At 67.9% G+C, this 225,843-nt stretch carries 216 protein-coding genes, 2 tRNA genes and 1 pseudogene (2 of these 219 cut by a window edge); 105 read left to right on the top strand and 114 right to left on the bottom strand.

What is annotated here, in order from left to right; genetic code table 11:
• Positions 1–5: the beginning of a non-homologous end-joining DNA ligase gene (gene ligD / locus ACQPYM_RS32360; RefSeq protein WP_433008080.1), read on the bottom strand. The gene continues 922 nt to the left of window position 1, outside the view; 5 of the gene's 927 nt are visible here — the first part of the coding sequence; its start codon is at positions 3–5; its stop codon lies off the left edge, out of view.
• Positions 6–221: 216 nt separating this feature from the next.
• Between ligD (ACQPYM_RS32360) and ACQPYM_RS32355 the strand changes: the two genes are divergently transcribed.
• From ACQPYM_RS32355 to moeZ, 3 genes are all read left to right on the top strand, one after another.
• The gene (locus tag ACQPYM_RS32355; protein WP_433008079.1) at positions 222–1,106 is read left to right on the top strand and encodes an alpha/beta fold hydrolase; all 885 of its coding nucleotides are present in this window, start codon (positions 222–224) and stop codon (positions 1,104–1,106) included.
• A gap of 311 nt (positions 1,107–1,417) precedes the next feature.
• Positions 1,418–4,156 (top strand): Calx-beta domain-containing protein, encoded by a 2,739-nt coding sequence (locus ACQPYM_RS32350; protein ID WP_433008077.1) that lies wholly within the window; start codon positions 1,418–1,420, stop codon positions 4,154–4,156.
• Positions 4,157–4,458: 302 nt separating this feature from the next.
• The gene (gene moeZ, locus ACQPYM_RS32345) at positions 4,459–5,652 is read left to right on the top strand and encodes an adenylyltransferase/sulfurtransferase MoeZ (RefSeq protein ID WP_433008075.1); all 1,194 of its coding nucleotides are present in this window, start codon (positions 4,459–4,461) and stop codon (positions 5,650–5,652) included.
• A gap of 92 nt (positions 5,653–5,744) precedes the next feature.
• Here moeZ and ACQPYM_RS32340 read toward each other — a convergent pair whose 3' ends face one another.
• From ACQPYM_RS32340 to ACQPYM_RS32330, 3 genes are read right to left on the bottom strand one after another with little or no spacing between them, the layout of a single operon-like run.
• Positions 5,745–6,245 carry a GNAT family N-acetyltransferase gene (locus ACQPYM_RS32340; protein WP_433008074.1) on the bottom strand — a complete coding sequence of 167 codons (501 nt, stop codon included), beginning with the start codon at positions 6,243–6,245 and terminating at the stop codon, positions 5,745–5,747.
• A gap of 51 nt (positions 6,246–6,296) precedes the next feature.
• The gene (locus ACQPYM_RS32335) at positions 6,297–7,100 is read right to left on the bottom strand and encodes a maleylpyruvate isomerase family mycothiol-dependent enzyme (protein WP_433008072.1); all 804 of its coding nucleotides are present in this window, start codon (positions 7,098–7,100) and stop codon (positions 6,297–6,299) included.
• Positions 7,097–7,732, bottom strand: a complete 636-nt coding sequence (locus tag ACQPYM_RS32330) for a TetR/AcrR family transcriptional regulator (protein WP_433008070.1) — start codon at positions 7,730–7,732, stop codon at positions 7,097–7,099. The genes ACQPYM_RS32335 and ACQPYM_RS32330 overlap by 4 nt, the downstream gene beginning before the upstream one ends.
• An 88-nt stretch (positions 7,733–7,820) precedes the next feature.
• Between ACQPYM_RS32330 and ACQPYM_RS32325 the strand changes: the two genes are divergently transcribed.
• From ACQPYM_RS32325 to ACQPYM_RS32315, 3 genes are all read left to right on the top strand, one after another.
• On the top strand, positions 7,821–8,087 hold the full coding sequence (locus tag ACQPYM_RS32325; protein WP_020385754.1) for a DUF2277 domain-containing protein: 267 nt from the start codon (positions 7,821–7,823) through the stop codon (positions 8,085–8,087).
• A 113-nt stretch (positions 8,088–8,200) separates the two neighbouring features.
• Positions 8,201–9,043, top strand: a complete 843-nt coding sequence (locus ACQPYM_RS32320; protein WP_433008068.1) for an LLM class F420-dependent oxidoreductase — start codon at positions 8,201–8,203, stop codon at positions 9,041–9,043.
• A 41-nt stretch (positions 9,044–9,084) separates the two neighbouring features.
• The gene (locus tag ACQPYM_RS32315; protein WP_433008066.1) at positions 9,085–9,381 is read left to right on the top strand and encodes an MGMT family protein; all 297 of its coding nucleotides are present in this window, start codon (positions 9,085–9,087) and stop codon (positions 9,379–9,381) included.
• Positions 9,382–9,600: 219 nt separating this feature from the next.
• Here the strand turns inward: ACQPYM_RS32315 and ACQPYM_RS32310 are convergent, their stop codons facing one another.
• Together ACQPYM_RS32310 and ACQPYM_RS32305 are read right to left on the bottom strand one after the other, a co-directional pair.
• The gene (locus ACQPYM_RS32310) at positions 9,601–10,050 is read right to left on the bottom strand and encodes a PIN domain-containing protein (RefSeq protein ID WP_433008064.1); all 450 of its coding nucleotides are present in this window, start codon (positions 10,048–10,050) and stop codon (positions 9,601–9,603) included.
• Positions 10,051–10,053: 3 nt separating this feature from the next.
• Entirely contained in the window at positions 10,054–10,620 is a 567-nt protein-coding gene (locus ACQPYM_RS32305) for a helix-turn-helix domain-containing protein (protein ID WP_433008062.1), read from the bottom strand.
• Between the two features lie 104 nt (positions 10,621–10,724).
• On the opposite strand from ACQPYM_RS32305, the gene ACQPYM_RS32300 reads away from it, so the two are divergent.
• From ACQPYM_RS32300 to ACQPYM_RS32290, 3 genes are read left to right on the top strand one after another with little or no spacing between them, the layout of a single operon-like run.
• Positions 10,725–11,219 (top strand): GNAT family N-acetyltransferase, encoded by a 495-nt coding sequence (locus ACQPYM_RS32300; protein WP_433008060.1) that lies wholly within the window; start codon positions 10,725–10,727, stop codon positions 11,217–11,219.
• 48 nt (positions 11,220–11,267) lie between these two features.
• Positions 11,268–14,492 carry an ATP-dependent helicase gene (locus ACQPYM_RS32295; protein ID WP_433008058.1) on the top strand — a complete coding sequence of 1,075 codons (3,225 nt, stop codon included), beginning with the start codon at positions 11,268–11,270 and terminating at the stop codon, positions 14,490–14,492.
• A complete protein-coding gene (locus ACQPYM_RS32290; protein ID WP_433008056.1) occupies positions 14,492–17,713 on the top strand; it encodes a UvrD-helicase domain-containing protein in 3,222 nt (1,073 codons plus the stop codon). The genes ACQPYM_RS32295 and ACQPYM_RS32290 overlap by 1 nt, the downstream gene beginning before the upstream one ends.
• On the opposite strand, the gene ACQPYM_RS32285 is transcribed toward ACQPYM_RS32290, so the two are convergent.
• The 3 genes from ACQPYM_RS32285 to ACQPYM_RS32275 form a co-directional block, all read right to left on the bottom strand.
• Positions 17,635–18,192, bottom strand: a complete 558-nt coding sequence (locus ACQPYM_RS32285) for a Uma2 family endonuclease (RefSeq protein WP_433023434.1) — start codon at positions 18,190–18,192, stop codon at positions 17,635–17,637. The genes ACQPYM_RS32290 and ACQPYM_RS32285 overlap by 79 nt on opposite strands.
• Before the next feature lie 103 nt (positions 18,193–18,295).
• Positions 18,296–18,829 carry a Uma2 family endonuclease gene (locus ACQPYM_RS32280; protein WP_433008054.1) on the bottom strand — a complete coding sequence of 178 codons (534 nt, stop codon included), beginning with the start codon at positions 18,827–18,829 and terminating at the stop codon, positions 18,296–18,298.
• A 90-nt stretch (positions 18,830–18,919) separates the two neighbouring features.
• Positions 18,920–19,468 carry a Uma2 family endonuclease gene (locus tag ACQPYM_RS32275; RefSeq protein ID WP_433008052.1) on the bottom strand — a complete coding sequence of 183 codons (549 nt, stop codon included), beginning with the start codon at positions 19,466–19,468 and terminating at the stop codon, positions 18,920–18,922.
• Positions 19,469–20,027: 559 nt separating this feature from the next.
• On the opposite strand from ACQPYM_RS32275, the gene ACQPYM_RS32270 reads away from it, so the two are divergent.
• From ACQPYM_RS32270 to ACQPYM_RS32255, 4 genes are all read left to right on the top strand, one after another.
• Positions 20,028–20,168, top strand: coding sequence for a hypothetical protein (locus tag ACQPYM_RS32270; protein ID WP_433008050.1), 141 nt, complete (start codon positions 20,028–20,030; stop codon positions 20,166–20,168).
• A 66-nt stretch (positions 20,169–20,234) separates the two neighbouring features.
• On the top strand, positions 20,235–20,753 hold the full coding sequence (locus ACQPYM_RS32265; protein ID WP_433008048.1) for a GNAT family N-acetyltransferase: 519 nt from the start codon (positions 20,235–20,237) through the stop codon (positions 20,751–20,753).
• A gap of 74 nt (positions 20,754–20,827) precedes the next feature.
• Positions 20,828–21,505 carry a GOLPH3/VPS74 family protein gene (locus tag ACQPYM_RS32260; RefSeq protein ID WP_433008046.1) on the top strand — a complete coding sequence of 226 codons (678 nt, stop codon included), beginning with the start codon at positions 20,828–20,830 and terminating at the stop codon, positions 21,503–21,505.
• A gap of 178 nt (positions 21,506–21,683) precedes the next feature.
• Complete coding sequence (locus ACQPYM_RS32255; protein ID WP_433008044.1) at positions 21,684–22,217, top strand: hypothetical protein; 534 nt, start codon at positions 21,684–21,686, stop codon at positions 22,215–22,217.
• Here the strand turns inward: ACQPYM_RS32255 and ACQPYM_RS32250 are convergent.
• Together ACQPYM_RS32250 and deoD are read right to left on the bottom strand one after the other, a co-directional pair.
• Entirely contained in the window at positions 22,205–22,615 is a 411-nt protein-coding gene (locus ACQPYM_RS32250; RefSeq protein WP_433008043.1) for a hypothetical protein, read from the bottom strand. The genes ACQPYM_RS32255 and ACQPYM_RS32250 overlap by 13 nt on opposite strands.
• 122 nt (positions 22,616–22,737) lie before the next feature.
• The gene (gene deoD / locus ACQPYM_RS32245; RefSeq protein ID WP_433008041.1) at positions 22,738–23,451 is read right to left on the bottom strand and encodes a purine-nucleoside phosphorylase; all 714 of its coding nucleotides are present in this window, start codon (positions 23,449–23,451) and stop codon (positions 22,738–22,740) included.
• Between the two features lie 43 nt (positions 23,452–23,494).
• On the opposite strand from deoD, the gene nudC reads away from it, so the two are divergent.
• A complete protein-coding gene (gene nudC / locus ACQPYM_RS32240; protein WP_433008039.1) occupies positions 23,495–24,418 on the top strand; it encodes an NAD(+) diphosphatase in 924 nt (307 codons plus the stop codon).
• A gap of 211 nt (positions 24,419–24,629) precedes the next feature.
• Here the strand turns inward: nudC and ACQPYM_RS32235 are convergent, their stop codons facing one another.
• A complete protein-coding gene (locus ACQPYM_RS32235) occupies positions 24,630–24,869 on the bottom strand; it encodes a mycoredoxin (RefSeq protein ID WP_020391228.1) in 240 nt (79 codons plus the stop codon).
• Positions 24,870–24,981: 112 nt separating this feature from the next.
• Between ACQPYM_RS32235 and ACQPYM_RS32230 the strand changes: the two genes are divergently transcribed.
• From ACQPYM_RS32230 to ACQPYM_RS32215, 4 genes are all read left to right on the top strand, one after another.
• Complete coding sequence (locus ACQPYM_RS32230; RefSeq protein WP_433008036.1) at positions 24,982–27,102, top strand: ATP-dependent DNA helicase UvrD2; 2,121 nt, start codon at positions 24,982–24,984, stop codon at positions 27,100–27,102.
• A gap of 475 nt (positions 27,103–27,577) precedes the next feature.
• Complete coding sequence (locus tag ACQPYM_RS32225; protein ID WP_433023432.1) at positions 27,578–27,772, top strand: hypothetical protein; 195 nt, start codon at positions 27,578–27,580, stop codon at positions 27,770–27,772.
• A gap of 151 nt (positions 27,773–27,923) precedes the next feature.
• Positions 27,924–28,211, top strand: coding sequence for a WhiB family transcriptional regulator (locus ACQPYM_RS32220; RefSeq protein WP_360284867.1), 288 nt, complete (start codon positions 27,924–27,926; stop codon positions 28,209–28,211).
• A 30-nt stretch (positions 28,212–28,241) separates the two neighbouring features.
• Positions 28,242–28,460, top strand: coding sequence for a hypothetical protein (locus tag ACQPYM_RS32215; RefSeq protein ID WP_433008034.1), 219 nt, complete (start codon positions 28,242–28,244; stop codon positions 28,458–28,460).
• Positions 28,461–28,766: 306 nt separating this feature from the next.
• On the opposite strand, the gene ACQPYM_RS32210 is transcribed toward ACQPYM_RS32215, so the two are convergent.
• On the bottom strand, positions 28,767–29,318 hold the full coding sequence (locus ACQPYM_RS32210; RefSeq protein ID WP_433008032.1) for an NUDIX hydrolase: 552 nt from the start codon (positions 29,316–29,318) through the stop codon (positions 28,767–28,769).
• A gap of 50 nt (positions 29,319–29,368) precedes the next feature.
• Between ACQPYM_RS32210 and ACQPYM_RS32205 the strand changes: the two genes are divergently transcribed.
• The gene (locus tag ACQPYM_RS32205; protein WP_433008030.1) at positions 29,369–29,536 is read left to right on the top strand and encodes a hypothetical protein; all 168 of its coding nucleotides are present in this window, start codon (positions 29,369–29,371) and stop codon (positions 29,534–29,536) included.
• 7 nt (positions 29,537–29,543) lie between these two features.
• Here the strand turns inward: ACQPYM_RS32205 and ACQPYM_RS32200 are convergent, their stop codons facing one another.
• Positions 29,544–30,863 carry an ABC1 kinase family protein gene (locus ACQPYM_RS32200; RefSeq protein ID WP_433008028.1) on the bottom strand — a complete coding sequence of 440 codons (1,320 nt, stop codon included), beginning with the start codon at positions 30,861–30,863 and terminating at the stop codon, positions 29,544–29,546.
• Between the two features lie 262 nt (positions 30,864–31,125).
• Entirely contained in the window at positions 31,126–31,284 is a 159-nt protein-coding gene (locus tag ACQPYM_RS32195; RefSeq protein WP_012922897.1) for a DUF5679 domain-containing protein, read from the bottom strand.
• A 510-nt stretch (positions 31,285–31,794) separates the two neighbouring features.
• On the opposite strand from ACQPYM_RS32195, the gene ACQPYM_RS32190 reads away from it, so the two are divergent.
• A complete protein-coding gene (locus ACQPYM_RS32190) occupies positions 31,795–32,331 on the top strand; it encodes a YgjP-like metallopeptidase domain-containing protein (protein ID WP_433008026.1) in 537 nt (178 codons plus the stop codon).
• 364 nt (positions 32,332–32,695) lie between these two features.
• A complete protein-coding gene (locus ACQPYM_RS32185; RefSeq protein WP_433008024.1) occupies positions 32,696–34,897 on the top strand; it encodes an MMPL family transporter in 2,202 nt (733 codons plus the stop codon).
• 576 nt (positions 34,898–35,473) lie between these two features.
• Here the strand turns inward: ACQPYM_RS32185 and ACQPYM_RS32180 are convergent.
• Complete coding sequence (locus ACQPYM_RS32180; protein WP_433008022.1) at positions 35,474–37,729, bottom strand: FdhF/YdeP family oxidoreductase; 2,256 nt, start codon at positions 37,727–37,729, stop codon at positions 35,474–35,476.
• A gap of 212 nt (positions 37,730–37,941) precedes the next feature.
• On the opposite strand from ACQPYM_RS32180, the gene ACQPYM_RS32175 reads away from it, so the two are divergent.
• The 4 genes from ACQPYM_RS32175 (at position 37,942) to ACQPYM_RS32160 (ending at position 44,257) form a co-directional block, all read left to right on the top strand.
• Entirely contained in the window at positions 37,942–40,239 is a 2,298-nt protein-coding gene (locus tag ACQPYM_RS32175) for a rhamnogalacturonan lyase (RefSeq protein ID WP_433008020.1), read from the top strand.
• Between the two features lie 75 nt (positions 40,240–40,314).
• Positions 40,315–41,043: an SDR family NAD(P)-dependent oxidoreductase gene (locus ACQPYM_RS32170; RefSeq protein WP_433008018.1), complete on the top strand. Its 729-nt coding sequence runs from the start codon at positions 40,315–40,317 to the stop codon at positions 41,041–41,043.
• A gap of 63 nt (positions 41,044–41,106) precedes the next feature.
• Positions 41,107–42,417, top strand: coding sequence for an MFS transporter (locus tag ACQPYM_RS32165; protein ID WP_433008016.1), 1,311 nt, complete (start codon positions 41,107–41,109; stop codon positions 42,415–42,417).
• Between the two features lie 25 nt (positions 42,418–42,442).
• Complete coding sequence (locus ACQPYM_RS32160) at positions 42,443–44,257, top strand: helix-turn-helix domain-containing protein (RefSeq protein WP_433008014.1); 1,815 nt, start codon at positions 42,443–42,445, stop codon at positions 44,255–44,257.
• Between the two features lie 13 nt (positions 44,258–44,270).
• On the opposite strand, the gene ACQPYM_RS32155 is transcribed toward ACQPYM_RS32160, so the two are convergent.
• From ACQPYM_RS32155 to ACQPYM_RS32145, 3 genes are all read right to left on the bottom strand, one after another.
• The gene (locus tag ACQPYM_RS32155) at positions 44,271–44,669 is read right to left on the bottom strand and encodes an SgcJ/EcaC family oxidoreductase (protein ID WP_433008012.1); all 399 of its coding nucleotides are present in this window, start codon (positions 44,667–44,669) and stop codon (positions 44,271–44,273) included.
• Positions 44,670–44,772: 103 nt separating this feature from the next.
• The gene (locus tag ACQPYM_RS32150; protein WP_433008010.1) at positions 44,773–45,432 is read right to left on the bottom strand and encodes a sigma factor-like helix-turn-helix DNA-binding protein; all 660 of its coding nucleotides are present in this window, start codon (positions 45,430–45,432) and stop codon (positions 44,773–44,775) included.
• Positions 45,433–45,435: 3 nt separating this feature from the next.
• On the bottom strand, positions 45,436–45,735 hold the full coding sequence (locus ACQPYM_RS32145) for a sigma-70 family RNA polymerase sigma factor (RefSeq protein WP_433008008.1): 300 nt from the start codon (positions 45,733–45,735) through the stop codon (positions 45,436–45,438).
• Between the two features lie 407 nt (positions 45,736–46,142).
• Between ACQPYM_RS32145 and ACQPYM_RS32140 the strand changes: the two genes are divergently transcribed.
• Together ACQPYM_RS32140 and ACQPYM_RS32135 are read left to right on the top strand one after the other, a co-directional pair.
• Positions 46,143–46,778 (top strand): response regulator transcription factor, encoded by a 636-nt coding sequence (locus ACQPYM_RS32140; protein ID WP_433008006.1) that lies wholly within the window; start codon positions 46,143–46,145, stop codon positions 46,776–46,778.
• A 161-nt stretch (positions 46,779–46,939) separates the two neighbouring features.
• A complete protein-coding gene (locus tag ACQPYM_RS32135) occupies positions 46,940–47,551 on the top strand; it encodes a DUF2064 domain-containing protein (protein ID WP_433008003.1) in 612 nt (203 codons plus the stop codon).
• Between the two features lie 835 nt (positions 47,552–48,386).
• Here ACQPYM_RS32135 and ACQPYM_RS32130 read toward each other — a convergent pair.
• Together ACQPYM_RS32130 and ACQPYM_RS32125 are read right to left on the bottom strand one after the other, a co-directional pair.
• Complete coding sequence (locus ACQPYM_RS32130; RefSeq protein WP_433008001.1) at positions 48,387–48,983, bottom strand: NUDIX hydrolase; 597 nt, start codon at positions 48,981–48,983, stop codon at positions 48,387–48,389.
• On the bottom strand, positions 48,980–50,266 hold the full coding sequence (locus ACQPYM_RS32125; protein WP_433007999.1) for a zinc-dependent metalloprotease: 1,287 nt from the start codon (positions 50,264–50,266) through the stop codon (positions 48,980–48,982). The genes ACQPYM_RS32130 and ACQPYM_RS32125 overlap by 4 nt, the downstream gene beginning before the upstream one ends.
• 149 nt (positions 50,267–50,415) lie before the next feature.
• On the opposite strand from ACQPYM_RS32125, the gene ACQPYM_RS32120 reads away from it, so the two are divergent.
• From ACQPYM_RS32120 to ACQPYM_RS32095, 6 genes are all read left to right on the top strand, one after another.
• Positions 50,416–50,841: a molybdenum cofactor biosynthesis protein MoaE gene (locus ACQPYM_RS32120; RefSeq protein ID WP_433007997.1), complete on the top strand. Its 426-nt coding sequence runs from the start codon at positions 50,416–50,418 to the stop codon at positions 50,839–50,841.
• 30 nt (positions 50,842–50,871) lie between these two features.
• Complete coding sequence (locus tag ACQPYM_RS32115) at positions 50,872–51,111, top strand: hypothetical protein (protein ID WP_360284808.1); 240 nt, start codon at positions 50,872–50,874, stop codon at positions 51,109–51,111.
• Positions 51,108–52,145, top strand: a complete 1,038-nt coding sequence (locus ACQPYM_RS32110; protein ID WP_433007995.1) for a YlbL family protein — start codon at positions 51,108–51,110, stop codon at positions 52,143–52,145. The genes ACQPYM_RS32115 and ACQPYM_RS32110 overlap by 4 nt, the downstream gene beginning before the upstream one ends.
• The gene (locus ACQPYM_RS32105) at positions 52,133–52,753 is read left to right on the top strand and encodes a PPA1309 family protein (RefSeq protein WP_433007993.1); all 621 of its coding nucleotides are present in this window, start codon (positions 52,133–52,135) and stop codon (positions 52,751–52,753) included. The genes ACQPYM_RS32110 and ACQPYM_RS32105 overlap by 13 nt, the downstream gene beginning before the upstream one ends.
• Positions 52,750–55,713, top strand: a complete 2,964-nt coding sequence (locus ACQPYM_RS32100; RefSeq protein WP_433007991.1) for a UPF0182 family membrane protein — start codon at positions 52,750–52,752, stop codon at positions 55,711–55,713. The genes ACQPYM_RS32105 and ACQPYM_RS32100 overlap by 4 nt, the downstream gene beginning before the upstream one ends.
• Positions 55,714–56,157: 444 nt before the next feature.
• Positions 56,158–56,562, top strand: coding sequence for a hypothetical protein (locus ACQPYM_RS32095; RefSeq protein ID WP_360284801.1), 405 nt, complete (start codon positions 56,158–56,160; stop codon positions 56,560–56,562).
• Between the two features lie 168 nt (positions 56,563–56,730).
• On the opposite strand, the gene ACQPYM_RS32090 is transcribed toward ACQPYM_RS32095, so the two are convergent.
• Positions 56,731–57,795: a hypothetical protein gene (locus ACQPYM_RS32090; RefSeq protein WP_433007989.1), complete on the bottom strand. Its 1,065-nt coding sequence runs from the start codon at positions 57,793–57,795 to the stop codon at positions 56,731–56,733.
• 102 nt (positions 57,796–57,897) lie between these two features.
• On the bottom strand, positions 57,898–58,863 hold the full coding sequence (locus tag ACQPYM_RS32085; protein ID WP_433007987.1) for an N-acetyltransferase family protein: 966 nt from the start codon (positions 58,861–58,863) through the stop codon (positions 57,898–57,900).
• 109 nt (positions 58,864–58,972) lie between these two features.
• Here ACQPYM_RS32085 and ACQPYM_RS32080 point away from each other — a divergent pair.
• Positions 58,973–59,049, top strand: a tRNA-Met gene (locus ACQPYM_RS32080).
• Positions 59,050–59,192: 143 nt separating this feature from the next.
• Here ACQPYM_RS32080 and ACQPYM_RS32075 read toward each other — a convergent pair.
• Positions 59,193–59,333, bottom strand: a complete 141-nt coding sequence (locus ACQPYM_RS32075) for a hypothetical protein (protein WP_433007985.1) — start codon at positions 59,331–59,333, stop codon at positions 59,193–59,195.
• A gap of 157 nt (positions 59,334–59,490) precedes the next feature.
• On the opposite strand from ACQPYM_RS32075, the gene ACQPYM_RS32070 reads away from it, so the two are divergent.
• The 7 genes from ACQPYM_RS32070 (at position 59,491) to ACQPYM_RS32040 (ending at position 64,051) form a co-directional block, all read left to right on the top strand.
• Complete coding sequence (locus ACQPYM_RS32070) at positions 59,491–60,645, top strand: alkaline phosphatase PhoX (protein WP_433007983.1); 1,155 nt, start codon at positions 59,491–59,493, stop codon at positions 60,643–60,645.
• A gap of 171 nt (positions 60,646–60,816) precedes the next feature.
• Positions 60,817–60,890, top strand: a tRNA-Met gene (locus ACQPYM_RS32065).
• A 355-nt stretch (positions 60,891–61,245) separates the two neighbouring features.
• Entirely contained in the window at positions 61,246–61,710 is a 465-nt protein-coding gene (locus tag ACQPYM_RS32060; protein ID WP_433007981.1) for an alkylmercury lyase family protein, read from the top strand.
• A gap of 327 nt (positions 61,711–62,037) precedes the next feature.
• Positions 62,038–62,292 carry an ArsR/SmtB family transcription factor gene (locus tag ACQPYM_RS32055; RefSeq protein ID WP_433007979.1) on the top strand — a complete coding sequence of 85 codons (255 nt, stop codon included), beginning with the start codon at positions 62,038–62,040 and terminating at the stop codon, positions 62,290–62,292.
• Positions 62,293–62,349: 57 nt separating this feature from the next.
• The gene (locus ACQPYM_RS32050) at positions 62,350–62,706 is read left to right on the top strand and encodes a rhodanese-like domain-containing protein (RefSeq protein WP_433007977.1); all 357 of its coding nucleotides are present in this window, start codon (positions 62,350–62,352) and stop codon (positions 62,704–62,706) included.
• Positions 62,697–63,023, top strand: coding sequence for an ArsR/SmtB family transcription factor (locus ACQPYM_RS32045; protein ID WP_433007975.1), 327 nt, complete (start codon positions 62,697–62,699; stop codon positions 63,021–63,023). The genes ACQPYM_RS32050 and ACQPYM_RS32045 overlap by 10 nt, the downstream gene beginning before the upstream one ends.
• 14 nt (positions 63,024–63,037) lie before the next feature.
• Positions 63,038–64,051 (top strand): permease, encoded by a 1,014-nt coding sequence (locus ACQPYM_RS32040; protein WP_433007972.1) that lies wholly within the window; start codon positions 63,038–63,040, stop codon positions 64,049–64,051.
• A gap of 10 nt (positions 64,052–64,061) precedes the next feature.
• Here ACQPYM_RS32040 and ACQPYM_RS32035 read toward each other — a convergent pair whose 3' ends face one another.
• Positions 64,062–64,859, bottom strand: coding sequence for an ABC transporter permease (locus tag ACQPYM_RS32035; protein WP_433007970.1), 798 nt, complete (start codon positions 64,857–64,859; stop codon positions 64,062–64,064).
• Complete coding sequence (locus ACQPYM_RS32030; protein ID WP_433007968.1) at positions 64,859–65,842, bottom strand: ATP-binding cassette domain-containing protein; 984 nt, start codon at positions 65,840–65,842, stop codon at positions 64,859–64,861. Before ACQPYM_RS32030 ends, ACQPYM_RS32035 begins: the two co-directional genes overlap by 1 nt.
• Before the next feature lie 58 nt (positions 65,843–65,900).
• On the opposite strand from ACQPYM_RS32030, the gene ACQPYM_RS32025 reads away from it, so the two are divergent.
• Complete coding sequence (locus ACQPYM_RS32025) at positions 65,901–66,245, top strand: PadR family transcriptional regulator (protein ID WP_433007966.1); 345 nt, start codon at positions 65,901–65,903, stop codon at positions 66,243–66,245.
• Positions 66,227–66,799 carry a hypothetical protein gene (locus ACQPYM_RS32020; RefSeq protein ID WP_433007964.1) on the top strand — a complete coding sequence of 191 codons (573 nt, stop codon included), beginning with the start codon at positions 66,227–66,229 and terminating at the stop codon, positions 66,797–66,799. Before ACQPYM_RS32025 ends, ACQPYM_RS32020 begins: the two co-directional genes overlap by 19 nt.
• 6 nt (positions 66,800–66,805) lie before the next feature.
• Here the strand turns inward: ACQPYM_RS32020 and ACQPYM_RS32015 are convergent, their stop codons facing one another.
• Positions 66,806–67,864 carry a flavin-containing monooxygenase gene (locus tag ACQPYM_RS32015; RefSeq protein WP_433007962.1) on the bottom strand — a complete coding sequence of 353 codons (1,059 nt, stop codon included), beginning with the start codon at positions 67,862–67,864 and terminating at the stop codon, positions 66,806–66,808.
• A gap of 82 nt (positions 67,865–67,946) precedes the next feature.
• On the opposite strand from ACQPYM_RS32015, the gene ACQPYM_RS32010 reads away from it, so the two are divergent.
• A complete protein-coding gene (locus tag ACQPYM_RS32010) occupies positions 67,947–68,288 on the top strand; it encodes an ArsR/SmtB family transcription factor (protein ID WP_433007960.1) in 342 nt (113 codons plus the stop codon).
• 40 nt (positions 68,289–68,328) lie between these two features.
• A complete protein-coding gene (locus ACQPYM_RS32005) occupies positions 68,329–69,321 on the top strand; it encodes a three-helix bundle dimerization domain-containing protein (protein ID WP_433007958.1) in 993 nt (330 codons plus the stop codon).
• Here the strand turns inward: ACQPYM_RS32005 and ACQPYM_RS32000 are convergent.
• The 5 genes from ACQPYM_RS32000 to ACQPYM_RS31980 form a co-directional block, all read right to left on the bottom strand.
• Positions 69,305–70,348, bottom strand: coding sequence for an ArsO family NAD(P)H-dependent flavin-containing monooxygenase (locus ACQPYM_RS32000; RefSeq protein ID WP_433007956.1), 1,044 nt, complete (start codon positions 70,346–70,348; stop codon positions 69,305–69,307). The two genes, ACQPYM_RS32005 and ACQPYM_RS32000, sit on opposite strands and share 17 nt — an antisense overlap.
• Positions 70,349–70,383: 35 nt before the next feature.
• Positions 70,384–70,806: an arsenate reductase ArsC gene (locus tag ACQPYM_RS31995; protein WP_433007954.1), complete on the bottom strand. Its 423-nt coding sequence runs from the start codon at positions 70,804–70,806 to the stop codon at positions 70,384–70,386.
• 23 nt (positions 70,807–70,829) lie between these two features.
• Positions 70,830–71,918, bottom strand: a complete 1,089-nt coding sequence (gene arsB / locus ACQPYM_RS31990) for an ACR3 family arsenite efflux transporter (protein ID WP_433007952.1) — start codon at positions 71,916–71,918, stop codon at positions 70,830–70,832.
• A gap of 28 nt (positions 71,919–71,946) precedes the next feature.
• Entirely contained in the window at positions 71,947–72,594 is a 648-nt protein-coding gene (locus tag ACQPYM_RS31985) for an arsenate reductase ArsC (protein WP_433007950.1), read from the bottom strand.
• Positions 72,595–72,672: 78 nt separating this feature from the next.
• Positions 72,673–73,029, bottom strand: a complete 357-nt coding sequence (locus ACQPYM_RS31980) for an ArsR/SmtB family transcription factor (RefSeq protein WP_433007948.1) — start codon at positions 73,027–73,029, stop codon at positions 72,673–72,675.
• A gap of 329 nt (positions 73,030–73,358) precedes the next feature.
• Between ACQPYM_RS31980 and ACQPYM_RS31975 the strand changes: the two genes are divergently transcribed.
• The 3 genes from ACQPYM_RS31975 to ACQPYM_RS31965 all read left to right on the top strand — a co-directional run bounded on the left by ACQPYM_RS31975 (position 73,359) and on the right by ACQPYM_RS31965 (position 77,175).
• Positions 73,359–74,549 carry a M28 family metallopeptidase gene (locus ACQPYM_RS31975; protein WP_433007946.1) on the top strand — a complete coding sequence of 397 codons (1,191 nt, stop codon included), beginning with the start codon at positions 73,359–73,361 and terminating at the stop codon, positions 74,547–74,549.
• Positions 74,546–75,943, top strand: a complete 1,398-nt coding sequence (locus tag ACQPYM_RS31970; protein ID WP_433007944.1) for an NAD(P)-binding domain-containing protein — start codon at positions 74,546–74,548, stop codon at positions 75,941–75,943. Before ACQPYM_RS31975 ends, ACQPYM_RS31970 begins: the two co-directional genes overlap by 4 nt.
• Before the next feature lie 71 nt (positions 75,944–76,014).
• On the top strand, positions 76,015–77,175 hold the full coding sequence (locus tag ACQPYM_RS31965; protein WP_433007942.1) for an MFS transporter: 1,161 nt from the start codon (positions 76,015–76,017) through the stop codon (positions 77,173–77,175).
• On the opposite strand, the gene phoU is transcribed toward ACQPYM_RS31965, so the two are convergent.
• The 7 genes from phoU to ACQPYM_RS31930 all read right to left on the bottom strand — a co-directional run bounded on the left by phoU (position 77,158) and on the right by ACQPYM_RS31930 (position 83,941).
• Positions 77,158–77,808: a phosphate signaling complex protein PhoU gene (gene phoU / locus ACQPYM_RS31960; RefSeq protein ID WP_433007940.1), complete on the bottom strand. Its 651-nt coding sequence runs from the start codon at positions 77,806–77,808 to the stop codon at positions 77,158–77,160. The genes ACQPYM_RS31965 and phoU overlap by 18 nt on opposite strands.
• A 27-nt stretch (positions 77,809–77,835) precedes the next feature.
• The gene (locus ACQPYM_RS31955; protein WP_433007938.1) at positions 77,836–79,191 is read right to left on the bottom strand and encodes an FAD-dependent oxidoreductase; all 1,356 of its coding nucleotides are present in this window, start codon (positions 79,189–79,191) and stop codon (positions 77,836–77,838) included.
• 91 nt (positions 79,192–79,282) lie between these two features.
• A complete protein-coding gene (locus tag ACQPYM_RS31950; RefSeq protein ID WP_433007936.1) occupies positions 79,283–80,128 on the bottom strand; it encodes a response regulator transcription factor in 846 nt (281 codons plus the stop codon).
• 3 nt (positions 80,129–80,131) lie between these two features.
• Positions 80,132–81,028, bottom strand: coding sequence for a phosphate ABC transporter ATP-binding protein PstB (pstB, locus tag ACQPYM_RS31945; RefSeq protein WP_433007934.1), 897 nt, complete (start codon positions 81,026–81,028; stop codon positions 80,132–80,134).
• A 26-nt stretch (positions 81,029–81,054) separates the two neighbouring features.
• On the bottom strand, positions 81,055–81,966 hold the full coding sequence (pstA, locus tag ACQPYM_RS31940) for a phosphate ABC transporter permease PstA (protein ID WP_433007932.1): 912 nt from the start codon (positions 81,964–81,966) through the stop codon (positions 81,055–81,057).
• Entirely contained in the window at positions 81,966–82,829 is an 864-nt protein-coding gene (gene pstC, locus ACQPYM_RS31935; RefSeq protein WP_433007931.1) for a phosphate ABC transporter permease subunit PstC, read from the bottom strand. Before pstC ends, pstA begins: the two co-directional genes overlap by 1 nt.
• 131 nt (positions 82,830–82,960) lie before the next feature.
• Positions 82,961–83,941, bottom strand: a complete 981-nt coding sequence (locus ACQPYM_RS31930; RefSeq protein ID WP_433007929.1) for a PstS family phosphate ABC transporter substrate-binding protein — start codon at positions 83,939–83,941, stop codon at positions 82,961–82,963.
• 314 nt (positions 83,942–84,255) lie between these two features.
• Here ACQPYM_RS31930 and ACQPYM_RS31925 point away from each other — a divergent pair, with 314 nt between their 5' ends.
• Together ACQPYM_RS31925 and ACQPYM_RS31920 are read left to right on the top strand one after the other, a co-directional pair.
• Entirely contained in the window at positions 84,256–86,370 is a 2,115-nt protein-coding gene (locus ACQPYM_RS31925) for a PhoX family protein (RefSeq protein WP_433007927.1), read from the top strand.
• A 141-nt stretch (positions 86,371–86,511) separates the two neighbouring features.
• A complete protein-coding gene (locus ACQPYM_RS31920) occupies positions 86,512–86,892 on the top strand; it encodes an ArsR/SmtB family transcription factor (protein ID WP_433007925.1) in 381 nt (126 codons plus the stop codon).
• A 279-nt stretch (positions 86,893–87,171) separates the two neighbouring features.
• Here the strand turns inward: ACQPYM_RS31920 and ACQPYM_RS31915 are convergent, their stop codons facing one another.
• The 6 genes from ACQPYM_RS31915 to ACQPYM_RS31890 all read right to left on the bottom strand — a co-directional run bounded on the left by ACQPYM_RS31915 (position 87,172) and on the right by ACQPYM_RS31890 (position 96,906).
• A complete protein-coding gene (locus tag ACQPYM_RS31915) occupies positions 87,172–88,305 on the bottom strand; it encodes a TIGR02679 domain-containing protein (protein ID WP_433007923.1) in 1,134 nt (377 codons plus the stop codon).
• Positions 88,302–92,555 (bottom strand): TIGR02680 family protein, encoded by a 4,254-nt coding sequence (locus ACQPYM_RS31910; RefSeq protein ID WP_433007921.1) that lies wholly within the window; start codon positions 92,553–92,555, stop codon positions 88,302–88,304. Before ACQPYM_RS31910 ends, ACQPYM_RS31915 begins: the two co-directional genes overlap by 4 nt.
• Positions 92,552–93,697: a DUF2398 family protein gene (locus ACQPYM_RS31905; protein WP_433007919.1), complete on the bottom strand. Its 1,146-nt coding sequence runs from the start codon at positions 93,695–93,697 to the stop codon at positions 92,552–92,554. Before ACQPYM_RS31905 ends, ACQPYM_RS31910 begins: the two co-directional genes overlap by 4 nt.
• A complete protein-coding gene (locus ACQPYM_RS31900) occupies positions 93,694–95,262 on the bottom strand; it encodes a DUF2397 domain-containing protein (RefSeq protein ID WP_433007917.1) in 1,569 nt (522 codons plus the stop codon). The genes ACQPYM_RS31905 and ACQPYM_RS31900 overlap by 4 nt, the downstream gene beginning before the upstream one ends.
• Positions 95,263–95,620: 358 nt before the next feature.
• A complete protein-coding gene (locus tag ACQPYM_RS31895) occupies positions 95,621–96,520 on the bottom strand; it encodes a nucleotidyl transferase AbiEii/AbiGii toxin family protein (protein ID WP_433007915.1) in 900 nt (299 codons plus the stop codon).
• Positions 96,520–96,906, bottom strand: a complete 387-nt coding sequence (locus ACQPYM_RS31890) for a type IV toxin-antitoxin system AbiEi family antitoxin domain-containing protein (protein WP_433007913.1) — start codon at positions 96,904–96,906, stop codon at positions 96,520–96,522. Before ACQPYM_RS31890 ends, ACQPYM_RS31895 begins: the two co-directional genes overlap by 1 nt.
• Before the next feature lie 1,083 nt (positions 96,907–97,989).
• Between ACQPYM_RS31890 and ACQPYM_RS31885 the strand changes: the two genes are divergently transcribed.
• The gene (locus ACQPYM_RS31885) at positions 97,990–98,268 is read left to right on the top strand and encodes a YggT family protein (RefSeq protein ID WP_433007911.1); all 279 of its coding nucleotides are present in this window, start codon (positions 97,990–97,992) and stop codon (positions 98,266–98,268) included.
• A 13-nt stretch (positions 98,269–98,281) separates the two neighbouring features.
• Here ACQPYM_RS31885 and ACQPYM_RS31880 read toward each other — a convergent pair whose 3' ends face one another.
• The gene (locus ACQPYM_RS31880) at positions 98,282–99,256 is read right to left on the bottom strand and encodes a helix-turn-helix transcriptional regulator (RefSeq protein ID WP_433007909.1); all 975 of its coding nucleotides are present in this window, start codon (positions 99,254–99,256) and stop codon (positions 98,282–98,284) included.
• Between the two features lie 51 nt (positions 99,257–99,307).
• Between ACQPYM_RS31880 and ACQPYM_RS31875 the strand changes: the two genes are divergently transcribed.
• The 6 genes from ACQPYM_RS31875 to ACQPYM_RS31850 all read left to right on the top strand — a co-directional run bounded on the left by ACQPYM_RS31875 (position 99,308) and on the right by ACQPYM_RS31850 (position 103,109).
• On the top strand, positions 99,308–100,447 hold the full coding sequence (locus ACQPYM_RS31875; protein ID WP_433007907.1) for an epoxide hydrolase family protein: 1,140 nt from the start codon (positions 99,308–99,310) through the stop codon (positions 100,445–100,447).
• A gap of 152 nt (positions 100,448–100,599) precedes the next feature.
• Positions 100,600–100,770: a hypothetical protein gene (locus tag ACQPYM_RS31870; RefSeq protein WP_433007905.1), complete on the top strand. Its 171-nt coding sequence runs from the start codon at positions 100,600–100,602 to the stop codon at positions 100,768–100,770.
• A gap of 104 nt (positions 100,771–100,874) precedes the next feature.
• A complete protein-coding gene (locus ACQPYM_RS31865) occupies positions 100,875–101,726 on the top strand; it encodes an NAD(P)-dependent oxidoreductase (protein WP_433007903.1) in 852 nt (283 codons plus the stop codon).
• Positions 101,727–101,777: 51 nt separating this feature from the next.
• Entirely contained in the window at positions 101,778–102,101 is a 324-nt protein-coding gene (locus ACQPYM_RS31860) for a hypothetical protein (RefSeq protein WP_433007902.1), read from the top strand.
• A 115-nt stretch (positions 102,102–102,216) separates the two neighbouring features.
• Positions 102,217–102,624 carry an NUDIX hydrolase gene (locus tag ACQPYM_RS31855; protein WP_433007900.1) on the top strand — a complete coding sequence of 136 codons (408 nt, stop codon included), beginning with the start codon at positions 102,217–102,219 and terminating at the stop codon, positions 102,622–102,624.
• 56 nt (positions 102,625–102,680) lie between these two features.
• Positions 102,681–103,109 carry an SgcJ/EcaC family oxidoreductase gene (locus ACQPYM_RS31850; RefSeq protein WP_433007898.1) on the top strand — a complete coding sequence of 143 codons (429 nt, stop codon included), beginning with the start codon at positions 102,681–102,683 and terminating at the stop codon, positions 103,107–103,109.
• A gap of 66 nt (positions 103,110–103,175) precedes the next feature.
• On the opposite strand, the gene ACQPYM_RS31845 is transcribed toward ACQPYM_RS31850, so the two are convergent.
• The 5 genes from ACQPYM_RS31845 to ACQPYM_RS31825 all read right to left on the bottom strand — a co-directional run bounded on the left by ACQPYM_RS31845 (position 103,176) and on the right by ACQPYM_RS31825 (position 106,973).
• A complete protein-coding gene (locus ACQPYM_RS31845) occupies positions 103,176–103,502 on the bottom strand; it encodes a putative quinol monooxygenase (RefSeq protein WP_433007896.1) in 327 nt (108 codons plus the stop codon).
• 75 nt (positions 103,503–103,577) lie between these two features.
• Entirely contained in the window at positions 103,578–104,573 is a 996-nt protein-coding gene (locus ACQPYM_RS31840) for a proline racemase family protein (protein WP_433007894.1), read from the bottom strand.
• A 72-nt stretch (positions 104,574–104,645) separates the two neighbouring features.
• Positions 104,646–104,843 (bottom strand): hypothetical protein, encoded by a 198-nt coding sequence (locus ACQPYM_RS31835; protein WP_433007892.1) that lies wholly within the window; start codon positions 104,841–104,843, stop codon positions 104,646–104,648.
• A gap of 378 nt (positions 104,844–105,221) precedes the next feature.
• Positions 105,222–106,016 carry an ABC transporter permease gene (locus ACQPYM_RS31830; RefSeq protein WP_433007890.1) on the bottom strand — a complete coding sequence of 265 codons (795 nt, stop codon included), beginning with the start codon at positions 106,014–106,016 and terminating at the stop codon, positions 105,222–105,224.
• 9 nt (positions 106,017–106,025) lie between these two features.
• Positions 106,026–106,973, bottom strand: coding sequence for an ATP-binding cassette domain-containing protein (locus ACQPYM_RS31825; RefSeq protein ID WP_433007888.1), 948 nt, complete (start codon positions 106,971–106,973; stop codon positions 106,026–106,028).
• An 81-nt stretch (positions 106,974–107,054) separates the two neighbouring features.
• Between ACQPYM_RS31825 and ACQPYM_RS31820 the strand changes: the two genes are divergently transcribed.
• Positions 107,055–107,810: a TetR/AcrR family transcriptional regulator gene (locus ACQPYM_RS31820; protein WP_433007886.1), complete on the top strand. Its 756-nt coding sequence runs from the start codon at positions 107,055–107,057 to the stop codon at positions 107,808–107,810.
• 56 nt (positions 107,811–107,866) lie between these two features.
• Here the strand turns inward: ACQPYM_RS31820 and ACQPYM_RS31815 are convergent, their stop codons facing one another.
• From ACQPYM_RS31815 to ACQPYM_RS31775, 9 genes are all read right to left on the bottom strand, one after another.
• Positions 107,867–108,496 (bottom strand): nucleoside/nucleotide kinase family protein, encoded by a 630-nt coding sequence (locus ACQPYM_RS31815; protein ID WP_433007884.1) that lies wholly within the window; start codon positions 108,494–108,496, stop codon positions 107,867–107,869.
• Positions 108,487–109,197: an urease accessory protein UreD gene (locus ACQPYM_RS31810; protein WP_433007882.1), complete on the bottom strand. Its 711-nt coding sequence runs from the start codon at positions 109,195–109,197 to the stop codon at positions 108,487–108,489. Before ACQPYM_RS31810 ends, ACQPYM_RS31815 begins: the two co-directional genes overlap by 10 nt.
• Positions 109,181–109,900 carry an urease accessory protein UreG gene (gene ureG / locus ACQPYM_RS31805; protein ID WP_433007880.1) on the bottom strand — a complete coding sequence of 240 codons (720 nt, stop codon included), beginning with the start codon at positions 109,898–109,900 and terminating at the stop codon, positions 109,181–109,183. The genes ACQPYM_RS31810 and ureG overlap by 17 nt, the downstream gene beginning before the upstream one ends.
• Positions 109,893–110,567, bottom strand: a complete 675-nt coding sequence (locus ACQPYM_RS31800) for an urease accessory protein UreF (RefSeq protein WP_433007878.1) — start codon at positions 110,565–110,567, stop codon at positions 109,893–109,895. The genes ureG and ACQPYM_RS31800 overlap by 8 nt, the downstream gene beginning before the upstream one ends.
• Positions 110,567–112,270 (bottom strand): urease subunit alpha, encoded by a 1,704-nt coding sequence (locus ACQPYM_RS31795; RefSeq protein WP_433007876.1) that lies wholly within the window; start codon positions 112,268–112,270, stop codon positions 110,567–110,569. The genes ACQPYM_RS31800 and ACQPYM_RS31795 overlap by 1 nt, the downstream gene beginning before the upstream one ends.
• The gene (gene ureB, locus ACQPYM_RS31790) at positions 112,263–112,574 is read right to left on the bottom strand and encodes an urease subunit beta (RefSeq protein ID WP_433007874.1); all 312 of its coding nucleotides are present in this window, start codon (positions 112,572–112,574) and stop codon (positions 112,263–112,265) included. Before ureB ends, ACQPYM_RS31795 begins: the two co-directional genes overlap by 8 nt.
• Before the next feature lie 119 nt (positions 112,575–112,693).
• A complete protein-coding gene (locus tag ACQPYM_RS31785) occupies positions 112,694–112,945 on the bottom strand; it encodes an urease subunit gamma (RefSeq protein ID WP_433023430.1) in 252 nt (83 codons plus the stop codon).
• A gap of 47 nt (positions 112,946–112,992) precedes the next feature.
• Positions 112,993–114,645 (bottom strand): purine-cytosine permease family protein, encoded by a 1,653-nt coding sequence (locus ACQPYM_RS31780; RefSeq protein WP_433007872.1) that lies wholly within the window; start codon positions 114,643–114,645, stop codon positions 112,993–112,995.
• A gap of 221 nt (positions 114,646–114,866) precedes the next feature.
• The gene (locus ACQPYM_RS31775; protein ID WP_433007870.1) at positions 114,867–115,277 is read right to left on the bottom strand and encodes a MarR family winged helix-turn-helix transcriptional regulator; all 411 of its coding nucleotides are present in this window, start codon (positions 115,275–115,277) and stop codon (positions 114,867–114,869) included.
• Positions 115,278–115,362: 85 nt separating this feature from the next.
• Here ACQPYM_RS31775 and ACQPYM_RS31770 point away from each other — a divergent pair, with 85 nt between their 5' ends.
• Complete coding sequence (locus ACQPYM_RS31770) at positions 115,363–116,442, top strand: substrate-binding domain-containing protein (protein ID WP_433007868.1); 1,080 nt, start codon at positions 115,363–115,365, stop codon at positions 116,440–116,442.
• Between the two features lie 41 nt (positions 116,443–116,483).
• Complete coding sequence (locus ACQPYM_RS31765) at positions 116,484–116,858, top strand: hypothetical protein (RefSeq protein WP_433007866.1); 375 nt, start codon at positions 116,484–116,486, stop codon at positions 116,856–116,858.
• A gap of 36 nt (positions 116,859–116,894) precedes the next feature.
• Here ACQPYM_RS31765 and ACQPYM_RS31760 read toward each other — a convergent pair whose 3' ends face one another.
• Genes ACQPYM_RS31760 through ACQPYM_RS31745 form a run of 4 tightly spaced genes read right to left on the bottom strand, consistent with a single transcriptional unit; the run spans position 116,895 to position 118,925 of the window.
• Positions 116,895–117,134: a hypothetical protein gene (locus ACQPYM_RS31760; RefSeq protein ID WP_433007864.1), complete on the bottom strand. Its 240-nt coding sequence runs from the start codon at positions 117,132–117,134 to the stop codon at positions 116,895–116,897.
• Positions 117,131–117,646, bottom strand: coding sequence for a hypothetical protein (locus ACQPYM_RS31755; protein WP_433007863.1), 516 nt, complete (start codon positions 117,644–117,646; stop codon positions 117,131–117,133). The genes ACQPYM_RS31760 and ACQPYM_RS31755 overlap by 4 nt, the downstream gene beginning before the upstream one ends.
• Positions 117,647–117,697: 51 nt before the next feature.
• Complete coding sequence (locus tag ACQPYM_RS31750) at positions 117,698–118,273, bottom strand: hypothetical protein (RefSeq protein WP_433007861.1); 576 nt, start codon at positions 118,271–118,273, stop codon at positions 117,698–117,700.
• Positions 118,274–118,316: 43 nt separating this feature from the next.
• Positions 118,317–118,925: a dihydrofolate reductase family protein gene (locus ACQPYM_RS31745; protein WP_433007859.1), complete on the bottom strand. Its 609-nt coding sequence runs from the start codon at positions 118,923–118,925 to the stop codon at positions 118,317–118,319.
• Between the two features lie 110 nt (positions 118,926–119,035).
• On the opposite strand from ACQPYM_RS31745, the gene ACQPYM_RS31740 reads away from it, so the two are divergent.
• Both ACQPYM_RS31740 and ACQPYM_RS31735 read left to right on the top strand, forming a co-directional pair.
• Positions 119,036–119,911 (top strand): LysR family transcriptional regulator, encoded by an 876-nt coding sequence (locus ACQPYM_RS31740; protein WP_433007857.1) that lies wholly within the window; start codon positions 119,036–119,038, stop codon positions 119,909–119,911.
• On the top strand, positions 119,908–120,519 hold the full coding sequence (locus tag ACQPYM_RS31735; protein ID WP_433007855.1) for a hypothetical protein: 612 nt from the start codon (positions 119,908–119,910) through the stop codon (positions 120,517–120,519). Before ACQPYM_RS31740 ends, ACQPYM_RS31735 begins: the two co-directional genes overlap by 4 nt.
• Here ACQPYM_RS31735 and ligD (ACQPYM_RS31730) read toward each other — a convergent pair whose 3' ends face one another.
• From ligD (ACQPYM_RS31730) to ACQPYM_RS31720, 3 genes are all read right to left on the bottom strand, one after another.
• Positions 120,520–121,500, bottom strand: coding sequence for a non-homologous end-joining DNA ligase (ligD, locus tag ACQPYM_RS31730; protein WP_433007853.1), 981 nt, complete (start codon positions 121,498–121,500; stop codon positions 120,520–120,522). It lies immediately after the preceding gene.
• A gap of 81 nt (positions 121,501–121,581) precedes the next feature.
• Positions 121,582–122,727, bottom strand: coding sequence for a branched-chain amino acid aminotransferase (locus ACQPYM_RS31725; RefSeq protein ID WP_433007851.1), 1,146 nt, complete (start codon positions 122,725–122,727; stop codon positions 121,582–121,584).
• A gap of 1 nt (position 122,728) precedes the next feature.
• Complete coding sequence (locus ACQPYM_RS31720; RefSeq protein ID WP_433007849.1) at positions 122,729–124,039, bottom strand: helix-turn-helix domain-containing protein; 1,311 nt, start codon at positions 124,037–124,039, stop codon at positions 122,729–122,731.
• 284 nt (positions 124,040–124,323) lie between these two features.
• Here ACQPYM_RS31720 and ACQPYM_RS31715 point away from each other — a divergent pair, with 284 nt between their 5' ends.
• Positions 124,324–124,695 (top strand): hypothetical protein, encoded by a 372-nt coding sequence (locus tag ACQPYM_RS31715; protein WP_433007847.1) that lies wholly within the window; start codon positions 124,324–124,326, stop codon positions 124,693–124,695.
• Positions 124,696–124,773: 78 nt separating this feature from the next.
• Positions 124,774–125,568, top strand: a complete 795-nt coding sequence (locus ACQPYM_RS31710) for a LuxR C-terminal-related transcriptional regulator (protein WP_433007845.1) — start codon at positions 124,774–124,776, stop codon at positions 125,566–125,568.
• Positions 125,569–125,610: 42 nt separating this feature from the next.
• Here ACQPYM_RS31710 and ACQPYM_RS31705 read toward each other — a convergent pair whose 3' ends face one another.
• Complete coding sequence (locus ACQPYM_RS31705) at positions 125,611–128,415, bottom strand: S8 family serine peptidase (protein WP_433007843.1); 2,805 nt, start codon at positions 128,413–128,415, stop codon at positions 125,611–125,613.
• Between the two features lie 308 nt (positions 128,416–128,723).
• Here ACQPYM_RS31705 and ACQPYM_RS31700 point away from each other — a divergent pair, with 308 nt between their 5' ends.
• The 3 genes from ACQPYM_RS31700 (at position 128,724) to ACQPYM_RS31690 (ending at position 133,697) form a co-directional block, all read left to right on the top strand.
• The gene (locus ACQPYM_RS31700; RefSeq protein ID WP_433007841.1) at positions 128,724–130,502 is read left to right on the top strand and encodes a chitinase; all 1,779 of its coding nucleotides are present in this window, start codon (positions 128,724–128,726) and stop codon (positions 130,500–130,502) included.
• Positions 130,503–130,569: 67 nt separating this feature from the next.
• Positions 130,570–132,231 (top strand): FAD-dependent oxidoreductase, encoded by a 1,662-nt coding sequence (locus tag ACQPYM_RS31695; RefSeq protein WP_433007839.1) that lies wholly within the window; start codon positions 130,570–130,572, stop codon positions 132,229–132,231.
• Entirely contained in the window at positions 132,231–133,697 is a 1,467-nt protein-coding gene (locus tag ACQPYM_RS31690) for an ATP-binding protein (protein ID WP_433007837.1), read from the top strand. Before ACQPYM_RS31695 ends, ACQPYM_RS31690 begins: the two co-directional genes overlap by 1 nt.
• A 47-nt stretch (positions 133,698–133,744) precedes the next feature.
• Here ACQPYM_RS31690 and ACQPYM_RS31685 read toward each other — a convergent pair whose 3' ends face one another.
• The 4 genes from ACQPYM_RS31685 to ACQPYM_RS31670 all read right to left on the bottom strand — a co-directional run bounded on the left by ACQPYM_RS31685 (position 133,745) and on the right by ACQPYM_RS31670 (position 136,303).
• The gene (locus ACQPYM_RS31685) at positions 133,745–134,164 is read right to left on the bottom strand and encodes a VOC family protein (RefSeq protein WP_433007835.1); all 420 of its coding nucleotides are present in this window, start codon (positions 134,162–134,164) and stop codon (positions 133,745–133,747) included.
• A 28-nt stretch (positions 134,165–134,192) separates the two neighbouring features.
• Complete coding sequence (locus tag ACQPYM_RS31680; RefSeq protein WP_433007833.1) at positions 134,193–134,612, bottom strand: RidA family protein; 420 nt, start codon at positions 134,610–134,612, stop codon at positions 134,193–134,195.
• A gap of 14 nt (positions 134,613–134,626) precedes the next feature.
• Positions 134,627–135,559, bottom strand: coding sequence for a sugar kinase (locus tag ACQPYM_RS31675; RefSeq protein WP_433007831.1), 933 nt, complete (start codon positions 135,557–135,559; stop codon positions 134,627–134,629).
• Between the two features lie 111 nt (positions 135,560–135,670).
• Positions 135,671–136,303, bottom strand: a complete 633-nt coding sequence (locus ACQPYM_RS31670; RefSeq protein WP_433007829.1) for a bifunctional 4-hydroxy-2-oxoglutarate aldolase/2-dehydro-3-deoxy-phosphogluconate aldolase — start codon at positions 136,301–136,303, stop codon at positions 135,671–135,673.
• Between the two features lie 153 nt (positions 136,304–136,456).
• Between ACQPYM_RS31670 and ACQPYM_RS31665 the strand changes: the two genes are divergently transcribed.
• Positions 136,457–138,262, top strand: a complete 1,806-nt coding sequence (locus ACQPYM_RS31665) for an exo-alpha-sialidase (RefSeq protein ID WP_433007827.1) — start codon at positions 136,457–136,459, stop codon at positions 138,260–138,262.
• An 8-nt stretch (positions 138,263–138,270) separates the two neighbouring features.
• Here ACQPYM_RS31665 and ACQPYM_RS31660 read toward each other — a convergent pair whose 3' ends face one another.
• From ACQPYM_RS31660 to ACQPYM_RS31645, 4 genes are read right to left on the bottom strand one after another with little or no spacing between them, the layout of a single operon-like run.
• Complete coding sequence (locus ACQPYM_RS31660; RefSeq protein ID WP_433007825.1) at positions 138,271–139,095, bottom strand: hypothetical protein; 825 nt, start codon at positions 139,093–139,095, stop codon at positions 138,271–138,273.
• Positions 139,089–140,234 (bottom strand): galactonate dehydratase, encoded by a 1,146-nt coding sequence (dgoD, locus tag ACQPYM_RS31655; protein ID WP_433007823.1) that lies wholly within the window; start codon positions 140,232–140,234, stop codon positions 139,089–139,091. The genes ACQPYM_RS31660 and dgoD overlap by 7 nt, the downstream gene beginning before the upstream one ends.
• Positions 140,231–140,938: a FadR/GntR family transcriptional regulator gene (locus ACQPYM_RS31650; protein ID WP_433007821.1), complete on the bottom strand. Its 708-nt coding sequence runs from the start codon at positions 140,936–140,938 to the stop codon at positions 140,231–140,233. The genes dgoD and ACQPYM_RS31650 overlap by 4 nt, the downstream gene beginning before the upstream one ends.
• Positions 140,935–141,657, bottom strand: a complete 723-nt coding sequence (locus ACQPYM_RS31645) for an SDR family NAD(P)-dependent oxidoreductase (RefSeq protein WP_433007819.1) — start codon at positions 141,655–141,657, stop codon at positions 140,935–140,937. Before ACQPYM_RS31645 ends, ACQPYM_RS31650 begins: the two co-directional genes overlap by 4 nt.
• Positions 141,658–141,854: 197 nt before the next feature.
• Between ACQPYM_RS31645 and ACQPYM_RS31640 the strand changes: the two genes are divergently transcribed.
• Together ACQPYM_RS31640 and ACQPYM_RS31635 are read left to right on the top strand one after the other, a co-directional pair.
• Positions 141,855–143,654, top strand: a complete 1,800-nt coding sequence (locus ACQPYM_RS31640) for a bifunctional metallophosphatase/5'-nucleotidase (protein ID WP_433007817.1) — start codon at positions 141,855–141,857, stop codon at positions 143,652–143,654.
• Between the two features lie 279 nt (positions 143,655–143,933).
• A complete protein-coding gene (locus ACQPYM_RS31635) occupies positions 143,934–145,178 on the top strand; it encodes an alpha/beta fold hydrolase (RefSeq protein ID WP_433007815.1) in 1,245 nt (414 codons plus the stop codon).
• Here ACQPYM_RS31635 and ACQPYM_RS31630 read toward each other — a convergent pair.
• Positions 145,156–148,071, bottom strand: a complete 2,916-nt coding sequence (locus ACQPYM_RS31630; RefSeq protein WP_433007813.1) for an ATP-binding protein — start codon at positions 148,069–148,071, stop codon at positions 145,156–145,158. The two genes, ACQPYM_RS31635 and ACQPYM_RS31630, sit on opposite strands and share 23 nt — an antisense overlap.
• 111 nt (positions 148,072–148,182) lie before the next feature.
• Here ACQPYM_RS31630 and ACQPYM_RS31625 point away from each other — a divergent pair, with 111 nt between their 5' ends.
• Entirely contained in the window at positions 148,183–148,602 is a 420-nt protein-coding gene (locus ACQPYM_RS31625) for a DoxX family protein (protein ID WP_433007811.1), read from the top strand.
• 1 nt (position 148,603) lies between these two features.
• Positions 148,604–149,929: an FAD-binding oxidoreductase gene (locus ACQPYM_RS31620; protein ID WP_433007809.1), complete on the top strand. Its 1,326-nt coding sequence runs from the start codon at positions 148,604–148,606 to the stop codon at positions 149,927–149,929.
• Between the two features lie 137 nt (positions 149,930–150,066).
• Here ACQPYM_RS31620 and ACQPYM_RS31615 read toward each other — a convergent pair whose 3' ends face one another.
• The 8 genes from ACQPYM_RS31615 to ACQPYM_RS31580 form a co-directional block, all read right to left on the bottom strand.
• Entirely contained in the window at positions 150,067–150,609 is a 543-nt protein-coding gene (locus ACQPYM_RS31615; protein ID WP_433023428.1) for a DUF3626 domain-containing protein, read from the bottom strand.
• Positions 150,610–150,732: 123 nt separating this feature from the next.
• Positions 150,733–152,175 (bottom strand): GH1 family beta-glucosidase, encoded by a 1,443-nt coding sequence (locus tag ACQPYM_RS31610; RefSeq protein WP_433007807.1) that lies wholly within the window; start codon positions 152,173–152,175, stop codon positions 150,733–150,735.
• A gap of 70 nt (positions 152,176–152,245) precedes the next feature.
• Positions 152,246–153,250: an ABC transporter ATP-binding protein gene (locus tag ACQPYM_RS31605; protein ID WP_433007805.1), complete on the bottom strand. Its 1,005-nt coding sequence runs from the start codon at positions 153,248–153,250 to the stop codon at positions 152,246–152,248.
• A complete protein-coding gene (locus ACQPYM_RS31600; RefSeq protein WP_433007803.1) occupies positions 153,247–154,293 on the bottom strand; it encodes an ABC transporter permease in 1,047 nt (348 codons plus the stop codon). Before ACQPYM_RS31600 ends, ACQPYM_RS31605 begins: the two co-directional genes overlap by 4 nt.
• 3 nt (positions 154,294–154,296) lie before the next feature.
• Entirely contained in the window at positions 154,297–155,277 is a 981-nt protein-coding gene (locus tag ACQPYM_RS31595; protein WP_433007801.1) for an ABC transporter permease, read from the bottom strand.
• Positions 155,274–156,341, bottom strand: a complete 1,068-nt coding sequence (locus ACQPYM_RS31590) for an ABC transporter ATP-binding protein (protein ID WP_433007799.1) — start codon at positions 156,339–156,341, stop codon at positions 155,274–155,276. The genes ACQPYM_RS31595 and ACQPYM_RS31590 overlap by 4 nt, the downstream gene beginning before the upstream one ends.
• A gap of 78 nt (positions 156,342–156,419) precedes the next feature.
• Entirely contained in the window at positions 156,420–158,099 is a 1,680-nt protein-coding gene (locus tag ACQPYM_RS31585; protein ID WP_433007797.1) for an ABC transporter substrate-binding protein, read from the bottom strand.
• A 200-nt stretch (positions 158,100–158,299) separates the two neighbouring features.
• Entirely contained in the window at positions 158,300–159,334 is a 1,035-nt protein-coding gene (locus tag ACQPYM_RS31580; RefSeq protein ID WP_433007795.1) for a LacI family DNA-binding transcriptional regulator, read from the bottom strand.
• A 331-nt stretch (positions 159,335–159,665) separates the two neighbouring features.
• Between ACQPYM_RS31580 and ACQPYM_RS31575 the strand changes: the two genes are divergently transcribed.
• Entirely contained in the window at positions 159,666–160,847 is a 1,182-nt protein-coding gene (locus ACQPYM_RS31575) for an ROK family protein (protein ID WP_433007793.1), read from the top strand.
• A 111-nt stretch (positions 160,848–160,958) separates the two neighbouring features.
• On the top strand, positions 160,959–162,308 hold the full coding sequence (locus tag ACQPYM_RS31570; RefSeq protein WP_433007791.1) for a GH1 family beta-glucosidase: 1,350 nt from the start codon (positions 160,959–160,961) through the stop codon (positions 162,306–162,308).
• 81 nt (positions 162,309–162,389) lie between these two features.
• On the opposite strand, the gene ACQPYM_RS31565 is transcribed toward ACQPYM_RS31570, so the two are convergent.
• Positions 162,390–163,658, bottom strand: coding sequence for a ricin-type beta-trefoil lectin domain protein (locus tag ACQPYM_RS31565; RefSeq protein WP_433007789.1), 1,269 nt, complete (start codon positions 163,656–163,658; stop codon positions 162,390–162,392).
• Positions 163,659–163,893: 235 nt separating this feature from the next.
• Between ACQPYM_RS31565 and ACQPYM_RS31560 the strand changes: the two genes are divergently transcribed.
• The 3 genes from ACQPYM_RS31560 to ACQPYM_RS31550 all read left to right on the top strand — a co-directional run bounded on the left by ACQPYM_RS31560 (position 163,894) and on the right by ACQPYM_RS31550 (position 167,105).
• On the top strand, positions 163,894–165,765 hold the full coding sequence (locus ACQPYM_RS31560; RefSeq protein ID WP_433007787.1) for a ricin-type beta-trefoil lectin domain protein: 1,872 nt from the start codon (positions 163,894–163,896) through the stop codon (positions 165,763–165,765).
• Positions 165,766–165,927: 162 nt separating this feature from the next.
• Positions 165,928–166,749: a MerR family transcriptional regulator gene (locus ACQPYM_RS31555; RefSeq protein ID WP_433007785.1), complete on the top strand. Its 822-nt coding sequence runs from the start codon at positions 165,928–165,930 to the stop codon at positions 166,747–166,749.
• 5 nt (positions 166,750–166,754) lie between these two features.
• On the top strand, positions 166,755–167,105 hold the full coding sequence (locus ACQPYM_RS31550; RefSeq protein ID WP_433007783.1) for a VOC family protein: 351 nt from the start codon (positions 166,755–166,757) through the stop codon (positions 167,103–167,105).
• 9 nt (positions 167,106–167,114) lie between these two features.
• On the opposite strand, the gene ACQPYM_RS31545 is transcribed toward ACQPYM_RS31550, so the two are convergent.
• Entirely contained in the window at positions 167,115–167,885 is a 771-nt protein-coding gene (locus tag ACQPYM_RS31545) for an AlkZ-related protein (protein WP_433007781.1), read from the bottom strand.
• Positions 167,886–168,026: 141 nt separating this feature from the next.
• Between ACQPYM_RS31545 and ACQPYM_RS31540 the strand changes: the two genes are divergently transcribed.
• The 6 genes from ACQPYM_RS31540 to ACQPYM_RS31515 all read left to right on the top strand — a co-directional run bounded on the left by ACQPYM_RS31540 (position 168,027) and on the right by ACQPYM_RS31515 (position 174,419).
• The gene (locus ACQPYM_RS31540) at positions 168,027–168,647 is read left to right on the top strand and encodes a putative quinol monooxygenase (RefSeq protein ID WP_433007779.1); all 621 of its coding nucleotides are present in this window, start codon (positions 168,027–168,029) and stop codon (positions 168,645–168,647) included.
• 242 nt (positions 168,648–168,889) lie between these two features.
• The gene (locus ACQPYM_RS31535; RefSeq protein WP_433007777.1) at positions 168,890–170,188 is read left to right on the top strand and encodes an ABC transporter substrate-binding protein; all 1,299 of its coding nucleotides are present in this window, start codon (positions 168,890–168,892) and stop codon (positions 170,186–170,188) included.
• Positions 170,185–171,138, top strand: coding sequence for a carbohydrate ABC transporter permease (locus ACQPYM_RS31530; RefSeq protein WP_433007775.1), 954 nt, complete (start codon positions 170,185–170,187; stop codon positions 171,136–171,138). Before ACQPYM_RS31535 ends, ACQPYM_RS31530 begins: the two co-directional genes overlap by 4 nt.
• A complete protein-coding gene (locus ACQPYM_RS31525) occupies positions 171,135–171,986 on the top strand; it encodes a carbohydrate ABC transporter permease (RefSeq protein ID WP_433007773.1) in 852 nt (283 codons plus the stop codon). The genes ACQPYM_RS31530 and ACQPYM_RS31525 overlap by 4 nt, the downstream gene beginning before the upstream one ends.
• On the top strand, positions 171,983–173,413 hold the full coding sequence (locus ACQPYM_RS31520; RefSeq protein WP_433007771.1) for a GH1 family beta-glucosidase: 1,431 nt from the start codon (positions 171,983–171,985) through the stop codon (positions 173,411–173,413). The genes ACQPYM_RS31525 and ACQPYM_RS31520 overlap by 4 nt, the downstream gene beginning before the upstream one ends.
• A 4-nt stretch (positions 173,414–173,417) precedes the next feature.
• Positions 173,418–174,419: a LacI family DNA-binding transcriptional regulator gene (locus ACQPYM_RS31515; RefSeq protein WP_433007769.1), complete on the top strand. Its 1,002-nt coding sequence runs from the start codon at positions 173,418–173,420 to the stop codon at positions 174,417–174,419.
• 62 nt (positions 174,420–174,481) lie between these two features.
• On the opposite strand, the gene ACQPYM_RS31510 is transcribed toward ACQPYM_RS31515, so the two are convergent.
• From ACQPYM_RS31510 to ACQPYM_RS31495, 4 genes are all read right to left on the bottom strand, one after another.
• Positions 174,482–174,790, bottom strand: a complete 309-nt coding sequence (locus ACQPYM_RS31510) for an ArsR/SmtB family transcription factor (protein WP_433007767.1) — start codon at positions 174,788–174,790, stop codon at positions 174,482–174,484.
• Between the two features lie 54 nt (positions 174,791–174,844).
• A complete protein-coding gene (locus ACQPYM_RS31505) occupies positions 174,845–175,108 on the bottom strand; it encodes a hypothetical protein (RefSeq protein ID WP_433007765.1) in 264 nt (87 codons plus the stop codon).
• Positions 175,109–175,210: 102 nt separating this feature from the next.
• Positions 175,211–175,888 carry a LuxR C-terminal-related transcriptional regulator gene (locus ACQPYM_RS31500; protein WP_433007763.1) on the bottom strand — a complete coding sequence of 226 codons (678 nt, stop codon included), beginning with the start codon at positions 175,886–175,888 and terminating at the stop codon, positions 175,211–175,213.
• Complete coding sequence (locus ACQPYM_RS31495; protein ID WP_433007761.1) at positions 175,879–177,048, bottom strand: sensor histidine kinase; 1,170 nt, start codon at positions 177,046–177,048, stop codon at positions 175,879–175,881. Before ACQPYM_RS31495 ends, ACQPYM_RS31500 begins: the two co-directional genes overlap by 10 nt.
• 132 nt (positions 177,049–177,180) lie before the next feature.
• On the opposite strand from ACQPYM_RS31495, the gene ACQPYM_RS31490 reads away from it, so the two are divergent.
• The 3 genes and pseudogenes from ACQPYM_RS31490 to ACQPYM_RS31480 all read left to right on the top strand — a co-directional run bounded on the left by ACQPYM_RS31490 (position 177,181) and on the right by ACQPYM_RS31480 (position 178,455).
• Positions 177,181–177,861, top strand: coding sequence for a DedA family protein (locus ACQPYM_RS31490; protein ID WP_433007759.1), 681 nt, complete (start codon positions 177,181–177,183; stop codon positions 177,859–177,861).
• Positions 177,862–177,920: 59 nt separating this feature from the next.
• Positions 177,921–178,178, top strand: a pseudogene (locus ACQPYM_RS31485) (NADPH-dependent FMN reductase); the annotation flags it as partial.
• Between the two features lie 67 nt (positions 178,179–178,245).
• Positions 178,246–178,455 (top strand): NAD(P)H-dependent oxidoreductase, encoded by a 210-nt coding sequence (locus ACQPYM_RS31480; protein ID WP_433007757.1) that lies wholly within the window; start codon positions 178,246–178,248, stop codon positions 178,453–178,455.
• Positions 178,456–178,484: 29 nt separating this feature from the next.
• Here ACQPYM_RS31480 and ACQPYM_RS31475 read toward each other — a convergent pair whose 3' ends face one another.
• From ACQPYM_RS31475 to ACQPYM_RS31455, 5 genes are all read right to left on the bottom strand, one after another.
• On the bottom strand, positions 178,485–180,989 hold the full coding sequence (locus tag ACQPYM_RS31475) for an ABC transporter permease (RefSeq protein WP_433007755.1): 2,505 nt from the start codon (positions 180,987–180,989) through the stop codon (positions 178,485–178,487).
• Positions 180,986–181,810 carry an ABC transporter ATP-binding protein gene (locus tag ACQPYM_RS31470; RefSeq protein WP_433007753.1) on the bottom strand — a complete coding sequence of 275 codons (825 nt, stop codon included), beginning with the start codon at positions 181,808–181,810 and terminating at the stop codon, positions 180,986–180,988. Before ACQPYM_RS31470 ends, ACQPYM_RS31475 begins: the two co-directional genes overlap by 4 nt.
• A 115-nt stretch (positions 181,811–181,925) precedes the next feature.
• On the bottom strand, positions 181,926–182,822 hold the full coding sequence (locus tag ACQPYM_RS31465; protein ID WP_433007751.1) for a phosphotransferase family protein: 897 nt from the start codon (positions 182,820–182,822) through the stop codon (positions 181,926–181,928).
• Positions 182,819–183,796: a Gfo/Idh/MocA family protein gene (locus ACQPYM_RS31460; protein ID WP_433007749.1), complete on the bottom strand. Its 978-nt coding sequence runs from the start codon at positions 183,794–183,796 to the stop codon at positions 182,819–182,821. Before ACQPYM_RS31460 ends, ACQPYM_RS31465 begins: the two co-directional genes overlap by 4 nt.
• 121 nt (positions 183,797–183,917) lie before the next feature.
• Entirely contained in the window at positions 183,918–184,532 is a 615-nt protein-coding gene (locus ACQPYM_RS31455; protein ID WP_433007747.1) for a TetR/AcrR family transcriptional regulator, read from the bottom strand.
• A 109-nt stretch (positions 184,533–184,641) separates the two neighbouring features.
• Between ACQPYM_RS31455 and ACQPYM_RS31450 the strand changes: the two genes are divergently transcribed.
• The 4 genes from ACQPYM_RS31450 (at position 184,642) to ACQPYM_RS31435 (ending at position 189,017) form a co-directional block, all read left to right on the top strand.
• The gene (locus tag ACQPYM_RS31450; RefSeq protein WP_433007745.1) at positions 184,642–185,658 is read left to right on the top strand and encodes a hypothetical protein; all 1,017 of its coding nucleotides are present in this window, start codon (positions 184,642–184,644) and stop codon (positions 185,656–185,658) included.
• Between the two features lie 180 nt (positions 185,659–185,838).
• The gene (locus ACQPYM_RS31445) at positions 185,839–187,236 is read left to right on the top strand and encodes an extracellular solute-binding protein (RefSeq protein WP_433007743.1); all 1,398 of its coding nucleotides are present in this window, start codon (positions 185,839–185,841) and stop codon (positions 187,234–187,236) included.
• Between the two features lie 21 nt (positions 187,237–187,257).
• Positions 187,258–188,193, top strand: a complete 936-nt coding sequence (locus ACQPYM_RS31440; RefSeq protein ID WP_433007741.1) for a carbohydrate ABC transporter permease — start codon at positions 187,258–187,260, stop codon at positions 188,191–188,193.
• Complete coding sequence (locus tag ACQPYM_RS31435) at positions 188,190–189,017, top strand: carbohydrate ABC transporter permease (protein ID WP_433007739.1); 828 nt, start codon at positions 188,190–188,192, stop codon at positions 189,015–189,017. Before ACQPYM_RS31440 ends, ACQPYM_RS31435 begins: the two co-directional genes overlap by 4 nt.
• A gap of 122 nt (positions 189,018–189,139) precedes the next feature.
• Here ACQPYM_RS31435 and ACQPYM_RS31430 read toward each other — a convergent pair whose 3' ends face one another.
• Positions 189,140–189,766 (bottom strand): SGNH/GDSL hydrolase family protein, encoded by a 627-nt coding sequence (locus tag ACQPYM_RS31430; protein ID WP_433007737.1) that lies wholly within the window; start codon positions 189,764–189,766, stop codon positions 189,140–189,142.
• A gap of 30 nt (positions 189,767–189,796) precedes the next feature.
• On the opposite strand from ACQPYM_RS31430, the gene ACQPYM_RS31425 reads away from it, so the two are divergent.
• The 5 genes from ACQPYM_RS31425 to ACQPYM_RS31405 all read left to right on the top strand — a co-directional run bounded on the left by ACQPYM_RS31425 (position 189,797) and on the right by ACQPYM_RS31405 (position 195,337).
• Positions 189,797–191,116, top strand: coding sequence for a M16 family metallopeptidase (locus ACQPYM_RS31425; RefSeq protein ID WP_433007735.1), 1,320 nt, complete (start codon positions 189,797–189,799; stop codon positions 191,114–191,116).
• Positions 191,113–192,465 carry a M16 family metallopeptidase gene (locus tag ACQPYM_RS31420; RefSeq protein ID WP_433007733.1) on the top strand — a complete coding sequence of 451 codons (1,353 nt, stop codon included), beginning with the start codon at positions 191,113–191,115 and terminating at the stop codon, positions 192,463–192,465. Before ACQPYM_RS31425 ends, ACQPYM_RS31420 begins: the two co-directional genes overlap by 4 nt.
• Positions 192,466–192,529: 64 nt before the next feature.
• Positions 192,530–192,943, top strand: coding sequence for a DUF4190 domain-containing protein (locus ACQPYM_RS31415; RefSeq protein WP_433007732.1), 414 nt, complete (start codon positions 192,530–192,532; stop codon positions 192,941–192,943).
• Between the two features lie 159 nt (positions 192,944–193,102).
• Positions 193,103–194,815 (top strand): S8 family serine peptidase, encoded by a 1,713-nt coding sequence (locus ACQPYM_RS31410; protein ID WP_433007731.1) that lies wholly within the window; start codon positions 193,103–193,105, stop codon positions 194,813–194,815.
• Between the two features lie 93 nt (positions 194,816–194,908).
• Entirely contained in the window at positions 194,909–195,337 is a 429-nt protein-coding gene (locus ACQPYM_RS31405) for an SRPBCC family protein (RefSeq protein WP_433007730.1), read from the top strand.
• Between the two features lie 10 nt (positions 195,338–195,347).
• Here the strand turns inward: ACQPYM_RS31405 and ACQPYM_RS31400 are convergent, their stop codons facing one another.
• On the bottom strand, positions 195,348–196,178 hold the full coding sequence (locus tag ACQPYM_RS31400) for a hypothetical protein (protein WP_433007728.1): 831 nt from the start codon (positions 196,176–196,178) through the stop codon (positions 195,348–195,350).
• 39 nt (positions 196,179–196,217) lie between these two features.
• Positions 196,218–196,643 (bottom strand): CBS domain-containing protein, encoded by a 426-nt coding sequence (locus tag ACQPYM_RS31395; protein WP_433007726.1) that lies wholly within the window; start codon positions 196,641–196,643, stop codon positions 196,218–196,220.
• A 147-nt stretch (positions 196,644–196,790) separates the two neighbouring features.
• Here ACQPYM_RS31395 and ACQPYM_RS31390 point away from each other — a divergent pair, with 147 nt between their 5' ends.
• Positions 196,791–198,020, top strand: coding sequence for an MFS transporter (locus ACQPYM_RS31390; protein ID WP_433007724.1), 1,230 nt, complete (start codon positions 196,791–196,793; stop codon positions 198,018–198,020).
• Positions 198,021–198,035: 15 nt separating this feature from the next.
• Here ACQPYM_RS31390 and hisN read toward each other — a convergent pair whose 3' ends face one another.
• Complete coding sequence (hisN, locus tag ACQPYM_RS31385) at positions 198,036–198,818, bottom strand: histidinol-phosphatase (RefSeq protein WP_433007722.1); 783 nt, start codon at positions 198,816–198,818, stop codon at positions 198,036–198,038.
• Between the two features lie 117 nt (positions 198,819–198,935).
• Between hisN and ACQPYM_RS31380 the strand changes: the two genes are divergently transcribed.
• Entirely contained in the window at positions 198,936–199,430 is a 495-nt protein-coding gene (locus tag ACQPYM_RS31380; RefSeq protein WP_433007720.1) for a DUF2231 domain-containing protein, read from the top strand.
• On the opposite strand, the gene rsgA is transcribed toward ACQPYM_RS31380, so the two are convergent.
• The 10 genes from rsgA to ACQPYM_RS31330 all read right to left on the bottom strand — a co-directional run bounded on the left by rsgA (position 199,431) and on the right by ACQPYM_RS31330 (position 212,981).
• A complete protein-coding gene (rsgA, locus tag ACQPYM_RS31375) occupies positions 199,431–200,423 on the bottom strand; it encodes a ribosome small subunit-dependent GTPase A (protein WP_433007718.1) in 993 nt (330 codons plus the stop codon).
• Positions 200,423–201,709, bottom strand: coding sequence for a 3-phosphoshikimate 1-carboxyvinyltransferase (aroA, locus tag ACQPYM_RS31370; RefSeq protein ID WP_433007716.1), 1,287 nt, complete (start codon positions 201,707–201,709; stop codon positions 200,423–200,425). The genes rsgA and aroA overlap by 1 nt, the downstream gene beginning before the upstream one ends.
• A 272-nt stretch (positions 201,710–201,981) precedes the next feature.
• Positions 201,982–202,572, bottom strand: coding sequence for a DoxX family protein (locus ACQPYM_RS31365; protein ID WP_433007714.1), 591 nt, complete (start codon positions 202,570–202,572; stop codon positions 201,982–201,984).
• A 68-nt stretch (positions 202,573–202,640) separates the two neighbouring features.
• Positions 202,641–203,366, bottom strand: a complete 726-nt coding sequence (locus tag ACQPYM_RS31360; RefSeq protein ID WP_433007712.1) for a DsbA family oxidoreductase — start codon at positions 203,364–203,366, stop codon at positions 202,641–202,643.
• Between the two features lie 113 nt (positions 203,367–203,479).
• Complete coding sequence (locus ACQPYM_RS31355) at positions 203,480–204,283, bottom strand: alpha/beta fold hydrolase (protein ID WP_433007711.1); 804 nt, start codon at positions 204,281–204,283, stop codon at positions 203,480–203,482.
• A 33-nt stretch (positions 204,284–204,316) separates the two neighbouring features.
• Entirely contained in the window at positions 204,317–205,021 is a 705-nt protein-coding gene (locus ACQPYM_RS31350; RefSeq protein WP_433007710.1) for an alpha/beta fold hydrolase, read from the bottom strand.
• 137 nt (positions 205,022–205,158) lie between these two features.
• Positions 205,159–207,810 (bottom strand): ATP-binding protein, encoded by a 2,652-nt coding sequence (locus ACQPYM_RS31345; protein ID WP_433007709.1) that lies wholly within the window; start codon positions 207,808–207,810, stop codon positions 205,159–205,161.
• Between the two features lie 22 nt (positions 207,811–207,832).
• On the bottom strand, positions 207,833–209,095 hold the full coding sequence (locus ACQPYM_RS31340) for an ArgE/DapE family deacylase (protein ID WP_433007708.1): 1,263 nt from the start codon (positions 209,093–209,095) through the stop codon (positions 207,833–207,835).
• Between the two features lie 26 nt (positions 209,096–209,121).
• The gene (gene aspS / locus ACQPYM_RS31335) at positions 209,122–210,411 is read right to left on the bottom strand and encodes an aspartate--tRNA(Asn) ligase (protein ID WP_433007707.1); all 1,290 of its coding nucleotides are present in this window, start codon (positions 210,409–210,411) and stop codon (positions 209,122–209,124) included.
• Positions 210,412–210,683: 272 nt separating this feature from the next.
• The gene (locus tag ACQPYM_RS31330; RefSeq protein ID WP_433007706.1) at positions 210,684–212,981 is read right to left on the bottom strand and encodes a sigma-70 family RNA polymerase sigma factor; all 2,298 of its coding nucleotides are present in this window, start codon (positions 212,979–212,981) and stop codon (positions 210,684–210,686) included.
• Between the two features lie 237 nt (positions 212,982–213,218).
• On the opposite strand from ACQPYM_RS31330, the gene ACQPYM_RS31325 reads away from it, so the two are divergent.
• The 6 genes from ACQPYM_RS31325 to ACQPYM_RS31300 all read left to right on the top strand — a co-directional run bounded on the left by ACQPYM_RS31325 (position 213,219) and on the right by ACQPYM_RS31300 (position 217,238).
• Positions 213,219–214,034 (top strand): hypothetical protein, encoded by an 816-nt coding sequence (locus tag ACQPYM_RS31325; RefSeq protein ID WP_433007705.1) that lies wholly within the window; start codon positions 213,219–213,221, stop codon positions 214,032–214,034.
• A 167-nt stretch (positions 214,035–214,201) separates the two neighbouring features.
• Positions 214,202–215,002, top strand: coding sequence for an SOS response-associated peptidase (locus tag ACQPYM_RS31320; RefSeq protein ID WP_433007704.1), 801 nt, complete (start codon positions 214,202–214,204; stop codon positions 215,000–215,002).
• A 52-nt stretch (positions 215,003–215,054) separates the two neighbouring features.
• Complete coding sequence (locus tag ACQPYM_RS31315; protein ID WP_433007703.1) at positions 215,055–215,687, top strand: alpha/beta hydrolase family protein; 633 nt, start codon at positions 215,055–215,057, stop codon at positions 215,685–215,687.
• A 139-nt stretch (positions 215,688–215,826) separates the two neighbouring features.
• Positions 215,827–216,465 carry a sigma-70 family RNA polymerase sigma factor gene (locus ACQPYM_RS31310; protein WP_433007702.1) on the top strand — a complete coding sequence of 213 codons (639 nt, stop codon included), beginning with the start codon at positions 215,827–215,829 and terminating at the stop codon, positions 216,463–216,465.
• Positions 216,462–216,740 (top strand): mycothiol system anti-sigma-R factor, encoded by a 279-nt coding sequence (gene rsrA, locus ACQPYM_RS31305; RefSeq protein WP_433007701.1) that lies wholly within the window; start codon positions 216,462–216,464, stop codon positions 216,738–216,740. The genes ACQPYM_RS31310 and rsrA overlap by 4 nt, the downstream gene beginning before the upstream one ends.
• Before the next feature lie 126 nt (positions 216,741–216,866).
• Positions 216,867–217,238, top strand: a complete 372-nt coding sequence (locus tag ACQPYM_RS31300; RefSeq protein ID WP_433007700.1) for a YciI family protein — start codon at positions 216,867–216,869, stop codon at positions 217,236–217,238.
• A 7-nt stretch (positions 217,239–217,245) separates the two neighbouring features.
• On the opposite strand, the gene ACQPYM_RS31295 is transcribed toward ACQPYM_RS31300, so the two are convergent.
• The 3 genes from ACQPYM_RS31295 to ACQPYM_RS31285 all read right to left on the bottom strand — a co-directional run bounded on the left by ACQPYM_RS31295 (position 217,246) and on the right by ACQPYM_RS31285 (position 222,462).
• Entirely contained in the window at positions 217,246–219,672 is a 2,427-nt protein-coding gene (locus ACQPYM_RS31295) for an ATP-binding protein (RefSeq protein WP_433007699.1), read from the bottom strand.
• Position 219,673: 1 nt separating this feature from the next.
• On the bottom strand, positions 219,674–222,061 hold the full coding sequence (locus tag ACQPYM_RS31290; RefSeq protein WP_433007697.1) for an NB-ARC domain-containing protein: 2,388 nt from the start codon (positions 222,059–222,061) through the stop codon (positions 219,674–219,676).
• A 326-nt stretch (positions 222,062–222,387) separates the two neighbouring features.
• The gene (locus ACQPYM_RS31285; protein WP_369759046.1) at positions 222,388–222,462 is read right to left on the bottom strand and encodes a 50S ribosomal protein bL37; all 75 of its coding nucleotides are present in this window, start codon (positions 222,460–222,462) and stop codon (positions 222,388–222,390) included.
• 279 nt (positions 222,463–222,741) lie between these two features.
• Between ACQPYM_RS31285 and ACQPYM_RS31280 the strand changes: the two genes are divergently transcribed.
• Both ACQPYM_RS31280 and ACQPYM_RS31275 read left to right on the top strand, forming a co-directional pair.
• Positions 222,742–224,091: an HD-GYP domain-containing protein gene (locus tag ACQPYM_RS31280; protein ID WP_433007696.1), complete on the top strand. Its 1,350-nt coding sequence runs from the start codon at positions 222,742–222,744 to the stop codon at positions 224,089–224,091.
• The gene (locus ACQPYM_RS31275) at positions 224,091–225,371 is read left to right on the top strand and encodes an HD-GYP domain-containing protein (RefSeq protein WP_433007695.1); all 1,281 of its coding nucleotides are present in this window, start codon (positions 224,091–224,093) and stop codon (positions 225,369–225,371) included. The genes ACQPYM_RS31280 and ACQPYM_RS31275 overlap by 1 nt, the downstream gene beginning before the upstream one ends.
• Here the strand turns inward: ACQPYM_RS31275 and ACQPYM_RS31270 are convergent.
• A protein-coding gene (locus tag ACQPYM_RS31270) for a DUF5317 domain-containing protein (RefSeq protein WP_433007693.1) crosses the window boundary here: on the bottom strand, positions 225,333–225,843 show its 3' portion. Its footprint extends 71 nt past the window's final position; only the last 511 of its 582 coding nucleotides appear in the window; its start codon lies beyond the right edge, outside the window; it ends in the stop codon at positions 225,333–225,335. The two genes, ACQPYM_RS31275 and ACQPYM_RS31270, sit on opposite strands and share 39 nt — an antisense overlap.

Below are 225,843 nucleotides of genomic sequence, written 5' to 3'. Positions count from 1 at the left end.
GCCATGCGTCCTACCATGCATCATGTGCCTCGCTTCGGTGGTTCTTCGGTGCCTCCGGCGCCCAGGCACGCGCCTCCCGGCACTAGCCGAGTGCCCACGATGCTGCGCATCGAGGGCACTCGTCCAGCACCGGGATCCACGCACCTGACCACCGGAGTCACTCGAACAACCACCGAAGCGAGGCACATGTGGACAGTTACGGGGCAGTAACCGGTGCATCTGTGCCGTTGGGCGCGCAGGAATGGCCGGCACGCACCGTGCCGGTCGCCGGAGTCGACCTGTTGGTCCGGGAAACGCCAGGAGCGGCGAAGGACCTTCCGCCGGCGCTGTTCGTGCACGGTCTTGGCGGCTCGTCGATGAACTGGACCGCCCTCGGCCTGCTCCTCAACGACACGGTCCGCGGCATCGCCCCCGACCTACCCGGCTTCGGCCGTACGCCGGCTGTGCCGGGTCTCGGCGGCATCCGGCAGCAGGCCGAGTTGCTCGACCACCTGATCGACTCGGAGCTCGACCAGCCCGTCCACTTGTTCGGCAACTCGATGGGAGGGGCTGCCGCGGTGGCGCTGGCGGCTCGGAGTCCGGAGAAGGTCGCCTCCCTCACGCTGATTTCGCCGGCGTTGCCGCATCCGCGGGCTTCGGCGTCGGCGGTCTGGTTCACCGCGGTGTCGACGCCGCGACTGGGGAAGGCGGTGCTGGAGCGGACCGCCCGGTTGCCGTTCGAGCGGCGGCTCAAGGCCTCGCTCGCGATCATCTTCGGTGATGCGAAGTCGCTGCCGCCCGAAGTACTGGAGGCGTACGAGCAGGAGTTGCGCCGCCGGGACGCGCAGCCGTGGGGATACCAGGCGACGCTCGAGGGAGCGCGCAGCGTGTTGCTGTCCACGTTGGCGCCGCCGCGCCGGTCGCTGTGGGCGGACGCGGCCAAGGTGCGCTGTCCCGTGCTGCTGGTCTACGGCGGCAAGGATCGACTCGTCGATGCGAAAATCCGCACGAAGGCGCAACGCAGCTTCGCCGACGCCCGGCTGCTCTACCTGCCGAAGTCCGGCCACGTCGCCCAGATGGAACACCCGCAAGAAGTCGAGCGAGCCTTCCGGCAGTTGATCCGCTGAGACCCCGGACCGCCCCCACTCACAAACTCACCTGTGCCGGCCATCGCCGGTCCTGGTCAGGCGTGAGTGGGTGGGCGTCGGGCTGCGTGGAGGAGGTTAGTGAGTGGGGGCGGTTCGGGCCTCCGCAGTAGCAGTACCCATGGGCCGTGCGGTACCGACCTGGGGAGGGGATCGGCGCGGCGGGGTCATACCCGGGGATGATCCTGCGAGCATTTCGTGGCCCTCGACAACTATTGCTTCGGCTGCGGCGTCAGCAGGGTGATCTGTCTGCTGACGAGAGGACCGCTGTGCGGGTATTCGGAAGAGCGGGGTTGCTGGGGGCTGCACTGCTCGGGGTGATGGCACTGCTCGCCCCGGCCGGCCAGGCGCAGGCCGCGCCGCCGGACCAACCGGTTGCCAAAGGCAAGAATTGGGAGATCCACCCGGAAGCCGGTGGGTACCGGATCACGCTGCACCTCGACGCGCCGGCGCCGATGCGCGCCGCGCTGCCGCTGATCGCGGTGAACGGCGTACCGGTCGGGGTGGCGCAACAGTCGCCGGACCGGCGTACCGTCTCGGTCGTCACGCCGAACCCGTCGGTCCCGGCGGCGAAGGACGTCCAGCTGGTCTGGTCGGGGGATCTCGGCCGGACCAAGGGCAAGCAGGGTAAGAACCTTGTCGGTGGAGTCACCACCGACAAGGAGTGGCTGAAGGCGCCGCTGGGCCCGCCGCTGGCGGTTGATCCCGGTGCCACCGGGAAATACGCGGTCGACACGGCCGAGTACAACCTCGGAGACCAGGCGGTCTTCCTGCCCGGCCTCGGTCAGAAGGCCGAGCTCCTCGGCAAGGTCTACTCGCCGCGCGGCGCGCGCGGCCCGCGACCGCTGGTCGTCTTCCTGCACGGCCGCCACTCGGTTTGTTACGGCGATCCGACCGAGGAGCCGACCGTTCCGTGGCCGTGCGCCAAGGGGGAGAAGCCGATCCCGAGCTACCGCGGCTACGACGGCCCGGCGAAGGCCCTGGCCAGCAACGGCTACCAGGTCGTCTCGATCAGCGCGAACGCTGTCAATGCATTCGACGGCGGCGTCTACGACCAGGGCGCGCAGGCGCGGGCCGAGCTGATCCTCGACCACCTGGCGCTGTGGAAGAAGTGGTCGACGGTCGGCGGCGGCCCGTTCGGCAGCAGGTTCGTCGGCAAGGTGGACCTGCAGAACGTCGGCCTGATGGGTCACTCGCGTGGTGGCGAGGGCGTCGCCCGGGCCGCGGTGGTGAACGCCGATCGCGGCGGCCAGTACGGCATCCGTGCGGTCCTCCCGCTGGCACCCACCGACTTCGCGCGGGCCACCGTGCCCGGTGTCGCGATGAGCGTGATCCTGCCGTACTGCGACGGCGACGTGTCCGATCTGCAGGGGCAGAAGTTCTACGACGACACCCGGTACGCCGTCACCCGCGACGCCGCGGCCCGCTCGACCGTGACGATCCTCGGCGCGAACCACAACTTCTTCAACACCGAGTGGACTCCGGGCCAGTCGGTCGCGCCGTCCAACGACGACTGGTGGAGCGACGACACCAAGGCTGCACCGTGTGGAGCGAAGTACGCGGGCCGGTTGACGGCCAAGGAGCAGCAGGCGGTCGGTACGGCGTACGTGGCCGGCTTCTTCCGGTTGCAGCTCGGCCAGGAGACCAAGCTGCTCCCGCTGCTCGACGGGTCCAACGCGCATCCGGCTTCGGCCGGGCGGGCCGTAGTACGGGTCGTGTCGCAGGCGCCGGAAGCGTCGCGGCGGGATGTGAACCGCCTGGACAAGGCACTGCCGACCGGAGCGGTCACGGGCAGCGTCAAGGCGACAGAGTGCGCCGGGACCGACGAGGCCTCTCGCGCCCAGGCGGCGACGTGTGTGAAGACGAGCGACAGCTGGGATTCGCCGCACTGGGTGGAGGCTTGGTTCGCCCCGCACACGCCGACCACGGCGGTCACCAAGCTGACGTGGACCGGCAAGGGCGTCGTACGGATCAACCTCGGGGTCGCTCAGCGGGACGTCCGCCGGTACTCCGTACTGACGTTCCGGGCGACTCCTGACCCGTCCGGTGCACCGAAGACGGACCTGACCGTGCGGGTGGTGGACGGCAAGGGTCGTGCCGCCGCAGTACCGGTGTCGGCTGTCAGTGATGCGCTGCTGCGGATGCCGGGGGCGCCCGGGTCGGGGCTGCCGAAGAATCTGCTGCGCACTGTGCGAATCCCGGTGAGCTCGTTGAAGGGGATCAACCTGCGGGACGTCCGCGCGGTCGAGCTGGTGACCGACAAGGTCGCTGCCGGGTCGGTGTTCGTGAGCGACCTCGCCTTCTCGACTCCGGGACTGGGCAAGTCGGCGCCGTCGAGGTTGGTGCGCGTGTCGGCGTCGAACGTCGGCAAGGTGCCGGAGGGCGACAAGGGCACCAAGAACCTCGACTTCTGGGTGACGCTGTCGCGGCCGAGCCCGCGGCCGGTGACGGTGTACGCCGAAGCGGCGGGTGACCTCGGCGCGACGGTCGGTCAGGTGGCGAAGCAGCTGGTCTTCAGGCCGGGCCAGGTCAGGCAGAAGGTGACTGTTCCGGTCAGTTCCAACACCCGGGACAGCTACGACCTCGCCTTCAGCCTGGTGCTGTCGGTGCCGCACGAGGCGTTGCTGGGGCAGTCGTTCGGCAACGCCGAGGTGATCGACGACGACCCGGAACCGACTCTGACGATCGGCTCGCCGAAGGCGGCGGAGAACGCGGGAACGCTGAAGTTCCCGCTGAAACTGTCGGCACCGAGCGACAAGTACGTCGGGCTGCTCGGGGAGTTGAAGGACGGCACCGCCGTGGTGCGCAAGGACTTCACCTCGATGGAGGACGACGGCAGCCAGAACCCGCCCGACCGCATGGTCTACGGCCAGCTCCAAAGCGGCCGGACCACCGGACAGATCGAGGTCGAACTGATCGACGACAAGGTCAAGGAACCCACCGAAACCTTCACCGTCACCGTGATCGACGTCGACGGCCTCGACCACCCCCACCCACCCCCGACCACCGCCACCATCACCGACAACGACTGACCCCCACAAAGCCGCCGGCACCCCTCCCCGGGTGCCGGCGCAGCGCTCCGCCCGCTCCGCTCCGCCCGCTCCGCTCCGCCCGCTCCGCTCCGCCCGCTCCGCTCACCCGCTCCGCGGAGTCGACCCCGGTCGTCCGCTCTGCTCACCCCCTCCGCGCGGAGCGCGTTGGCAGATGGTTTTGAGACGTGGGGTCCGGGATGCGGACTTGGCGGGGCGAGGCTGGGGTGGTGCGGGAACATGGGGGAGGGACGGCTGGTTGAACCCGGAGTCCCGCGAAGTTTCCCGCTGACGAGGAGTGTCACGTGCCACAGCTGCCACCGCTGGTCGAACCGGCCGACGAGCTGACCATCGACGAGGTCCGCCGCTATTCCCGGCACCTGATCATTCCCGAGGTCGGGATGGCCGGTCAGAAGCGGCTGAAGAACGCCAAGGTGCTGGTGATCGGCGCCGGCGGTCTCGGCAGCCCGGCGCTGCTCTACCTGGCCGCGGCCGGGGTCGGCACGCTCGGCATCGTCGAGTTCGACACCGTCGACGAGTCGAACCTGCAGCGCCAGATCATCCACGGCCAGTCCGACGTCGGCAAGTCCAAGGCGCAGTCGGCCAAGGAGTCGATCCTCGAGACCAACCCGAACACGAACGTCGTACTGCACGAGGTCCGCCTCGACAACGACAACGTGTTCGAGATCTTCGAGCAGTACGACCTGATCGTCGACGGCACCGACAACTTCGCCACCCGGTACCTGGTGAACGACGCGGCGGTGCTGCTCGGCAAGCCGTACGTCTGGGGCTCGATCTTCCGTTTCGACGGCCAGATCAGCGTCTTCTGGGCCGAGCACGGGCCGTGCTACCGCTGCCTGTACCCCGAGCCGCCGCCGCCCGGCATGGTCCCGTCCTGCGCCGAAGGTGGCGTGCTGGGTGTGCTGTGCGCGTCCGTCGGTGCCGCCCAGGTGACCGAGGCGATCAAGCTGCTCACCGGTATCGGCGACCCGTCGCTGGGCCGGCTGAACATCTACGAGGCGCTCGACCTGAACTGGCGTTCGCTGAAGGTCCGCAAGGACCCGAACTGCGCGATCTGCGGCGAGAACCCGACCGTCACCGAGCTGGTCGACTACGACGCGTTCTGCGGCGCGATCACCGAGGAGGCCGCCGACGCGGCCGTCGGTTCGACCATCTCGGTGAAGACGCTGAACGACTGGATCAAGCTGAAGGACAACGGCGAGAAGGACTTCCTGCTGATCGACGTCCGGGAGCCCAACGAGTACGAGATCAACCGGATCCCCGGCTCGGTGCTGATCCCGAAGGCCGACTTCCAGACCGGAGTGGCGCTGGAGAAACTGCCGCAGGACAAGCAGCTGGTCTTCCACTGCAAGTCCGGTGTCCGCTCGGCCGAGGTGCTGGCCATCGCCAAGGGCGCGGGCTTCTCCGACGCCGTCCACGTCGGCGGCGGCGTGGTCGCCTGGGTCGACCAGATCGACCCGTCGCAACCCGCCTACTGAGCCTGCCTAGTTGAGCCTGCCTCCTGAGCTCCTGAGCTCCTGAGCTCTGCAGCCTATGAGCCGGTCCCGCCGTAGTGCGGGGCCGGCTTTGCTCAGAGGTGCTTCTCCCACAGGTCGCCGGTCTGGACCGGGCGCATGCCGACCGACTCGTACAGCGCGAGCGCCGACGTCGGGTTGTTCGTGTCGACGTGCAGCAGCGTGCCGTCGAAGCCCGCCGCGGCATCGACCGCAAACGCCTGCTGCAGCAAGTACTTCGCCAACCCACGCCCGCGCGCCTCGGGGATGACGCCGAGCCTTCCGACGTACCCCCAGTTCTCCAGCTCGACGAATGCGTGGCTGCAGTCGCTTGCCGCCACCGGCCGGCAGTCCAGCTCCACCAGGCTCACCTGCGACCAGTCTGTGGTCGCACGCCTCTCGTGCACGTCCACCCAGTCGTCGTACGGCCGGACAGCCTCGCTCTCCCGACCGGCGAACGCCTCTGTCATCACGGCATGGATCGCCTGCCCCGTCTCCTCGCCATCGGCGCCGGTGCGCAGCGCAGTACCGGCTGGAGGCTCCGGTACTGCGACCGGGCCGGTGTGGTCGATCCGCATCCGGTAGTAGGTCGTACTGAGCGTGCCCCGTCATAGTGTCCCACAGCTGGTTCAGAACGGCATCCGGCAGTTGGCGACAGCTTCAGCGCCGGCCGGGTCTCCCTCGACCAGTACTACGGTCGGCTGGTCGTCGCGGCCGGACAGGGTGCGCATGTAGCCCACTGCATCGGTGCTGACGGTGGCGATCGGTTCGCCTCGCCCGAGACGGTAGGTGCCGCCGCCCTGACCGGTGAGGGTCAGCGTGACAGGCGTACCTTGCCAGAACGGGCCGTCCTCGAGATCCCGCATCACTTGGGCGATCAGCTCGACGGCGTACGGGCCGGCGTCGAACTCGCGGCCGAGTGCCTGGCAGACGTCGTTGCGATGCATCCACAGGTCGCGGGTGAGCAGGATGTCCTGGATGAAGCCGAGGCTGATCTTCTCGAAGCCCGGGATGCCGTCGATCTTCACCTGCAGGTTGCGGATCAGGGCCGGGTTGCGGCTGATGGTCCGCGTCGCCTTCCCCCACAGCTTGCCGAAACGCTGCCGCAGGACGTCGGGCGGCGTCCCGCGATGGTCGTCGGCCTGGACCAGCATGTGCGCGTCGATCAACGAGATCGTCGGGTAGGCCCGCCGGGCCCGACGGTCGCGGAGCGGGAACGACCACGGCTTGTTGACGTCCTCGGCCTGCCCGCACAGGTGCCCGACGATGTCGGCCACGTCCCACTCGGTGCAGACGGTACGGCGTTTCCACTCGGTGCCGTCGATGGTGTCCAGCAGGTCTTGCCAGGCCGCGATCTCGGCGTCGCGGTGTCGCCGGGCGGTGGCCCGGTCGGCGCGGGCGATCTCCCGCGCGGTTGTCTCGGTGGTGATCATTTCGCTTTCCCCCTGCTTGGTTGGTAGTGATGAAAGAACAGCTCGAGCACGACCGGCAGCAGCTTCATGTACCGGCCGTTCTCGAAGCTCGCCTGTGGTTCGTTGGCCATCTGCTGGGACAGCAGGCCGGCAGTCAGCGAGGTGAACAGCGCCAGGCCGTCGTCGCTCACTGCGTCCGGATGGAGCCGGCCGCCGTCGACCGCCTCCTGGAGGTAGGACTTCAGGTCCGCCATCCCTTCCAGCGCCGGGGCGAACGCCTCAGGCGACGGCTCGAACCCCGGAACCGTGCGCCAGAAGAGCAACTGGCCCAGCACCTGGTTCTCCATGCACCAGCGCGCGAACCCCGCCATCCCGTGCTCGAGTTGCTGCTCGACCAGTACCTCGGCCCGCGCCGCGCGCTGGGCATCGCGGACCTGCTCGGCTCCTCGCCGGAACAGCGCGTCGTAGATCGCGAGTTTGTTCGGGAAGTACTGGTAGAGCGACGGCGGCTGCATGCCGAGCTGCCGGGCCACCGCGGACAGGCTCAGCGCCGCGACGCCCTCGGTCTCCATCAGCGCGATGGAGACGTCGAGGATCTCGTCGATGGTCTGCTGACGGCGCCTGCTCCGGCGGTCGACGCTTGCTGTGCTCATGCTTTGAGGAAAACCTAATGGTCGTAGGTAAGTCAATAGCTCGTAGATCTTCCGCTGGAGTGTCCCCGGTGGCACGTACTGTCGTGTCATGTGCAGAAACATCACTGTTCTTCGTGGACTTGAGCCGGCCGCGACCTCCGAGGAGATCTACGCGGCCGCCCTGCAATACGTGCGCAAGGTGACCGGGGTGGGTTCGCTCAGCGCGACCACCCGCGGCCCGATCGAGCGGGCCGCGGCCGAGGTCGCCAAGATCACCGAGGCGCTGCTGGAGGAGATGCCGGAGCGCCGGGTCCCGCCGCAGACGGTGCCGCCGCTGCGCAGACCCGAAGTACGGGCCCGCCTCGGCCTGGACTGAGCAGCCCGGACTGAGCCAACCTGGGCTGAGCAGCCCGGACCGATCAGCCTGGGTTGGCGGTTGGTGCTGTTGTAGGTTTCGCGGTGGGAAAACCCTTACCGAGGAGGCTGTGGATGCGGTTCGCCATCAAGACCAGGCCTGAGCACACGAGCTGGCAGCAGCTGCGGGACGTGTGGATCGCGGCAGACGAGTACGAGGTCTTCGAGTCGGCCTGGCACTGGGACCACTTCTACCCGCTGACCGGCGACACCACCGGCCCGAACCTGGAGGCCTGGACGACGCTGGCCGCGCTGGCCCAGGCGACCAAGCGGATCCGGGTCGGCTGTCAGGTGACCGGGATGATCTACCGGCACCCGGCCGTGCTCGCCAACATGGCCGCGACCACCGACATCATCTCGGGTGGCCGTCTCGAGCTCGGCATCGGCGCCGGCTGGAACCAGCAGGAGTGCGACGCCTACGGCATCGCGCTGCCCCCGCTGAAGGAACGCTTCGACCGCTTCGACGAGGGCACCCAGGCGCTGATCAGCCTGCTCACCGAGAAGGTCTCGAACTTCGACGGCCAGTACGTCAAGCTCACCGACGCGTACTGCGAACCGAAGCCGGTCCAGACCCCGCATCCCCCGATCACCATCGGCGGCAAGGGCCCGAAGCGGACCCTGCGCGCGGTGGCCCGCTGGGCCCAGCACTGGAACGTCATCGTCACGAGCCCCGAAGAGTGGAAGCCGCTCAAGGACATCCTGGTCGCCCACTGCGAGGACCTCGGCCGCGACGTCGCCGAGATCACCTGCTCGGTCAACGTCCGGATCGATGGGGACAAGCCGCTCGACCAGGCGATCGACGCGGCGGTCACCAGCGCAACGGCGTACGGGGAAGCGGGAGTGGACCTGGTTGTCCTCAACCTCCCGCACGACGCCCCGCCCTCGGTGCTGGAGCCACTCGCCAAAGCCGTGAGCTGACGCAGTACCGGGCTGTCGGCGGGGCCGGATAGCGTAGGCCCGTGGATCGGGAGGAGTACGTGGAGGCCGTGCTGGTCGCGGTCGAGTCGATTCCGCCGGGCCGCGTGGCGACGTACGGAGACATCGCCGCGTACGTCGGCCAGGGCGGCCCACGCCAGGTCGGCGCCATCATGCGCGAGTACGGCGGCGGCGTCCCCTGGTGGCGAGTCATCCGCGCCAGCGGCATCCCCGCCGACGAGGTCGTCGACGACCAACTCCAACTCCTCCGCGGCGACGGAGTCCGCGTCACCAACGGCAAAATCAACCTCAACCAGGTCCGCTGGCACCCCGACGAGTAGCGGCCTGAGTCTCAGGGGCGACTGCCTCGGGGTATGGCTACGCCCGTGGCGCTCCTCCGGTCCGACCTTCGGTGAGGATTCTGCCTAGCTCATCTCCGAAGCCCGGCACATAGCGGCCCTTGGCCATCTGTTCCGCTAACTCGATGGCGCTCTTACGCGGCTGGTGAAGCCGTCTGGACATTCCCTCCACCGCATCCGTGATGCGGTCGGGAGCAGCCCTCAGCAGGTCCAGAAGAAACTGATCGGGTGGCACGACATCCAGGTACTGTGGCACCGACGCCGGAGGAAGTCGCGGGCATTGTCCGTGACCAGGTGTGTCGCCCCGGCGCCGATCGCCACGGCCAGCACATGGCGGTCCTTGTCGTCACAGGTCAGGTCCGGCACCAACGGCAGCCAGACCTCGCTCGGCTGGCGCGCGTCAGGAAAGGCCCGCGCCATCTGCTTCAACGTGTGCGCGGTGGCTGCGATCGCGGCCGGTTCGGCCAGTCCGGAGCGATCCTGCAACAGCCGAACCGAGTTGCGCTGCACCTCGTCGAGAATCTCGTCCTGCCAGACCGGACGGAACGCCGACTCGTGTGCGCACGACAGCAGGAGGTCGCGGAGGCCGGACGGAATCAGTACGCAGGCGTCGAGAGCGGCGGTCGGGCGACCGCTCCGCGGGACGGGCATCGGTCAGAAGTCCCCGTCGGTGTAGCCGTCGTCGGGTGTCATCGCGGCCAGCGCCTGCTCGCGTTCGACCCGTCGGTCGTGCTCGAAGGCCTGTACGTCGGACAACAGAAAGCGATGCCTGTTCCCCACCATCTTGTGGGCGATCTGACCCTCTCGCGCCAGTTTCACGACGTACGGCCGCGACACGTTGAGCAGGTCGGCCACCTCTTGGCTGGTCAGCTCGGTGTCCCGCGCATCGCCGATGATCAGACTGACCGGCCCCGCACTGAGTGCCGCGATCATCTGCCGAATCGCGGCGAGGGTCTCGCCGGTGACCTTCACGCTGTTCTTGCCCTGGAAGATCGTCACCTCGGCGCCTTGGCTGAGGACCAGGTCGAGCTCGCGCACCAGAGCGCGGCTCGGAGTCGCCACCGGCACCACAAGCTCCTCGTGGGTCTGCCTGTCGTCGGACGGCCTGCGGCCGCGGGACGGTGTCTTGTGGGTGAGTCCCCGAGCCGGCTTCTTACGGACCTTGACCGGTGTCGAAGCCCTTCCGGAAGTCGCGCTCCTGTTGCTCTTGCTGACGGCCATGTTGCGGCTCCTCTCCCCGTGAAGCATATCCGAAACAGCCGAAACAATCGAAACATCCGACTCGAGCTCCTGCTTCTGTCGGCGGCGGCTGACAGACTGCGGGGGTGAACGAGTGGGCGGTTGAGGTTGCTGGTGTCCGGACGGTGGAGGCTCAGCGGCTTCTGCGGGAGTACTACGTCGATGTCGCCGACCGGTACTACCAACTGCATCTCGGCCGGCCGGGGACGGCGGAGGAGATCGAGACGGGGCTGGCTGGCGCGCCGAGTGACGATCTCGCGCCGCCGACCGGAGTCTTCCTGCTCGGCCGGTACGACGGTGAGCCGGCCGCTTGTGCCGGGCTCCGGCTGCAACCGGACCGCACCGCCGAGCTGGCTCGCGTCTACGTCAACCCGGCGCGTCGCGGCACCGGCGGCGGTACGGCCCTGCTGAGCGCCATCGACCGTACCGCCCGTGCGCTCGGCGTGAAGCGCATCCTGCTCGACACCCGGCTCGACCTGACCGAGGCTCGCGCGCTGTATCTGCGGCACGGCTACCTCGAAGTTCCTCCTTATAAACAAGGCGATTACGCGGAGGTCTTCTACGCCAAGTCACTGGCCTGAGCGCGTCGGCGGCGCGGATTGTCGGCGGCGTCTGATGGGATGGGGGACATGGTCAGCAGAACTGGTTCCAGATATCGCTTGGTGCGAGGTGACGGGCACGAGGTCCGGGTCACCGAGGCGCCGGTGCTGGATGCTGACCAGCAGTCCGTCGTCGATCATCCCGGTGGACCGCTGCTCGTGCTCGCCGGGCCGGGGACGGGGAAGACGACGACATTGGTCGAGGCTGTCGTCGATCGCGTTGGCAATCGTGGGCTGAGTCCCGATCAAGTGCTGGTGCTGACCTTCGGCCGGAAGGCCGCGACCGAGTTGCGCGACCGGATCACCGCGCGCCTGGGCCGGACGACGCGCGTGATGCCGTCGATGACCTTTCACGCTTTCTGTTACGCGTTGCTGCGCAGGTTCACTCCCGCGGACGCCTTCGATATCCCATTGCGGTTGCCGTCCGGTCCTGAGCAGACCCTGCGGCTGAGCGAGTCGCTCGCCGGGAGCCGCGAGGTCGGGGTGACCAAGTGGCCGAGCAGTCTGCATCCGGCGCTGAAGACGCGCGGGTTCACCGACGAGGTGCAAGCCGTGATCGGCAAGGCCCGCCAGCTCGGGCTGGACCCGGAGGACCTGTCCGAGATCGGCCGCTCGGCGGGCCGGCCGGAGTGGGTCGCGGTCGGCGACTTCTTCGAGGAGTACCTGCAGATCCTCGACCACGAACAGGTCCTGGACTATTCCGAGCTCATCCACCGCGCGGTCATCCTGGCGCGGCAGCCGCACGTCAAGGCCAGACTCCGCGAGGAGTTCAAAGCCGTCTTCGTCGACGAGTACCAGGACACCGATCCCGGTCAGACCAAGCTGCTGCAGGCCATCGCCGGTGACGGCCGCGACCTGGTCGTCGTCGGCGACCCGGACCAGTCCATCTACACGTTTCGCGGCGCCGACGTCCGCGGCCTGCTCCGCTTCACCGACGAGTTCCGTACCGCGGACGGCGCCGAGGCCGCCCAGATCGCGCTGGCCACGACCCGCCGCTTCGGTACGACGCTGCAACGCGTCTCCCGCAACGTGGTCAACCGGCTCGGCGTCCCCGGCACACTCGACCGCGACACCTTCGAGCGGTTCCGCAATCCCGACGCGAGCTCATGCGTCTACGGGCCCGGCAAGGTCGAGGCCAACCTGTACTCGACCAGCGGCGCCGAGCTCGAACACATCGCCGACCTGCTCCGTCGGGCGCACGTGCAAGACGGTGTGGGGTGGCACGAGATGGCTGTCCTGGTGCGATCCGGCACCCGCTCGATCCCACCGTTGAGGCGCGCCCTGGCCGCCGCGGGTATTCCGGTCGATGTCGCGGGTGACGAGTTGCCGCTGTCGCGTGAGCCCGCAGTACGGCCGATGTTGCTGGCGTTGCGGGCGGTGGCCGATCCGTCGACGCTGACCGTGGACGTAGTACGGGCCTTGGCGTTGTCGCCGTTGGGTGCGATGGATGCGGGGCAGTTGCGCAGGCTGGCTCGAGTACTGCGCAAGCGGGATCGTGAGGCGGCGGGTGGGCAGCGGTTGCCGCGACCGTCCGACGAGCTGCTCCGCGAAGCGTTGCTGAACCCGTTGCTGCTCGACGAGCAGGCGTCCCCGGCCGAGGCCCGGTTCGTCGCCCTCGGCGAAAGGTTGCTCAAGGCAAGAAACATTGTGAACGCCGGCGCGGCGCCCGACGAGGTGATGTGGTCGCTGTGGTCGGAGTCGCCCTGGTTGCGCCGCCTGCGCGGCCAGGCGAACAGTGGCGGCGAGGTCGCCCGTACGGCGAACCGCGATCTCGACTCGCTCTGCGCACTGTTCGACGCGGCCAGCCGGGCCGAGGAGCAGGTCGGCTTCAAGGGCGTGGCGACTTTTCTGGCCGAGCTGGAGGCGCTCGACATCGCGGGCGACAACCGGTACGACGCGACGTACCGGGAGGCCGGGGTGCAGTTGATGACCGCGCACCGGTCCAAGGGTTTGCAGTGGCGACTGGTCGTGGTGGCGAGCGTGCAGGAAGGGCAATGGCCCGATCTGCGCCGGCGGGGTTCATTGCTCGAGCCGGACCGGCTCGGACCGGACGGTCTGGTGGATCCGTTGTCGGCGGGCGCGATCCTGGCCGAGGAGAGACGGCTGTTCTACGTCGCGATCACGCGAGCCCGGGAGCGGCTGATCGTGACGGCCGTGCAGGCCCCCGAGGCCGATGGTGATCAGCCGTCGCGCTTGCTTGGCGAGCTGGACATTCCTTTGAAGTTGGTGGCCGGGCGGCCTCGTCGTCCGCTGTCGCTGCCTGGTCTGGTCGCTGACCTTCGCTGTGTGCTGAGCGACCCTGCGACGTCGCCCGCGCTGAAGCGGGTCGCGGCGGACCGGCTGGCGCAACTCGCCGACGCCGTCGACGATCGTGAGTACCCGTTGGTCCCGACGGCCGATCCGCAGCGCTGGTGGGGTGTGCGGGAGCGGACCAAGTCGGAGCGGCCGATCACGAATCCCGAGCTGCCGGTGCCGTTGACCGGGAGCGCGCTCACCACGATCGTCGACTGCCCGTTGCGCTGGTTCCTGCAGCGCCGCGCGGGCGGTGAAACTCCGAGCAACTCGGCCATCGGGTTCGGCATGGTGCTGCACACGCTCGCCGACGCCGTCGCGACCGGCACGCTGCCGCCCGACATCGACGAACTGAACGGCTGGCTCGACAAGGTGTGGACGCAACTGGAGTTCGAGTCGTCGTGGATCTCCGACCGGGAGCGGGTCGAGGCGGAGCAGGCGTTGCGCCGGTTCGTCGCCTGGCATCAGGGACGGCCGGACCGGACGTTGCTCGGGACCGAGGTGGAGTTCGACGTCCTGCTGCCGGACGAGGACAAGCCCGCGGTCCGGGTGAAGGGCCGGATGGACCGGCTGGAGCAGGACGGTGACGGCGCGATTCGCGTGATCGACCTGAAGACCGGGCGCACCGTGCCGACCAAGCCGGCGCTCGAGCGACATGTCCAGCTGGCGATCTACCAGCGCGCGATCGAGTCACGCCAGTTGAAGAAACTCGGCGAGGAGCCGCGCAGTGGCGGTGCCGAGCTGGTCCAGTTGCGTCACGACGACGTCGGCCTGCCGAAGGTCCAGGGCCAGGCGCCGCTGGAGCCGGACGAGGAAGGCCGCACCTGGCTGGACGATGCGGTCGAGGACGCCGAGGCGATGGTCCGCTCCGAGGAGTTCATCGCCAAACGCAACTCCGGCTGCGACCGCTGCGAGGTCCGCTCACTGTGTCCCATCCAGCCCGAAGGCCGGGAGATCGTCTGATGCGCGCCAAGCTGGAGACGACGGCCGACCTGGTCGATCTGCTCGGGATCCCGTTCAGCGATCAGCAGTTGGAGGCGATCACAGCGCCGTTGGCGCCCGCGGTGATCGTGGCGGGTGCCGGATCGGGCAAGACGACCGCGATGGCGGCGCGTGTGGTGTGGCTGATCTGCACCGGGCAGGTCCAGCCGGAAGAGGTGCTCGGCCTGACCTTCACCAAGAAGGCGGCCAACGAGCTCGACGTACGGATCCGCGAGGACCTGACCAAGGCCGGGGTGCTCGGTTCCACCCTGCCGCGCGACCAGCACCCGATCCTGGCTGCTCACCTGCGCAGCAACATCCCCAACTGGGAGCCCGAGGAGCCGGGAGAGCCGGTCGTCTCGACGTACCACGCGTTCGCCGGCACGCTGATCGCCGAGCACGGTCTGCGGCTGGGGTTGGAGCCCGATGTCCGGGTGCTTGCCGACGCGACCAGGTTCCAGCTCGCCGGGCGGGTCGTGCGGCGGTCCAACGGGCCGATCCGGTTCGCGTCGCATCATGTGCCGACGCTCGTCAACAGTCTGCTCGCGCTCGACGGTGAGCTGGCCGACCACCTGCTGGAGGCTGCCGAAGTACGGGCTCATGATGAGGCTGTCCGGGTCGAGGTCGCGGCTGCGCGCAAGCAGACGGTCGAGGTGAAGAAGCTCGCCGAGACCGCGTTGAAGCGGGGCGAGATCCTGCAGCTGGTCGAGGAATACCAGGCCTACAAGGGTGAGCGCGGGGTCGTGGACTTCGCTGATCAGATGGCTCTTGGGGCTCGGCTGGCCGAGCAGGCTCCCGAGGTTCCGCTGATCGAGCGCTCGCGGTACAAGGTCGTGCTGCTTGATGAGTACCAGGACACGTCGGTCTCCCAGCGCCGGATGCTGACTGCGCTTTTTGGCCGGGACGGTCATCCGGTCACTGCTGTGGGCGACCCTTGTCAGGCCATCTACGGGTGGCGTGGGGCTTCTGTCGCCAACCTGGACGAGTTCCCGGAGCACTTCCCGAACGCCGACGGGTCACCGGCCCGCCGGTACGTGCTGAGTGTCAATCGGCGCTGCGGCAGCCGGATTCTCGCGGCGGCGAACCAGCACGCGGCCGAGCTGTACGCGCAGCACCCCGGCGTGATCCCGCTGGAGGCGCCGCCGGAAGCACCCGAAGGCGCGATCACGGTCGGCCTGTTCGAGACCCGCTCGAAGGAGATCGAGTGGGTCGCGGACGCGATCGTCGCCGCCCACAAGACGCCGAACCGCCGGTGGAAGGACATCGGCATCCTGATGCGGACGAACGTCGACCTCAGCGCGGTGCACGAGGCACTGATCGCCCGCAAGGTGCCGGTCGAGGTGGTCGGCCTCGGTGGTCTGCTGGCGCTGCCCGAGGTCGTCGACGTCGTCGCCACGCTGCAAGCGGTCAACGACCTGACCGCGAACGCCGCGATGCTGCGCATCCTGACCGGCCCGCGGTACCGGATCGGTCACCGTGACCTCGCGCTGCTGGCCAACCGCGCCCGCTTGCTGGCGGACTCGGGCGACCGTCCGGCCACGGATGACTTGGTCGCGGCCCTCGATGCGGCGGTGGCCGGGATGGATTCGACGGAGGTCATCTCACTGGCCGAGGCTGTCGACGATCCGGGGCCAGCTGGTTGGGGCTACTCGGAGGAGGCGCTCGAGCGGTTCAGGGAGCTGTCGACCGAGTTGCGCGAGCTGCGCGCGCACGCGGGCGAACCGTTGCTCGACCTGGTCCGCCGGGTGATCAGCACGATCGGGCTCGATGTCGAACTGACCGCGACCCCCGACCACGTCGACGCCGGCCGTCGCGATCACCTGGCCGCGTTTTTGGATGCCGTGGGCAACTTTGCGTCTACCGAGTCGAGTGGCTCGCTGGACGGTCTGCTCGCGTACCTGGCGGCCGAAGAGGAGTACGCCGCCGGTCTCGACCTCGCAGTACCGAGTGAAGCGGACTCGGTGAAGTTGCTGACCACGCACCGGTCGAAAGGGCTGGAGTGGCCGATCGTGTTCGTGCCGACCCTGGTGAACAAGGTGTTCCCGTCGGATCGCGGTCGCGACAAATGGACCACCAACGCGAAGGTGCTGCCCTGGCCGTTGCGTGGTGATGCCGACACGTTGCCCAACTTCCATGACTTGTCGAACGCCGGGTTGAAGGCTTTCGCGGACGAGTGCAAGGAGGTCAACGCACTGGAGGAGCGGCGACTCGGATACGTCGCCTTCACGCGCGCCAAGGAGATCCTGGTCGCGACCGGACACTGGTGGGGGCCGACGCAGAAACGCCCGCGCGGGCCCTCGTCGTACCTGGAGACGTTGAAGAAGCACGCGGGGGAGCGCGTCATCGAGTGGGCGCCGCAGCCCGAACTGAACGAGGAGAACCCGGAGCTCGCCGAGCAAACCCTCGCGCCGTGGCCCGCGCCGTACGACGAAGCCGGCTACCAACGGCGGCTCGATGCGGTCGCGCTGGTGGAGCAGTCGCGCGCGGAGGGCCCGTCGCAGGAAGCCGAGGAGTCGCTGTTCCTGGACGAGCAGGCGACGGTCGCGCGCTGGGACTCCGAGCTGGAACGATTGTTGTCAGAGGCAAGGGAAAGCCGCAGCCGGAAGGCGTACGACGTCGAGCTGCCCTCGTCGTTGTCGGCGACCCAGATGATGCGCCTGGCCAAGGACCCGGACGGCCTGGCCGCCGAGCTGGCCCGCCCGATGCCCCGCAAACCCAACCGGGCGGCACGCTTCGGCACCCGGTTCCACGCTTGGGTGGAGAGCTATTTCGGCCAGCAGTTCCTGCTCGACCCCGACGACCTACCTGGCGCCGCCGACGAAGACATCGTCGACGACACCGACCTCACCGAACTGATGGAAGCCTTCCGCAACGGCCCGTATGGCGAACAAATGCCCTACGAAATCGAAGCCCCCTTCGCGTTGGCGATCGGCGGCCGTATGGTCCGCGGCCGCATCGACGCCGTCTACCAGGTCATCCGCCCAGACGGCTCCCGCGGCTACGACGTAGTCGACTGGAAAACCAGCCGAACCGAAGCAGCCGACCCCCTCCAACTAGCCATCTACCGAGTAGCCTGGGCCGAACTCGTAGGCATCCCGGTAGCCCAGGTAGGAGCCGCCTTCTACTACGTCCGAACCGGCGACATAGTCCGCCCCGAAAACCTCCCCACCAAACCCCAACTAATCACCCTCCTGAACGGCTGACCCGTCGTACCAGCTCGCCGGGCACCACCCGAACCTCGAACGGAAGCCGCGCCTCGAACGCCTCGTCTCCCTTGACCACAGCCCGCTCGACATACCGACCGTGCTCCAACTCGAGCACGGGTCAGGGCTTCCTGGTCGGGATCGATCAGCCAGTACGATCCGACGCCGGCCTCCTCGTAGACCGCTCGTTTGAGGAGCAGGTCGGTCATCCGGGTCGAGGAGGAGAGAACCTCCACGGCCAGCAGGAGCGGGCGACGCTCTACACCTTTCGGGCCGACATCCTCGCAACGGCACACGAGAACGTCCGGCTGCAGCGACCGCCCGCTGGCGGGCCGGAAGTCGAAAGGCGCGACGAACACCTCGAACTCCTCAGGACAACTCGCCTCCAGCCGCACGGTGAGCTGCACCACGACCCGCTGATGAATCGGAAGCGGCGCCGGCGTCACCAGCAACTGCCCGTCAACCAACTCGTACCGCATCCCGTCGTCCGGCAGCCCCTCAAGATCAGCCACGGTGAACTGCCGGGATTCCTTTGTCCGGGTGGGTTTGCGTGCCACCGAGGTCAGCTGGTCAGCTGCCTCGTCACCCTCGCGGATGACTGGTCCGCCGTAACAGCTCACTCGGCACCACGCGCACCGGGAACGGGAGCTGTGCGTCGAAGGCGTCGTCGCCCTTGACCACAACCCGCTCGACGTACCGGCCGTCCGCCAACTCCAGAACGGTGAGGATTTCGGCGTCCGGATCGAAGATCCAGTACGACGCGACGCCGGCCTCTTCGTACAGGCTCCGCTTGAGAACCAGATCCTTCGACCGAGTCGCCGGCGAGAGGATCTCGACCGCCAGCAAAAGAGGAAGGCGCAGCGCGTCCGGCCCGGGATCGTTGCGGCTGGCCACCAGCACATCAGGCTGGAGTGACCGGGTCGACGTCGGGCGGTAGTCCATCGGCGCCTGAATGACCCAATACTCCGGCGGGCAGTTCCGACGCAGAACATAGCTGAGCTCAGCCGCTGCCACCTGGTGCAGCAGCGTGGGCAACGGCGTCACCAGGTAGATCCCGTCAACACGCTCGTACTGACTGCCGTCGTCGGGGAGCAACATGGCTTCCTTTGGAGTCACCTGACCAGCATGCTGGTGGTTGGTCGCCTGTCTGGCCGGTTCTGCTGATCTGCCCCCACGGTGCCCCGAATCTGCCCGGGTGGTGCCCGGTCATTTGAAGAAACCGGCGGGAGAGAGGGTGATGGGGAAGGGGGTGGTTAGGTCGATGGTTTCCTCGCCCTGGAGGACTGCGTGGCAGGTGTAGTGGGGGCCGGTGAGTTCGAGGAGGGTGAGTTCCTCGGTGTCGGGGTCGAGCAGCCAGTACGCCGGTACGCCGTGTTGGGCGTAGAGCTCGCGTTTGGTGACGACGTCCATGACGCGGGTTGTCGGTGAGAGCACCTCGACGGCCAGCAGGATCTGGTGGACGTACTGCGCGCCGGTCGCCGGGCTGGAGTTGTTGAGGCCGACGGCGTTGTCGCGGTGGCAGACGAGTATGTCTGGGCGGAGGGACATCTTCGGGGCCGGGCGGAAGTCGAGGGAGCCGACGGCAACGAGTTGGTCCGGTGGGCACGCCTGTTTGAGTTGCACCATCAGGCCGACCACAGCCGCCTGGTGCACAGGCGGTTGAAGGCCTGTAACCACCAGCCGCCCGTCTATCACCTCGTACCGGCGGCTGTCCGGCACCCGCACCCGCGCCGCGGGCATCACTCGCTCAATCACTCAACCAGCATCCCGGAAACCCGCCTCCCACCGCGGAAGTTATCCACAGCCACGAGTCGCTACCTCCCCGTTGCGGTGGGTGGGCGGACCTCCAGCCCATCAAACCCCCACCTCCAGCCAACCCTCCGCGCTCACAACCACACCCCGACTCCACCTTTGATGGGCTGCCCGTCCGCCTCCCACCGCGCATCGCGCCGCACACCCACCGCGCATCGCGCTCCGCACACCCGACCCTCGGGCCCCACTCCGGCGTCGAGCACCGCTTCGCCCCCCGAGCGCCCCGCGCCGCGTACCGCGCACCGCACCCCCGCGCACCCGAATCCGCATCGCGCTCCGCGCAACCGCCGCGCATCGCGCACCGCACAGCCGACCCTCGGGCCCCTACTCCGGCGTCGAGCACCGCTTCCCGCCCCGAGCACCCCGCACCGCGTACTGCGCGCCGCACCCCGCGCACCCGCACCGTGTACTGCGTCCCCCGCGCGTACTGCGCACCTCAACCCCGCGCGCCCGCGAGCGTGAACTCACTCAGTACCTGGCCGCCTTCGAGGACGAGCTCGCGGTGACCGCGTCCCGCGCGCTGGACATCCTGCTCGCCTGCACGGTGGCCGAGGTCTACCGGACTCTGGTCCTGGAACGCGGCTGGACCAACGACGAGTACGAACACTGGCTGGCCGACGCCCTCATCGCCCAACTCCTCTGAGCAGCCGAGCCAATGCGACTCAGTCGCAGTTAGCATGGCCTCGGAACCTACCCCGAGGGAGTTGCGATGGAGCTGACCACGTACGTCGGTGCCGACGCCTTGCAGGTTGCCGATGAGGTCGAGTCGCTGTATCGCGAGGTGTTCAGCGCCCCGCCCTGGAACGAGGAGCCGGCCCAACTGGCTACCTTCCGGCCACGGCTGGAGGAGAACGTCTCACGGCCCGGGTTCCGGCTCGTCACAGCCGTTGTCGACGGCGAAGTCCGCGGGCTCGGCGCCGGCTGGCCGACCTCGCCCCCGTTTCGGAGGGATCGTTCCTACGGCGAGGTGTTCGACGAGTTCGGCGCGGTCCAGGTCGAGCGCGAGCTGGTCGGCGCGTTCGAGGTCGACGAACTGGCGGTCCACCCAGAGAGTCAAGGGCTCGGCCTCGGGCGGGCCGTGTTGAACACGCTCTGCGGGGGCGAGCCGTCCTGGTTGCTCACGGCCCACCAAGCGGTCGACACAGTCGCGTTCTACCGGCGGATCGGGTGGCGGGAGTTGCTGCCGCAGGTGGCGGAGCCGCGGCTGGCGGTGTTCGTCAGCGTCTAGCGCTGGCGGGGGAGACGACGGGTAAGCCGCGCGGCTGATGCCCCGGTACTGCGTGGCCGCCTAGCGTTGGCACCATGTTGATCGCGGAAGACCTCTTGTTGCTCCTGTACGACGACGAGAGCGGGAAGCCCATCGCTGGTTCGCCCGGGCTCGACTACGCCCTCGGTGGAGCCGTGCTGATCGAGTTGACGCTGCTGGGCAAGGTGGACATCGCCGAAGCCGGTGACCAGGTCAAGGCCGGCCGGCTGAAGGTCCTGGACACCACGCCCACCGGAGACGCCGTACTCGACGAGCGGCTGGCCATCCTGGCGGGCAAGCCGGGTGCCAAGCCGAAAGACCTGATGGGCAAGCTCTCGAAGAAGCTGCGAGACCAGGTGCTGGCCAAGCTGGCGGAGCGCGGTGTGCTCGAGGCTGACAAGGGCAAGGTACTGGGGTTGTTCCCGGTCACTCGCTGGCCGGCCAAGGACGCGCGGCACGAGGCGGAGGTCCGCAGCCGGTTGGAGAACGTGCTGAAGCTCGGTACGCAGCCTGACGAGCGCACTGCCTCCCTCATCGCCCTGCTGAGCGCCCTGAACGTCGTCCCGAAGGTGGTCACCGACGCGGTCGACAAGAAGGCGCTGAAGCAGCGGGCCAAGGAGATCTCGGAATCCGACTGGGCCGCCTCGGCAGTCCGCAAGGCGGTCCAGGAAATGCAGGCCGCCGTCACCGCCGCCATAGTCGTAGCCAGCACAGCAGGCGCCGGCAGCTCCTGACCGCCAGCACCACGTTGCCAGCGGCCGGTCGTTGACTTCCGCCCCTGGTGTCGGCCAGCCACCGCAACCCGGCGGCATGCGGCAGCTCCTGAGGCAGTGCGCCGCTGGCTGGCGGTTCCCTGGCCTCGGGTGACCGGGTGGGGACTTATGGTCGGCGGTTGTGGTGACAGTGAAGCGAGTGCGGTCGGAGCCGGGTGGGTTGGTGGACCTGACGTTCACCGAGCAGGGATGGACCGCTCGGCAGATTCAGGGGTCGCGACCTGACCCGGCGCAGTGGTGCGCCATCGGCATGTTCGCAGGGCTGCTGCTCGGGTGGCTGGCCAGCTTGGCCGGCCTCGACTCGCTGGCTCGAGTGCTGCTGATCGTTGCCGGCGTCCTGCTCGCCGCCGGCGCGATCCTGGTCGGCCTCGACTTCCTGGCCACGCTGTTCGGGGTCGGATCGATGGCAGCGACAGCCCTCAGCCGCGGTGGACGCAGGCAGCTCCGCGCCCAGGCCAAGGGGATCACCGACGACCTCATGGAGATCACCAAAGGCCCAGAGTTCGTCGCCGCGGACCGGGTGGTCGCCGCACGCGTAGGGCCCGATATCAGAGGAACCGCCGTCGAGCTGAGGCTCGACGACGGTTCTACTCGTCGTTATGTCCGCCAGCGGGCCGGGCTGGTCGAGCCCTTCCAGCGGTTACTCGGGGAGCGGCTGACTCACTCCGCCTGACAGTTCACCTTGCACAGCTTGTCCACCAGCGTCAGGTGCGCGCCCGGCTCGTCGGTGTCGACTACCTCGGCCGACCAGTCCGCCTGCCAGTCGCCTGCCGTCAGCTGGTCGGTGGGCTTGCCCCCCAGCTTGCCGAACCAGTCGACGATCGGCGTGCGCGGGTTGATGTGCGCCAGCTCGAGCGCCCGCGGTAGCTTCGCGCTGAGGTCTGCCGTGGCCTTCTCGATCGGCCCGGTCGCGTGCAGCGACACGACCGGCGGCCGGTTGTGGCTGCCGGTGAGCACCCAGATCGACACCGTGTCCGCAGTACAGATTGCGTACGGGGGCTCCGCGCCGCACTTGTACCCGGCGCCGGTCAGCCCGCTGACCACCTCAGCCGGGGTGGCGTCCGGCAGCACCGGGTCGACCGGCGTGCTGGACGACTGACCCGACTCGGGCGCGGCCGCCTTCTTGTCGGAGCCGGAGCAGGCCGTAGTACCGATCAGCAGAGCGGTGAGTGCCAGGGCGGTGGCGACCCGCTTCAGACCGGCACCTCGATCGCCGCGTCGAGGGCGATCGTGATCATCTCGGAGAAGGTGGTCTGCCGCTCGGCGGCAGTCGTCTCCTCCTTGGTGATGAGGTGGTCCGACACGGTCATGATGCCGAGCGCCCGGCGACCGAACTTGGCGGCCAGCGTGTAGAGCGCCGCGGCCTCCATCTCGATCCCCAGTACGCCGTACTCCGCCGTGCGCGACACCAGGTCCGGGCGGTCGTTGTAGAACAGGTCGCCGGAGAACACCTGGCCGACGTGGACGTTCAGCCCGGCCGCCTCGGCGGCGTCCACAGCGGCGCGCAGCAGCTGGTAGTCGGCCGTCGGCGCGTAGTCGATGCCGTGGAAGCGCAGCCGGTTCATCTGCGAGTCGGTGCTCGCGGACATCGCCACGATCACGTCGCGGACCCGGACCGCCTCGGTGAGGGCGCCACAGGTGCCGACCCGGATCAGGGTCTGCACGTCGTACTCGGCGAACAGCTCGTTGGCGTAGATCGAGGCCGACGCCTGACCCATGCCCGAGCCCTGCACGGAGATCCGCTCACCCTTGTAGGTGCCGGTGAAACCGAACATGTTCCGGATCTCGGTGTAGCAGGTGACGTCGGACAGGTACGTCTCGGCGATCCACTTGGCCCTCAGCGGATCCCCGGGGAACAGCACGCGGGGCGCGATCTGTCCCTTCTCGGCGGCGATGTGAATACTCATGCCGGGATGCTCTCATGGTGAGCAGGCGAGATACGTTGAAGCCGTGGCTTATTCGATCGTTCCCGGTTCCCTGTCGCTGTCCCGTTCCGTGCTGGACCGAGCCGCTGACCGGCGGCGAGACGTGGAGTGGCTGGAGAAGGCCTGGGCCGCCGCCGACACCCAGGTGATGCTCGTAGCCGGGGACCAGATGGCAGTGGAGGCCGACCGCAAGTCGCTGCACCTGGTGCCGCCGGCTGCCGCGCCGGAGGGCACCCGGGTCTTCCTGGGGATCGACCGGGTCGAGGGGGCTGGGCAGACGGCTGACGGGCGCGCGGTGTTCGCAGTACTGGTCGATGCTGAGCCGGACGAGTCGTACGCCGGGCTGCGGGAGATCGGCGGCGTACTGAACGACCGGGAGGCCGGGATGGCGGTCAACGTGGTCGGGCTGTCCAACTGGCACGCAATACACACCCACTGCGCCAACTGCGGCGCCCACACGGAGGTGGTGGACGCAGGCCACGTACGGCGCTGCCCGTCCTGCGGCCTCAGCCACTTCCCGCGCAGCGACCCGGCGATCATCGTGCTGGTCACCGACGACCAGGACCGCGCACTGCTCGGCCGCCACGAGGCCTGGCCGGAGGGGCGCTACTCGACTCTTGCCGGCTTTGTGGAGCCGGGGGAGTCGCTGGAGGCCGCAGTACGCCGGGAGGTGTTCGAGGAGACGGGTGTGGTGATCGGCGAGGACATCCAGTACGCCGGCAGCCAGCCCTGGCCGCTCCCGTCGAGCCTGATGCTCGGCTTCTACGCCAAGGCCACCGGCTACACCATCGACGTCGACGGCGACGAGATCGCCGAAGCCAAGTGGTTCAGCCGCGAGGACCTGAAGGCCCTGGTCGAAGCAGGCACCATGGCCCTCCCCGGCAACATCTCCATCTCCCGCCGCCTCATCGAAGGCTGGTACGGCGAAGAACTAACCGGCAGCTGGTAACCACCTCAGCCCCGCCGATCTCAGCCCGCCGACCTCGTCCCCCGCCTGACCTCAGCGCGCGGTGCCCGCGCCCGAGCATGCGTGCGCTGCGGAGCCGCCCACCACCACAGGGCGGCCCCCAAAAAAACCCCGCAGTAACCTCAGCCACCGCAGGCCTCAGCACGCGGCACCTGCGGGCGGGGCGCCTGCGGGGCGTACGTAGTACTGGAAGTTAAGCGGCGAGCTTCTCGGCGATCTGGGCGATGGACGGGTTCGTCATCGCGCTGCCGTCGGGGAAGACCACCGTCGGGACCGTCTGGTTGCCGTTGTTGACCTTCTCGACGATCTTCGCCGCGTCCGGTACCTGCTCGATGTCGACCTCGGCGAACTCGATCCCGGCCCGCTTCAGCTGGCCCTTCAGGCGGTGGCAGTAACCGCACCAAGGTGTCGAGTACATCGTGAATGCCGCCATCGTGGCTGACTCCGTCTCTGGCTGGGGGCGGGCGCACGGAAACTGTCCGGCGACCCGTCTAGGGTGGCTCTACCTTGTATCTGAACCCCGTCGGTCGGAGTGCTGTTCCCGCATGTCCCAGTCCGTGAGTGACATCACACAGGCCGTCGCCGGCCGCTCCGCCGACGCCTTGCTCGAGGCGCTCGACCCCGAGCAGCGCGCCGTCGCGACCGCGTTGCACGGACCCGTCGTCGTGATGGCCGGTGCCGGCACCGGCAAGACCCGCGCGATCACCCACCGGATCGCGTACGGCGTCCGCACCGGCACCTACGACCCGGCTCGCGTGCTCGCCGTCACCTTCACCCAGCGCGCGGCCGGGGAGATGCGCGGCCGGCTCGCCCAGCTCGGCACCAACGGCGTCCAGGCCCGGACCTTCCACTCGGCCGCGCTGCGGCAAGCGCGGTACTTCTGGCCGAAGGTGTACGGCGGCGAGCTCCCGCCGATCATCGACCGGAAGTTCCCGCTGCTCACCGAGGCGGCCTCGCGCTGCCGCGTCCGCGTCGACACACCGGCCCTGCGCGACCTGGCCGGTGAGGTCGAGTGGGCGAAGGTGAGCAACGTCCGTCCCGACGACTACGCGAAGATCGCTCCCCAGTCGGCCCGGGCGCTCGCCGCGTTCGATCCGCCCACGATCGCGCGGGTGTTCGCGGCGTACGAGGACGTGAAGCTCGAGCGCGGCCGGATCGACCTGGAGGACGTGCTGCTCTGTGCGGTCGCGTTGCTCGCCGAAGACGAGCGGGTGGCGGCCGAGATCCGCCGGCAGTACCGGACCTTCGTCGTCGACGAGTACCAGGACGTCAGCCCGCTGCAGCAGAGCCTGCTCGACCTGTGGCTCGGCGGCCGCGAGGACGTCTGCGTGGTCGGCGACCCGGCCCAGACCATCTACTCGTGGGCAGGCGCCGACCCGGAAAACCTGGTCCGCTTCGCCCAGCGCCACCCCAAGGCCCAGGTCATCAAGCTGGTCCGTGACTACCGCTCGACCCCGCAGATCGTCGAGGTCGCCAACAAGGTCCTCGACGCGGCCGGCCCCAGCGGACTGCCCGGCCGCGTCACCCTCCGCTCGCAGCGCGACCCCGGGCCGGCGCCGACCTACCGCGAGTACTCGGACGAGGTCGCGGAGGCTGACGCGGTCGCCCGAGCCATCTCCCGCCTGCAGGACTCCGGTACTGCGCTGCGGGACATCGCCGTGCTTTTCCGGACCAACGCCCAGTCGGAGAACTTCGAGCAGGCGCTGGCCGAGCGGAAGATCCCCGCGATGCTGAAGGGCGCCGAGCGGTTCTTCGAGCGCGCCGAGATCCGGCAGGCCGCAGTACTGCTGCGTGGTCAGGCCAAGGCGGGGGACTCCGGCGGGAATCTGCTCGAGACGGTGAGAGCTGTCCTCGGTGGCGCCGGCTGGACCGCCGAGCCGCCGGCCGGGACAGGTGCTGTCCGGGACCGCTGGGAGTCGCTGAGCGCGCTGGTGACGATGGCGTCCGACTTCGCGACCGCACATCCGGAGGCCGGGATCGTGGAGTTGATGGCCGAGCTCGACCGGCGGGCGTCGATCCAGCACGCGCCGCTGGCCGAGGGCGTCACGCTCGCGACGCTGCACGCGGCGAAGGGTCTGGAGTGGAAGTGCGTCTTCATCGTCGGCGCCCACGAGGGCACGCTGCCGATCAGCTACGCCCAGACGCCGGCGCAGGTGGAGGAGGAGCGGCGGCTGTTCTATGTCGGCGTGACGCGGGCCAAGGATCAGCTCTCGATCAGTTGGTCGACCTCCCGCTCACCTGGCGGCCGAGCGTCTCGTGGACCGACCCGCTTCCTGGACCCGATCGGAGTCCGTACTCCGCGCAGCGGTGAGCGGGAGCCGTCGCCGCGCGCCCGCAGCCAGCGATCAGAGCGCTCGGACCTGCCGATCCCGAAGTGCCGGGTCTGCGGCCGCGGCCTCACCGAGCCGGCCGCCCGCAAGCTCGGCCGCTGCGAGGACTGCCCGTCCACGATGGACCAGGCCCTGTACGACGCCCTGTTCGAGTGGCGCGCCGAGAAGGCGGCCGAGGAGTCGATGCCGGCCTTCGTCATCTTCACCGACGCGACCCTGACCGCGATCGCCGAAGCCCGCCCGACCGACGAGCGCGAGCTGCTCCGGATCACCGGCATCGGCCGCACCAAGCTCGCGAAGTACGGCGAATCCGTGCTGAACATCTGCACCCGCTGACCGTTCAGCCGTTTGCTCGACCCTCTGAACCTGCCCGATCGACCACCTGCCCGATCGACCACCTGCCCGATCGACCACCTGCCCGATCGACCCAGCCGGCTGCCCGATCGGGCACCGTTCGGCGGGCCGGCGGAAAAACCGTTGCGGGGTGGGCCGAGCGGGCGGGACACTCGTCGGGCAGGTTTTCTGCTGGTGGCAGACACCGGGCCGGGCCGTGGCAACTAGATGTCAAAGGCAACGGTTCCGGAGGGTGCCACCGGTGCGCCGGAGCGTGCTGGACCGGTGGATCGGCAGCAAGTTCCGGCCTCCTGGGCGGCAACTTCCGGCCAACTTCGCCAACCTGCGATAAATAGTTTGCGGCCTCCGGTGAGGTCAGCGTACTGTTCTTTCTGCGGTCGAAGGCTGGCCGAAAACTTCAAACCATAGCGATGAGCTTGCCGCTCACTTCGCCACTACGAGAGGAGGTGCCTTGGAAATGGTCAACACCACGATGAAGCCGAACAGCATCAGCGCGCTGCCGTGCGCCCCGATTCAGGGTGCCGCCCTGTCGCGTCTGCACGTCGAGACGGTTGTGGTGCTCGCTGATGGCTTTGCCCAGGTCAAGGGCGCAGCTGTGGGCGATGCGAAGTACGGCGGTCAGGGTTCTCGAGCATGGAGTCCACCGGTCTGACACCCAAGTCAGCCGGCACCTCCAAGGCCGCGGAACCCTCACCAGGGTCCCGCGGCCCTTTTGTTTGTCCCAAGAGTTTGGCCCCCATCAACCGGTGGCGGTCGAAGACAGCAAGAGAACACAGCAAGACAGTCACTAGGAGGTGACCGGAATGAGCGTTAGCTTCCTCGATGCCTTCACCGAGGTTGCAACGTCGCAGGACCTGCCCTGTCGGTCCTACGCGCCAGAACTCTTCTTCGCCGAATCCCCGGCGGACGTCGAGTATGCAAAGTCTCTGTGCACCACCTGCCCACTCAAGGCCGAGTGCCTTGCCGGAGCGCTCGAGCGTTCCGAGCCGTGGGGTGTGTGGGGAGGCGAACTGTTCGTCCAGGGTGTTGTGGTTCCGCGCAAGCGGCCCCGTGGGCGTCCACGCAAGTGCGACACCGTGACCGCAGCCTGACGACCAATCCCGAATCGAGACTCCAGAACCATGACTACCCAGACTTCACCCAGGAGAGTTGAAATGCATTTACTTCAAGAAGATCTCGCACGTGCTCATTGTCGTAACATCCTGATCGACGCCGAGCAGAACCGGCGCTTCCGTCTGGCGACCCAGTTCGCCAAGGCGCAGAAGCAGGCCGAACGGGCCACGCGGCGCGCGGAGAGGGCCAGTGCAAAGGCACGCCTCTCCCTCGCCCGCCTGGTCTGATCCACCCCGGCTCTCAGCCACCGGCCGGCCCTCGCGAGAGGGTCCGGCCGGCCTGAGCCGAAATCCAGGCTGACGCGGTCGGAGCCAATCTCCACCACACCGCTGAAGCCGCAAACCCCCGGGCAGCGCAGGCCCGGAGTACTGGTAGGCGCCACCTGGTTCCGCGGGGAACCAGGTCGCCACAGACTCCGGCAGCGCCACCCGGGACACCAGCCTGACCGACAGCGCGGACCTGAGCCGCCGCTGCCGGCCAGCAGCTGACCACCCTGAGAGGCGGCATCTAGCGGATGCCGCCTCTCGGCACGTTCACTGCGCTGGCGACTCCACGGCCTTGGTTGCCTGCAGCAGCGTCTGTTGCAGGCCCAGCAGGGTGATTCCGCTGACGATCTCCTGCCGCGCGATCAGGCCCGGTACGTCGGCCAGCGGCAGCCACTCGATCCGGTCCGACTCGTTCCGTTCGACCGGTTCGCCGACGTACGCCGCGCTGGTTGCCCGGTACACGTGATGCGTGCAGTCCATGATCCCCGCACCCGGCTGGGAGCGGATCAGTTCGGTGAGCGGACCCGGTCGCCAGCCGGTCTCCTCCTCGACCTCCCGTGCTCCCGCCTCGGCCGGAGTCTCGCCCGGCTCGACGATCCCCATCGGCAGTTCCCACGCCCAGGTGTCGGTCAGGAACCGGTGCCGCCACAGCAGCAGGACCCGCTCCTCGGCGTCGGTGACGACCACTGCGGCGACATCGCTCAGCCGGACAGCGTCGTACCCGACCCGCTGTCCGTCCGGCTGCTCGACGTCCAGCCGGCTCACCCTCAGCCAGGGACTGCTCCACACCGTCTGCTCACCATGCACCAGCCACTGCATGCCCGGGAGCCTAGCTGTGGTGCCGGGAACGGCCGGAGCACACTGGGGATATGTCCAATGCCATCTGCTCCCTCTGCGGCCAGGAAGCTGACACCGAAGAGCCGCCGCTGACCTGGGTCACCTCACTCGAGAACGGCCGCAAGCTTCTGTACTGCGACCGCTGCGCTCGCGAGAACGTCCGCGGTATCGAGGGGAAGCTGGACAGCCTCTGGTGGTGAGTTGACCTCAGTCGGTGAATCCCGGCAGGAACTCCTCGAGCACCGAGCGGAACGGTGCCTCGGCCTCCAGCTGGGACAGGACGGCGATGCCACCGATCCAGACCCGATGGATCAGCAGGTACGACGGGGGCAGGTTGATCTTGAGTGCCATCGACGCGTTCGGTGAGCGGAAGTCACTGGTCCGGTTGGCCTGCGCCCGCATCCAGGCGCGGCTGAACTGAAACGACTCCGCCCGGGCCGGCTCCGCGAACGGCGCCAGGTAGTCCATCAGTTGCGCCGGTTCGATCTCCATCCGCGGCTTGATGAAGCCCTCGGCCCGCAAACCATCCAGTACTGCGTCACCGTCGCCCTCCAGCGAGATCCGCAGCAGTCGGCCGATAGCGGGCGGCAGGCCGTCCGGCAGCCGGGCGCAGAGTCCGAAGTCGACCACGCCGAGCCGCCCGTCCGGCATCACCCGGAAGTTGCCGGGATGCGGGTCGGAGTGCAGCAGCCCGGCCAGCAGCGGCCCGCTGAACATGAACCGGACGTACTTCAGCCCGATCTCGTCCCGCTCCTCCTTGCTGCCCTCGGTGATCACCTTCGACAGCGGCGTGCCCTCGATCCACTCGGACACGATGACGGTGGGGGAGTGCTTGATGACGCGGGGTACGACGAACTCGGGGTGGTCCTTGAAGGCATCGGCGTACTGCTGCTGGGCCTGGGCCTCGCGGTCGTAGTCGAGCTCCTCGCCGATGCGCTCCTGCAACTCCGCGACCAGCGGCTTCATGTCCACACCGGGGACGAGTGCGCCGAAGGTCCGGGCGAAGCGCCCGAGCTGCTTGAGGTCTGCCCGCAACGCCTCGCCGGCGCCGGGGTACTGGAGTTTCACCGCGACCTCGCGGCCGTCCTTCAGCATGCCGCGATGCACCTGGCCGATCGACGCGGCCGCCGCGGGCAGATCGTCGAACTCCTCGAACCGGTCCCGCCAGCGTTTGCCCAGCTCGCGCGACAGGATGGTCTGCACGGTGGAGGCCGGCATCGGTGGCGCGGAGTCCTGCAACTTGGTCAGCGTGGCTCGGTACGGCGCCGCGAGTTCCTCGGGCATCGCCGATTCCATCAGGCTCAGCATCTGGCCGAACTTCATCGCGCCGCCCTTGAGCTCACCCAGGACGGAGAACAGTTGATCCGCGGTACGGCGCTGGAACTCGGCCATCACCGTCTCGGCCGGCGCACCGCCTATTCGGCGGCCCAGTCCGACGGTCGCGCGGCCCGCGGCACCCAGCGGCAGACTGGCCAGCTTCGCGGTTCGGCTGAGGGCCTTGCGGGGGAGGTCGGACACGCTCCCCATTCTGTCGGGTCACCCAAGCGGCAGACCCGCCGGGGCACCGCGACTCTTGTCACAAGCGAGCCTGGTCACGCCCTCGGTCATCACCGGCACGCCACCTGTGGTGGGCTCGGACACCAAACGGCGGGCTTGAACAGTGCACAGCTTATTCGAGGTCACTCTTTGGGGTTCACGCCCACCAGTAGTGGGCCCGAACCTCGCTGTGGACGACGGAGGGGCGGTGGTGGACCCGAAGGTCGCACCACCGCCCCCACGACTTGGTGCGTCAGGCCTTGCCGAGGATCCGGTTCAGGTTCGTACCGCACTCGGGGCACTTGGCCTTGGCCATGCGCGTGCCCTTGTCGTTGACCTTGACCTCGCCGTCGGCGGTGCGCTTGGCCTTGCACTTGACGCAGTAGAACTCGCCGCTCCAGGTCTCTGCCATGAGGGCCCTCTCCTTGCTTCGAATACCAGCCGGGGCATTAGACCCCGGCCGTCGTGGATGCTAACGGCAGATCGTCCTGCCGTAGGCCGTTCGGCCCAGTCGGGATTCACCCTACGGCAGGCTGGCAGTCGCTCAAGTCCACCTCGGGCTCCGCGTGCCGCGTGGAAATCGCTTTCCGTGGTCCTGGCGGACGCGGAACAGGCTCCCGGTTGTCCGCCTTCGGAACCGCTCGGCTTCCCCTCCGAGCAGCCCCGGAGGCGGTCCGGGAGCCTGCTGGATCCGACGCTAGGAGGTGCCGGCCACGCTGGCAAGTCCCGGTTGTCCACCCCTGTGGATAAACCTGTGGGCAAGCTGTGGGGCGCGCCGGGCGACACTGTGGACGAACGGGGGAACAGGATGTGAACAACCGGCGTCCACCGATTCGCCAATTGGGGTCTGACCTGCGGAAACGTCAATTCACAGGATGTGGACAGAAGAAAGTTGGGGGATTCAGGCGGTACGGTCTGACTCATGGCCGACTCTCCACCGCGCCCGATCCCGCCCTATGTGGACATCCGTCGCAGCAAGCGGCGCAAGCGGACCGTCAGCGCCTACCGGGACGGCGAGCGGGTGATCGTGCTGATGCCCGATCGGCTGTCCGCCACCGAGGAGGCGCGGTGGGTGGAAACCATGCTGCAACGGCTGGAGAAGCAGCGCAGCCGATCCCGCGTGTCGGACGAAAAATTGTTGGCCAGAGCACACGAACTCGCGTGTCGCCACCTGCCTGAAGTGCCCGAACCTGCGTCAGTCAGGTGGGTTTCGAACCAAAATCGGCGCTGGGGCTCCTGCACTCCGGCCGACCGCTCGATCCGCCTGTCGACCCGTTTGCAGTCGATGCCGGCCTGGGTCGTCGACTACGTCCTGGTGCACGAGCTGGCCCACCTGGTGGAACCGTCCCACAACGCCGCCTTCTGGGAACTCGTCCACCGCTACCCCAAGGCCGAACGAGCTGAGGGGTACCTGGAAGGCATCTCAGCCGCCACCACCCAGCCCCCCGAAGACTTCTGATCCCAGCCCGTACGCCGTGGTGGGCGCCGTGCCCGCTCCCGACGCTCGCTCTCGTTGACCCCTCGGGGATACCCCCGAGGGGTCAATCCGGGTGTGGTCCCTCTGCCGATGGGTGGCTGAGCCTGAGACCGCACTCTCGGTGATGATTACTGGCACGTTCCGTCAGGCGGTACGGCGTACTGGGCGGTCTTTGCTGTGGTTTTCCCCAGGGTGGGGTGGGGTCAGCCCCAGGGTGAACTCGGTGGCTTCCTGCATGGTGGCGAGTACCTGCCTTAACGAAAGCTGAGACCCGTAGCCAGCAGCGGCGTCGGGCCGGGGCTGGGAGGGTGCGTCCAGAGGCGGGCGCTGAGGGGTAGGAGTCACCATGTCCAGGTCCACATACACGGGACAACTCACCGTCCGGGTCGCACGATGGAGTGCCACCCATCCGTGGCGGGCGATCGCCATGTGGCTGGCCGTCGTCGTGGCGTGTTTCGCGCTCGGCTCGGTCACCGGGACCAAGGAGTCGACCAACGAGGGCGACATCGGCGAGGTGACCCGGGCCGACAACATCGTCAAGTCCGGCAACTTCCCCGACCACGACGTGGAGAGCGTGCTGATCACGCCGAAGTCGGGCGCTCTCGACCAGACCGAAGCCAACAAGGTCGCCGGCGTGGTGACGGAGCGGATGCGCGCCCTCGGTGGGGTCGCGGAGGTCGCGAAGCCCATCCTCTCGCCGAACAAGGACGCCCTGATCGTCCGCGTCACGCTGAAGGACGGCGAGGACGACAACCGGGTCCAGCCGCTGCTCGACGCCACCGCGAAGGTGCAGCAGGAGAATCCGGGAATCAGAGTCGAACAGGTCGGCGGTGAGTCGATCGGCAAGGCGCTCGAGGAGACACTCGGCGAGGACTTCAAACGCGCCGAGATGTTCAGCCTGCCGGTGACGCTGGCCATTCTCCTAGTCGCGTTCGGCGCGCTCATCGCGGCCGCAGTACCGCTGCTGCTCGCCCTGTCCGCCGTCGCTGCCGCGATCGGCCTCTCCGCCGCGGCATCCCAGCTCGTGCCCGCGGTCGACGCGGTCAACAGCGTGATCCTGCTGATCGGTATGGCGGTCGGCGTCGACTACTCACTCTTCTACCTGCGCCGAGAGCGCGAGGAACGCGCCAAGGGTCGCGGTCACGTGGACGCGGTCGAGATCGCGGCAGCAACCTCCGGGCACGCTGTGGTCGTCTCCGGTACTGCGGTGATCATCTCGATGGCCGGCCTGTTCCTGGCTCAGGACGCTGTCTTCTCTTCCTTCGCTGTCGGATCGATCCTGGTGGTAGCTGTCGCAGTGGTCGGTTCGCTAACCGTGCTGCCCGCACTGCTCGCCAAGCTGGGCCGTTGGGTCGACCGGCCGCGCGTTCCGCTCCTGTGGCGCCTCACCGCGAACAAGACGAACCCGCGTATGTGGCCGGCCCTGCTGAAGCCGGCTCTGAAGTACCCGGTCGCCACCCTGCTCGTCTCGGTCACCGCTCTGCTCGCCGTAGCGTCACCCGCCCTGGGCATGAACCTGAAGTTCCCCGGCACCGAGGACCTGCCGCGCGACACCGCAGTGATGCAGGCCTACGACCGGCTGACCGCGGCCTTCCCGAGCACCGGCACCAGCCACGAGGTCGCAGTACGGGCTCCGGCCGACCAGCAGCCTGCTGTGAAGGCTGCGTTCGCCGATCTGACCAAGCGGACCCAGTCCGACAAGCTGTTCGCACAAGACGGGCTGGAGGAGCCGAAGGTGTCGGCAGACGGCACTGTGTCGGTCTTCTCGGTCTCGACGCCCTATGAGGGCAGCAGCGACCAGGCGCGTGACTCGCTGACCAAGCTGCGCTCGGAGTTGATGCCGCAGACCTTCGGCAAGGTGCCGGGCGTCGAGTACGCGGTGGGTGGGTTCGTGGCCGCCGATGTCGACTACGCCGCCCACACCAGGGAGAAGCTGCCACTGGTGATCGGGTTCGTACTGCTGCTGACGATGATCGTGATGATGGTGACGTTCCGGTCCGTGGTGGTCGCGGTCACCGCGATCGGGCTCAACCTGCTCAGCGCCGGCGCGGCGTACGGGGTCGTCACCGCGGTCTTCCAGAACACCTGGGCCGAAGGCATCCTCGACTTCCGCTCCAACGGAGCAGTCGTCTCTTGGCTGCCGCTGTTCCTCTTCGTGGTGCTGTTCGGTCTGTCGATGGACTACCACGTGTTCGTGGTCAGCCGGATCCGCGAGGCGGTACTGCGGGGAGTCCCGACCAAGCAGGCTGTTGCCGAGGGCATCACCGGCTCCGCGGGTGTGGTGACCAGCGCAGCAGCCGTCATGATCGGCGTCTTCGCAGTCTTCGCCACCCTGAGCACCCTCGACATGAAGCAGCTGGGCGTAGGCCTCGCGGTAGCGATCCTGATCGACGCCACCATCATCCGCGCGGTCGTCCTCCCCAGCATCATGACCCTCCTAGGCGACGCCAACTGGTGGGCCCCCAAGTGGCTCCGCACCAAACAACCCAAGCACGCAGTAACCACCCCCACCCCCGAAGAAGACCGAGAACTAACCCCCGTCGGCTAACCCACCCCATCCACCAACGCCCCGCCCGGCACCAGCCGGGCGGGGCATCTGCCTGCCACCAACAGACAAGAGCAACAGACAAGAGCAACAGACAAGAGCAACAGACAAGAGCAACAGACAAGAGCAACAGACAAGAGCAACAGACAAGAGCAACAGACAAGAGCAACAGACAAGAGCAACAGACAAGAGCAACAGACAGAGTCCGCCGTTGGCTGTGGTTGCTCGAGAGATCGGACGTGGCGGCTGGGTGCCGGGCCGGGGAGGGCTTCGGCGAAGACGGAGAGGCTGGTCACCGACGTGGTGCAGGGTGGTGCAGGCAGTCGGTCTATGTACCGCAGCAGTAGTCGCGGACGCGTCGATGGCTAGTGCTGTCGACTGCGCTGGCTGACACTGTGTCTTCAGCTGATTCACCGAAGCGGGCGGCGAGCGGTGACCGCACCAGATGGACAGGCTCGCGAATGACTGCTGGTCCGCGTGGCTGCAGAGGCTTCTGAAGAACGCTCCGTCTCACGGTCCTGGGTAGCCACAACAGATCGCCCGCTCCATCCGGAGCGGGCGTCTGAACCCCTTTGTGATCTAGGTGGTTGGTTCTAGGCGGACTGTTAGGCCCTTGGCTACTGGGGTGTTGCTGCCTCGGGCTACGTCGTCGGCTGACATCAGGACGTTGGTTTCTGGGTAGTAGGCGGCTACGCAGCCTCGGGCTGTGGGGTAGGAGACTAGGCGGAAGCCGCGAGCTCGGCGTTCGGTGCCGGCGAATTCGGAGATTATGTCTACCTTTTGGCCGTCTGTCAGGCCTAGGGCTGCTAGGTCTTCGGGGTTTACGAAGACGACTTCTCTGGTGCCGTGGATGCCTCGGTAGCGGTCTTCCAGGCCGTAGATGGTGGTGTTGAACTGGTCGTGGCTGCGCATCGTCTGGAGGAGGAGGCGGCCTGGTTCTGTCGGTAGCCAGGTCAGGTCGTTGGCGCTGAATTGGGCTTTGGCGTCTGAGGTTTTGAACTGGCGGTTGTCTCGGGCGGCGTGGGCGAGCAGGAAGCCCCCGGTTGCCTGTAGGCGTTGTTCGAAGTTTTCGTAGCCGTCGCAGACTCGACCGATTCGTTGCCGGATCAGGCTGTAGTCGTCGGCGAAGTCCGGCCACGGGATCTCGCCGACGTCCCCCACCACCAGTGACGCGATGCCGCAGATTATGCCGATCTCCGACTTCAGTTCAGGGGCCGGGGGCAACAAATTGCCCGTCGACAGGTGGACCGCGCCCTGGGAGTCCTCGACTGTCACGGACTGTGGGCCCGCCGGCGTGTGGTCGTGGTCCGTCCGCCCGAGCGTCGGCAGGATCAGCGCCTCGCGTCCCACCACCGTGTGCGATCTGTTCAGCTTGGTCGACACCTGCACGGTCAGGTCGCATTGCCGCAGACCCGCATGCACGATCTCGGTGTCCGGTGTCGCCATCGCGAAGTTGCCACCCATCGCGAAGAACACCCGTACTGCGCCCTCGCGCAACCGCTGCACCGTCGCGGCCGCATCCACGCCGTGCTCCCGCGGCGCGGTAAACGAAAACTCCCGATCCAGCCGGTCCAGAAACGCGTCGGGCATCTTCTCCCAGATGCCCATACTGCGATCGCCCTGCACGTTCGAGTGCCCGCGCACCGGGCATGGCCCCGCACCCGGCTTGCCGATGTTTCCCTGCAACAACAGCACGTTGACGATCTCGGTGATGGTGGCAACGGCTTCACGATGCTGGGTGAGACCCATCGCCCAGCAGATCACCGTCGCCTTCGACTTGATGAATCGCTGGGTGAACTCCTCGATCTCGGCCCGGGTCAGCCCGGTCGCCAGCTCGACCGCCGGCCAGTCCAGCTCGGCGTTGTGCTTGGCGTACAGCTCGTACCCACTCGTGTGCTGCTCGATGAACTCCTTGTCCAGCACCGTCCCGGGCGCAGCTGCCTCAGCCTCGAGCAACAAGTGGCCGACGGCAAGGAACAAAGCCTGGTCGCCACCGATCCGGATCTGCAAGTGCTGGTCAGCCAGCGAGGTGCCCTTGCCGACCCACCCGGAGACCCGCTGCGGGTTCTTGAAGTTCATCATCCCGGGCTCGGGCAGCGGGTTCACCGCGACAAGCTCGGCGCCGTTCTTCTTCGCGATCTCGAGATGGCTGAGCATCCGCGGCGCGTTGGTGCCCGGGTTCTGCCCGACCACCACGATCAGCTCGGCCTGCTCGAGCATCTCCAGCGTCACCGCGCCCTTGCCGCTGCCGATCACCCGCGACAGCGCAGTACCGGAGGATTCGTGGCACATGTTGGAGCAGTCGGGCAGGTTGTTCGTGCCGTAGGCGCGGACGAAGAGCTGGTAGAGGAAGGCGGCCTCGTTGCTGGTCCGGCCGGAGGTGTAGAAGACAGCGTCGTTCGGGTCGTCCAGTGCCTTCAAGTGTCGCGCCACGACGTGGAACGCCTCGTCCCAACCGACGGGCTCGTAGTGCGTGGCGCCGGCCCGCAGCAGCATCGGCTCGGTGATCCGGCCGAGCTTGCCGAGCTCGAACTCGGAGATCTGCCCAAGGTCGTCGATCGAGTGCTCGGCGAAGAAGGAACGCGGCACCCGCTTGCGGGTCGCCTCCCAGGCGACGGCCTTCGCCCCGTTCTCGCAGAATTCCGCCGCGTGCTTGCGCTTGCTGTCCGGGTCCGGCCAGGCGCAGGACGGGCAGTCGAAGCCGCGATCCTGGTTCATCTTGAGGAACACCTTGCCGGTCCGCAGCGGTCCCATCTCGCGGAAACCGAACTTGAACGACGAGAGCACGGCGGGGACGCCGGCGGCCTTCTTCTTCGGCTGTTCGATGTCGACCATGGTTCCACTGTAATTCTGGCTATCAGCGCCGGCAGGTCCGATAGACGTCGCCGATGTCACGATTCGCCGCGACCGATAGCGGACAGAACCGTCGACAGCTTGCCAAGGCCGCGCTAGCTTCCCTGGAAAACGCTTGCCACAAAGCTGGCCACAGCGCTTGCCGCAACGCTTGTCAGAACGCTTGCCACCGCCCTCGCACCGAAGGATCCGCCATGACCTTCCGCCGAGCCCGTCGAGTCACCGCCCTCGTCCTCGCAGCACTGCTCGCAACCACAGCCACCGCCGGTACTACGTACGCGCAGCCGCCACCCGCAGCCGATACCGCGCACGCGTCCCCACCCGGTACTGCGTCCGGCCCCAAGCTCGAGAAGCTCGATCGCGGGCTGGTCGCGACCACCACCAGTGAGGGTGTCTTCCTCAGCTGGCGGCTGCTCGGCAAGGAGGCAACCAGCAGGACCGACCACGGCCTGGCTGGCACCGACTTCGCCGTCTACCGAGACGGCAAGCGCCTGGCGACCGTCACCGACAGCACCAACTACCTCGACAAGGCCGGTACGCCGACCTCGCGGTACCGGGTCGTCTCTGTCGTCAACGGCCAGGAGCGGGACCGCAGCGACTACGCCACCCCGTGGACCGGCGGGTACCGCGACCTGCCACTCCGCAAGCCCGCCGACGGCGTCACGCCGGCAGGGGAGGCGTACACCTACTCCGCCAATGACATGAGCGTCGGCGACGTGGACGGCGACGGTGAGTACGAGTACGTCGTGCTCTGGAACCCGTCGAACGCCAAGGACGTCTCCCAGATCGGCTACACCGGCAACGTCTACATCGACACCTACAAGGCAGACGGCCGACTGCTGCACCGGCTGGACCTGGGCGTCAACATCCGGGCCGGAGCGCACTACACGCAGTTCATGGTCTACGACTTCGACGGCGACGGCCGCTCCGAGATGATGCTGAAGACCGCCCCTGGTACCAAGACCACCCGGTACGCCAAGTCGGGGGAGGTCAGGTCCGAGCGCTACATCACCCTGCCGGCAGAGGACCGCAAGGCCGGCTACAGCAATCGGGACGACTACCGGGTCAGCAAGACCGGGTACTACGAACACCTGGTCGCCATGTTCCAGCAGTGGCACTACCAGCCCGAGGTGAAGAGCGGCCAGTGGCCGGCGACCCTGGAAGCCGCATTCGGCATCGCCCAGCGCTACACCTACCCGCTGAGTCACACGGACGCTGCTGCGCTGGTCGACCACTTCATGGACGTCTACGCGCCCAGCCGGAGCACCCGCAACCAGCTCCGCAACTTCGAGGGCTTCATCCTCAAAGGCCCGGAGTACCTGACTGTCTTCGACGGCCTGACGGGCAAGGAGCTCCAGACGACGCACTACGAACCGGGACGGACAGACGACGGCCTCCGCTGGGGTGACTACGCCATGGCCCGGATCGAGCCCGGCAACCGGGTGGACCGCTTCCTGGCCGGCGTCGCCTACCTGGATGGGAAGCGCCCGTCAGCAGTCTTCGCCCGCGGCTACTACACCCGTACGACGCTTGCCACGTACGGCTGGGACGGCAAGAAGCTCACCAAGGGCTGGGCGGTCGACAGCGGCTGGACCCCGATGACTAACCCCTTCAACGACGGGCCGCACGGCCGGGACGGCACCGACCCGGAGTACGGGTCGATCACCACGCAGGGCTTCCACTCGCTGAGTGCGGCGGACGTCGACGGCGACGGGAAGCAGGAGATCGTCTACGGCGCAGCCACGATCGATGACGACGGCAGCCTGCTCTACAGCTCGAAGGACGTGATGCCGCCGGGCAGTGCTGACCCCGGTGCGATCGCAAGGCTCGGACACGGCGACGCCATGCACGTGACGGACATCGACCCGCAGCGGCCCGGCCAGGAGATCTTCACCGTGCACGAGGGCGGGACGTGGGCGCCGTACGGCTATGCCTTGCGGGACGCGGCGACCGGCAAGGTCATCTACGGCGAGTACTCCGGGCGCGACACCGGCCGCGGCATGATCGGCGACATCGTCCCGGAGGAGCCGGGTCTGGAGACCTGGGCGATGCGGCTGCGCAGCGCCGACGGGGATGCGCTCGGGACGACGTACCCGGGCACCAACGCGAGCATCCGCTGGGCTGCCGACATGACTACGCAGATCGTCGACGGCGCCCTGGCAGTCACGCCGGCCATCAAGGACTGGCGTCGCGGCACGCTGCTGACGGCCACTGGGACGCAGACCAACAACCACACCAAGGGCAACCCGTCCCTGGTGGCCGACATCCTCGGCGACTGGCGGGAGGAGTTGCTGGTCCGCACTGCCGACAGCAGCGCGATCCGCATCTACCTGAGCACCGAGGTGACCGACCGCAAGCTCTACACGCTGATGCACGACCCGCAGTACCGCGTGGAGGTGGCGCGGCAGAACACGGCCTACAACCAGCCGTCGTACACCAGCTTCTACCTGGCGTCCGACCTCGACTGGGCGAAGGTTCCGCTGGTGAAGTGAGACCACATGGCTGGCGGCGCAGGTATGTGCCGCCAGCCCATGGCTCGCGTCTGCTGAGATTCCTATGGTCTCCGCATGACCCGAGCACTAGTCACCGGAGCTGCCTCCGGCATCGGCGCGGCCTGCGTCCAGCGACTGGCCGCGGACGGCGTACAGGTCGTCGCGGTCGACTACGACGCTGAAGGTCTCCGTGAACTCTCCGGGCCCGGCATCGAGACCCTGACTGCCGACCTGTCCGAGCTGGACCGTCTGCAGGACCTGCCGACCGACATCGACATCCTGGTGAACAACGCCGGTGTCCAGCAGGTCGCCCCCATCGAGCAGTTCCCGCCCGAGCGGTTCGGCTACATCCTGCGGCTGATGCTCGAGTCGCCGTTCCGGCTGATCCGGCAGACGCTGCCGCACATGTACGGCCGTGGCTGGGGCCGTGTCGTCAACATCTCGTCCGTGCACGGGCTGCGGGCCAGCCCGTTCAAGGCCGCGTACGTCGCGGCCAAGCACGGCCTCGAAGGCCTCAGCAAAGTGGTGGCGCTCGAAGGCGCCGCGCACGGCGTGACCAGCAACTGCGTCAACCCGGCCTACGTCCGGACGCCGCTGGTGACCGCCCAACTCGCCGACCAGGCCTCGATCCACGGCCTGACCGAGGCCGAGGTACTGGACAAGATCCTGCTCGAACCGGTCGCGGTGAAGCGGCTGATCGAGCCGGCCGAAGTGGCCGAGCTGGTCGCGCTGCTGTGCGGACCCGCGTCGGCCTCGCTCACGGGGAGCTCACTCGTTCTCGACGGCGGCTGGACCGCCCACTAGCCGCGCCCTGGCGCCGCCAGCAACTCAACCACCCCTCGGATCCAGGACACTAGGAGCCCGCCCATGGCAACATCGACCGAACCGACCAAGGCCAAGACCCCGATCGGGAGGGTCGTCGGCGCGAGCCTGGTCGGTACCACCGTCGAGTGGTACGACTTCTTCCTGTACGGCGTCGCCGCGTCCGTCGTCTTCGGGGATCTGTTCTTCCCCAAGGGCGAGGAGCTCACCGGCACGTTGCTCAGCTTCGCCACCTTCGCCGTCGGGTTCTTCGCCCGGCCGGTCGGCGGTGTCGTGTTCGGGCACTTCGGTGACAAGCTGGGCCGCAAGAACCTGCTCGTCCTGTCGCTGGTGATGATGGGGCTGGCGACGTTCGCGATCGGTCTGCTCCCGACGTACGCCCAGGTCGGCGCGCTGGCCCCGATCCTGCTGACCGTACTGCGGCTCATCCAGGGCTTCGCGCTCGGCGGCGAGTGGGGTGGCGCGGTACTGATCGTGTCCGAGCACGGCAGCCCTGAGCGGCGTGGGTTCTGGTCGTCGTGGCCTCAGGCGGGTGCGCCGGCGGGACAGTTGCTCGCGAACGGCGTCCTGGCCGGCCTTGCGGCGTTCCAGAGTGATGCGGCGTTCGACAAGTGGGGCTGGCGGATCCCGTTCCTGCTGTCCGCCGTACTGGTGCTGGTCGGGCTCTGGGTGCGGCTGCGGATCGAGGAGTCGCCGCTGTTCCAGGAGGCGCGGGCAAAGAAGGAGCAGGAGCCGGCCGGCAAGCTGCCGTTCGTCGAGGTGATCACGAAGTACCCGCGTGAGGTGCTGACCGCGATGGGTGCCCGGATGGCCGAGAACGTCAGCTACTACATCTTCACGATCGTGATCGCGACGTACGCGAAGGAACATCTCAAGCTGGACAAGTCGTTCGCGCTGAACGCCGTCCTGATCGCGGCCGCGGTGCACTTCTGCGCGATCCCGCTGTGGGGTGCGCTGTCGGACCGGATCGGGCGCAAGCCGGTCTATCTGCTCGGCGCGGTCGGGGTCGGGGTGTGGGGTTTCGTCTTCATCGCGATGGTGAACACGAAGAGCTTCGGGCTTGCCGTCCTCGCGGTCACCATCGGGTTGATCCTGCACGGCGCGATGTACGGGCCGCAGGCATCCTTCTTCACCGAACTGTTCGGCACCAGAGTCCGGTACTCCGGGGTGTCGGTCGGCTACCAGTTGGCCTCCGTCATCGCGGGTGGCCTGGCACCGTTCATCGCGGTCGCGCTGCTGAAGGCGTACGACTCCGGGTTCGCCATCTCGGTGTACGTCGCGGTCTGCTCGCTGATCTCGATCATCGCGGTGGTCAGCTACGGCGAGACCCGCAAACGCAACCTTGCTGACCTGTGACGACCCGCAGTGACATGATCCGTTGATGGAGGAACTGCTACGCCTGCTGGCGGAGGACGCGCCGGGCAGCGAGCTCGCGCGGGCGGCCGGGTCCAACCAGGCCGCCCGCGACCTCGCGCTGCGGATCCGCGCCGGGATGGACGCCAGCAAGAAGCGCGAGACCGAGTTGTCGGCCCTGGTCGATGTCGCCCGCGAACTGGCCTCCGCCCGCGACCCCGGCAGCGTCCTCGACACCATCGTGCACCGCGCCCGCACCCTGATCGGCACCGACGTCGCCTACCTCACCCTGTACGACGCGGCGCGGGGCGACACCTTCATGCGAGCCACCGACGGATCGGTGTCGGCCGCGTTCCAGCAGCTCAGGCTGCCGCTCGGCGCGGGTCTGGGCGGGCTGGTCGCGGAGACCCACAAGCCCTACTGGACGGCGGACTATCCCGCGGATCATCGCTTCAAGCACATCTCGACGATCGACAACGCGGTCGGCGAGGAAGGCCTGGTGGCGATCTGCGGTACGCCGCTGATCGTGGACGGCGCCTTCGTCGGCGTACTGTTCGCCTCCAACCGCACCCGCCGGCCCTTCAGCCGCGAGGAAGTCTCCTTGCTCGGCTCGCTGGCCGCGCTGGCGGCCGTCACGATCGTCCAGGTCAGGGCCGCCGCCGAAACGGCCGCGGCGCTGGAGCAACTCTCAGCGGCTCACGCCGGTGCCGAACACGCCGCCGCGGCCCACGATCGGTTCGCCGAGATCGTGCTCTCCGGCGGTGATGTCGACGCGATCGCCGCCGCGCTGGCCGAGCTGCTCGATGTGTGGGTCATCCTGGTCGATGCCACCGGCAACGAGTTGGTCCGGGCCGGCGAGGTGAATTCCCAGGCCGGCCAAGGCGGCGGCCGTCCGTCTGGTCGCCTGGTTCCGTGGGCAGCATCGCCGGCCTCGGGGCGGTTGACGCGAGTGGGTGACTGCTGGGTGGTCGCCGCGACGGCAAAGGGCGAGCGGCTTGGCGCGCTGGTGATCGGAGGCGTTGACGAGCTGACCGGTGCCGACCAGCGGATCGTCGAGCGTGCCGCTGTGGTCACGGCGCTGGTACTGCTCTTCCGCAGGCAGGCAGCTGAGCAGTCGCAACGCGCTCAGGCTGACATCCTCGCCGACGCGCTCAGTGGCACAACTGACCCGCGCGCACTCGCCGACCGCTTTCGCCTGCTGGGTAAGCAGATGGAGCTGCCGAAGCAGGTAGTCGTTGCCGTCTGCAGGGGCGACCACACCGGAGTACTGGCTCGACTGTCAGCTCCGCTGGAAGACAGGCTTGCCCTGATCGGACCGTACGCCGGCGACCTCGTTCTGCTGATCGCCGACTCCGACCCGGTGAGAGTGGCGGGGGAGTTGCGCGAGGTGGCTCGGCGTACCGGCGTCACCATCGCGGTGACCGGCCCGGCGACGTGGGGAAGCGAGGTCATCGCCGTGCACCGCGAGGCGGCCCGGCTGGTCGCCACGATGCTGCGCCTCGGCCGCACCCGACAGGCCGCAACCCGCGACGACCTAGGCCTCGCAGGACTCGTCGGCGCCGCAGAGATCGACGTGGCAGCCCATGTGAGCCACGTGCTCGGCGCTGTCATCCAGTACGACGAACAGCGCGGTACCGACCTCATCGGGACCCTGCGCGCGTACTTCGCGGCCGGCCAAAGCCCAACCCGCGCAGCCGAAGCCCTCCACGTGCACCCCAACACGGTCCAGCAACGCCTGGACAGAATCACTGTCCTCCTGGGAGAGGGCTGGCTGGACCCCGACCGCGCCCTGAACGTCCAGGTCGCCCTCCACCTCCAGGCAACCCTGCCCGACTCCAGCTAGCCCTCTCCTCATCTCAGTGAGCCGGACTGTTGTGGTAGGCAACGATCAGCCAGTGACCGTCCCGCTGCTCGAACACCCAGGTCGCGTTCACCTTCCCGGCCTCCGGAACCTCGCTCTGGCCCGGGAACAGGATCCCGGATTCGCTGATCACGATCGCGGCGTCCCGGCCGACGAAACGCAGGCCGAGCTGCTTGTTGTACGTCGAGGTGCCCTTGAGCGGCCCGTCGAAGGCAAGAGCCATGCTGTCCCGGATCATCGCCCGGCTGTCGCGAAGCGAGCCGGGCATGATGGCGGTGGCATCCGCGGTGTAGTTGGCGACCATGCCGTCCGCGTCGCCGGCTTCCCACGCCTGGTACGAGTCGACCAGCACGGCCTGGATGGCGGCCACGTCTGCGGCGCGATTGTCTGACATCGGGTTCTCCCTGGTAAGCGGTTTCGTCCGGGGGATTCCGGCGAACTCGGGAGTACATACCGCCGACAGCTCCGGAACTCATCGCTCGCGAGGAAAAAAGAATCTAGGCGTCGAGCCTGGCCGGCAGACCGAACGCCGCGAACACCCCGGCATCCTGGAACACCGAAGTGCGGCAGATGCCCCCTGCCGTCACCGTGAAGAGCTGGAGCGTGTGTAGCTCGTACCCGTCTCCGGCGCGCCGATAGGCAGCGAAACCGTGCTGGCCGTTGGCCATGACGGGCTTCAGTTGCCAGTCCGTCCCGGCCTTCGCGAAGACCCATTCCATAAACACGCCGTAGTTCCCCGGACCCGTGAACCAGTTCGTCATCGGCGGCATCTCCATGATGACGTCCTCGGTCAGCAGGTGCTTGAGACCTTCGACATCAGCGTTCAGGAAAGCCTTCATATAACGCTCGACCCAGGCCCGTTGCTCGGCATCGAGCGGCTCGCCTGCACCTTCGCGCTCGATCCCGGTCTCCTTCAGCCGGGCGCGCGCCCGCTGCAGGGAACTGTTCACCGACGCCGTCGTGGTACCGAGGATCTCCGCCGTCTCGGCTGCGGAGAAGCTGAGAACATCACGCAGGATCAGCGCTCCACGCTCCCGTGCCGACAGGTGCTGCAAGGCCCCGGCGAACGCCAGACGCAGGGTGCTGCGGTCGATCACGGCACCGGCCGGGTCACCGCCGGCCAGCATCGCGTCTGGCAACGGCTGGAGCCAGGACACGTTCTATGCCTGGGCGAGCGGTGCGAGCGGCTCGGACTCGGCCACCAGCCCGGACGGCAGTGGACGCCGGCCGTGGCTCTTCAGCGCGGTCAGGCAGGCGTTCGTCGCGATCCGGTAGAGCCATGTCCGCACAGAACTCAAGCTCTCGTCGTACTGCGCCCGCGCCCGCCACGCTCTCAGGTACGTGTCCTGAACCAGGTCCTCGGCGTCGTGAATCGTGCCGAGCATGCGGTAGCAGTACGCCAGCAACTCCGAACGGAAAGGCTCGATCAACCGGTCGAAGCCTTCGTCGTTCGCCGTCACGCCCACGTCCCTTCACAGCCCGGATCAAGGCACCGTACCCGAGGTTGTCTGTAGGGCGTTCGGTGGACAGGTGTGGACTGATCGGCCCACCCGGTTGTCACCTGTCTGTCACCCGTTCACCCGCTGTGCCCGTCGGACGGTCGCCGCCACTCTGTAGGCGGGATCGCCGCCGAAAGCGCTGGATCTGACGATTGTGGGCGGCAATCGCCCGATCGTCGAAGCCGGTGTGGTGATTCGTGCTTTGCGGGTTTCGATAACGGGAAGTCTCACCGGTGTGGCGATTGATCTGCCGGACGTTTCCCCAGGGTTCACCTTCGGACTACATCTATCCGTGTGTCCTGGCTACCTGGCTGATGGGGGTTCTGACGCGTTCGTGGGTGCATTCTGTGGTCGGGGGAGAAGAAGCAATGAGTGAGCAGGTCAAGGTTGTCGTCGTGGACGGCAACACACTGGTGCGGTTCGGCCTGACCGAACTGGTCGGCCAGGAGCCGGATCTCGAACTTGTCGGCGAGGCCGGCCTGGGAGCCGAGGCCATGCCGGTCGTGGCGACCACGCAGGCCGACGTACTGGTTCTGGACGCCGTACTGCCAGACCTCGACGGTCTGGATGTGGCCCGCGAGGTCCGCGGCCGGTACGCCGACCTGGGCATCGTCCTGCTGGCCTCGGACGGTCAGGACGACGTGCTCTTCCAAGCGCTTGAGTCAGGGGTGTCTGCTTTCGTTACCAACACAGCACCGACCGAGGAGGTGCTGGCGGCGATCCGTCATGCGGCAGTGCCGGGTACCAGCTTCACGGCAACCGGCCTGGCTCGGGCGATGGCGAGACGCGCGGAGCCGGCCACCCAGCTGCTGAGCCCACGAGAGACCGAGGTGCTGTCGCTGCTCGGCCAGGGTCTCTCGGTCCGCGCGATCTCCACTGCGCTCTGTGTCAGCCTCTCGACCGCCAAGACCTACGTGGCGAGGCTCTACGAGAAGCTGGGCGCCTCGAACCGCGCCCAGGCGATCATGAACGCGATGCGGCTCGGACTACTGGAGTCCTCCTAGTCCTGGCGGAGAGCTACTCTCTCTGGGGAAGTGATACCAGCTCTGGAGGGATGTATGACCCGCTCAGGCGCGCCAGTAAGCCGCGCGGTCGTGCGACGCCTACCTGGTGCCGGTGCGGGTCGACTACGAGCTCGCGACCTCTACGACGGGGCGTCTGCACAGTGAGTGATCGACGGGTCGTAGTACTGGTCGTGCCTGCCGTCGGGAGCTGGGCGCCGCCTGGCCGGACGCCCGATGCGTGGCGGTTGGCGCTGGCGGAGGACACGTACGAAGTACTGGCATCTCTGGACATCGTCGACGTGGCTGTCGGGGTTGTCGGGGGTGACGAGGCTGCATTGCATGAGGTCTCTGCTCTGACCTGGCCTGGGACTTCTGTGTACTCCGTTGATCCGGCGCGGCCGGTGCTGGACGCTGTCGAGAAGGCCGGCCCCGCTGCGGCGGTTGTCGCGGTCAGCTACGACGTACCGGACCTGCCGGGTCTTCTGATCGGCAAGCTGTTCCGAGCGCTCGGCTCAGCCGACCTGGCTGTTACGCCTGCCGAGGATGGGTCGCTGGCAGCCATCGGCGTGAGTCTGCCCGCGGCCGAGTGGCTGCTGGAAGCTCCTCTGACCTTCGACACACCACTGGCCGACCTGGACAAACTCAAGCCCCGCCGCCACGCGATCGGCATCGGCCCCGGCTGGCACCGCCTCCGCTCAGCAGCCGACATCGCCCGCCTGGACCCCGGCCTCGAAGGCTGGGACGCCACCAGATCCCTACTTCGAGGTGTTTGACCCGTCACCTTCTTCCCCCTGGCTCGTTTCACATGCAGCGGGGGAACCAGTGCACGGGGACCAGGTGGCCGTCGTCGCAACCGGTCTGCCGGTGCCGTTCAGGGGCGGTGCTACCGACAACCCGGTGAAGGGGGGAGCGACGACGGCCCCGAACACCACCCACCAAGCGAACCAGCAGGCACCCGCCAGGCGAACCAGCAGCCATCCGCCAGGCTCGCGACGCTTCGCGTCACCTCGCAGCCAGCTCCTGCGGCGAGCAGCCAAGAGCGGGCTCGTGCCACTTACCGTCACCCCGCAGGAAGATTCTGCGGCGAGCAGCCGCTTCGGGCTCGTGACGGTTAGCGTCACCTGCGTCACGAAGGTGTGGTGGGTTCCGCCCGGGCTCGTGGCGCTGCGCGCCACCTCGCACGAAGATCCTGCGGGAAGCACCCTGCCGCGGGCTCGTAGCGCAGCGCGTCACATCGCGGGATGAAGACGCAGGATCAGCCCGCCTCCGGCTGGGCGCTGCAACCCACCTCGGCACGGTCCAACCAGCTGACCAGCCGCGGTCCGGCTCGTGACGCTTCACGTCACCTCGCAGGATGAGGCTGCGCGATCCGCTCGCCTCTGGCTCGTGGGTGCTGCAACCCACCGTGGGGACGGTCGATCCATGCCAGCCGGTGCAGGCGGTGCCCGGTCAAGATCGCGTGCACGGTCGAGGCAGGCAGCCCGGTCAGCGGCGCGAGCCGGCGCTCCGCCCGATGACGCCTCCCGGCGACATCGAGGCCAGTCCCGCTGACCTCCAGCACCGGTCCGGTTCGGGGAGGTTTCCAGCCGCGATCGGGGGAGAATCATGCTACCGATCCGGGCGAAAGTTCTCCTCTGTCACAAGACGGCTGCTGTGTAGTTGGCGGCTACTCGGCAGGGGAGCGCGTTTCACCAAGTCAGCCACGGTCTGGTCGACGCCTTCCGGTAGGGCGTTTGTGGCGAACCAAGCCAAGTCGTGCGACTCGTCGCTCACCACGTACTGCGTCCCCGCGCCCGCCGTCACCCGGAACTGCACATCCAGATGGAAAGCGCCCTTGCAGCCGCCAGCGGTGATTTCGTGCCGTGAGAGCTGCAGAGGCAGGGGATCGATCTGTAGGCCGGTCAAGCCCGACTCCTCCGTCGCCTCCCGCAGCGCCGCGCCGGCGAGCGTCGAGTCGCCCGGCTCGCAGTGGCCGCCTAGTTGCAGCCAGCGGTTGACCAGCCCGTGCAGCGTCAGCAGCACGCTGGTTGTGGTGGGGTCCACGACCAGCGCGCTCGCTGTCAGATGTTCCGGCCGGCAGCTCCGCCACATCGCGTCGTCGTAGCCGGCCAGGTGCTTCAGGTAGTGCTCCCGCAGCTCAGCCTGTTCGGCGTCCGGCGGGTCCCACCCAGTCAGTACTGCGGTGGCGTCGGCGTGCAGCGTCACTTGCTGCCGGGACCCTTGTCGTCCCCGTCGGTCAGGAAGTCGGTGATGTCGATGTCGGACAGTTCGCCGGCGTGCTGGGCGAAACCGATCGGGTCGTCCAGGTCAGTGGCGTTCGGCAACAGGTCCGGGTGCGACCACAGCTCGTCGCGCCCGTCGACACCCCGGGCATCCCGTACTGCGGCCCACAGGTTCGCCGCGTCGCGGAGTCGCCGGGGACGGAGCTGGAGCCCGACCAGGGTGGCGAAGGTCTGCTCCGCGGGACCCCCGGCGGCGCGGCGACGGCGTACGGTCTCGGCGAGCTGTACTGCGGCAGGCATCCGGTCCTTGGTCGCCTCCCGTACTACGTCGTCGACCCAGCCCTCGACTAGCGCTAGTGCCGTCTCCAGCCGGACCAGTGCGGCCTTCTGCGCCGGGGAGTCCTCCGGCTCGAACAGGCCGCCCGCCAGGGCCTCCTGCATGGCCTCTGGGTTCTGCATGTCGATGTCGGCCATCGCACGCTCGATCTTGCCGCTGTCGACCTCGATGCCCGAGGCATAGTCGGCCACTGCGGCGAACAGGTGCTGCCGCAGCCACGGCACCCCGGCGAACAGCCGCTGGTGGGCACACTCGCGCAGGGCGAGGTACAGGCGGACGTCCTCGTCCGTGAGCCCCAGGCCCTCCGCGAACTTAGCCACGTTGTCCGGGACCAGCACCGCCTGACCGGCCGGGCCCAGCGGCAGGCCGATGTCGGATGCGCTGACCACTTCGCCTGCCAGCTCGCCGAGCGCCTGGCCGACCTGGGCGCCGAAGATCGAGCCGCCGAGCTGCCGGAGCATCCCGGCCATCGGACCGGCCAGCTGCTGCGCCTCGGCGGGCAGGGCGCCGCCCATCGCACCGGCTACATGCTCGGCGACCGGGTCGACCACCGTCTGCCAGACCGGCAGCGTGTTCTCGACCCACTCGGCCCGGCTCCAGGCGGCGGAGGTGGCAGATGCCTCGGGCAGCGTCGTAGCAGGGTCCAGCCAGTGCTCGGCCAGGCGTACTGCGTCCGCAACGCGCTCGTTGTCCGTCGGGGTGACGGACCGGTCGCCGGCAGCGGCGACGGTCTTGCGGGCGATGTCCTTGGCCAGCTCCCAGTTGACCGGCTTGCCGTCTCCCGAACCGCTGAGCAGCTGCTGGACCTGCGCGAAGATCGCGTTCAGGTCTACGCCGCCAGCGCCACCAGGGCCGGCCGCACCGGAGAACTGCTGGAACATGGCCTCGAACGGAGTTCCCTTGAACGGGTTGTCCGGTTCGTCGCTCATCGGAGTGGGCCTTCCTGTGCAGGTGGGGCGTACTACTCCAACGTACTGGTTCCCCGGCTCCGTTCCTCCACAGGCGAACGCATTACCGTAGTCACACGGCGTGCTACCGGGTAGACAGTAGGGTTCGCGCAGAGAGTAAGGGACCGGACATGGTTGAGACGATCAGGCTGCTGGACATTCGCGAGACCGCGCTGTCCAGCGACGAGGTGCTGGCCGCGATCGCCGATCCGAGCGCCGGCGGTACTGCGCTGTTCATCGGCACCGTGCGCAACCACGACCACGACCAGCCGGTCGACGAGCTGCGCTACGAGGCTCACCCGGAGGCGCTGAAGCACCTGCGCACCGTCGCCGAGCGGGTCTGCGAGAACCCCGCCGTGACCGCCCTGGCGGCCGTGCACCGCACCGGCGTACTGGCCATCGGCGACGCCGCGGTGATCGTCGCCGTGGCCGCCGCGCACCGCGATGTCGCCTTCGCCGCCTGCCGTCAGCTGATCGACGACCTCAAGGCGGAGGTTCCGATTTGGAAACACCAGCACTTCACCGACGGTACGAGCGAGTGGGTCGGCGCTTGCTGACCCGTACGCTGGGCGCATGAAGGTGGCTGGATGAAGGTCTTGGCGTGGCTGGCGTTCCCGCTGGTCGCGACCGTGCTGGCGATGTGCTGGGCGGCGTGGCGTGGGCGGACCCGTGGCCCCCGCCGGTCCGGTGGCGCCTTCGCGTCGGTCGAGGACTTCCGTCGCTTCAACGAGGCGATCGCCGCGCCCGGCCCCCGAGCCACCCCTGAGCCGCGCCGCGGGCTGCGCGGGCTCTTCCGGAAACCCAAGATCGCAGGGCAGGGCTCGTGACACGTCGTACCGCCACGCTGGTCACCTCGATCGTCGTGCTCGTCCTCACGCTCGGACTGGTCACCGTCTTCCCGGTGCCGTTCGTCTCGTTCAGCCCGGGACCGGTGAAGGACACCCTCGGCGAGTCGAAGGGCAAACCGGTGATCGAGGTCACCGGTCACCAGATCTTCCCGACCACCGGCCAGCTCGATCTCACCACGGTGAGCGTCACCTCGCCGGATCGCGAGCTGACCCTGCCGCAGGCGATGCGCAACTGGCTCGACCCGCACCACGACCTGTTCCCGCGCGACATCATCTACCCGCCGGAGCAGAGCGCCGACGAGGTCGAGGAGCAGAACACCGCGGAGATGACCGGCTCGCAGGACAGCGCCGTCGCGGCCGCGCTGCAAGAGGCGAAGGTGCCGTTCAAGCCGAAGGTCTCGACGGTCTCCAAGGGCAGCCCGGCCGACGGCAAGCTCAAGCCCGGCGACATCGTGCTGCAGGTCGATGGCACGACCGCCGCCCAGGTCCCGCAGGTCGGTGAACTGGTCCGCAAGCACAAGGTCGGCGAGGAAGTCACCTTCCTGATCAGCCGCGGGGGCAAGCGGGAGACCGTTGTCGTGAAGACCGCGGCCACTCCCGGTGACGCGGACCGGCCGATGGTCGGCATCACGATCGGCGTCGACTCGCCGGTCAAGGTGACGGTCAACCTCGGCCAGGACATCGGCGGCCCGAGCGCCGGCACCGTGTTCGCGCTGGCCATCTACGACAAGCTCACCGACGGGGCGCTGCTCGACGGCAAGCACGTGGCCGGTACCGGAACCATCGACGCGCTCGGCCAGGTCGGCGCGATCGGCGGGATCCAGCAGAAGATCGCGGGCGCCAAGGATGACGGCGCGACGGTTTTCCTGGTCCCGGAACAGAACTGTGAGGCCGCCCTGCACGCGGGCGTCGACGGCATCCGCCTGGTGAAGATCAGCACGCTGCACGAGGCGATCGAAGCTTTGAAAGCACTGGCCAGTGGAACTGGAGACGTCCCGGCATGTACGAAGTAGGTCCTGACGGTATTTCCCCCGCGGAGGCGCTCAGCCAGGCGGTGATCGAGATCGAGCGGCATGTCAGCAGCGCGGGCTGGGACCAGCCCGCGCAGTTGTTCGCGCTGGTTCCGACCGAGGAGCTGCTGGCGGCCGAGCCGCAGCTGGCCGCCCAGCTGGACGCCGACGACGCGTCCAAGCCGCTCACGCCGGTCGCCCAGGGCGAGCTGCCCGGCGGCATGGACGACGAGCACCTGGCCGACGCGCTGGCCCGGATCGAGTGGCCGGACGGAGTCAGCGGCTGCGCCGTCGCGGTCGAGCGGATCGTGCTGCCGGCCTCCGTCGAGTCCGGCCTGGCCGATGCCGAGTCCGACGCCGAGCTGGCCCGGTTGGCGGGCAGTGACCCGCGCCGGCACGAAGTACGGATGGTGGCCGCGGTACTGCGCGACGGGGACCGTTTCGGCGCCGTCCGGCTGCGGACCCACGACGAGGACGGCGCGGTACTTACCGGCGTCGACTTGGTCCCTACGCTTTGCCAAGTACTGTCATTGACATTCGAGCCTTCCACCGCGGGTGGTCCTGGCTCTGTGCTCGGCGGTACGAGTGACAACGAGGAGAAGCTGCCATGAGTGACGGCGTCTACGACATGCCGGAGGAGCCGCGGCGAACGCGCCGAACGTCCGGCCAGCGCCCACGGGCTCTACTGCCCACGATCGCCACCCTGATCGTGCTGCTCATCCTCTTCAGCGTCTTCACCGACGTGTGGACCCAGCGCCTGTGGTACCGCTCGGTCGACTACGGCGAGGTGTTCAGCACCGTACTCGGCACCCGGGTACTGCTGTTCTTCGCCGTCGGTCTGCTGATGGCGGCCGCCGTCGTGGCGAACGTAATCGTCGCCTTCCGGACCCGGCCGCGGATCGCCCTCGCTCCATCGCCCAGCCCGGGCTTCGAGCGGTACGGCGACCTGCTCCAGCAGCGCGGCAAGATCGCCATCGCCGCACTGGCCACCCTGATGCTCGTCTTCGGCGGCTCGGCCGCGTCGGGGGAGTGGAAGGTCTTCCTGGCCTGGCGGAACCGGACTCCGTTCGGCGTCACGGACAAGCACTTCAACAAGGACATCGCGTTCTTCGTCTTCGACTACCCGTGGCTGCGCGTCCTGCTCGGCTTCGGCTACTCGATCGTGCTGCTGTCCCTGGTCGCCGCGATCATCACCCACTACCTGTACGGCGGGTTCCGTCCGTCGGCGAAGGGGCAGAAGGCCTCCGGTGCCGCGCAGGTGCAGTTCTCCGTACTGCTCGGCCTGCTGGTCCTGCTGAAGGCGTTCAGCTACTGGCTCGACCGCTATGGCCTGGCCGTGTCCGACAGCAAACTGTTCACCGGTATCTCGTACACGGGTGACAACGCGGTCCTGCCCAGCAAGGAGATCCTTGCTGTCATCGCGGTGCTCTGTGCCGTTTTGTTCTTCGCGAACGTGGTCCGCAAGACCTGGCTGCTGCCAGGCGTCGGTACCGTCGTACTGGTCCTGTCGGCCATCCTGCTCGGCGCGCTCTGGCCGGCGGCTCTGCAGCAGTTGCGGGTCCGCCCGAGCGAGCCGGTGAAGGAAGCGTCGTACATCACCAAGAACATCCAGGCGACGCGGCAGGCGTACGGCCTGGAGAAGACCAAGATCATCAACTACGCGGCGACCACGACGGCGACGCCGAGTCAGCTGGTGGCTGACGCCGGCGTGCTGCCCGGTATCCGGCTGATCGACCCGAGCGTCGTCGGGCCGACCTTCGAGCAGTTGCAGCAGGTCCGCGGCTTCTACTCCTTCCCGACCGACCTGGACGTCGACCGGTACAAGATCGGGAACGAGGTCCGCGACACCGTGATCGCGGTCCGCGAAGTCGAGATCGACCGGCTGCCGGCCGGCCAGCGCAACTGGAACAACGACCACACCGTCTACACCCACGGCTACGGCGTGGTGGCCGCCAACGGCAACCAGCGCGCCTCGGACGGTGCGCCGGTGTTTTCCTCCAAGGACCTGCCGCCGACCGGCGAGCTGGGCGACTACGAGCCGCGCATCTACTTCGGCGAGCAGTCCCCGGACTACTCGATCGTCGGCGGCCCGAAGGGCGGTCAGGCGGTCGAGCTGGACACGCCGGAAGGCCAGAACGGTGGCCCGCCGACCCTGAACACCTACACCGGCAAGGGCGGCGTACCGGTCGGCTCGTTCGGCAACAAGTTGCTCTACGCCACTAAGTTCCGGGACGCGAACCTGCTGCTGTCGAGCCGGGTGAACAGCGACTCGAAGATCCTCTACGACCGCAACCCGCGCGAGCGGGTCGAGAAGGCCGCACCGTGGCTGACGCCGGACGGCGACCCGTACCCGGCGATCGTCGACGGCCAAGTGGTCTGGATCGTCGACGGGTACACCACCTCCGCGAACTTCCCGTACTCGCAGAAGGTCGCGCTGGACGACAGCACCCGGGACACCACCACGGGCCGGGGCACGGTCGCCCAGCAGCCGAGCGAGGAGATCAACTACATCCGCAACTCGGTCAAGGCGGTCGTGAACGCCTTCGACGGCTCGGTCGACCTGTACGCGTGGGACGAGAGCGACCCATTGCTGAAGACCTGGATGAAGGCCTTCCCGGACACGGTCAAGCCGCGCTCGGACATCTCGCCGGCGCTGATGTCGCACCTGCGCTACCCCGAGGACATGTTCAAGGTGCAGCGCGACCTGCTCGCGAAGTACCACGTGGAGGACTCCACCACCTGGTACCAGAACAGCGACCTGTGGCGGGTGCCGGCCGACCCGACCTCCAACCCGGGCTCCGGCACGGACTCGGCAGCGGTGAGCCAGCCTCCGTTCTACCTGTCGCTGCGGATGCCGGACCAGAAGGAGAGCAAGTTCTCGCTGACCTCGGTGTACGTGCCGAACGCCCAGCGGGAGAACCTGACCGGCTTCCTGGCGGTCGATTCCGAGGCTTCGTCGCCTGACTACGGGCAGATCCGGATCCTTAAGCTGCCCGGCAACGTGCAGATCCCCGGACCGGGCCAGGTGTCGAACAAGTTCCAGACCGACGAGAGCATCAGACAGGCGTTGCTGCCGCTGAACCAGCCCAGCAGCGGGGCAAGAGCGACCTTCGGCAACCTGCTGACCCTGCCACTGGGTGGCGGTCTGCTCTACGTGCAGCCGGTCTACGCTACCCGCTCGAGCGGCGCCGGTAGCTATCCAGTACTGCGGTACGTGCTGGTCGGGTTCGGTGACCGGGTCGCGTACGGCACGACTCTGAAGGAAGCCCTGGAGAAGGTCTTCAACGCCGACGTCGAGACAGGGGAGAGGCCGCCGGGGACGAACCCGACGACACCGCCCTCGAACCAGACGATCAAGCAGGCGCTGGCCGAGGCGCAGACCGCGTACTCGGCGGCGCAGGCGGCGCTGAGGGCCGGCAACCTGGCCGAGTACGAGGTGCAGGTCAACAAGATGAAGGCAGCCGTCGACCGGGCGGTGGCGGCGGGAGCGGCACCCCAGACACCCAACCCGACGCCGAATCCGTCGACGCCGCCGACACCGACCAACCCACCGAGTTCTCCGACGGGCTGATCGTTCGGCTGGTTCAGCACTCTGGGCGGTGACACTTCTGGTGTCGCCGCCCAGTGTTGTCTCTGGTGCTGTTTCCGGCGTTCGTCTTTGGTGGTTGTCCACAGGCGGGAAACTCGTCGCGGGTTTCGGCGGAAGCCGGTGCACCTTCTCTGGCAAGGAACCATTCACCCGAGCTCCACACCGGGTGCTTCGCCTGAGGAGGCAGCCATGTCGTGTTCTTCGTCCTGGTCAGCGGTCCGGCCCGCAACCCGTCGTCGTATCGTGATCGGCGGCGCGATCGCCGCGCTGGCGGCACCGGCCGCACTGGGGGCCCTGGTACCGACCACCGCGGCGGCAGCTCCGCTGTCATCGTTCGGCCACCATCGGACGCTTCTATCGACCCAGCCCGAATCGACCCAGCCCCATTCGACCCAGCCTCCATCGACACAGCAGAGGGCGTGCACCTTGGACGGATTCGTCATCGACCACGTGCCCGGCGGCATCGGTACGCCGAGCGACTTCGAGTACGAGTGGGAGGACGTCGTCTTCCACAGCCGCGTCTGGGAGACCGGTCCCGATCCCGAGGGAGCGACCAAGGTCGACCTGACGGTCAAAACGATCCGGGGCGAGAAACTGATCGACCTCGAGACGCTGCGGACCTACCTGACCGAGTACCACGAGCAGGACCCGGAGAGCTGGGAACTGACGCCGCTGGACGTCGGCGGTTACGGCGGCTATCGCACCGACGACCAGGTGTTCTACTTCATCTCGCCCGGTCTGGCCGCCGAGGTGTCGATCGACCGCACCCGTTTCGGTGAGGACGACCTGCTGACGACGGCGATGGGCTTCCATCCGGAAGACACCGCCTGAGCCCGACGTGGGGCCCACACCGAGGCGTTGACGGTGTGGGCCCACTGCGGGCGGCTACGGCCTCGCTGGCAGCCGGCCTTGCGGGTTGGCCCGTGCTGCGGGTCACGCCGCGCTGCGGGTCACGCCGCGCTGCGGGGCCGCCAGCCTTGGGGCCGGCGGCCTCGCGGGTCAGAGGATGGAGTTGGCGCTGACCGTGAAGCCGGTGGCGACGGGTGCTCCGGCGGTGGTGAAGCAGTTGACGTTGCGCACGTACAGATCTGGGCCCACCGTGCTGTTGGTCCAGAACGTCTGGAGCCCGCAGAAGTTCGAGTTCGCCCCGTAGGCGGTCACCTGGACCGTGTTCTGGGTGAAGGCGATCCGCGGGAAGGTGACCATCGCCAGTCCGGGACCGGTGGCCATGATCGTGTTCGCCCCGAGTCCCAGTACCGAGTTCAGATTGGTGCTCGGCGGTCCGGCCGGCGGCTGGTTGAGGAAGTAGCCGTAGTACTTCGGCGGGATCGCTGCTCCGTACAGGGAGACCTTGTACTGATAGGTGAGGGCGAACCGCGTGTTCAGCAAGGCTCCGGCCGAGTTGAAGCAGAGCACCTTCACGGCCTGTCCACTCGCACTGGAGGACCAACCCGAGACCTTGCACCGCGCACCTGTTGCCGCGTTGACAGCCGTGGCCTGCAGGCTGCCGTCCAAGGTTCCACCGGCCACCAGGCCCGGGAACTTGACCAGCCACTGGCCGACCCCGGTCGGCGTCGAAGTGTTGGCGGCTCCGGTCGAGTTGTACTGGCTGACGAGCGCACCGGACGCGGCGGAGTCGACGTACCCGTACGGACCAGGCGCGGGACCACCTGACGCTCGAACGAAGAACGCACTGAAGCTCGTCGGGTCAAGGGCGCCACCGACGCGGTAGCACCGGATGTTGATGATCTCGTCGGGACCGGACTGGAACCAGTTCTCCGCCTGACACCAGTGCGGCGCGTTGTTGATCGCCGTGACATGCACGACCCCGTTGGGTGCGCCCTGTCCCGGCAGCTTGACCTGATACCGGCCGGGCGCCAGCACCACGACGGTGCTGCCGGCCGGCCAGGTGCCGGTACCGATGGTGGTGGCGGTGGTCTGGTTCCACAGCACCCAACCCTTGCGGTCGGGTACGGCGGCGTCCGCGGGCCGGACGACGGTGAGGAACGTCGCCAGCATCAGCAGACATGCTGCGAGGCGGGCAGGCAAAAGCAGTCGTGGCATCGGTTCCCCCCTTAAGGAACGATCACTGAGGAGATGCAAACATGCGCACCGAGCGATTTCAATAGCTCATCGTGACGATCCGTATACAGAGCGTTTGATTGATCAGTACCCGATCAGGCGATGCAAACGATGGAAGGTCTGCACGAATCCGAGCCGCGGCCAGGCTCTGGACGAGAGCAGGTTCGTCACCCGCCAGTCCGTCACCACGGAGGTGTAACCGACCTCGGCAGCCCAGTTGAGCACCGCTTCACCCAGGGCGCGCCCGGCCCCGAGCCCACGCGCCTGCGGGAACACGGCCGCGAACGCAAGGAAGCCCGCATTGTCAGGCTGGGCCACGCCACCGTGCGCGCTGGACTTCTCGATCGAGCACCCGATCGACGAGCCGATCACCACACCGTTGCGCTCAGCAACGAATGTCGCGTAGTCCCGGTCGTCGATCGCCTGTTCCCAATCCGCCAGCGCCTCCTCGAGGGTCGGCACCTCCCCGGCACTGAACACCGGCGACGCTCCTTGATACTGCGGCAACACGAGATCCAGCTCCGCCAGGACCTGAATGTCATCGCGCCGCGCCCGGCGTACGGTCAAACCGGGCCTAGGCGGCAGCGGCTCGACCGGCACTGGCCGTACGGCATGCGCGTGCTGCGCCCCAAAACCCAAGCGAAACCACGCATCCACCAACTCCGCCTCATCAGGCACCACCACGTACTGCGCCGTCTTCCCGTCCGCCACCCACTTGGTTGCGGCCACCCCGTAGAGCTCGCGGATGCTCTCCGGATCCCGCGCAGCCTGCCCAGCGCGCTCGACCCAGACGTTGTCTCCCCACGCCGGCGAAGACTTAGGGGCCCCCAGCAAATACCCGGTGACCTCACCGTCCTCCACCAGCACAGCCCCCGAGGCGCCCTCGGTCTCCCATGCGGCAGTCACCTCGACCAGCGCCAGTACCGGATCCTCATACTCCGCCGGCAACAACGGATGCCGCACCCGATGCCTGCGCTGCCGCTCAGCCAGCAATCGCCCCGCCGCCACCAGATCAGCCGTCTCGAACGGCCGAATCACCCCTTCGCCCATACCCGGACGCTACGCCGTCCACCCCGTTCCCCGACACACGTTTCCCTTTCCCCTCCCACCCCTCGATTTGGACTACCGGCCCACACCCCCTAAACTAAAGACACAACGACGCGGGGTGGAGCAGCTCGGTAGCTCGCTGGGCTCATAACCCAGAGGTCATAGGTTCAAATCCTATCCCCGCTACCACGGAAGGCCCTTTGACCGGGGAAACCACGGTCGGAGGGCCTTCGTCATTCGCGCGCTGGATCAGGTCGGCTACGGTCCAGGAATCGCGTACTGAGCTTTTCTCCCTGTACTCCGACCGAGTGCTGGTCCGGGCCGTCGTGGTGTCAGAGGCCGAACAACCGGACGTCGTGCCGGACGAGTAAAGCGTGCAGTTCGTCGTTCGACCGCCGGCCCGCCGCACTGCGATCCGCCGACAGCAGGACGCCGACCGACTGGACCGCACTTGACCAGACATCCCGGCACACCGGCTGCAGACCAAACGCTCGACCGCGGTGTCACCAGCACGGCCGCGCGGTCCGGGCGATGGGCGCCGTACAAATACGCGGCAAGCGGGCTTCGGACGGTGTTCATGTCGGTGCGGTTCACTGTCGGCTCCGCCCTTGTCACTGTGAGGAGTCAGTCGTGGATCGTCGGAGTTTTCTTCGCGCGGCAGTGATCGGTTCGTCCGCCTCGGTCGCCTTCGGGTTCAGCGTGGCGCCGCAGGCGCTGGCGTTTCCGGCCCAAACCGGCCCAAGCCCGTACGGCGGTCTGCGGGCCGCCGACGCGAACGGCATCATGCTGCCGCAGGGTTTCACCAGTCGGGTACTGGCCAGGTCAACCCGGGTCGTGAGCGGTACGAGCTACACCTGGCACAGCGCGCCCGACGGCGGAGCGTGCTTCGCCGACGGCACCGGCTGGATCTACGTGTCCAACTCCGAGCTGAGCAGCGGGAGCGGCGGTGCAAGCGCTCTGCGGTTCAACAGCAGCGGCTCGATCACCGGTGCCTACCGCATCCTGTCCGGCACCACCCGGAACTGCTCCGGCGGCGCGACCCCGTGGGGCACCTGGCTGTCCGGCGAGGAGACCAGCCTGGGCTACATCTGGGAGACCGACCCGCTCGGCATCAAGGCCGCGGTACGCCGTCAGGCGATGGGCCGCTTCTCCCACGAGGCCGCCGCGGTCGACCCCGACCGGCGCGTCATCTACCTCACCGAGGACGTCTCCGACGGCGGGTTCTACCGTTTCGTGCCAACCACCTGGGGCGACCTGTCCGCCGGCACCCTGCAGGTACTACGCGAGTCCGGTGGCACGCTGTCCTGGGTCAGGGTTCCCGACCCCGACGGCAGCCCGACCGCCACCCGCCGGCAGGTGTCCGGCATGAAGAAATTCAACGGCGGCGAAGGCTGCTACTACCGCAACGGCACCTGCTTCTTCACCACCAAGGGCGACAACCGCGTCTGGGCCTACAACGCAGTGAACAACACCATCGCGATCGCCTACGACGACAACCTGACCAGCAACCCGCCGCTGACCGGCGTCGACAACATCACCGGCACCGCCGTCGGTGACCTGTACGTCGCCGAGGACGGCGGCAACATGGAGATCTGCATCATCACCCCCGCCGACGTGGTAGCGCCCTTCCTCCGAGTGACCGGCCAGTCCGGCTCGGAACTGTGCGGCGTCGCCTTCAACCCCGTCGGCAACCGCCTGTACTTCTCCTCCCAGCGCGGCACCACCGGTTCGAGCAGCGGCGGCATCACCTACGAGGTCACCGGCCCCTTCCGCACCACCCGCTGACCCCAGTACCGACGCCCGCTCGGGAGGCACCGCACCCCGAGCGGCGTCGGCACCGGCGCCCGACGTGGAGTGGTGATCGGCCCGGACCATCAGGTGCGGGCCTTCGCCTTTCCGGGTCCTGATTTGGACGCTCAGCGGCCATGATCTAGACTCAAGCTCGTAAGAAAGCGGCGCGGGGTGGAGCAGCTCGGTAGCTCGCTGGGCTCATAACCCAGAGGTCGAAGGTTCAAATCCTTCCCCCGCTACTTGAAAGGCCCTCTGACCAGGGGAAACCCTGGTCAGAGGGCCTTCGTCATTCGCTCTGGATCAGGTTGGCTACGGTCTAGCCTACGGTCTGGGAATCGCGTTACTGGTCCTCACTAGGGCTGATCTGAGGTCACTCGCGTACGATTTGCCGGCTCCATCGGTTTCCAGGATGCAGCCAGGTGACCGAGCCTCAGCTAAGCCGAGGAGGTTCACTGCCCAGTACCAGAGGTACTGCAGGATCGGGGTTAGGGGTCAGGCAGTGCTTTCCGGGCAGCCGAATCACGGGGCCGTGGGCGTGACTAGATCAGCGAAAGCTGTTCGGTGTCGAGGCAGTCGAAGAACGACGTCTAAGCGATGTGCGCGATAGATACCCTCGGCATTGCGCATGCTCGGAGAGACACCCGGATCGAGTCCGTCGACGTCACCACCGGGCAACCAGTCACCGTCACCACCAGCGGGCGCACCACCTGGCAGCCCGCGACGGCGGTGGTGTTCATTGGCGCTGATTCCGGCGGCGGCCCGTCAGCCGACTGCTGCTGCGACTACCTCACCTTCTTCGCAGACCACGCCACCGCGCAGACCTGGACGAGCAGCCACCCCGGTATCCCCGGACAGATCCTCAACCAGCCCGAAGCCGAGCAACTCGCCACCCGCCACCCGCCTGTTCCAGCCACTCCTCGCGATCTGCCGGCCGGTCGGGTCATGGCAGGTGCCGATCCGCCGCAGCAGCCGCCCAACGACCGGCCGTTCGTGCCGCCCCGGGCCGATCACCCCCTCACGCACACGTCGGACGGCGGCACGCGCCCGCGCGGCCCGTGACGGTCGCAGCTCGTCCTCGCGCTCGGACGCGCGGCGCTGCAGGTACTTCGCGCACCCGATGCAGACCCCGACCTCCGGATGAGCCCCCAGCCGCACCAGATCACGGTCCTCGAACTTGCCACCGCAGCACCAACACACCCGGCGCCGACGGTTGGAACGTCTCCTCCGCAACGGTCATACCGCTAATCATCAACCCTTGGAGCTGTTCACTATTACACCAGCTTGTGTAATAGTGGGGTTGTGAGTGAGCAGGCGGTGGGGTCCCGGCGGCCGGCATTGGGGGCGCGGCCTTTGATTGGGGCGGCGGATGCGGCTGAGCTGGAGGGTGTGTTCAAGGTTTTGGCGAACGACACCAGGTTGCGGTTGCTGCACGCGTTGGTGCGGGACGAGGAGCTGTCGGTGAGTCAGTTGGCCGATGCTGTCGATCTGCGGGCGCAGGCGGTGTCGAATCAGCTTCAGCGGCTGGTCGACAAGGGCATCTTGGCGACCCGCCGCGACGGTAACCGGATCTTCTACCGCATCGAGGACCGCTGCGTGGTCGGTCTGCTCGACCTCGCCTGGTGCCTGTCCGAATCCACCTGAGCCAGACCTGACCGACTCACCGTTTCACCACACCTGCGACATCTGAGGAGTTCCGTCATGCCCATTTCCGAGATCCAGCATGCCGAAGTGGCCGATCTGATCGCCAGGGGCGAGGGCGTCCTGGTCGAAGCATTGCCCGAGGAGGTCTACGCGGAAGGGCATCTGCCGGGCGCGGTGAACATCCGGCCCCGGCGCGTGGTCGAGTTGGCTAAGACGTTGCTGCCGAACCTGGATGAGCGCATCGTCGTGTACTGCGGCAGTGCGGAATGTGACAGTTCGCTGCGGGTTGCCCAGCGATTGGTCGACCTCGGTTACCGCGACGTGCACCGCTATGTCGGTGGGAAGCAGGACTGGGTCGATGAGGGTCGGCCGATCGAGACACCTGTCCGGCCTTCGCTCGGCTCATGCTGTTGATACCGGCCGGCCCGATCGGCGTCGCGCCGATCGATACGGTCGCGGCAGCCCTGGCTGCGGATGGTTTCAAGGCGCTGGCTGACCCGGTCCGACTTCGTCTGTTGTCGGTGATCGCTTGCTGTGGAGATCAGGGCGGTTGTGTCTGCGACCTCTCGAGCGGATTCACTGTCACCGGCCCGACTATCAGTCATCACCTGAAGGTTCTGCGTCGCAGCGGCTTGGTCCGCACCGACCGGGCGGGAAATCGAATCAACTATCGCGCCGACTTCGCGGCCTTGAACGGTCTTGGCCTGCTGCTCATCCACTCCACTGACTGAGGGAGCAAGGGATCGTGATCGGTTCTGTGCTGGATCTGCTGGGCCGTGTCCTCGGCGACGTATGGTCCACCTTCACCCACGTGTGGCCGTTCCTGGTCGCGAGTATCGTCATCGCCTCTGCGCTGGTCGTCTACATCGGCACTGACCGGTTGGCGGTCTGGCTGCGGAAGAGCACACCGATCGCTGTCGTCGGCGCGGTCGCCCTGGGTGCGGCGACGCCGTTTTGTTCCTGCGGCACCACCGCTGTCGTCCTGGGGGCGTTGGCCTCGCATGTGCCGTGGGCACCAGTGGTGGCGTTCATGGTCTCCTCGCCGTTGACCAGCCCGGAGGAACTCGTACTGTCCACCGGCCTGTTCGGCGCACCGTTCGCGCTGACCTTCTTCATCGCCGCGATAGTGCTCGGCCTCGTTGCCGGTCTCGCCACGTTCGCGATCGAACGCACCGGCTGGCTCGAAGGTCAGGCTCGCATGACCACTCCGGCCGGGGCCGCCACCTCCTGCACTCCCGCGCCGTCCGGACAAGACGGCACGACGGAGTGCTGCGACTCCGGTACTGGAACTTCACAAGGGCCCGTCACGGTCCTTGCGCCGGCCGGACCGCGAGCCGGCCTGGTCGCCCGACTCAAGTTCCGCGAGCTGGCGCGCGAGATCCTCACCACCGGTCGGCGTCTGGCCTTGTTCTTCTTCGGTTTCGCCACCCTGGGCTATCTGCTCATAGAGGCTGTACCCACGCGGTGGCTCACCGACTACCTCGGCGGCGATTCGTTCCTCGCGGTACCACTAGCCGCGCTGCTCGGCATCCCGGTTTACCTCAACACCGACGGATCGCTGCCGCTAGTCGCGACCTTGATGGACGGAGGCATGGGCACGGGTCCGGCATTGGCGTTCCTAGTGACCGGCGCCGGTACGAGCGTCGGCGCGATCAGCGGCATGCTGCTCATCGCCCGCCGACGCGTCGTCGCGCTGGTCGTCGGGTCTCTGTACCTCGGGGCCGTTGTGCTCGGCTGGCTCGCGCCGCTGTGGCTCTGAGCATGCCCTGTCAGTCGGTGGTGATGTGGCGGTAGCGGAGTACGGCAATCGGGACGGTGAACACGAGCAGCCCGACGATCCAGGCGACGGCCTGCCAGACGTGCTCCGCTGTCGGACCGCCGAGCACCAGCGCGCGCAACGCATCGACCGTGACGGTGACCGGGTTGATCTTCGCGAAAGCCTGCAGCCAGCCAGGCATGGTCGCGACGGGGACGAAGGTCGAGCTGGTGAACACCAAGACGATCACCGGCATCAGCCCGACCAACCCGGCAGTCTCGGCATCGTGCACCAGCAGACCCACCAACGCGTTGATCCAGGAGAACGCGACACCGACCAGCAACGCCAGCCCGATCGCGCCAACGGCCGCCGCGGTACCGGCGTGGAAGCGGAACCCGATTAGATGCCCGACACCCGTCATCAACACCAAGACGAACAAGTTGCGCACCGCGTCGGCCACCGTCCGCCCGGCCAGTACCGCGGAACGGGTCATCGGCAGCGCACGGAACCGATCGATCATCCCGGTGGCCAGATCGTCCGCGATCGCCACCCCGGTCTGTGAAGCACCGAACGCGATCGCCAGGACAAAGATCCCCGGCAGCAGGAAGTCGACGTACCGTTCCACTCCTGGTGGGCTGATCGCCCCGCCGAACACAGAGGTGAACAGCAAGACGAACAACACCGGCTGCACCGTGGCGAACGCGATCAACGTCGGGACCCGCACGAGTCGGCGCAGGTTCCGCCCCGTCATCAGGCAGACATCACTCAGGAGCCACCGCAACCCACGCGAGGTCTCCGGCCTGGCGGCCATCACGAGCTCCGCGCTTCGACTGGATCCGACGCAGTACCGGCGGATGCCGACTGACCGGTGAGAGCCAGGAAGACATCGTCCAGCGACGGCCTCCGCAACGCCAGGTCGGTAACTCGCACACCGTCGGCCGCCAACCGGGCGACCGCGTCGCCGAGTACCTCGGGTCCGTTGACCACCGGCAGCACCACCCGGCCGTCCTCGGCGTCGACGACCGGTGGACCGGAGCCGAGGTGTGCGACGGCCGCAGCCACTGCGGCCGGATCGACGCCCTGCGCTGCGCGCAGCTCGAGCCGATCGCCGCCGACCTGAGCCTTGAGCTGGTCGGACGTTCCGGCGGCGATCACCCGGCCGGCATCGAGGACCACGATGGTGTCGGCAAGTTGGTCAGCCTCCTCCAGGTACTGCGTGGTGAGCAGGACCGTCGTGCCCTGTGCGGCCAGCTCCTCGATCGCATGCCACAACCCGATCCGCCCCCGGGGATCCAGCCCGGTAGTCGGTTCGTCCAGGAACAGTACCGATGGCTGGGCTACGAGGCTGGCGGCGACGTCCAGACGCCGCCGCATGCCTCCGGAATAGCCTCGAAGAACCCGATCTGCTGCCCCGGCCAGGTCGAACGAATCCAGCAGTTCGTCGCCACGTTGGCGGGCAAGGGCGCGACTCAGGCCGGACAAGCGCCCGATCAGCTGCAGGTTCTCTCTGCCTGTGAGGTACGGATCGACCGCCGCGTACTGGCCTGACAAACCGATGTGCCGCCGCACTGCTGCGGCTTGCCTGACGACGTCCAGGCCCATCACCCGGGCAGTGCCCGCCTCCGGTCGCAATAGTGTCGCGAGAATCCGGACCACAGTCGTCTTGCCTGCCCCGTTCGGCCCGAGCAATCCCAGTACTGTCCCGGCCCGCACCTCCAGGTCGACAGCGCGTAGCGCATCGATCGATCCGAACCGCTTCATGAGTCCGGTGGCCACGATCGCAGGTTTGCTCATCACGACACCGCCTATAGCTAGGATTACTACCTATCCGCCTGTTGTAGGATAACTACCTATGAGGGCGGATGCGCAAGCCTTGAAAGGTCACCTCGACGTTCTGTTGCTGGCCACGCTGACCGACGGGCCGCGGCACGGCTATGCGATCAAGGAGGCTCTGCGGGACGGCAGCGGCGGCCGCTTCGACCTGCCGACCGGGACGGTCTATCCGGCACTGCACCGGCTCGAGCGAGCTGGACTGATCAGCGGATCGTGGTCGGTCGTCGACGGGCGTCGCCGGCGCAGCTACCAGCTCACCGCCGAGGGCCACGAGAAGCTTGCCGGTGAACGAGCCAACTGGCGTGAGTTCGCCAGTGCCGTGACGACACTTTTGGAACCGGGTCCATGGCCGGCCGCGACCTGATCGACGGGTACCTGGCCGAGCTCGCACGGCGCCTCCCTGTCGAGGCCGTCGAGGAACTGGCCGACGGCCTGGAGGAGACCTTTCAGCGCCAGTTACGTCGCGGCCAGTCGCCTACTGACGCCGCGCGTTCAGCCATCATCGAATTCGGGCGGCCGCAATTGGTCGCTGCCGCTTTCGCCCGCCATTCCCCAGGGCGGCGTACCGCGATCGCCTTGCTGGTCAGCGCCCCGGCGTTCGCCGGTCTCTGGGGAGCGACGTTGCTCACCGGGCATGTGTGGACCTGGGGTATTCCCGTGGCGGTCGCAGCGGCCTTCGGTGCCGTCCTGTTGGCTGTCGCGGCGACTCTCGGTGTTGTTGCCAGGAGCAACAACTGCGCGACAGTCCGGCTCGCCGGGCCGGCCGCCCTGGTGTTGATCCTGCTCGACCTCGGCATGCTTATGGCTGTCGCTCTCGCCGCTCCGGCGATGACCTGGGCGATGGCCTTGGCGGTACCGGCCAGCCTCATCCGCATCGCGCTGGCCGGTCGCAATCTGCCCCGCGTCTTCGCCCGCTAGCAACTGTCAGCGAGTCAGTTGCTGATTCAGCGCGGCTGCGACGAATCTCGCGTCGCGGTGTACGCCGCGGAGGGTGTTCGACGAGAAGGATCGCTGGAACTCGATGCCCAGGTAGGCAAGGCGGGGGTGGGTGGTCGACATTCCTTGCCGGTGCAACGGCATGCCGTCTAGGGTCAACGCTTCCAGGTTTCGCAGGTACGGGAGGTGGGGGCGGTAGCCGGTGGCGAACAGTACGGCGTCGACCTGCTCGTGTTCGCCGCCGGGCCATGCGACGCCGTCGGTGTCGAAGGCGGTGAACATGTCGCGACGTGGCAGGTCTCCGGACTCGATTGCGGTTCGGTAGATGCCGGTGTCCAGTACTGGCGTTCCGTTGAAGAGGCGTGCCAGTACCGCAGGTGGCAGCAGGTCGAGTTTCAGTTTGCCGAGCCAGAAGTGGATGTCGTGACCGCCGCGGATCTGAGGCAGGTACTGCACGGGCGCCCTGGTCGCCAGCGTCACCTTCGCCACCGAGGCCAGCTCGTAGGCGACCTGGATCGCGGAGTTCCCGGCACCGACCACCACGACCCGTCGACCGGTGTACTTCTTGGGGGAGCGGTAGTCAGCAACGTGCAGCACCTCGCCGTCGAACAACTCTCGTCCGGGGATCTCCGGCACGAATGGGTTGCGGAACGAGCCTGAGGCCGCGACCACCGCCGCAGCATGCAGCGTGCTGCCGTCCTGCAGGTGGACGTCGAACCCGGCGCCGGCCCGCTCCACGTCGGCGACCGTCGCGCCGGTTCGGATCTCCGCGGTCAGGCTCGCGGCGTACTTCTCCAGGTGGTCCACGACCTCGTCGCGGACCGGATACCGATCCGGGTCACCGGCGAACGGCGTCCCGGGAAAACCGCTGTAGCGAGCCGGTGAGAAGAGGATCAGCGAGTCGTAGTACGACGGCCAGGAACCCACCGGCCGGCTCCCGGACTCCAGGACCACGGGCCGAAGGCCCACGTCCAGCAGAGCCCGCGCGCCCGCCAGGCCGGACTGGCCGCCACCAACCACCACCACAAGTTCAGAAGAGGAAGTCATGAAGACAACATATCCTCATATCCCAATATGACGAAATGACGATACGGGCTAGGCTGGCTCGCGATCGACCGGAGGGACAGCGATGGCCAAGCAGACCAAAACCGATGCGGCGCAGGCGCCCGCATGTGCTGTGGAGCCGGTCGAACTCTCCGCGGCGACGCATGACTTCCTCAAAGCCCTGGCGAGTCCGACCAGGCAGCGGATCATGCTGCTGTTCGCGCGTGGCGGCGAGCTGTCCGTCAACGAGGTGGCCGCACAAGCCGGCATCGGTCAATCGACCGCATCCCAGCAACTCGACCTGCTCAGGCGCGGCGGCATCGTCACCTCCCGCCGCGAAGGCAAAACCGTCCTGTATCGCGCGGATAAGCAGGGAAGCGCGACGGCACTTGCCGACCTGCAGGCCTACCTCCAGAGCTGCTGCTGACGGCGTTGACGCGTATATAGACAGGTGTGAAGATCGACGCATGTCAAAACCGCGTCGTCGGCCGTTACTCCAAGTGCCGTTGTCGCGGGAGGATGCGGAGTACCGGGCGACGTTGCTGAGTGCGGTTGCCGATCCGGTGCGACTGCGGTTGATGAGCGTCGTACTGACGCATCCCGCGGGCGAGGTCAGCCGTAGTCAGCTTGCAGCCGAGGCAGACGGGACGTCGACGACGATTAGTCATCATCTGCGGCAGCTGTGTGAGGCGGGGTTGTTGATCCGCGAGCGGCGGCAGTCGTTCACGTTCTACCGGCCAACCCATCACGCGCTGGCCGAGCTGGCGGCCCTGCTCGGGATCGAGGTGGCGGAGCAGAGTTCCGCGCCTCCGCCGGCCAGCCAGAGCCGCGTCTCGATGGATCCCGCTGGAGCGGTCGTGCATCGGCAGCTCGAGCACATCGCCGGCCAGTTGGCGGATCGTTTCGCCGGGATCTTCTCGCCGGAGACGGTCAGGCGGTACGTGGACGAGAGCTACGAGATGCTCGCTTCGCGTTCCCGGATCCGCCGGTTCCTGCCGTCCCTGACCGCCAGCTTCGCAGCGGACCGGCTCAGCGCTCTGGCCAAGGCGAGTGGGAAGAGCAGCGGGTCCGGCAGCGAGGTGTTGTTCGTGTGTGTCCGCAATGCCGGGCGCTCTCAGATGGCGGCCGGTCTGATGAGCCAGCTGGCCGGAGACCGGATCCTCGTCAGATCGGCAGGCTCGTTCCCCGTTGCGGCCGTCGATCCCAACGTCATCGCTGCCATGGACGAGGTCGGCGTCTTCCTGGGTGGTACCTATCCGAAGCCGTTGTCCGACGAGGTCGTCAGGGCTGCCGACGTCGTCATCACGATGGGCTGCGGCGACGCCTGCCCCGTCTACCCGGGCAAGAGGTACCTCGACTGGCCGATCGACGACCCCGAAGGCCGGCCATTGGCCGCGGTGCGGAAGATCCGGGACGAAATCGAACAGCAGGTCAGGGAGTTGCTCAAAGAGCTGCTGTGATCTCCGCGGCGAGGGCGCGCGCGGTTTGGCCTACGCCGATGAGAGTGGCCGAGGCAGGTCCGGTCCAGTCGCCGTACCCGACCAGGTGGAGGCGGGGCTCCTTGACGGCCTGCGTCCCTTCAGTGGGGATGAGACCGTTAGGTCCGCGAAGGCCAAGGGGCGCCAGGTGGTGGAGCGCGGGCCGGAAGCCGGTGCACCAGATGATGGTGTCAACGGTGAGCTGGGTGCCGTCGTGCCAGCGGGCACCGTCGTGCGTGAGTTGCTCGAACGGCCCGCGGGCGTGCAGTACGTCGCGGTCGCGCGCGGCGCGCACGCTGTCGACCATGACGATGTCCCCGAGGCCCGCGACCCCGCCGGTGTCAGGTCCGCCCGCCTCGCGGCTGCGTCGGCGGTTGGTGGCGATCTCGAAGAGCGCCCGCCCGTCGACGTCGTCGGGCAGGAAACGCGGGGGCCGAAGGGTTACCCAGGTGGTGTCGGCGACCTCGGACACCTCGGCGAGGATCTGGGCCGCGGAGTTGCCGCCGCCAACGATCATTACCCGCTGACCGGCGAAGTCAGAAGCCTGCCGGTACTGCGCTGTGTGCAGCTGGCGCCCGGCGAAACGGCCGGGGTAGGTCGGTACGAACGGTCTGGACCAAGTGCCGGCTGCGGACACGACGTGTTCCGCAAGCCAGACGCCGTGATTTGTGGAAACGGCGAGACGGCCGCGATCGCCGCACCGGACTGACGAAACGCGGGCCCCACGCAGTACGGAGAGCTGGTAGCGCTCCTCGTATCGCGTCAGGTAGTCGACGACGTGAGCTGCCAGCGGGTAGCCGTCGTCCGCTGTCCAGGCGGGCATCATCCAGCCTGGCAGCGACGAGTGCTGCGTGGGGGAGAAAGTGCGGAGGGTCGGCCACATCTCGGCCCAGGCGCCGCCGGGTTGGTCGGCAGCGTCGAGGATCACGAAGTCCTTGCCTGGAACGAGACCGGCGCGGCGCAGGTAGAACCCGGTGGCCAGGCCTGCCTGGCCACCGCCGATGACCACCGCGCGCACCTCGCGCAGTGGTCCTGTTGTCTGGTTCAGCTGACCGGGTCGGTGGACGGGACGAGCTCGGCGAGGAGTGCGCGGACGCGGTTGTCGATCTCGTCGCGGATCGGCCGTACCGCGTCGATGCCCTGGCCTGCCGGGTCCTCGAGCTTCCAGTCGAGGTACTGCTTGCCCGGGTAGTAAGGGCATTCGTCGCCGCAGCCCATCGTGATGACGACGTCGGAGGCCTTGACGGCGTCATCGGTGAGCGGCTTGGGGAACTCCTGGGAGATGTCCAGGCCCAGCTCGGCCATCGCCTCGACGACTGCCGGGTTGAGCTGGTCGGCCGGCTGTGAGCCCGCGGACCGGACGACGACACGCCCGGCGCCGTGGTGGTCCAGCAGGGCGGCGGCCATCTGGGAGCGGCCGGCGTTGTGGATGCAGACGAACAAGACTTCGGGGATGCTGTCAGACACGGAAGACGCTCCTTGCAGCGGTGTTAGTTGACGGTTTCGGGGTAAAAGCGCCGCTTGGCCCAGAGTGACACGTAGACCAGAGCGACCAGGACCGGTACCTCGATCAGCGGCCCGACGACACCGGCCAGGGCCTGTCCTGAGGTGACGCCGAACGTACCGATCGCGACGGCGATGGCGAGCTCGAAGTTGTTGCCTGCGGCAGTGAAAGCGAGGGTGGCCGTCTTGGCGTAGCCGAGGCCGAGACGGTGGCCGAGGGCAAAGGAGCCGCCGAACATGAGAAGGAAGTACGCGAGCAGCGGCAGGGCGATCCGTACTACGTCGAGCGGTTGGCTGGTGATCGCATCGCCTTGGAGGGCGAACAGCATGACGATCGTGAACAGCAGTCCGTACAGCGCGATCGGGCCGATTTTCGGGAGGAAGCGGCCTTCGTACCAGTCGCGGCCCTTGGCACGCTCGCCGAGTGTCCGAGTGAGATAGCCGGCGACAAGTGGAATGCCCAGGAAGACCAGCACACTCAGCGCGATCGCCCCGACGGAGAACTCGGCGCTCGTTGTCTCGAGTCCGAGCCAGCCCGGCAGGAGCTGCAGATAGAACCACCCGAGCGCCGCGAAAGCGATGATCTGGAAGACGGAGTTGATCGCCACCAGTACTGCGGCCGCTTCGCGGTCACCGCAGGACAGGTCGTTCCAGATCAGCACCATCGCGATACACCGGGCCAGGCCGACGATCACCAGACCAGTCCGGTACTCCGGGAGGTCCGGCAGCAGCAGCCATGCCAGCGCGAACATCAATGCCGGCCCGAGAACCCAGTTGAGCACCAGTGACGCGATCAAGAGGCGGCGGTCGCCGGTGACGCGAGCGGTCTCGGTGTAGCGGACCTTGGCGAGCACCGGGTACATCATCAGCAGCAGCCCGATCGCGATCGGGAGGCTCACCGAGCCGATTTTGACCGCGTCGAGGGCGTCGTCCAGGCCGGGGATCACCCGCCCGAGCAGCAGCCCGGCGCCCATCGCCAGCAGGATCCAGAGGGCCAGGAACCGATCCAGGAAAGAGAGTTTGGCGACGACTGATCCGTCGTCGGTGGTCCTGGTCTCGGCTACGACGTCGCTCACAGATTCAGCTCCAGCTGGGTTGGGGTGGTCACGGATTGTCGGTCAGTTCGGTCAGCAGGGCGCGGACCCGGGCGTCGATGTCGTCACGAATCCGGCGTACGACGTCGGCAGGCTGGCCGGCTGGGTCGTCGATGGCCCAGTCGTAGTACCGCTTGCCGGGGAGTACCGGGCATGCGTCGCCGCAGCCCATGGTCACCACCACGTCGGCCGCTCGGACGACGTCGTCGGTCAACGGTTTCGGGTAGGCGTTGTTCAGGTCGATGCCGAGCTCGTTCAGCATCGGCGCGACCGGCTCCTCGAGTTCGCCGCCGGGTTGTGATCCGGCTGAGCGGACGACGACCTTGCCTTCGGCGTGGTGGTTGAGCAGGGCTGCCGCCATCTGGGAGCGCCCGGCGTTCGCGACGCACAGGAACAGCACCTGCGGCACCGGGCTCGTCACCGCGCCCTTGGCGTGAGCCAAGGCGGTCAGCCGGTCGGTGGCGAAATGCTCAGCCAGTGCGGGCAGGTGGCGCTGCACCTTGGCCGTGCGGAACAGCGCGACGTACGACTCGTGCACGTACCGGTCGACGGTTTCCGGACTGAAGATGCCGGCGAAACGGTCTGAGAGTCGTTCCGCGGCGCGAGTCAGTACGGTGTCGACATCGAGAAGAGCGAGGTCTTCCGCGGTCGTGGGCATGGCGAAGCTCCTGACGGTCGGCCGGTGCGCGCGGCCCACATTGATGTATGTCGATGAATAGCGGGTGAAGCGCGTCGGTCAGACTGTTGCTGTCGGCACCGACACCAGGGTCGACAGCCAGGTCAGCCGCTCAGGCAGTGGCCAGTAGTAAACCCAGGTGCCACGGCGCTCGCAATCGACGAGCCCGGCCTCGCGGAGGACCCGAAGGTGGTGCGAGATGGTAGGCGCGCTGACGTCGAAATAGCCGGTGAGGTCGCACACGCAGACCTCTTTCCCCGCTGAGGCGATGATCGACATCAAGCGGAGCCGGATCGGGTCCGAGAGGGCCTTGAAGACGGCTGAGCCGTCGGCGGCAGCGGCCGGATCCAGCGGCGCAACCATGATCGGCGTGCAGCATCCACCGCTGCGCTGTTCGAGAACCGCCTGATTCGACATGTTTCTATCTTGACTCTTATCGAAACAGGATGCAAGCTAGGCGTCGCTGATTAGATGAACATCAATGTTGTCCCGGCGGTGGACCGCCAGGCGACGAGGAGGCTGACAGATATGAACACGGCAGAGACGACCGGCGGATTCGCAGGCAACCCGGCGGAGGCTTTCACTCCGCCCGCCGCGGGCAGTTGTTGCGGCAGCGCCCCGAGCAGTGAGACGACCTCTGAGGCAGCTGGCGGCTGCTGCGGCACCGATGCGCCTGTCGCGGCGGGCAGTTGCTGCGGGTCGACTGCGGCCGCTGAGCCTGTCGCAGCCGGTAGTGGGTGCTGCGGATGACCGCGGCGTCGCCGGGGCCGGTCGTGGCCACGGCGGCCGGTCTCGACGACGCCTCCGTTGACCGGATGATGGCAACCGTCAAGGAGTTGGCTGCCGACCGGTACGCCGGTCGCAGGGTCGGGACCGCCGGCGGTCAAGCTGCCGCGCAATGGCTGGCAGGCCGCCTCGAGGACCTCGGCGCAACCGTTGCCCTGGACAACTTCCCGGTCACCGGCGTGAAGGAACTCCGGGCCACGCCGAGCCTGGTCTACAACAACCAGCCGTTGGTGCACCGGCGCGACTTCGCCGAGCAGCTCACCACGAGCGAAGTGAACGAGCCGTTGTCCGGTCTGCTGGCCGCAGATGCTGCCGATTCCTGGCAGGATCGCTGGGTCGTGGTCCGAGCTGCCGATGCGGAGACGATTGCCCGGGCCTCCTCAGAAGGTGCTGCAGGGCTGCTGGTTCCACGCGGCGTCGACGAGGCCGGCTGGATGCCCAAGATGATCGCAGGGCCTGCGACCGGTGAGATTCCCATCGTGTCGGTCCGCACCGATCTCCACGCCGAGTTGACCGGCGAGGTCACCGTGACGATGTCACTGCACACGATCACGGTCACGGGCACGAACGTGCACGGCGACTTCGGTGCTGCGGGCGTTCGCGTGCTGTTGACCGCCCACTACGACGGAGTTGGTGATGACCCGGAGCAGCGACTGCCCGCAGCGGCTGACAACGCTTCTGGTGTTGCCGTCGTCCTCGAGGCGGCCCGCATCCTTGCCACTGAACCTGGCGTCGCGTTGAGTGTGGCGTTGCTCGATGGCGAAGAGGCCGGTGCTCGAGGATCGGCTCATCACGCGCCCCAGGTTCCGGCCGGTACATACGTGATCAACATCGATGGCGCCGCCCAACTCGGTGCTGCGGCTGCTGTCGAGGCAGGTGGTCCGGCCGAACCACTGCTCGCCGCCATCGATCAGGCCGGCCGCCAAACCGGCGTACCGCTTAGGGCCGGTGCGATGGCGTCCGACAACCGTCGCTATGCCGCGGCCGGGCTACCTGCCGTCGGGATCGGGATGGGCATGCCCGGCTACCAAACTCCGGTGGAGACACCGGATCGCGTCGATCCAGAGACTCTGCTTGCTTCGGCCGGCCTCGTGCTGGCCACTGTTCGACAGCTCGTCAAAACCCCTGCACAGCTTGGAGAAATTCGATGAACCTCGTAGTCAAGGACCTGCCGGTCGTGGTGATCGGTGCGGGCCCGATCGGCCTCGCTGCCGCTGCTCACCTGTCCGAACGCGGCCTGGACTTCGTCGTACTGGAGTCCGGCCCGAACGTGGCCGCGGCGATCGACGAATGGCGGCACGTGAGGCTCTTCAGCCCGTGGCGCTACGACATCGACAGCGCGGCCCGGCGCTTGCTCGAACGCGCCGGCTGGACCGCGCCCGACCTGGAAGCGTTGCCCACCGGCGGCGACTTGATCGACTCCTATCTCGGCCCGTTGGCCAAGTCGCCGGAACTTGCGGACCACATCCGGTACGACGCCCAGGTGGCTGCGGTGACCCGGGTCGGCTTCGACCGCATCCGTACCGCGGGACGCGAAGAGGCGCCGTTCCTGGTCAGGTTTGCTGACGGAAGCGAGATTCTTGCCGGTGCCGTGATCGACGCCGCCGGGACCTGGCGCCGCCCGAATGTGCTCGGAGGTTCGGGAATCCCCGCACGCGGAGAAGCCGAGGTCGCCGACGGCATCTCGCGTGCGCTGCCGGACGTGCTCGGCCGCGAGCGCAGCCGCTTCGCAGGCCGCCGTACTGCGGTAGTCGGCGCGGGCCACTCCGCTGCCACCACTCTTCTCGACCTCGGCGAACTGGCGGACCAGGTCCCTGGCACAGAGATCGTCTGGGTCGTGCGGGGCGCGGACCAGGCGCGCACCTACGGTGGCGGAGACGGTGACGAGCTGCCGGCCCGTGGTGCCCTGGGCTCCAGGTTGCAGCACCTGGTGAAGTCCGGCCGGATCGAACTGGTCAGCAGCTTCAGGATCGAGGCCGCCACGAAGACTCCGGACGGACGCGTCGAGCTTTCGGCAGGGGACCGGCGAGTGGTCGCGGACACCGTGGTCAACTCGACCGGCTTCCGCCCGGACCACGACGTCGTCTCCGAGCTGCGCCTCGACCTGGACCCGATCCTGGGATCGACCCGCGCACTGGCACCGCTGATCGACCCCAACCAGCATTCGTGCGGAACGGTTCCCCCGCACGGCGTCGAGGAGTTGGCGCACCCGGAGAAGGGCTACTACGCGATCGGTGCGAAGTCGTACGGCCGGGCACCGACCTTCCTCCTGGCGACGGGGTACGAGCAGGCTCGATCCGTGGTGGCAGCGCTGGCCGGTGACTGGGAGGCTGCTCGCGATGTGCAACTCAACCTGCCGGAAACCGGCGTCTGCTCTTCGAACCTCGCTGTCGAGGCTTCGGAGGAGGTCTCGGGTGGGTGCTGCGGTGCAGCTCCGCAGGCGGTCTCGATCTCCGCATCGGCCGGTCGCGGGCTGGCAACGGGGATCAGCGGAGGTCTGCTGACCGTGACCGAGCCGGCCGGCCAGGCGGGCTGCTGCAGCTGATGTCCTCTCGCGAGGCCGTGGCCACCGCTTCCGATTCCCCTGGGGTCGGGAGCGGTGGCCCGCGTCGTCTCGTGGCCGCGCTGGCTGTCACCCAGACAGTCGGTTACGGCGTTCTGTACTACGCGTTCAGCGTGTTGCTCGGTCCGATGAGCCGCGACCTCGGCATCTCGACGGCCACGGCTGCCGGCGCCCTCACGGCGGCGGTCCTCGTCAGCGGACTGATGTCGGTCCCCGTCGGTCGCTGGCTCGATGCCCGCGGCGGTCACGCGCTGATGACCGTCGGTTCGCTACTCGGCGCGGTGTCCGTCCTGGCTTGGTCGCAGATCCACACGGTCGTTGAGCTCTACGCCGTCTTCGTCGCGATCGGTGCCGCCTCGGCCATGGTTCTGTACGAACCGGCGTTCGCGGTGGTGGTCGCGGTCGCGGCACCGGCGCACCGTGCGAAGGCGCTGCTCGGCATCACCTTGGTAGCCGGCTTCGCCAGTACCATCTTCATCCCGCTCACCGGGCAGCTGGTCGAGGCCTTCGGCTGGCGCCAGACGTTACTGGTCCTGGCGGGTCTGCTTGCCTTCATCACCGTCCCGCTGCACGCGGCGGCGTTACGCCGTACCGGCCCACGGGGCAAGCACTCAGAGCGGCGAACAGCCGAGTCACCGGGCCGGGTTCTACGGGATCCAGGCTTCTGGCTGTTGGCTGTCGCGTTCGTCCTGCACAGCGCTGCACTGGCGGTGATCGCGATCCATCTTGTTCTCTACCTCATCAGTCTCGGCCACTCACCCGCCCTGGCTGCGACCCTCGCCGGGCTTCTCGGTCTGCTTTCTGTCACTGGCCGGGTCGTAGCCACGGTCTCTCTGCGCTGGTTGCCCATGGCCACCACTACCGCCGGCATCCTGGTCATCCAAGGGGTCGCGATCTCGCTTCTTCCGCTCGCTGGGCGGCATCTCGCTGGCGCGATCGCCTGCCTCGTCCTCTTCGGCCTCGGCTTCGGCGTCGCCTCGATCGCCACCCCCGCGATCCTCCTCGACCGCTACGGCGCCACCGGCTACGCGACAATCGCGGGCACTCTCGCAACGCCCGTACTGATCGCCCGCGCCGCCGCTCCACTTGGCGGCGCGCTCCTTGCAGCGACAGCCGGCTATCGGCCTCTTGTGCTTCTCGTCGCGGCTGCCTGCATCATCGCCGGGGCGCTGTTGGCCCTCGTCCGGCGGTTGCCGCTACTGCGAAGCGGGTAGTTCGCCTGTGACGAGGAAGATGACGCGCCGGGCCATCGAGACGGCGTGGTCGGCGATGCGTTCGTAGTACCGGCCGAGGAGGGCGATGTCGACGGCGACCTCGACGCCGTGTGGCCAGGTGTCGTCCATCATCAGCCGGAACTGGTTGCTGCGGAGTTTGTCCATCTCGTCGTCGGTGGATTCGAGCCGGTAGGCGGCCTCGACGTCGCGGGTCTGGATGACGTCCCCGGCCTGGTTGACCATTCGCTCGGCAACCCGTCCCATGTCCGCGATCACGCCCTGGAGTTCGGCCGGGATGGCGGGTGCTGGGTAGCGCAGGCGGGCGATCTTGGAGACGTGGGCGGCCAGGTCGCCCATTCGCTCCAGGTCGGCGACCATGCGCAGCGCGGCGACCAGCATGCGCAGTTCGTTGGCGACCGGGGCCTGCCGGGCCATCAGGTCGAACACCTTCTCCTCAACGGCCTCACCGCTGACATCGAGTTGGGAGTCTGCGGCGATCACCTCTTCGGCGGTTCCGAGGTCGGCGGTCAGCAGTGCGCTGGTCGAACGCCGTACTGCGGTCGACACGGTGCGGGTCATGCGTTCGAGCTCGACCAGGATTTGGTCGAGCTGCTCGTGGTAGGTCTCGCGCATAGTGTCTGCCTCCGCTGACGGTGTGGGTTAGTGCGCGGCGAGCCAGGCCTGCGCGGCTAGCTGGACGGCGTCCCAGGGACTGCCCAGCGGTGGGGAGTAGGACAGGTCGAGGTCGAGCAGTTGGTCGACGGTCAGGCCTTGGTGGAGTGCGACGGCGTAGGTGTCGACGCGCTTGGCGATCTCGGCGCCGTGAGTCCCGACGAGCTGAGCGCCGAGGAGCCGGCCCGTACTGCGGTCGCCGGTGATTCGGATCTGGATGGGAGTTGCGCCGGGGTAGTAGCGCTTGTGGTCGTCGGCGGTGGTTTGGACGGTCAGCGACTCGTATCCGGCAGCACCCGCCTCCGTGTCTCGAAGGCCGGTTGCGGCGACTACCCGGTCGAAGACCCGGACGACCTGAGTGCCGACGATGCCGGCGAACTCCCGGTCGCCACCGGCCGCGTTCTCGCCCGCAACTCGGCCCTGCTTGTGGGCTGTGGTGCCAAGCGGAACGTAGGCCGGCTCCGCCAGCAGCACGTGATGTGTGTGCACGCAGTCTCCGGCGGCCCAAATGTCCGGGAGGTTCGTCCGCATCCGTCGATCGACGAGGATGCTGCCGTGCGAGTCGGTCTCGACGCCGGCCGAAGCGGCCAGCGCGCTGTCCGGTTTGACACCACTGACGACCAGTACGGCGTCGCCCCGGCGGGTTCCGTCATCGGCGGTCACGACCAGATGATCGCCGTCGCGCTGGATCTCGTCCACAGTGGTGCCGCAGCTGACCTCGACGCCATGCCTGACCAGTTCGGCGGTGATCTCGTCGGCGAGTTCGCGGTCAAGGGTGCGGGGAAGCAGCGTGTCGAGGCGCTCGAGGACCGTGACGTTCAGACCGCGGTTGACCAGTGCCTCGGCCATCTCGATGCCGATATAGCCGGCGCCGATGATGATCACCTGCCGGGCGCCCCGTCGTACGAGGTCGGCGTCGAGCCGGCGGGCGTCGTCGATGGTGTGCAGCAAGTGCACTCCATCGTCAGGTCCCAGGTTGTCGAGACCTGCGATGGGCGGACGTAGCGGCTCTGCGCCTGTGCCGATCACCAGCCGGTCGTAGCTCAGCCCCACCGATCCGTTGCCGGTGGACGCGGTGACGAGCTTCGCCGCAGGATCAATGGCTGTGGCCCGATGGTTGGTGCGCAGGTCGATACCGGTCGCTTCGATCTCGGCGCTGGTGCGGTGGGCCAGGTCCTGCCAGGCGGGCACTTCGCCGGACAGGTGGTAGGGGATTCCGCAGATCGAGAAGTTCGGATAGACGTCCGCGACCAGCATCGTGACCTCGGTCTCAGGGGAGCGCTCCCGCACGCGCAGGGCCGCGCTCACGCCGGCGTCACTTCCGCCGATCACCAGTACCCGCACAGACCTCAGCTCCCGTCGTCTCCGCCCGGCGATCGTGCCGGATCACGCCAGGCCACCAGGCCGGATCGAATGCTGGTGGCCTTTGGCGTCATCATCCGGCGAACTCTTCGCTGACGCCCGATGCCGCGCCAGCCGCCTCGGGGCTGGTCAGCGGCTCGATTTCGGGGACGCTGAACTGGAAGCCGAGGCCACGGACGGACCGGATCCAGCGGGGATTCTGGTCGTCGTCGCCGAGGCGTTTGCGCAGCCGCATGATGTGGACGTTGAGGGTGTTGCTGCGGACCGAGGAGCCTTGCCCCCAGACCGCGTCGAGAACTTCTTGGCGGGTGATGAGCGCGCCGAGTCGTTCGGCGAAGAACCGCAGGAGCAGGAACTCCATCGGCGGTAGATCGATCAGCTTCCCGTCCAGCCACATCTGCGGAACGGCGCCGTCGACCCGGAGGCGGCCAAGATCGATCGCCAACGGCCTGAGCTCGACCTGATGCGCGGTCGGGGACAACGAGTTGACCAACGCGAGCAGTTCGCGAACCCGATAGGGCCGCGGTATCACCGCACTGGCGCCGGCATGGTGGGCGCGGACGGTGAAGTCGGCACTGTCCGCGCCGGCGCCGACCACGATGGGAAGTTGCGGGTCGTCGGTGCGAACGATGGTGAGGAAGTCGATCGGGTCCAGCAGCCCGCCGCCCGGACCGAGAATGACCACGTCGGGACACAGTCGGCCGACGTATAGGAGTGCCTCAGCGGGTTCCGCGCACACGTGCAACTCGACCGGCTGACCCGCGATCGCCTCGACGAACTGGTCGACCTCCTCGCCGTTGTCGACGAGCAGTACGGCGACCCGGTGGTGGACCTTGTCGGCTCCGGACAGACACGCCCGCCGCCGGGCATGGAACTGGGAGTTGTCCGACTCCCACGCGTTCACCATCGAACTCGTCATGCTCTACCCGAACCGGCCGGTGATGTAGGCCTCGGTGCGCTTGTCGGCCGGGTTGCCGAAGATCTTGCCGGTGAGGTCGTACTCGACCAGCCGGCCGGTGCGCTGTCCGTGTTCGTCGGCCGCGGCGGTGAAGAACGCGGTCCGGTGCGAGACGCGGGCGGCCTGCTGCATGTTGTGGGTGACGATGATGATCGTGTAGGTCTTGGCCAGATCGACCATCAGGTCTTCGATCTTGGCGGTTGCGATCGGGTCCAGCGCCGAGCAGGGCTCGTCCATCAGGATGACCTCGGGGCTGGTGGCGATCGTCCGGGCGATGCACAGCCGTTGCTGCTGCCCGCCGGACAGGCCGAAGGCGCTCTGCTTGAGTTTGTCCTTGACCTCGTCCCACAGCGCCGCGCCCCGCAGGGCCTGCTCGACGACGTCGTCCATGTTGTCGGTCTTCATCCCGGTGACACGGGGGCCGTAGGCAACATTGTCGTAGATCGACTTGGGGAACGGGTTCGGCTTCTGGAAGACCATCCCGATCCGGCGCCGTACCTCGATCACGTCCACCTCGGGCGCGTACATGTCGGCGCCGTGGAACGTCACGTCACCGAAGACGTGGGCGCCGGGGACGAGGTCGTTCATCCGGTTGAGGCACCGCAGTACGGTCGACTTGCCGCAGCCGGACGGGCCGATCAGCGCGGTGATCTCCTTGCTGCCGAACAGCAGGTCGACTCCCGACACCGCGCGGAACTTGTCGTAGAAGACCTCGAGGTTCCGCAGCTCGATCACGCCGTCAGGTTCTCCGGCGGGAGTTTTCTGGTTGCGTCCACCGAGATCGACCTGGATTCCGTGGGGTGCGCCTGGTACGCCGACGGTCTCGGGGACGGTGGCCAGGTCTGGTTCGACGTGCGTCATGTGGTGGTCTCCTGAGGTGTCCACGCTCACCAGCTGCGCTGGTAGCGGTTGCGCAGCCAGATCGCGACGGCGTTCATGGCCAGCAAGACGACGATGAGCAACAAGATCGCGGAGTAGGCGAGGTCGCGGAACGCGTCCCGGTCCTGGGGAACGAGGTTGTAGATCTGCACGGGCAGGGTCGTGTACCTCGACAGCAAGCCGTCGGGGTTGAAGGTGACGAAGGTGGTGGCGCCGACCAGGATCAGTGGGGCCGCCTCGCCGATTGCCCGCGACATCGCGAGGATCGAACCGGTCGCGATCCCGGGCACGGCGGCGGGCAGGACTTGCCGCCAGGTGGTTTGCCACTGTGTTGCGCCGAGCGCAAGGGAACCGTCCCGGATCTCTTGCGGTACTGATCGCAACGCCTCCCGGGTGGTGATGATGACGACGGGCAGGATCAGCAGGGCCAGAGCGATACCGCCCGCCAGGACGACCGCGCCGATGGATACCGGGCCGCGGACGACGAAGCCGAGGGTGAGGATTCCGTAGATCACCGCGGGTACAGCGGCGAGGTTCTGGATGTTGAGTTCGATCGCCCGGTTCCACCACTTCAGGGGGTTGGCGTACTCCTCCAGATACACCGCGGCGGCGATCCCCAGCGGCATTGCGATCAGTCCCGTGATGGCGCCGACCCACAGCGTGCCGAACAGTGCGGACTGGACGCCTGCCGTCTCGGCGCGGATCTTCGACGGCTGGTTGGTGATCAGGTTGAGATCGAGGCGGGCGACGCCTTTCTGGACGATGACCGCCAGGATGAAGAAGAGGAAGACGCAGATCAGCGCCAGGCACAGCCACAGCACGGCGGCGAACACGGCTGAGGTGATCCCGTCGCGGCCTTGCTTGCCGCGCAGGGACTCTGCGGCGGACGCGGGCCGGGGTGTTGTCGTGGTTGTAGTCATCAGTAGGCCTGCCTGTACTTGCGCACCAGTCGGATGCTGACCAGGTTGATCAACAAGGTGATCGCGAACAGCAGCGCCCCGACCGCGAACAGCGAGTAGTAGACGGGCGAGCCCTGGGGTGCGTCGCCGCTGGCGATCTGGGCGATGAACCCGGTCATGGTCTGGGAACCTTCCCGCGGGTCGAAGGTCAAGTGGGCCCTACTGCCGGCCGCGATGGTGACGATCATCGTTTCGCCGACAGCCCGGGAGATCCCCAGCACGATCGCCGCGACGATGCCCGACAGGGCGGCCGGGAACACCACCCGCAGGGTGGTTTTCATCCGGTTCGCGCCGAGCGCGTAGGACCCTTGGCGCAGTGCGAGCGGCACCGCGGACATCGCGTCCTGGCTCAGTGAGGCGACGGTGGGCACGATCATGAAGCCCATGACGATGCCGGGCGAGAGCATGTTGTGGATGGTGTTGAACTGCACCAGGTTCGCCAGGATCGGCGTGAACACGGTCAGCGCCATGAACCCGTAGACGACCGTCGGGATTCCGGCGAGCACCTCGAGGACAGGCTTGAGCACCTTGCGTACCCGCTCGGAGGCGTACTCGCTCAGGTAGATCGCCGCGCCCAGGCCTAGCGGCACGGCGACCAGCAGCGCGATGGCGGTGATGATGAAGGTGGCCACGACCAGTGGCAGCACACCCCAGGACTTGTCGTCCCAGGTGAACTTGTCGCCGAATCCACCGGTCCACTCGGTGCCGAACAGGAAGTCGCCCAGTCCTACGTGGGTGAAGAACGTGACCGTCGGGGCCAGCAACGAGACCACGATCCCGATCGTCACCGCGACCGACGCCCATGCGGCTGCGATCAGCAGCACCTTGATGACGCGTTCACCGTGGCGGGGGTGTTGCTGTCGGAGGTCGACCGCGGGCCCCCGCCAGGCGGGCGGGCGGCCCCTCCTCGCGGAGGAACCACCCGTCGCGGTAGTCGCCGTCGAGTCCGGCATGGTCACGAACCGGCCGCCTGGGCCTTCAGCTTGTCCAGTTCGGCCTTCGCCTTGGTCTTCTGCTCATCGGTCAGCGGGACGAACTTGGCGGCCTCGACGATCTCCTGGTTCTTCTCCAGGTAGAACTCGACGAAGCTCAGCACCTGCTTCTTGGCCAGCCCCTTGTCGGAGGGGTAGATGAACAGCGGCCGCGCCAGCGGTGTGTAGCTGCCGTCCTGCGCGGCGGCCACCGACGGCTCGACGCAGCCCTTGCCGCCGTCGATCTTGACCGCCTTCAGCTTGCCGGCGTTCTCCTCGAAGTACGAGAAGCCGAAGTACCCGAGCGCACCCTTGGCACCGGAAACACCCTGCACCGTGACGTTGTCGTCCTCGGTCGGGTTGTAGTCGGTCCGGCTTGCGCCTTCCTTGCCGTTGATCTCGTCGGTGAAGTAGTCGAAGGTGCCCGAGTCCGACCCCGCGCCGTACAGCGGCAGCGGCTCCTTCGGGAACTTCGGGTCGACCTGGTCCCAGGTCTTCACCTTCGAGCCCGGCTCCCAGATCTTCTTCAGCTGGGCGACCGTCAGGCAGTCGGCCCAGTTGTTCTCCTTGTTCACCACGACCGTGAGGGCGTCGTTGGCGATCTGGAGCTCGGTGAACTTCACGCCCTTGTCGGCGCAGAGCTTCTTCTCTTGGTCCTTGATCGGACGGGACGCGTTGGAGATGTCGGTTTCGCCGGCGCAGAACTTCTTGAAACCACCACCGGTACCGGAGGTGCCGACGGCGACGTCGACGCCCTTCTGTGCCTCCTTGAACAGCTCGCCCGCGGCAGCGGTCAGCGGCTCGACGGTGCTGGAGCCGTCCACGACCACCTGCCCGGACAGGGCCTCGCCGTTGCTGCCTCCCGCGGCGGGCGTTTCGTTGTTGCCGCCACACGCGGACAAGGCGAGTAGGGCGGCCGCCGAGACGGCGAGGTAACGCATGTGTTTGACCGGGCGGATGACCACCGGGCAACCCTCCAGAGTTGGGCCCCGACACCGTCGGGACGCAGCGACTCGTCACGCGTTCACGTAACAACTAGATCGAAGATCTTCGATGTAAACACCGGGTGAACGAGAGATGATCACGCGCCTTCAGATAGACGAATGTCGATGTAGTGTTCGCGTAGGTAGTGGCCCGCCTCCGTTCGGTGACGGGCAGTTGGTCGTTCATCTGATGGCCACCGACTCGTCACCGGCAACTACATAGATGAGTGGCTATGTAATTGTTAGCGTCGCGGCGACCGCTCAGAAACCGTTCTCCTTGAGGGGGAAACCTCGCGATGACGCTTGCCAACGAGCCTCGCCGATTCCTGCCGCTGGCCGCTGGCCACGGCGGCCGTAGTTCCATGACCTGCCTCTACCGCTGCGGAAACGCCTGCGCGCACCCCGCCCCGAACTCCTCTGACAACGCCTACTTCGGTGATGCCGTCACCGCCGAGGTCTCGCGGCGCGGGATCTTCAAGGCCGGTGCCGCCGGCGCGCTGGTCATCGGCGCCAGTGCCGTCGGCGCCGCGCCGGCCGCGGCTGCGCCTAGTGGCAGGATCTCGGCCGCTGCTTCTGCTTCTGGCAAGCCTGCCTCCGGTGCCGGGCTGACCTTCAAGGCGATTCCGCCGAACACCCTGGACACGGTGATCGTCCCCAACGGCTACGACGACCAGGTACTGATCCGCTGGGGCGACCCGATCCTGCCGGGAGCACCGGAGTTCGACATCGATCGGCAGAGCGCCGCGGCCCAGGCTCGTCAGTTCGGCTACAACAACGACTTCCTCGTCGTGGTGCCGCTGGATCGCCGGTTCAGCCGGGGGCTGCTGGTGGTGAATCACGAGTACACCAACGAAGAGCTGATGTTCCGCGGGTACACCGGTGGCGCCACCGCGACCGTGGAGCAGATGCGGATCGCCTTGCAGGCTCATGGCCTGAGCGTGGTCGAGGTCGAGCGCGTCGACGGTACGGGTGAATGGCAGGTGGTCACTCGTGGCCGTCGCCGCTACAACCGCCGGATCACGGCCACCACACCGATTAGCTTCAGCGGCCCGGCGGCCGGCTCGGCTCTGCTGCGGACGCAGGCCGACCCGCGCGGCGTACGAGTGCTTGGAACGTTGAACAACTGCTCGGGCGGCCTGACGCCGTGGGGAACAGTGCTGTCGGGGGAGGAGAACTTCAACCAGTACTTCGTCGGAGCCGACGGCGCGCCCGCTGCCGCCAAGCCGGCCCTGGCGCGGTACGGGATCGACATCTCCAAGCGCTATCCGTCCGGCAGCCGGTACTGGGACAAGGCCGACGCGCGCTTCGACCTGGCCAAGAACCCGAACGAGGCCAACCGCTTCGGATGGATCATCGAGATGGACCCGTACGACCCCGACTCGACGCCGGTCAAGCACACCGCGCTGGGCCGCTTCAAGCACGAAGGTGCGGCCATCGCCGTGGCCCGCTCCGGCAAGGTCGCTGCCTATATGGGCGACGACGAGCGCTTCGACTACATGTACAAGTTCGTCTCCGATCGCAAGCTCCGCAAGGGAAGCAGCAAGTCCGACCGCGAGAACAACCGGCGCCTGCTGGAGTCCGGCACGCTGTACGTCGCCAAGCTCGACTTCACGAGTGCGAGCGAGATCGACGGAAGCGGCAAACTGCCTAGCGACGGCGCGTTCAACGGAACCGGCCGCTGGATCCCGCTGACCCGGGGCGGGAAGTCGCTGATTCCCGGCATGGCCATCGACGAGGTGCTCGTCCACACCCGGCTCGCGGCCGACAAGGCCGGCGCCACCAAGATGGACCGGCCGGAGGACATCGAGGTCAGCAAGGTGACCGGCAAGGTCTACGTCGCGCTGACGAACAACTCCAGGCGCGGTGCGGCTGGTCAGCCTGCCGCGGACGAGGCGGCGCCGCGCAATGCCAACAAGCACGGCCAGGTGCTCGAACTGATCGAGAACGGCGACCACGACAGCGAGGCGTTCACCTGGTCGCTGCCGATCGTCTGCGGCGACCCTGCCGACCCGTCGACGTACTTCGCGGGCTACGACAAGACCAAGGTCTCGCCGATCTCCTGCCCCGACAACCTCGACTTCGATGCCCACGGCAACCTGTGGATCTCCACGGACGGCAACGCGCTGACCGACCACACCGGGACGAACTACCACGACGGACTTTTCGCCGTCGCCGTCGAAGGCCCTGACCGGGGCAAGGTCAAGCAGTTCCTCTCCGTGCCCGTGGGGGCTGAGCAGGCCTCCGCCGCCGTCCTTCCCGACAACCGGTCTGTCGTGGTGTCGGTTCAGCACCCCGGAGAGGTCACTGGCGCGACCGTCGACCAGCCGGCCAGCACCTGGCCCGACGGCGACTTTGCCCGTCCGGCCGTGATCGTCACCTGGCGACCCGACGGCGGCGAGATCGGCGCCTGACCTTCGTTGTCACCCTGCCCCGCCGTCCGCACCGGACGGCGGGGCAGTTGCGTGAAGGGTCGCCTCACATCAAGCAACCGTTGGGTGAACAAAACGCAGGTCGGTCCGTTTGCTGTGAAGGCAGCGATCTAGACTGCAGAGGTGAACAACCGTCGAAGCGCCGCGGCCAAAGCCGGTGCGCCAGCCGACGAGTTCACCCACCAGGTCTCCGGCGTCGCGATCGAGCGCGACGAGGCCGAACGCCTCGCCACGGTCCTGAAAGCACTCTCGGATCCCACTCGCCTCCAGCTCCTCGCCATGATCGAGGCCAGCCCGAACAGCGAAGCCTGCGTCGCCGACCTGACCGAGCCGCTCGAGCTCAGCCAGCCCACCATCAGCCACCACCTCAAGATCCTGGTGACGGCCGGCATCCTCACCCGCGAAAAGCGCGGCCTCTGGTCCTGGTACTCCGTAGTCCCAGCCCAACTGGAAACTCTCCGCCGACTCCTACCCGGCCCAGCCTTCCTACAGCCCCGGCCCTGACGATCGGCTAGGCCGCCCGCAGCGGCCGAGGTGGAGACGGTGGCAGCGGCAGGGCAACAGCGACCGGACGAACTCGGAGAGACCTGGCAGGTTGGGACGGAAGACTATGAGTCACCAGCTCTTCCTGTGTAGCCCGTTCCAACAAGCCTCAAGACCGCTCGAATCAGTCGGTCGGCAGTTGCGCCCGCGATCCGTGAACCCCTGCTCACGTCGTCCGGTACGCCGACCAGAGTCGCGGCCCGTTCGTCCGCGAGCGCTGATCTGTCACCGATGATCAGATCAGTACGTTGCGAGGCGGAGGTCGTCGACGAGGTCCTGGATGACGTGTTCCTCGTACTGCGGTGCGGCTGCGGCCGCCGCTCGGGTGCGGAGGGTGTAACGCCAGAGGTCCGCGCCTGGGAGGAGGTTGCGCAGGCCGGCGACGATGTCTTGGCCGGCTGGGTCGTCGTCGGCGCGGAGGACGTGTCGTACGCCGTCGCGGTGCAGGTCGGTCAGGAGGCGGCGGGTGGCGCAGGAGGGGCGGCCGTTCGTGCAGATCAAAGGGGCGGAGTGCTGCCCGAGCTGGTTGGCGACCTCGATTACCACTGACGGGTTCTCGCAGACATAGACCTGCGGTGCAGTTGATCCGACTGGTTCGTTCAGACTTCGCCAAGTGAGCCACACAGGTTCGCCGGGTGCTGCGTGAGCCAGGCGGGCGGCCGCTGAGGTCCCGGTGAGCGGAAGGTTGAGGACCAGCGCGCGCGAGGAGACAGGATCGCAGACGATTCCGAGGTCCTCCCAGGCTTGCCGCCAGTCGTCCGCATCGGCCGGCGGTTCTTGGGTCGGCGAGGCAATCCGCAGTACGGCCGATGCGAGTGCTGCGCCGCGGTCAAGGCAGTGCGGCTGGTCCAATGCTTCCGTGGCCAGTACTGCGAGGAGCATCGAGTCCCCGTCGGTCGGCAGCCGTCGCCATACGGCGGCAACTTCATGGGCTCGGTCGAGTAGCAGTCCAGTCCCTGCTCTGGGGCTGCTGCGGGAGCTCAGCCAGGACTCGGCTGGCTGGGCAGGTACGCCGGCCGCGACGAGGACCGCTTGGGCGTCGGCTCGCTCGGCGTCTGCCTGATGCCGGGCATCTGTACGCTCCGAGGGGCGGTCCCGCAGCGGGCCTTCGATGGCCGCGAGCAGTTCGGACAGATCGGCGCCCGCGTCGGTAACCGCACCGGCGAGAGCCTTGATCCCGGGGGCGCGGCCGCTGTTGGTCCACCGCAGACCAAGGAGTTCACCGATCTGCTCGCGCTCCGCTGAGCTGAGACTGACGCGGAGTGCGCTTCCGTCGGCACCGTGACCGTTCTCCAAGCGGCGCCGCGCGGCCGCGAGTACTTTTCTGGGACCTGGCTGGCGTGCCCAAGCCATCAGCTCCGATGGCATCGTCATGCCGGGTCCAGGTCGAACACTTCGGCCGTGGGTTCCTCCGGCCGGGAGGTGTGATCCGGGAGGTCGGCCGGGTCCGGGGTTGCTACATGGGTGAGATCGTGGCCGGACCAGAGCGCAAGTTCGAGGGAGACGCCGGGGATCGGCCGCGGCGCCCGGCGTACTTCGTAGATGGTTGCCATCGGCACTGTCGTGGCGTTCACGATCGGTCCGGGACCGGCGATCAGCCAGTCGAGATCACAGGACGTCAACAGCCGCAGCATCGTCGCGCGGTTGTCGGGGTCGACGCCGTCGAAGGCCTCGTCCAGCCACATCATTCGCGGCCCGACGCCGGATTGGTCGTACATGGCGTGCAAAGCTGCGATGAACGGCTGCAGCAGGGTCACCACCTTGGCGCCGCCGGACAGCAGCGAGTGGTTGTCGCGGTCGAGAGGGCGCCAGCTACCGATGGTGTCGTTGCCGGCGGCCCGATATTCGATCCGCAGTTCGAACCAGCGCCGGTAGTCCAGGATCTCGGCCAGCCGAGTTCGCCAGTCGTGGTCGCCGCCCGCACGGGCCTGCTCCTGCGCGTCGGTGACTCGATTGACCAGGAACGAGCGGACCTGATCCTGGGTCGCCTCCGGGAGCAGTCCGAACCTGCGTTCCAGCGCATCGAGCACGTCGTTCGCTGCGCGCTCCGCGGCGAGCCCTTTACGTACCATCCGCAGCGTCAGGCCGGTCGTACTGGTGGGATTCTCCTGGAGCTTGGCGTTGATGTCGCGCCGGAGTCGTTCCGCTTCGACGAGACGCTCCCGGAGATGCTCGATGAACGCGCTCCCGAGGAGTTGATCGATCGTTTTGGTGAGCTCTTCGTCGTACTCTGTTTCGAGACGCTCAAGCAGCGCGTCGAGAGTGCGAACAGCGGTGGGCGGTGGCTGTGCGACGCCGGTGCCGTCGACGATGATCTCGACCGCGCCGGGGGAGTTCGCGTCGCCGTCACCTGGTACGAGGGTACGCACAGTACGGCCGCCCAGGGTCTCCAGCCGGGAGCGGAGCTCTGCCACACCGTCTGCCAACTGGGACCAGGCTCGCTGGACCCGGTGGCCGGCAGCTGCCGGATCGTCGGGCCAGTCGCGTGGTGTGATCGCCGCGCGTGCCAGCCGGGCGGAGTCGCGTGCGCCGGTCACATTCCGCGTCGCCGGGGGTTCCAGGCCACGGAGCGTGGGCAGACCGGAATCGACGCAGCTGAACCAGTCGTCCATCGCGGTCTGGCGGCGCGCCTCAGCCTCCAGGCGGCGTTCCTCGACCTGCTCGAGAATGCCGTCCGCCTTGATCTGCCGCTTCTCCGCGTTGCTCAGCTCGCTTGAGATAGCCTCTTCGGACTTGGCCAGCTTGTCGATCTGCGTGCCGAGATCCTGGTAGCTCGCGAGTAGGTCCTGCCCGGACTGCGACAGCGCGATGCGGGCAGCGTTCGCCTTGGCGCGAGCCCGGTCGGCCTCCTGTTGGTCTCCGGTCGCGTCATCGATGGCGCGCTGGTGCGTTTCGACGTACCCGGCCAGTGCCTTCTCGGTCTGCCGAGATGCCTCCTGCACGATCGGGAGCAGTTGCAACGCGGAGACCAACTCCCGCACCGACAGAAGGTACTCGCCGACGGCCGACTGCTGGGCGCGGATCTGATCGGCGGTTGGTGGCAAGTCGTGGGCCTGCGCGTGCTGAGCGACCTCGGCGGACGCGTTGTCGAGTTCCTGGCCGGACGCTTTCGCTGCCTCGCCGGCCCGCGCCGATTCCTCCTCCGCGGCCTTTGCGAAAGCTTCCGCTTGCCGGAGTTCGAGCACTTGGGCGACAACCAACGTGTCAGATGGGAGCTGATTCTCAGCCTGGTCCAGGGCCGTGAGCAGGGCGGTGAGGTCCGACTGACGGGACAGGAGTTCGTTGGCCTCCGATGCCAGCTGCGCGAGTCGCGCTTCGAGTTCGCCGATCCTCCGAGTCCGGTCCGCGGCGCGTGCCGCTGCGCCGAGCAAGCGTGGTCCCTGCGCAGTCGCTGCCGCGATGCCGGTCAGTGGCCCGTGCCGCCAGCGTCCGTCCCGGCAGATCGCCAGCTCTTGCCCCGCAGGCAGCGACTCTCCATAGGCCACGGTTCGTAGCAGGCGATCGATCGTTGGCCCGAGGTCGCCGGCGTCGTCGGCGGGCCGCAGTATGTCGCGAAGACTTGCCTCCGCGCTCTCGAACGATGTCGTCCAGACGGTTTCGGCGCCGTCCCGGTCCGGAAGATAGGCACCGTCCGGCGTAATCCAGGCCTGCAGCAGACCGGCAGCGTCCAGCGCGGCCTCGAGCAACGCGATGTCGACGCGTTCCCCGGTGACTTCGACCAGTCGCCACAGCGAAGCCCCGGAGGTGCTGATGCCGCTGGGTCGCTCTCTGCGACGCCACAGCGGAGGCGGCGGTGGAACAGGGTCGGTCTCTGCTCGTGTCGCATCCAGTTCTCCTGCGGCAGCCTCGCGGGCGGCGGCGTTCGCTTCGAGGGATTTCTCGACCGTGACCGATTCGGAGGCGAGGGGCCGGCGCGTCGGTGCCAGGTATGCGCGAGAGACGATGGTCGCGAGCACCGGTCGAGGCTCGGTGGCGTCGGCGATGGCGGCGACTGCGCCGGCCCAGTTCTCGATGAGCTGAGCCGGCGGTCTGATCGGCTCGTGGAGCCGCAAGGCCCACTCGCTGAGCAACTCGCCTGTCGCAGCGATGCTGTCTTCGACCGCTTGCGTGGCCACAGCGGCTTTCGACCAGGCCGCCGCGGCCTTGTCCTCCTCGGCCTTGGCCAGCTTGACGTTCTGTTCGTGCTGACGGGACAACCTGGCTTGGCCGTCCAGGAGCCGCAGCGCCTGCTCGATGTGCCGACTGCGCTGATCGCCTGCCTGCGTAAGACGCGCTGCATCACGGTTCGGCAGGAAGCGGGCAGTCAGATCCACCAGTCCGGCCGGGTGCGCATGACCGGCGATGTGGCCGGTCGCATCGTCCACCTGGAGTTCGGCGTCTGAGACGCTCTCTCTCGCCTCCTCGAGTTGTCGGCGTGCGGGTTCGATGTTCGCCGCCGCCTCGTCAGCTCGAGTCCTTGAGCGCTCGGCTGTCCTGGCCAGATCGCCGGCGCGTTCGGCGAGTTGCTCCGCATTGGCGATCGCAGAGACTGCGTCCTGGTAGTCCTGCCGTTCGCGCAACGCCTCACGTTCCGCACGGCGGTTCCCGAGCTCGGACCTCAGCTGCCCGATCCGGTTCCCGAGCCGGGTGACCTCGGCGGCGAGAGTCTCGGTCTGCTGCCGAGCGGCAGTTTCTTGCCGGGTGATGCCGGTCAGCTCGGAGGTGACCGTCGTCAGTGGATCGACCGTTGCCCGGATCACGGCGTCAGCCCAGGGGCGCCATCGGGTGCGAGTGAACTCGGCGATCGCGGCCTGGGCCTGTTCGGTGTTGTCCCGCTCGGTCTTCATCCGCTCGAGCTGGTCCCAGCCGTCGGCCAGTTGCTGGATCTCGTCCTCGGCGAGCGGCGGAAGCGCCTCGCGAAAGGCCTGGATGAGGAACCCCAGATCCAGCCGGTCACCGATCTTCGGAGTACGAATCACCCGCAGGATCCGGATCAGTTGATCGAGCCACCCGTGCTCGGTGCCGAACAGTTCGCGCGCGATCTCGTCACGATAAGCAGAGCCCGTATCGTGCGCTTTGAAGCGTGGTACATCGGCGAGATGCGACGGCTCCGCGACGAACCCCGCGTTCACCAGCATCAGGCCGGCGCGGACCCGGCCGGTGCCCTGCAGCGTGCACCACTTCCGCCGCAGGTTGCCGTCCGCACGCCGCGTCTCGGCGAACAGGAGCGTCGTGAAGTACTCCGGCCCGTCGGGCCCGATCCGGCCGTACTCCGTCCACGCCCAGCCACGGTGCTTCTGGTTGCCCGTGTCACGCCGGTCCAACGGGTGGTTCGTCGGCTCCACGTAATACCGGAACTTCTTGCTCGACTCGCCAAGTGTGTCGATGTTGCGGCTCGACAGATCGCCGGCGAGCAGCAACAGGGTAGTCAGAGTCATCAGCGTCGACTTGCCTGATTCGTTGGCACCCTGCAGTTGCATGTGGCCGTCGGCATACCAGACCTCTGTGACGTCGTACTCCCAGAGATTGACCACGCCCGCACGTAGGGGCTGCCAACGGTCGGACCGGATCGGTCGCGGCAGGTCGCCGCGGATCGCGGCCGCACGCCAGCGTTCAAGGTCGATCTGCTCGGAGGTTGTCGTCATAGCTCATCCAGTAGGGAAGCAGCTTCCCACTCGGCGCGCGCGCCGCGGAAGCGCGCGGCGGTTGGTTGCAGTGTCCACCCTCCGTCGGCCTCGACGCGGAGCAGGCCGAGTCCGGCGAGGATGCCCTCGCTGGAGGTCCTGAGTCGGTCGGGTGACTCCTTCAGTGCAAGGGTGAGGGCGGCGGGATGGTCCGCGTACAGGTGCTCGGCGAGGTCGTCGATCGTCGCCGACGAACGGCGTACCCGGCCCAGCTCGTCCCGCGTGCCGCCCAGAACGCCCTCGAGCATCTTGAGCGCGAACCAAGAGGCAGCCGTCGCCGCGGGAAACACCGGCGTGACCGCAGCCGCCCCCGGGTGGTCGGTGGGTAGCCGCAGCAGCATGCCTTCAGATCGCATCTCCACCGTCGCGCCGGTCATGCTCACAGCCTGGCTCGCGAGCCACGAGCGCTGCGCCCGCGCGTACTCGGCATCGGCGGGATGCAGATCCGCGTAGAGAAGAGCAGTGTCCTCGACAAGGGTCCGCAACACTCGCTGTCCACGCGTCGCGATTCGGCCCTCCTCGCTCTCGTCCCCGCCGGTGAACAGCAGACCGACCGTGTGCGGATCCGTGAACTGCAACAGGGCATCCGCATTGACCACGAAGCCGCCGCCGACACCCGTTCCGTCGTCCTCCCACTGACGCAGCAGACTCTCGTCGCTGGTTCGCCTGGTGATGACTCCGAGCTCGTCGAGCCGTGCCAGAGCCCGCAGAAAAGCTTGCCTCTCGGCGCGTCGGTCAGGGTTGTACGGCGTGATGTCCGCTCCGGCTGACAGCGCTCGACCGTTGTCGGACAGCTCCTGGACGGTCGTCGTTTCGTCGACATCCTCACACGCTGCCGCCGCAACGGCGAGCAGGACCAGATCCCTCCTCGGCGGTGGAGCCATCGGCGGCGGGGCAGCAGTCAGTTGCGGGCCACACGCGTCACGATGCAGCCTGGCGACGGTGCCGGAGTAGATCAACCGATACCCGAGCCGCCCGCACCAATCGCCGAGCTGGGAGCGATGCCGCAACAACGCCCGGAACAGCTCCGGAGCAGTGTGGGCCGTGACCAGCGGCTGAGCCAGCAACCCGACGAAGGCGTCCTGCGCCTCGCCGCGGCTCATACCCGCACCAGCTCCAGTTGCCAGTTCTCACAAGCGACGCAGCCGTCGGGCGTCTGGACAACTGCGGTGAGCTGCCCAGGAGGCGCCGCGTTTGCCGTCACGCGGAAGCGCCCGTCGCGGCTGTAGGCGATCCGCACCCCGCCGTCTGGCTGCGCCCTGAGGAGTGCGCTGAGAAGGTCCCAGAACAGGCCCGCTTCCGCACGTCGTTCCACAGGCGCCCATTCCGCCAAGTAGCTGCCGGATCGAGAGAGCAGGCTCATTTCGGCCACGGTGTACTCGGCTCGGTCGGCCTCGGCCCGTCTCCGTGCCTCCTGCCGGGCCTGACGATGATCGGGCAGTTGCGCGGGACGGCCGCGTGTCGACCGTGGCCCGCGTTCCCGCAGCGTCAGCTCGATCGGTACAGGTGGTGCTTCCCAGAACGAGGTGTGGGCCGGAGATGTGTCTGGTTCGGGCGGCTGCCCAGGCAGATGCCGAGCACTCCACAGGCCGACGGCAGCGCACCAGCGTCGCCATGCCTCGGCATCGTCGTCAGCGCTCTCCACCAGCGACGCAATCCGCAGCAGTTCGCCGCGGCGGGTGACGATTCCGCCGGCGGACATCAATGCCCTCGAACCGCGCAGCAGCGGTGGCACCACGTCACGCACCTGGCGCCGCAGGTTGCGGGCCTGGCCGCGACCATCGTCCCGGAACCAGGCGTACAGAGTTCGGAGAGTGCTGAGGTGGCCCCCAACGATTGCCCCGACGAGATCCTCACTTGCCTCAGCATCGAGCCCGGCAAGCGCGATAGCTCGCCAGTCGGAAGGCCCGACGGCCTGTAGTTGGGCGATGGCGTCGCCGATCCGGACGCTGTAGCTGTCGACTCCCGCGCCCCAGACATTGACGTACTGGATCAACGTCTCCCGCAGCCGGTTCATCTTCTCGCCGTCCGGCGCACCGGCTAGCGCCGACGCCATCCGGGACTGCCAGATCGCGGCTGCATCGGCCATGTCGTTCAGCGTGGTTCTGACTTGCGCCCAGGAGCGGGCGGCCAGAAGATACTCGCCGTCCGCGATCGCGAGCAGCGTCTCGTCAAGCCGATCGGCGATGACCGCGGGCGCAAACGCCGCTGCGCTCGTAGCGACAGCATCGTCGTCGATGCTCCGCCGCAACCAGCGATGCAGGTCCGCGGCCGCGCTCGTCAGCTGGAACCGGTCGCGCGTCCGGACGAAGTCCGCCTCGGTCTTCGCCTTGTCCTGCCACTTGATGACCACATCCCACTGCAGCAACGCCTTCATCCTGGCGTCGAGATCGAACATGTCAGTGCTGGTCAGCCGGTCGGCGGTCGGCACATCGGTCGCCGTCAGCAACCGGTCCCGCACTGCGGCGAAAAGTTCATCGCGGCTGACGCCGGTCAGCGAGTGCTCCTGCGCGTCCAACAATGCGTCAACGATCAATCGGTACTGCGCCGCATGCTGATCCGCGGTCAGGTACGCCGCGACCTTGAGCCGGCCAGGAAACCCCGCCAGTTCCCAGCCGTCTACCTGATGCTCACTGCTCTCTTCCACCGTCCCCCTCGAGCGCGGCATGATTCCTGTCCGTCGCCCAGCGTAGTCGGCGACCTAACGCACGGCCAGCCCATGCGTTACCTCGGGCCAGGTGGCCCGATGTCGCGGCATAGCGACGAGGACGCTCGCAGTCGAGAGGTCCGACGAGGGTCGTGACGCGGGCCAAGGGTCAGCGGCCGGGAGCGGCTTCGGCCTGGTGACCTGGACGACCGTGAGTAGATCGTCGAGACCCTTGAAGTCGCCCGGGTTCGTCGTGAAAAGGGGATGTCCTCGGCGATCGCGGCGATCATCAGGTGGGTGGGGGTGCGCAGCCGGTTGTTCGGCCGGTGACGGACGTGTAGAAGACGTCGACTCGGCGGTCCGGAGTTTTGACGAGTCGTCAGGTCCACCGAGCGTTGTCTGGATCCCAGTCTTTGCCACGAGCTTCGCCGCTGATGAGTGGGTCCGCGAAGGCTGTGATTACCGTGACCGTGTCGGCAAAGCTGGTTGGGTAGCCGTTGGCGGCTGGGCCTTGGCGTCGTAGCCATGCGGTGTAGGAAGATTGTCGCTGCTGGGGGAGGTCGGAGATGCTCGAGCTGAGTGGCCGTAGGGTGATCTGTCGGTGCGCAGCCGTGGCTTCGAGGGCGGTCAATGCTTCGTCGGCGCGGAGTGTGTTGGCACGTAATAGGCGGTAGAGATCGGCGTAGTCACGGTCGCGGGTGTTGAGGTCGCCGAGTTCGATGGCGGTGGACAGTTTCTCGGCGAGGATGGTGGCGAGTGGATAGCCGAGGATGGTGAAGGTCTCGGCCTCCAGCAGTTGTTGGTATGCGATGTATTGGGGCTCGGGGGTGATGGGGTCGCCGAGGCTGACGTCGAGTTGGAGCTTCAGTTGCGCACGGGCAATCGAGGCTGACATGACAAGTCGGAGCCCGTGGTAGCGGCCGTCCTCACGAATCGGCGCGGTTCTTAGGCTTGCGCCGTCGAACGCGACGCCGTCGTCGACTTCGGTCGAGGCGATCGCCTTGACCCGTCGGATGATCTCGGTGTCCTCGCCGGTGAAGGCTTGCCCGAGAATGTCGATGTCTCGCGTCGTGCGGCGTGCGCCGAACTGGGCCAGGAGCAGACCGCCCTTGAGGACAAAGTGTTCGCGACCAGCCGGAGATGTAGCGAGCCGGTAGAGGAACCGTTCGAGGACATACTCGACCATGACTTCGTCGGTGGCGCGCCGTTGCCGGCGTGCTGTGTTCCGCAAATCGTTGTAGACGCGGCCGGCAGTGGTGTCGCGGGCTGGATTGACCATCAGGCGAGCACTGCTTCGACGGCCGGCCGGATGACGGACAGAGCGTGCAACTCACGGGCGATGTGCTGGAGATTCCCGACCCCGTCGGGTCCACTGGTTCGCAGGTAGCGGCCGAGTGCCGCCAGGGCTAGTGTCTGGCCGATGCGGTTGCGGTGGCGCATGGCGTCGACCACGCTCCGGGCCGCGTCGTAGATGGGCACGAACTCGCCTGGCGCCGCCTCGTACTGCTCGATGTTGAGGTCGAAGGTCTTGGCTGCGTACTGGGCGACGACGATGGGCGGGTAGGAGATCGCCGGGCGGCGGGTGCCACGCGGTACGGCAATGTGCACGGCAGCTGGGATGTCGTCGATCAGATCGTGAAGCGCGAGTGCGGACTCGCCGCACACCACCGCATGTGATGCTCGTGTGTGTACGGCCAGGAGGTCGAGATGTGCAGTCTCAGGTGCGTCGGAGCGACGGTAGACGCCGCGCGAAAGTTCAAGTGCTGCCTCTTCGCTGACGAGCGTCGCTAGCTCTCGCGACGATAGACCAACCCTGCGCGCCTGCGCTGTGGTGAAGGTGAACGGGAGCATCGCCAGCCGTTGACGCGCACGAGGCGGATCCGCTGGAGACATGTATCGAATCGTACCCTAGGAAGACTCTGGTGGGTGCGATTTGATACTCGGTGGGCCTCTGCTTCAACTCGTCGCCCCCGGGCGCCTGCTTGTCGTTCGAGCACGAAAGCGACTTCCACGCCTCCCTCGCGGCGTCTGCCGAGAGTGCAGGCCGAGGTTGGACTTTGTCAGTGTCGGCCTGGGATGCATGTCAGCGTCGTTCAGCCCGGGGTGCGTGGCTCCTGCTTCGAGGAAGCGCAATTGCCCGCACTGCCGCAGTTGAGTCTGAATCCACGGCCAAGGCTACGGTCTAGAACAGGGATTTCGGCCACGAGCAGTGAATCGAAGAGCGTCAAACTGCCTGTGACCAGGCAGAATGTGGCTCCACCCGCAGGCGGCAAATTCCACCCGAGATCCCAGAGGTCGCAGGTTCAAATCCTGCCCCCGCTACAAAAGAAGGCCCGGACCATACAGTCCGGGCCTTCGCCTTTGTCTCAGGCAACCGCAATCCCCACGCGGCGCCTCCTTCGCGCCTCCGCGGCTCACTCGGCGCTAGCTGTACTGACCAGGAACGCTGGTTGAGATCGTGTGACGACACGAGGTGAATGTGTTTGTTCCAGGTGGCATGGCCGACCGCGAAACGGTGGGCCGACCGCTACCGTGACCACGGACCCGCCTGCCTGCCTCGACCGTGCACGCCGTACTGCGCCGCTGCCGCCTTCACCGCCTCAGCCATCTCGACCGGATCACCGGCGAACCGATCCGCCGCTACGAACCCCAGTGCGGCTCCTGATAGTCGGCTGAGAAGTTGGTGGTTCGGGCGTGGTCGAGGGGTTCGGCTCGGTAGGCTGGTGAGACGGAACAGAGGAGTGGGACATGAGCCTGATCGGAGCCCTCGTCGGGTTCGTCCTGACGGCGTTCATCTTGGTGTTGATCGCGCGCATGTTGCTGGACTGGGCCGGCGTGGCGGGGGCCGGCAGTCCACCGTGGGTGACCCGGGCGCGGACGATCACGCACGCCTGGACCGAGCCGGTGCTCGCGCCGGTACGCCGACGCGTCCGTCCGGTGCGGCTCGGCGGCATCTCACTCGACCTCGCCTTCACGATCGTCTTCCTGGCCGCACTGATCCTCAGGTCGATCGCCTTCAGCTTGTAGCCGCCGCAGCGATTCACGTCGAGGATGCGCGACTCGCCGCGCGGTGGAACCTGGTCGCGAGGCGATCGAACGCCACCGCAAGCTCGTCTCCGTCGATCACCTCGAGGTCGACGTCGAGTCGCGTCAGCCACAGCGCGAGCCGGTCCGGGTCGTCGGCACCCAGTTCGAGCTGGCACGTGGACTCGTCGACCACCTCGATATCGACCGGAATCGGGAGCTTCGCGGCGACCTCGGCCGCGGGCGCATGCACGAGTACCCGGGCGCGGTACTTCCAGGCACCTTTGCTGATGCGTCCGACGACGTACTCGACGACGTCGTCCGCCGGGAGCACGCGCGGCTGGAACCGCGCACCCGTCGGTGCGTGCGGAACCATGCGGTCGACCCGGAAGACCCGCCAGTCGTCACGGTCGAGATCCCATGCGAGCAGGTACCAGAGCGGCCCCCAGCTCACCAGCCGCCGCGGTTCGGTGTTGCGGGCCGCTTCGCCGCCCCCGGGCTTCGTGTATCCGAACCGGAGCCGTTCGTGGCCGCGGACCGCGGCAGCGATCGCGCCGAGTACCGAGAGATCGAGCGGCGGCTGAGTCCCTGGAACGACGCTCGTCGCTTCGCGGACCGCCTCGACGCGCCGACGCAGGCGCGAGGGCAGCACTTGCTCCAGCTTGGCGAGCGCGGTGAGCGAGGTCTCTTCGACGCCGAGCCTTTGGGTCGCGACCACACCCAGTCCGACCGCGACGGCGACGGCCTCGTCATCGTCGAGGAGGAGTGGGGGCATCGCCGTCCCAGCGGCCAGCCGGTACCCGCCCGCGACGCCGGGGCGCGCGTCCACGGGATAGCCGATCGACCGCAGCTTGCCGATGTCGGCGCGCACAGTCCTCCTGCTCACAGCGAGCCGGACGGCGAGCTCGGAGCTCGTCCAGTCACGCTTGAGCTGGAGCAGCGACAGCAGTTCGAGCAGGCGGACCGAGGTCTCCAACATGGTCTCGATCATTCCAGCAATTGCGGAAGCTACCCTGCCGCATTGTCTGGGAACGTCGCTGTCATGAATCAGAACGCACTCACACCGTTCCGCATCGACATCCCCCCGGCCGACCTGGACGACCTGCGTGACCGGTTGGCCCGCACGCGTTGGCCGATCCCCGTGCCGGGCCGAGACGATCGCACCGACTTCACCCGCGGCATCCCGCTGGTGTACCTCGAAGAGCTCGCGGAGTACTGGCGCGACGGATTCGACTGGCGTGCGCAGGAGGAGAAGCTCAACCAGTACGAACAGTTCACGACGGTCGTCGACGGCCAGACGTTCCACGTCGTCCACGTGCGATCGGCGAACCCGGAGGCCATCCCGCTGATGCTGAACCACGGCTGGCCGGGCTCGTTCGTCGAGTACCAGCGACTCATCCCGCTGCTGACCGACGAGTTCCACGTGGTCATCCCGTCGCTGCCCGGCTTCGGGTTCTCCAGCCCGCTGTCAGGGACCGGCTGGGAGCTGGCGCGCACGACGGCGGCGTACGCCGAGCTCATGACGCGTCTCGGTTACGAGCGGTTCGGTGCCCACGGCACCGATATCGGTGCGGGTACCACCGGCCGCCTCGCGGCGCTGTACCCGGAGCGCGTCATCGGCACGCACCTCGGCGCCGACCCCCGCTGGCTCGGGTTGGTCGGCGACAAGTTCCCGTACCCCGACGACCTGTCCGATGACGAGATCGCCCAGCTCGAGGTACTGCGCACCGAGGATGCGGCCGATCGCGGCTACCTCCTGATGCAGAACCACCGTCCCGACACGATTGGCGCGGCGCTCACCGACTCGCCGGTCGGTCAGCTTGCGTGGATCGCCGAGAAGTTCAAGACCAGGACCGGCGACGCCAACCGGACGCCGGACGAATCGGTCGACCGCGACCAGCTCCTCACGAACATCAGCCTGTACTGGTTCACCCGCAGCGGCGCGTCGAGCGCGCAGTTCTACTACGAGTCCGAGCATTCCGGACTCGACTTGGTGATGGCCTCCGGCGTGCCGTCCGGATGGGCTGTGTTCGACAGCCATCCGCTCATTCGCCGCGCCTTGGACCCGTGGAAGGCGATCGGCCACTGGAGCGAGTTCGCCGAGGGCGGTCACTTCCCCGCCATGGAGGAGACGGAACTGCTCGCGGACGACATCCGCGTCTTCTTCCGCGGCATTTCCTGACCCTGCGGCAAGGCCCGTTCCGCGGATCGGCGCATGCCGGAGGGTATTGGGTATCGATTCGTCTTCCTGATGGGTGTAGCTCTTGTGTGCGGTTCTACCCCGGCAGTTAGATGAGCGCCACTGTTGCACCCGCCCTTCGACAGGAGCACTCGATGTTCGCCATCATTGCCGCAGTAATCTTCGGACTCGCCCTCATCCTCGACTGGGCCAACGCCACCGTCAGCGACGCGTTCACGCCGCAGACCTTGCTGATGGCCGGCCTGCTCTGCATCGCCCTCCACCTGGCCGGCATCGGTGCCACGAGGTGGGGTCGCCGCCGCTGACCGTTCGGGTCGCCTTCAACAACGCGTAGGACATGACGGTCCGGCATGGGATCCATGCCGGACCGTCGCTACTCAGCCCGCTCGCCCCTGCCTAGCGTTGAACCATGGACAAGAACACGAAGGTCGCCTTTCTCGGACTCGGCTCGATGGGCGCACCGATGGCACGACGCGTCCTGGCGGCCGGCTACCCACTGACCGTTTGGAACCGCTCGCCCGCCCGTACTGCGAACTTCGCGGAAACCGCCGTCGCCCGTACTGCGGACTTCGCCCGTACTGCGGACCTCGGGGAAGCCACTGTCGCGGGGTCCCCGGCTGAGGCTGTCCGCGAAGCCGACGTGGTGATCACGATGCTCGCAGACCCAGCGGCGGTGCGCGAAGTGGTGGGTGCCTTTGCGAAGTCGATGAAGCCGGGCAGTGTGCTGATCGACACCTCGACGATCGGGCCGTCAGCCGTTGCGGAGCTGGCCGAGTTGCTGCCGGACGGCGTCGAACTGATCGACGCGCCTGTCATGGGCAGCGTCGATCGAGCGGGCAGTGGCGAACTCTTGCTGCTGGTCGGTGGCAACGCCGATCCGGTACTTCCTCTGCTCGAACTCTTCGGCACGGTCAACCGCACCGGGGCCACCGGTACCGGCGCAGCGCTGAAACTCGTGCTGATCAACGCGGTCGTGAACGGTGTCGCCTTGGTGGGTGAGGCTATGGCGCTGGCCGACTCGTTCGGTCTGCCGGAGGCTCAGGTCAGAGCAGCCCTGGAGAGGTCGCCCTTGGCCGGCCTCGCAGGCCGGGCGTTTGCCGACGGCTCCTACTACCCGATTCGCCTTGCCGCTAAAGATGTAGCGCTCGCCACTGCGTCCGCTGACCTGCCCGTGGCGAAGGCAGTACGCGACAGGCTGACCGCCTATCCGGCGGCAGCCGAGGAAGACCTCAGTCGGATCGTCAAGTATTTCAGGGTTTGACCAGGGGAAAACCGGTGCGCTGGGCAACAGTCCGGCTGTTAGCGTCGTGGCATGGCAGCAGAACTTGGGGTGCAAGGATTCGCGATCACAGTGCCGGCGGTCGGCGGGGATGACGCCGTGAAGGAGCGGATCGCCCGGATGCTTTGTCCGGTCGAGGATCACAACGGCCCGTGCGAGGTGCCTTGGGGATTCACCCGCGCCGGTGGGGGTGACGACCTCGTCGTCCGGATCTACTCATCCGCGGAGAAAGCGGCTGAGATCCTCGAGCGAGTGAAGGCGGTCGTGGGCGAACCGGTCGACCTGGTTGTGGGCGATCCCGCCGACTTCGAGGACCTTGCCACGCAGTACCGGATCGAGAACGAACACACTTCCTGAGTTGAGGCGGCGAGTCGGCTGGCGCCGCGCGCTCACCTGGCGGCGCAGTGCCTGCGGCGCAGTGCCTGCGGGGCAGCGTCGCGGAATTGTCGGTTGTGGGTGCGAGGGTGTGGCGATGAGCGAGCGAGTGCGGGTGGCGGGTGTGATTCAGCGGGGCGATCGGGTTCTGATGGTGCGGGAGCGGGTTCAGACCGGGCCCGGGCGGCACGACGGACCGGAGTACTGGACTCTGCCGGGTGGTGGGATCGAGCTGGGTGAGGAGCCTGCGCTGGCGGTGCGGCGGGAGGTGCTCGAAGAAGTCGGGCTCGAGGTGACGGCGGCGCGCGAGGTGGCGCAGGTGCCGTACCCGTCTGGGATGACCACGGTCTTCCGGGTTGATGTCGCGGACGGGGAGCCGCGGCTCGGGGTGGATGACCTCGGGTGCAACTGTCCGAGGATGGTTGGTCTGGAGTGGGTTGAGGTTCCGCCGATGACGAGTCAGCACGGCGGTTCGCCCGTTCCTTTGCTCATCTACTGCTGGTGAATCGAGCGGTCGGTTCGCTTGACCTCAAGTTGGGTTTAACTAGCAGGCTGAGTGCCATGAAGATCTCAGGACAGATCCCCAGTCAAGCTGATGTCGACCAGATCCTCGCCCTGGTGGCGGCTGTGGAGGAGGCACAGAGCAAGGAGGACGCGGATGCGTTTCTTGCGCTCTTCCGCGATGACGATTCGTTGTGGGTGACGGGGCACGGCAAGCGGCTGTACGGGCGTGACACCATCGCCGAGTTCACTCGTCGCGTGCTGCCTGGCGCGACCAAGGAGTCGTACGCGACCTACACGCCCGACCACCTGCTCTTCGTCCGCCCCGACATCGCTGTCGTCAACGTCAACCAGAAGTACGCCCTCCGTCCCGGCTCCACCGCAGAACTCCCGGTGGAAACCGGCAGCCCGGTCTACCTCCTCGCCAAGGACGACGGCGAATGGCGAATCGCAGCCGCCCAGAACACGGTCGTCGTACCGGAGGCTTGAGAGTCGGAGCGACCTCGGCTCCGCCAGCGCGACCCGGCTCAGCCGTCGGCTCGCGGGCCTGCCGGCTCAGCGGTTGACGGCTAGTTCGCCGAGTTCGGACCAGTCGGACTGGTCGAGCTTGAAGTTGACGATGCGTGGGGTTTCCACCAGGTGGGGCGGGAGGGTGGACTGCGCGGCCTTGAAGTGCGGGGAGTTGACGTGGGCGCCGGCCGCGTCGTCATCGGCGAAAGCTTCTACCAAGACGTACTCGTCAGGGTTGTCGAGACTGCGCGACCAGTCGAACCACAGGCAACCCGGCTCCGCGCGGGTGGCGGCGGTGAAGTCGGCGGTGATCGCGGCCCAGTCGTCGGCGTGCTCGGGCAGGACCTTGAACTTGGCGGTGATGAAGATCATCAGAGGACTCCCTGAAAGCTGAGGACCGGTCATCCCGATGCTATCGACGGCTCAGCGGCGCAAGCAGCGCTTCATCTACCGGAGAGTGAATCCGGTCGACAAGGGGTCGTTGGGGTCCAGGGTGAAGGTGGCTGTGCCGGTGCGGTAGGCGGAGCCCTGGACCTCGGTGATGACGCCGGCCTCCGTGTCCGCGACGACGCGGCCGAGGAACGTCGTACCGATGATCGAGTCGTGACGGAGTACCTCGTCCGAGCCGAGTTGGCCGGAGTCGGCGAGGAGGGCGAGGCGGGCGGAGGTGCCTGAGCCGCAGGGGGAGCGGTCCACCTCGCCGTCGGCGAAGACGGCGACGTTGCGCTGATGCGGACCGGTGGCGGTTCGGTCGAGGTCGTCGTACAGGATGGTGCCGTAGATGCCGTCCAAGCGGCTGTCGGATGAGTGCCGGGCCCATGGGCTGTCGTTCAGCGCCCACTTGATCTCCCGACCGAGGGCGGTCAGCTCCGCGTAGTCCGGTGGCGTCACGGACAGACCGGCTGACGATGCCGCGACCGACGCGTAGAAGGCGCCGCCGAAGCTGATGTCCGCGCGCACCACGCCTCGCCGGGTGCTCACCTCGACGTCACGGGTCACCACGTACGACGGAACGTTGCGAAAGGCAACGTGTTGCACCGACCCCGCAGTACAGGTGACGCGGGCAACGACTCGACCCGACGGTACGTCGATCACGACGTCGGTGTCGCCGTCCCGCGCGGCGGCGACCAGACCCGTCTCGACAGCCCAGGTGCCGAGTGCGATCGTGCCGTGCCCGCAGGCGGTGGAGTAGCCGTCCTTGTGCCAGAACAGCACTCCGAGATGCGCGCCAGCGTCATCGCCCGGGACCACGAATCCGCCGTACATGTCGGCGTGGCCGCGAGGCTCGTTGACGAGCAGTTGCCGGTACTTGTCGACCGAAGCGGTGGTCATCGCGTACGACCGCCGCTCGGGGACCGTCTCGCCTTCCAGCGGCGGCAGGCCGGAGGCGACGATCCGGAAGGGTTCACCCGCTGTGTGGTAGTCGACGACCGAGATCTCCATCCCGACCAAGCTACCCCGTTGGCTGCCGAGAGATCAGATCTTTCGGCAAAGCGATCAAGCCTTGACTTCTGGTCAGGCGGCGAGCGGGTGAGCCTGGTTGCGGGCCGCCCAGACGGCGCGACGCAGCTTGAACTTGTCGGGGTACCCAGCGGCTTTGCCGATCAGGTAGACATCGTGGCTGCGCATGTTGACCATGCCGGCCACGAACCAGACCGGGTTTCCCTCGGCCAGCATCGTGATGATCATCTGCTGCTTGCTGTTCTCGGACATCCTGACCCTCTCCTCGGTCGGTAGTTCCTGCTTTCACTGATACGTCGGATCAGGACCGGCGATTTGGACATGCCGGACGAAGTTTTTTCGCCTAGAACCGGATTGGGCGCCCGGTGATCACGCCCCGTGACAGCGGCAACCGCCCGCCACCGTGAAGTCCGGGGAAAACGAATGCCCCGATCGATGATCGGGGCATTCGTCCGTGCGGGTCCCGGGGGGAGTGGGACCTCCACACGTGGGGGGATTTCGAATTTATCCTCGCCGGGGGTCACGGCCCAGCACTTCGCGGGCTCAATTCGACGCATTCGCCGAGCGGTCGAATCATGCGCCCAACGGTCGGTCCCAGGACGCTTCCGTCTCCGCGATCCCGCCGGGAGGTCAGCGAGCCGTACGACGACGGTAGAGCACCGACGCGAGAGTCGTCGAGAAGACGAGCAGGCCGACGCACCAGGCGAGCGCGATCCAGCCGTTCGAGCCGACCGGCGTACCGGTCAGGAAGCCGCGGACCGCTTCGATCACCGGCGTGATCGGCTGGTGCTCGCTGATCGGCCGGAGGAAGGCCGGCATCGTCTCGGTGCGGACGAACGCGCTGCTCAGATAGGGCAGGAACAGCATGAAGAAGCTCAGCGCGCTCGCCGACTCGACCGACTTCGCGATCACACCGAGCGCGGCGGCGAGCCAGGACAGCGCGACCACGTACAGCAGCAGCAGTCCGATCGCGGCGAGCCAGTCGACCGGGCCGGCGTTCGGGCGGAAGCCCATCGCGAGCGCGGCCAGGACGACGACCGTGGTGGAGACCGCGTTGCGCGCCACGCTCGCGGTGACGTGTCCGGTCAGGACCGCGAAACTGCGGATCGGCAGCGACCGCAGTCGGTCGATCATGCCCGTCGTCATGTCGTCGGCCACCGCCATCGCCGTGTTCGAGGCGCCGTATCCGCTGGTCAGCAGCAGGATGCCCGGCACGACATAGTTGATGTACTGCGTACCGGTGTCGATCGCGCCGCCGAAGACATAGACGAACAGCGCCATCATCAGCAGCGGCAGGAGAATCGACACGAACAACGTGTCGACGTTGCGCCGGGTCAGCCGGACGCTCCGATCGATCATCGTCGCCACGTCGCTGACGGCGGCCGCGAAGCCCTGATGAGTGCCGAGTTCCTGGTGAGTGGTCATCTATGCCCCCTAGGCGATCAGAGCCGGCTGCGAGCTGGTCTCGGCCTGGGACGGGCGAGACGCGGTCAAGGTGAGGAAGACGTCGTCGAGCGTCGGCCGGTGCGACGAGACGCGGGCGGGTGACAGGTCTGTGTCCCGGAGTCGATCGAGGACTTGCAACAAGTGGTCGGCGGTACCGTCCGACGGCAGGTTGAGGAGCTGCCCCTCGTGATGCCCGCCGAGCAACTCGGCCGCCTTCCTCGCGGTGGGTTCGGCGGCGAAGTACAGCTCGATCCGCTCGCCGCCGACCTGCGTCTTCAGCGCGTCGGCGGTACCCGACGCGGTGATCCGGCCGCCGTCGAGCAGCACGATCCGGTCGGCGAGACGGTCGGCCTCCTCGAGGTACTGGGTGGTGAGCAGGATCGTCGTCCCGTCCCGGACGAGTTCGCCGATCGCGTCCCACATCGTCAGCCGGCTGGCCGGATCGAGTCCGGTCGTCGGCTCGTCGAGGAAGATGACACGCGGCCGAGCCACCAGGCTCATCGCGAGGTCGAGGCGGCGCATCATGCCGCCCGAGTAGGTCTTGGCGCGCCGGTTCATGGCCGCGACCAGGTCGAACCGCTCGAGCAACTCGTCCGCGCGCCGGACCGCCGTCGGCCGGCCCAGATGCATCAGCCGGCCGACCATGACGAGGTTCTCCCGGCCGGTCTGGTTGTCGTCGACCGCGGCGTACTGGCCCGTCAGGCTGATCACGCCGCGGACCTTGGTGGGTTCGCGGACCACGTCGTACCCGGCGATCGTCGCCACCCCGGCATCGGGGCGGCTCAGCGTCGCCAGGATCCGGACGATGGTCGTCTTGCCCGCTCCGTTGGGGCCGAGCAACGCGAGCACGGAGCCCTCTTGCACCCCGAGGTCTATGCCTTTCAGCACCTCGGTCGGCCCGTACGACTTCCGCAGGCCGGTCGCCTCGACGATCATGATCCTCTCCTCACTGCGTATGAGTTACGCTAATTAGCGTAGCAGGTACGCAGTACGAGTTTCTAGACTGAGGTGGTGGAGATGAGTGAGCAGCCCGAACTGCCGGCCGACGTCGCGCTGATGTGGGGGCTGCGCGACGTCACCAGGCGCGGGCCGAAGCCGTCGCTGGCGGCCGAGGACATCGTCCGCGCGGCGATCGAGCTCGCGGATGCCGAGGGACTAGCGGCGGTGTCGATGGCCCGGGTGGCCGAGCGGCTGGGCAACTCGACGATGGCGCTCTACCGGCACGTGAAGAACAAGGACGAGCTGCTCGTACTGATGTCGGACGCCGCGCTTGAGCGCCCTGAACCATTGCCCGAGGGAGCGGACTGGCGGACCGGGCTGACCTTCTGGACGGCCGGAGTACTGGCCGCGGTCCGCAAACACCGCTGGTACTCGCACCTCCCCATCTCGGGTCCGCCCGCCGGACCGAACAACCTCGCCTGGCTCGACTCCGCCCTCGGCGCGCTGAAGGACACGGGCCTGAGCGAGGAGACCAAGCTCGGCGTCGTGATGGGGTTGATGACCTACGTGCAGGGCGAGATCCGGCTCAGCATGGAACTCGCGGCGGGCGCCGCCGACAACCCGGACGCCTTCAGCCGGTACGGCGCCACGCTGGCTCGCGTGGTCGATCCGCGTCAGCTCCCTGCACTGGCCGAGGTCGTCGCCGCCGGTGTCTTCGACGAGGTGGTCCCGTTCGACGAAGCAGACGAAGCCGACTTCGACTTCGGCCTGCAACTCTTCCTGGACGGCCTCGCCGGCTTCATCGACCGAACCTGCCAGCCCGACGCCGGCTGACCTCTCTCATGGGTCGCACGGCTGCGGCGGGTGGGGAGTGGTCGGGGGTGGCTCGCTCAGGTCAGGGTGATGATGGCGTCGGCGGAGGGTTTGGTGGCGGCGATGAGTTTGGCGTTCGCTTCGTCGGAGCCGTAGGTGCGTTCGTGGGCTTCCTCTGGTGAGCGGCCGAAGAGCCGGTGGCGGGCTTCCAGCCGGGCGTGCCTCAGGTCGTCGTCGAGGTCGACGTACCAGCATTCGTCGAGCAGTGCCCGACCGGTTGCCCATGGCACCTGATCGAAGAGCAGATAGTTGCCTTCGGTCACTACCAGCGTGGTCTCCGGTCGCACAGGGATGCTGGCGGCGATGGAATCTTCGATCGACCGGTCGAACCTCGGCGCCCAGATCGTCTCGTCCACCGAGTCCTTCAACCGCTTGAGCAAGGCAACGAACCCGTACCCGTCGAACGTCTGCGGTGCACCCTTCACATCGGCCAGCCCGAGCTCCTCGAGGGCCGACTGCGCCAGGTGATAGCCATCCATCGGCACGAGCGCGACGTGGTGGCCGGCGGCAACGAGTTCGGCGGTGAGTTGTTCGGCGTACGTCGACTTGCCGGCGGCGGGTGGGCCGGTAATGCCAAGGATCGCGCGTCGCCCGCGGGTCGCGAGCGTGACGGCCCTGCTCAACGCTTCGTCTCGATTCAGCTCCACCCGGAGATCTTGTCAGCCGCCGCCGACGCTGCCCAGGTCTGCCCCAGATCACTCTCGTGCTGCTGCCCCACCAACCGCCGAGCCACCGACCCGACCCCCTCCAGCTGCAGTATTCCCAAGTCGCTGCCATCGAGGCGGCGGCCGAGGGTTGTTATTGAGTCGAGGCAGCGGGCTGTGCCGAGGATGGCCCAGCCTGGTCTGGTCTCGGGGGACAGGTCGAGGTCCTCGGCCAGGAGGAGTTCACCGTCGAGCCATGCTCGCTGTGACGACCGCAGCGTGCCACCCACCTCCCCGTGCCGCCCGAACACCAGTGACTCGCGGATCGCCGCCCAGCAGTTCGCCTCCAACACGACTTCGGTGGATCGCGTGACATCAGCCCCCTCCGCGACCACGAACGGCTCGCCGTGCCAGGTCAGCTGCGCCCCGTCGGTCAGCGAGATCGACACATCCCAGCTGGCCGATCCGCCGCGCATCGCGTACGCGACCGTACCCGCGGTCTCGATGATCTCCACCCGCACCGGACCTTTGATCTCGACCTGAATCTCGACCTGATCTCCCGCGAGCAACAAGGCCGAGGCCGCGATCAGCGCGACCCGGACGACCCCGTCCGGCGCCGGCAGTCGTCGCGGCGAGAGCAGCCCGGTCGTGAGCAGGCACCGATCGCGAACCGGATCGGCGACGACCTCAATGCGCGTGAGCATGGGTGTGCGTGATGAGCTCCCCGTCGTCACCGACATGCGAGTGCGGAGCCATCGGTCCGGGATCCACCGGCGTATGCGAACCACTCCGGACCACGGCGGTCATCGCGAGTACCCATTCCTTGAGCCGAAGTACCGAATCCGGATCCGTCCGCGACAAGGCCAGTACGGGCTTGCCACTCCGGGCCGCCTCGGCATCGGCGACCATCCGCGGTACGTCGACGCCGACGTACGGGGCGAGGTCGGTCTTGTTGACCACGAGCAGATCGGCACGCGCGATCCCGGGGCCGCCCTTGCGCGCGACATCGCCGCCGCCCGCGACATCGAGCACGAAGATCTGCGCATCGACGAGCGCGGGGGAGAAGGTGGCGGTCAGGTTGTCGCCACCGGACTCGACCAGGACGACGTCGAGTGGGGCGAAGTCGCGTTCGAGGTCTTCCACCGCGATCAGGTTCGGAGTGACGTCGTCGCGGATCGCCGTGTGCGGGCAGGCTCCGGTCTCGACGGCGCGGATCCGTTCGGGATCGAGTACGCCGGCCGAGCGCAACAGCCGGGCGTCCTCGTCGGTGTAGATGTCGTTGGTGATGACGCCGAGCTCGAGTTCGGCCGCCAGTTCGCGGCAGACCATCGCGATCAGCGAGCTCTTGCCGGTACCGACCGGTCCGGCGACGCCCAGGCGAAACGAGCGGTGGTTTTGGTCAGGCATGGAACAACCTCATTCTCTCGACGGCGTGAGCTTGGGCGAAGACATCGACCAGCGGAGCGCCGTACGCCGGTATGTCGGCCGACGTCGTCGTCCGGCTGACGGCGGTGACGAGTTCCTCGATGTCCGGATGGAGTCTCAGCAGCCAGCTCGCCGCTTCGGCCGGATCGACCGGGAGCAACTTGAGCGAGGCGGCCACCACGGTTTGCGCGTCGTCGTACCCGATCAGCCTGGCGGTTTGTTCGGCTGACAATCCGGTCACGGCCGCGACGACGCCAACGACAACCGGTCGTGCGATCTCCGCATCGGCCTTCAATAACTCTGCTGTGGAAGGCCAAACTCGCGACGCCAATCGCAGGTAGGCGCGCCCTTGCCTGCGAGATGCCGCCCGCAAAGCCTGGCTCGGCGTCCGCGCTGCCCAAGCGGCTTCGGCCTGTTCCACCAGCTCGCCGTCGAGGGTGAGTTGGCGCGCGACGACCGCTGTCGCGGCCTCGACCCGGACGATGGTGCGCAATCGATCCGCGGCGTACGCCGCCACGTCGGCGAGCCGCGCGCCGTCGGCACCCAGTCCGGCGCGGACTGCGGGCTCCAAACCCGCCGACTGTGTGTGACCGCCTGTGGGCAGGCGCGCGTCGGCGAGCATCAGCGCGACCAACTCGGGGGATCCCATCAGAACAGGTTGTAGAGCTGGGCGAGCGGAAGGCGTTCCGCCGGGGACGGTTCGATGAGTTCGCCGTCGACCTTGATGGCGAACGTCTCGGGGTCGATGTCGATACTCGGCAGGGCGTCGTTGTTCTTCATCTGCGCCTTGCCGATCTCGCGGGTCGGCCGGACGCCTTCCAGTCGTCGCCTCAGCCGCAGCCGATCGGCGAGCCCGTCGTCGAGGGCGGCGGGGGAGACGAACGAGATGGACAGATCCGCGCCGATCGCGTCGCCGAAGGCCGGCCGCATCAGTACCGGTTGCGGGGTGGGAATGGACGCATTCGGATCGCCGAGCGCGGCCCACGCGATCGCGCCGCCCTTGATGACGAGGCGCGGCCGCACCCCGAAGTACGCGGGATCCCAGAGCGCGAGATCGGCCAGCTTGCCCACCTCGACCGACCCGACCACATGATCGATGCCGTGGGCAACGGCCGGGTTGATCGTGTACTTCGCGACGTACCGGCGGGCGCGTTCGTTGTCGGCTGGGAGACTGGTGCTCAATGGACCGCGACGCGCCTTCATCACGTGGGCCACCTGCCACGTGCGGGTGATCACCTCGCCGATCCGGCCCATCGCCTGCGCGTCCGACGACGTCACCGACAGCGCGCCGAGATCGTGCAGAATGTCCTCGGCGGCGATCGTGGTCGCCCGGATCCGCGACTCGGCGAAGGCGAGATCCTCCGGTACGTCGGGGCTCAGGTGATGGCAGACCATCAGCATGTCGAGGTGCTCGGCGACGGTGTTCACGGTGTGCGGGAGGGTCGGGTTGGTCGACCCCGGGATGACGTGCGGGTGGCTCGCGATGGAGAGGATGTCGGGTGCGTGTCCACCGCCGGCGCCCTCGACGTGGAACGCGTGGATCGACCTGCCGGCGATCGCGTTCAGCGTCGACTCGACGAATCCGGCCTCGTTCAGGCTGTCCGCGTGCAGGGCGACCTGGAGGCCCCAGTCGTCGGCAGCCTTCAACGCGGCATCGATCGCGGCGGGTGTTGAACCCCAATCTTCGTGCACCTTGTAGCCGGCCGCGCCCGCAAGTGCTTGCTCGGCCAGCCCTTCGGCGCTGACCGTGTTGCCCTTGGCCAGCAGCAACACGTTGAGCGGAAAGGCGTCGAGGCTGCGATGCATCTGCGCGAGATGCCAAGCCCCGGGCGTGACCGTGGTCGCCTTCGAACCCTCGCTCGGCCCAGTCCCGCCGCCCACGATCGTCGTGATCCCGGTCGCCGACGCCTCGTGCAGTTGCGACGGCGACAACAGATGCACATGCGAGTCGATCGCCCCTGCGGTGAGGATCCGCCCCTCGCCAGCGATGACATCGGTCGACGGCCCGATCCGCAGCTCCGGGTGGACCCCGTCCGCGATGTCCGGGTTGCCGGCCCGCCCCAACCCCACGATCCGCCCGTCCCGGATCCCGACATCCGCCCGCACGATCCCCCACCAGTCGAGCACGAGCACGTTGGTGATCACCGTGTCGGGCGCCCCCTCAGCCCGCGTCGCCGTCCCTTGCGCCATCGACTCCCGAATCGATTTCCCCCCACCGAAGATCGCCTCCTCACCCCCAACCGTGCGATCCTCCTCCACCTCAATCCACAAGTCGGTATCACCCAATCTGACCTGATCACCAACCGTCGGCCCGTAGAGCGCGGCGTACGCGGCCCGCGAGATCTCAGCCATCGTTCTTCACCTCGCTCCCAGGTGCCGAACGCTTCAACTGGATCCCTGGCACCAGACGTCGGCCGGCCAGCGCGACGGCGATGACCTCTCGTGATGCCCCGGGCTCGAACCGCTGCGAGGTGCCGGAGGGGATGTCCAGGCGGAAGCCGTGGGCTGCGTCGCGGTCGAAGGCTAAGGCGGTGTTGGCGTCCGGTAGGTGTAGGTGCGAGCCGATCTGGACTGGGCGGTCGCCGGTGTTGACGATCACCAGCGTCAGCTTTGCGCGGTCGGCGTTGAGTTCGATGGAGCCGGGCGCGACTCGCACTGCTCCGGGGCCCCAGTTGGTGAGGGCTGCGTCGCCAGCTGGCTGTGGGGCTGGGTTCGTGTTGCCCGCCCCCTGTCCTTCATTGCTAAGTCTACTGCTGCTGGTCATGGGATTCCCGTTCAGATGATGGGGCTGTGGATAGTGACCAGTTTTCGGCCGTCGGGGAACGTTGCTTCGACCTGTACGTCGGTGAGCAGGTCCGCGACGCCGTCCATCACCTGGTCTCGGCTGAGTACCAGGCGGCCTTGTTCCATCAGGTCTGCGACGAGGGCGCCTTCGCGGGCGCGTTCGATGACCCAGGTGCTGAGGAGGGCGACCGCCTCGGGGTGGTTGAGGAGCACCCCCCGGGCCAGGCGGTCGCGGGCGACCATGCCGGCCACGGAGAGCAGTAGCTTTTCGATTTCGGATGGGGTGAAGTTCACGTTTGGGCCGCCAGGACGTGATCGGCGACCTTGTCGGTGCTTAGGCAGAGTGAGCAGACATACGCGTCGTGCGTCTCGCAGGCAGTCATGTCCGGGCGCTCGTAGTCCTGCCGGCACACGTGACAACTCAGTACTGCGCCCGACGGGTTGCCGTGTTCGTCGTACATCGGCAGGTCGATCCCGTCGCTGGTGCGACGCAGGTAGTACTTGCCACGCGTCGCGATGGCCAGCACCGGCGGCAGGACGAGGGCGAGCACGATCGCGACCAGCGGCGAGTACGGCTTGATCGCATCGCCGAGTCCGCCGAAGAACACCAGGATCGAGACGCCCGCGGCGACCGCCATCGACACGAACCCGACCGGGTTCACGGCGTAGAGCATGCCGCGACGGAACTCGGGCTCCTTCGGCGACAGCTTCAGCAGGTACTTGTTGAAGACGATGTCGGAGGCAACGACCACGATCCACGCGATGCCGCAGTTGGCGTAGAAGCCGAGGATGGTGTTGAGGAAGTCGAACATGTTGGCTTCCATCAGCACGAGCGCGATCACCAGATTGAGACCGAGGAACACGAGTCGCCCGGGATAGTGCCGGGTCAGCCGGGTGTAGGAGTTGGTCCACGCCAGCGAACCGGAGTACGCGTTCGTCACGTTGATCTTCACCTGGCTGATGACGACCAGTACTACGGCCAGCGTCATCGCGAGCCAGCCGGGCAGGAAGCCCTGGTAGATCTCGAGGAACTGGTGGACCGGCTCGTTGGCCACCGCGGCGCCGTCGGTCAGATTGGCGATGAGGTAGACGGCGAGGAAGAGGCCGATCACCTGCTTGATCGCGCCGAAGATCACCCAGCCCGGTCCGGCGAGCAGCATGTGGGTCCACCAGCGACGCGAGTTCTCCGGCGTCTTCGGCGGCATGAAGCGCAGGTAGTCGATCTGCTCGGCGATCTGCGCGATCAGCGACAGGCAGACGCCGGCCGCGAGCAGCATCGAGCCGACATCGGTCGCGCCCTTGCCCTCCTCGCCCTGGTAGTCGAAGAACGACGAGACCGACTCCGGGTGCGAGACGACCAGATAGACGAACGGCAGCACCATCAGCAGCAACCACAGTGGCGTCGTCCAGACCTGCAGCGTGGACAGCACCTTCATGCCGTAGATCACCAGCGGGAAGATCACCACCGTCGAGACGGCATAGCCGAGCCAGAGCGGTATGTTCAGGCCCAGTTTCAGGCCCTGGGCCATGATCGAGCCTTCGAGCGCGAAGAAGATGAACGTGAACGACGCGAAGATCACGTTCGTCACCACCGACCCGTAGTACCCGAAGCCGCTGCCGCGGGTGATCAGGTCGAGGTCGATGTTGTAGCGCGCGGCGTAGTACGCGAGCGGCAGGCCGGTCGCGAAGATGACGACGGCGAAGATGCCGATGCCCCACAGGGCGTTCGTGGTGCCGTAGGCGATGCCGATGTTCGCGCCGATCGCGAAGTCGGCCAGGTAGGCGATACCGCCGAGCGCGGAGACGGCGACGACACCGGTCGACCACTTGCGGTACGAGCGCGGCGCGAACCGCAGCGTGTAGTCCTCGAGCGTCTCGCGGGTGGCGGCGGTGGGTTCCGGCGGGGTGGCACTGCGGTGGTCGATCGAGGGTTCAACGGTCATGGCGAACTCCTGCGGCACCTTCGGGCGGGATGGTGCAAGGCGCCCGGCGACGCTGCCGGAACTGATGCACCCGAATGGAAGGAACCTAGGAACGCCGCGTTACGTGGGTGTTTCCAACTCGCTAAGCTCGTGTATTTCCATCTGGAAACATCCGTACTACGCCCGCCGGGGCCACGGACCCCGCAATCGATGGCTGCTCCGCGGACGGCGGGGGCCCCGCGTCAGAGTGAGCGTTGGAGCTGGCGGAGTCCGCCGGCGAGACCTTGCAGCCGGTCGTCGCCGAGTTCGGTGGCGATCGCGGACTCGATCCGGCGCTCCTCGGCGCGCAGCCGCTCAGCGACCGTGGTGCCGACCGGGGACAACGCGGTGACCACGCGACGCCGGTCGTCGGCGTGGATCCGCCGGACGACCAGACCGCGTTCGACCAGTTTGTCGACGTGCCGGGTCAGGCTCGCGTTCGGCAGGACCGCGGTCGAGGCGAGGGTGGACATCGGCAGACCGGGCTCGTCCGCGAGTGCCGACATCACCCGCCACTGCTCCAGCGACAGGCTGAACTCGGCCAGGATCGGCAGCAGTTGTTGCTCGATCCGGCGTTCGGCCTGCTTCAGCAGCAGGAGCAAGCTCGACGTCATCGGTCAGTCCTCACGCTGTCTCACGGTGTGGCGAATATAGCTCAGCACTCCGATTTTCCACCTGGACTGCGCCACACTGGTCACGATGCTGAGGAATTCCGGCGTACGCGAGGTGCTGTCGATCGCGTTCGTGGTGCCCTTACAAGGCCCAACCGGCATCTACGGTCCGTCCTGCCTGGCCTGCGGACAGCTCGCGGTCGAGCAGCTCAATGCCGGCAGCGGGATCGCCGGGCGTCAGGTCGAGCTCGTCCAGGTCGATGCCGGCCGTCGGCCGGCCGTCGTCGCGGAGGAGGTCGGCCGGTTGGTGGACAGCGGCCGCGTCGATGCCGTCGCGGGCTGGCACATCTCCGCCGTACGCGTGGCCCTCACCCAACGGATCGGCGGCAAGGTCGTCTACGCGTTCGCCGCGATGCACGAGGGCAGCGACGACACCCCTGGCGTCTTCATGCTCGGCGAGCGCCCGGTCAATCAGTTGCTTCCGGCAACACACTGGATCCGCGAACAGCACGGCGTACGCCGCTGGGCCGTGGTCGGCAATGACTACGTCTATCCGCGCGTGACTGCCTCGACCACCACGCAAGCGCTCAGAGGGTCGGGCTCTTCGGTGGTGCAAGCGGACTTCGTTCCGTTGGGCACCTCTGACTTCAAGGGCGTGATCCAAGACCTGGAGCAGACCCAGGTCGATGGCGTGATCATGCTGCTGATGGGCCAGGACGCCGTTCACTTCAACCGCCAGTTCGCCAAGGCCGGCCTGAGCGACAGACTGCTCCGGCTCAGCCCGGCCATCGAGGAGAACACCCTGCTGGCCGCCGGATCTACGGCAAACAAGGGTTTGTATGCGGCAGCGGCGTACTTCGATGGCCTCGCCACCGTCGAGAGCGGTGAGTTCGCCCGGGACTACTACACCCGTTTCGGCACCTGGGCGCCGGCCCTCAACGCGGTCGGCGAGTCCTGCTACGAGGCGGTTCGATTCCTTGCCCGGTTGGGCGAAATGGCCGGTTCGATCGCCATCGACGCGGTCTCCGCACTGCCCACCGGGCACTTCTACGACAGCCCACGCGGGCTCCTGCGGCTCGACGGAAACCTCGTCGACCAGGATGTCTACCTGGCCGTCGCGGACGGACTCGAATTCACCGTGGAAGATCAGATCGCCAAGATCGGCTGAGCCATCCCCAGCAGGCCGGATCTCGGCTACTGTCGATCGGCATGTTGCAGGAACTCGCCAACTTGCTCATCCCCGCGCCGGAGTTCTCGATCCGCCCGAACACACTGCACGGAGACGAGATCATCCTGCGCGGCCAGCCCTTCACCGAGGACGACGGGGAATGGCTCGATCGCAGCGTCGTCGAAGGGTTGCTGCGCGACCCCCGCATCCAGCCGGTACTGATCGGCCGGTTCGAGGATCACGGCGTCGGCGCCCATCGGTTCGACGGCCGGAGCAAAGTCTGGCGGCCGTTCGTCCTGGCCAACTACATCCGCGACGACGGCTCGCCACCCGACGGCGCCGACACCTGCCTGGTCGCCTACCGCTGGACCTCCCCAACAGGCAAAGCCCTCCTGGTCTTCGAACTCGACTGCTGAACCGAGAGTTGGAAGCCACCGCCGCTCGAGTGACGGCTAGCCACGCTTGAGGTCGGCGAACAGTTGCTGCTCGGTCCGGCCGAGCTGGGCGGTCATGATCAGGTCGCGCCGGCTCTGGTCGGTTCCTCGAGTGGCCAGCTCCTGGCAGAGCCTGAGGACCTTGGCCCGGCCGTACTTGCGGACCAGGTGGTCGACGGCCAGCCAGCCGATCGCGTACGAGCTGTCCGGCGTTTTGTAGAACTGCTCGTCGGACGGCAGCGTGTTCGCCTTACTCAAGTACTCCGCGCGGGCCAGCTTTCGGTGCCGGTCGAGGTCGGCGTCCGGTTCACCGGCGATCGGCTGACTTTCGACATACCCGGCCGCGCCCTCATCAAGCCAGCGCGGCGCCCACGGTCCGTACCCCAGGAGGGCGACATCAGCGGTTGCTTGACCTGAGGCTGTCCCGGCACGTAGCTCAGTTTCGCGAAGCCGAACTGCACAAGATTCCCGAACAACACCTTCTGGGCCGCCAGCAGCTTCTTGTTCCGCGGATCGACATCGGCCAGGAACTGAGCTTCGTTCTTCTTCAGCACCGCGGCTGCTCGACGCCGCAGGATGGCATCGACAGCGGGTTTGGCAGCAGCATCAACCTGTACTGCGGTCGGCAGCGGGCTACTCGAGACCGGAACCGGAACCGGAGCCGGCGACTCGCCGCCGTCTGCGTGCCCTCGCCAAGCCGCCCCGCCCGCAACGGCGCAACCCGCGACGACCACCACCCCGGCAGCCGCCAGCCATCCGCGCCGACCCATCAAATCTCCCCCGGCGCCCTGCCCGCGTCTACCAGCGGGCGCTCATCTCTATCACGAAACACCAGCCGGAAGGTCGTCCCAGCCGGAGACGAACCAGTGGACCGCGCCAGTTGCCGGGTCGTACGACGGGCGGTTGAGTGTGCCGATGTTGCCGCCGTAGACGTGGATGCCGACGGTGGGCTCGTCGCCGGTCGCCACCACGGAGTGGACGTCGTCGTCGGTCGTGCAGCACACGGTGACCTGCCCGCGTTGCCAGGCGTGCTCACCGGCCGGCGTCAGGGGTTTGCCGACCGCGGAACCAGTGGGCTTGACGTACCGGATCTCTCGTTCCGTGCCGGAGTAGATTCCGACGACGCCCCAGGTCTCGTGTCCGTGTACGGGCGTGCGTTGCCCGATGTTCCAGACCACCGACGCCAGTGACCAACTCTCGTCAGGTGCGATGTAGAGCGGATATGTCAGATGGCGCACCGGTGATGGCCGGACGAACTCCGGCGGAAGCTGGTAGCCGGCGGCTAACAGAGCTGACAGCAGCGGCGCGACCCGCTGGGTGATTTCGTACTGGTCGTCGCTGCTGCCGACGACGTGCCCCACCTCGTCGATGAAGGCCTGCAAGTCATCAGATTGCATGGTCGAACTCCTTTGAACGTCTTGGAAAGCTCAGCGCTTCGGCTCAGCGCAGGACCCGATAGGTCACGTGCGAGACCGTGCTAGCCGCCCTCGCGTACACCTGCTCGAGCTGCAGGGCCGGGACGCCGTCGAAGATCCGGCTGCCCCCGCCGAGCGTGAGTGGCACGATGTGCAGCCGCAGTTCCTCGATCAGGCCGGCGGCGAGGTACTGGTTGATGGTGTACGCGCCGCCCTGGATCGAGATCTCGCGATCTCCGGCTGCCGCCCGCGCCCGGTCCAGTGCCGCCTCGATGCCGTCGGTGACGAAGTGGTAGGTCGTGCCGCCCTCCATCGGCTGTGGATCGCGCGGGTGATGGGTGAGCACGAAAACGTCGGTGTGGTACGGCGGATCCTCACCCCACCACCCGTTCCACGGACGGTCCCACTCGCCCCGCACCGGGCCGAACATGTTCCGGCCCATGATGTACGCCCCGGACGGCGTGATCTGGTCGAGTTCGGCCCGGTTCTCGTCGGCGTTCTCGAACATCCAGGCGTGCAGCCGGTCCCCCCAGCCGTCACCGCCGTCTTCGCCGAAGGGGCGTTTCTCGGTCTGGTTCGGGCCGGCCCCGTAGCCGTCGGCAGAGACCGTGATGTTGGCGATGACCCTGCTCATGAGGTGCCTCCCTGGAGATCGGATGAAATGCCGCTACCGCAAGCATGAGGCGCCCGCATTCATGTCGTCCAATGCCGATCTTGGAGGATTCGCATTGATATTGTTGATCCATGGTGAGCCTGGTGCACCTCAAGGTTCTGGCCGCGGTGGCGCGGCACCGGTCGGTGACCGAAGCGGCGAAGGAGTTGCACTACTCGCAGCCCTCCGTCAGCCACCACCTGTCGCGGCTGGAGGCGGCGGTCGGGGTCAAGGTCGTTCAGCGCGTCGGTCGCGGGATCCGCTTGACCCCCGAAGGTGAACTGCTGGCCCACCGGGCCGGCGAGATCCTGGGGCGCCTCGACGCGGCGACCAGCGAACTCGCGGCCCAGGTCGGCCTCCGCTCCGGACGGGTCCGGGTGGCCGCCAACGCGTCGGCCCTGGCCACGATCGTGCCCCAGGCGGCGAGCCTGCTGGCCGAGGCCTATCCGGGCGTCGAGCTGGTCGTGTTCGACCGCCATCCGGTCGAAGCGCTGCAGATGCTGCGGCACAGCGAGATCGACGTCGCCCTCATCTTCCGGTACGCCGACGCCCCGATCGAGGAGGACGGATTCCGCCTCGTGCAGGTCGGCGAGGACCCGATCTACCTCATCAGCCAGCAGGCCGGCGACAGCCTTGCCAACCACCGCGACTCCGCCTGGATCGGTGGCTGCGAGCGCTGCCAGGAGGAACTGACCAAGGTGTGTCAGCGAGAAGGGTTCACGCCCCGCATCGGCTCCCACAGCGACGACATGGTCGTCGTACAAGCTCTGGTCGCCGCCGGTGTCGGTGTCACCACCCTGCCCGGACTCGCGCTCCGAGCCCACCGCCGACCCGACATCCACGCCACCGAACTCGACAGTTCTCCTCGCCGGATCTTCGCCGTCACCTACGGCGAACCGCCAGACCCACCCGCCTCCGCCGCCCTGATCCAGGCCCTCATCGACTCCGCTCGTCAGTTGGCGCAATGAACAATCTGCCACCAGTCACCACGCACGAATGGTCCGCGGAGTCGGACGCTGCCCACATCGCGGCGATCCGCGCCGACGCGGCTCGCTATTCGCGTGGCGGCCTCGTCCATCTCGTCCTGGAGGTTGTCGCCTACCCGGTGGACGAAGCGGAAGCCGGTACGACGAACCGCGTGCTGGTCACGCTCCACGCCGACGGCTCGATCTCGGTCGAGGACAACGGACGCGGCACCAACGTGTTCTTCGACGACAACGGCAAGCCGGTGGTCAAGCCGATCATGGCGACCCGCGATCTTCGCTTCTTCGACAAACCCGAAGCCGAGCAACTCCCCGACGGCCTCCCGCGGACCGGCATGTCCGTCGTCGCGGCGCTCAGCACCTGGCTCACCCACGAGAACCGCCGCCTCGACGGCGCCTGGCTCCGCCGCTACAACCACGGCCTGCCCGACAGCGAACTGACCGAGATCGAGGCCGGCCCGCACACCGGCACGGTCGTCCACTTTCAGCCCGACCCCGCGCTCTTCGGCGATCAACCGCTGACAAAGGAAGAGCTGGTGCCATTGCTCGCCGCCTTCACCACAGACGCGACCATCGAGGTCCGTACGGTCTAGCTATTCGTCCGGCGGAGGTGGTTCCTCGGCGCCTTCGGCTTCGTCTCGGGCGGCCCACTCGAGCAGGGTGTCGAGGGAGTAGGCGGTGTCGTCGATGGTGGCGTGCAGGTCGCCGAGCTTGGCGAAGCGGTCCGGGACGGTCGCGATGGTGAAGGCCTTCGGGTCGACGTCGTCGATCTCGTCCCAGCTGATCGGGGTCGAGACAGTGCCTTCGGGGTTGCCGCGGACGGAGTACGCGCTGGCGATGGTGTGGTCGCGGGCGTTCTGGTTGTAGTCGACGAAGAGCTTCTTCGGGTCGCGGTCCTTGCGCCACCAGGTCGTCGTGACGTCCTCGGGCGCGCGCCGCTCGACCTCCCGCGCGAACGCGAGCGCGGCGCGGCGTACGTCAGAGAAGCCGTGCTCGGGCTTGATCCGCACATAGATGTGGATTCCCGAACCGCCGGACGTCTTCGGGAAACCGGTCGCGCCCAGGTCGTCCAGTACTTCGTGCGCGACGTGCGCGACCCGGCGTACCCGGTCGAACGGGCACTCGGGCATCGGGTCGAGGTCGATCCGCCACTCGTCGGGCTTCTCGGTGTCGGCGCGGCGCGAGTTCCAGGGGTGGAACTCGACCGTCGACATCTGCACCGCCCACGCCACATGAGCGAGCTCCGTGACGCACAACTCGTCCGCGGTCCGGTTGTAGCGCGGGAAGTGCACCCGGACGGTCTCCATCCACGGCGGAGCGCCCTGGGGTAGTCGCTTCTGGTGCACCTTGTCACCGGCCACGCCGGACGGGAACCGATGCATCATGCACGGCCGCTCCCGCAGTGCACGCACGATCCCGTCACCGACGGACAGGTAGTACTGCACCAGGTCGAGCTTGGTTTCACCGCGCGCGGGGAAGTACACCCGGTCCGGATTGGAGATCCGCACCGTCCGATCCCCGACCTCCAGTTCAACCGCCGGCGACTTGCTCTTGCTCGCCTTCGACTCCGCCATGCCAACAACCTAACCGGCCGGTCCGACATCCGGCAGCAACCACGGCCCAGCTACTGAGCCGTGGCAGCCGTCGTACTGCGGTCAGGCGAGGCGGGTCAGCCAGTGGTGGGGGTCTGGGGAGCGGCCGTGCTGGAGGTCGAGCAGGGACTTGCGCAGCGTGGCAGTGACCGGGCCGACGCCGTGGTTGACCGCGTGATCGCCGATGACCACCTCACCGCCTTCCCAGGCCAGCCGGCCGATCGGGGTGATCACTGCGGCGGTCCCGGAGGCGAAGACCTCGGCGATGTCGCCACTGCGGACACCGTCGCGCCAGTCGTCGGCAGAGATGCGGGTCTCCACCACCTTGTGGCCGAGGTCGGCTGCCAGCTCCAGTACCGAGCCGCGGGTGACGCCTTCGAGGATCGAGCCGGACAGCTCGGGCGTGGCGATCCGGCCGTCGGCGTACACGAAGAAGATGTTCATGCTGCCGCTCTCCTCGATCCAGCGGCGCTCCACTGCGTCGAGGTAGGCGACCTGGTCGCAGCCGTTCGCGACGGCTTCGGCCAGTGCGGCGAGGCTGGCTGCGTAGTTGCCGCCGCACTTGGCCGCGCCAGTGCCGCCTGGGGTCGCGCGGATCGACGTACTGGACAGCCAGATGGAGACGGGCTTGGGGCCGGTGTCGAAGTACGCGCCGGCCGGGGAGGCGATCACCCCGAAGAGCACCTCCTGCGCCGGGCGCACGCTCAGTGCGGGCTCAGTGGCGATCATGTACGGCCGCAGGTAGAGGCTGGTCTCGCCACTGCCCGCTGGTGGCACCCACACCTCGTCAACTGTCACCAGTGCGCGAAGGGCCGCGACGAATGCGTCCTCTGGCACCTGCGGCAGCGCGAGCCGCTGGGCGCTCCGGGTGAAGCGGGCAGCGTTGGCCTCCGGCCGGAACGCCCACACCGACCCGTCCTCGTGCCGGTATGCCTTCAGCCCTTCGAAGATCTCCTGCGCATAGTGCAGTACTGCGGCCGCCGGGCTGACCTTGAGCGGCGCGTACGCAGTCACCTTCTGGTCATGCCAACCGCGCTCACTGGTCCACGAGGCAAGCACCATGTGGTCGGTGAAGGACTGCCCGAAGCCCGGCTTGGCCAGTACCGCAGTACGGGCCTCTGCTGTCGCGGGAGCCGCACTGAGCTCGACCTGGAAGTCCCACGCGTCTGTCACTGTCGCTGCCTGATTCTCGCCTGTCACTCTCGGCACGCTACCCCTGCTGCCAGCTGGAACTCGAGCCGCTGCCCACACTGCGGTTCTCATACGGCCTGCGCCTCAGCAGTGCGCTGAAGTCCCACACAGCGGCCCGCCCCAGATCAGACCCCCGTACTGCGGCCAGCACGTGGCCGGCCGTGTCGTACAGGTGGTGGGTGTGCCACTGGTCGGGCAGCTCCACCAGGACTCGCATGGCCACCGCCAGGCCGGCCGCGACGTCGCCGTCCATCACGAGGCAGTGGGCAACCACCAACTCCAGCTCAGCCCGCTCGGTGGTTTCCGACGCGCGCAGCCCCAGTGCCTGGTCAAGAGCCACGTACGCGCTGGGGGTGTCGCCGAGCGTCGCCCACACCCGGCCCTCGACGGAGCACGTCTCCGAGCCGCTCCACGCGAACGGCGAACTGCTCGCTGCCGCGCGGTCCGACAGCTCGGCCGTCACTGCCTGGAGATCGCGCACCGCCTGCCCGACCCCGTCTGCTTCGCCCTGTGCCGCCAGCACCCGGGCCCGTGCCGCAAGAGCTCGCGCGACCTCGTCCGGTCCGTCTGCCAGCGTCAGTGCGTCGTCGGCGAGCTCGAGGAGGTCGCGGAGGGGACGCTGCTCGGCCAGCCCGCTGGTCGCCGCCCAGCTCCGGGCCAGACTGGCGATCCGGCGCTCGGTGGAACCGTCGGCAGTCGCGCGGGCCGTCCGCCACCAGCGCCCGGCCGTGCGGATCCTGCCGAGCTGCGCGAGAGTCAGGGCGATCAATACGGCCAGCTCAGCCGCTGGAACAGCAAGAGCAGCCGAACCAGCCGCGGCGCTCGCACGCAGCAGCTGGAGATCCGCGGTGAGCTCCGGCAGGCGCTCGGCCGGGGGAGTCGTGGCGAACTCCCGGCCGTGGCTGCTCACCACAGCGCGCCACTCAGCGACCTCCTGCCCTGGGCCGAACGACCCGGCGAGCTCGTGCCGGACCGCCTCGAGCAGCTCCACCCCGGCGGCCGGCCCAGCCCGCCCGGCCGGTCCTTCGAGAGTGGCCCCATCGAGAGCGGCCCCTGCGAGAGCCGGTGTCTCGGCGGGTGTGGCCGGGCCGGTGGCAGCTTCGGGCGGCGCCGGTGGATGAGCCTGCTCGTAGGCGGTCGTCAACGCCGGGCTGGTGCCCAGCTCCCGGTCGCACAGGCGGGCGAGGTGGGCTGAGCCCGGGCGCCGGCCGCGCTCGACCTGGGACAGGTAGCTGTGGTCGTAGCCCACTCGGGTGGCAAGCTGCCGCAAGCTCAGGGCGGCTGCCTCCCGGGACCGCCTCAACTGCACGCCGAACGCTGCCTCAGCCACAGGATCCTCCCCTGCTCGAGCTGCCGGTCTGGCCGGCCCACTGGTCACGCCTGGTGGTTGCGGTGCGTAGCGAAAACGTACAAGGCCCTACCGACAGAACCCGCCGCGGCGCCGCCCGGACAGCACCCAGACAGCAACCACAGCCTCCTGAAACCCTTGGAGAGCTGGCCTTTGAGTGCTGCGAGTGCTGCGAGTGCTGCCAGTGCTGTGGTGACTGTGGGCTGTTCGGGCAGCCCACAGCTCACACCTGGTGACCACACCCCCTCACCAACCAGCCTTGGACCATGAACACTCCGCAGCCAGAGCCAAGGCTCTTCCACCTGGTCCGGCCGTCCGGCACAGTCGCCGAGGGAGTCGAGTGGTCCGACGGCGCGGTGACGCTGCGCTGGCGGGGGCAATGGCCGGTGACGTCGGTCTGGGAGGGCGGTGTCGACGCGGTACTGGCGGTGCACGGCCGCAACGGCGCCGAACTCCGCTGGCTCCCCACACCTCCTGGCGCCGCCGCACCAGCCGGTACTGCGGCCGCTGGTGGGCGACCGGCGGAGCAGCGGATGGATTGGCAGGTGGTCAATGGGTTGCGGCTGGCCGCACCGGGGGTAGATGGGAGGTGTGTCAGCTGTGGACTCGTCTGGCCGTGCCTGAGTTGTGGGCCGTGACGAGAGAACGCTGTCAGCGGGCTGGGGGCCCGTTTAGTCTGATGTCCGCCGAGCAGGAACCGTTCGAAGAGGTCGCAGTTGCCAGACGAATTCGAGGATCAGGACGGTCCGTCCCCCGTCCACCACTCCATCCTCACCGACCCGTTGGACGAGTTGGACGCGCAGCTGAGCCGGCTGCGCAACGTTGCCGACGAGTTGCGCGGCTCGCGGGGCAAGCCGATTTTCGCGGGCGACCAGGTGGAGCTGATCGAGGACGGGCCGACGCTGCTGCGCACCTACGAGCGGCTGCAGGAGGACGCGCAGCGCGAAGTACGGGTGCTGGATCGGCCGCCGTATGTGACTCCGCCGTCGTCGCAGCAGCAGCTGGAGCTCGATCGGTTGCGGGCCGGCGTCGGGTACCGGGCGATCTACGGCACGGAGGTGTTCGAGAGCCAGGACATCCTGGGCGTGCTGCCGGCGCTGCAGTCGGCCGGTGAGGTCAGCCGGGTGCTCGCGCAGGTGCCGATGAAGATGGCGGTCGGCGACGACGACACTGCGCTGATCGGCCTGACCAAGAGGGCGGTGGGCGACTACCACCTGCTGATCCGCTCGTCCGGGCTGCTGGACGGGCTGATCGCGACCTTCGAGATGCTGTGGGGACTGGCGATCCCGATGCCCGGCCTGCCGTTCAGCGGTGAGTTCTCCGGGCTGCGGCCGCGCGACCGCGACATCCTGTTGCTGCTGGCCGGGGGAGCGACCGACGACAAGATCAGCCGTCACCTGCGGATCAGCCCGCGGACGACGCAGCGCCGGGTCCGCGCCCTGATGGAATCACTCGGCGCCCAGACCCGCTTCCAGGCCGGCGTACAAGCGGCCCGTCGCCGCTGGATCTAGCAGCGGGCGCCCCGGTCGGCATCGGACCGGGGCGCGTCTGGGTCAGCTGATCGTGAGGATCTTGTTTGCTGTGAAGGCCTGGGTGTGGTCGGCGTCGGCCGGTAGCCAGACGCGGTAGGCGATCTGGCCGCGGATTGCCGGCTTGATGCCGAAGGCGTAGGCGCCGGAGGTGCTCAGCTTGACCGAGGCAATCGACTTCCAGGTCTTGTTCGCATACTGCTGCAGGTAGACCGGCTTGCCGTAGTGCGCCGGAGCGACGTACCCGGAGAACTTTGTCGCCTGCCCGAGCCGGATCGTCGCCGGCGACAGTGTCGCTGAGATCGTCGGCGTCACCTGCACGGTGATGTCGGCGGTCCGGGTGCCCATCAGATCCGCGTTGCCGGGAAAGGTGAGCATGTACACCGACGACACCGCCGGCTGGTGAGCCACAGCAACGGTCCCGGTCGACGACGACTTCGGCGCCGCCAGCAGCTTGAACGTGGACACGTTCTTCGGCCGCACATAGACGTTTACCGCCAGCCCGGCGTATGCCTTGTTGTCGATCCTCAGAGTGCTCCCACGCAGGGTGATCGATCCGCCGTACGTGATGAGCGTCGGCGTCGTGCTGATGCCCGACTTCATCCCGAGCAACCGCGTGACTGCCGCCGGGCTGACTTTGCCGCTGCGGTCCTTCACCCAGGCCGCGAACGTGTATGTCGTGCCCTGCGCCAGACCAGTCGCCTTCACCGCAGCCGCCGTGCCCGCATACACGAGCGTCCCGCTCGTCAATGTCGGTACCTGGCTCCCCGCGTTTCGCCGTACGATCACCTGATCCAGGTCGGCCATCGCAGGAACCTTCCACGAGAGGTTCGCGGCCAGGTAGGCCCCACTCGCGTCGAAGGTTCCCACCGGCATCGGCGCCGTGTCGGCCGTCGCGAACACGCTGCTGAACGGCGCGAGCCCACTCCCGTCCGCCTCATGGACGCCGGTTACGACGATCCGGTACGGCGCGTTGTCGAGCAGCGGCGCGTTCGGGGTGATCACGGCCTGCCTGGTGGCCGCGTCGTAGGCGACGGTCCCGCCCACCGTGCTGCCGGTCTTGCCGTTGACGAGGCGTACCGTGGAGGCCGAAACGCTGTCCGCGACCACGGCCCGTGCAAACGTCACCGACGGACGCACTGTCACAGCGGCGGCCGTGGACGAATCAGCCGGCTGCACGTCCTGCACCGGGTAGTCGATTCCCGTGGTCGCGCCACCAGAGCCCTCCGGCGAAACGGTCAGGTTGTACCGCCGGGTGTCCCGCGAACCGTTGTCGTTGCGCACGGCAATGAAGATGGGACTGGTCGTCATGGTGACGTCGACGGTCGCAGTCAACCAGGCAGGCTCCGGACAGCCCGTGTCCGGGTCGATCGGCGTCGTCGGGTACGGCGTGGCCGCATGGCCGAGCGACCGTAGGTTGCTGTCGTACACGTCTACCCGCGGGCCCATGTTCGACGAGTAGCTGCAGTTGAACTCGTTTCCCTGCACCGTCACTCGGAGCTTGTCGGACGTCGTCGCGGTCCATTTGTACCAGTCGACCTCGCCTTCGGTGCTGATTTGGGTGGCGGCAAAAGTCGTCATCAAATGAAGTGCACGCTCCGGCTGGTCATTCCCGTCCGGCGCAACAACCGGGAAGTCCGTGGTCCACTTGCCACCAAGAGCGGCGTACGCGTCCAGGATGCCGGCACCGTAGTAGGGGTCGGTGCCACGCGGACCAGCGTCACGGGACAGCGCCTTCAGCCGCTGAGCGACCTGAGCCGCGGTGAGCGACGGCCGCTTGTTCTTCACCAGAGCCGCGACCCCGGCGACGATCGGCGCGGAGCAGGAGGTGCCGGTGCAGTACCAGTAGGGCTCGTAGCCTGACGGTGTCATCGACCGGACACCGGTGCTGAGGATGTCCCAGCCAGGAGCGGCGATGTCCACCCAGTCGCCGTACGAGCTGAAGTGGGTCAGCGCACCACCGGCGTTGGTCGCCGCGACGGCGAGCACCTCGGGGTACGACGCCGGGAACTGTACGACGTTGTTGCCGTCGTTTCCGGCCGCGGCCACCACGACAACCCCCTTGGCGACCGCACGCTTCACTGCGTCGTGCAGGACGACGTTGTCGGTGTCGCCACCGAGCGACAGGTTGATCACCTTGGCGCCGTGGGTGACCGCCCAGTCGATGCCCTCGGCGATGTCCGCGTCGTACCCCTCGCCGTTCGCGTCCAGGACCTTGACCGGCATCGCCTTGACATTCCAGCCGACACCCGCGACGCCGATGGAGTTGTTGGCGCTCGCGGCGATGATGCCCAGCATCATCGTGCCGTGGCCGTTGTCGTCGACCGGGTTCGGCCGGGTGCTCGAGACCGCGTTATAGCCCGGCACCAGATGCCCGGCCAGGTCGGGATGACCGGCGTCGACGCCGGTGTCGAGGACGGCAACGATCTGGTTGCCGGTCGTCCTCGAGAGATCCCAGGCCTGCGGCACCCGCACGGTGTTCAGGTAGGTCCGCTGGTCGGTGGTGTAGTACTCGTCGTTCGGTGCGGCGGCGATGTGGCGCTTGTAGTTCAGCGACGCCAACTCGACCGTCGGGTCGGCTTTGACCTTCTTCAGCAGCTCAGGCGCCGGCAGGCCGCCCGTGATCTTCACGACGTTCGAGGTCACGGAATCCTCGGCGGTCGCACCGACCTTGGCGACCGCGGCCTTCCGGGCCGAGGACGTGGCCTTGGGCTTGAACTTCACCATCACCGCGTTCGGCTCGAACTCGGTCTTCGCGGCGGTGTGGTGAGCGGTGAACGGCGGCCGGTAAGGACCGGGTTCGGCGGCGGAACCGGACGAACCAGTCACAGCGACCAAACCACCTGCGACCAGGCCCGCAGGCACGACCAGACGCAGCAAACGGACAGAGCGGGACAACGCAGACCCCCAGGGCCTCGACAAGGCGGGAACGGACCGCAAGCGCGGCACCACCGTTCATCGCCAACCCCACCGTCGGCGTTACGACTTCGCGAAAAGCCTTACCAACAATCTGCGCGCCGCGGTGCTCAGCACGGAGACGGGTTTCCCACACGGGCGGAGATCCGACAGGGCGATGCCTTGACCGGGAATTTTGAAGGCTCTCTACTTAATACACGCTCATCGCTGGAGGTCCGCCCATGCGTTCACGGTGCTCTGCCGCCCTTCTCGGGTTCCTGCTGGTTGTCGCCGGACTGGTCGGCGTCCCGCAGACCGCGCAGGCGGCGAACCTGTTGACCAACCCCGGGTTCGAGGCGGGGTCGCTGACCGGATGGACCTGCTCGGGTGGCTCGGTGATCACCAGTCCCACTCGCTCGGGCGGCTTCGCTCTCAACGGAGCAGTGTCGGCGTCAGACCTCGCCAAGTGCAGCCAGACCGTGGCGGTGCGGCCAAGTACGGCGTACACGTTGTCGGCCTGGGTGCGTGGGTCCTACGTGTATCTGGGCGTCACTGGCGGTGCCTCCACCTGGACACCGTCGGCGAGCGGCTACACGCAACTGACCGTCGCCTTCACGACGAGTGCCAGCCAGACGTCGGCGCAGATCTACCTCCACGGTTGGTACGGCCAACCGGCGTACCAGGCCGATGACGTCAACCTGGACGGCCCCGGTGGCGACCCGCCGACCGGTGGCGCTCCCGGCGTACCAGGGACGCCTTCAGTCACCAGTACTACGAACAGCGCGATCTCACTGAGCTGGCCGGCCTCCACGGGGACAGTCACCGGCTACCGCGTCTACGAAGGCTCCACCCAAGTCAAGACGGTCACTGGCACCTCCACCAGCATCGACGGACTAGCAGCATGCACGAGCCACAGCTACACAGTTGCCGCCTACAACAGCAACGGTGAGTCGGCCAAAAGCGCAGCAGCCTCCGGTACTACGACAGGCTGCACCAACACCGGACTCCCGAAGCACGCCCTCATCGGCTACCTGCACGCGAGTTTCGCGAACGGCTCCGGCTACATCCGAATGGCCGACATCCCGTCGCAGTGGAATCTCATCAACCTGTCCTTCGGTGAGCCGACCTCGGTCACCTCCGGCGACATCCGCTTCAACCGGTGCCCGGTCAGCGAGTGCCCGAACGTGGAGAGCGACGCCGACTTCCTCGCCGCGATCAAGGCGAAACAGGCCCAGGGCAAGAAGGTGCTGATCTCGATCGGCGGAGCCAACGGCCAGGTCCAGCTCACCAGTACGGCGGCGCGCGACGCGTTCGTGAACTCGGTCAGCGCGATCATCGACCGCTGGGGGCTGGACGGGCTCGACATCGACTTCGAGGGTCACTCGCTCTATCTCAATGCCGGCGACACCGACTTCCGCAACCCGACCACCCCGGTGGTGGTGAACCTGATCAGTGCGCTGAAGACGCTCAAGGCGAAGTACGGGACGAAGTTCGTGCTGACGATGGCGCCCGAGACGTTCTTCGTGCAGGTCGGCCACCAGTTCTACGGCGGCGCGGGTGGCGGCGACAACCGGACCGGCTCGTACCTGCCGGTGATCCACGCGATGCGCGATGGACTGACCGTGCTGCACGTCCAGGACTACAACTCCGGGCCCGTCATGGGCCTCGACAACCAGTACCACACCATGGGCGGCGCGGACTTCCACATCGCGATGACCGACATGATCAAGGCCGGTTTCCCGGTCGCGAACACCGGTCACACCTTCCCAGGACTCCGGCAGGACCAGATCGCCTTCGGTCTGCCGGCGGCAGTCAGCGCAGGGAACGGCTACACCGCCCCCGCAGCCGTTCACCAAGCGCTGGACTGTCTGGTGAAGGGTCAGAGTTGTGGTGGCTACACCCTGCGCGGCGGCGCCTCACCGTCGCTGCGCGGTTTGATGACCTGGTCGATCAACTGGGACCGCTACTACAACTGGGAGTTCCAGAACGCCCACGCGCCGTACCTGGCAGCTCTGCCCTGACCTGGGCCGTCATCAGCCTGTGGATGAACGGCGCCCGGGATTCGCCGGGCGCTGGTATGAAAGAGCTATGCCAACGTCATCAACCCGCCCGGTGATCCTCACCGTGGACGACGATCCGGGCGTCTCCCGGTCGATCGCCCGCGACCTGAGGCGCCGGTACGGCGAGGAGAACCGGATCGTCCGGGCCGAGGCGCCGGGCCAGGCCCTGGACGCGCTCAAGGAGCTCAAGCTCCGGGGCGAGCCGGTCGCCCTGCTGCTCGCGGACTACCGGATGCCGGGGATGTCCGGGATCGACTTCCTGGAAGCGGCGATGGACCTGTTCCCGCTGGCCCGCCGGGTCCTGCTCACCGCGTACGCCGACACGGACGCCGCCATCCAGGCGATCAACGTCGTAGACCTCGACCACTATCTGCTGAAGCCGTGGAACCCGCCGGAGGAGAAGCTCTACCCGGTGGTCGACTCGATGCTCGACCTGTGGAGGTCGACGCCGGACGTCCCCGCCGACGAGACGCGGGTGATCGGCCATCGCTGGTCCGCGCCGTCGTTCGCCGCGCGCGACTTCCTCGCCCGCAACGCGGTGCCGTACCGGTGGATGGGTGTCGACGACGAGGAGAGCCAGCGGCTGCTCGCGGCCGCCGAACTCGACGGTACGACGCTGCCTGTGGTCATCACCCCGGACGGCACGGTGCTGGTCGCGCCGTCGGAGTCCGACCTGGCCGACAAGGTCGGTCTGTCCACCCAGCCCGCCGAGGCGTTCTACGACCTGGTCGTGGTCGGCGGCGGCCCGGCCGGCCTCGGTGCCGCGGTGTACGGCGCCAGCGAAGGCCTGCGGACCGTGCTGGTCGAGCAGGTCGCGACTGGTGGCCAGGCGGGTCAGTCGAGCCGGATCGAGAACTACCTGGGCTTCCCCGACGGGGTGTCCGGCGCGCAGCTGACCGACCGGGCCCGGCGACAGGCAGTCCGCTTTGGCGCCGAGTTGCTGACCGCCCGCCAGGTGGTCGGGTTGCAGACGATCGGGTCCGCCCGCCGCCTGCAGTTCTCTGACGGCAGTGAGATCTCGGCGCACTCGGTCATCCTGGCGACGGGCGTCTCGTACCGGACGCTCCAGGCCCCTGGCGTGGACGACCTGTGCGGGCGCGGCATCTACTACGGCTCGGCGACCACCGAAGGCCCGAACTGCGCCGGTCAGGACGTCTACATCATCGGCGGCGCGAACTCCGCCGGCCAGGCAGCCGTCTATTTCTCCCGACATGCCAAACGCGTGCATATGCTGGTGAGAGGTCCCTCGCTCGAGGCGACCATGTCGTCGTACCTGATCGCGCAGATCGGCGAGATCGACAACATCGAGGTGCACACCTGTACGCAGGTGGTGGCCTGCAAGGGTTCGGATCATTTGGAACGCGTGACGCTGTCCAACAGCGCGACCGGGGAGAGCCGGGAGGTGGACACGGAATGGATGTTCGTGTTCATCGGCGCAGCACCCCGGACCGATTGGTTGCCGGGTGACCTGTTGCGCGACGATCGCGGGTTCGTCCTGACCGGGCCGGATCTGCGCGGGCGACCGCCGGGCTGGTCGCTCGACCGCGATCCGTACCACTTGGAGACGAGCATGCCCGGCGTCTTCGCGGCCGGCGACGTCCGTGCCGAGTCCGTCAAGCGGGTCGCCTCCGCGGTCGGGGACGGCGCGATGGCCGTCACCTTGGTGCACCGATACCTGGAGATGCTCTGATGACCGAGACCGTTCCGGAGACCGACGAACCGCGCCGGATCACGCGCGACGAGCTGCGCACGCTGTTCCTGTTCGAGTCGCTGTCCGACGAGCAGCTCGACTGGCTGGTCCGCGAGGGCCACCTCCTCGACGTCCAGGAGGGCCGTGTCTTCGCCGAGGGCGAAGAGGCGACCTGCTGCTACGTGCTGATGTCCGGTGGGTTGCGGATGTGCAAGCTGCTGCAGGGCGAAGAGGTCGAGATCAACCGGACCTCCCAGCGCGGCGTGTACGCCGGTGCCTTCAACGCGTTCTTCGGCACCGACGACCGCAACGGTTACACGGCTTCGCTGTATGTCCTGGAGCCGTCGCAGTTCTTCGTCATCGACGCCGCGGCGATGGCGACGATGATGAACACCTGGTTCCCGATGGCGGTGCACCTGATCGAGGGTTTCGTGATGGGGATGCGCCGGACCAACGAGACGATGGGACAGCGCGAGCGGTTGCTTGCCCTGGGCTCCTTGTCGGCCGGCCTCACGCACGAGCTCAACAACCCCGCTGCGGCGGCCGTCCGTGCCGCGGCGACGCTTCGCCAGCGAGTCGCCGGGATGCGCGCCAAGCTGGCGATGCTTGCCGACGGCACCTTGGATGCCACCAAGCTGCACAAGATCGTCGAGCTCCAGGAGGACGCGGTCGAGCGGGTCGCGAAGGCCCGCGAACTCTCGCCGATGGAGCTCAGCGACGCCGAGGACACCTTGTCCGACTGGCTCGACGACCACGACGTGGCCAACAGCTGGGACGTCGCACCGGTGCTCGCGGCCGTCGGGCTGGACGTGCCGTGGATGGAAGGTGTGCTGGCGGCCGTCGGACCGGAGTACCTGGAAGGTGCTGTTCGCTGGCTGATGTACACGATCGACACCGAGTCGCTGATGAACGAGATCGACGACTCGGTGACCCGGATCTCGACCCTGGTCGGGGCGGCGAAACAGTACTCGCAGATCGACCGCGCGCCGTACCAGATCGTCGATCTGCACGAGCTGCTGAAGTCGACGATGGTGATGATGTCGGGCAAGTTCGAGGGCCTGATGGTGGTGAAGGAGTTCGATCCGGAGCTGCCGTCGATCCCGGCGTACGCGGCCGAGCTGAACCAGGTCTGGACCAACGTGATCGACAACGCGGTCGCCGCGATGAACGGATCCGGCACGCTGACCATCAAGACCCTGCGCGACGGGGCGTTCGCCGTGGTCGAGATCGGCGATACGGGCCCCGGTATCCCCGCCGACATCCGGACCCGGATCTTCGAGCCGTTCTTCACTACCAAGCCGATCGGCGAGGGCACCGGCCTCGGCCTGGACATCTCCTGGCGGATCGTCGTGAAGAAGCACCACGGCGACCTGCGGGTCGAGTCCAAGCCGGGTGACACCCGCTTCAAGATCGTGCTGCCGATCAATCCCGAATCCGAGATCCAGGCCCAGGCCGATTTGGTTTAAGCCTTGGTCCTAAGGCTTCGACCTAAGGCTTCGCCCCAAGGCCGAGCCTAGGGGTGGCCGACCAGGAGGCAGAACGGATGGCCGGCGGGGTCGGCGAGGACGTACAGCGGCTCCCCGCCCTCCTCGGTGCGATCGAGCAACACGGTCGCACCGAGGCCCTCGGCCCGTCGCCGATGGGTTTCGAGCTCGTCGCGCGTCGGTACGGCGAAGTCCACATGCAACTGCATCGGTACGTCGGGAGCCGGCCAGGTCGACCGGGGCAGCTCGTCAACCTGCTGAAACGCGAGCTGACGCCGCCCCTCCGCATCGACCAGCACCAGCCAGTCCGCGCCATCCGCCGCTCCATCAGCGGGCGGCTCGTCGCCGGGCCGGTACTGCAGCCCCAGCAACTCTCGATAGAACTCCGCCAGCCCACGGGCGTCCGTGGTGTCCAGCGCGGTGTGCATCAGCTCCGGATAGCTCGCCATGTCGACTCCTCGCCGTTTCTGGCCAGCGTTATGCAGGATCGCGGAATCTGTCCAGTGGGACCACGGCGATCGGGACGACCTCCACCAGCAACTCCGGAATCACCAGGCCGGCGACCTGGATCAGAATGCTCGCCGGCGCGGTGGCGGCCGGGAAGGCGCGGGAGCGGGCTTCCTGGATCGCGGGCAGGTCGTCGCGATGCAGGAAGTAGATGGTCATGCTGACGATGTCGGCCAGCGTTCCACCGACCTGCCCGAGAATGATCCGGACGTTGTCCAGACTCTTCTCGAGTTGTGCGCCGGCGTCGTCTTCACCGACGACGTTGCTGTTCTCGTCCCACGCCACCTGACCGGTGACGTGGATGACCTTGCCCTCCGGCTGGATCACGCCCTGGTTGAAGGCGCGGCCGTTGGGAGCCCAGATACCTGGCGGATTGAAGTGATTCCCCATCTGGCGACCTTAGTTCAGCGCAGGGCCGTGCCGTGGGTGTGGGTGAGGAGGGTGAGGTCTTCGCGGGTGGGGAGGGATTCCCAGTCGCCGTGGGCGCCCACGCAGAAGGCGCCTGAGGTGGTGGCCCGGGCGAGGCGGTCTTCGGGTGGGAGGTTGTCGAGGGTGGCCGAGAGGTAGCCGGAGACGAACGCGTCGCCGGCGCCGATCGAGTCGACGACCGTGACCGGGAGGGCCGGCCGATGGATGGTGCCGTCCGCCGTGTGGGTCCAGGCGCCTTTGCCACCGGCGGTGATGACCACCTCGGAGATCGTGGTGGAGAGTAGTTCGGCGATCGGGTCCTCGGCATCGGTGAGGATGTCGAGTTCGTCGTCCGAGGCGAACACCGTGGTCAAGTGGGGCAGCAGCTCACGCAGTACGGCGGCCGCCTCGGTGCGCGACCAGAGCCGACCCCGGTAGTTCACATCCAGCGAAACCTGAACCCCAGCAGCAGAAGCAGCCTGTACTGCGGCCAGCGTCGCGGCGCGGGCCGTGTCGGACAGAGCCGGCGTGATGCCGGTGACGTGCAGGATGCGTGGCGGGTCGGCGAGGGCGGCGAGGCACTCCTCCGGAGCGAGCGTGGAGCCCGCCGAGCCGCGGCGGTGGTAGCTGACCCGGGTGATGTCGTGGGCGGGCTGGTCGAAGGCGATGAAGCCGGTGAACGAGTCGTCGGAGAAGCGCAGGTGACTGGTGTCGACGTTCTCCGCGCGCAGCGTGCGCTGGATCAGCCGGCCGGGCTCATCGTTGCCCACAGCACCTAACCAGGCGACGTCATGACCGAGCCGGGCCAGCCCGATCGCCACGTTGCTCTCCGAACCGGCGACCGACAGGTGCACGTCACCGCCCATCCGCAGCGCGGTCTTGGAACGCAACGAGACCATCGCCTCGCCGAAGGTGAGAACCTCGGTCATCGCATCCCCCGGAAAGCGGCGGACCGCCAGCCCACCAATGGTCGCCCGCCGCGCTGACGCTCAGCGGGGGAGGGGAGTGGCGAGTGGCCCATTGATGGGCTGGGCGTCCGGCTAGGCATTGCTGATCGCCTCCAAGAACCGGGCAGCTCGGCCGGCGAGTTCCGTCTGCGACCCGCCGGTTCCGGCATCACCCAGGAGAGGGGAGCCGAGGCCTACTGCGAGCGCGCCTGCCTGCAGGTACTGCGGGGCGGTGGTGACGTCGACGCCGCCTACTGCGAGGAGAGGTGCATCCGGCAGTGGCGCGCGGAGTTCACGGAAGTAGCCGGGTCCGTGGAGTTTCGCGGGGAAGACCTTGACGGCCAAGGCGCCGATGTCCAGCGCCGTGACGATCTCCGTCGGAGTCAGCGCTCCGCAGAAGAGAGGCACACCAAGCTCGACGCTGCGAACCGCCCCGCGAGTGATGGCCGGGGTGACGACGAAGCCCGCCCGCGCGGCCGCGACCTCGTCGGCCTGGGCCGGGGTGACGACAGTTCCAGCGCCGATCAGCACCGAAGGGTCGAACTCGTCGCGCGCCCTGGCGATCGCCTCGGCGCCGCCCGGGGTCGTCAGCGAGACCTCGAGCAGGGTGATTCCGGCGGTCACCAGGGTCCGGATGCACTCGACAGCGCGATCGGGACCGTCGGCCCGGATGATGGCCAGCACCCTGCGCCGGCTCAGTTCGGCGAGCAACTCCACGTGGTTCACCCCTTCGATGGTGGCTTTCACCGTATTGGATCGATCAATACATAGGACGTGGGATGTCTAGCGTTTGAGACCACCGAAAGGTGGTTAAGTTACGAGTGAGCAACCCCGCCCCGTTGTTTACTTTCCGTTGCCGGAAGGCAGGTCCCCGTACCCATGCCCAGATTCCGCCCCTTGCTGATCTCCCTCGCCTTGCTGGCCGCCGGCCTCGCCGGACCGCAGCAGACCCAGCCCGCCGAAGCCGCAGTCGTCCAGAGTGTCCTCTTCCAGAAAGGTGGCGCAGGCTACGGCTGCTACCGGATCCCCGCGATCGTCCGAACCAAGCTCGGCACCCTCCTCGCCTTCGCGGAAGCCCGGCGGAGCTGGTGTGGCGACTCCCAGGAGATCGACCTCGTCGTCCGCCGGTCCGAGGACGACGGCCGCACCTGGTCGGCGCAGAAGATCGTGCTGTCGGGGACCGACACCGACCCGAACGCCGTCGCGACCCGGGGCAACCCGACCCCGATCGTGGATCTGGAGACCGGCCGGATCGTGCTGCTCACCACGATGGATCCCGGTACTACCAGCCGCCCGCGGACGCCGTACGTGCAGTTCAGCGACGACGACGGCAAGACCTTCACCAAAGCCAGGAACATCGGCGCGCAGATCGACGACCCGACCTGGGGCTGGTATGCGACCGGTCCGGTGCATGGCATCCAGTTGACCCGTGGAGCGCACAAGGGCCGGCTGGTGGCCGGGACCAACTACGACGCCGGCGGCCGGGGTGCCGGGCAACTCGTCTACAGCGACGACAGCGGCGAAACCTGGCACAAGGGCGCCACCGACCTGCGTTCCGACGGAATGGTTCCGCAGGAGATCAGTGTCGTCGAGAAGGTTGACGGCGGCATCTATGCCGGTGCCCGGAACAACAGTGCGGGCACGGGGAACAACAGTCGGGCGTTTGCCATCAGCAACGATGGTGGCGAGACCTATTCGACCAACTACACAACGATCCCGGGCCTGACCACGCCGATCGTGCAGGGTTCGCTGCTCCGTCTCCGGGCGACCGACCAGGGTGCAAAGTACAACCGGATCCTGTTTGCGTCGCCCGCCGATCCGGAGCGCCGCAGGTACATGACGATCAGGTCCAGCTTCGACGAGGGCAAGACCTGGCAGTCCGTTGCCGAAGGCACCAGGATCACCAGCGACTGGTCCGGGTACTCCGACATGACCCTGCTCGACACCGGCGAGATCGGCCTGCTGTACGAGGCCGGGCCGGTCGACGCGCGTGACCAGATCCGGTTCGCGCGGTTCACCGAGACCGACATCGGGCACCCCGATGCGCCGACCGGACCCACCACACCCGACGTCTCCGGGCTCGGCAACCACGGCATCCTGCGCGGCGGTACGACCGTTGTCGCCGGCAAGTTCGGGCAGGCCCGGGATCTCGATGGGACCGACGACGCGATCCAGCTGCCCTTCGCCGAGTCGCTCGCGGTGGGTGCGGGTGACTTCACCGCGATGTCCTGGATCAAGTACGGCGCCCGAACGACGCCGCAGGCAATCTTCTGGGGTTACAACCTCAACGAGTACTCGCAGTTCTGGCTGCGCGCCGAACCGGCGAACGCGCGCATCCGCGGCCTGATCACGACCGGCGGCAACACTGCCGCCGTCGCGACCACCAGGGCCTACAACGACAACGCCTGGCACCACGTCGCGCTGCAACGCAAGGCGGGGACACTGTCCATCTGGGTCGACGGCGCTCAGGTGGCGAGCGTCGCGTCGCCGGCCGGCTCGGTCAGTCCGGGAAGACCGTTCAAGATGTACGTCGGTCAGCGACTCGACGGCGCGCATCATTTCGACGGCTCGCTCGACGAGGTGCGCATCTACCGACGCGCGATCACGGCGGCCGAGTTGAACAGCATCCGGACGAGCAACGTCACCACCGCGCCGAACGCAGTACTCGACCTGCCGCTCGGGTAGCCGAACCATCAGACTGACCTGGCGGACACCACGAGCCGCCAGGTCAGCTCACCCGACTCCGGTACGACGGCCGCGTCGCCGGCGCCGGCTTCGGCCAAGTCGAAAACCCGGCCGAGCATGGGTTCCACGCCCAGACTCCGGTACGGCGCATCCGCCGGGAACCCACCGAGATTGCGCCAGAGCGCCGTCGAAACAGGTTGCCCCGGGCAACTCAAGCTGAGCGTCAACGCCAGGTCCCTATCGATGACCTCGACCGTCGGGCAATCGACCAGCACCGCGCCCATCGCAGTACCGTCGGTCGGCCCATAAACGCTCAGATCAACCCCACCCGCAACCGGCCACGCACCCCCAACCCACGGTCGTGCATCGTCAGCGTAGAGACGGCATTCTGTGGTGCGCGATGGATTGATGGTGGTGCCGACTGCGCAGTCCAGGAGGGCGTGGGCCGCCCAGATGAAGGTGTAGCCGGGCGGCGCGAGCAGGCGGTAGTCGGCCCAGATTGCGCCGGTTTCGTCGATGTCGGGGGTGGGGCCGCCGTTGAAGCGGCGGAGGAGGACGGCCTCGTCGTACTGGACGACGTCCCAATCCTCGTCCTCCTCCAGTGAGCCCCACGGCTGGTTCCACAAGCCACCGTGGTCGGGCATGCCGCGCACTGTCGGTAAGCACTCGTCCAGGCCGCCGACGTCGACGTACGAACTCATGCCCTCGCGAGAAGTCGTGAGCAATCCCGGTCCCGGCCACAGCCACTCGCGGCCGCCCAGGACGAGGGAAGTCCAGCGCCCGCCGTCGTCCAGGTCGATCGCGACCTCGTTCTCCAGTAGCAAGCTCACCACTCCGCAAAAGATCCGTCGGCGTGCGTCCACACCGGATTGCGCCAAGCATGGCCCTTCAGATCCGCCGCCCGGACCGCGGCCTCGTCCACCGTGATCCCCAACCCCGGCAGCGGATTCCACTCCGCGTGACCGTCAACCCAGTCGAACGGCGCCGGATCGGTCACGTACGTCGTCAGGTCGCTGTCCACGTTGTAGTGGATGCCCCGACTCTGCTCCTGGATCAAGAAGTTCGGCGTCGCAAACGACACCTGCAGACTCGCCGCCAGCGAGATCGGGCCCAACGGACAATGCGGGGCCAGCAAAGCGCCCTGCGAATCAGCCAGTACTGCGATCCGCCGCAACTCCGAGATGCCGCCGGCGTGGGACACATCGGGCTGGACCACCGCCACGCCGGCCTCGAGCGCGGGCATGAACTCCGCCCGGCTGTAGAGCCGCTCACCGAGCGCCACCGGCACGGTCGAGGCGCCGACCACTGACGCCAGTTGCTGCAGATGCTCCGGCAACACCGGTTCCTCGACGAACAACGGATGCAAAGGCTCCACGGCCCGCATGATCCGCCGCGCGGCAGCAACCCCGACCCTGCCGTGCAGGTCGATCGCGACGTCCCGCGAATCGCCCAGCACCGACCGAGCAGCCGCCAAGCGCGCGACCATCGCGTTCAGCTCGGCCAGCGAAGGTGAAGGCTGGAGCCGTCCACTCGCGTTCATCTTCACCGCGGTCATGCCGGCCTCGACCTGCGCCGCGACCTGCTCGGCGATCTCGGCCGGATCGTCCCCACCGACCCAGGCGTAGACACGAACGCGATCCCGTACGCGTCCGCCGAGCAGCGACGCGACGGGAGCGCCGTACACCTTCCCGGCGATGTCCCACAACGCCTGATCGATTCCAGCGAGAGCGCTGCTGAGGACCGGTCCGCCGCGGTAGAACCCGCCCTTGGCGAGGATCTGCCAGTGCCGTTCGATCTGCAGCGGATCCCGGCCGATCAGGTACTCCGCCAGCACGTCGACCGCCGTGCGCACCACCTCGGCCCGCCCTTCGACCACGGGTTCACCCCAGCCGACCACGCCGTCGCTGGTCTCGATCCGGCAGAACAACCACCGCGGCGCCACCAGGAACGTCCCGATGCGTTCGATCCTCATTTGCGGCTCCGGATCGCGGACAGATCCTCGGCGGCTTTCGCCAGGAGTTCTCGCATGGCGAGTTCGGCGCCCTCCGGGTCGTGAGCTCGTACTGCGTCGACCACGCGCGCATGACTCGGTACCGGATCGTCGGAGGGATTCAGCTTGTGGACCAGCCGGTCGCGACCGGCCAGACCGGTCTCGATGACGATCTCCAGTTTGGTGAGCAACTCGTTGCCGGTGGCAGCGAGCAACGCCTTGTGGAACGCGACATCCGCCGCCGCGGCGGCGAGGTCATCGGTCGCCGCCGACATCGCCGCCAACGCTTCGTCCAACGCATTGAGCTGCGCAGCAGACGCCCGTACTGCGGCCAGCCGGGCCGCGGCGGGCTCAACGATCCCGCGTACCTCGTGCAGTTCCTCCAGCAACTCCGGCCGGACGTCGTCGTCGAAGTGCCAGCGGATCATGTCGGCATCGAGCAGGTTCCAGTCCGAACGCGGCCGGACGAACGTGCCGCGCTTCTGCCGGGCATCGACCAGACCCTTGGCGGTCAGCACCTTGAGCGCCTCCCGGACCGCGGTCAGGCTGACGCCGAGATCGGCCTGCAGGTCAGGCACATTGATCGTCGCCCCCTCGGGAATCCGCCCCGACAGGATGCGCCGCGCCATCACCTCCACGATCTGCCCGTGCAACCCCCGCGACACCCCGCGCTGTATCCCAGTCATGCCGAGTCCTTGACCGCTGACCAGCCGCCGTCGACCACGAGGCTCGCAGCGGTGACGAATGACGCGTCCTCCGACAACAGGAAGGCCACCGCCCGAGCGACTTCGTCGGGACGGCCGAGCCGGCCGACTGCGGTCGCCCGCGCACTCTGGGCCTTGCCCTCGGCGCTGACCCGGTCCCATGCGGCGGTGTCGATCGGGCCCGGAAGCACGGTGTTCACCCGGATCGAACCGCCGTACTCCACCCCGAGCTGACGCCCCAAAGCGACCAGCGCGCCCTTCGAGGCGGCGTACGCCGGATGACCGGGGATGCCGGTCAGTGCGTGCACCGACGAGACCAGTACTACGGATCCGCCGCTGGTGCTCAAGTCTTGGTGCAGCGCTTTGAATCCCAGGTACGCCGCCGTCAGGTTCACATCGAGTTGTCGTTGCCACGACGCGGGCGGCAGCTCGTGGGCCGGCCGGACGTCGATGGTGAATGCGTTGCTGACCAGTCCGGTGATCGGCCCGAGCTCGTCGCGGCCGCGGGACGAGACCTCGGCCCAGGTGTCCGGTGACGCGACATCGCCGACGATGCCCAGGGCTCTGCCGGGTATCTCCTTGCAGGGCTGAAGATCCACCTGCACCACCGAGGCTCCCTCGTCGAGCAGTCGCTGGACACACGCAGCGCCGATCCCCGTCGCCGCACCGGTCACGACGATCACCCGTCCATCCAGCCGCATCAGCGCCTCCTCGGACTTAAACATAATTTATGAATTAATCCTCACATGTCTGCGCGGCGCTCGGCAAGGGGGCGGAGAGGGCTCGGCAAATTCCTTCCATGTTCTTGGATCTGGCGTTTGGTAGTGACATGGCGTTCATTCTGGGCCAGGCTTATGGATGCTGGTAAGTGCTTGCCGTCGCCCAGAAGGAGACACTTGTGCGCAGTTCGACCCGCCCGAGAGCGCTCGCCGCGCTCACCGCCCTCTCTCTGACAACCTTCGCCCTGACCGCGGCTGGCGGTCCCACGACTGCCGCGGCCCAAGAGCCATCCGTCGCAGCGGCCCAGGAGGCCACCGGCGTCCCGGTGCAGTTGGTGTCGATCACGGATTTCCACGGCTACCTGCGTCCACCGTCGGTGGCAGACGGCGGCACCATCGCCGGAGCCGACGGCAAGGCGATCACCGTGGGTGGGGCGGCGTACCTGGCGACCCATCTCAAGAGCATCCGGGCCGGCCACCGGAACTCGATCTTCTTCGCCGACGGTGACAACTTCTCCGGCTGGCCGTTCGAGGTGGACGCGCACGCCGACGAGCCGACCATCGAGGCGCTGAACGCGCTCGGGGTCGAGTTCACCAGCGTCGGCAACCACGAGCTCGACGTCTCCAGGAGCTTCCTGGTCGACCACATGGCCAAGGGCAAGTGCTTCGGTACGCCAGGGGTCGACAGCTGCTTCACCGACTCCACCGGCCGGCGCTTCCGCGGTGCGAAGTTCGACTTCCAGTCCGCCAACATCGTCGACGCCAAGGGCAGGACGATCGTCGCGCCGTACAAGATCCGCTGGGTCCGCGACGGCGCTCGCGTGTACCCGGTCGGTTTCATCGGCCTGACAGTGCCGGACACTCCGGTGGGCTCCACGTCGTTCCAGCCCGACCTCAAGGCGCTCGAACCCGTCGCGTCGGCGAACGCTGCCGCTGCCGAGCTCGCCCGTCGCGGGGTGAAGGCGATCGTCCTGAACGTGCACGACGGCGGCACGGACGCGTCGCCGACGTACAACAACTGCGTCAACCCGAGCGGCCCGGCGATCGAGCTGGCCAAGAAGGTCACGCCGCAGATCGACGCGATCGTCACGGGGCATTGGCATGCCGCGTTCAACTGCAGCATCGCTGACCCGGCCGGCAACCCGCGCCCGGTTGTCGAGGCAGCGAACCATGGGCGGCTGATCAACGAGATCAACCTCCAGCTGGACCGGCGTACCGGCGAGGTTCTGCGCGACAAGACCACCTCGACCAACCATGCCGTCACGCGCGACGTGACGCCGGACCGGGAGCTCCAGCGGATCGTGGACTACTGGACGGCCGCGGGAGATCGCAAGTACGCCGAAAAGGTTGCCACCATCACCGGCGACTTCACCCGTACTGCGAACGCGGCCGGCGAGAGCACGCTCGGGGATCTGGCGGCCGATGTGCATCTGTGGACGGCCCGGCAGCAGGGCAAGGCCGATCTGGGGCTGATCGCAACGAAGCCGGCCACTGGGAGTACTGCGCTCCGTGGCGACCTGCTGGTTGCCAAAGGCACCAAACCGGGTGATGCCGAGGGCAAGGTCATGCTCGGTGAATCGTGGGACGCCTATGGGTACGGAAACCCGGTGCTCACTGTGAGCTTGACGGGTGCGCAGCTTGACGCGGTCATGGAACAGCAGTGGCAGGTGCAAGCGGACGGCACAACGAAGTACGCACCGCTGGCGATCTCAGCCAACGCCACCTTCACCTACGACACCACAAAGCCCGTTGGCGACCGTGGAGTGCTGATTATCGACGGCAAGGCCGTGGACCCAACGCGCACCTACCGCATCGCGGCGCTCGCCTACACAGTCATCGGCGCAGACGGCTACTCAGCCTTCAAGGCCTACACCAACCCAGTCCGCAACAACACCGACCACGAAACCTTCACCACCTATCTCCGCACCCACGGCACCCTGACCCCGGCCCCGCTGACACGGATGGTTCGCGTGGGCTAGCCGACGATTCCGCCTTGAGGTAGCGCGGAAGCTACCTCAAGGCGGGCTTGTAGGTGGGCGCGGTCGAGGCTGCTTCTTTCTACCGTCGGGAGCATGCGAAGACTCATCTTGGTCAGCTTCTTGGTAGCTCTTCTTGTTCCTGTTGGTGGTGCGTATGCGGGGCCATCTCGCGCGGACGACGGTCGGCTCACCTGGCGGGAGTGCCAGAACGGTGCTGATGATCAGCAAGGTAAGGCGCTTGATGACGTGGGAGCGTCCTGTACTACGGTCCGGGTGCCGGTGGATCATCTTCGGCCGGATGGGCGGACGCTTGATATCGCGATCTCGCGGATCAAGGCTGACCCCGCGAAGCGGCGGGGGATCTTGTTGTCCAATCCGGGTGGGCCGGGTGGGCCCGGGCTGGCGTATCCGCTGGACCTGAAGCCGCTCCTGGGTGAGGTGGCTTCGCAGTATGACCTGATCGGGGTTGACGCTCGTTTCATGGGCCGGAGCGATCCGCTTGACTGCGGCCCGGTTCGGCTTGCCGACCTGTATCGGTCGTCGATCACTCGTCGCGACTTCATCACCGGGAGCCGGCACGCCGCCGCCTTCGCCGCTGCGTGTCGGGCAAACAACTCCGGCCTCCTTCAACACGCGAACATCCGCGAAGCCGCGCGCGACCTGGACGCGATCCGCGCCGCACTGGGCGAGGACAAGCTCTCGTACTACGGCGTCTCCTGGGGCGCGGATCTCGGTGTCGTCTACAGCCAGCTCTTCTCCGCCAACGTCGACCGGATGGTGGTCGACAGCGTGACGGACGTGGAGGGTTCGGAGTACCGGCATCTCGCGACCGGGCTGGGTGCTGAGGCGGCCTTCGACGAGTGGGCCGCTTGGGCGGCGTGGCGGAACGACAAGTACCACCTCGGGCGGACCGGCATGCAGGTGCGGGCGAACGTGACCGAGCTGGTGTACCGCCGGACACCGGTCAAGGTCGGCAAGTACCGGATAGACTCGGCCGCGATGCCGTGGGTACTGCAATCGGCTCTCGGGGACGAGAGCGATCGTGACCTGATGGCCCGCAACGTCAGGACCCTTCTCGATGCGGCAGCAGGCAAACCGATCAAACCGTCGGAGGAGCTGCTGGGGTTCCTGGGGCAGTTCTTCGAGATCAGCCCTGACCTCTCACGCTTCGCGGCGGCGTCGCTCTCCTACACCTGTAACGACAACGGCTGGCCGAGCGGGCCGGCGCAGTACTGGCGGGATGCGCGACGCGACCACAAGACGCAGCCGCTGTTCGCCGTCACCATCCTTCCGTGCGCCTACTGGACCGACCACACCACCGAGCCAGACCTTGCCATCGGCAACAACACTCGGCTGCTCATCGTGCAGGCCGACCGCGACAGCATCCCGGTCGCCTGGGCCCGCAAGCTGCACCAGAAGCTGCCGAACTCCATCCTCAAGACGGTCGACCGCCGCGCGCACGGCGTCTACGACGAACGGATTCCGGAGATGGTTGCCGAAGTCAATCGCTACCTGGCGGGCTGACCCGCAGCTCGGCGAGCACGGCCCGCCCTTCGTCGGCCCGGTCCGGAATCAGCAGCCACGTGCAGGCCTGCTCGAACCGGGCGCCGATGTCAGCGAAGCGCGCCGCAGCTTGCCGCAGTACAGCAAGGTCACCGGACAGCCTGCCCCTAGCGCGGAGCAGGCAGGCTTCCGCCCAGTCGTTCTCAGCGGCCGTCACGGCCGCAGCTTCCAGCCACTTTTCGGCATCGGGAAGCTCGGCCACGACCGCCAGTTCGGCGCCCGCGGCGTGCGCGTACGGCGCCCACCAGAGCTCGCCGAAGTCAGCGAAGGCCTGCTCGACCAGCACCGTCGACCGCGTGTTGTCGTGTACTGCGACGCGAGCCTCGGCGAAGGCACTCACGGCGCTCAGGACAGGGGCCGCCGCATCGCCTCCAGTTCGAGCGAGTTCGAGCGCACGCCGCCGCCAGACCTCGAACGAACCGTCTCGCCGCAAACCATGGACCATTGCGGCCACCGCCAGCGCGGACGACATCCACTCCTGGGGTGGCGAACCGGCCCGCTCCCAACGTGCCCAGAGCGTGTCGGCGTCCGCGATGCACTCGTCGAAGCGACCGGTGAGTCCGCTGAGGCGGATCACTCTGGGCAGCCAGAGGTACGAGCGGTCGCCGGCCAGGAGATCACCGGCAGCGTCGCCGGCGCCGGAGACCAGCGCGGGGAGATCCTGGTACTCCGGTAGCGCGGCCGGCAGGTTGCCCGTGGCAACTGCGGTGGTTGCTGCCACGTGATAGGCATCGACGATCTCCGCTGCGGCGTAGGGCTCGTGGCGGGGGAGTGGGGCTACCAGGTCCAGTCTTTCGAGTGCGTACTTGCGGGCCTCGCGCAACCGTCCCGCGTTGCCCGCAGCAACACAGAGGGCGTCGAGAGCACCCGCGATCAGGACCGGGTCGCCGGACCGTCGGGCGGCATCCACGGCGGCGTGGGCGAGCGTGGTGTCCGCGCCGATCCGTCGCTCGCCGTGCTCCCAGGCGCTGGCCGTGGCCAAGAGCGCGGTGACCTGGGAATCGTCGGCCGTGGCCGTGGCCGTGGCAGCGGTTGCGGCGAAGGCGTCGGCGAGCAGTTGGGCGCTCTCGGTCCGAGGCGTGTTGTACATCGCTCCGGCGGGGTAGCGGTTGACTGCGATCACTGCCGAGGCCAGCATCGTCGCCCGGACATTGCCATCGGCAACTGCGCGCTCGGCCGCTGCCATCAGGATCCGGACGGTGGCTGGGCTGTCGGACAGGATGAGAGAGACATCCGCGGCAGAGCGGAGATCTCGCGCCGCGCTGACTCCGTCCTCGGCGCGGTCGGCCGCCGCCTGATAGTGACAGACCGCCTCGACGAATCCCTGACAGGCGAAGGTCAGATGGCCGAGCGAGCGAGCAAGCCGATGCGCCGTCGGGTCGGGCTGCGCGGCTGTTGCCGCCAGGGCGGCGCGCAGGTCGTCCACCACCTCACCGAACCGTGCCCGCCAGTCGTTGGAGGTCCCATCGAGTTGGGATTCCAGCTGGGCTGCTGTGGTGGCGGCCCAGTGGAGATGGCGTTCGCGGGCGATGGCGGTCTCGGCTGCCGTCTCCAGTTGTTCCAGAGCGAACGCGCGGACGGTTTCGAGTTGACGCCAGCGGGCGCCGCGGCGTACCAGCAGGCTTTTGTCGGTGAGGCGGCCGATCAGGTCCGCGACCTCACCTCGCGAGTACTCCGGACTGGTGGCGCAGGCCGCGTCCAGGTCGACGCCGCCCAGGTAGATGCCGAGCCGGCGGAAGAGCAGTCGCTCTTCGTCGTCCAGCAGGTCGTGACTCCAGCCGATCACCGCGCTGAGCGAACGATGGCGGGAGGTTGCCGCACGGCTGCCGGACAGCAGGCGAAGTTGGTTGTCGAGGGCAAGCAGACCGTCGATGCCGAGGGACGCCGTACGGGCCGCGGCCAGTTCGATGGCCAGCGGCATGCCGTCCAGCCGTTCACACAGGCGCGCGATGTCGGCCGGGTCGGCAGCGAACTTGGAGTCGACGGCTCGGGCTCGGTCCTGGAAGAGCTGAACGCCGTCGGATGCGGCCGGCAGAGACTCCAGTTGGATCACGCGTTCACCCGGTACTGCGAGGCGCTCGCGGCTGGTCGCTAGAACGCTCAGGTTTGGGCAGGCGTCGAGGAGAAGCTCGACGAGTTCCGCCGTCTCCGCCACCAGGTGCTCGCAGTTGTCGAGGACGAGCAGTGCGCGGGTGGAGGACAGTTGCTCGATCAGCGCTTGGGTGAGGGTTTGCGGAGGGCGTTCCGTCACGCCGAGCGCGGTGGCGACCGCGCGCGCCACCAACTGGTCCCGCACCGGCACCAGATCCACGAAGACGCCGGGCACGGAGGCCTCTTCCGCGACCGTCGCCGCGACTACGGCCGCGAGGCGGGTCTTGCCCATCCCGCCTGGGCCGAGCAACGTCACCAGCCCCGGCTCCCGCAGCGCCTCACCCACCGCCGCCGCCTCCACCGACCGCCCGACAAAAGTCGTCCGACTCCCCGGCAGCCCTCGAACCCCCGCACCCCCAAGCGCCCCCGCGCCCCTGCGCGCCGCGGCGCCGGCCCCGCCACCTGCGCCTGGACTACCTGCAGGCGCGCCACGCGCACCAGCGCCTCCCGGGATCCAGCGCGAAGATGCTGCCGCGGTGTCGGGGTGGGACTCGGCGATCAGGTCTGCGAGTTGGCGGCGGTCCGTCACGCCGTACTTGCGGAGGAGGGAGGAGACATGGCTCTCGACCGTGCGGATCGAGATGTGGAAGGCGTGCGCGATCTGGGCGTTCGACCGGTGAGCCGCGATCGCGGCGAGCACCTCGGCCTCGCGCGCCGAGATCTCCACCTGGCCGTCGGGAACCATCCGCCCATGATCGCCCATCCCCGGTCCTCCGTGCCGGATCCGTGCCGCCTCCGTGGTGAGCACGGATGCCCGGGGTGCGCCCGCCGATGGATCGTCGTCGTACCGAACCAACCACCACCGGAGGACGAAATGACCACTATCAGTACGACCACTACTACGACGAAGAAGGTCCGGCTGGGCGCGGTCGGGCTGTGGATTCTGCAGCTGTTTCTGGCCGCGGAGTTCGTGATGGCGGGAGTGATGAAGCTGGCCGGCAACGCGCTGATGGTCGAGATGTTCGCCGAGCTCGGTGCGGGGCAGTGGCTCCGGTTTCTGGTCGGCGCGCTCGAGGTCGCCGGTGCGATCGGCGTACTGATCCCGCGCCTGACCGGGCTCGCCGCGCTGGGGCTCGCGCTGCTGATGGGTGGCGCCGTGATCACCACCCTGTTCGTGCTCGGTGGATCGCCTGCTGTGCCGCTCGGCATCATGGTGATCGCCGGGCTGGTCGCCTGGTTCCGCCGCTCCTCGACCCGTGCGCTGATCGCCCGGTTCGCCGGGGAGGCGCGTTGAGATGACCGACTTGCTGATCCGTGGTTTCGAAGGGGTCTTGATTCACCCCGAAGACGAAGGCTATGACGCGGCGCGCTCGGTCTGGAACGCGATCATCGACCGGCGGCCGGCCCTGATCGCCCGCTGCGCGAGCACCGCCGATGTGGTTGCCGCGGTCCGGTACGGTCGGGAAGCCGGGCTAGAGATCGGAGTACGGGGCGGTGGTCACAGCTTCCTCGGTCTCCCGGTGGTCGAGGGCGGCTTGATGATCGACCTGTCCGGGCTGGCGACGGTCCGGGTCGATCCGGGGAGCCGGCGCGCTTGGGTCGGCGGGGGCGCGCTGCTCGGTGCGCTCGACATCGCCGCCCAACGCTTCGGCCTCGCGACCACGGCCGGCAACGTCTCCCACACCGGGGCCGGCGGCCTGACACTCGGCGGCGGTACCGGCTGGCTGGCCCGCCTGCACGGCCTCACCTGCGACAACGTCGCCTCCTACCAACTCGTGACAGCCGACGGCGCAGTACTGCGGGTCGCCGCCGACGAGCACCCGGACCTGTTCTGGGCCCTGCGCGGCGGGGGTGGGAACTTCGGGATCGTCACCGAGTTCGAGTTCCGGCTGCACCCGGTCGGCACCCAGGCTTATGTCTCGGACTTCTACTACGACCTGCAAGAAGCCCGTACTGCGCTCCGAGGCTGGCGTGACCTCTTCCCGGAAACCCCACGCCAGGCCACGCCGGTCGCGCGAGTCGGCCGATGGGAGGAGTTCGCGGGCCGTCCGATGGCGAGCATCGGCTTCGTCTGGGTCGGCGACGCCGCCGAGGCGCGCCACCTGCGGGCGCAGTACGCCGCTCTAGGCCGGCCGACCTCAGAGGGTTCCCGTGAACTCACCTACCTGGAGCTCCAGATGGGCGACGACGACATCGAGCAACACGCGATCCGCCGCTACTGCAAAGGCCTCTACTTGCGCGATCTCCCGGACGAGGCGATCGACGCGTTCCTTGATCAACGCACCGAGGTCAGCGCCCGCCTGGCCCTGAACGGCGGCGCCATCGCCGACGTACCGCCAGGCGCCTCCGCCTACAGCCACCGGGACGCACTGGTGGAATTCACCTCCTCAGCAGGCTGGACCGACCCGACCGACGACGACCACCGAATCAGCACCGTCCGCAACTACGCCGCCGGCCTCAACCAATTCGCCAGCGGCTCCTACGTCAACACCATCTCCGACACCGATGCCGGCGCAGTACGCCGCGCCTACTCGCCCCCCGACCTCACCCGCCTGGCGAAGATCAAAGAACAGTACGACCCCACCAACGTCTTCCGCCACACCCTCAACATCCGCCCATGACGCTGCTGGCGGACTACGTCCCGAACGACAGGTAGTGCACCCTTGGAACGCTGTGCACGACCTCGGCGGCCAGGCTCAGGTGCACTGATCTTCGCCAAACACGTCCTGTCGCTCGGCACACAGCCCAGCCCCAGAAGTCACTTCATGCCGCCGAAGCGTGCCAGGCAGTGCCAGACTCGCTTGAGGGCTTGATCGTCATAGCTGCCAAGGGCCGCCGCATCGCCGATCACCTTCGGCGTCAGCCACCCGTCCACGGCGATCGTCGCCCCGAGCTCGACGTACCGCTGACCTCGGTACTCCGGGTGCCGTCGAAGCCCCTCGACGCTCAACCGGAAGCCGTGATGCCACTCGACAAGGCAGGGCAACTGGCGGGCCGCGACTTCGACCGGCGTATCGCGGTAGCTCGGGTCGAGCACCAACGCCTCGACGTCGTGATCAAGGCGCACGGGGCCGTGCACCTGTGCCTCGATGTAGTCGTCAAGGTCGTCCTGCTTGTCGGACTCGGCCAAGTCGATCAGGGACATCCTCGCCGCCACAGCGAAGTTCGCCGGTTCGCGATGGCTGTCGGGGTAGCAGAAAGTGGTCCGCGGCAGGACGCCGGCACTCAACCGGAGATGCGCCGAGCCGAAGCGCGGCGCGGCGCCGACCGGCTTGTGGCGGAAATTCAAGGCTCCGTACACAGGACGGCCAGCGGCGGGTGCAACCGGCGGGAGTTCCGTAGACACGAGCGGATGATCGCACTAGGCCGGGGCCGTCAGCTGAGGAGCCCGCGTCCTGGGTGGGCGCGGGTTCCGTCGTACGGGTCAGCGGGTGCGGTGGTGGTGGGCGACGTCGCGGAGGTAGAGGGCGCTTTGTTTGGGGGTTCGGGTTTGGGTTTTGTAGTCGACGCGGACGATGCCGAAGCGTTTGTCGTAGCCGTAGGCCCATTCGAAGTTGTCGAGGAGGGACCAGGCCAGATAGCCGCGGATGTCGGCGCCTTGGTTGATGGCTTCGGCTACGGCGGCCAGGTGGGAGGCGAAGTACGCGGTGCGGCCGTGGTCGGCGACGTAGCCGTTCTCGTCGGGGGTGTCTTCGAAGGCGGAGCCGTTCTCGGTGATCACCATCGGGAGGGTGGGGTAGTCCTTGCTGATGCGCACCAGGAGGTCGGTGAAACCCTCGGGGACGATCTCCCAGTCCATCGCTGTGCGCGGCTTGTCCAGTGGGAGGGTCCGGGTGATCGGGAGGCCGTTGTCGCCGGTGGTGCGGCCCTGTTCGTCGTACCCGGTGAACTTCTGGCTGAAGTAGTAGTTGATGCCCAGGACATCGATCGGGGCCGAGATGGTGGCCAGATCGCCTTCCTGGACAGGGATTTCGATCCCCTCGGCAGCCAGGTCGGCGATCACGTCGGCGGGGTAGCGGCCGTGCACCAGGGGGTCGAGGTACACGCGCGCGCCCATGCCGTCGGCGCGACGGGCTGCTTCGAGGTCCGGCTCGGCGTCGCTGGCCGGGTACGCCGTTGCGGCGTTGAGGGTGATGCCGATGTCGAGTTTGCGGGGGGCAGCTTCACGCATGCGTTCGGTGGCCAGGCCGTGGCCGAGGAGGAGGTGGTGGACCGCGGCGACTGCGGCCGGGTACTCCTTGCGGCCGGGAGCGTGGGCGCCGTACGCGTAGCCGAGCATCGCCGAGCACCACGGCTCGTTGAGCGTGGTCCAGGTGTCCACTCGGTCGCTCAGCGCGTCGAACACCAGCATCGAGTAGTCCGCGAACCGGTACGCCGTATCGCGCACCGGCCAGCCGCCGGCGTCCTCGAGTTCTTGCGGGAGATCCCAGTGGTAGAGCGTCACCCACGGGTCGATGCCTTGGGCAAGTAGCTCGTCGACGAGGCGGTCGTAGAACGCGATGCCGGCCGGGTTGACCGGGCCGGTGCCGTGTGGCTGGACGCGTGACCAGGAGACCGAGAAGCGGTAGGTGTCGAGCCCGAGTTCCTTGATCAGGGCAACGTCTTGCGGCATCCGGGTGTAGTGCTCGCAGGCGATGTCGCCGGTGTCGCCGTTGTCGATCGCGCCCGGGACGGTGCAGAAGGTGTCCCAGATCGACGGCGTCCGGCCATCGGCGTCGACAGCTCCTTCGATCTGGTACGCCGAAGTCGCGACGCCCCAGCGGAACCCGGTCGGCAGGCCCGCGATCAGCTCCTGCTCAGCAGCTGTCGCGGTCAACACAGTGGTGGTGGGGGAGTCGGTGGTGGTGGGAATGGCGGGGGTGTTCATAGGCGTGTGTACGGCGCCCGCCGGTGGGCGAGCGCCGTACTGGCTCCCTTCGTGGTGTGGGGGTGGGAGATCAGCCGACCGGAACGCGGCCGGGTAGCCAGCAGGCCACCTCGCGGTTCGGGTCGTTCCTCGCCTCGGGGACGCCGAGGACGGGGATCTCCGTCGAGCAGCGGTCGAACGCGTGCGGGCATCGCGGATGGAACGCGCAACCGCTGGGCATGCCGCGCAGGTCCGGCGGCGAGCCCGGGATCCCGGCCAGCTCCCGGCGCGGGCCACGCAGTGCCGGGAAGGACTTGAGCAGTCCCTCGCTGTACGGGTGCAGGGAGTCCTTGTAGAGGTCGGCCGACTTCGCCTGCTCGACGATGCGGCCGCCGTACATGATCGCGATCCGGTCGGAGAACTCGACCAGCAGCGACAGGTCGTGGGTGATGAACAGAACGGAGAAGTCGAGCCGTTCGCGCAGCTCGACCAGCTGGGCGAGGATCTGGCGTTGCATCACGACGTCCAGTGCGGTGGTCGGTTCGTCCATGATGACGACCTGCGGCTCGAGGACGAGCGCCATCCCGATCATCACCCGCTGCCGCATCCCGCCGGACAGCTGGTGCGGGTAGGCGTCCATCCGGTCCGCGGAGATACCGACCAGCTTGAGCATCTCCTTGGCCCGGGCGACCCGGGCCTCCTGGCTGAGCTGCGGTTCGTGCGCGCGGATCACGTCGAGCATCTGGGTGGAGACCTTGTGCACCGGGTTGAGCGAGTTCATCGCGCCCTGGAAGACGATCGAGGTCTCGGCCCAGCGGAACGCGCGCAGCTCGGCGTTGCTGAGCGCCATCACGTCGTACGGCTCGCCGCCGGGCGGGTGGTAGATGACGCTGCCGCCGCTGATCACGCCGGGCGGTGGGAGCAGCCGGGTGATGCCGTAGGCAAGTGTCGACTTACCGCTTCCGCTCTCGCCGGCCAGGCCGAGCACCTCGCCGCGATGCAGCGTCAGGGTGACGTCGCGAACCGCCTGTACGGCCTGGTCGCCCAACCCGTAGTCGACGTCGAAGTTCTTGATCTCCAGCACCGGTGCCTTCATGCGACGCCCTTCGCTTCGTCAGGGGCCTTCCGGATCACCGGGGTGACCGGGTCCTTCTTGCCGTTCTGGGACAGGACGGGCGTGAAGCCGACCCGCATCTTGACCGTGTGGCCGTCGGCCGTCTTCACCTTGGTCCGGCCGCTGCTGCGCAACCGCGGGCTGACGAACTCGTCGATGCCGAAGTTGATCAGCGACAGCGCCGTACCGAGGATGGCGATCGCCAGACCGGCCGGGACGAACCACCACCAGGCGCCCTGGGCCAGCGCCTGCTGGCTCTGCGCCCAGAACAGGATGGTGCCCCAGTTCCACTCGGAGATGGTGGAGATGCCGATGAAGGCCAGGGTGATCTCGGACATCACGGCGAAGATCACGGTCCCGACGAAGCCCGACGCGATGATCGCGGTCAGGTTCGGCAGGATCTCGAAGCTGATGATCCGCCAGGTGGTCTCGCCGTTGGCCCGGGCCGCCTCGACGTAGTCGCGCCGCCGCAACGAGAGTGTCTGCGCGCGCAGTACCCGGGCGCCCCAGGCCCACGAGGTCAGACCGATGACCAAGGCAACCATCAGGTCGCCGGCGCTGGGGATGGTGGAGGCGACGATGATGATCAGCGGCAGTGCCGGGATGACCAGGAAGACGTTCGACAGCGCGGACAGCGCCTCGTCGGCGGCGCCGCCGAGGAAGCCGGAACTGACCCCGATCAGGACCGACAGCGCGGTCGCGATGATGCCGGCCAGCAGGCCGACGAACATGACGCCCCGGGTGCCGACGAGGACCTGGCTGAAGATGTCCTGGCCGAGGTGCGTCGTACCGAACCAGTGTTTGCCGGACGGTGCCTGGATCAGGTCGTTGCTGCGGGCCGACGGATCGTACGGCGCGATCCACGGACCGATGACCGCGATCAGGCAGAAGAAGCCGAGCACGACCAGGCCGGTCGCGGCCTTCGGGTTGGCGACGAACCGCAGCCGCTGGCGCTTGGCCGGAGCGACGGCGCCGGCCGGGCCTTCGGGGGTGACCGCGGTGATGGTGGTGGCTGGTGCGGACATCGGTCAGCCCTCCTTACGGGTGCGGGGATCGAGCAGCAGGTACGCGACGTCCGCGATCAGGTTGGCGAGCAGGACCGACATCGTGATGACCAGGAACACGCCCTGCATCAGGGGATAGTCCTTGGAGCCGACGGCCTGGAACAGGTTGTAGCCGATGCCGGGGTAGGAGAAGACGATCTCCACCAGCAGGGTGCCGCCGACGATGAAGCCGAGCGAGAGCGCGAAGCCGGACACGTTCGGCAGCAGCGCGTTGCGGGCGGCGTAGCTGACCATCACCCGGCGCTCGCTCAGGCCCTTGGCGTGCGCGACGGTGATGTAGTCCTCCGACGCGACGGTGACCATCATGTTGCGCATGCTGAGGATCCAGCCGCTCACCGACGAGATCAGGATGGTGATGGCCGGCAACAGGCTGTGCTGGACGGCGCTACTGATGAACGCACCGTCCCACGACGGCACCAGGCCAGGCTCGTAACCACCCGACGACGGGAAGAAGCTGTCCTGGCCGGCCAGCAGGGCGATCGCCAGCAGTCCGAGCCAGAAGTACGGGATGGACGACAGGAATGTTGTCACCGGCAACAGTCCGTCCAGCCAGGAGCCACGGCGCCAACCGGCCAGGACGCCGAGCGACGTACCGATCATGAAGCTGGCGAACGTGGTGATGCCGACCAGGGCGATCGTCCACGGCAGGCTCTGGCCGAGGATCTCCGAGACCGGGGTCGGGAAGAAGGTGAACGACAAGCCGAGGTCGCCGCGGAACACCTGGCCCCAGTAGTCGATGTACTGGCTCCACAGGCTGGCGTCCTTGTCCAGGCCGAACAGCACGTAGAGCGACTGGATCGCCTCGGTGCTCATCTGGCCCTGGAACTTGTTGATCAGCGAGGTGACCGGGTCGCCGGGGATCATCCGCGGGATGAAGAAGTTGATCGTGATCGCGGCCCAGGCGGTGAACAGGTAGAACGCGATCCGCTGCAGCAGGAACTTCACTTCGCGGCCCCTTCCTCGTAGAGCCAGCAAGCGGCCCAGTGTTCGCCCTCGCCGGCGATCACCGGCAGTTCGAACCGGGGCGGCAGTTCGCTGGAGCACTTGGGCATCGCGTGGATGCAGCGCGGATGGAACCGGCAACCGGTCGGCGGCGCGATCAGACTCGGCGGCTCACCGCCGGCCTGGTCCTCGGGCGCGTCCTTCGCGTCACCGACCCGGTCGAGCCGGTCGGGGTCGGGTGCGCTCTCGATGAGCAGCCGGGTGTACGGGTGCGCGGGGTGCTGGGTGACGGTCTCGGAGTCGCCGCCCTCGACCATCCGGCCGGCGTACATCACCAGCGTCTCGTCGGCGAAGTACCGGGCCGAGGCGATGTCGTGGGTGATGTAGAGAATGGCCAGGTTCAGGCGTTCCTTCAGGTCCCGCAGCAGGTTCAGCACGCCGAGCCGGATGGAGACGTCGAGCATCGAGACCGGCTCGTCGGCCAGCAGCGCCTCGGGGTCGGCGCCGAGCGCGCGGGCGATCGACACGCGCTGGCGCTGCCCGCCGGACAGTTCGTGCGGGAACTTGTCCAGGTAGCGCTCCGGCGGGGTCAGTTGCACGCGGTTGAGCAGGTCCGCGAGGTTCTTCTCCAGCTCAGCGGCGTTCTTGCCCGCACGGCCGTGGATCTTCAGCGACCGGGTCAGGTGGTACCGCACGGTGTGGACCGGGTTCAGCGAGGCGAACGGGTCCTGGAAGATCATCTGCACCTGGCGGCAGTAGGCGCGGAACTTCCGCCCGCCGTGCACGGTGATCGACTTGCCGTGCAGCCGGATGTCGCCGTCGGTGCGGGAGTAGAGCTGTGCGAGCAGCCGCGCCACGGTCGACTTGCCCGAGCCGGATTCGCCGACGAGCGCGGTGACCCGGCCCCGGCGAAGCGTCAGCTGGACGTCGTCCACCGCGTGGACCGCCTTGCGCTCCTTGCTGAACAGGTCGCGCAGCCCCCGGCGTACGGGGAAGTGTTTGGTGAGGCCCTCGGCCTCGAGGACCACGTCGCCCGTGGTCACCGGTGCTGTCTCGGTCGCCGTCATGACGTTTCGAACTCCTAGCTTGATCGCGGTACCGCGGCCGGGACCCCCAGGTGGTGGGATCCCGGCCGCGGCAGGTCCTTAGGCGCCTGCGGGCTTCAGGTTCAGGACGATCTGGAGTGCGTTCTGCTGCGTCGGCTGGGCCGGCGCGTACTGGTTGGAGTCGTCCGGCCAGCCGGTCCAGTTCTTGGTGCTGTACAGCGCACCGATGTTGGAGGCGCCGGTCGGCACGATCGGCATCTGCTCGACCATGATCTTCTGCAGCCGGTGCAGCGCCGCGGTGCGTGCGGCGTCATCGGTGGCGTTGGCGTACTCGTCCAGCGCCTTGGTCGCCTCCGGGCTGTTGAAGCGGCCGTAGTTGCCGCTCACGCCGCCCTTGCCGATCGGCTTCAGGATCTTGCCGTCCATGATGTTCTGGTAGATGTCGTACGGCGTCGCGCCGCCGTTGGTCCAGTGCATGCCGGCCTCGAAGTTGCCCTCGTCGAAGGCCTTGAACCAGGCGTCCTGGTTGGCCTTGTCGACGGTCGCCTTGATCCCGATCGTGGACAGGTTGTCCTTGATGATCTCCAGGCTGGTGATGTAGTCGGACCAGCCGGCCGGGTCGGTGAGCGTGATCGTGACGGGCTTGCCGCTCTGGTCCTTCAGGACGTCGCCCTCGAGCTTGAAACCGGCGTCGGCCAGTTCCTTCTTGGCGCCCTCGACGTCGACCGTGTGCTTCTTGTCTTTGAACTCCGGCGCGATGTACGACTCACCGGCCGGGGTCGGGATGCCGGTGACGGACTCGATCTTCGGGTAGAAATAGCCGGCCTCGGCCTGCTGGAAGATGTCGTCGCGGTTGATCACCTTGTCCATCGCCCGCCGCAGTGCCGGGTTGTCGAACGGCTTCTTGGTGGTGTTGATCCACAGGCCGTGGATGCCGAGGTTCGCCGGCGCCCAGACCTTGTGGTGCTCGGGGTTCTTGTTCTGGAAGACGGTCTTCACGTTCGGAACGAAGACGAAGCTCCACTCGGAGGCGCCGTTGGCCAGCGCGGTGGTCTGCGCGTTGTTGTCGTTGTACGACGTGTACCGCAGCTCCTTGACCTTCGGCAGGTCCTGCCAGTACGAGTCGCGGACCTCCAGCGTGGTGCTCTGCGGGGTGAACGACTTGAGCTTGTACGGGCCGGTGCCGATCGGGTTCTTCAGCGTGTCCTGGCTCGGGTCCTTCAGTGTGGACCACTGGGCCTTCGGCACCACGAAGACGGTGAGCACCTTGTTCTGGTTGACGAACTGCGACTTGGTGAAGGTCAGGTCGACCTTGTTCCCGGCGACGGTGATCGCGCCGTACGGGATCGCGTCCTGGTTGAGGCCTTCGTTGTCCTTGCGCAGCTGGAAGGAGTACGCGACGTCCTCGGCCGTCATCGGCGTACCGTCGGAGAACTTGACCCCGTCGCGGACGGTGAGCGAGAGCTTGGTGAAGTTGTCGGCCCACTTCCATTCGGTGGCCAGCCACGGCTTGCCCGGTTCGCTGGGCTTGATGCCGTTGATCATCACCAGCGGCTCGTAGATCATCCAGCGGTACCCCAGCGAGGCGCCCGACGAGGAGCCGAGGAACGGATTGTGGTTCTCCGTCTGCGGACCGTTCGGCATGCCGACGTTCAGCACCGTCGCGGTGCCGCCCGAGCCGGCGGTTTCCTTCTTGGCTTCCCCGCTACTGCAGGCAGCCGTCAGGGCTGCCGCGAGCACGCCCGTGAGGGCTAGCGCGACTGAGCGTCGAGCTCGCATCGTTCCTCCTGTGTTTCGTCCAACTGGTTGGCGGATGACAGCGCGATGACTGTCGGTTGGTGGAGCCTGGGGGCGTTCGCATCGTGCCGTGAAAGCGCTCTCATGGGAAGAACAGCGTCCCTAACGGATCGATATCGGTGCTTTTTGTTACGTGGATGTCCGGCGGCGGAGCGGGGGCAGCCACCCCGCCGCCGGAGCCTTCAGCGCGGCGCGCGGTCGGGGCTGTGGCGGGCGGTCACGGGGGCGGTTGAGCTGCGCACGATCAGCGTCGTGGGCAGCACTTGGGGTTCCTCGGGCAGCGGATTGCCGTCGAAGTAGCTCATCAGCAGCCGGGCCGCGGTCTGGCCCATCTGACGCATCGGCTGGTGCACCGTGGTCAGCGGCGGTTCGGTGTGCTGGGCGTAGGGGATGTCGTCGAAACCGACGACCGACACGTCGTTCGGCACGTTCCGGCCGGTCTCCCGGACGGCCTGGATGGCGCCGCCGGCGGTCAGGTCGTTGTGCGCGAAGATCGCGTCGAACCGCAGTCCGGCGTCGAGTGCCTGCTGGACGCCGCGGCGGCCGGAGTCGTGGGTGAAGTCGCCTTCGATGACGAGCCGCGGGTCGAGCTCGATACCGGCTTCCGCGTAGGTGTCGCGGAAACCTTCCAGGCGTTCCTGGGTACAGCCGAACCGTTCCACGCCGGTGATCACCAGCGGATGATGGCGGCCGAGCTCCAGCAGGTGCTGGGCCGCGGTCGCGCCGCCCGTCCGGTTCGTGGTGGCGACGGACGGGAAGAGGGGCTGCTTGGCCCGGTCGTCGATCAGTACGACGGGCAGGCCGCGCGCGTGCAACTGCTCGATGTAGGCGAGCGTGCCTTCCGGCTCGATCACCAGCAGGCCGTCGAACGACTGGGCCGAGACCTGCGAGGCGAACTGCTGCATGGATTCCTCACCCCGGTTGCAGGTGAACAGCAGCAGGCCGTAGCCCTCGGACTCGACCACGTCCACGGCGCCCTGCAGGACCTCGCCCATCCAGGGCCAGGTCAGCGAGGGGACCAGCATGCCGACGATCCGGGTCCGGCCGCGGGCCAGTCCGACGGCGCGGGCGCTCGGTACGTAGCCGAGCTCGGCGATCACCTGACGGACCCGCTCGGCGGTGCGCAGATCGAGCTCGCCCTTGCCGTTCAGTACCCGGGAGACTGTGGTCTTGCTGACTCCCGCGCGGGCGGCGACATCGGCGATGGTGATCGACACTTCAGCTCCCCTCGGGCGGTTGGGGTGTGGGTGTGGCGGGTGTCCGGTTGGTGACCGAACCGGCCGGAACCGGTTTCGGAAGCGGTTCCGTAGAGTGAACCGGAGTGAGTCAGCTCACGTCAATCACGAAGCGGTAACGAAAATGCACTAAGTTCACGACTTGTAAGAAGTCTTTCGTTGTCTTCTGAACAGGGCCGCTTCCGCCCGGCCGCGGTCGCTGCTGGTGCATGATGGAGGCTTCCGCGAGGGATCGTTCTCGGCCGTCGGCAGGCGGTGACTTCCAAGGGTGGGACCGCAGACAATGGATGGACGCCGGACCACGGTGCGCGACATGCGCCGGTCCAACCGCTCAGTGCTGCTGACGAGCATCTACCGGGATGGTCCGCTCAGCCGCTTCGAACTGGGCCACCGCACCTCGCTGAGTGCTGCCAGCGTGAGCAATCTCGTGGGGGAACTGCTCGACGAGGGTGTCGTCGAGGAGGCCGGCTCGGTCGAGTCCGACGGTGGCCGGCCGCGAGTGCTGCTGCGCGTCGCCCCGGCCTTCGGGTACGTCGCCGGCGCCGAGGTCGGCGAGACGCGGGTCCGGGTCGAGCTGTTCGATCTCGCGATGAACGTGCTCGCGACCAAGGTCTACCCGATCGAGACCCCGAAACCGGCTCCCGCGCTCGCGGTGAAATATGTGCTGGCCGGCTTGGCGGAAGTGCTCGCGGAGGCGAACATCTCGTCCGACCGGGTGATCGGTCTAGGGGTGGCTGTGGCCGGCATCGTCGAGGGACCGGCTGATGCGGTGGTGCACGCTCAAACGCTTGGCTGGGACGCGGTTCCGTTCGGCGCGATGCTGGCCGCCGAGACGGAGATCCCGATCCAGGTCGACAACGGCGCGAACACCCTTGGCCAGGCAGAGATGTGGTTCGGGGCCGGCCGGGGTGCGACGGATGCGGTCGTCGCGTTGGTCGGGTCCGGCGTCGGGGCCGCGCTCGTCACCGGCGGCTCGAGCTACCGAGGCATCCGCAGCAGCGCGGGGGAGTGGGGCCACACCACGATCATGTACGGCGGTCGCGGCTGTCGCTGTGGCGCCGAAGGATGCCTGGAGGCGTACGTCGGTGCGGAGGGCGTGCTCGACCGCTACCGGCTGGCCGGCGGTGAGGTCGTGCCGGGCGATGAGGAAGTCGCCTTCACCAACCTGCTCGACGCCGTCGGTACTTCGGAGGTCGCGGCGAAGGTGGTCGAGGACACCATCGGCTATCTCGGCGCGGGCTTCGCGAACCTGGTCAACCTGTTCAATCCCGAGAAGATCGTGCTCGGCGGTTGGTCCGGTCTCTTGCTGGGTGAACGTTATCTCCCGCAACTCCGCGAAGCGGTCGGCCGGCACGCGCTCCGCCAGCCCTACGCACAGGTCTCTCTCGAACTCTGCGAGCTGGGCCGCGACGCCGTAGCCATGGGCGCCGCCACCCTCCCGGTCCTCCGCCTCCTCCGTGATGGCGGAAGCCCGCCGCTTCCCACGGCCCGCTGACGAACCTGCCGCTTGACGTCGGGGAGTTCCGGAACCCGGGATCGCTATTACGGGTTCAGCACTTCAACTATGCTTTGAAAAAACCCGCCCGCTACCCCTTGGGGGTCACCGATGGTCGAGCTCTCCCCGCTCCGGCAGGACTTCGTCTGGGGTACTGCCACTTCGGCGTACCAGATCGAAGGTGCTGTCGACGTCGACGGCCGGCTGCCGTCGATCTGGGACACCTTTTGCCGGGTTCCCGGTGCGATCGACAATGGGGACACCGGGGATGTCGCCTGCGACTCCTACCGCTGTTGGCCCGAGGATCTCGAACTCCTGAAGCAACTCGGTGTCGACGCGTACCGGTTCTCGATCGCTTGGCCCCGGGTGATCCCCACCGGCTCCGGCGCCGTCAACGCGCCCGGCCTCGCGTACTACGACCGGGTCGTCGACGACTTGCTTGCCAATGGCATCAAACCCTTCGTCACCTTGTACCACTGGGATCTGCCCCAGGCGCTGCAGGAGCTCGGCGGCTGGGAGAACCGCGACACGGCGTACCGGTTCGCGGAGTACGCCGCTGTGGTCGGAGCGAAGCTGGGTGACCGGGTGACCGACTGGGCCACGCTGAACGAGCCGTTGTGCTCGGCCTGGATCGGCCACTGGGAAGGGCGGATGGCGCCCGGCATCACCGATCCGGCGATCGCGGTGCGGGCGTCGTACCACCTGATGCTGGCGCATGGGCTCGGGGTCGCGGCGCTGCGCGCGTCGGCGCCGAAGTCGCCGTCGGTCGGGCTGGTCGTCAACCTCAGTGGTGTTGAACCGGTGTCCACAGAGCCCGCCGATATCCGCGCCGCGCAGGTCGCCGACGGCCACATCAACCGTTGGTGGCTCGATCCGCTGTTCGGTCGTGGCTTCCCGGCCGACATGGTCGACGTGTACGGCGTGGAGCTGCCCGAGCAACCCGGCGATGCCGAGCTCATCGCGGCGCCGACCGACTTCGTGGGGCTGAACTACTACTTCCGTCAGATCGTCAAGGCCGACGAATCCGTTCCTGTGCTGGGATTCCGCCAGGTCCCGGGTCCGAATCCGGAGCACACGATGCTGGACTGGGAGGTTCACCCGGCGGGTCTGGAGGAGCTGATCCTGCGGCTGACCAAGGAGTACGGCGCCGAGAAGATCTACGTCACCGAGAACGGTTCGGCCTGGGTCGACCAGCCGGACCAGGACTTCAATGTCCACGACACCGCCCGAACCGCTTATCTGGAAGGGCATCTGGCCGCCTGTGTCCGCGCTGTCGAGCAAGGCGCTCCGCTGGCCGGGTACTTCGCCTGGTCCCTGCTGGACAACTTCGAGTGGGCCTACGGTTACGCGCCTCGCTTCGGCCTCGCTTATGTCGACTACCCGAGCGGCGAGCGGGTCATGAAGACCAGCGGCAAGACCTACCGGGAGCTCATCGCCTCGCACCGCGCAGTTGGCGTTTGAGGGGTTAACCCCTCAAACGCAGGGTTGCCCCGCCAGAATCTGACGGGGCGACCCAACCTCTCGGGGGTTAACCCCCGAGAGTTACAAGGTCCACTTCTGGGCCGCGGTGCCGTTGCAGGTCCAGATCTGCAGGCGGTTGCCGTTGGCGGGGTTGGCGGACGGGACGTCGAGGCACTTGTTCGACTGTGGGTTCACCAGATCGCGGGCGCCGGTGTAGGTCCATTGCTGGGCCGGATTGCCACTACAGCTGGCGATCTGGAGCTTGGTGCCGTCGGCAACTCCACCGCCGGCGACGTCCAGACACTTGCCGAGGGCACGGATCGTGCCGTCACCCGGGCGGCTCCACTTCTGGGCCGCGGAACCGTTGCAGTCGTACAGCTGGACCGGCGTACCGTCGGATGCGTTCGCTCCGGCGACGTCCATGCACTTGCCCAGCGCCTTGACCTCGCCGCCTCCGCCGCCGTTGCTGGTGAGGCTGTTGACGCGGACGTAGTCGACGACCATGGTCTGTGGCATGACCGTGCTGCCGTCGGGGTAGCCGGGCCAGTAGCCGCCGACCGCCACGTTCATGATCATGAAGAACGGGTGGTCGAACACCCACGGGTCGCCGCCGAGGTCGGCCGGGGTCTTGCGGGCGAACTGGATGCCGTCGACATACCAGGTGACGACGTTGGGCTCCCAGTCGACAGTGAAGGTGTGGAAGCCGTCGGCGAACTGCTGCCCGTTCGGCAGCGTGTAGCGCGAACTGATCGCCTCGCCGGCGGAGTAGCCGGGACCGTGCAGGGTGCCGTAGGAGTTGCTCGGCTCCTTGCCGATGTTCTCCATGATGTCGATCTCGCCGTTGCCCGGCCAGCCGTTGTTGCCGGTGCCGAGCATCCAGAACGCCGGCCAGAGTCCCTGGGTACGCGGGAGCTTCATCCGCGCCTCGTACCGGCCGTACGTGTGGGTGAAGGTCGCGGCGGTGAGCAGCCGGGCCGAGGTGTACTCGCAGGGGCCGTAGTGGCACTGGAAGCCACCGCTCTCGCGACGGGCCGTGATCACCAGGTTCCCGGCACCGTCCTTGGCGGAGTTGCGCGTGCTGTTGGTGTAGTACTGGCGTTCGTTGTTGCCCCAGCCGTGGCCGCCGATGTCGTAGCGCCACTTGCTGGAGTCCGGCGCCTGGCCGGCTGGGCCGTCGAAGTTGTCCTCGAAGAGCACCGGACCGACCGCGGCCGCTGCCGTCGGGGCAGCTGCCGTCTCGGCAGTCGTAGTACCGGCTGTTGCTGGGGACTGGAGGAGGGCGGTGCCGAGTACTGCGACGCCAGCGGCGGCGAGTGCTGCGGACCGGATCCGGGAACGCGGGAATCTCATGCGTGCCTCATTTCTCGCGGTGGGGGCGGGGGCGGACTGTCGCGAGACAGGAATCGCTGGGTGGCAGCCTGCTGTGAGAACGCTCTCAGGTCAAGGCCACGCATAAATATAAGTCGTGAAAAAAGCCTCCTCGCACCGTTGACAGCGAACTTCACGGATGGTTACCTCGTGCTGACCACCAGTTGCGGCGCGGGCAGACGCCTCAAAACCCCTTGAGCAAAAGGGAGATCCGCCCATGCCCTCGTCTCTGCCCCGACGCGCACTCCCGGCCCTGGCCTGCCTCGCGGCGCTGTCGGTGATCGCGACCGGCGTCAGCCACCCGCAGCCGGCGCACGCCGCCAGTGAGCAGGTCAACGTCTGGCTGACCACCACCAACGACTCCGCCGGCCGCAACGTGACCCGCGGCCTGCAGCAGCAGACGCCGCTGAACTTCGGTCCGGCCGGCGGCAGCGCGAACCAGACGATCACGGTCAACGAGAACACGACGTACCAGACCTTCGAGGGCGGTGGCGCGTCCTTCACCGACAGCGCCGCGTGGCTGCTGAACAGCAGCAACACGATCAGCGCGACCACCCGCAACCAGGTGATGAAGGACCTGTTCGACCCGGTCAACGGCATCGGCCTCGCCTTCACCCGTAACCCGATGGGCGCCTCCGACCTGGCCCGGTTCAACTACTCGTACGACGACACCTGCTGCGACCTGAACGACTTCACCATCAACCACGACCTGGCCGATGTGGTCCCGTTGACCAAACAGGCCAAGCAGCTGAACCCGGCGCTGAAGGTCAAGGGCGCGCCGTGGAGCGCACCGGCCTGGATGAAGGACAACAACAAGTTCACCAACCGCGGCTGGCTCAAGGCCGAGTACTACCCGCTCTACGCGCAGTACTTCGTGAAGTACGTGCAGCAGAACGCCGCGCAGGGACTCAAGATCGACTACGTGTCGGTGCAGAACGAACCGACCTGTTGCGGCACCGACAACACCGGCTACGCGTCGATGAACTGGAACGGCGCCGGCCTGCTGAACTTCACCAAGAACCACCTGTTCCCGGCCTTCCGGGCGGCCGGCATCACCACCAAGGTGATGATCCTGGACTACAACTGGGGCAACTACGACGACCTCGGCTCGGTGCCGCTGAACGACGCCGGCCTGCGCGCCGACCCGCTGTTCGGCGGCATCGCCTGGCACGGCTACGGCGGTGACGTGAACCTGCAGAGCACGATCCACAACCAGTTCCCGGCCGTGAACCACTACATGACCGAGCACTCGGGCGGGACCTGGATCCCGAACCAGCAGGTCGAGGACATGAACAACCTGATCGACTACACCCGCAACTGGAGCAAGTCGTGGGTCAAGTGGAGCCTCGGCCAGGACCAGAACATGCTTCCGTACGTCGGTGCCGGCTGCAACGTCTGTACCGGGCTGGTCACCATCCAGCGCGGCGGTTCGCGGTCCGGCCAGGTGGACAAGACGATCGAGTACTACACGATGGGCCACCTGACCAAGTTCGTGAAGCCGGGCGCGGTCCGGATCCAGTCCGACGCGAACAGCTCGGTGAAGAACGTCGCCTGGAAGAACTCTGACGGCTCCAAGGCGCTGATCGCCTACAACACCACCGGCGGTAACCAGTCGATCAGAGTGAACTGGGGCAGCCAGTCCTTTGTCTACACCCTCCCCACCAAGACCTCGGCGACCTTCACCTGGTCCGGCAGCCAGAGCGGCGGCGGTACCGGCGGCCAGATCACCGGCCTGGCCGGCAAATGCATCGACGTGGCCGGTGCGAACAGCGCGGACGGTACTGCGGTCAATCTGTACGACTGCAACGGCACCAGCGCGCAGCAGTGGAGCCGGCCTGGAGACGGCACCCTTCGCGCCCTCGGCAAGTGCCTCGACGTGGCGGGCGGCTCGACAGCGGACGGCGCCCAAACCCAGCTCTACACCTGCAACGGCAGTGCCGCCCAGCAGTGGACCTACACGAGTGGGCGCGACCTGGTGAATCCACAGGCGAACAAGTGCCTCGATGTCACCGGCAACAACTCCGCGAACGGCACCAGGCTGCAGATCTGGAGCTGCACCGGCGCCGCGAACCAGAAGTGGACGATCTGACCCGCACCCCTGAGCAGGTGTCCGCACGGGGACACCGGCAGCCCGACCGCCACCGCGCCCCCGGTGGCGGTCGGGCTGCGCCCAAAAGGCCCGAAACGGCCCAAAACGGCGCGGAGTACCGGCCTTGACTCTCCGGTAGGCGGAGGGTGGAAGGTTGTCCCCATGACGGCGTCGGTGACCATCGGAGAGTTCTCCAGGCTCACGCATCTCAGCGTGAAGACTTTGCACCACTACCACGAGATCGGGCTGCTCGCGCCGGCCCGGATCGACGCGTCGTCGGGCTACCGGCGGTACGAAACCGCGCAGGTGCCGGTGGCGCAGTTGATCCGGCGGCTCAGGGATCTGCAGATGCCGCTCGCTCAGGTGCGAGCGGTGGTCGAGGCGCCCGACGTCCAGACTCGCGATCAGACGTTGCGGTTGCATCTGGACCAGATGGAGCGCGAGTTGGCCCAGACCCGGGACGTGGTCGCGTCACTGCGCTCGATGCTGACCCTGCCGCTGGCAGAGCTCGCCGTCGAGTACCGGTTTCTGCCCGCGTTCCGGGCGTTCTCCGTCACCGATCGGGTCGAGCGGGACGCGATCAGCGAATGGTGCCAGACCACCTTCGGCCTGCTCGGCGAGATCGCCGGCCGGCACGGCATCACGGCCACGCCCGGCGCGACGTACAGCGACGAGTTCTTCACCGAGGAAGCCGGTGAAGTGGTCGGCTTCCTGCCGGTCGCGCCGGACCAGAGTCCGATCGATCGCGTCGGCCTGGTCGACCTGCCGGCCGGCTTCTTCGCGATCACCGTGCACGAAGGGCCGTTCACCGACTTCGACCGCGTCTACGGCGCGCTCGGCAGTCACGTCGCGGAGTACTGCGAGGTGGCGCCCGGGCCGATCCGCGAGCTGTATGTCACCGGCCCGGGCGACGGCGTCGACGAGTCCGAGTTCCGTACCGAGGTCTGCTGGCCGATCCAGCGGATCCCCACCCCGAAAGGCTGAACCAGATGTCCATCACTCTCGAGCACGTCGTCTTCGACTGCAAGAACGCCGCCGAGCTGGCGAGCTTCTGGGCCGGTGTGCTGAAGTCCAAGGTCGATGCTGACGGCAACGAGTTCTTCGCCACCGTGAACAAGGGTGGCGAGGGCACCGCGCTGATGTTCATCCAGGTGCCCGAGGAGCGGGTCGGCAAGAACCGGCTGCACGTCGACCTCGCCGCCACCGACTGGACCGCCGAGCTCGACCGCATCGTCGGCCTCGGCGCCAAGCGGGTCGGCGAGTTCGACGAGTACGGCGCGCACTGGGTCACGCTCGCCGACCCTGAAGGCAACGTCTTCGACCTGGGCGAGGTGCGCTGACCTGACGGCTCAGAGTGGCTGGTACCGGCGGCCGTCCGCGGTGCCGGCCACTTCGTCGAGCAGCTCGCGAGCCTCGGCCGTCGGCCAGCGGAAGGCGCGGGCCAACTCGGCGGCGCTGGTGTCCAGCATCGTGTCGAGGTACTGGCGAGCCGCCTCGCTGTGATTTGGCCGGCCCCCGACCTCGAACTGCTCGCAGGTGAGCGTGAGCAGGGTGGCCGGCCAGCCGTTGCTCTGCTCCTCGATCCCCGCGGTCGTCACCAGCAGGTTTTTCTGGAGCTCACCAATTCCGCGTTGGTAGCTGTTCTTGTCGCCGACGAGCGTGCGGAGCGAGGCGCTCGACAGCGGCTCCATCGCCAGGGCCGCGGCGAGCTCGTGTGCTACCGGTGAGAGCTCCAGCCGCTCATGGTCGTCCAGCTCGCCCTCGCCCGGATAGAGAGCGGCCAGCAGGGTTGGTGACAGGAACGTGCCCCGCCCGCCGACGAAGGCGCCGTACCAGGCGAGGCCGCGCCGGGGGAGTTCGTCCTTCCAGCTCCAGACCTTCTGTTCGGCTTCGCCCATGCCGTCGGCGAAGGGCTCGGCATCCTCACCGGCCACGGCCTCCCACAGTGACGGGCCGATCGGTTTGGGTGCGGGGAACAGCAGGGCGAAACCGACATCGTCGATGAACTTCCCGGCTCGCTCGACCGAGCCCACCCGGCGGCCGCGCACCCACCAGCGAGTGGCGCGGGCCTGCGCCAGCTCGTCGTCCAACGGTCGGTCCGGAGTACTCGTGCGTGCCATCCGGACAGTCAATCACCGGGCGCCGACAGTTGGGCGGTGAGAGGCCGATGGGAGGTATTGCGAGCCGACGGCGAGCGGAGGAATGTGGACAGGGACCGGTGGCGCCACCGGGGTGCCACCCAGATCCGAAGGGGGTGGACCGTGTACGCGCGTTCCACCACGATCATGGCCAGGCCGGAGTCCGTCGACGCCGGCATGGCTGAAGTGCGCGACAACGTGATGCCCATGATCACGCGGATGGAAGGCTGTATCGGCCTGTCCATGCTGGTCGACCGGTCATCCGGCCGGTGCATCGTCACCAGCGCCTGGCGGTCCGAGGAGGCGATGCGGGCCACCGACGAAGAGCTCCAGCCGATCCGGGACCGCGTCGCGGAGATGCTGGGTGGCAGCCCGCAGGTCGACGAGTGGGAGATCGCCGTCCTGCACCGCGACCACCAGTCCACGCAGGGTGCCTGCGTCCGCGTCACCTGGATGCAGGTCGACGCCGCGGACCTGGACCGGGCGATCGACGTCTTCCGGCTGGCATCCCTGCCGAGGGCCGAGGAGCTCGCCGGCTTCTGCAGCGCCAGTCTGCTGGTCGACCGCAGTTCCGGTCGGGTTGTCTCCTCGGTGACGTACGACAGTGTGCAGGCGATGGAAAGCAACCGGGAGGCAGCCGCGGCGGTGCGATCGGCGGGCTCGAAGGACGCTGGGGCAGAGGTGCTCGATGTGGGCGAATTCGAACTCGCGCTGGCCCACTTGCGGGTGCCCGAGCTGACCTGACTGCCGCAGCGCACCGAACAGGAAGTGGGGACCTCGGACAAGGCAGGACCCGTCCGAGGTCCCCGCTTCTTGTCGAGGCAGGAACCGCAGCGACCCCCGGTAACGGCCCAGCGAGACCGGAGCAACGGCTCGGACTCGATTTGGGAACGCTCCCACTGAGGTCTTGACAGCCTCGGAACCACGCCTGATGCTCTTGGGAGCGCTCCCAGATGAGGCGCAGAATATCGAGGAGGGGTCAGGCGATGAGCCAGACGAAGCGGTTCCTGGCGGTCACGGTGGCTGCCGTGACAGCAATGGGCATGGTCGGGGCATGCAGCAAGGAAACGGCCGGTACCAAGCCCGCCGCGGACGGCCAGATCAACCTGGTCGTCGACACGTTCGGCGAGTTCGGCTACAAGGCGCTGGTCGAGCAGTACCAGAAGGACCATCCGAACGTGAAGGTCGAGCTGCGCAGTGTGCAGAAGCTCGACGACTACAAGCCCAAGCTGACCCAGTACCTGGCCGCCGGGACCGGCGCCGGTGACGTGGTCGCGCTCGAGGAGGGCATCCTCAACGAGTTCAAGACCCAGCCGCAGAACTTCGTCAACCTGCTCGACCACGGCGCGGCCGACCAGCAGGCCAACTTCCTGCCGTGGAAGTGGGAGCTCGGCAAGGTCGGCGCCGACGGGCCGCTGATCGGGCTCGGGACCGACGTCGGCGGTCTGGCCGTCTGCTACCGCAAGGACCTGTTCGCCAAGGCCGGCCTGCCGACCGACCGCGACGCGGTCTCGAAGCTGTGGCCGGGCTGGGACGAGTTCATCGCCACCGGCAAGAAGTTCAGCGCGGCCAACACCGGCGCCAAGGGCTTCGTCGACTCGGTCACCACCAGCTTCAGCGCGATGCTGTCGCAGGCGGGCGAGACGAACTTCTACGACCGCGACAACAAGCTGATCGCGGACTCGAACCCGGTCGTCAAGCAGGCCTGGGACACCTCGATGAAGATGGTGTCGGAAGGTGTCAGCGCCAAGGTCCCGACCTGGTCGAAGGACTGGGAGGCGGGCTTCAAGAACGGCAGCTTCGCGGTCACCATGTGCCCGTCGTGGATGCTCGGCATCATCAAGACCAACTCCGGTGCCGCGAACGCGGGCAAGTGGGACGTTGCCGCGGTGCCTGGTGGCGGTGGCAACTGGGGTGGCTCGTGGCTCGCCGTACCGGCGCAGAGCAAGCACCCGAAGGAGGCCTACGAGCTGGCCAAGTTCCTGACCACTCCGGAAAGTCACGTGGCCGCCTTCAAGGAGGCCGGACCGCTGCCGTCCTCGCCGAAGGCACTGGACGACCCGGCGTTCCTGGCGCTGACCAACGACTACTTCTCCAACGCTCCGGTCGGCAAGATCTTCGGTGAAGGCGCCAAGTCGCTGAAGCCGGTCGTGCTCGGCCCGAAGCACCAGGCCGTCAAGGAGCGGGCCTTCGAGCCGGCCATGCAGGCCGTCGAGCAGGGCAAGCTCACCCCCGACAAGGCTTGGCAGCAGGCGCAGAAGACCGCTGTCAAAGAGGCGAAGTGACCTCTTCCAGCGTCGTCCGGTCGCCGGCGGCAGCACGTGCCGCCGGCGACCGGGTTCCCTGGCGCTCCCGGCTGACGCGCGCGGATGTGAAGTTCGCGCCCTACTTCTTCATCGCGCCGTTCTTCGTCCTGTTCGCGATCTTCGGGGCGTTCCCACTGATCTACACCGGCTGGGTGTCGCTGCACGACTGGCACCTGATCGGTGAGCACACCTTCGTCGGCCTCGGTAACTACACGACGCTGTTCTCGGACCCGGACTTCTGGAACGCGCTGCGGAACACCATCGGCATCTTCGTGATCGCGACCGTGCCGCAGCTGCTGCTGGCGCTGACGATGGCGAACCTGCTGAACCGCAAGATCCGCGGCCGGACCTTCTTCCGGATGGGCGTGCTGATCCCCAACGTCACCTCGGTGGCGGCGGTCGGCATCGTCTTCGGGCAGTTGTTCGCCCGCGACGTCGGCCTGGTCAACTACGTCGTCACCACCTTCGGCCTGGACGCGGTCGACTGGCAGGCCAACACCTGGTCCAGCTGGATCGCGATCGCCGTGATGGTCGACTGGCGCTGGACCGGCTACAACACCCTGATCCTGCTCGGTGCGATGCAGGCGATCTCCAAGGACCTGTTCGAGGCGGCGGCGCTGGACGGCGCGACGCCCCGGCAGCAGTTCTGGCGGATCACCGTGCCGATGCTGCGCCCGACCCTGGTCTTCACCGTGATCATCTCCACCATCGGCGGCCTGCAGCTGTTCACCGAGCCGGTCATCTTCGGCAACGGCCGGATGCTCGGCGGCACGATGGGGCAGTTCCAGACGGTTGCCATGTACATGTACGAGACGGCGTTCCAGCGCTTCCAGTACGGCTACGGTGCCGCGATCGCCTGGTCGCTGTTCGGCCTGATCGTGGTGTTCTCGCTGGTCAACCTGCTGCTGGTTCGGAGGGCGGCCCGATGACCGCGATGAGAGCCGCCTCGGTGCGGCTGTGGCGGACCAGCCCGTTGACGTACCTGGCCCTGATCGTGGGCTGCCTGATCTCGATCTTCCCGATCTACTGGATGGCCGTCGTGGCCACCCGGTCCAACGACGTGATCAACGACGTCCCGCCGCCGCTGCTGCCCGGGGGTGAGCTCGGCGCGAACGTCGGCCGGGTGTTCGCCAACGATCACGCGGCGTTCGCGTACGGACTGGTGAACTCGCTGGTGGTCTCCAGCGTGGTGACCATCTCGGTGGTCTTCTTCTCCACGCTGGCCGGGTTCGCGTTCGCCAAGCTGCGCTTCCGCGGCCGCAACGCGATGCTGCTGATCATCGTCGCGACGATGATGGTGCCGGTCCAGCTCGGCCTGATCCCGCTCTACATGCTGATGGTGAAGATCGGCTGGAACGGTGATCTGCAATCGGTGATCGTGCCGTTCCTGGTCAGCGGTTTCGGCGTCTTCATGATGCGCCAGTACGCCGCCGAGGCGATCTCGGACGAGTTGGTGGAGGCAGCCAGGGTGGACGGTTGCTCGACCTTCCGGGTCTACTGGAACGTCGTTCTGCCGGTACTGCGTCCCGCGGCCGCCGTGCTCGGTCTGCTGACCTTCATGCAGACCTGGAACGAGTTCATCTGGCCGTACGCCGTGCTCGACGCCAACACTCCCACCGTCCAGTTGTCACTCAGCCTGCTGGCGACGGCGTACTACACCGACTACGCGCAGGTGTTCGCGGCGACGGCCCTGGCCACGCTGCCCCTGTTCGCGGTGTTCATCCTGTTCGGCCGCCAGATCATCGGCGGCATCATGGAAGGTTCGATCAAGTCGTGACCACCGAGAGCCAGACCGAGCCAGGCACCGGACTGGAGTTCCCCACCGGGTTCCTGTTCGGCGCGGCCACCGCCGCCTACCAGGTGGAGGGTGCCGCGGCCGCCGACGGGCGCGGGCCGTCGATCTGGGACACCTTCTCGCACACGCCGGGCCGGGTGCTCGGTGGCGAGACCGGCGATGTCGCGATCGAGCACTACCACCGGTACCGCGAGGACGTCGCGCTGATGTCCGAGCTCGGGCTGAAGGCGTACCGCTTCTCGATCTCCTGGCCGCGGGTCCAGCCGAACGGTCGCGGTGCGCTCAACCCGGCGGGGGTGGACTTCTACTTGCGGCTGATCGACGAACTGCTTGCCGCCGGCATCGAGCCGTGGCCGACGCTGTACCACTGGGATCTGCCCCAGCCGCTGGAGGACGCCGGCGGCTGGCCCGAGCGCGACACGGCGGAGCGGTTCGCCGACTACGCCGGCGCGATCACCGCAGTACTGGGTGATCGGGTCAAGCAGTGGACCACGCTGAACGAGCCGTGGTGCTCGGCGTTCCTCGGGTACGGGTCCGGCGTGCACGCGCCGGGCCGGCAGGATCCGGCGGCCTCCGTCCGGGCCGGGCATCACCTGATGCTCGGACACGGTCTCGCCGCCGGCCTGATCAGATCCGGCGGCCACCAGGTCGGCGTGACGATCAACCTGTACGACGTTGCGCCGGTCAGCGACCGCGAGATCGACCTCGACGCGGCGCGGCGGATCGACGGGCTGCAGAACCGGTTCTTCCTCGACCCGGTCCTGCTTGGTTCCTACCCGGCTGACGTGGTCGCGGACCTCGCTTCGGTGACCGACTTCTCGCACGTGCGGGACGGCGACCTGGCGATCATCTCGACCCCGCTCGACGTGCTGGGTGTCAACTACTACAGCCGTCACGTGGTGACGGGTGAGCAGACCGATGGTGATGACGGCCATGGGGGAGGAGTCGGCAGCGGAGCGTCGCCGTGGCCGGGGAGTGAGCACGTCGGATTCCTGAAGGGCGAGTTGCCGGTCACCGCGATGGGGTGGGAGATCCACGCCGAAGGGCTGACCCGCGTTCTCGAGCGGGTGTCGCGGGAGTACCCGCCGGTGCCGCTGTACGTCACCGAGAACGGGGCGGCCTTCGCCGACGTACCGGATCCCGACGGACTGGTCCGCGACCCGGATCGGATCAGCTACCTGGACGGCCACCTGCGTGCCTGCCAGGCGGCGATCGATCTGGGGGTGCCGTTGCGCGGCTACTTCTGCTGGTCGCTGTTCGACAACTTCGAGTGGTCCTGGGGCTATTCGCGGCGCTTCGGGCTGGTCTACGTCGACTACGCCACGCAGGTCCGGACGCTCAAGAGCAGCGCGTTTTGGTACGGAGACCTGATCCGAGGCAGGCCCAGTGTCCCGCTTGCGGGACACTAGCGACATGAACGATTCCCGTCCCACCATCGAAACCGTCGCGGCCAGGGCGGGGGTGGGGCGGGGTACCGCGTCACGCGTGGTCAACGGATCGTCCCAGGTCAGCCCCGCCGCGCGGGCCGCCGTGCTCAAGGCGATCGACGAGCTGGGCTACGTACCGAACCGGGCGGCCCGCAACCTGGTGACCCGGCGTACCGACTGTGTGGCGCTGGTGATCTCGGAGCCGGGCGACCGGCTGTTCAGCGAGCCGTACTTCGCCGGGATCGTGCGCGGCATCAGCTCGGCCATGGCCCAAACCCAGTTGCAGTTGTGGCTGTCGATGGTCTCGAGCTCGAGTGAGCGCGAGCGGACGGGTCGCTTCCTGACCCGCGAGCATGTCGACGGCGTGTTGATGCTTTCCCAGCACGCCGACGACCCGCTGCCGGCCCAGGTTCGGGCCAGGGGACTGCCGCTGGTGCTGTGTGGTCAGCCGCTGGCCGCGAGCCCGGAGGTTGGCGTGATGCCGTTCGTGGACGCCGACAACGCGACTGGCGGGCGCCAGGCGGCGCGGTACCTGCTGGAGCTGGGGCGCCGCCGGATCGCTTGTGTTGCCGGTCCGCAGGACATGGCTGCCGGGGTGGCGCGGTTGGAGGGGTTCCGCGAGGTGGTCGGCGGTGACCTGGTCGAGTACGGCGACTTCAGCGAGGAGAGTGGCGCCAAGGCGATGACGGCGCTGCTGGCTCGGGAGCCGGACCTGGATGCTGTCTTCGCGGCTTCCGACCCGATGGCGTTCGGGGCGATGCGGGTGCTGAAGGCGGCCGGGAGGCGGATTCCCGAGGATGTGGCCGTGGTCGGCTTCGACGGATCACCGGGTGGCCGGCACTCCGATCCGCCGCTGACCTCGGTGTTCCAGCCGACCGAGGAGATGGGCCGGGAGATGACCCGGCTGCTGCTCGGCCAGCTGGCCGGCGAGTCGATGGAGTCTCAGGTCATCCTGGACACCCGGCTGGAGCTTCGCGGCAGCGCCTGAGCGGGTCGGGCCTGTGCGGGTTGGGCCTGGCGGGTTGGGCCTGATGAGTGGCGGCCTTGGGGTCAGCTGTCCATGTGGTCGAGGTGGGCTTCGAGGGCGTCGAGGCGGTCGCGCCAGAGGTAGCGGTACGGCTCGAGCCAGGAGTCGATCTCGACCAAGGGGGCCGGGCGGAGGCGGTACCACCGACGCTGGGCGTCCTGGCGGACTTCGACCAGGCCGGCGTCGCGCAGTACCTTCAGATGCTTGGAGACGGCCGGCTGACTCAGATCGAGTTCGTCCACCAGTTCGCCGACGGGCCGCTCGCCGTCCCGGAGCAGATCGAGAATCTGCCGGCGCCGCGGCTCCGCCAACACCTCGAACGTAGTTGCCATACCAGGAATATACGCCGTGGTCACCGCTCGCTGGCGGCTGCTGCGCGCCCCGCCTTATGTGTAGGGGTCGGTGATTTCCCGAAGGGACACGAGTGCCTCGCGGAGTTGCGCGGCCCGGGTGGTGCCGAGGTGTGCGGTCCACTCGGCCTCGACCTCGGCGACCACGGCCGCCGCGATCGGGATGGTCTGCGCGCCGCGCTCGGCGATCTGGACCAGCCGCGCCCGGGCATCCGTCGGATCCGGCACCCGGCGGACGTCGCCCGCTACGTTCAAAGCCCGCAGGCGCCTGACCGGTTTGCGACTGGTTGCCTCCGACATCGATTGGTCTGTCGGCGAGGGGAAGGAAATCCGAGGCCCGGTCGCCGACCACCTGCTCTTGCTGACCGGCCGAAAGCCGTCCCGCCTGTCCGGTGGGGGCGGTTAGGTGCCGAGGTATTGGAGGATGGCCAGGACTCGGCGGCTGTAGCCGGTGACGTGGTTGAGGTTGAATTTGTCGAAGATCGAGTTGATGTGTTTCTCGACTGCGCTCTGGGAGATAAAGAGAGCTTCGGCGATGGCTGAGTTGATCTGGCCTTCGGCCATCTTCTCCAGGACGTCGTGTTCGCGGGGTGTCAGGCGGCTGAGTGGGTCGGTGTGCGTGGTGCGGGCGAGGAGCTGCCGCACCATGTCGGGGTCGAAGGCGACTCCGCCGGTACCGACCCGGTCGAGGGCCTGCAGGAACTCGTCGACGCGCATCACCCGGTCCTTCAGCAGATAGCCGACGCCGTCCTGCCCGGAGATGATCAACTCGGTCGCATAGGACTTCTCCACATATTGCGAGAGCACGAGGACGCCGATCGACGACCACTGCTCCCGGATCGCCAGCGCCGCCTGGATGCCCTCGTCGGTATGGGTCGGCGGCATCCGCACATCCACCACCACGACATCCGGCAGACCACTGGCGATGGTGTCGGCCGGTTCGGCGGAGGCGGTTTTGATTGCGGTCAGGAGGGAGTCGGCGTCGCCTACTGAGGCGAGGATCTCGTGGCCTTCCTCCCGGAGCAGGTGGGCCATGCCTTCGCGGAGCAGGACGTGGTCTTCGGCGAGCATCACCCGCATGGCAGTTCCGCCTTCACGGTCGTCGGGCCACCGGCGGGACTGTCGACGGTGAAGAGTCCGTCTCCGGCGGCGACCCGGCCGGCCAGTCCGCTGAGACCGCGGCCCCCGGGGTCGGCGCCGCCGCGGCCGTTGTCGGTGACTCGCACGACCACCTGCCCGGCGCTCTGGGTGAGGCTGATCTCGAGTTTGTCCGCCCCGGAGTGTTTCGCGGCGTTGGTGACCGCCTCGGAGACGACGAAGTAGGCGACCGTCTCGACGGCGACAGGTGGCCGCGCCGGCAGGTCGTAGTACAGGCTGACGGGGATGCTCGAGCGATCGGCGAGGACGGCGATGACGTCGCGGAGGCCGAGTTGGTCGAGCACGGTCGGGTACACCCGCCAGGCGACCTCGCGCAGATCGTCGAGTGCTTGCTCGGATGCTTCGTGGGCCTGCCGGACGAGCTCGGCCGCCCGCACCGGGTCCTTGGTCCGGCGAGCGCGACTGAGCAGCAACCCGAGGGCGACCAGTCGCTGCTGGACGCCGTCGTGCAGATCGCGCTCGATTCGCCGGCGCTCGTCGTTCACCACCTCGACCACCTCGGCCCGGCTCAGGGTCAGCTCGGACACGCGGCGGGCTAGCAACTCCTCGGTCGAGGGCGCCAGGTAGCGGCGGGCCAGCCGGGCGTCCAGGACCGGTACGCCGATGATGCCCATCACGTTGAGGTAGAGCAGGATCAATCCGGGCAGGGACACGGCGGCGAGCGAGAGCAGGCTGACCCCGCCGCCGTTCTCGATGAAGGCCCAGTCGCCACCGACAAGCCACGCCGACACCATCGAACCGGCCACCACCAGGCCGAGCAGGAGAAGCAGTAGGACGAATCCGCCGAGCATCCCGATCGGCCAGCGTCTGGCGATGTATTGGAACGCTGCGCGATCGGAGTACGGGCCGAGGTCGCGGATGTCGTGGAAGCGGGCGAGTCGCCGCTGCTCGAGCCGGGTCAGTTGCCGGGCGCAACGATGTCCGAAGCTGACCACGCGGGGGCGGGAGCGCGGCGCCGCGACGATCGGAATCAGGGCGATGCTGGACGCGACCAGGAAGGCCAGCTCGACCGCGCCCAGCAGCGCGCCGAGCACCACCCCGGCCAGGGTGGTGCCCGCTCGCACTACGACGCGATTCCGCATGGGGGCAAGATTAGTGGGCACCGAAGACGAGCGGACTGTGGTTTTCCACAGTTCTGTACTGTGGAAAAGCCGAGGAAACACGACGGTCGACCGCAGGGTGCGAGAGGTGTTCGCGGACCTAGCGTCGACGCCATGACCCCGACGAACCAGGTGATGATGAGCGCGATAGCGCAGGCGACGGCCCAACCGACCGATGGCGTGGCGGGCTGGGCCATCGAGTTGATGGAGAAGATGGGTGCCCCGGGCGCCGGCTTGGCGGTCGCCCTGGAAAACCTCTTTCCGCCACTGCCGAGTGAGGTGATCCTGCCGCTGGCGGGCTTCGCGGCCAACCGTGGCGACCTCGGCCTGTTCAGCGCCATCCTCTTCACCACCCTCGGCTCGGTGGTCGGCGCGCTCGCCCTGTACGGCGTGGGTGCCGTGCTCGGCCGGGACAGGACTCGGGCGCTGGCCGCCCGCCTGCCACTGGTGAAGGTGGCCGATGTCGACAAGGCGGAGGAGTGGTTCGCCCGGCACGGTGCCAAGGCGGTGCTGATCGGCCGGTGCGTGCCTGTGGTGCGCAGCCTGATCTCGGTGCCGGCCGGAGTGGAGCGGATGAAGATCCCACTCTTCCTCGCGCTGACGGCGCTCGGCAGCCTGGTCTGGAACTCGGCGCTGATCCTCGCCGGCTACGCGCTGGGGGAGCAATGGCACGTGGTGGAGTCGTGGGTCGGCGTCCTTCAGTATGTGGTGCTGGCCGCCGCGGTGGCGGCGGTCGTCTGGTTCGTGGTTGTCAAGCTGAGAGCGAAGCGTTCACCAGCTGAGAATGTCGAGTAGCTCGCTCGACTTTGGTTAGGCTCGAGATCCCACTGCCGAACCTCTGGAGATGCGTCCCGATGCCCTCACTCGCCTTCGAGTCGCGGATCGTGCCCGACCCGCCGATCTGGCCGCAGTCCGTCGTCACCGTGGTCGGCAATCCCAAAGCGGGTTCCCGGACAGCGGCGGCTGCCGCGGCCGTCGCGGAGTTGCTCGCCTCCGAGCTCGGTACGCCGTACCGGATCGACGAGTTGGTGGATCTGGTCACGTTCGCGCCGGCCATCTGCCAGGGGGAGCAGGCGGCGGACGAGTCTCGGGAGGCGCTGGAGAGTGCTGTCGAGCTCGTCTCGTCGGCGTCGGTGATCGTCGTGGCCACGCCGGTTTTACAAGGGGAGCTACACGGGGTTGCTGAAGAGCTTTCTGGATGTGCTGCCGCATCAGGCGCTGGCAGGGGCGGTGGTGGTGCCGGTGACGGTGTCGGCCGCGCCGAGCCATCGGTTGCTGGCCGACATCCATCTTCGTCCGCCCGGCGTTCACCATTTCGGCGGTCAACCCCCGGGCTTGTGGGTTGCCACCCCTGAGTCCGGGGTGGCAACCCATCACTTCGGTGGTTGACCGCCGAAATGGTGGCGGGGGCGGGGTGACTAGTCGGCTCGGGCGGCGGCTTCGGCGGGGCGGATGGTTAGGGTTTTGGTGGCGGGGATGAGGGTGGAGAGCATGGTGAGGGCGAAGGCGATGGTGATGATGACCAGGTAGATCCAGATCGGGCCTGAGGGGAGGGCTGAGGTGGAGACTGCCGAGGCGAAGGGGAGCAGGGTGCCCAGGGCTACCAGGGTGCCTAGGACTATGCCGGCCAGGGCCACCAAGATGCCTTCGGTGGTGAGCATTCGTAGTACCTGGCCGCGGGTTGAGCCTGTTAGGCGTTGCAGGCCGAACTCGCGGCGGCGGCGGACCGTGCTCGAGGCCAGGGTGTTGACGATCGAGACCGCGGTGTAGGCGATCAGCATGCCCACCAGCAGGTAGTTGATCCACGCCTGCGTCTTCAGGTCTTCACCGTTGCCGGCGATCAACGCCTCCCGATCGGCAACCTGTACGCCGGGAGTCGCCGCCGCCAGCTTGCTGAGCGCCGGCCCGATCGCCGCGCCCGGCTCGGCACGCACCAGGATCTGCGGCACCAACTGGTTCGTGGTGTGGGCGGCAACCAGTTCGGCGGGGAGCACGATGCTCTCGTAGCCGCGCTCGGCGGCGAAGGTCGCGATCACCCGGAGATCTACCGAAGCTCCGTCGCCGAGCGTCATCTTGATCGACGTACCGACCCCGCGCTGGATCTTCTCCGCGACGCGATCAGGCAGCGCGACCGTGTTGCCCGTCAGGCCTTCGAGTGAGCCCGTGGTCAGCTTGACCGGCGCCGCGCCGTCCGGGCCCTGAGCCGAGATTCCCTGCAGCAATGCGCCTTCTTCGTCGAAGGGAGCGTTCCGCGGCTCATCGATGACGCCGTTGCTCGTCACGTAGGCCGAGGCGTTGGCTACGCCCGGCAGTGCCTGCACCTGGGGGAGCAGCGAGGGAGACAGACCTGCCGCGGTGGAGACGAGTACGGCGTCGGCTCGCAGGTCTTTGGTGAAGGCCTTTGAAGCGGCGTCGACCTGCGTCGTCTGCATGTAGATGTTGGCGGTCGCGATGCCGACGGCGAGCATGACCGGCATCACCGCGGCGGACATCGCCACGGATCGCGCCGTCACGTTGATGATCGCGAGCCGGCCGTTCACGCGGCTGACGGCGTACAGGGGCCAGCGGAGGATGGCGAGCACAACCTTGGTGGCCAGCGGGCCGAGGGTGGCGAGACCGATCGCCAAGCAGAGTACGGCGGGTCCCGCGGTCGCTCCGGCCAGCGGCCCGGTCATCACGGTGCCCGTGACGATCATCAGCGCGAAACCGCCGCCGAGGAAGAGGAGCCCGGTCACCATCCGCACCCAGCTGAACCACTTGCGCTGCAGCGAAGCCTCGACCAGTGCCTCGACCGGCCGGATCTTGGCCGAGCGGCGGCCTGCCATCAACGCGGCACCGACCGCAGCCAGTACTGCGGCCCCGGCGCCGGCCGCGAACGGGATCAAGCCCTGGTAGAAGGTGACGTCCGGAGACGCCACCCCGTTCGACGACAGCCGGTCGAAGAGGAACCGGCCGAGCAACGCACCGGGGATCACGCCGACCACGACCGCGGGCAGCGAGACCAGCATCGCCTCGCCGAGGATCATCCGCCGGACCTGACCAGGTGTCGTCCCGATGCTGCGCAGCAACGCGAACTCCCGTTGCCGCTGCTGAGCGGCCAGCGCCAGCGTCGACGCGACCACGAACATCATCGTCATCGTCGCGATGCCACCGAACGAACCGGCCACCGAGATGAGCACGACCTTCTTGGCGCTGGCGTCCGGGTGCTCGACCACGCCGCGATCCAGACCGGACAGCGCCGACACGTCGGCCGTCGCCTCGATCTTCTTCCGCAGCGCCTCGAGATTGGTGCCAGGGGCAACCAGTACGCCGAGCGAGGCGAACTGCCCCGGCCGGTTGGCGAACCGGCTCGCTTCCTGATTGGAGAAGAACGTGTGCCCAGCCGGACCAGAGGCGATGCCGCTGACGGTGAAGGCGGTCTGCTGGCCACCGACCAGCAGGTTCACCTTGCCGCCGACCTTCGCCTTGACCTGCTGCGCGGTCGTCGCGTCGAGCACGACCTCGCCGCCGCGAGGCGCAGTACCGGAAGTGAGGTTGAACGGAGCCAGTACTGCGGAAGCCCAGTTGTGGCCCTCGCCCTGGGTGAAGCCGGTCCCGAGGGCGAGGGGGGTCGGGAAGGTCAGGTCGCCGACGACGTCCGTGACTCCTTCCAGGGAACGGATCTTGGCTGCCACCGACTCGTCGATGCCGACCTGCTCGGTGAGCTGAGTGGCGTCTTCCTTGCCCGGCCGCAGGTGCGTGAGCTCGCCGGTGACGACGATCGGAGCGGCGGCGAGGCGCTCGGGAGCTACGTTGGAGCGGATGCCGGTCTCCATCAGACCGCCGCAGGCGAGCACGATCGCAGTGCCGAAGATGACGGCGACGAAGGTCGCGATGAAGCCGCTCTTGCGGTAGCGCAAGGTGCGGACGGCGAGGCGCATCATCGTGCGACCGCCTCGGTTGCGAGGCTCCCCTGAGCGGCGCGGGCCGCCTGGGCAGCACGGGCGGCGCGGGCACCGAGGTGGGTGAGCCGGTCGGCGACCTGCTCGGCGGTCGGCGACAGCATGCTGCCGGCCAGGACACCGTCGGCGAGGAAGACGACCTGGTCGGCGTACGACGCAGCGACGGGGTCGTGCGTCACCATCACCACGGTCTGGCCCTGGGTACGGACCGGCTCGCGCAGCAGGTCGAGGACATCGGCGGCGGTCTGGGTGTCCAGGGCGCCCGTCGGCTCATCGGCGAAGATGACCGCGGGCCGGGCTACCAAGGCGCGGGCGATCGCGACGCGCTGCTGCTGGCCACCGGACAGTTCGCCCGGGCGGCTCTTGTGCTTGCCGCTGAGGCCGACCCGGTCCAGTACCTCGCGGACGGCGGCCTTGTTGGTACGGCGGCCGTCGAGCTCCTGCGGCAACGTCACGTTCTGCCAGACCGTGAGCGCGGGCAGCAGGTTGAACGACTGGAAGACGAAGCCGATCCGCTCGCGGCGGAGCTCGGTGAGTTGCCGCTCGTTCAGGCCGGCCAGCGGTACGTCGTCGATCGCGACCGTGCCGGAGGTCGGCCGGTCGAGTCCTGCCGCGCAGTGCAGGAAGGTGCTCTTGCCGGAGCCGGACGGTCCCATCACGGCGGTGAACGTGCCGCGCGCGAAGCTGATGCTGACACCGTCCAGCGCGGTGACGGCGTTGCCGCCCCGGCCGTAGATCCGGCGTACGTCCTGGAGGACGACCGAGTCGTTCGACCGGACGAGTTCTTGTTGCTTGCGCCTCATGGCTGCCCCTTGAAGTTCTTTCCCGACTGACGAGAAAGACGCTACGGAGCGGCAGCCGCCGTCCCCAGGGAGCTGGGGAGCCTCAAGGGGTAGTGCTAGACCCCCTGTTTCTCGATCACAGCCGGTTCAGGTCTTCGTTCAACAGCTGGAGTACGCGATGGACCGTTGCCTGGTGGTCCGGGCCGTCGTAACCGCGGGGAGCGCCTTCGATCAGCATGATCAGGTGCAGGTAGCTGCGGTACAGCGCGATGGTCTCGCCGAGTTCGATGCTTCCGTACCCGGCCAGGAACTCGGGATCCACCGACGACTTGAACAAAGTCAGCGAGACGAACTCGGCGACCGGGTCACCCCACATCGCCCGCTCGCCGTCGATCAGGCCGGCGATGCGTCCGTCCTCGACGAGGATGTTGCCGTCCCACAGGTCGAAGTGGATCAACCGGGGAGTCCGTACCTCGTCCAGCAGCTCAACGCGGTCGAGGACGAGTTGGCGGAGCTGCTCGGCCGGCCGGGGCAGCTCCACCGCGAACCTGTCGGCGTCCCCGAGCACGTCGTCGATCATCGACAGGAATGCCGCGCTCCACGTGCTGACCAAACCCTTCTGTGGATAGCCGAACCCGGGCCCGGTCACCTCATGCAGCGTCGCCACGATGGCGCCCAACTCCCGCCGGAGGCCGGCTCGCTCGGGGCCGGTGACACCGCGCATCGTCGTACCGGGAAGGGCTGTCATCAGCAGGTAGTCGGCGCCGGTGTGCACGACTTCGGGGACTGGCGCCTTGCCGCGGGCCGCCTGGTAGAACATCGCTTCGGTGTGAATCAGGTCTTGTTCGTAGGCCATCACCGGCGCGGTGGGATCCGGGGACAGCTTGAGGATCAGCTCGGTACCGATGCGGTAGACCGTGTTGAAGGTGCCCTCGGTCAGCTCGGTGACCTCGGTTTGAGGGCTGAGCTCGATACCGGCTTCTTGCAGGAGTTCGTGCAGGGCGGCGCGATCGAGGTAGCGCTTGTTGCTCATCGGGTCGCTACGCCGGGGCGTTCCGCGGCGTGGCGACGCACGGCGTCCGCGTAGATCTCGTCCATCAGGGTGATCCGCGGTACGGCGGCGGCCAGGTCGTCCGTGGTGCTGTCGAGGATCCGGGCGAGCTGATGTTCGTAGTACGCGACCGGCGGGAACTCGATCTCGCGGCAGTCGCCGTCGGCCGGGGTGACGATCAGGGCGAGGCCGGCCGGGCCGGCCAGCGGGCGGAAGAAGTCGCGCAAGGTGACGGTCGCCCGCTCGAAGGTGAAGACGTGTTCGGAAAAATCTTGATCGCCGACGTCGGCGATCAGCGTCGCGCTGACATCGGTTGCCCAACGCAACGAAGCTTCGAATGAGCAGTCCACACCGTGGGGCCCGTCGAAGTCCGACCGTCCTTCGGCGATCACGGGATCGAGCCCGATCGTCGCCTGGATCGCTTGGAGCCAGTAGCTCGCGGCGTCGAAGAAGACTCCGCCGCCCAGGGGCACCGCGGCGCTTGTCAGCACCGCGGGGGCGGGACGTTCCGCGAACGTCATCCGGGTGGTGGCCGAGAGCAACGAACCGTACGGCTCCTCGTCGATGAACTCATGAACGGTCCGCTGCCATGGGTGGTCCGCGGTCGGGACCGCTTCGAAGACCTTCACGTCCGCGGCGGCGAAGGCCAGTTCGTCGACCTCGTCGGCCGTGAGGCACAGCGGCTTCTCGACGATCACGTGCTTGCCGGCGACAGCCGCCCGGACCGCCCAGCGATGGTGGGCCGCGTTGTGCTCGGAGATGTAGACCGCGTCGATCGCCGGGTCGGCCAGCAGTGCCGCATAGCTGTCGTGCACGACCGGGATGCCGTGCCGGTTCGCGTACTCCTTGGCGCGGACCGGGTCGCTCGCCGCGACCGCTGTGATGCCGACGCCCTGCTGGAGCAGCGTGCGTTCAGCGAGCGCGGTAGCGCCGATCAAGCCGATCTCGAGCGGCATCGGTCATCCCCCCGTGAGTGTGTGGGCTCTTACTTCAAAGGTTGAAATAACCCTCCGACAGACAAGCTAACCGGTTAAGTCCCCAGTCTCAAGCGGTTGCCGATTCCGGTCGCGAAGAGGCTCAGCGGGATTGTGGGGCGGGTGGCCGGAGCAGGGCTGCCAGGCCGGCGGAGTAGCTGTCCGGGGTGACGTCTCCGAGGATCAGCCGCTGCAGGAGGAATCCGGGCAGCAGGCCGAAGATGACCTGGGCGATGTACTCCGGGTCCGTGTCCGGGTCGACCGTGCCGTCCTTCTGGGCCCGCTCGGCCACCGCGACGAACTTCCCGCGCACGAGCCGGTACTTCGAGGACGCGGTCGCCATGATCGTCTCGTTGTGCAGCGCCTCGGCCCAGGCCTGGATCGCCACCCTGGTCAGGTCGCCGCCGGGTTGCTCGGCGAGGCTGAGGATGTAGTCCAGGGCGATCCGGACCGCTGTCGCCGGGCTGAGCGGCTCGTCGGTCGCCAGGATCCGGTCGAAGAGCTCGTCGATCGTGCTCAGCGCGTCGTCGGCGATCGCCGCGACGATCTCGTCCTTGCTCTTGAAGTACCCGTAGACCGCACCCGCCGACAGGCCCGAGGTGCGAATGACGTCGGCCATCGTCGTCTTGTGGAAGCCCTGCTCGATGACGCACCGGCGCGCCGCCACGATGATCTCGTTGCGGCGGCTGGCGCGGTGTTCGTCCGAAACCTTGGGCACCCGTTGAACATAAAACGAATGTCCGTTCTTGACAACTGGAGCTCGGCCCGCCACGCTCGGATCAATAGAGAACGGTCATTCGTTTTTCATCCCGAGGAGCTGACCAGAGATGTCCACGGACCAACCCGCCGCCGAGGAGCGCCGCCGTCCCCCGGTCGCGGTCGTCGTCACCCTGCTGACCGCAGTACTGACCGTCCTGCTGATCGCGTTCGCCTGGCCGGCCGCCCGGTCGGAGCCGCGGGACCTTCCGTTGGCTGTCGCCGGTCCCGCGCAGGCTGTCGCGCAAGTGCAGGGCAGCCTCGAGCAGGCGATGCCCGGCGGGTTCGAGATCACCGCGGTCCAGGACCGGGCAGCCGCGGTCAAGGCGATCGAGGACCGGGGCGTGTACGGCGCGATCGTGCTCGACCCGCAGGCGCCCGAGGTGCTCACCGCCTCGGCCGGCGGTCCCGCCGTCGCGCAGATCCTGATCCAGCTGTCGTCGCGGGTCGCGGCCCAGAATCCCGGCGTACAGGCGAAGGTGACCGATGTGGTGCCGTTGCCGGCTGACGATCCGCGCGGAGCCGGCCTTGCTGCCGGTGCGCTGCCGCTCGTCCTCGGCGGCATCCTCGGCGCCGCACTGCTGACCCAGTTGGTGCAGGGCGGCGGCCGAAGGATGGCCGGGGCGCTCACCTATGCGGTTACCGGTGCCCTGGCGCTGACCGCGGTGCTGCAGTTCTGGCTCGGCTCGTTCGAGGGCAACTACTTCGCCAACGCCGGTGTGATCGCACTGGCGATCGCGGCGATCTCGCTGACCCTGCTGGGTCTCGAGTGGCTGCTCGGCACACCCGGACTCGGCGCGGGTGCAGCGGTGATGATGTTGCTCGGCAACCCGCTGTCCGGACTGACCAGCGCGCCGGAGATGCTGCCCGGCGGCTGGGGTGCCCTCGGTCAACTACTGCCGCCGGGAGCAGCCGGTACTGCGCTGCGCTCCGTGAGCTTCTTCGACGGCGCCGGCGCGGGCAAGCCGTTCGTCGTGCTCAGTTGCTGGATCGCGCTGGGTCTGGTGCTCTGCGGGCTGGGCGCGCTGCGCAGTCGCGCCAAGAGCGTCGTCCACGGCCGTCACGAAGCGTCACCGGTCACCGTCTGACAGTTGACGGCGCGGTGACCGGATCGTTACGAACCGGTCACCGCGTAACGGCCTCGCGCCACCGACAACGTTGTCTCTCAACCATTGACTTCATCGGTCTCAGCCTCCTACGGTCGCGGAAAGCCCAGTGGGTTTGAGCGGTGGTACCGGGATGACAACGATTGCCCGAAGGTGGACGTGATGGCCATGAAGAACGGTTTCAAGACAGCGGGTGTCCTCGCCGTCGGAGCGCTGCTGCTGGGGGTCTCGGCCTGCAGCCAGGGGTCGACGACCAAGACCCCGGAGGCGGGCGGCAGCCAGAGCTCCGGTCCGGCGAACATCAAGATCGCCTACCAGCAGTGGGGCCCCGGCACGGTGATGAAGAACTTCCTCACCGGCGCCAAGGCCGAGTACGAGGCCGCCAACCCCGGCTCGAAGGTCGAGATCGTGCCGATCGTGGCCAGTGAGAACGACTACTACACCAAGCTGCAGCTGATGATGCGGTCGCCGAACACGGCGCCGGACATCGTCTACGAGGACACCTTCCTGATCAACTCCGACATCACCGCGGGGTACCTGAGGCCGCTCGACGACTACATCAAGGACTGGCCGGACTGGAACCAGTTCGAGGACAGCGCCAAGGGCGCCGCGAAGGGCCAGGACGGCAAGACGTACGGCATTCCGGACGGCACGGACACCCGGGCCCTCTGGTACAACAAGCAGATCTTCGCCAAGGCCGGACTGCCGGCCGACTGGCAGCCGAAGACCTGGGACGACGTGCTCAACACGGCCAAGACGATCAAGCAGAAGGTCCCCGGCGTCATCCCGCTGAACGTGTACTCCGGTAAGCCGATGGGTGAGGCCTCCGCGATGCAGGGCTTCGAGATGCTGCTCTACGGCACCAAGGACCCGCTGTACAACTTCGACCAGAGCAAGTGGGTGGTCGGCAGCCAGGGCTTCAAGGACTCGCTCGGCTTCATCAAGACCATCTTCCTGGACGAGAAGGTGGCGCCGCAGCCGAAGCAGGCGCTGGACCCGAACTGGGGCAACAAGGTCGGCAGCGACCTGCTCCCGAACGGCAAGCTGGCGATCGCGCTCGACGGCTCCTGGCTCTACAACAACTGGCAGAAGACCGGCGCCAAGCCGTGGCCGCAGTGGACCGAGGTGCTCGGCCAGACCGCGATGCCGACCCAGAAGGGTGACGGCAAGGGCAAGGTCAGCCTGTCCGGCGGCTGGACCTGGGCGATCCCGGCCAAGTCGAAGTCGCCCGACGCCGCCTGGAACTTCATCAAGACCCTGCAGACGCCGAAGAACGCGACCAAGTACGCCACCGACGGCGCGCAGATCGCGGTCCGCAAGGACGTCGCCGCCGACCCGGGCTACAAGTCGTCGGCCAAGAGCACCCAGTTCTTCACCGACCTGGTCTCGGTCACCGTCTACCGCCCGGCGCTGCCGGAGTACCCGAAGGTCTCGAACGAGATCATCACCGCGATGGAGGCGGTGATGACCGGTCAGTCGTCGCCGGAGGAAGCCGCCAAGAACTACGACCAGGCGGTCGAGAGCATCGTCGGCAAGGACAAGACGACCACCGGTCAGTAGCGTTCGAAAGGGTTCTCCCCTGTGACGACGACAACCGCTCCCGCCGTCCCCGTTCCGACCGGCTCCAAGCCCGGCCGGAACGGGGCACCCCGCGGCGCCAAGGTCGTGAAGATGTTGCCGCTGGCCCCGGCGATCACGCTGATGGTGATTTTCCTGGCCGGCCCGATCCTGTACTGCATCTACGCCGCGTTCACGAACATGGCGCTGACCGGTACCGGGGCGGCGAACGTGCAGTTCGTCGGGCTGGACAACTTCCGTAAAGCCTTCGGCAGCAGCGCCTTCACCAACTCGATCTGGCTGACCCTGGTGTTCACGCTGATCTCCGCGATCATCGGCCAGAACACCCTCGGGCTCGGCCTGGCGCTGCTGATGCGCCGCTCCACCAAGCTGGTCCGCAACTTCGTCGGGACCGCCGTGATCGGCGCGTGGGTGCTGCCCGAGGTGGTGGCGGCCTACCTGCTCAGCGCGTTCTTCAACGACGACGGCACGCTGAACGTGATCCTGCACAAGGTCGGCCTGCCCGGCCAGGACTGGTTGTACGCGGCACCGATCATCGCGGTGTCGATCGCGAACATCTGGCGCGGTACGGCGTTCTCGATGCTGGTCTACTCGGCCGCGCTGAGCGAGGTACCGAAGGAGATCGAGGAGTCGGCCGAGATGGACGGCGCGCACGGTGCGCGCAAGCTGATCTTCGTCACGCTGCCGATGATCAGCCGCGCGATCATGACGAACCTGATGCTGATCACGCTGCAGACGCTGAGCGTGTTCGGCCTGATCTACGCGATGACCCGCGGTGGTCCCGGCACCAAGAGCCAGACGCTGCCGCTGTACATGTACGAGCAGGCGTTCAGCTTCTCCCAGATCGGCTACGGCACCGCGATCGCCCTGGTGATGCTGGCGATCGGTGCGGTCTTCTCGCTGATCTACCTACGCGGACTCAACTCGGAGGCAGCATGATTGCCCGCGACCGGATCAGCAAGCTGACCGCGAACCTTGTCCTGCTCGGGATCGGCATTCTGTTCGTGCTGCCGTTGCTGTGGGTGCTGTTCGCGTCGGTCAACCGGACGGCGGGGTTGCGGGTCGAGTTGCCGACCAGCCCGACGTTCGACAACTTCACAGCGGTACTGAACACCGATACGACGTACCGGCCGGTGCTGAACGGGATCGTGCTGTGTGGTGGAGCCGCGCTGCTGACGATGATCTGCTCGGTGCTGGCGGCCTATCCGCTGTCCAGGTTCAAGACCAAGTTCAACCGGCCGTTCCTGCTCACCGTGCTGTTCTGCACCGGTCTGCCGATCACCGCGGTGATGGTGCCGGTCTACGGCTTGTTCGTCCAGCTGAACCTGGTCGACACGCTCGGCGGCACGATCATGTTCATGGCGACCTCGTCGCTGCCGTTCGCGATCTGGCTGACCAAGACGTTCATGGACGGCGTACCGATCTCGCTGGAGGAAGCGGCCTGGGTGGACGGCGCGGGCAGCATGCAGGCGCTCTACCGGATCGTGCTGCCGCTGATGTGGCCCGGGATCGCGGTGGTGCTGATCTTCACCTTCATCGGGATGTGGGGCAACTTCTTCGTCCCGTTCATGCTGCTGCTGTCCCCGGAGCGGCTGCCGGCCTCGGTGAGCATCTTCACCTTCTTCGGCCAGTACGGCGAACCGAACTACGGCCAGCTGGCGGCGTACTCGCTCATCTACACCTTCCCCGTTCTGCTGCTCTACCTGTTGCTGAGCAGGAAGCTCGGTGGGGCCTTCGCTCTGGGGGGCGCCATCAAGGGGTAGCGCCGTTGAGGTAGGGGCCGCTGCGGTAGGGCGCGGCGTGAAGCTGCCACGACCGGCGCGGAGGGCGTACGGACGGTGACCATGAGCAATGCCGCGAGCGATGGCGGCCGGAGGTCAGGGGCCTAACTTGTCAGCGCTTCGCAGATGGACCAGGCGGAGTGCCGCAGGAGCGCGGCTGTTTCGTCGTCGAGGCCTTTGACCGGAAGGTCCACCGCGGTCGGGTCCTCGTGGAGGAGGGTGATCAGGAAGACGCAGGCCGTCAGGTAGCTGCCGGCCAGGGCGGGATGGGAGTTGTCGGGCGCGTGCAGCGGTAGCTCGGGGTGCGTCGCCTGGAAGTGCTGCCAGATCAGTCCCGCGGGGACGAGCGTGGCGCCGAGCTCCGCGGCGATGGACGCGTAGGCGGTCGTCAGCGGATCCTGGGGAGCGCCCTTGCGGGACCAGGTCAGGTACAGCGCGGTCTCGGCGCCCGCCTCGCTGATCGCGGTGTGGAAGTCGCGGATGTTGTCGTGCATCCGGGCCGGGTTCTTCCCCGGCAGCGTGCTCTGTTCCTGCAGTACGACGGTGTCGTAGTTGCCCGAGGCAATTTCGTCGAGGGCCTGGCCGGCGTTCAGGTGCTGGCGCAGTGAGGCCCCGCCGGCCGAGATCAGCCGGTGCTCGACGGTGATGCCGCGGGCGGCGGCGAGGCCCGTGATCAGCCCCGGCAGGTTGTTCCGCGCAGTGAAGCTGTTGCCGACGAACAGGATCCGCATCGCTTCAGCATGGCACGTAGGGTGGTCCGTATGCCGCTGAACTATCCGCTTGCTGAGCAGACCCTGGACAACGGTCTGCGAGTCGTCGTCAGTTCCGACCGGAACGTGCCGATCGTGTCGGTGAACCTCTGGTACGACGTGGGGTCGCGGCACGAGCCGCCGGGGCTGACCGGGTTCGCCCACCTCTTCGAGCACCTGATGTTCCAGGGCTCGCGCAACGTGGAGTCAGGGCAGCACTTCTCGCTGCTGGAGAGTGTCGGCGCGAGCCTGAACGCGAGCACCTTCTTCGACCGGACCAACTACTTCGAGTCGCTGCCCAGCGGCGGGCTCGACCTCGCGCTGTGGCTCGAGGCGGACCGGATGGGCTTCCTGCTCGACGCGGTCAACCAGGAGAACCTGGACAACCAGCGCGACGTGGTGAAGGAGGAGAAGCGGCAGAGCTACGACAACCGGCCGTACGGCGACTCGTACGAGCGGCTGGTCCGGCTGCTCTTCCCCGAGGGCCATCCGTACGCGCACATGACGATCGGTTCGATGGCCGACCTGGACGCGGCCGCGGTCGAGGACGTGCACGCGTTCTTCCGCAAGTACTACGGCCCGAACAACGCCGTCCTGACCATCGTCGGCGACGTCGCCGAGGAGGACGCGTTCGACGCGGTCAAGCGGTACTTCGGTCACCTGCAGGCGATCCCCACGCCGCCACCCGCGCCGGACGGCACGGTCGGCCCGCTGGAGGGCGTCTTCCGGGACGACGTCGTCGAGGATGTCCCGTCCGACCTGATCACCATGATGTTCCGGCTACCCGTCGACGGCACGCCGGAGCTGGACGCCGCGGCGCTCGCCCTCGACGTCCTCGCCGGTGGCCAGAGCGGCCGGCTCAACCGCCGGCTGGTCCGCGACGAGCAGATCGCGCAGTCGGTGTCCGGCGGCGCGCTGCCGCTGATCGGTGGCGTCTCGTTCGGCACGCTGACCGGCATTGCCTCCGACGGAGTCGACCTGCAGCAGGTCGAGGACGCGCTGCTCGAAGAGGTCGAGACGCTCGCCGAGGGCGGTATCACCGCCGACGAGCTGGCGACTGTGCAGGCGCAGGCCGAGCGGGACTGGCTCGAGCAGCTCGCCACCTGCGGCGGCCGGGCCGACGAGATCTCGCACCACGCGCTGCTGTTCGGTGACCCGAACCGGATCAACACCAGGATCGACGACCTGCGCGCCGTCACCGCCGAGCAGGTGCAGGCCGCCGCCAGCAAGTGGATCCGCGCCGGCGGCCGCGCCCAGGTGACCTACCGACGCCAGACCGAAGCCGCGACCGGGGACCAGCCGGCCGGCGATGCAGCAGGGGAGCAGGAATGAGCAGCCAGGCCTTGACCACCCCGCCACCGGTGGCCCCGCCGCGCCCGTGGCGGTTCCCGCTCGCAACCAGTACTACGACCCGCTCCGGTACGCCGGTGCACGTGTTCGACCGCCCCGGCCAGTACGTCGCCACAGTGCGCGTCACGGTCGCCATGCCACTGGCCATCGAGCCGCGGGAGCTGGAAGGGATCGCGACGATCATGTCGCGCACCCTCGACGAGGGCACCGAGCTCAAGTCGGCGAACGAGTTCGCGGCCGCGCTGGAGCGGCACGGCGCGGCGTACGGGGTGGATGTCAGTTCGGACGCGTTGCACGTGGAGATCTCGGTGCCGACCTCGCAGCTGGCGCCGGCCGTCAAGCTGCTGGCCGAGGCGGTCACCCGGCCGGCCTTCAACCAGGCCGATGTCGGGCGGCACGTGACGATCCGGCTCGGTGAGATCAACCAGGAGCGGGCAAACGCGGGCTACCGCGCCCGCGAGGCGTTCGCCGCCCACCTGTTCGACGCATCGACCCGGCGCTCCCGCCCGACCGCCGGTACGCCGGACACGATCCGGCCGCTGACCAACGTCCAGGTGGCCGAGTTCTACCGCGCCAACATCGGTCCCGCGCGGGCCCAGATCCTGTTCGCCGGCGATGCCACCGGGGTCGACGTGGCCGCGATCATCGACGACGCCTTCGGGGACTGGACCTCGGACGCCGGGACCGCCATCGACACGCCTGAGCCGCTCTACCGCACGGGTGACCGGCTGGTGCTCGTCGACCGGCCCGGTTCGGTGCAGAGCCAGTTGCTGATCGGTTGCCCTGGCCCCGATCGCCGGGAGGACATCTGGGGCGCGGCCGCCGTCGCCAACCACGTGGTCGGCGGCACCATCACCTCGCGCGTCGACACCGTGCTGCGCGAGGAGAAGGGCCACACCTACGGCACCCGCTCGAGCTTCAACGCTCCGCGCAAGGGTGGCACGTTCACGTTGGGCGGCGCTGTCCGGACCGAGGTCACCGGCGCCGCGATCGGTGACGCGCTCCGGATCCTGCGCGAAGCCCGGGACGGCCTGACCGACCGCGAGGTCCAGGAGGCGCAGGACAGCCTGATCCGTACCGCGCCGCTGCGCTACGAGCAGGCCGACTCCATCGCGCAGCAGGTCGGCAGCAACATCGCCGTCGGCGTACCGCTCGACTTCGCTGACACCTACCTTGCCCAGATCGCCGCGACCACTGCCGAGTCGGCCACCGAGGCCTACCGCCGGTACGTCGGAACCAACGGGCTGCTGGTGATCGTCGTAGGGGAGGCGAAGGAGGTTCGCTCCCAGCTCGCCGGGCTGGGCATCGACGATATCACCGAGCTGAGCTGAGTTTCTGACATCCTGCTCGGGGTCGGCGGTGGTACCTCCGGCCCTGAGCAGAGGAGCAGTACGCATGTCGTTCGACGAGCGGCGACCCCAGGACAGCGTTCCGCAGTACGTGGATCGGCCGCAGGACCAGCCCCACGGCCAGCAGAGCCCGGCGCCGACGCAGTACCCGCTGCAGCCCGGCTACGTGTACCCACAGCCGGCGTACGGCGTGCTGCGGGACAACTCGAACGCGACGCTGGCCATGGTGCTCGGCCTGGTCGGGCTGTTCACGATGTTCGTGGTGATCTCGCCGATCGCCTGGTGGAAGGCGCAGCAGGCGCTCGGTGAGATCGACGAGGCGCCCGGCGTTTACAGCAACCGGGGGATGGCGATCGCCGGCCAGGTCACCGGCATCATCGGCACTATCGTGCTCGGCCTCGGCGTACTGGTCGCCTCGAGCTTCCTGCTGATCTTCCTGGTCGCCCTTGCCCGGACCTGACGCGTCCCGGTGAGCAGGCAACGAACCGGCCGGAACGATCCGGTTCAGTCGTTTGCTTGCTGATCCTGACAACGACGGACTTTCGCTGAACCCTGGTGGACCTGCCCGCGCGGCTTTACCGTGTGCCCGTCAGACTCACTTCAGGGAGGGGATCCACTCGTGAGAGACGTCCGTAGATCGTTGTGCGCGGCCACCGGCGCGTTCGCGCTGCTGGCCGGTGCACTGGCCGTCCCGGCTACCGCCGGTGCCGGTACGAAAGCGGTTGCCGGGGGCACCACGGAGTACCTGGTGCTGCTGGAGCAGGGTGCCGACCGCGCCCAGGCGCTGGCGGCCGTCAAGGCAGCCGGAGGCGTCCTGGTCAAGGAGAACGCGAACCTCGGCACGATGACGGTCAAGGCCGCCGCGTCCGGGTTCGTCAGCCGGGTCGCCGCCTCGCCGGCCGTCCAGGGTGCGGCCCACGCGCGGCCGATCGGCAAGTTGCCGAAGGTCCGGCCCGGCGTGGTCGAGAAGGAGCACCTCAAGGCTGTTGCCAAGGGCAAGGGTGTGCCGGCCAAGAAACCTGCCGCCCGCAAGACCGCCGATCCGCTCGACGACAAGCTGTGGGGCCTGCGGATGGTCCGTGCGGACCTGTCGCACGCCGTGCAGCGGGGCAAGAAGGCCGTCAAGGTCGGTGTCCTCGACTCCGGCATCGATGCGCGCAACCCCGACATCGCGCCGAACTTCGACCGGAAGCTGTCGCGCAACTTCGCCCCGGACATGCCGGAGGTCGACGGGCCCTGTGAGTTCCGCGGCTGTGTCGACCCGGCGGACTGGGACGACAGTGGGCACGGGACGCACGTGGCCGGCACCATCGGCGCGGCACTCAACGGTATCGGCCTGTCCGGGGTCGCGCCCAACGTGTCGCTGGTCAACATCCGCGGCGGCCAGGACAGTGGCTACCTCTTCCTCGGTCCGGTGACCGACGCGCTCACCTACGCCGGTGACGCCGGGCTGGACGTGGTGAACATGTCCTTCTACGTCGACCCGTGGCTCTACAACTGCCTGAACAACCCGGCCGACAGCCCGGAGGCGCAGGCCGAGCAGCGCACCATCATCGCCACCATGAACCGCGCCCTGAACTACGCGCACGACAAGGGCGTCACGCTGGTCGGGTCGCTCGGGAACAACCACGAGGACCTGGGCAAGCCGCGCACCGACATCAGCAGCCCGGACTTCGGCGAGGTCCCGCCGTACCCGCGCCCGATCGACAACTCGACCTGCTGGGACCTGCCGGTCGAGGGCCCGCACGTGATCGGCGTTTCCGCCCTCGGCCCGTCGGGCAAGAAGGCGGACTACTCCAACTACGGCCTCGAGCAGATCGACGTGTCGGCGCCCGGTGGCTGGTTCCGCGACTACTTCGGTACGCCGAAGTTCCGGACCAACGAGAACCTCATCCTGTCCACCTACCCGGTGAACACGCTGCAGGCTGACGGGCTGGTCGACCCGGCTGGTGAGATCACTCCGGACGGCGTCGACGCCGGCGTACAGAAGCAGTGCCCGCCGGGCGCCACGGACTACACGCAGTGTGGCTACTACAACTGGCTGCAGGGCACGTCGATGGCGTCGCCGCACGTGACTGGTGTCTCCGCGCTGATCGTCAGCGAGTACGGCAAGAAGGGACCGCGCAAGTCGTTCGGGATGGCTCCGGACAAGGTGCGGAAGATCCTGCTGGACAGCGCGCAAGCCCGCGCCTGCCCGACGCCGCGCCTGCAGACCTACCTGAACGAAGGACGTTCGGAGGAGTTCAACGCGCTCTGTGAGGGCAGCCGGGAGTTCAACGGCTTCTACGGCCACGGCATCGTCGACGCCTACGCCGCGGTGACCCGGTACTGAGCAACTGAAGCGGTGGGCCGGTGCCACGGTGCCGGCCCACCGAATTCATCAGGTGATGATATCGTGGTTCTCTCCAGGTGAAAGGAGAGGACGATGACAGCATTTGTTCGCAGTGTCGACATCGGCCGGCCGGCCGCGGAGGTGTTCGCGTACGCGACCGACCCTGGGCACTTCCCCGAGTGGCAGCGGGACGTGGCGCGGGTGGACGTCGGGGGCCACGAGGTGGGGTCGCGGTTCGTGACCGTCCGCAAGGTGGCCGGGGCCGAGCGCGGCATGACGCAGGAGATCACCGAGAACGCGCCGCCTCGTCGGTGGGCCGCGCGGGGTGTGGACGGGCCGATCCTGCCGTCCGCCACGATCGAGGTCGAGCCACTGGGTGTCGATCGGTGCCGGGTGACGTTCGGTCTGGACTTCGACGGTCGTGGGGTCGCCGCGCCGCTGGCGCCGGTGGTCCGTCGCATCGCGGCGAAGGCCGCACCTGCCAGCTACCAGCGGCTGAAGGAGAAACTCGAGTCCAGCTAGGGCTGAGGGTCTACCGGGGGGTCAGGAGGCAGGTGGTGCCGCGGTCGCCGAGGGCCCAGCCGTCCTCCACCGGGTGCAGGAAGAAGATGTCCGACGGCTTGTCCGGCTTCACCTTGGCGGCCTTGAAGCGGTCGGTGCAGCCCTTCTCGGCGGCGGCCTGAACGGTCGCGAGGCCGGGCCACTTGCCGGCCGGAAGGTCGAAGACCGCGAACACCTTGCCGCCGTTGGGCTGGTCGCACGGCTGGATACCGATGTCCTTCACATCGCCTTCCTTGAGCTCCGTCACGCAGTCGCCGACCCGGAGCTTGTCGGGGCGCGTCGTCTGCTTGGTGGTCACCTGGCCGGACGCGTCCCGGTCGGGCTCGCTGCCGGCGCCGTACAGGAAACCGGCCACGCTCAGACCGAGGACCCACACACCGGTGATCACCAGCCCGGCGACCGCCAGGCCTTTGCCCTTCTGGGCGAGCCGCGGGATCCGGTTGAGCGCGACGACACACAGCACGACAGCAACCGGAATGGCGGCCACCAGGCTGAAGATGAACCCGAGCACGGCCACACTGCTGGTGCCACCCGACCCAGGCCGCACCAGCTCGTTCCGCCCGCCCGGGTACGCCGGGAAGCCCGGCTGCCCCACACCAGGCGGGGGATAGCCACCCTGCGCCGGGTAGCCACCTTGCGGCGCGAAACCATACCCACCCTGGGCCGGCACCCCGGAGCCACCTTGCGGAGGCAGCCCCGAGCCGTCCTGCGGGGGCAGGCCGGAGCCGTCGGCCGCCGGGCCCTCGTCTTGGGGCAGATGGCCGGGGTGAGGCGGGGGCTGGTGGGGTGGTGTCGGCTCCATGCTCGGAGGCTAGTCCTGGCAGGGAGCAACCTCCGGGAGTCAGCCGGAGATGTAGTTGGAGAGTTGTTCGCGTTCGAACTCCAGCTCGCCGATCCGGGTCTTGACGACGTCACCGATGCTGACGATGCCGGTCAGCGCGCCGTCCACGACGACCGGAACGTGCCGGATCCGGCGATCCGTCATCAGCCGCATCAGGTTGTCGATCAGGTCGTCCGGCCCGCAGGTGTGCACCTGCTCGGTCATGATCGCGCTGACCCGCACCTGGCCCGCGTCCGGCGTACCGTGCAGCAGCCGGACCACGTCGCGCTCGGAGACGATGCCGGCAACCTCACGGCCGTCCGGGCTGACCACGACCGCGCCGATGTTGTGCTCGGCGAGCAGTGCCAGGAGCTCGGTGATGGTGGCGTCAGGGGCGATGGTGACGACCTGATTGCCTTTGCCGCGCAGTACGTCGTTGATCTTCACGGAGCCTCCTGGTGGTCGTGCGGAGCCCAATACCCAAGGGTAGCGAATGAAACCAGTGAACGGCAGGTCTGACAGAATGCGCATGGTGACCATAGCCCCTCCCGTCCGCCGGAGCGGCGGCCCGAACTCGTCACACCCGGTGGCCGGATGAGCTGGCGGGAGGACCTCGCCGTACTGCGGCACCGCGACGTCCGGATCTTCATCAGTGCCCGGTTCATCTCGACGCTGGGGTCGTCGATCGCCCCGATCGCGCTCGTCTTCGCGGTCCTGGACGTGTCCGACGCGGCCAGTGCGGTCGGGATCGTGCTGGCCGCCCGGAGCATCCCGAACATCGTCTTCCTGCTCGTCGGCGGCGTCATCTCCGACCGGTTGCCGCGCAAACTCGTGCTGATCGCGGCGAACTCGGTCTGCGCCCTGACCCAGGCGCTGGCGGCAGTGCTGGTGCTGTCGGGAGACGCCCAGATCTGGCAGTTGGCCGTGATCGAGGCGGTCAACGGCATCGCGGCGGCGTTCGTCCTGCCGGCCATGGTCGGCATCCTGCCGTCGATCCTGGACCGGTCCGAGCTGCCCCAGGCGAACGCGGTGTCCGGTTTCGCCCGGTCGATCGCACTGATCGGCGGCGGCGCCGTGGCCGGCGTGATCGTCGGCCTGACCAGCCCGGGGATCGGGCTGGCCGTCGACGCGGCGACGTTCGGCGCGGGCGCGTTGCTGCTGTCGCTGCTGACCGTGCCGCGGATCGAGCGGTCGGCCAGCTCGATGCTGCACGACCTGCGGGTCGGCTGGACCGAGTTCGTCTCCCGGCAGTGGGTCTGGACGGTGGTGGCCGGGTTCCTGGTGCTGAACATGGTCTTCACGGCCTGCTACTCGACGCTGGGTCCGGTGATCGCCGACGACACCTTCGGCCGGGTCGGCTGGGGTGCGGTGAGCGCGTGTTTCGGCGCCGGGCTGATCGCCGGCGGCATCGTGATGATCCGGTTGAAGCCGCGGTACCCGGTCCGGATCGGGATGTTCGGCATGTTGTCGATCGTGCCGATGTACGTGTGCCTCGCGCTGGCGCCGCACACGATCGTGATCGCGGTGGCGGCGTTCGTGGTGGGGCTCGGGTTCGAGCTGTTCGGGATCGGCTGGGAGACCGCGCTCGGTCAGCACATCCCGCTCGACAAGCTGTCGCGGGTCTCGTCGTACGACATGCTCGGGTCGTTCGTCGCCGGGCCGATCGGGCAGCTGTCGGTCGGCTACCTGGCTGCGGTGACGAGCGCGAAGGCGGTCGAGCTGTACGGCGCGGCCGTGCACGTGGTGGTCGTGATTGCGGTTCTGCTCGTGCCTTCGGTGTGGCGCCTGCAGCGCCACGACACCGACCAGCCCGTCAAGGCCTGACGCCTGACCTGCCGTTCAGCGTTGCAGGCGTTCGAGCACCTCGGGGTGGAGCCGGCCGTTGGTGGCGACGGCGTTGGCGCCGTTGGGTCCGGGCACCCCGTCGAGGGAGGTGAACTTGCCGCCCGCCTCATCCACGATGATCGCCAGCGCGGCCATGTCGTACAGGTTGAGCTCGGGCTCGGCGGCGATGTCGACGGCGCCCTCGGCGACCAGCATGTACGACCAGAAGTCGCCGTACGCGCGGGTCCGCCAAACCGACTCCATCAGGTCGGCGAACTGGTCCTTCTTGCCGAGTTTCTCCCAGCCCTTCAGCGAGGAGTACGACAGCGACGCGTCCTCGATCGCCGCCACGTCGCTGACCCGGCACGGCTGGGCCGACATCAGCGCGCGCCCGGTCCACGCGCCGTCGCCGTACGACGCCCACCAGCGCTTGCCGAGCGCGGGCGCGGAAACGACGCCGACGACGACCTGGTCCTCGATCATCAGGCTGATCAGCGTGGCCCAGACGGGCACGCCACGGATGTAGTTCTTGGTGCCGTCGATCGGGTCGACCACCCAGCGGCGCACGCCCCAGCCGGTGGTGCCGTCCTCCTCGCCGACGAACGCGTCCCGCGGCCGGGCCCGGGCCAGCGTCTTGCGCATCACGTCCTCGACCTTGCGGTCGGACTCGCTCACCGGGGTGAGGTCCGGCTTGGTCGCGACGTGCAGGTCGAGCGCCTTGTAACGGTCCATCGTGGTGGAGTCGGCATCGTCCGCCAGGATGTGGGCGAGCCGCAAGTCGTCGGTGTGCGAGGGCATGCCGGAAGGCTAACCTGCTCGGCCCGAAGATTGCGGATGGGTCTCGGCTGGAAGTGAACCGTCCGACGTGGTTGAACGTGCAGCTAATGTCAGAACTCAACGACTGCTGGAGGCGACATGTTCGAGCGCTTCGGGGATCTTCCGCTGCACGTCCTGGTGATCCACCTGGCGGTGCTGTTGCTGCCGGTCGCCGCGCTGGTCGCGATGGCCTTCGCCCTGCTGCCGAAGTGGCGCTGGCTGCTGCGCTGGCCGACCCTGCTGCTCGGCCTCGGCGCGGTGGTCGTGGCGTACGTGGCGAAGGAGAGCGGCGAGGCATTCGTTGCCGCGATCCCGCAACTGCAGCCGCTGGTCAAGACCCACCAGGACCGTGGCAATCTGCTGTTCTGGTTCGTGCTGATCTTCGCCGCGGTCGCGGTGGTGGCCTTCCTGCTGCTCGGCGGCCCGTCCGCACTGGCCAGCGGAAAGGGCGCCAAGGCAACGAAAAGCCGGCCGCTGGAGCTGGTCATCAGCGCGGCGATCGTGGTGATCGGCATCCTGGTCATCTACCAGACCATCCGCACCGGCGACTCCGGCGCCAAGGCCGTCTGGGACGGCCAGCTCCCCGCCAAATAGCTAAGTAGTTTCGAGGTCGCGGCCTTCGCGGCTGGCCAGGAGGCGGCGGAAGGACTCCACTCGCTCCGCATCGACGCGGCCGGCGGCGACTGCTTCGTCGAGGGCGCAGTTCGGCTCGGTCTCGGAGTGGGTGCACCCGCGGGGACAGTCGCGGGTCTCGTCGGCCAGGTCGCCGAACGCGTTGATCAGCTGATCAGGCTGGACGTGCGCCAGCCCGAACGACCGGATGCCCGGCGTGTCCACGATCCAGCCACCGTCGGGCAGCCGGAGCAGCAACGCGCTGGTCGACGTGTGCCGGCCGCGACCGGTGTTGTCGTTGACCACGCCGATCGCGCGGTTCGTGCCGGGCACCAACGCGTTGACCAGCGTCGACTTGCCCACACCCGAGTGGCCGACCATCATGCTCGTCCGGTCGCGGAGCTGCTCGGCCAGCTCACTGAGATCGCCGTCGCGCCGGGTGGCGACGGACTCGACACCCAGCGGCCGGTAGATCGACAGCAGCGGATCAGGGTCGGCCAGGTCGGTCTTGGTCAGGCACAGCAGCGGCCGCATGCCGGCGTCGTACGCCGCGACCAGGAACCGGTCGATCAGCCTGGTCCGCGGCTCCGGGTTCGCCACCGCGACCACGATGACGAGCTGGTCGGCGTTGGCCACCAGCGGCCGCTCGATCGGGTCGTCGTCATCGGCGGACCGGCGCAGCAACGTCTTGCGGGGGAGCACCTCGACGATCCGGGCCAGCGTGCCCTCGTCGCCGCTGGCGTCGCCGTCGAGCTTGACCAGGTCTCCGACGATGACGCCCTTGCGGCCGAGCTGGCGCGCCTTCATCGCGGTCACGACACGATCGGATTCACCGACCCAGCAGGTGTAGCGGCCGCGGTCGCGGGTGATGACAAAACCGGTGACGGCATCGTCGTACGTCGGCCGGTCCTTGGTGCGGGGCCGGGTCCGGCGCTTGGGCCGGTCGTACTTGGCTTCCTCGTCGTACCGCGACATCAGCTCACCAGCGCCGACCAGAGCTCGGGGAACTCCGGCAGGGTTTTCGCCGTCGTGCCGATGTTCTCGATCTGCAGACCGGTGACCGCGAGCCCGAGCACCGCGGCGGCGTGCGCCATCCGGTGGTCGTGGTAGGTGCCGAAAAGCCCACCGTGCAAGGGTTTCGGGCGGATCTCCAGCCCGTCGGCGGTCTGGTTCACGTCGCCGCCGAGCGCGTTGAGCTCGGTCTCGAGCGCGGCCAGCCGGTCGGTCTCGTGGTTGCGCAGGTGCGCGATCCCGCGCAGGTACGACGGTGCGTCGGCGAGCGCGGCGACCGCGGCGAGCACCGGCGTCAGTTCACCGACCTCACCCAGGTCGAGGTCGACCCCCTGGATCCGGCCGGTGCCGCGAACAGTCAGGTCGCCGTCGGCGAGTGACACCTCGGCGCCGAAGCGGGTGAAGATCTCGGGCAGCTGGCCACCGGGTTGCGTGGTCTGCGCCGGCCAGCCCGTCACGGTGACCGAGCCACCCGTGACGACCGCGGCCGCGAGGAAGGGGGCCGCGTTGGACAGGTCGGGCTCGATCGCGGTGTCCAGGGCGCGAATGGGGCCGGGGGCAACGATCCAGCGGTTGGGCTCGCTGTCGTCGACCTGGACGCCGCGCTCGCGCAGCATCGCGATGGACATGTCCAGATGCGGCTGGGACGGGACCGGCTTGCCGTCGTGCAGGATGTCGACGCCCTCGTCGTACCGGGCGCCGGCCAAGAGCAGGGCCGAGACGAACTGGCTCGAGCCGGACGCGTCGAGGGTGACCTTGCCGCCGCGGACCGAGCCGGACCCGCTCACGGAGTACGGCATCCGGCCGGTGCCGTGGTCCTCGATCTGGACGCCGAGGGTGCGCAGCGCGCCGAGGATGACGTTCATCGGGCGCTCGCGGGCGTAGGGGTCGCCGTCGAAGGCGATCTCGCCGTCGGCCAGGGCCGCGACCGGCGGGACGAACCGCATCACGGTGCCGGCCAGACCGCAGTCGACGCTCGCCGGGCCTTTGAGCGAGCCCGGTGTGACGGTCACGAGCCCGTCGTGTTCAGTGATGCCGACCCCGAGGGAGACCAAAGCGGAGCGCATCAGGTTCGTGTCGCGGGCCACCAGGAGCCCGGACAGCGTGGACGGACCGTCGGCGATCGCGGCCAGGACGAGCGCCCGGTTGCTGATCGACTTCGAGCCGGGCACCGTCACCCGGCCGCTGACCGCACCGTCGGCCAACGGCGCCGGCCAGCCCTGCTGCCCTTCCAACCCACTGCCTGCCATCTCACTCCCAGCTCAACGGACGATTCGCCCCCGAGCCTAGGGCATGTCTCCCAGTTCCCTGCGTGCTGCGCGGCACTCGGCACGGCACCTCGGCGCACTGGAGCAAAAGCAACGATGGAAAAACATCGAGGCCTTCGCTCCAGCACGCCGAGCTACCGCACCGAGCACCTGCTCGCGACTGCAGGGAACTGGGAGACACGCCCTAGCGGGCTTCACCCGCCGGCAGGGCGAGGGTGAACGAGCTGTGGATAATCCGGGCCAGACCGGGTGGATCAGCCGAAGGGGAGCTCGGCCTTCGCCAGCTGCTTCGCGTGCCGGGCCTCGCGCTTGGCGGTCCGGGCGAACTGCTTCGTCTCCCGCTTCGCCAGCCGCGCGCTGCGCTTGGTCTCGCGCTTGACCGCCTTGGCGCCGTGGGTGGCCCGCCAGGCGACGCCCGGCTTGCCCTCGGTGTCGACCGCGGCGAGCATCAGCCCACCCATCAGCCCGAGGTTCTTCATGAACTGGACCTTCTGGGTGGCCCGGACGGCCTTGTCCGACTCCTGCCAGAACGAGTGCCCGGCCAGCGTCGTCGGCACCAGCGACCCGGCCAGTACTACGGCGCCGAGGCGGCGACCCCGGCCGGTCGCGAGCGCGAGCCCGCCGATCAGTTGCGCGGCACCGTTGAGGCGGACCAGGCCCGCTGTACTCTCCGGGATCCGGTCGCCGACCTGCGCCGGCGCCACCTTCTGGATCAGTGGGACGAACCGATCGGCGACCGGCTGAGCCTTCGGTACGAGCGGCTCCGGATCCTTGATCGCCTTCGCGCCCTGCACGACGAAGAGGATGGACAGCAACGGCCTGGCCAGTGCTCGCACGACAGTCATGGCTCCTTCTTACCTGGTCCGACAATCCCGGTGAGGCACCCGGTGCCCCGTGTGTCGTGTACCCAGGCTCAAATCGCGCATCCGTCCGGCCCGCAGGCGGCGTCGTCGGTCGCTGCCGGGCTGGTGATCAGCGTGACCGGTTGCCGCTCGGCGTTGGCCCGCCGGATCGCCTCCTGGAACACCTCGACCGGCTGGGCGCCGCTGACGCCGTACTTCTGGTCGATCACGAAGAAGGGCACCCCGTTCGCGCCGTACGAGAGGGCCTGCGCCTGGTCGGCGGCGACGTCGTCGGCGTACGCCGTACCGGCCAGCACTTCGGTCACCCGGTCCTCCGGCACGCCGGTCTCGACGGCGAGCCTGGTCAGCGTCGCGTGGTCGCCGACCGGGAGAGCGTCGGTGAAGTAGGCCTTGAGATAGCGCTCCTTGAGCCGGTTCTGCGTATCGGCCGGTACTTCGCCGGCTTCGGCGAGCTCGAGGGCGAGGTGCAGGACGCGGTGGGCGTCGGCCGTGTTGGCGGCTTTGGCGTCCGCGAGGTGGAACTCCAGCCCGAGCTCCGCGGCGGTCTCCGTCACGTGCGCGTTGGCCTGCAGGCCCCACTCCGGGCCGCGGCCGTACTTCTCACCCAGCCGGACGTGCAGCGGGCGGGGGTCGTCGTTGGTCGACGAGGGGTCGAGCTGGAAGCTGTGCCAGACGATCTCGGCCTGCTCGCCGGTTGACGTCAGAGCCTCTTCCAGCCGGCGCTTACCGATGTAGCACCACGGACAGACGACGTCGGACCAGATATCAATGCGCATGCCACTGGGCAACTGCCGCCTCCGCGGCGCTATTCCCGGTGCGACCAACGCCACAAGCCAAGACCGCGCGGCCCCGGGAAACTCAGGGCCGCGCGGCTCGGGCTGGAAGGTGGTCAGCGGGTGGCGGCCTTCTCGATCAGCTTCGTGGTGGTGCCGGGGTGGGAGATCATCACCAGGTGCGAGGCGCCCTCGACCTTGACGATCCTGGCTCCGGCCCGCTGTGCCATCCACAGCTCACCGGCCGGCGCGATGGCCTTGTCACCGCTCGGGACGATCGCGTACTTCGGCAGCGCGGCCGGCGCCGACCTGGCGATCGGCTCGGTGAAGGCCGCTGCCGCGATCGGCCGCTGAGAGGCGCCGAGCACTGACTGCTCGGATCGCGGCAGATCGGCCGCGAAGACGGTCCGGAAGGCCTCGGGACGCATCACCAGATCGGCCCCACCGGCGTACGTGATGGTGTTGGTGGTGTCCGCGTTGATCTCGCTGCCGGGGAACTTCGCGTTGAGTTCGCCGACCGTCTCGCCGGCCTGCGGGACGAACGCGGCGACGTACACGAGCGCCTTCACGTCCGGGGCGGAAGCGAGTTGGGTGATGATCGCGCCGCCGTACGAGTGGCCGACCAGGACCTTCGGCCCGGGGATGCCGGCCAGGACGCCAGCGAGGTAGCTGGAGTCGCTACCGGGTCCACGCAGCGGGTTGGCCGGTACGACGACCTGGTAGCCGTCGCGCTGGAGCTTCTCGGTGACCTTGTTCCAGCTCGAGCCGTCAGCGAAGGCGCCGTGGATGAGGACGATGGTCGGCTTGGGGTGCTTGTCGATGGTGGCTGGGCTGTTGGTGGTGGCGGTTGCCGCGGTGGCGCCGGTTGCCAGCAGGACGAGGCCGGCACTGGCGACGAGGGCACGGCGAAGGCGGTTCATGACGTGGATCTCCTGTTGACGATGAGGGGTGATTCAGAGCGCAGAGGCGATGAAGTCGGCGACGGCCTTGGGCTGGGAGACCGAGACGGCGTGGGAACCGTCGACCTCGATCGTGGTGGCGCCGGCCCGCTTCGCCATCGTGCGCTGGCCCTCGGGGTGGATCGCCTGGTCGCCGGTCGCGACCAGGAAGTGGCTCGGCAGCCGCTTCCAGCTCGCCGCTCCGGCCTTCTCCTCGAAGGCGGCGGCAGCGATCGGGCGCTGCGAGCGACCCATCGCGGTGGCCTGCTCGACCGGTACGTCGGCGGCGAACAGCTTGTGGAAGGAGTCGAGCGCGATGCTCAGCCAGACCTCGTCACCGTCGGTGCCGGGCAGCTGGTGCGGTGCCAGGCCGGAGCCGAAGTCGTTGGCCGGGAACTGGCCGAGCAGGTCCTGCAGGCTCTCGCCCTCGTCCGGCGCGAAGGCCGCGATGAAGACCAGCCCGGTGACGTTGTCGGCCTCGTTGGCCGCGGCGGTGATCACCGCGCCGCCGTACGAGTGACCGACCAGCACGACCGGGCCGTCGATCTCGCGGACCTGGGCCGCGATCCGGCTGCCGTCGCGGGCCGCGCCGCTCAGCTCGTTGGCGACGGCCAGGGTGGGGATGCCGCGGGCGGTGAGGTCGGTGACGACCTCGTTCCAGCTGGACGCGTCGGCGAACGCGCCGTGGACCAGGACGACGGTGGTGGGCTTCTCGCTCATTGCTTGTTCCTCGTTCTCTTGCGGTGGGATTTCCAGCACCGCAAGAAAACCTCGGAACGGTGAGTCCGCGAATCGACCGAACAGCGGAACCGTGCGGGGTGCCGCGGCGGGGTCAGCTCAGCCGGTGCACCCAAATCTCATGCGTTCGGGGGAGACGCGAACCGTTCCAGCACCATCCGGGTCAGCTGGACCCGCGAGTTCACCCCGAGCTTGCCGAAAGCGGACCTCAGGTGAGTACCGACCGTACTGGCCGACAACACCAGCTCGTCGGCCGCCGACCGGTTGGTGTGCCCCTCGGCGACCAGCAAAGCCACCCGCCGCTCCATCGGCGTCAACGCCTCCCACCCCGACTCAGGCCGCGCCTGCACAGCAGCCCACTTCCGTCGTCGGACCCCAGCAGCTTGCAACACCGCCTGCACCCTGGTGGCCGGCGCGGCGGCTCCCAACTCGGTGAAGGAGGCCAGGGCGCTCTCCAGGGCGGCAACTGCGGTTTTGCGCTCACCGCCCGCCAGTTCGACCCGGCCGTAGAGGGCTTCCGCACACGCCAGTAGCAGCGGCCGCGGCGAGCTCCGCAAGGCATCGACCACCTCGGCCAGCCGCGCGCGTGCCGCAGCGCCGTCGCCGTCCGCAGTGGGGTGGTAGGTCAGCCCGTTCCAGCAGGCAGCCAGCTCGGCGGTCGACCGGAACGTGGGGGTGGGGCTCGCCTCTGCCTGGCTTGCCAGGAGTTCGGCTGCTCGGTCGGCGACCTCCGGGTCCGCAGTACCGGTGGCCGCGTAGAGCAGGAGAGTGTGGCGTTCGGGGTACTCGAGCGGCGCGTCCAGCAGCCTGGCGGCCGCTGCGGTCTCTCCGTCGGCCACCTCCAGGAGCGCACGGATCTGGTCGTCGGTGGCTTGCTCGCGGGCCTCGGTCAGGCGGCCTCTCAGCAGGGCGACCAGGGCGAGGATCTGGCGGGCCGGGGTTTGGGACGACAGGTCGAAGACCTCGGTGCTCCAGCGGAGGCAGTCCTCCGCGGCGTCGGCTGCCGCCGATAGGTTGCCGGTGGCAAGCTCCAGTCGCGCGCGCAGTACGGACAGCTGAGGGGCGAGCCAGGAGTCGCTGGTGCCGAGCAGCTGCTGCAGGCGGTCGAGGGCACCGGCCAGGTCGTCGAGCTGCGCCCGGCAGAACAGTTCGGCGAGCTCGATGTGCATGGCCGGATGACTTCCGACCTCGTCGCCGGTCGCGGCTCGCGCGGCACGGTAGAGATCGCGCGCCTCGGCGTACCGGCCGACTGCCCTGGCGCGTTCCGCGGCGGCCAGTTGCTGTACGCCGGCTGCCACTGGATCGGTTGTCCGGAACGGCTCCTCCAGCCGAGCCAGTACCCGGTACGCCCGCATCCTGTCGGCCAGTGGCGCCGAGGCTCCCGGCACGTCCAGCTCGCACTGCTCCAGCCGCCCAGTAGCCCACATGTGCGGCAATAGGCGCAGCCGGATCGCCGCACGCAGGTCGGGGGAGACCGGCCCGCGGTAGAGCGCAGTACCGCCCAGCAAGTCGTCGGCGAACGCCTCGGCAGCCGCGAACTGGCGTCCACCGAGCAGTACTTCGACAACGTCCTCGCCGACGTCGCCACGGATGCTGTCGTCGACAGGGGTGAGTTCGAAGGTCTGCTGGATCACGCTGATCGCGGTGATCGACATCGTCTCCAGCAGTTCGTGGGCTGCCTTGCGGAGGGTGTTGATGGCGCCGACGTCACCAGCGGCGGCCGTCGCCAGGATGTGCGGCGCCGCAGCCGACGCACCCCGCCCGCCGGCCAGCAGCTGATCCGCGATCGCCCGGTGCAGAGCCCGCTGCGCAGACGGCGGCACCTCGGCCAGTACTGCGGCCCGCAGCAGCTCGTGCCGGAAGCTCACCGTCGACATCCCGTCGGCCAGCAACCCGGCGCGGATGGCCTCCTCCAGCGGGCCGGCCAGCTTGGCGATGGATTCACCCATCAGTACGGCGACATCCTCCAGCTGGAACTCACTGCCGAAGACAGCAGCCGTCCGCAGCAACGCCTGGCACAGCTCCGAAGTACTGCTGACCCGACGACGCACCCCCTCTACCAGGCCATCCGGCAGCTCGGCCAGGTACAGCCCGGCCACTAGTTGCTCCGCCAGGAACGGCACCCCCTGTACGCCGCCCAGCCTGACGGACAATGCCGGGTCAACCGGCGTGCCGAGCCGGTCGGCGGCAAGCTCCAAGACGGCCTCGGTGCTCAGCGGAGCCAACTGGATCGCGTTCACCGGTACCTGGTCCCGGACAGCGTCCACGAGTTGCTCGAACAAGGCACCGGGCGCGGGACGGGTCGCGAGCAGCCACATCACCTTCGCGCGGCTCAACCGGGCGACGACGACCCGCAGTACGAAGTTGGTCAGCGGGTCGGCCCACTGGGCGTCGTCGAGGACTATCAGAGCCGGTACGCCGTCCAGCCGCTTGCCGATCAGGTCCGCGAGCCGCTCGCCGAGCCACAGCGGCTGGGCGTTGAGTGAGGCCAGCTCCAGGAAGTGTTCGGTACTGATGAGCGGCTCGGTGCCCGACCGTAGCGCCGGAGCCAGGGAAGCCAGCGGACTGAGCTCATCCGTCTGGTGGGCTGCTGCCTGGGCTACAAGCAGTCCGCGCCGCTCTGCCTGCTCCACCAAAGCCCGGACCAGAGCAGACTTCCCGATGCCGGGCTCACCGGTGACCACGGTCAGCGAGGCCTCGCCACTCTCCGCAGTACGCATGGCCGCCAGCAGTTGGCCCAGCTCAGCCGAGCGCCCCCGCAGCGGTTCCATGCGCACTTTCTACCATTCAGCGCTAGCTGCAGCGCCGTACTGCGAGCAGGGCGTAGGCGCGGGCGCAGTGGAGGACCTCCGCGAGTGGCACGTGCTCATCCATGGCGTGGGCGTAGCGGACGTCTCCAGGGCCGTACTGCAGGGTGGGGATGCCGGCAGCGGCGTACTGGCGCAGGTCTGAGCCATACGGCCCACCCTTGACCTCCGGTACTTCGGACGCTCCAGCGGCCGTTGCCGCCTGCAACGTGTCGTCCAGCAGCGGGTCCCCGTCGGGCAGCACCCCGGACGCGAACACCCCACCCGGCCAGCTGACCTGCACCGGGTGGGTACGCAGCCAGTCGTCGGCAGCGCACGCCTCCTCGATCGCCCGCTCGAAGGCCTGTTGTGCCTCGGCAACCGGCTCACCCAGCCGTACGCCGTACCGGCCCTCTGCCACCAGCAGGTCGGGCACAGTGCTGGCCCAGTCGCCCGCGTGGATCGTGCCGACCGACAGCGGGTTGGCCAGGTCGAGGTGCTTGAGCAGCGGATGCGGGTCGCGGTTGCGCTCGATCTCCAGCGCGATCAGCGCCTGCTGGATGAGCGTGAACTTCTCGATCGCGCTGACGCCGCGGGTCCGGGTGGATCCGTGGGTCGCGAGGCCGGGGATCTCCAGCCGGAAGGTGAGCGAACCCGAGTTCGCCGGGATCACGCCGCCGGCGGTCGGCTCGGCGATCAGGCAGGCCTCGCCCGTGTGGCCGCGCTTGAGCGTCCCGAACGCGCCCAGCCCGCCGTCCTCCTCGCCGACCACGGTGTGCACGGCGAGCGGCTTGCGCAGGGTGACGCCCGCGGCGGCGATCGCGGCGACAGCACCGAAGATCGCCGCCACCCCACCCTTCATGTCGCAGGTGCCGCGGCCCCACATGATCCCGTCCGTCACCCGAGCCGAGAACGGATCACTGTCCGGCCAGGCCGCCAACTCGCCGACCGGCACCACATCCACATGCCCGTTGAGGATCAGCCCCGGCGTACCGCCGCCGCCTTGCAGGACACCGACACAGCCCCAAGCGTCGGCGCGCTCAACCTCCATACCGGGAAAGTCAGGATCCCCGGTGGTCGCCGGCAGATCGAACTGCCAGTGATCCACCTCCAGACCGGTACTGCGCAACCGCTCCGCACACCACGCCTGGATGTCGACCTCAGCCGCCGTCCCGTCGACACTCGGGATCTGCACCAACTCCCGAAGATCCGCCACGATCCGGGCGTCATCCACCGCGGCCAGTACGTCCCGCTCCACCTCACTCAGCATGCCGCCATCATGCATCCCGCCCTGGGCTACGGCGTCAGCCGGTGGAGGTCGCGGGGGAAGAGGGTTACCTCGCGGACGTTCTCCGCGCCGGTCAGGCGGGCGACGAAGCGCTCCAGGCCGATCGCGAAGCCGCCGTGCGGTGGCATCCCGTGCTTGAACGTCTGCAGGTACGAGCTGTACGCCGGTGCGGTTGCCGACTCGCCGCGGGCCTCGAGTGCCGCCACGTAGTCGCTGTAGCGGTGCAGGCGTTGGCCGCCGGTGACCAGCTCAACCCCCTTGAAAAGAAGGTCGAACGAGTTGGACCAGCGTGGGTCCGACGGCTGCGGATGGGTGTAGAACGGCCGCTTCACCATCGGATAGCCCTCGACCGCGACGAACTCGCTGCCGTGTTCGCGCAGCGCCCAGGCACCGATCGCGCGTTCGTCGGCCGGTGCGAGGTCCGGCTCGTCCGGGTTCGCGCCGGCCAGCTTCAGCGCCTCGCTGAAATGCAGGACGGGCACCTCGGCCGGGATCTCCGGCAGCTTGACGTCGAGCCGTTCCAACGCGCCGGCCGCCCGCTCACCGACTGCTGCCAGCATGTCGGCCAGCACGTTCCGCAGTACGGCGAGCACATCGCGGTGGTCCTGGATGAAGCCCAGTTCGGCGTCGAGCGAGACGTACTCCGCCAGGTGCCGGACCGTGTCGTGCGGCTCGGCGCGGAACACCGGGCCGACCTCGTAGACGCGTTCGAAGACGCCGACCATCGTCTGCTTGTAGAACTGCGGCGACTGAGCCAGGTACGCCGGGCCGCCGAAGTAGTCCAGGGCGAACACGTTCGCGCCGGACTCGGTCGCCGTGCCGACGATCTTCGGGGTCTGGATCTCGGTGAATCCCTGCCGGTCGAGCGAACCGCGATAGCCGTGCAACGCGGCCGCCGCGACCTCCCAGCCGGCCCGGACCGCGGGATGCCGCAGAGCGATCGGCGCGTTGTCCAGGATCACCGGCAACCCGGCGCCGACGGACGGCCGCCACAACTCGATCGGCGGTGTCTGGGCCGGCTCGGTCAACGGCTCGATAATCGGGTCGACGATCTCGGCCCCACCCGGCGCCTGCGGGTTGGCGGCGACCGTGCCGGTCACCTGGACGACGGTCTCCTCGCCGAGTTCGTCCAGCAGGGCCAGGGTTTCCGGCGTCTTGACGACGATCTGGCTGAGCCCGGAACGGTCCCGTAGTACGAGGAAGCTGACGGCCGCCAGCCGTCGTCTTCGATGGATCCAGCCGGCCACCGTGACGGTCTGGCCTACTGCTGAGGGGATCTCGTGGTTGAGAATGCGCATCGCTGTTGTTCACCTCCGAAGGTCGGTTTGAACCCCGGAGGTGTGGGCGAAGGGGATCTCGCGGTGCCACCACACCTTCACCAGGTCACCGCGACGGCGACCCGGCCTCTTGCGTTTCATTCGCTCAGGAGTGTCTTCACACCCGTCTCACACATCGCCTTCCCAGCTACCGGCGACTCTCTCGTGCGTGAGGTGATGGGTGTTACTCGGTTCCTTCACCGCGAACAAGCACAGCGTAGAGGCGAGCCGAAGCCGAACGCAAAGCCAATACCTCAGCGTCTGGTTTTGCCTGGTGGGATGACGGCCGTGTCCGTGTCGTACCGTCCCCGCGTGGTCGCCGTCACCGTGATCGTGTTGGCAGGGCCCGTGCCCGGCCAGGCGGCCCACCCTGTGTTGAGGGCCTTCTGGTAGTTCTCGGTGCTGCAGGTGGCCCGTCGTACGTCGGTGGACCGCGAGCAGGTCCAGCCGCGATCGAAGTACGACAACAGCGTCAGGTTGCGGCCCCACGAGATCTCCAGCGTCACCCGTCCGCCGGCGCTGCCGTTGATGGTCAGGAAACGGTTGTAGACAAAGGGGTTCGGGTCGTTGTGCGGGTCCGGTGTGACGATCCGCAGCAGTCCCTCGTCCGGCTGTGGCCCGGGCAGAGTCTCCGTGTCGGTGTCGTAGAGCAACCCAGCGGTCGCCGCCACCGAATAGGTCCGCGAAGCCGCCCCGCCCTCCGGTACGTCGAACTTCCCGTACAGCGGCGCGGGTTTCGCGGGATTGGTCGCCGTGCAGGTCCGGGAGGAGACGGTGCACTTCCAGCCGACTGGATTCGGCGCGATCGGCCAGGACAGCGCCGAGCCGTACTGGAGCTTCACGGTCACGCTCGGGCGCGTCCCGGGAGCGACGGTGATGGTCCGGAAGTGCGCGTCCGGATCCGCCTTGGTGGTGCTGAGCTTCAGCAGCGTCTCGTCGAGGCGCGGCTTCGGTGGCGGCGGGGGAGCGGGGGCTTCCAGGGTCGCGGAGTCGTCGTCGTACAGGCGGCCGGATTTGGCCGAGACCGTGAAGGTGCGCTGGGCGGCCGTGCCGCCGGTCGGTTCCGTGAAGGTGATCGGCAGGGTGGTCGGCGCGGCCGGGTTGGCTGCGGTGCACATGCCGCTGCCGTCGCTGGCTCGCGTGCAGGTCCAGCCGCGCGGGCTGCCGCTCATCGGCCACTGCAGGGCCGAGCCGTAGTCGATGCCGATCAGTACTGGCTTGGTGTTGCGCGCAGGCACCTTGATCGTGATCAGCCAGGTGCCAGCGGCCGCCTGGACCGTCTCGCCGCGGAAGCTGCGCTCGCCCGGTGCACGGCCGCCAGGTGCACCGCCGCCGCGGGGCGCCGTGATCGTCAGCAGCCCCTCGTCGAGGATCGGCGTGGTCGGGACCGGAGGAGTCGGCGTGGGCTCAGGTGGCGTCGTCGGCGCGCTGGTCGGCGCTGTGGTCGGCTCAGGCTGAGTGGGCTCGGTCGAGTCAGTGGGCTCGGTCGGCTGCGGCTCGTTGGTCGGGGGGACGACCGGCGGCTTGACGCTCGGCGGCTTCACCGGAGGGGGCTTGACCGGTGGTGGCTTCACCGGCGGCTGGGTCGGCTGCTGCGCCGGCGGCTTGTCGATGGCTGCTGGGGGTGTCTCGTTGCCGGTGAGCGCCAACGCGGCGATGACGGCGGCAACGACTACCACTACGACAGCGCCCGCGCCGGCCGCAGTACGGGTGCTGTTCTCTGTTGCCTTGCGCCAGCCGGTGACCAGGAAGCCGACGACGCCGACCTTGGCGCCAGAGGCGGCGGCCAGGTAGCCCAGGCCCGCAGTACCGAGCAGGGCGGGGGCGAGCAGTGCCGGCAGTGCGCTGTTGACCTCGACCAGCTCGAGGTAGACCGCCGTGCACTTGGCACAGTCGTCCAGGTGCTCGCGGACGTTCTTGTTCTCCCGCTTGGTGAGGCCGCCGCGGACGTAGGCGCCCAGGCGCTCAGTGGTCCAGCGACAGCGGTCACCAGCGACGTCAGCCAGGTGCTGCTGGAGGTACGCCTGCCGCAGCCCCTCGCGAGCCCGGTAGGCGAGGGCGGAGACACCGTTGGCGGTCAGGCCGAGCAGTGGGGCGATGGCGGCGGGCTTCTCGCCCTCCACCTCGGTGTGCCAGAGCACGGCCTGCCAGCGCTCGGGCAGCGAGGCGAAGGCCTTCGCCGCTGCGCCACTCTCGAAGCCGGTCACGGTCGGGTCGTCGAAACCCTGCGGCTCCCGCTCGTACGCCGCGATGTCGTCAGTCGTCTGGACCTTGCGGCCCGAGCGGATCCGGTCGACGTGGACGCGCCGGACGGTGGTCAGCAGGTACGCGCGGAAGGAGATGTCCGGGCCGCCGCCGTTGCGCAGGGCATCGAGCACCTTGGCGAAGGCGTCGCCGGCCAGGTCGTCGGCGTCGTTGGCCGGGACCAGCTGGCGGGCCATTCGCTCGGCGGCGTGGTGATGCCGGGCGAAGAGTTCGCCGTACGCCTCGAGGTCGCCGGCGCGAACGCGCGCGATCAGCTCCGCGTCGCTCGGTCCTTCCGGCGTCTCCATCCGAGGTCCCCCTGGGTTTGTCACTACATCGTCACCGTCTGTCACGTGGTTGCCGGGATCAAGGTTCCCATGAGGGACGGATCCGCGCACCTTTCATGACGACAGGGCCGGGGCTGAGGTTACGCGAAAAAAACCTCCGAAATCCGCGTCATGAACGCATCAGCGCGCTGTCTCATCTCCAGAACGACGCTTCCGGCCACCCGGTCGGGAGACGAAGGGGCCACCCGAGGAGGGGACATGTCGCTGTTCGCGGACATCCGCAAACGGCTTGAGCTACGTCCCAGCCGGTCCCTGAACCTGGCGGGGTCGCCCGCCCGGGACAGGCCGGAAGCGTCGTCATCCGAGCAACCGTGCGGAAGGAGGGAGCCGCACGGCACGGCTGGCATCGACCGCAGCGCCTATCTGGCCATTGCGGAAGCGCTGCAGGACGGTGCCGATGTTGTGCCCGCGAGTGACGAGGTCGGCCGCCGGCTGGCGGAAGACGGAGTCTCGTTGCTCGAGGCACTGGATGGGCTGGGTGCGTTGTACCGCTCGATCGCCGGGGGCGAGCCGGCTTTCGACGCGGTACGCGCACTCAGTTCCAGCTGGGCCGAGGCTTCACTGATCTATCTGCACTCGCTGTCCTGCGAGGACCCGCTGACCGGGCTGTCCAGCCTGGCGCACCTGCGGTCCCGGCTCGGCGAGATCTACCGGGAGGCTGAACTCCGTGGAACTTCCGTACCGGCGACCCACGCACTGGTGGTGGTCGAGCCGGTCTACCCGGCGGGGATCACGCCGCTCGAACGCGAGCTCCGGCTCATCGACGTCGCGGAGTGCCTCCGGATCGTGTTCGCGGGCGGTGACGTACTGGGCCGCCTCGGCACACGCCGCGCGGCGGCGCTCGTCGACCGCGAGCCGGACCTGCCGGACCAGGTCGAGACGGTCCGCGCGCTGATCACCCAGTGGCGCCTGGACACCGACGAGCCACAGCTCGCCCGGGTCTGGATCGAAGGACTCCCCGCGGCCGAGCAGTGGGCCGGCCGCGTCCTGGACGAACTGGCACGCCCCGCCTAGGGACCTGCGTCCGGTCGCCGACAGGGGGACGACCGGGCGCATCTAACCGGCGGCGGATCGCCTATCACGGGGTAGGCGATCCGTCGCCGCTGTCCTGTCGGGTACTCCGCCCGCCGGGCATTCCGTAGTACCGGAAATTGTCGGTGCGGCTGGCTAGGGTGGCTGGCATGTGTGGGAGATATGCGTCGAGCCGGGACCCGGCGGATCTCGTGGTGGAGTTCGAGATCGAGGCCGGGAACGTGAAGGAGTCCGTGCAGGAGCTGCCGGACAACTACAACGTCGCGCCGACCGACGAGGTGATCGCCGTCGTCGAGCGCAAGAACCGGGAGAACCCGGACGAGGTGGTCCGCAAGCTCACCACGGTGAAGTGGGGGCTGGTCCCGTCCTGGGCCAAGGACACCTCGATCGGCAGCCGGCTGATCAACGCGCGGATGGAGACCGTCGCGGAGAAGCCCGCGTTCAAGAAGGCCTTCGCCGTACGCCGCTGCATCCTGCCGGCCGACGGTTATTACGAGTGGTACACCTCGGAGCAGAAGGTCAACGGCAAGCCGGTCAAGCAGCCGTACTTCATCCGCCCGGCCGACGGCGGAGTGCTCGCGATGGCCGGGCTCTACGAGATCTGGCGCAACAAAGCCGTCGCCGACCCCGACTCCGACGAAGCCTGGCTGTGGACCTGCACCGTCCTCACCACCACGGCCACCGACGACCTCGGCCGCATCCACGACCGGATGCCCCTCCTCGTCGAGCCCGACCGGTACGACGCCTGGCTCAACCCACTGAGCTCCGATCCCGACGAGCTCCTGGAGCTCCTCGTACCGGCTGCCCCCGGCCGCCTCGAGGCGTACGCCGTCTCCAAGGCCGTCAGCTCGGTCAAGAACAACGGCCCTCACCTCGTCGACCCCCTCCCACCCGACGGCACCGACCCCATCGACAAACCCGACGAGCCCGAAGAAGTCACACTGTTCTGAACGCTCCCGTGCGGTGCCGCCGCCCAGGCCCGGGGAATGACAGGATGGGGGCGTGAGCGACGAACGGATTGTGCGGACGCCGCACGGTGAGGCGCGGATCGTGGCGCATCGGGCTCGGCGGCCGGTGGCGACGCTCGCACTCGGCCATGGCGCGGGCGGCGGGATCGAGGCCGGAGACCTGGCCGCGCTGGCCGCGCGGCTGCCGAAGCAGGACATGAACGTGTTCCTGATCGAGCAACCCTGGCGGCGGGCCGGCAAGAAGCTCGCGCCGGCGCCGAAACTGCTCGACGAGGCCTGGATCTCGATCATCGGTCAGCTGCGGATCAGGACCCCGCTGGTCCTGGGCGGCCGCAGTGCCGGAGCGCGCGTCGCCTGCCGGACCGCCGGCGGGCTGGGCGCGTCCGGAGTACTGGCGCTGTCTTTCCCGCTGCATCCGCCGGGCCGGCCGGAGAAGTCGCGGGTCGACGAGCTGCAGAGCGCGCGGCTGCCGACCCTCGTAGTACAGGGGGAGCGGGATCCGTTCGGTACGCCGGAGGAGTTCCCGCCGCTGACCGAGATGGCCGTGGTGCCCGACGGGGACCACTCGTTCAAGGTGCCGAAGCGCGCGGAGCTGACCCAGGAGGAGAGTTTCGACCTGCTGGTCGAAGCTGTGTTCGAATGGGTGACCCGGGAGATCTCGGGCTGAGCAGCCGGTCGTTTGAGCCGTAGAACTGCCCGCCGCGCCCGGGAATGAGGTGGCGGGCGGCCTTGTTGTGATGAGCATGACGGCGACGAGTCTGGCTCCTGCGCGGAAGACCGCGAAGACCCCGGTATTCTCAGTAACGATGCCGACTCCGACGACCACCGAGACACCCGAGCAGCGGACCGAGCGCTTCGAGCGCGAGGCGCTGCCCTTCCTCGACCAGATGTACGCCGCCGCGATGCGGATGACGCGCAACCCGTCCGACGCCGAAGACCTCGTCCAGGACACCTTCGCGAAGGCGTACAGCTCGTTCCACCAGTTCACGCCCGGGACCAACCTGAAGGCGTGGCTGTACCGGATCCTGACCAATACCTTCATCAACGGTTACCGGAAGCGGCAGCGGCAGCCCACGCAGTCGCCGACCGAGGAGATCGAGGACTGGCAGCTCACCGCCGCCGAGTCGCACACTCCCGGTGGCCTGAAGTCGGCCGAGGCGGTCGCTCTGGAGCACCTGCCCGACTCCGACGTGAAGTCGGCGCTGCAGGCGATCCCGGAGGACTTCCGGCTGGCCGTCTATCTCGCTGATGTCGAGGGGTTTGCCTACAAGGAGATCGCCGACATCATGGGGACGCCGGTCGGGACCGTCATGTCGCGGTTGCACCGCGGCCGGCGCCAGCTGCGCGAGCTGCTGGCCGACTACGCCCGGGAGCGGGGCCTGATCCCCGCGTCAGACGATGCGCCGGCGGCTGGTGCCGCGGCGGCCGAGAAGGAGAAGTCGTGAGCTGCGGCGAGGACCACGACGTGGACTGCGGCGAGATCCTGCAACGGGTCTACGTCTTCATCGACAACGAACTCGAGGACGCGAGCACCGACGAGATCCGCCAGCACCTCGAAGAGTGCGCACCCTGCCTCGACGAGTACGACATCGAGCGCTGCGTCAAGAAGCTCGTCCACCGCTCCTGCGGCGACGAACACGCCCCCGACGCCCTGCGCCAGAAGATCCTGCTCCGGCTGACCCAGATCCGGATCGAGACGACCAGCCCCGGCCCAGAGTGACCCGTTGAGAACGGCCCGGCTCCGGCCGGGCTTTCTTTTTCCAGAATGTCGAGGGCGCCCGCGAGGCTTCGACGTCCCCGGCAGAAGGTGCGCCACCCGGCGTACCGAACCCGTGGAGGTCTCCCGGTGAAGTACGTGATCCTGATCCACTCCAACCCCGAACCCTGGGGCCACCCGACAACGTCGTACACCGCCAAAGGCCGGCAACTCCCGGCCGCCCAGCGCGAAAAGATGGACCGCGACTGGGAGACCCTGATGACCGAACTGAAGGCATCCGGCGAATTCCTCACCGGCGAAGCCCTAGGCGACCCAGCCCACGCCCGCCTCTACACCGCCGGCCCCACCGGCGCGGTCACCACCGACGGCCCCTACGCCGAAGCCAAAGAACACCTAGCCGGCTTCTTCCTCTTCGACTTCCCCACCCAGCAACGAGCCGAAGAAGTAGCCGCCCAATTCACCTCCCCGGGCGACACGGTAGAACTCCGCCCCCTGATGTAGCCCCTGGCTAGGACGCGCCGTACTCCGCAAGCAACGCCCGAGCAGCCGCCTCGTCGTTGGGGAAGAGCGGATGAAGCACACCCACCGCCTCGCGCCAGGCAGCGACAGCAGCCGCGGAATCACCGGAAGCAGCTCTGATCTTGCCCAGCTCGATCAGGAGCAGGCCTTCGCGTTGCTGGTTACCGTAGTTCCTGGCCAGCCGGATGCCGTTTTCGGCCTGCTCGGCGCCTGCTGCCCAGTTGCCGGTAGCTAGCGAGTTCGACGCCAGGTGCTGCAGGCATTCGGCTTGGGCGTTGCCATCCTTGAGCTGTGCGAAGAGCTCGAAGCCCTTGCGCAGGACCTCCACCGAAGCCCCGTGGAATCCAGCCTCCTGGTATGCCTCCCCGGCGATCACATGTCGCTTGGCCAGCGACCGCGGGTTACCGGACTTCTCCGCCAGCCGGAAACTCAGTGCGAACGACTCGGCGGCCAGGTCGTACGCCCCGCGACGGCTGTGCAACCTGCCCATCGCGAGATGGCTGATCCCGACGACGCTCTGGTCATCGATCCGTGCGCTGACCTGCAGAGCTTCCTCGGCCCAGCGGAGCGCCTCGTCCAGCCGGCCCATCTGTTCGAGGACGTAGCTGAGCGAGGTGCAGCAGCGAGCTTGACCGGCCAGGTCGGGAATCGAGTTGAACATCTCCAGACTCGCCCGGAATCGGACCAGTGAAGCTTCGAGGTGGCCGTGCTCCACGTCGGGGATCGCGAGGTCGTGCTCCAGCCAGGCCGCGAGGCGGTCGTAGCCGAGATCACCGGCGATCTCGCGGCCGATCCGGTCGATCGTCCGCATCTCGACCCACCGCGACCGCGCGTCGGCGTACCCGAACAAGGCGACCGCCAGCTCCGGGACGAAGGGCCGCAGACCCGGCGACCGACTTGCCTGCCGAACGAGTCCGAGGATGTTGGCTCGTTCGTGGTCGAGGAGCGTGAGTGCGGTCGGAGCATCGGGAAGCCTGGGCAGCGGGCGCGCCGATGGGGCGGCCAGGGGGTGCCGGCGGCTCTCGGGGTGCGTGAGCTGCTGACTTCGCCAGGCAACGCCGGTGTAGTGCTGAAGCACGCGGGTCAACGCATCGGTGCGGGCGCCTTCGGACAGTGTCTGGCTCGCGCGCTCCCGGGCGAAGGTCCGGATCAGGTCGTGCATCCGGTACCGCCCTGGTACCGCCGAGGAGAGCAGGTTGAGGTCGACGAGGCGTTCCAAGATGTGTTCGGCGGCGTCCTCGGGTACGTCGAGCAGGTGTGCGGCGGTGAGGGTGCTGAGGTCCGCCCCGTCCGGGAGGGCGAGTAACGGCAGGGCGGTAGCGGCTTTGCGGTCCAGTTCTTGGTTGCTGCTGGCAAGAGATTCCAGGGAGCCGGCGATGCTGGCGCGGACTCCTGACTCACCGGTGCCGAACTCGTCCAGCCGGCGGTGCTCGTCGCGCAGTTGATCCACCATGTGTTCGATCGGCCAGCTCGGCCGGGCCGCGAGCCGGGCACCGATCAGGCGGACCGCCAACGGGAGCCGTCCAGTCAGCTGGGCGATGGATCGCGCCGCCGAGCTCTCCGCCGCGATGCGCTCGCGACCGGCGATCGTGGCCAGCAACTCGACTGAATCAGCCTCGGACAGGGGCGTCAGCGCGATCTGCCGGCAACCCGGCAGAGTGGTCAGTGCACGACGGCTGGTCGCGATGACAGCCGAGCCCGGCGCCCCCGGCAACAAAGGCAGCACCTGGGCAGCGCTGTTGACGTTGTCCAGCAGGATGAGCACGCGCTGACCGGCCAGCCGCGATCGATAGAGCCCGGCGAGTTCGTTGATGCCCGAAGGAACGGTCCGCTCGTCGTCGAAGCCGAGTGAGCGAATCAGCTGGCCGAGTGCCTCGATCGGGTCGAGCGGAGTACCGGGGCCGTAGCCGCGCAGGTCGAGATACAGCTGTCCATCCGGGAAGCTGTCGCCTACCAGATGAGCGACGTGGACCGCCAAAGCAGTCTTCCCCACGCCGCCCATTCCGGTGACGGCAGCCAGTTGGAGCCCGGCCGGCTGGTGGTCGCCCGGCTGGTGGTCGCCCGGCTGGAACACCTGCAGGAGCTCTGCCACCTCGGCCTCGCGCCCGGTGAAGTCGGCTGAAGCAGGTGGAAGCTGCCGGGGCACCACGCGGGCGGCTGCCGCCGGCGTCTCAGGCTGCTCGCCTCCCGGCCGACGCGGAGTCTTCGCAGCCAAGAACAACTGCCGGGCGGATTCAGGATCGAGCCCAAGAGCCTCCGCCAGCGCCTCCACCGTCTCCACCCGCGGCCGCCGCCGCGTCCCCCGCTCCAAGAGACTGATCGCCTGCTCGCTGAGCCCCGCCTTCTCCGCCAGCCGAGCCTGCGTCAGCCCAGCCTCAACCCGAAACCCCCGAAGCAACTCCGCCAACGTCCCCACGTCAGCCCCCCAACACCCTGCTCGCCCCACCGACCTGCTCTCTCCGCAGCTGGTCGGCCGCCGCAGTCACCCCGTCGGCTTCAAAGACCTCGATCGCCCGCTGCCGAGTCCGCCGCGCGGCAGCCGGCTTGCCGGTGACGTCCTGGATGGTGGCCAGGTTCGCGAGCAGCCAGGCCCGGCGGTGGGTGTCGCTGTGGAGCTCGGTCAACTGCAGGCCTTCGCGGATCTTCTCCTCGGCTTCGGAGTAGTGGCCGCGGGCAAACTCGATCTTGGCGAGGTACTGAAGGACCTCGGCCAGACCGGTGGGATCGTCGATTCCGGCGTACAAGGTGAGCGCGGCGTTGAAGTGGCCGATGGCGGCCTCGTCGGCGCCGGCCGCGAGGTGGCTGGTGGCCACCACCCGATGACGTCGCGCCAGCGATCTGTCGTTGTCGGCCAGCTCCAGGCTCGCTTGGAAGGCCGCGGCTGCTTCCGTACTGCGGCCCACCCGGTTGTACAGCACGCCAAGCGCCAACTGACTGGTGCCGAGCGCACCCGGTTCGCCGGCGTCCTGAGCCACCTTCAGGCCTCGCTCACCCCAGGCGATCGCTTCATCCACCTGATCGAGCAACTCGCAGACGTGACTCAGCGAAGAGCAGCAGCGCGCCAGGCCCGCGGAGTCGCCGGCTGTCTCGAAATGAGAAAGGGAACGCAGCAGGCGCACGCGGCCCAGCTCCAGGTGTCCCAGCTCGATGTCCGGGACGGCACGATCGTGTTCGAGCCAGCCCCAGGTGACCGGATCGTCCTCCGGCCGGCCCGAAGCCAGGGCGAGATCGTAGAGGGTTTGAATCCGTGGCCAGTGGGCGCGAATCTCCAGGTAGCCGAACAGCCCGAGCGCCAGTGAGGGGCCGAACCGCCGAGCCAGTCCTGGCTCGGCCGAAGCTGCCTGGTAGAGGTCGAGGATCGAGTCGTACTCCACGTCGAACCAGGCAGGCGCCTCGGTCAGGTCCGCGAAGACCGGCACATCGGTGAGATCGAGCTCCTGGGTTGGTTGCCGCAAGCTCCAGGGATGGGTGACCCGGTGTGCCTGCCACGCGGCCGCGACGTAGTACCGCAGACCTCGCTCGACGGCCGCCCGTCGTTCGGCTTCGCGTTCCTTGGCCGACAGGCGTTCGCCGGCGTACGCCCGCAGCAGATCGTGCAGCTGATAGCGCAGGGGAGCGACCGAGTCCAGGAGATGCAGATCGACGAGACGCTCCAGCAGCCGCTCCGTCGTCAGAAGGGTTTTGCCCAGGAGCCGGGCGACCAGCTGTGCGGAAATCACCGGGCCGCGGGCCAGGCTCAACAGGTCGAAGGCCTCGGCGGCTTCACGATCGGTCTCCCGTGGACTCGCGGCCAGTTCGTTCAGTGAGGAGGCAAAGGCGGCTCGGACGCCGGAGTGGTCCTGTCCGAGTTCGTCCAGGCGGCGACGCTCGTCCCGTAGCTGGTCGACGAAGTGCCGCAGCAACCAACTGGGGCGCGCCGTCATCCGCGCACCGATCAGTCGCAACGCGAGCGGTAGACCGCCGGTCAGCTCCGACAGCTCTCGCGCAGCTGCTTTCTCGGAGCTCACCCGATCCTCACCGGCGACGTTCGCCAGTAGCCTCATCGATTCGGAAGCGGTGAAAGTCGGCAGGCGGACGATCACGCTCCCAGGCAGCGTCGCGAGGAACCGTCTGCTGGTGACGATGGCCGCCGATCCATCGGTGGGCAGCAACGGCGTCACCTGGTCCACGGAACTGGCGTCGTCCAGCAGGATCAGCATCCGCCGTCCGGCGACCCGGGATCGGTACAGCCGCGCCATCTCGTCGACGTTGTCGGGAATCGACTCCGGTTGTACGCGGAGGGAACGCAGCATCTGCCCCAGAGCCTCGGCGCTGGTCAGCGCGGCACCGGGGTCGTAGCCGCGAAGCGCGACGTACAGCTGGCCGTCGGGGAAGCGATCCGCGGCGAGATGTCCGGCATGTACGGCCAGCGCCGTCTTGCCGACGCCGCCCATCCCGGTGATGACCAGCCGGACGCTCGACAGCTCGGCCCGCGCGAGAGCCCCGAGCACCTTCTCCAGCGGGCCTTCCCGACCGGTGAAGTCGGCAACGGTCTGGGGAAGTTCTCGCGGAGTCGAGCCGGAACTGGCGGCTGGCTTGGGCCCTGAGCCGCCCCGCGCGGCGATGAAAAGCTGCCGCTCCTCGTCGGGTGCGAGCCTCAAGGCCGTGCTGATCGCCTGGAGGGTCTCGGCCCGGGGACGTCGCCGGACCCCGCGCTCGAGCAGGCTGATCGCCTGCTCACTGAGCCCGGCGTTCTCAGCCAGTCGAGCCTGGGTGAGTCCCGCGGCGATACGGAATCCGCGGAGGAGGGCGGCCAGCGATTCCATGGTCGGCCCTCCCCTCGTCGCCCGCTTGCCAACCCTGTCGCGATTGGTCCAATCGCTACTGTAGGAGGTCGGGCGGACACCCGTCCGGTGTTATCCACAGACGGCCATCGGGCCGGGCGCAGGTTCGGGGTAAAGAGCGGACAAAACCGGTTGATAACGATCAGTGCCGGGTCGGTTACGAAATCATTCCGGGTAATAGCAAGGAGTGTTCAGCGGGGAACACTGAGTATATGAACCAGTTTGGTTCCTGGTCTTGTCTGGACCTGTGACCAAATTGCAAAGACCCCGGTTTTCACCGGGGTCCTCGCTGTCCGTAGTCGCCTGAGTCAGGCGTTCGGGCGCTTGCCGTGGTTCGCGCCCTTCTTCTTCCGTGCGCGACGCTTGCGGCCGGTCTTGCCCATTTGAAAGCCTCCTTGTAACAACTGCAAAGAGTCACAGTCTCTCATACCATGTCGGTGGGTTCGCCACGGTGCGGCGGGTCACGGTCTGGCCTTACAGTGTTTCGGCGCAAGACGGACGAGCGAAAATAAAGTCAACAGTCAGCGATGCGCTGTCCACACCCCCCTGCCCGCCGTCGCGGGTTCAAGAGACTACGCCGCTGGTCGGAGGTGACTATGATGCTTGGCGACAGCTGGGATTGGTGAGCTTTGGCGTAGCGGAAGGCTTGAGGTGACGCCCCAGTGAGAGCATCACTGCTTCGAGTCGCGGTGGCCCTCATCGCCGCATCAGCCGTGACCGTTCTGGTCGTCGCGCTGACGCGGATCACCTACAGTTCGACTGTCCTCACCCTTTGTCTGTTGATGCTCCTCGGCGGAGCGCTGCGGTTTCGTGTATTGCCGAACCACCCGGCTGTCCTCGATTCCATCGCGCTCGTCGCAGTGTTCGTGATTGCCGGGCCCTGGTACGCGGTGGCTGTCTCCGTCTTCGGCTACCTGCCGCAACTCAGACAACCGTCGCCCATGGTGAAACGGATCTTCAACCCTTCATATCGAGTCCTCGCTGCTGCTGGTGGCGGCTTGGCCTATACCGCGGTCGGGGCGCCGGTAGGAGCGCAGGTTCTCGATCATGTCCCGCTGACCTTCGCGGCTGCTCTGGCGGCGACCGTCGGCCATCAGTTGGCCAACGCGGTACTGCTCAGCCTGATCCTGTGGATCGAAGGCCAGGTTCGCGTCGTCGACTTCCTCCGGTCCGTGATCGGCCCGACCTTCTTGCCCATGCTCGGCTACAGCGCTCTCGGTGTCTTGCTGGCGGTGATGTGGATCGGTGGGCTCGGCATCGTTGCCTGTCTGCTCGTTCTGGTCCCACTCGTGGTCGTCCGCTGGGCGCTGTCCCAGTATCAGGCCGAGCGTGCCGCTCAGGCCGCGACGATGAGGGCCTTCATCCAGGTCATCGAGACGAAGGATCTGTACACCCGGGGGCACTCGGAGCGGGTCAGTGCCGGTGTCGGCATGCTGGGCAAGCACCTTCGGTTGTCCGAGGATCGCCAGAACGCGCTCGAGCACGCCGGACTGCTGCACGACGTGGGGAAGGTCGGCGTACCGACCAGCATCATCCGCAAGCCGGGCAAGCTGGACGACTCCGAGATGGACGCCATCAGGCTGCACCCTGCCCGTGGTGTCGAACTGATCGGCAACATTCCCTTTCTCGAAGAGGTCAAGTCCGCGGTCCTGCACCATCACGAGAAGTACGACGGCTCGGGATATCCGGCCGGGCTCAGCGGTACCAACATCCCCTACTTCGCCCGGATGATCGGGATCGTGGACGCCTTCGACTGTCTCACCTCGACCCGGTCGTACCGGCCGGCCCGTAGCGTCGAGGAGACACTGGCCATCCTGGTCGAGGATCGGTACACGCACTTCGACCCTGAGCTGGTGGACGAGTTCGTCGAGGTGATCCAGACCCGTGGCTGGACGGCGGCCGCCGCCGATCAGCCACCCCCCGACGACAACATTCAAGTCAGCATCGACCACGACGACCTGAGTCTCGGCGCCGGCGGCGGTGCAGCCGGGTCGGCGGCAGGCCCAGGGTGATGTTTCTCGGAGAGGCAGAAGAGCTGCATTCACGCCGGCTCAGCAGCGGATTCGTGATCGTTGCCGCCGGCGGCTGTCTCGGCGCCATCGCTCTGGTCATGACCGCGCGTCGCGGCCTGACCGAATGGCCGTTCGCCCTCGCGTTCGGGCTCTTGATCGCGGTCGGTGAGATGGTGCAGTTCCGGGTGGATCGCAGCCGGAACCGCGCACCCATCGCCACCAGCGCCGCGCTGGCCTACGTCATGTTGCGTGGCCCGGCCGTCCAGGTGCCGCCTGATGTCGCCCAGATCATCGCCGTGACAGGCGTAGCCACGCTGGCCGGGATTCTGCCCAGGGCCGTGGCCGGGCTTGGCTGGGACCTGGTGATCTCCAGTCGTCGGGTGCTCTCCGTCGGCTGTGCTGCCGCGATCTTCGCCCTCCTCACGCCGGAGAAGTTCTACTGGAACGGATCCTGGACACACGCGCTGCCGCTGGCGGGCACGATGCTGCTGGCTGTCCTTGCGGCCGGTCTGATGGATGCGCTGGTGGGGGCTGGGCAGGCCACCGAGCGGCTGAATCGGCCATTCCCCGCGGCCCTGCGCGACGAACTCAGTGTGATGGGCCGGATCGGGATCGCGATGGGGATCAGCGGCATGCTGCTGGCCGCCGGGACCTCATTGCTCGGGTTGTGGGCGCCGCCGTTGGTGGTGGTGCCGTTGTTGTTGACTCAGTTTGCGTTTCGGCGGTTTGCTTCGGCTCAGCGGACGTACCGGACTACGGTTCGGTCGATGGCTCGGAGTACGGAGATTGCTGGGTTCAGTAGTCCGGGGCAGAATGCGCGGACCGCGAGTCTGGCGGTTGCCATTGGGAACGATCTGGGGTTGACGCCGGCTCGGATGGAGGCGTTGGAGTACGCCGCGTTGCTGTCCGGGGTTGGGCAGTTGGCGTTGGCGGATCCCAGTCCGGGTGGGGCCTCGTTGTTGCGGAGTCGGGAGGAGCGGCAGCAGGCGGCGGAGATCGGGGCTTCGATCATCGAGCGGTCCGGGGTGCTGGATCACGTGGCGGAGATCGTGCGGCACTCGAATGATCCGTACCGGCATGGGCGGGCCAACAACTCGGCCATTCCGCTGGAGAGCGGGATCGTCAACGTCGCGCTGGCCTACGAGCAACTGGTCGGCGAGGACGGTGGCCAGACGCCGGCCAAGGCGATGGAGAACATCGGGCTGGGGATCGGCGCGGAGTACGACCCCGTCGTGGTGGAGTCACTGCGCCGGGTGGTCGGGCGCGGGTTTCGGTTCTAGCTCTTCCCACGTTGGAACGGGAGGCGTCGGAACGCGGCCGGTGCCGCCCATACCGGCGTACAGGAGGAGGCCTGCGCCGGCGGCGATCAGTACGTCGCCCGGGCTGACCGCCTGTCCGAGGCCGGGCAGAGCGACCGGTACTACGTCGCCGAGCCAGGGGAGCCGGGTCGCGGCGTCGGCCAGTTCGTGGCGGGGGTCTTCGGCGAAGCCTTCGATGCCGGCGCGGGCCAGCGTGGCCAGCGAGACCGGCATCGCGCCGTTCAGGCTGACCACCAAGGCGTTGCAGCCGAAGCCGAGGGCGAGCAGGGCGACGCCGGGCCGCCACAGGTTGAGGCGGAGGAAGACGCCGACACAGACGGCGGAGCCGATCAGGCCGACCGGATAGGCGATACCGCCGGTCAGAGAGCCCAGAACCTGCCCGGTAGCGGCCGCGACGAGCCAGTGCAGGCCGGACAGCGTGTTGCCGGCCAGG

This window comes from Kribbella sp. CA-294648 (assembly GCF_050943845.1).
GTDB lineage: Bacteria > Actinomycetota > Actinomycetes > Propionibacteriales > Kribbellaceae > Kribbella.
Note: the sequence above shows the minus strand (reverse complement) of the source record. Positions and strands in the feature narration are given on the sequence as shown.

Coding starts and splice junctions, on each gene's coding strand:
- ACQPYM_RS32340 (WP_433008074.1), bottom strand. CDS start 6,245: ATGCGGATCGACCACACCGGCCCGGTCGCAGTACCGGAGCCTCCAGCC.
- ACQPYM_RS32335 (WP_433008072.1), bottom strand. CDS start 7,100: ATGATCACCACCGAGACAACCGCGCGGGAGATCGCCCGCGCCGACCGG.
- ACQPYM_RS32330 (WP_433008070.1), bottom strand. CDS start 7,732: ATGAGCACAGCAAGCGTCGACCGCCGGAGCAGGCGCCGTCAGCAGACC.
- ACQPYM_RS32325 (WP_020385754.1), top strand. CDS start 7,821: ATGTGCAGAAACATCACTGTTCTTCGTGGACTTGAGCCGGCCGCGACC.
- ACQPYM_RS32320 (WP_433008068.1), top strand. CDS start 8,201: ATGCGGTTCGCCATCAAGACCAGGCCTGAGCACACGAGCTGGCAGCAG.
- ACQPYM_RS32310 (WP_433008064.1), bottom strand. CDS start 10,050: ATGCCCGTCCCGCGGAGCGGTCGCCCGACCGCCGCTCTCGACGCCTGC.
- ACQPYM_RS32305 (WP_433008062.1), bottom strand. CDS start 10,620: ATGGCCGTCAGCAAGAGCAACAGGAGCGCGACTTCCGGAAGGGCTTCG.
- ACQPYM_RS32295 (WP_433008058.1), top strand. CDS start 11,268: ATGGTCAGCAGAACTGGTTCCAGATATCGCTTGGTGCGAGGTGACGGG.
- ACQPYM_RS32290 (WP_433008056.1), top strand. CDS start 14,492: ATGCGCGCCAAGCTGGAGACGACGGCCGACCTGGTCGATCTGCTCGGG.
- ACQPYM_RS32285 (WP_433023434.1), bottom strand. CDS start 18,192: ATGCGGTACGAGTTGGTTGACGGGCAGTTGCTGGTGACGCCGGCGCCG.
- ACQPYM_RS32265 (WP_433008048.1), top strand. CDS start 20,235: ATGGAGCTGACCACGTACGTCGGTGCCGACGCCTTGCAGGTTGCCGAT.
- ACQPYM_RS32260 (WP_433008046.1), top strand. CDS start 20,828: ATGTTGATCGCGGAAGACCTCTTGTTGCTCCTGTACGACGACGAGAGC.
- deoD (WP_433008041.1), bottom strand. CDS start 23,451: ATGAGTATTCACATCGCCGCCGAGAAGGGACAGATCGCGCCCCGCGTG.
- ACQPYM_RS32235 (WP_020391228.1), bottom strand. CDS start 24,869: ATGGCGGCATTCACGATGTACTCGACACCTTGGTGCGGTTACTGCCAC.
- ACQPYM_RS32230 (WP_433008036.1), top strand. CDS start 24,982: ATGTCCCAGTCCGTGAGTGACATCACACAGGCCGTCGCCGGCCGCTCC.
- ACQPYM_RS32225 (WP_433023432.1), top strand. CDS start 27,578: ATGGTCAACACCACGATGAAGCCGAACAGCATCAGCGCGCTGCCGTGC.
- ACQPYM_RS32220 (WP_360284867.1), top strand. CDS start 27,924: ATGAGCGTTAGCTTCCTCGATGCCTTCACCGAGGTTGCAACGTCGCAG.
- ACQPYM_RS32215 (WP_433008034.1), top strand. CDS start 28,242: ATGACTACCCAGACTTCACCCAGGAGAGTTGAAATGCATTTACTTCAA.
- ACQPYM_RS32210 (WP_433008032.1), bottom strand. CDS start 29,318: ATGCAGTGGCTGGTGCATGGTGAGCAGACGGTGTGGAGCAGTCCCTGG.
- ACQPYM_RS32205 (WP_433008030.1), top strand. CDS start 29,369: ATGTCCAATGCCATCTGCTCCCTCTGCGGCCAGGAAGCTGACACCGAA.
- ACQPYM_RS32200 (WP_433008028.1), bottom strand. CDS start 30,863: ATGGGGAGCGTGTCCGACCTCCCCCGCAAGGCCCTCAGCCGAACCGCG.
- ACQPYM_RS32195 (WP_012922897.1), bottom strand. CDS start 31,284: ATGGCAGAGACCTGGAGCGGCGAGTTCTACTGCGTCAAGTGCAAGGCC.
- ACQPYM_RS32190 (WP_433008026.1), top strand. CDS start 31,795: ATGGCCGACTCTCCACCGCGCCCGATCCCGCCCTATGTGGACATCCGT.
- ACQPYM_RS32185 (WP_433008024.1), top strand. CDS start 32,696: ATGTCCAGGTCCACATACACGGGACAACTCACCGTCCGGGTCGCACGA.
- ACQPYM_RS32180 (WP_433008022.1), bottom strand. CDS start 37,729: ATGGTCGACATCGAACAGCCGAAGAAGAAGGCCGCCGGCGTCCCCGCC.
- ACQPYM_RS32175 (WP_433008020.1), top strand. CDS start 37,942: ATGACCTTCCGCCGAGCCCGTCGAGTCACCGCCCTCGTCCTCGCAGCA.
- ACQPYM_RS32170 (WP_433008018.1), top strand. CDS start 40,315: ATGACCCGAGCACTAGTCACCGGAGCTGCCTCCGGCATCGGCGCGGCC.
- ACQPYM_RS32165 (WP_433008016.1), top strand. CDS start 41,107: ATGGCAACATCGACCGAACCGACCAAGGCCAAGACCCCGATCGGGAGG.
- ACQPYM_RS32160 (WP_433008014.1), top strand. CDS start 42,443: ATGGAGGAACTGCTACGCCTGCTGGCGGAGGACGCGCCGGGCAGCGAG.
- ACQPYM_RS32155 (WP_433008012.1), bottom strand. CDS start 44,669: ATGTCAGACAATCGCGCCGCAGACGTGGCCGCCATCCAGGCCGTGCTG.
- ACQPYM_RS32140 (WP_433008006.1), top strand. CDS start 46,143: ATGAGTGAGCAGGTCAAGGTTGTCGTCGTGGACGGCAACACACTGGTG.
- ACQPYM_RS32125 (WP_433007999.1), bottom strand. CDS start 50,266: ATGAGCGACGAACCGGACAACCCGTTCAAGGGAACTCCGTTCGAGGCC.
- ACQPYM_RS32120 (WP_433007997.1), top strand. CDS start 50,416: ATGGTTGAGACGATCAGGCTGCTGGACATTCGCGAGACCGCGCTGTCC.
- ACQPYM_RS32115 (WP_360284808.1), top strand. CDS start 50,872: ATGAAGGTCTTGGCGTGGCTGGCGTTCCCGCTGGTCGCGACCGTGCTG.
- ACQPYM_RS32105 (WP_433007993.1), top strand. CDS start 52,133: ATGTACGAAGTAGGTCCTGACGGTATTTCCCCCGCGGAGGCGCTCAGC.
- ACQPYM_RS32100 (WP_433007991.1), top strand. CDS start 52,750: ATGAGTGACGGCGTCTACGACATGCCGGAGGAGCCGCGGCGAACGCGC.
- ACQPYM_RS32090 (WP_433007989.1), bottom strand. CDS start 57,795: ATGCCACGACTGCTTTTGCCTGCCCGCCTCGCAGCATGTCTGCTGATG.
- ACQPYM_RS32085 (WP_433007987.1), bottom strand. CDS start 58,863: ATGGGCGAAGGGGTGATTCGGCCGTTCGAGACGGCTGATCTGGTGGCG.
- ACQPYM_RS32060 (WP_433007981.1), top strand. CDS start 61,246: ATGTGCGCGATAGATACCCTCGGCATTGCGCATGCTCGGAGAGACACC.
- ACQPYM_RS32050 (WP_433007977.1), top strand. CDS start 62,350: ATGCCCATTTCCGAGATCCAGCATGCCGAAGTGGCCGATCTGATCGCC.
- ACQPYM_RS32045 (WP_433007975.1), top strand. CDS start 62,697: ATGCTGTTGATACCGGCCGGCCCGATCGGCGTCGCGCCGATCGATACG.
- ACQPYM_RS32035 (WP_433007970.1), bottom strand. CDS start 64,859: ATGGCCGCCAGGCCGGAGACCTCGCGTGGGTTGCGGTGGCTCCTGAGT.
- ACQPYM_RS32030 (WP_433007968.1), bottom strand. CDS start 65,842: ATGAGCAAACCTGCGATCGTGGCCACCGGACTCATGAAGCGGTTCGGA.
- ACQPYM_RS32025 (WP_433007966.1), top strand. CDS start 65,901: ATGAGGGCGGATGCGCAAGCCTTGAAAGGTCACCTCGACGTTCTGTTG.
- ACQPYM_RS32020 (WP_433007964.1), top strand. CDS start 66,227: ATGGCCGGCCGCGACCTGATCGACGGGTACCTGGCCGAGCTCGCACGG.
- ACQPYM_RS32015 (WP_433007962.1), bottom strand. CDS start 67,864: ATGACTTCCTCTTCTGAACTTGTGGTGGTGGTTGGTGGCGGCCAGTCC.
- ACQPYM_RS32010 (WP_433007960.1), top strand. CDS start 67,947: ATGGCCAAGCAGACCAAAACCGATGCGGCGCAGGCGCCCGCATGTGCT.
- ACQPYM_RS32005 (WP_433007958.1), top strand. CDS start 68,329: ATGTCAAAACCGCGTCGTCGGCCGTTACTCCAAGTGCCGTTGTCGCGG.
- ACQPYM_RS31985 (WP_433007950.1), bottom strand. CDS start 72,594: ATGCCCACGACCGCGGAAGACCTCGCTCTTCTCGATGTCGACACCGTA.
- ACQPYM_RS31980 (WP_433007948.1), bottom strand. CDS start 73,029: ATGTCGAATCAGGCGGTTCTCGAACAGCGCAGCGGTGGATGCTGCACG.
- ACQPYM_RS31975 (WP_433007946.1), top strand. CDS start 73,359: ATGACCGCGGCGTCGCCGGGGCCGGTCGTGGCCACGGCGGCCGGTCTC.
- ACQPYM_RS31970 (WP_433007944.1), top strand. CDS start 74,546: ATGAACCTCGTAGTCAAGGACCTGCCGGTCGTGGTGATCGGTGCGGGC.
- phoU (WP_433007940.1), bottom strand. CDS start 77,808: ATGCGCGAGACCTACCACGAGCAGCTCGACCAAATCCTGGTCGAGCTC.
- ACQPYM_RS31950 (WP_433007936.1), bottom strand. CDS start 80,128: ATGACGAGTTCGATGGTGAACGCGTGGGAGTCGGACAACTCCCAGTTC.
- pstB (WP_433007934.1), bottom strand. CDS start 81,028: ATGACGCACGTCGAACCAGACCTGGCCACCGTCCCCGAGACCGTCGGC.
- pstA (WP_433007932.1), bottom strand. CDS start 81,966: ATGACTACAACCACGACAACACCCCGGCCCGCGTCCGCCGCAGAGTCC.
- ACQPYM_RS31925 (WP_433007927.1), top strand. CDS start 84,256: ATGACGCTTGCCAACGAGCCTCGCCGATTCCTGCCGCTGGCCGCTGGC.
- ACQPYM_RS31915 (WP_433007923.1), bottom strand. CDS start 88,305: ATGACGATGCCATCGGAGCTGATGGCTTGGGCACGCCAGCCAGGTCCC.
- ACQPYM_RS31910 (WP_433007921.1), bottom strand. CDS start 92,555: ATGACGACAACCTCCGAGCAGATCGACCTTGAACGCTGGCGTGCGGCC.
- ACQPYM_RS31905 (WP_433007919.1), bottom strand. CDS start 93,697: ATGAGCCGCGGCGAGGCGCAGGACGCCTTCGTCGGGTTGCTGGCTCAG.
- ACQPYM_RS31900 (WP_433007917.1), bottom strand. CDS start 95,262: ATGCCGCGCTCGAGGGGGACGGTGGAAGAGAGCAGTGAGCATCAGGTA.
- ACQPYM_RS31895 (WP_433007915.1), bottom strand. CDS start 96,520: ATGGTCAATCCAGCCCGCGACACCACTGCCGGCCGCGTCTACAACGAT.
- ACQPYM_RS31885 (WP_433007911.1), top strand. CDS start 97,990: ATGAGCCTGATCGGAGCCCTCGTCGGGTTCGTCCTGACGGCGTTCATC.
- ACQPYM_RS31880 (WP_433007909.1), bottom strand. CDS start 99,256: ATGATCGAGACCATGTTGGAGACCTCGGTCCGCCTGCTCGAACTGCTG.
- ACQPYM_RS31875 (WP_433007907.1), top strand. CDS start 99,308: ATGAATCAGAACGCACTCACACCGTTCCGCATCGACATCCCCCCGGCC.
- ACQPYM_RS31870 (WP_433007905.1), top strand. CDS start 100,600: ATGTTCGCCATCATTGCCGCAGTAATCTTCGGACTCGCCCTCATCCTC.
- ACQPYM_RS31865 (WP_433007903.1), top strand. CDS start 100,875: ATGGACAAGAACACGAAGGTCGCCTTTCTCGGACTCGGCTCGATGGGC.
- ACQPYM_RS31860 (WP_433007902.1), top strand. CDS start 101,778: ATGGCAGCAGAACTTGGGGTGCAAGGATTCGCGATCACAGTGCCGGCG.
- ACQPYM_RS31855 (WP_433007900.1), top strand. CDS start 102,217: ATGAGCGAGCGAGTGCGGGTGGCGGGTGTGATTCAGCGGGGCGATCGG.
- ACQPYM_RS31850 (WP_433007898.1), top strand. CDS start 102,681: ATGAAGATCTCAGGACAGATCCCCAGTCAAGCTGATGTCGACCAGATC.
- ACQPYM_RS31845 (WP_433007896.1), bottom strand. CDS start 103,502: ATGATCTTCATCACCGCCAAGTTCAAGGTCCTGCCCGAGCACGCCGAC.
- ACQPYM_RS31840 (WP_433007894.1), bottom strand. CDS start 104,573: ATGGAGATCTCGGTCGTCGACTACCACACAGCGGGTGAACCCTTCCGG.
- ACQPYM_RS31835 (WP_433007892.1), bottom strand. CDS start 104,843: ATGTCCGAGAACAGCAAGCAGCAGATGATCATCACGATGCTGGCCGAG.
- ACQPYM_RS31830 (WP_433007890.1), bottom strand. CDS start 106,016: ATGACCACTCACCAGGAACTCGGCACTCATCAGGGCTTCGCGGCCGCC.
- ACQPYM_RS31825 (WP_433007888.1), bottom strand. CDS start 106,973: ATGATCGTCGAGGCGACCGGCCTGCGGAAGTCGTACGGGCCGACCGAG.
- ACQPYM_RS31820 (WP_433007886.1), top strand. CDS start 107,055: ATGAGTGAGCAGCCCGAACTGCCGGCCGACGTCGCGCTGATGTGGGGG.
- ACQPYM_RS31810 (WP_433007882.1), bottom strand. CDS start 109,197: ATGCTCACGCGCATTGAGGTCGTCGCCGATCCGGTTCGCGATCGGTGC.
- ureG (WP_433007880.1), bottom strand. CDS start 109,900: ATGCCTGACCAAAACCACCGCTCGTTTCGCCTGGGCGTCGCCGGACCG.
- ACQPYM_RS31800 (WP_433007878.1), bottom strand. CDS start 110,567: ATGGGATCCCCCGAGTTGGTCGCGCTGATGCTCGCCGACGCGCGCCTG.
- ACQPYM_RS31795 (WP_433007876.1), bottom strand. CDS start 112,270: ATGGCTGAGATCTCGCGGGCCGCGTACGCCGCGCTCTACGGGCCGACG.
- ACQPYM_RS31785 (WP_433023430.1), bottom strand. CDS start 112,945: ATGGTCGCCCGCGACCGCCTGGCCCGGGGGGTGCTCCTCAACCACCCC.
- ACQPYM_RS31780 (WP_433007872.1), bottom strand. CDS start 114,645: ATGACCGTTGAACCCTCGATCGACCACCGCAGTGCCACCCCGCCGGAA.
- ACQPYM_RS31775 (WP_433007870.1), bottom strand. CDS start 115,277: ATGACGTCGAGCTTGCTCCTGCTGCTGAAGCAGGCCGAACGCCGGATC.
- ACQPYM_RS31770 (WP_433007868.1), top strand. CDS start 115,363: ATGCTGAGGAATTCCGGCGTACGCGAGGTGCTGTCGATCGCGTTCGTG.
- ACQPYM_RS31765 (WP_433007866.1), top strand. CDS start 116,484: ATGTTGCAGGAACTCGCCAACTTGCTCATCCCCGCGCCGGAGTTCTCG.
- ACQPYM_RS31755 (WP_433007863.1), bottom strand. CDS start 117,646: ATGGGTCGGCGCGGATGGCTGGCGGCTGCCGGGGTGGTGGTCGTCGCG.
- ACQPYM_RS31750 (WP_433007861.1), bottom strand. CDS start 118,273: ATGCAATCTGATGACTTGCAGGCCTTCATCGACGAGGTGGGGCACGTC.
- ACQPYM_RS31745 (WP_433007859.1), bottom strand. CDS start 118,925: ATGAGCAGGGTCATCGCCAACATCACGGTCTCTGCCGACGGCTACGGG.
- ACQPYM_RS31740 (WP_433007857.1), top strand. CDS start 119,036: ATGGTGAGCCTGGTGCACCTCAAGGTTCTGGCCGCGGTGGCGCGGCAC.
- ACQPYM_RS31735 (WP_433007855.1), top strand. CDS start 119,908: ATGAACAATCTGCCACCAGTCACCACGCACGAATGGTCCGCGGAGTCG.
- ligD (WP_433007853.1), bottom strand. CDS start 121,500: ATGGCGGAGTCGAAGGCGAGCAAGAGCAAGTCGCCGGCGGTTGAACTG.
- ACQPYM_RS31715 (WP_433007847.1), top strand. CDS start 124,324: ATGAACACTCCGCAGCCAGAGCCAAGGCTCTTCCACCTGGTCCGGCCG.
- ACQPYM_RS31700 (WP_433007841.1), top strand. CDS start 128,724: ATGCGTTCACGGTGCTCTGCCGCCCTTCTCGGGTTCCTGCTGGTTGTC.
- ACQPYM_RS31695 (WP_433007839.1), top strand. CDS start 130,570: ATGCCAACGTCATCAACCCGCCCGGTGATCCTCACCGTGGACGACGAT.
- ACQPYM_RS31690 (WP_433007837.1), top strand. CDS start 132,231: ATGACCGAGACCGTTCCGGAGACCGACGAACCGCGCCGGATCACGCGC.
- ACQPYM_RS31685 (WP_433007835.1), bottom strand. CDS start 134,164: ATGGCGAGCTATCCGGAGCTGATGCACACCGCGCTGGACACCACGGAC.
- ACQPYM_RS31680 (WP_433007833.1), bottom strand. CDS start 134,612: ATGGGGAATCACTTCAATCCGCCAGGTATCTGGGCTCCCAACGGCCGC.
- ACQPYM_RS31675 (WP_433007831.1), bottom strand. CDS start 135,559: ATGACCGAGGTTCTCACCTTCGGCGAGGCGATGGTCTCGTTGCGTTCC.
- ACQPYM_RS31665 (WP_433007827.1), top strand. CDS start 136,457: ATGCCCAGATTCCGCCCCTTGCTGATCTCCCTCGCCTTGCTGGCCGCC.
- dgoD (WP_433007823.1), bottom strand. CDS start 140,234: ATGAGGATCGAACGCATCGGGACGTTCCTGGTGGCGCCGCGGTGGTTG.
- ACQPYM_RS31650 (WP_433007821.1), bottom strand. CDS start 140,938: ATGACTGGGATACAGCGCGGGGTGTCGCGGGGGTTGCACGGGCAGATC.
- ACQPYM_RS31645 (WP_433007819.1), bottom strand. CDS start 141,657: ATGCGGCTGGATGGACGGGTGATCGTCGTGACCGGTGCGGCGACGGGG.
- ACQPYM_RS31630 (WP_433007813.1), bottom strand. CDS start 148,071: ATGGGCGATCATGGGCGGATGGTTCCCGACGGCCAGGTGGAGATCTCG.
- ACQPYM_RS31625 (WP_433007811.1), top strand. CDS start 148,183: ATGACCACTATCAGTACGACCACTACTACGACGAAGAAGGTCCGGCTG.
- ACQPYM_RS31620 (WP_433007809.1), top strand. CDS start 148,604: ATGACCGACTTGCTGATCCGTGGTTTCGAAGGGGTCTTGATTCACCCC.
- ACQPYM_RS31610 (WP_433007807.1), bottom strand. CDS start 152,175: ATGAACACCCCCGCCATTCCCACCACCACCGACTCCCCCACCACCACT.
- ACQPYM_RS31605 (WP_433007805.1), bottom strand. CDS start 153,250: ATGAAGGCACCGGTGCTGGAGATCAAGAACTTCGACGTCGACTACGGG.
- ACQPYM_RS31600 (WP_433007803.1), bottom strand. CDS start 154,293: ATGTCCGCACCAGCCACCACCATCACCGCGGTCACCCCCGAAGGCCCG.
- ACQPYM_RS31590 (WP_433007799.1), bottom strand. CDS start 156,341: ATGACGGCGACCGAGACAGCACCGGTGACCACGGGCGACGTGGTCCTC.
- ACQPYM_RS31585 (WP_433007797.1), bottom strand. CDS start 158,099: ATGCGAGCTCGACGCTCAGTCGCGCTAGCCCTCACGGGCGTGCTCGCG.
- ACQPYM_RS31575 (WP_433007793.1), top strand. CDS start 159,666: ATGCGCCGGTCCAACCGCTCAGTGCTGCTGACGAGCATCTACCGGGAT.
- ACQPYM_RS31570 (WP_433007791.1), top strand. CDS start 160,959: ATGGTCGAGCTCTCCCCGCTCCGGCAGGACTTCGTCTGGGGTACTGCC.
- ACQPYM_RS31565 (WP_433007789.1), bottom strand. CDS start 163,658: ATGAGATTCCCGCGTTCCCGGATCCGGTCCGCAGCACTCGCCGCCGCT.
- ACQPYM_RS31560 (WP_433007787.1), top strand. CDS start 163,894: ATGCCCTCGTCTCTGCCCCGACGCGCACTCCCGGCCCTGGCCTGCCTC.
- ACQPYM_RS31555 (WP_433007785.1), top strand. CDS start 165,928: ATGACGGCGTCGGTGACCATCGGAGAGTTCTCCAGGCTCACGCATCTC.
- ACQPYM_RS31550 (WP_433007783.1), top strand. CDS start 166,755: ATGTCCATCACTCTCGAGCACGTCGTCTTCGACTGCAAGAACGCCGCC.
- ACQPYM_RS31545 (WP_433007781.1), bottom strand. CDS start 167,885: ATGGCACGCACGAGTACTCCGGACCGACCGTTGGACGACGAGCTGGCG.
- ACQPYM_RS31535 (WP_433007777.1), top strand. CDS start 168,890: ATGAGCCAGACGAAGCGGTTCCTGGCGGTCACGGTGGCTGCCGTGACA.
- ACQPYM_RS31525 (WP_433007773.1), top strand. CDS start 171,135: ATGACCGCGATGAGAGCCGCCTCGGTGCGGCTGTGGCGGACCAGCCCG.
- ACQPYM_RS31515 (WP_433007769.1), top strand. CDS start 173,418: ATGAACGATTCCCGTCCCACCATCGAAACCGTCGCGGCCAGGGCGGGG.
- ACQPYM_RS31510 (WP_433007767.1), bottom strand. CDS start 174,790: ATGGCAACTACGTTCGAGGTGTTGGCGGAGCCGCGGCGCCGGCAGATT.
- ACQPYM_RS31505 (WP_433007765.1), bottom strand. CDS start 175,108: ATGTCGGAGGCAACCAGTCGCAAACCGGTCAGGCGCCTGCGGGCTTTG.
- ACQPYM_RS31500 (WP_433007763.1), bottom strand. CDS start 175,888: ATGCGGGTGATGCTCGCCGAAGACCACGTCCTGCTCCGCGAAGGCATG.
- ACQPYM_RS31495 (WP_433007761.1), bottom strand. CDS start 177,048: ATGCGGAATCGCGTCGTAGTGCGAGCGGGCACCACCCTGGCCGGGGTG.
- ACQPYM_RS31490 (WP_433007759.1), top strand. CDS start 177,181: ATGACCCCGACGAACCAGGTGATGATGAGCGCGATAGCGCAGGCGACG.
- ACQPYM_RS31475 (WP_433007755.1), bottom strand. CDS start 180,989: ATGATGCGCCTCGCCGTCCGCACCTTGCGCTACCGCAAGAGCGGCTTC.
- ACQPYM_RS31470 (WP_433007753.1), bottom strand. CDS start 181,810: ATGAGGCGCAAGCAACAAGAACTCGTCCGGTCGAACGACTCGGTCGTC.
- ACQPYM_RS31465 (WP_433007751.1), bottom strand. CDS start 182,822: ATGAGCAACAAGCGCTACCTCGATCGCGCCGCCCTGCACGAACTCCTG.
- ACQPYM_RS31460 (WP_433007749.1), bottom strand. CDS start 183,796: ATGCCGCTCGAGATCGGCTTGATCGGCGCTACCGCGCTCGCTGAACGC.
- ACQPYM_RS31450 (WP_433007745.1), top strand. CDS start 184,642: ATGTCCACGGACCAACCCGCCGCCGAGGAGCGCCGCCGTCCCCCGGTC.
- ACQPYM_RS31445 (WP_433007743.1), top strand. CDS start 185,839: ATGGCCATGAAGAACGGTTTCAAGACAGCGGGTGTCCTCGCCGTCGGA.
- ACQPYM_RS31435 (WP_433007739.1), top strand. CDS start 188,190: ATGATTGCCCGCGACCGGATCAGCAAGCTGACCGCGAACCTTGTCCTG.
- ACQPYM_RS31430 (WP_433007737.1), bottom strand. CDS start 189,766: ATGCGGATCCTGTTCGTCGGCAACAGCTTCACTGCGCGGAACAACCTG.
- ACQPYM_RS31425 (WP_433007735.1), top strand. CDS start 189,797: ATGCCGCTGAACTATCCGCTTGCTGAGCAGACCCTGGACAACGGTCTG.
- ACQPYM_RS31420 (WP_433007733.1), top strand. CDS start 191,113: ATGAGCAGCCAGGCCTTGACCACCCCGCCACCGGTGGCCCCGCCGCGC.
- ACQPYM_RS31415 (WP_433007732.1), top strand. CDS start 192,530: ATGTCGTTCGACGAGCGGCGACCCCAGGACAGCGTTCCGCAGTACGTG.
- ACQPYM_RS31405 (WP_433007730.1), top strand. CDS start 194,909: ATGACAGCATTTGTTCGCAGTGTCGACATCGGCCGGCCGGCCGCGGAG.
- ACQPYM_RS31400 (WP_433007728.1), bottom strand. CDS start 196,178: ATGGAGCCGACACCACCCCACCAGCCCCCGCCTCACCCCGGCCATCTG.
- ACQPYM_RS31390 (WP_433007724.1), top strand. CDS start 196,791: ATGAGCTGGCGGGAGGACCTCGCCGTACTGCGGCACCGCGACGTCCGG.
- hisN (WP_433007722.1), bottom strand. CDS start 198,818: ATGCCCTCGCACACCGACGACTTGCGGCTCGCCCACATCCTGGCGGAC.
- ACQPYM_RS31380 (WP_433007720.1), top strand. CDS start 198,936: ATGTTCGAGCGCTTCGGGGATCTTCCGCTGCACGTCCTGGTGATCCAC.
- rsgA (WP_433007718.1), bottom strand. CDS start 200,423: ATGTCGCGGTACGACGAGGAAGCCAAGTACGACCGGCCCAAGCGCCGG.
- aroA (WP_433007716.1), bottom strand. CDS start 201,709: ATGGCAGGCAGTGGGTTGGAAGGGCAGCAGGGCTGGCCGGCGCCGTTG.
- ACQPYM_RS31365 (WP_433007714.1), bottom strand. CDS start 202,572: ATGACTGTCGTGCGAGCACTGGCCAGGCCGTTGCTGTCCATCCTCTTC.
- ACQPYM_RS31360 (WP_433007712.1), bottom strand. CDS start 203,366: ATGCGCATTGATATCTGGTCCGACGTCGTCTGTCCGTGGTGCTACATC.
- ACQPYM_RS31355 (WP_433007711.1), bottom strand. CDS start 204,283: ATGAACCGCCTTCGCCGTGCCCTCGTCGCCAGTGCCGGCCTCGTCCTG.
- ACQPYM_RS31350 (WP_433007710.1), bottom strand. CDS start 205,021: ATGAGCGAGAAGCCCACCACCGTCGTCCTGGTCCACGGCGCGTTCGCC.
- ACQPYM_RS31345 (WP_433007709.1), bottom strand. CDS start 207,810: ATGGAACCGCTGCGGGGGCGCTCGGCTGAGCTGGGCCAACTGCTGGCG.
- ACQPYM_RS31340 (WP_433007708.1), bottom strand. CDS start 209,095: ATGCTGAGTGAGGTGGAGCGGGACGTACTGGCCGCGGTGGATGACGCC.
- aspS (WP_433007707.1), bottom strand. CDS start 210,411: ATGCGCATTCTCAACCACGAGATCCCCTCAGCAGTAGGCCAGACCGTC.
- ACQPYM_RS31330 (WP_433007706.1), bottom strand. CDS start 212,981: ATGGAGACGCCGGAAGGACCGAGCGACGCGGAGCTGATCGCGCGCGTT.
- ACQPYM_RS31325 (WP_433007705.1), top strand. CDS start 213,219: ATGTCGCTGTTCGCGGACATCCGCAAACGGCTTGAGCTACGTCCCAGC.
- ACQPYM_RS31320 (WP_433007704.1), top strand. CDS start 214,202: ATGTGTGGGAGATATGCGTCGAGCCGGGACCCGGCGGATCTCGTGGTG.
- ACQPYM_RS31310 (WP_433007702.1), top strand. CDS start 215,827: ATGCCGACTCCGACGACCACCGAGACACCCGAGCAGCGGACCGAGCGC.
- ACQPYM_RS31290 (WP_433007697.1), bottom strand. CDS start 222,061: ATGGAATCGCTGGCCGCCCTCCTCCGCGGATTCCGTATCGCCGCGGGA.
- ACQPYM_RS31275 (WP_433007695.1), top strand. CDS start 224,091: ATGTTTCTCGGAGAGGCAGAAGAGCTGCATTCACGCCGGCTCAGCAGC.